The sequence below is a fragment of the Streptomyces eurythermus genome, assembly GCF_014649115.1.
GTDB lineage: Bacteria > Actinomycetota > Actinomycetes > Streptomycetales > Streptomycetaceae > Streptomyces > Streptomyces eurythermus.
The window spans coordinates 112945-343630 of the sequence record NZ_BMSK01000004.1 but is presented as its reverse complement, the minus strand read 5'-3'; the positions used below and the strand labels follow the sequence as shown (position 1 = coordinate 343630).

The following is a 230686-nucleotide window of genomic DNA, read 5'->3' as shown; positions in this document are numbered from 1 at the left end:
GACCTGATCGCCCGCAAGCAGGAGAGAAGGCTGCTGGCCCAGTGGAAGCACATGCTGGTACCGCTGGTCCCGGTCACCTTCCTGCTGCTCGGGCTGATCATGCTGGGCGGCGACATGGGCACCGCGATCATTCTCACGGCGATCCTCTTCGGCCTGCTGTGGCTCGCGGGAGCGCCGACCCGGCTGTTCGCCGGGGTACTGTCGGTGGCCGGACTGATCGGGGTGCTCCTGATCAAGACCAGCGACAACCGGATGGCCCGGCTCGCCTGCATCGGCGCCACCGAGCCCCGGAGCGGGGTCGCCGACTGCTGGCAGGCCGTGCACGGGATCTACGCGCTCGCCTCCGGGGGGTTCTTCGGCTCCGGACTCGGTGCGAGTGTGGAAAAATGGGGCCAACTCCCCGAAGCCCACACCGACTTCATCTTCGCCGTCACCGGTGAGGAACTGGGCCTGGCGGGGACGCTGTCGGTGCTCGCCCTGTTCGCGGCTCTAGGCTATGCGGGTATCCGCGTGGCCGGACGCACGGAGGACCCCTTCGTGAGGTACGCCGCGGGAGGCGTGACCACCTGGATCACCGCCCAGGCGGTGATCAACATCGGTGCGGTGCTCGGCCTGCTGCCGATCGCCGGCGTACCGCTCCCGCTGTTCTCCTACGGAGGGTCCGCCCTGCTGCCGACCATGTTCGCCATCGGGCTGCTGATCGCCTTCGCACGCGACGAGCCCGCTGCGCGGGCAGCGCTTGCGATGCGGCAACCCCGCTTTGGTAGAAAGCGGGCGGGAGGCTCCGGTGCCGAGCGGGGGCCTCGGAGATGGAACACGATGCGACGGCGTGCCTCGGCGGCGCGTTCGTCCGGAGAGCGGTGAATTTCGGTGCATGTCGTACTCGCCGGTGGGGGGACCGCCGGCCACATCGAGCCCGCGCTCGCCCTCGCGGACGCCCTGCGCAGGCAGGACCCGACCGTGGGAATCACGGCCCTGGGCACGGAGCGCGGCCTGGAGACCCGGCTCGTCCCGGAGCGCGGCTATGAACTGGCGCTGATCCCCGCGGTGCCGCTGCCCCGCAAGCCCACCCCCGAGCTGATCACCGTCCCGGGCCGGCTGCGCGGCACGATCAAGGCCGCGGAGCAGATCCTGGAGCGCACCAAGGCGGACGTCGTGGTCGGCTTCGGCGGCTACGTCGCGCTGCCCGGCTATCTGGCCGCCAAGCGCCTCGGGGTGCCCATCGTGATCCACGAGGCCAACGCCCGCCCCGGCCTGGCCAACAAGATCGGCTCGCGCTACGCGGCCCGGGTCGCCGTCTCCACACCGGACAGCAAGCTGCGTGACGCCCGTTACATCGGCATCCCGCTGCGCCGCTCCATCGCCACGCTGGACCGAGCGGCCGTCCGCCCCGAGGCCCGCCACCGCTTCGGCCTCGACCCGAACCTGCCCACGCTGCTCGTCTCCGGCGGCTCCCAGGGCGCCCGGCGGCTGAACGAGGTGACGCAGACCGTCGCCCCCTGGCTCCAGCAGGCCGGCATCCAGATCCTGCACGCGGTCGGTCCGAAGAACGAACTGCCGCAGGTGCAGCAGATGCCGGGAATGCCCCCCTACATCCCGGTAAGTTACCTGGACCGGATGGACCTCGCGTACGCCGCGGCCGACATGATGCTGTGCCGCGCGGGCGCGATGACCGTCGCCGAACTCTCCGCCGTGGGCCTGCCGGCCGCGTACGTCCCGCTGCCCATCGGCAACGGCGAACAGCGGCTGAACGCCCAGCCGGTGGTCAAGGCCGGCGGCGGACTCCTCGTCGACGACGCGGAACTGACGCCGGAGTGGGTGCAGCAGAACGTGCTGCCCGTGCTGGCCGACCCGCACCGGCTGTACGAGATGTCCCGCGCGGCAAGCGAGTTCGGCCGCCGGGACGCCGACGAGCTGCTCGTCGGCATGGTGTACGAGGCGATCGCCTCGCGCCGTTAGGACTGTATGACGAAAGGGCAGTGACGGTGGCCGGACCGACAACCGCCGAGCGCGGGGAACGCCAGCAGGGGTCGTCCGGTCCGCCGCCCGCCCGCGGCGCCGGACGGCGTCTTCGTACGATCGTCATCCTGGCCGTGGCCGTCCTCCTCCTCGGAGCCGGTGGCGCCTGGGTGTTGTACGGCTCGCAGTGGCTGCGGGTGCGCCACGTCCCGGTGTCGGGCACGCGCGTGCTGACCCCCGCGGAGGTCCGCGAGGCGGCGGACGTGCCCGTCGGGGAACCCATGGCGTCCGTCGACACGGAAGCCATCGCGGCCCGGCTGCGCCGGAGACTGCCCCGGATCGACACCGTGGACGTGGTGCGTTCCTGGCCCCGGGGAATCGCCCTGAACGTGACCGAACGCACTCCGGTCCTGCTGCTCCGAAAAGGCGGGAACTTCGTCGAAGTCGATGACGAAGGTGTCCGTTTCGCCACGGTTTCGCAGGCGCCGAAAGGCGTTCCGAGCCTGGAATTGTCCGCCTCCCGCAAGGGGCCCGGAGCCGCGAGCCTGCGGCGCTTCGGCACCGGCCGGCTCGTGCGCGCGGCCGTCCGGGTCGCCGGCGACCTGCCCGCCCCCGTGGCGCACGCCGCCCGGACCGTTCGGGTGCGCTCCTACGACGCCGTCTCGGTCGAGTTGGGCGACGGCCGCACGGTGGTGTGGGGCAGCGACGAGCAGGGGCGCGCCAAGGCGCGGGCCCTCACGGCTCTCATGAAAGCATCCCCGGGCGCACGGCACTTCGACGTCACCGTCCCCACCGCCCCTGCGTCATCGGGAAGTTGACGCACATCAGCCCAGGCCAGCCCCCTGGTTGGGCACGGCTACGGCTGATCACATAGGGTGAAAAGAAAAACGGGAGGTTCGGCGTGTTCGTTGAACGGGCGCCACTTGTCGACTTAGTGTCCTGTTCGGAAGACTCCAGGGAACAGACACACTGGTAACCCTAAACTTCAGGGTTAGGGTTCGGGTCGGCGCTACGGACCGTCCCATTCGGCATCCGTCGTCCCGGCGCGGGGCACCGCACGGCGGCGACAACGTAATTCGAGGCGAGAGGCCTTCGACGTGGCAGCACCGCAGAACTACCTCGCAGTCATCAAGGTCATCGGTGTCGGCGGCGGTGGTGTCAATGCCATCAACCGGATGATCGAGGTCGGTCTCAAGGGCGTCGAGTTCATCGCCATCAACACCGACGCACAGGCGCTGTTGATGAGCGACGCCGACGTCAAGCTCGACGTCGGCCGCGAACTCACCCGCGGACTCGGCGCCGGAGCCAACCCGGCCGTCGGCCGCAAGGCCGCCGAGGACCACCGCGAGGAGATCGAGGAGGTCCTCAAGGGGGCCGACATGGTCTTCGTGACGGCCGGTGAAGGCGGCGGCACCGGCACCGGCGGGGCGCCCGTCGTGGCCAACATCGCGCGCTCGCTCGGCGCCCTGACCATCGGCGTGGTCACGCGCCCGTTCACCTTCGAGGGACGGCGTCGCGCGAACCAGGCCGAGGACGGCATCGCCGAACTGCGCGAAGAGGTCGACACCCTCATCGTCATCCCGAACGACCGGCTGCTGTCCATCTCGGACCGCCAGGTCTCGGTCCTGGACGCCTTCAAGTCCGCGGACCAGGTCCTGCTCTCCGGTGTTCAGGGCATCACCGACCTCATCACCACCCCCGGCCTGATCAACCTGGACTTCGCCGACGTGAAGTCGGTCATGTCCGAGGCCGGTTCGGCCCTCATGGGCATCGGCTCGGCCCGCGGCGACGACCGCGCGGTGGCCGCGGCCGAGATGGCGATCTCCTCGCCGCTGCTGGAGGCGTCCATCGACGGCGCCCGGGGCGTCCTGCTCTCCATCTCCGGCGGCTCCGACCTCGGCCTGTTCGAGATCAACGAGGCCGCCCAGCTGGTCAGCGAGGCCGCCCACCCCGAGGCCAACATCATCTTCGGCGCGGTCATCGACGACGCCCTCGGCGACGAGGTGCGGGTCACCGTGATCGCGGCCGGCTTCGACGGCGGCCAGCCGCCGGCCCGCCGGGACAATGTCCTGGGCTCGGCCTCCGGTTCGGCCCCCGCCCGCCGCGAGGAGCCCGCCCCGCCCCGGCCGAACGAGCCCAGCCGCCCGTCCTTCGGCTCGCTGGGCAGCGTCAAGCCCAAGGAGGAGCCGGAGCCGGCGCCCGAGCCGGTGCCGGACATCCCGGTCGCCCCGCCGGTACCCCCGGCGCCCCGGACCTACTCGGACAGCGCGGCCGAGGAACTGGACGTCCCGGACTTCCTCAAGTGATAGGACGGCGCGAGAGCGTGAGCGGCGCGCACTTCGCCTTCACCGACCGGTGGGGCGGGGTGAGCGCCGCTCCGTATGAGGAGCTGAACCTCGGCGGCGCGGTCGGCGACGCACCCGAGGCGGTGCGCGGCAACCGCGAACTGGCGGCGAAGTCGCTCGGCCTGGACCCGGACCTGGTGGTGTGGATGAACCAGGTGCACGGCGCCGACGTCGCCGTGGTGGACGAGCCGTGGGGCGAGGGCCCGGTGCCGGATGCCGACGCGGTCGTCACCGCGCGGCGCGGACTGGCCCTGGCCGTCCTGACCGCCGACTGCGTGCCGGTGCTGCTGGCCGACCCCGTCGCCAAGGTCGTCGCCGCGGCCCACGCCGGCCGGCCCGGCATGGTCAAGGGCGTCGTCCCCGCCGCCGTACGGGCCATGGTCGGACTCGGCGCCGAGCCGGGCCGGATCGTCGCCCGTACCGGACCGGCCGTGTGCGGCCGGTGCTACGAGGTGCCGGAGGCGATGCGCGCCGAGGTGGCCGCCGTCGAACCGGCGGCGCACGCCGAGACGAGCTGGGGCACGCCGGCGGTGGATGTGTGCGCCGGGGTGCATGCGCAGCTCGACCGGCTCGGGGTGTGCGACCGGGCGCGAACGCCGGTGTGCACGCTGGAGTCGAAGGATCACTTCTCATACCGCCGCGACCGCACCACCGGGCGGCTCGCCGGCTATGTCTGGCTGGACTGATAGGGCATGACGGACCGTAAGACCGAACTCGCCGCGAACCTGGCGAAGGTGGAGGAGCGCATCACCGCCGCGTGTGCGGCGGCGGGGCGCGACCGGGAGGAGGTGACCCTGATCGTGGTCACCAAGACCCACCCGGCGAGCGATGTGCGCATCCTGTCGGAGCTCGGTGTGCGCCATGTCGCCGAGAACCGCGACCAGGAGGCGGCCCCGAAGGCCGCCGCCTGTGCGGATCTGCCGCTGAAGTGGCACTTTGTCGGTCAGTTGCAGACCAACAAGGTGCGTTCCGTGGTCGGTTACGCCGATGTCGTGCAGTCGGTCGACCGTTCCCGGCTCGTCACCGCGCTGTCGAAGGAGGCGGTGCGGACGGGGCGCGAGGTGGGCTGTCTGCTCCAGGTCGCGCTCGACGCCGGGGCGAGCGGCCGGGGCGACCGCGGCGGCGTGGCCCCCGGCGGAATCGAAGAGTTGGCCGGTCTTGTCGCCGACGCGCCCGGGCTGCGGCTCGACGGACTGATGACCGTCGCCCCGCTCACCGGGGAGTACGCGGGACGCGAACAGGCGGCGTTCGAGCGGCTCATGGATTTGTCGACCGACCTGCGCCGGGCTCATCCGGCTGCAACCATGGTGTCGGCAGGGATGAGCGCGGACCTCGAACAGGCCGTGGCCGCCGGGGCGACACATGTGCGCATTGGCACCGCGGTACTCGGAGTCCGACCCCGGCTCGGGTAACGTCGCCAAGAAGTCGGACCACAGCAGAAAATATGGTCAATGCCCGTGAAGTTGGGCACAACGACCACGTGGATCGCGGGCACTTGGCAGTCGTCAGCCGATCCACCACAGAGCGGAGGACTCAGAGCATGGCCGGCGCGATGCGCAAGATGGCGGTCTACCTCGGCCTCGTGGAGGACGATGGGTACGACGGCCGTGGATTCGACCCCGACGACGACTTCGAGCCGGAGCTGGACCCGGAGCCCGAGCGGGACCACCGGCGGCACGAACCGTCACATCAGCCGCATGGTGCGCATTCGCCCCAAAGGGACGAAGAGGTGCGGATCGTGCAGCCGCCCGCGCCCCGCGAACCGGTTGCCCGTTCGACTTCGCTCGCCGCGGAATCCGGACGTCCGGCGCGCATCGCGCCCGTGGCATCCATCACACAAGAACGTCAGTCCCTGGAGAAGAACGCGCCGGTGATCATGCCCAAGGTTGTGTCGGAACGAGAGCCTTACCGAATCACCACGCTTCACCCGCGGACCTACAACGAGGCCCGTACCATCGGGGAACACTTCCGTGAGGGCACCCCGGTGATCATGAATCTGACTGAGATGGATGACACAGACGCGAAGCGACTTGTCGACTTTGCGGCCGGTTTGGTGTTTGGTCTTCACGGCAGCATCGAACGGGTGACGCAGAAGGTGTTCCTGTTGTCTCCTGCTAACGTCGATGTCACGGCGGAGGACAAGGCCCGCATCGCAGAGGGCGGGTTCTTCAACCAGAGCTGAGACGCAACGCAGGACCGAAGCACGGAAAAGCATGGACAGGGGAGAGGGAACCGCAGGCCATGAGCGTGTTCGCGCAGGTGATCTACATCGCGCTGATGGTGTTCCTCGTCATCCTCATCTTCCGGCTGGTCATGGACTACGTCTTCCAGTTCGCCCGCTCGTGGCAACCCGGCAAGGCGATGGTGGTCGTTCTGGAGGCCACCTACACTGTCACCGATCCACCGCTGAAGCTTCTGCGGCGGTTCATCCCGCCGCTGCGTCTCGGGGGCGTGGCGCTCGACCTGTCCTTCTTCGTACTGATGATCATCGTCTACATTCTCATCTCCATCGTGCAGGGTTTCGTGAGATGAGGGTGGGCGATCCGGTCTTGCCGACTGCCGATGACTACGTTGAGGTGAAGAGATGCCGTTGACCCCCGAGGACGTGCGGAACAAGCAGTTCACGACCGTCCGCCTCCGAGAAGGCTATGACGAGGACGAGGTCGATGCCTTCCTCGACGAGGTCGAAGCCGAACTGACCCGTCTGCTCCGGGAGAACGAGGACCTGCGCGCCAAGCTGGCCGCCGCGACGCGTGCCGCCGCGCAGAACCAGCAGAACGCGCGCAAGCCTCCGGAGCAGGACCAGCAGCAGCAACACCCGCAGCAGCAACACCCCCAGCAGCAGCAGGGCATGCGAGGTCCCGGCCAGCCGGTGCCCGCCGGGATATCGGGCCCGCCGCAGCAGCAGATGGGTGGCCCCATGGGTGGTCCGCCCCAGCTGCCGAGCGGTGCCCCGCAGCTGCCCGCCGGCCCCGGCGGTCAGGGCGGCCCGCAGGGTCCCGGCCCGATGGGCCAGGGTCCGATGGGTCAGGGCCCGATGGGCGGTCAGCCGCCCATGCAGCAGCAGATGGGCGGCCCGATGGGCGGTCCCATGGGTGGCCCCATGGGCGGTCCGATGGGCGGCCCCGGTCAGGGCCCCGGTGGCGACAGCGCCGCCCGTGTCCTCTCGCTGGCCCAGCAGACCGCCGACCAGGCGATCGCCGAGGCCCGTTCCGAGGCCAACAAGATCGTCGGCGAGGCCCGCAGCCGTGCCGAGGGTCTGGAGCGTGACGCCCGTGCCAAGGCCGACGCCCTGGAGCGGGACGCGCAGGAGAAGCACCGCGTCGCCATGGGCTCCCTGGAGTCCGCGCGCGCCACGCTGGAGCGCAAGGTCGAGGACCTGCGCGGCTTCGAGCGCGAGTACCGCACGCGGCTGAAGTCGTACCTGGAGTCGCAGCTGCGTCAGCTGGAGACCCAGGCCGACGACTCGCTGGCCCCGCCGCGCACCCCGGCCACCGCCTCGCTGCCGCCGTCCCCGACGCCCTCCATGGCTCCGGCCGGCGCCGGTGCCCCGTCCTACGGCGGCAACCAGTCGATGGGCGGCTCGCAGGCCCCGTCCGGTCCGTCCTACGGCGGCCAGCAGCAGATGACCCCGGCCATGACGCAGCCCATGGCCCCGGTCCGTCCGCAGGGCCCGTCCCCGATGGGCCAGGCTCCCTCGCCGATGCGCGGGTTCCTGATCGACGAGGACGACAACTGAGCACCGGACACGGTGCGTAGGACGCCTTGAGCGTCGGCGGCATTCAGGGCGCGGCCCCGGGTTCACGATCCGGGGCCGCGCCCTTTTACGCGGGTTGCGATCCGGGTACGCGGCCGCGATCCCGTGCGCGGGGCGCGTGGGAGCCTTCCGGGGGCGCGGTGTCTCTGGGAGCACGCGGGCGGACGGCAGCCGGCAACCGGAGCACGGCGCACGCGCCGTACCGACCGGGCTTCCCCGAGCCGTGGGAGCCACGGTGATCGTTTTCGGGTAGCCTGGCCCATGCGCCGGGGTGCGTAGCGCAGATGGTCGTCGCGCCTCGATGGCATCTAGGAGGACGCCGGTTCGAATCCGGCCCGCCCCGGCGCACCCAGTCGCTCTCGTCGTATGACACCGAAGGCCCGGCCCCCACAGGGGGAACCGGGCCTTCCGGCTGTCCGGCGCCTACGCCTTGCGCAGGCGGAACGTCAGCGACAGACCCTCGTCGGTGAACGGCTCGCCGTAGCCGCCGTCGGCCTCGCCCTGGGCGAAGTCGGTCGCGAGGACCTCGTCGGCGATCAGACCGGCGTGCTCGGAGAGGGCCGCGACGACCGCCGGGTCCGTGGAGGTCCAGCGCAGGGCGATCCGGTCGGCGACGTCCAGGCCGCTGTTCTTGCGGGCCTCCTGGATCAGCCGGATCGCGTCCCGGGCCAGACCCGCCTGCCGCAGCTCCTCGGTGATCTCCAGGTCCAGCGCCACCGTGGCACCGGAGTCGGAGGCCACCGACCAGCCCTCGCGCGGGGTCTCCGTGATGATCACCTCGTCCGGGGCGAGGGTGACGGTCTCGCCGTCGACCTCCACGGACGCCGTGCCCTGGCGCAGCGCGAGGGACAGCGCGGCCGCGTCGGCACCCGCGATGGCCTTCGCCACGTCCTGCACCCGCTTGCCGAACCGCTTGCCCAGCGCCCGGAAGTTGGCCTTGGCGGTCGTGTCGACCAGGCTGCCGCCGACCTCGGCCAGCGACGCCAGGGAGGATACGTTCAGCTCCTCGGTGATCTGCGCGTGCAGTTCCGGGTGCAGCGACTCGAACCCGGTGGCCGCGATCAGCGCGCGGGACAGCGGCTGACGGGTCTTGACGCCCGACTCCGCGCGGGTGGCGCGGCCGAGCTCCACCAGCCGGCGGACCAGCGCCATCTGCCGGGACAGCTCGGGGTCGATCGCCGACAGGTCGGCTTCCGGCCAGGAGGCCAGGTGCACGGACTCCGGCGCGCCCGGGGTGACCGGGACGACCAGGTCCTGCCACACCCGCTCGGTGATGAACGGGGTGATCGGCGCCATCAGCTTGGTGACCGTCTCCAGCACCTCGTGCAGCGTGCGCAGCGCGGCCTTGTCGCCCTGCCAGAAGCGGCGGCGGGAGCGGCGGACGTACCAGTTGGACAGGTCGTCGACGAACGCGGACAGCAGCTTGCCGGCGCGCTGGGTGTCGTAGGCCTCCAGCGCCTGGGTCACCTGGTCGGTCAGCGCGTGCAGTTCGGACAGCAGCCAGCGGTCCAGCACCGGGCGGTCGGCCGGCGCCGGGTCCGCAGCGGTCGGCGCCCAGTCCGACGTACGCGCGTACAGCGCCTGGAAGGCGACGGTGTTCCAGTAGGTCAGCAGTGTCTTGCGGACGACCTCCTGGATGGTGCCGTGGCCGACCCGGCGCGCGGCCCACGGGGAGCCGCCGGCCGCCATGAACCAGCGCACCGCGTCCGCGCCGTGCTGTTCCATCAGCGGGATCGGCTGGAGGATGTTGCCCAGGTGCTTGGACATCTTGCGGCCGTCCTCGGCGAGGATGTGGCCGAGGCAGACCACGTTCTCGAACGACGACTTGTCGAAGACGAGCGTGCCGACGGCCATCATCGTGTAGAACCAGCCGCGGGTCTGGTCGATCGCCTCGGAGATGAACTGCGCCGGGTACCGGCTCTCGAACAGCTCCTTGTTCTTGTACGGGTAGCCCCACTGCGCGAACGGCATCGAACCGGAGTCGTACCAGGCGTCGATCACCTCGGGCACGCGCACCGCTTCGAGGGAGCAGCCCTCGTGCGGGCAGGTGAAGGTGATCTCGTCGATGTACGGGCGGTGCGGGTCGAGGCCGGACTGGTCGGTGCCGGTCAGCTCGCTCAGCTCGGTGAGGGAGCCGACGCAGGTGAGGTGGTCCTCCGCACAGCGCCAGATCGGCAGCGGGGTGCCCCAGTAGCGGTTGCGGGACAGCGCCCAGTCGATGTTGTTGTTCAGCCAGTCCCCGTACCGGCCGTGCTTGACCGTCTCGGGGAACCAGTTGGTCTTCTCGTTCTCCTGGATGAGCCGGTCCTTGATGGCCGTCGTGCGGATGTACCAGGAGGGCTGCGCGTAGTAGAGCAGCGCGGTGTGGCAGCGCCAGCAGTGCGGGTAGCTGTGTTCGTACGGCAGGTGCTTGAAGAGGAGGCCGCGCTGCGCCAGGTCCTCGGTGAGCTTTTCGTCCGCCTTCTTGAAGAAGACGCCGCCGACCAGGGGGACGTCCTCGGCGAAGGTGCCGTCCGGGCGGACCGGGTTCACGACGGGCAGACCGTAGGCGCGGCAGACCTTGAGGTCGTCCTCACCGAAGGCCGGGGACTGGTGGACCAGACCCGTGCCGTCCTCGGTGGTGACGTAGTCGGCGTTCACCACGAAGTGCGCGGGCTCGGGGAACTCCACCAGCTCGAAGGGACGCTGGTACGTCCAGCGTTCCATCTCGGCGCCGGTGAAGGTCTGGCCCGTGCTCTCCCAGCCCTCGCCGAGCGCCTTGGCGAGCAGCGGCTCGGCGACGACGAGCTTCTCCTCGCCGTCGGTGGCGACGACGTAGGTGACCTCCGGGTGCGCGGCGACCGCCGTGTTGGACACCAGCGTCCAGGGGGTCGTCGTCCACACCAGGAGCGCGGCCTGGCCGGCGAGCGGGCCGGAGGTGAGCGGGAAGCGGACGTACACGGACGGGTCGACGACCGTCTCGTAGCCCTGCGCCAGCTCGTGGTCGGACAGGCCGGTGCCGCAGCGCGGGCACCAGGGGGCGACGCGGTGGTCCTGGACCAGCAGGCCCTTGCCGTGGATCTGCTTCAGCGACCACCACACGGACTCCACGTACTCGGGGTCCATCGTGCGGTAGGCGTCGTCCAGGTCGACCCAGTAGCCCATGCGGGTGGTCAGCTCGGCGAACGCGTCGGTGTGCCGGGTCACGGACTCACGGCACTTGGCGTTGAACTCGGCGATGCCGTACGCCTCGATGTCCTGCTTGCCGGCGAAGCCCAGCTCCTTCTCGACGGCCAGCTCGACGGGCAGGCCGTGGCAGTCCCAGCCGGCCTTGCGCGCCACGTGGTAGCCGCGCATGGTGCGGAAGCGGGGGAAGACGTCCTTGAAGACGCGCGCCTCGATGTGGTGGGCACCGGGCATGCCGTTGGCGGTGGGCGGGCCCTCGAAGAACACCCACTCCGGGCGGCCCTCGGACTGCTCCAGGCTCTTGGCGAAGATCTTCTGCTCGCGCCAGAAGTCGAGCACAGCGTGCTCAAGAGCGGGCAGGTCGACCTGTGCGGGCACCTGGCGGTACGTCGGCGCTGTCATCTGCGAGCATCCTCCAACGGACTTGCTGCCTTCCGTCGGAGGGACGAGAGCCTTCGATCCTGTACGCCGTGTGCGGCGCGCTCCCGCGGTACCACCCTCCTTGGCCCCCGGCACGCCGTACGCGCCGGTGAGCCCCCTCATTGGGCTCGCGAAGCCGGTTCTACTCGCCGTGGCCCTGCGGCTGCGGCTTTCTTCCGGCGGCTCCGGGGTGATCTTCACGTCGCGCTCGCCCCCGGGCTCACACCGTCCCCGGGTCGCTCTGGGCTGCGTACGCCGCTACTCGTCCCCATCCACGCTTCTCGCTCCGCCCAGTGTACGGCGCCGCGCGGACAGCCGCGGACCGGTTTTCCCCGGGGCGGGGCGGGCGGCCGGTGGCCGGGCCGGGTGACCCGAATGGCGAGGGGGTGCCGGTGCCGGCCGGACCGGCCCGGGACGGGCGGATTACCCGGCGGGGAGCTGGGCACAACGGATGCAGGCCCGTGGCTCGGGGGGTGCGGGCGGGCGAATCGGGCGGTGTGCCCCGTTGCCGCGGGACTCAAGTCGATTTATCGTCCCAGCACGATTCGCGAGCAAGATCACAATATGTGAAGGGGCCGCGGCCATGGTGGCGAAGAAGACCGCCGTACAGCAGCCGGCGACCGGGAAGACCGGCGCGCGGCGTGCCGCCGGGAAGGCGGCCCCCGACCGGACCGCCCCGGACCGGACGGCCACCACGAAGACGGCCGCGAAGGACGTGAAGGCCGTGAAGGGCGCGGACGCGAAGGGCGCCAAGGAGCCGGCTGCCGGGACGAAGACGGCCGTCGGCGCGAAGGCGGCGGTCGGCGCGAAGGCGGCGGTCGCCGAGGAGGCGGCGGTCGGCAAGGAGAAGCCGGTCGGCAAGGAGAAGCCGGTTGCCAAGGAGACGCCGGTCGGCAAGGAGACGCCGGTCGGCACGGAGAAGCCGGTCGGCAGGAAGGCGGCGGTCGGCGAGAAGACGGCGGTCGCCGAGGAGGCGGCGGTCGGCAAGGAGAAGCCGGTCGGTGAGAAGACGGCGGTCGGTAAGAAGGCGGCGGCTGGGAAGAAGGCGGCGGGGAAGAAGACAGCGGGTGCGGACGCGGTCGCTAAGAAGTCCGCGGCGGCGAAGAAGGGGGCTGCGAAGAAGGCGGTCGTCCCGGCGGCGGCCGCCGGGAAGAGCGTCGACGGGAAGGCCGCCGGGAAGAACGCCGCTGAGGAGACCGCCGTCCACGGGGAAGCCGCTGCCGGGAGGGCCGCGGCGCGGGCGGCGGGGCACAAGAGCACGGCCAAGAAAGCGGGCGCGGCGCGGGCCGCCAAGCAGACGGGAGCCACGACGGTGGTTGCGAAGAAGACTCCTGGCACGGCCACGGCGGAACAGACCGCCGTTCCCAAGGCGCGGGCGGGTGCGGCGGAGCCCGGCGAACTGGCGGTGCGCCCCGGCGAGGACCCCTGGACCCCGGAGGAGGCCGGTGAGGCGCGCGCGGAGCTCCAGTCCGAGCTGGAACGGCTGCGGGCGGAGATCAGCTCCTCCGAGGCGTCCCTGGTCGGCCTCATGCGGGACTCCGGGGACGGCGCCGGCGACGACCAGGCCGACACCGGCACCAAGAACATCACGCGCGAGCACGAACTGGCGCTGGCCGCCAACGCGCGCGAGATGCTCACGCAGACCGAGCGCGCCCTGGAACGGCTGGACGCGGGCACCTACGGTCTGTGCGAGAACTGCGGCAATCCCATCGGCAAGGCCCGGATGCAGGCGTTCCCGAGGGCGACGCTGTGCGTGGAGTGCAAGCAGAAGCAGGAACGCCGCTCCTGAGGGCGCCCCGCCGTGCCGTAGTCTCGTGCCCAGTCAGGTACCTAGGCTGAGGGACTCACGTGGCAGAGGCGGAGCGCATCATCGGTACGCCGGACACCCCGGACGACGATCACCAGCAGACGGCGGCGGCCGGCGCGGCCGTCGGCGCCCGGGCCGCCGGTGCGTCCGGGGAGGCGGGCACGGACGACGCGACCGGGCGGCAGACGGCGCGCAAGCCCGGCCGCGGCCGCCGGATCGCCGTGCTGTTCTCGGTGGCCGCCTTCGCGTACGCCCTCGATCTGATCAGCAAGATGCTCGTCGTCGCCCGGCTGGAGGGCCGCGCGCCGATCCGGGTCGTCGGGGACCTGCTGGAACTGCACGTCATCCGCAACCCCGGCGCCGCCTTCAGCTTCGGCGCGGCCTTCACGGTGATCTTCTCGCTGATCGCCGCGATCGTGATCGTGGTGATCATCCGGCTGGCCCGCAAGCTGTACAGCTTCCCCTGGGCGATCGCGCTCGGCCTGCTGCTCGGCGGCGCGCTCGGCAACCTCACCGACCGGATCTTCCGGGCGCCGGGCGTCTTCGAGGGCGCGGTGGTGGACTTCATCGCGCCCAAGGGGTTCGCGGTGTTCAACCTCGCCGACTCGGCGATCGTGTGCGGCGGCATCCTGATCGTGGTGCTGTCCTTCTACGGCCTGGACCCGGACGGCACCGTCCACAAGGACTGAGGCCGGGGCCGGGGCCACGGGGTTTTCCACAGGCTCGTTCGGTGGCTCGCGGCCCGTCCGGCATACTCGACGGGTGAGCACGATTCCCGAGATCCGTACCCTGCCCGTGCCCGACGGCCTGGAGGGCGAGCGCGTCGACGCCGCCATCTCCCGCATGTTCGGCTTCTCCCGCACGAAGGCGGCGGAGCTGGCCGCGGCCGGCAAGGTCCAGGTCGACGGCGCGGTGGTCGGCAAGTCCGAGCGGGTGCGCGGCGGCGCCTGGCTGGAGGTCGAGATGCCGCAGGCGCCCGCGCCCGTCCAGGTGGTCGCGGAGCCGGTCGAGGGCATGGAGATCGTGCACGACGACGACGACGTGGTGGTGATCGTCAAGCCGGTCGGCGTGGCCGCACACCCGTCGCCGGGCTGGTCCGGCCCGACCGTCATCGGCGGTCTCGCCGCCGCCGGGTACCGCATCTCCACCTCCGGCGCCGCCGAGCGCCAGGGCATCGTGCACCGCCTGGACGTGGGCACCTCGGGCCTGATGGTGGTCGCCAAGTCCGAGTACGCGTACACGTCGCTCAAGCGCCAGTTCAAGGAGCGCACGGTCGACAAGCGCTACCACACGCTGGTCCAGGGCCACCCGGACCCGACCAGCGGCACCATCGACGCCCCCATCGGCCGCCACCCGAACCACGACTACAAGTGGGCGGTCACCGCCGACGGCAAGCCGTCGGTGACCCACTACGACCTCATCGAGGCCTTCCGCGCCGCCTCCCTGCTGGACGTGAAGCTGGAGACGGGCCGCACCCACCAGATCCGCGTCCACATGTCCGCCCACCGCCACCCGTGCGTCGGCGACCTCACCTACGGCGCCGACCCGACCCTCGCCAAGCGGCTGCGCCTGACCCGTCAGTGGCTGCACGCCGTCCGCCTGGGCTTCGAGCACCCCGGCGACGGCCGGTGGGTCGAGTTCGAGAGCGACTACCCCGAAGACCTCCAGCAGGCCCTCGACCAGGTCCGGGAGGAGACGTGGGCGTGAGCCCGCGCTGCACCGTCCGGGTCGCCGAGGACCCCGCCGACCGCGAGGCATGCTTCGCGGTCCGCAAGGAGGTCTTCGTGGTCGAACAGGGCGTCGCGGAGGACATCGAGTACGACGCGTACGACGCCGTGGCCGTGCATGTGCTGGCGGTCCACGAGGACGGCCGGCCGCTGGGCACCGGGCGGCTGCTGTACGGCGAGGCGGCGGCGGACCGCACCGGCGGGGACGCCACGGTCGGCGCGCTGGGCCGGCTCGCCGTCCTACGGGCGGCGCGCGGTCTCGGCGTCGGCGCGGCCCTGGTGCGCGCCATCGAGGAGGCGGCACGCGCGCGTGGCCTCACGGCGGTGGACCTGCACGCGCAGACCCAGGCCCTGGGCTTCTACGAACGCCTGGGCTACACGGCGTACGGCCCTCAGTTCCAGGACGCCGGCATACCGCACCGGGCGATGCGCCGGACCCTGTAGAACACGGCGGCCCGGCCCCGCCGGGCGCTGACGGCACCTCACCCGGTCGGGACGTCGTGCGGAATCCGCAGGTCGCGATGGCAGACTGGAACGCGGCCGTGTGATCGTCGACCCCCGGAGCGCCGTCCGTGGACCAGCTGGCTCTGTTGTTCGTACTGCTGCTCGGGGCCCTGGTGAGCGTCCCGGTAGGGGACCGGCTGGGGGTGCCGGCGCCGGTGCTGATGACCCTGTTCGGCGGGGTCCTGGCAGTGGCGGATTTCGTGCCCAATGTGGACATCCCGCCCGAGCTGATCCTGCCGGGGCTGCTGCCGCCCCTGCTCTACGCCGCCGTCCGCCGCACCTCCTGGCGGCAGTTCGCGGCCAATGTCCGGCCGATCTTCCTGCTGGCCGTCGCCCTGGTGTTCGTGACGATGGTCAGCGTGGCGTTCGTCGCCCACCAGATCGTGCCCGGTCTGCCGTTCGCCGCCGCCGTCGCGCTCGGCGCCCTGATCGCCCCGCCCGACCCGGTCGCCGCGACCAGCGTCGCCGGACAGCTGGGACTGCCGCGCCGGCTGGTGTCGATCCTGGAGGGCGAGGGGCTGTTCAACGACGTCACGGCCATCGTCCTGTACCACGTGGCGATCGCCGCCGCCGTGAGCGGCACCTTCTCGGCCTGGCAGGCCGGGCTGGACCTGGTGCTGTCCGCCGTCGTCGCGGTCGCCGTGGGACTGGCGCTGGGCTGGGGCGCGAACAAGCTGATGGACCTGCTGGGCGACCCGACGCTCCAGATCGGCATGACCCTGCTGGTGCCCTACGCCTCCTATGTGCTCGCCGAGCGGCTGCACGGCTCCGGGGTGCTCGCCGTGCTCACCACCGCCCTCTTCCTCGCCGAGTACGCCACCGACGCCGACGACGTGCTGACCAGGCTCGCCGGGCACACCTTCTGGGACATCATCGACACCCTCGTCACCGGAGTGGCCTTCGGGCTCATCGGACTGGAGCTGCACAACGCCATCCACACCGCCCAGGGCCGGTGGGGCGAGATGCTCGGCTGGGCGGCGGCCGTGGTGGGCGTGGTGGTCGTCGTACGGCTGCTGTGGCTGCTGCCGGCGACCTGGCTGACCAAACGGCTGCACGCCCGCCGGGACTACGACGAGGAGATCCCGGTGAGCTGGCGGGAGACAGTCGTGATGTGGTGGTCCGGGATGCGCGGGGTGGCCTCGGTGGCGCTGGCGCTGGCCGTGCCGCTGCGCACCGACGACGGCTCGCCCTTCCCCGACCGGGACGAGATCATCTTCATCGCGTTCGGAGTGATCGTCGTCACGCTGGTGGTGCAGGGGCTGACACTGCCCTGGCTGGTGCGCCGGCTCGGGGTGCGAGCCGACGCCGCGCGGGAGAAGGAGTTCGAGAAGGAGCTGGCGGTGCGGGCGGCCAAGGCGGCCAAGCGCCGGCTGCGGGAGATCGAGCAGGTCGAGGAGCTGCCCGAGGAGCTGTCCGAGCAGATGCTGCGGCGCGCCTTCGAGATCGGGATCCGGATCAGCCCGGACATGGGGGAGGAGGAGCGGCGCGAGGCCCAGGTCCAGCGGGTCAAGCGGATCAAACGGGTGCGGCGCATCCAGAACGAGATGCTCAGCGCCGCGCGGCACGAGGTGCTGGCCGCGCGGAGCGAGCCCGGCGCGGACCCGGAGATCGTGGACCGGGTGCTGCGCCATCTCGACGTCCGCAGCCTGCGGTGACGTCCGCTCAGCCGCGGCCGGTGCGCGGGAACTCGTAGGCCCTGCGGAAGGAGGTGCCGTCGGGGGAGGGGGCCTGGTGCGGCGGGAGGGCCGCGTCGGCGGTGTTGACCCGGGGCAGCGCGTAGGGGTGTTCCGCGGCCAGCCAGGTGATCATCTGCTCGCGGACCGTGACCCGGATCGTCCAGATGTCGTCCGCGTCCTTCGCCGTCACCAGGGCCCGCACCTGGATGGTGTTGGGTGTGCTGTCCGTCACCTGGAGGTTGTAGGCGCGGCCGTCCCAGGCCGGGCACGCGCGCAGGATGTCCCGCAGCTTCTCGCGCATCGCCTCCACCGGCGCGCTGTGGTCGAGATGCCAGTAGACGATCCCGGTCATCTGCGGGGTGCCCCGGGACCAGTTCTCGAACGGCTTGGAGGTGAAGTACGACACCGGCATGGTGATCCGGCGCTCGTCCCAGGTCCGGACCGTCAGAAAGGTCAGGGTGATCTCCTCGACCGTGCCCCACTCGCCGTCCACCACGACCGTGTCGCCGATGCGGACCATGTCGCCGAAGGCGATCTGCAGCCCGGCGAACATGTTGGACAGCGTGGACTGGGCGGCGACACCGGCCACGATGCCGAGGACACCGGCCGAGGCCAGCAGGGAGGCACCGGCCGCGCGCATCGCCGGGAACGTCAGCAGCATCGCCGCCACGGCGACCACCCCGACGATCGCCGACACCACCCGCATGATCAGCGTCACCTGGGTGCGCACCCGGCGGACCCGGGCCGGGTCGTGGTGGGCGCGCGCGTAACGGGTGTACGTCGTCTCGACTATGGCCGCCGCGATCCGGATCACCAGCCAGGCCGCCGCACCGATCAGCACCAGCGTCAGCGTCCGGCCGACGCCGGTGCGGTGCTCCGGGAACAGCCGGGCCTGGTCGTAGGAGCCTCTGAGCAGGGCGGCGCACAGCACGAGTTGATAGGGCACGCGGCCGCGCCGCAGCAGGTCCCACAGCGGGGTGTCGCCACGGCTTCCGTCGGCCTTGCGCAGCAGCAGGTCCGTGGCCCAGCCGACCAGCAGGGTCAGCGCCACGGCACCGCCGACGACGATCAGGGGGCGGAGTACGGTCTCCATGCCTCCGAACGTAACCGGCTTCGGCCGGTCATGAACATGTGTCTTCGGGACGCGCGTGGGTAGGGCCGTGATACGCCCCCGGTGCGCCCGGCTGGCACCATGGCCTCATGAACATCATGCTCTTTCACTCGACCTACGGGCTCAGGCCCGCGGTGCGCGAGGCCGCGGACCGGCTGCGCGCGGCGGGCCACGAGGTGTGGACGCCGGACCTCTTCGAGGGCCACACGTTCGACACCGTCGAGGCGGGCATGAAGTTCAACGAGGGGATCGGCAAGGAGGAGCTGCTGAAGCGGGCCGTGCTGGCGGCGGCGCCGTACTCCGAACGCGGGCTGGTGTACGCCGGGTTCTCGCTCGGCGCCTCCGTCGCCCAGACCCTCGCCCTCGGCGACGAGAAGGCGCGCGGGCTGCTGCTCCTGCACGGCACGTCCGACATCGCGCCGAACGCGCACGTGGACGGACTGCCGGTGCAGCTGCACGTGGCCGAACCCGACCCGTTCGAGCCGGACGACTGGCTGAGCGCCTGGTATCTGCAGATGGGCCGCACCGGCGCCGACGTGGAGGTCTACCGGTACGCCGGGGCCGGCCACCTGTACACCGACCCCGGGCTGCCGGACTACGACGCGGAGGCCGCCGAGGCCACCTGGCGGGTGGCGCTCGGCTTCCTCGAGACGCTCGGGTGAGGGATCACACCGGGTCGTAGGTCCGCTCGACCTTCTGGGTGCCGCTCAGGGTGCGGTACGAGCGCGCCCAGGTGGCGCGGGCGTCCGGGTCGGTGCGGTCGGACAGGACGTAGTAGTCCATCTGCGCCCGCTCGGCGGTGATGTCCAGCACGCCGTAGCCGTGCCGGTCCGTGTCGACCCAGTGGACGTGCCGGTTGGCGGCCTTGATGACCGGGGCGGCGACCGCGGAGACCGTGCCCTCGGGCACCTTGACGATGTCGTCCAGGTTGTCGGAGGTCACCGAGGTCACCACGAACTCGGTGGCCGCCGACGGCGACAGCGGGTAGGTGCCCGCGTCGACCGGCACGTCGTTGGCCCAGGCCATGTGGATGTCACCGGTCAGGAAGACGGTGTTCCTGATGGCGTTGGACCGCAGGTGGGCCAGGAGTTCGCGGCGGTCGTCGGTGTAGCCGTCCCACTGGTCGGTGTTGAGGGCGATGCCCTCCTGCGGCAGCCCCAGCAGCTTGGCGAGCGGCTTCAGCAGGTCGGCGGAGAGCGAGCCGATGGCGAACGGCGAGATCATCACCGAGTTGCCGACCAGCCGCCACTTCGTGTCGGAGGCCCGCAGGCCGGCCTTGAGCCAGTCCAGCTGGGCGCGGCCGGTGAGCGTGCGGTCCGGGTCGTCCACCGAGCCGCTCGCCGTGGACGCCTGCTGCGAGCGGAAGGAGCGCAGGTCCAGCAGGGAGAGATCGGCGAGCTTGCCGAAGCGCAGCCGCCGGTAGGTGGTGCCGGCGAGGGCCGGGCGGACCGGCATCCACTCGAAGTAGGCCTGTTTGGCGGCGGCCTGACGGGCCGCCCAGCTGCCCTCGGTGCCCTCGGTGTGGTTGACCGCGCCGCCCGGCCAGGCGTTGTCGGCGAACTCGTGGTCGTCCCAGATCGCGATGACCGGGGCCGTCAGATGCAGGGCCTGGAGGTCGGGGTCGGTCTTGTACTTCGCGTGCCGGGTCCGGTAGTCGGCGAGGGTGAGGATCTCGTTCGCCGGCGCGTGCGGGCGGACGACCTTGCCCCGGGCCGCGTACTCGCCGGACTTGTACTCGTAGATGTAGTCGCCGAGGTGCAGCCAGGCGTCCAGGTCGCCCCGGGCCGCGAGATGGCGGTAGGCGGCGAAGTACCCGGCCTCCCAGTTGGCGCACGAGACCACGCCGAAGCGCAGGGAGGAGACGTCCGCGTCCGCCGCCGGCGCGGTGCGGGTGCGCGCCACCGGGGAGTCGGCGCCGCCCGCGGAGAAGCGGAACCAGTAGTCCGTGGCCGGGGCGAGGCCCCGTACATCGGCCTTGACGGTGTGGTCGGAGGCGGCCGTGGCGGTGACGGAGCCCCGGGCGACGACGTCCGTCAGCGCCCGGTCGCGGGCGACGACCCAGGCGACCTCGGTGTCCGGGCCGAGCCCGGAGCCGGGTATGGCCTCCGGGACCGGGGTCACCCGGGTCCACAGCAGCACGCCGTCGGGCAGCGGGTCGCCGGAGGCGACGCCGTGCAGGAAGGCGGGGGCGCCGGTGGCGGCGCGGGCCGGCAGCGCGGCGGCCAGCGGGCCGGCCAGCACGGCGGACGCCGCCGCGGCCTTGACGACCGTACGGCGGCGGGGCGAGAGGGAGCCGGGGTCCTGTGCGGCCCCGGCTGATCTGTATCGACTGGTCACGACCGATCAGGTTACTGATCGGTATGCGCGAAGGCGGGCGAACTCCCGAAAGTTCGCCCGCAGTTCGGCGTGTCGTCGGCTCGGCCCTCGAGAGCCGCGTCGTCGGCTCAGCCCTTGAGGGCCGCCTCCAGCGCGGTGTCGAACTCCTCGACGGTCATCGGCGCGTTCTCGCCGTCGGCCCCCGTCAGGGCCTTGCCGTCCATCTTCAGGGTCGGGGTGCCCCGGATGCCGTCCTTGTCGAAGACCTTGGACTCCTCCAGCGCCCACCGGTCGAAGGTGCCGTCCTTGACGTCCTTCTGGAACTGCGCGTTGCCCTTCAGGGCGGGGACCGTGTCGGCGATCTCGATCAGGTAGGAGTCGTCCTTGAACTTGTCGTCCCGCTCCTCCGGGTGCCACTTCTTGGCGTACAGCGCGCTCTTGTACTCCAGGAACGCCTCCGGGCTGACGTTCAGCGCGGCGCCCAGCGCGCTTAGCGCGTTCTTGGAGCCCTCGCCGCCGAAGCCCTTGTCGAGGAAGGTGGCACCGACGAACTGGATCTTGTACTTGCCGGCGTCGAGGCCCTTCTTGACGGTCGGGCCGACCACCTGCTCGAAGGAGGCGCAGACCGGGCAGCGCGGGTCCTCGTACATCACCAGCGTCTTCTTGGCGCTGCTCTTGCCGACCAGGATGGTCGTGCCGTCCTTGCCCGTGGTGTTGGCCGGCGTGACCAGCTTGTCGTCCTTCACGGACTCCCAGTGGGCGGGCTTGTTGGCCTGGACGACGGCGTAGCCGATGCCGCCGGCCGCGGCCAGTACGGCGACGACCGAGCCGGCCACGATCAGCTGCCGCCTGACCTTGTCGCGCTTGGCCTGCCGCTCGCGCTCCTGACGCAGCCGCTCCCGGGCCGCCATCTTCGCGGCCTGGCTGTTCCGCTTGCTCATAGTGGTGATCTCCCTGGGGGACGCGCACATGTCGTGCGCGGTTCGTATGTGGGGGACAGATGTGCTCGGGTGCCGTCCGCCGCGCGGGAGCCGTGGCTCAGGCGAGGGCGGTCCGGCCGGGGCGGGAGCACGGCGGTCCACGCCGTCCCAGGGAGTGCGCGAGGAGCCGGTCCCGCGCGGTGGCCCGGCGCGGGGCCGGGCGGTGCGGCCCGCGGACCGGCAGCGGCCGTACGACGACCGCGGCCACCGCCAGCAGCAGCGGCCGGAAGGTGGTGGCGGCGACCGCGCGCACCAGCCGGGTCAGCGCCCGCTCGCCCCGGCGCAGCCAGGCCGCGGCGAGCAGGCCCACACCGACGTGCGCGGCCAGCAGCAGCCAGGCGGCGGCCGGGCCGGCGTGCGCGAACAGCTCGCCCGCCCGGTCGGAGCCGCCGGCCATGCGGGCCAGCGGAGAGCCCAGCCGGCCCTCGCACAGCACATCCAGGCCGACCGCGCGCAGCGGGCCCGCGACCGGGCCGCCCGCCCGCCCGTAACAGGCGTGCTGGCCGGTGGTGAACACCGTGTCGGCGGCCAGCTCCAGCGGGACCAGCAGGGCCGCGATCCGGCCGAAGCCGCGCTCGCGGCCCGCCAGCCCGTACGCGGTGACGAACACCCCGGCGGCGACCGCGGCCACGGTCGCCGCCGGCAGCGGGGCACGGGACAGCAGCACGTGCGACGCGGTGCCGAGCGTCACGACGAAGGCCGTGAACAGCGCCGCGCGCACGGCTCTGAGCTGGGTCCCGGATATGTCCATAGCGATTGGAGAGTGTGTCACGCCCGCGGGTAAGAGACCCCTAAAGGGTGCCTGTGAACAAAGGGTGCCGGGGAATCCGCGAAGATCACAGCCCCGGAATCCGGCCGTTGCGGAACAGGTCCACGAAGATCTGGTGATCGGCACGCGCGCGTGCGCCGTAGGCGTGCGCGAAGTCCACCAGCAGGGGCGCGAAGCCCTCCTCGTCGGCCGCGATCGCCGCGTCGATGGCCCGCTCGGTGGAGAACGGCACCAGGGACTCGCCGGAGGTGTCGTCCGCCGCCGCGTGCATGGTGGCGGTGGCCCGGCCCAGGTCGGCGACGACGGCCGCGATCTCCTCCGGGTCGTCGATGTCGCCCCAGTCCAGGTCCACCGCGTACGGCGAGACCTCCGCGACCAGCTGGCCCGCGCCGTCCAGCTCGGTCCAGCCCAGCCACGGGTCGGCGTGCGCCTGGAGGGCGCGCTGGGAGATCACCGTGCGGTGGCCCTCGTGCAGGAAGTACTCCGCGACGGCCGGATCCGTGATGTGCCGGGAGACGGCCGGGGTCTGCGCCTGCTTGATGTAGATCACCACATCGTTCTCCAGGGCGTCGCTGTGGCCCTCCAGGAGGATGTTGTACGACGGCAGGCCCGCCGAGCCGATGCCGATGCCCCGGCGGCCCACGACGTCCTTCACCCGGTAGGAGTCCGGGCGGGCCAGGGAGGAGTCCGGCAGGGTCTCCAGATAGCCGTCGAAGGCCGCCAGGACCTTGTAGCGGGTGGCCGCGTCCAGCTCGACGGAACCGCCGCCAGGGGCGAAGCGGCGCTCGAAGTCGCGGATCTCCGTCATCGACTCCAGCAGCCCGAACCGGGTCATCGCGCGGGCGTCACGCAGCGCGTCCAGCAGCGGACCCTGCGCGGTCTCCAGCGTGAACGGCGGCACCTCGTCCCGCTTGGCGCCCGTGGCCAGCGCGTGGATCCGCTCCCGGTACGCGTGCGCGTAGACCGTCACCAGCTCGGTGATCTGCGCGTCGCTGAGCGCCTTCGCGTACCCGATCAGCGCGACGGACGCCGCGAAGCGCTTCAGGTCCCAGGTGAAGGGGCCGACGTAGGCCTCGTCGAAGTCGTTGACGTTGAAGATCAGCCGGCCGTTCGAATCCATGTACGTGCCGAAGTTCTCCGCGTGCAGGTCGCCGTGGATCCACACGCGCGAGGTGCGCTCGTCCAGGTACGGACCGCCGCGCCTGTCGGTGTCCAGGTCGTGGTAGAAGAGGCACGCCGTGCCCCGGTAGAACGCGAAGGCCGAGGCCGCCATCTTCCGGAACTTCACCCGGAACGCGGCCGGGTCGGCGGCCAGGAGCCGGCCGAAGGCGGTGTCGAAGACGGCGAGGATCTCCTCGCCGCGCTGCTCCTCGTCGAGCTGGGGGACCGACATCGCGGGGTGCCTCCTGGTGCATGTGTACGACAGCGTTTCTGCCGTCTCCAACGCACGACGGTACGCGCAGGTGCCCGCCCGTCACCCGACCGCCACCCCCCCCATGGAGGCGCTTCGCGCCACCGGCTGTCAGTGGTGAGGCATAGACTTCGACGCTGACCCCAGAACCGTCCGCCAGACCGTCGCCGAGTGTTTCCCCGGAGGCTCAACCGTGTCGAAGCCGCCCTTCACGCACCTGCACGTCCACACCCAGTACTCGCTGCTGGACGGTGCCGCGCGGCTGAAGGACATGTTCAACGCCTGCAATGAGATGGGCATGACGCACATCGCCATGTCCGACCACGGCAACCTGCACGGCGCGTACGACTTCTTCCACTCCGCGAAAAAGGCCGGAATCACCCCGATCATCGGGATCGAGGCCTATGTCGCCCCCGAGTCCCGGCGCAACAAGCGCAAGATCCTCTGGGGCCAGCCGCACCAGAAGAGGGACGACATCTCCGGCTCCGGCGGCTACACGCACAAGACGATGTGGGCGGTGAACAAGACCGGCCTGCACAACCTCTTCCGGCTCTCCTCCGACGCCTACGCCGAGGGCTGGCTGCAGAAGTGGCCCCGGATGGACAAGGAGACCATCGCCAAGTGGTCCGAGGGCATCGTCGCCTCCACCGGCTGCCCCTCCGGCGAGGTGCAGACCCGGCTGCGCCTCGGCCACTTCGACGAGGCCCTGAAGGCCGCCGCCGAGTACCAGGACATCTTCGGCAAGGACAAGTACTTCCTGGAGCTGATGGACCACGGCATCGAGATCGAGCGCCGGGTCCGCGACGGCCTGCTGGAGATCGGCAAGAAGCTCGGCATCCCCCCGCTGGTCACCAACGACTCGCACTACACCTACGCGCACGAGGCCGGGGCCCACGACGCCCTGCTGTGCATCCAGACCGGCAAGAACCTCTCCGACCCCGACCGCTTCAAGTTCGACGGCACCGGCTACTACCTGAAGTCCACGGACGAGATGTACGCCATCGACTCCTCGGACGCCTGGCAGGAGGGCTGCGCCAACACGCTCCTCGTCGCCGAGATGGTGGACACCGCCGGCATGTTCGAGAAGCGCGACCTCATGCCCAAGTTCGACATCCCCGAGGGCTACACCGAGGTCACCTGGTTCAAGGAGGAGGTCCGCCGCGGCATGGAGCGCCGCTTCCCGGGCGGCATCCCCGAGGACCGCCAGAAGCAGGCCGAGTACGAGATGGACACGATCATCTCGATGGGCTTCCCGGGCTACTTCCTCGTGGTCGCCGACTTCATCATGTGGGCCAAGAAGCAGGGCATCGCGGTCGGCCCCGGCCGAGGCTCCGCGGCCGGCTCGATCGTCGCCTACGCCCTCGGCATCACCGACCTCGACCCGATCCCGCACGGCCTGATCTTCGAGCGGTTCCTCAACCCCGAGCGCATCTCGATGCCCGATGTCGACATCGACTTCGACGAGCGCCGGCGCGTCGAGGTGATCCGGTACGTGACCGAGAAGTACGGCGCCGACAAGGTCGCCATGATCGGCACCTACGGCACCATCAAGGCCAAGAACGCGATCAAGGACTCCGCGCGCGTGCTGGGCTACCCGTACGCGATGGGCGACCGCATCACCAAGGCCATGCCCGCCGACGTCCTCGGCAAGGGCATCCCGCTGTCCGGCATCACCGACCCCAGTCACCCGCGCTACAGCGAGGCCGGCGAGGTCCGCTCGATGTACGAGAACGAGCCGGACGTGAAGAAGGTCATCGACACCGCGCGGGGTGTGGAGGGCCTGGTGCGGCAGATGGGCGTGCACGCCGCCGGCGTGATCATGTCCAGCGAGACCATCACCGAGCACGTCCCGGTGTGGGTGAGGCACACCGACGGCGTGACCATCACGCAGTGGGACTACCCGAGCTGTGAGTCGCTCGGCCTGCTGAAGATGGACTTCCTGGGCCTGCGCAACCTCACGATCATGGACGACGCGGTCAAGATGGTGAAGGCCAACAAGGGCCTCGACATCGACCTGCTCTCCCTGCCGCTGGACGACCCCACGACCTTCGAGCTGCTCCAGCGCGGCGACACCCTCGGCGTCTTCCAGTTCGACGGCGGCCCCATGCGGTCCCTGCTGCGGCTGATGAAGCCGGACAACTTCGAGGACATCTCCGCCGTGTCGGCCCTGTACCGGCCGGGCCCGATGGGCATGAACTCGCACACGAACTACGCGCTGCGCAAGAACGGGCAGCAGGAGATCACGCCGATCCACCCCGAGCTGGAGGAGCCGCTCAAGGAGGTCCTGGACGTCACCTACGGCCTGATCGTCTACCAGGAGCAGGTGCAGAAGGCCGCCCAGATCATCGCCGGCTACTCGCTCGGCGAGGCCGACATCCTCCGCCGTGTGATGGGCAAGAAGAAGCCGGAGGAACTGGAGAAGAACTTCGTCATCTTCCAGGCCGGCGCCCGCAAGAACGGCTACAGCGACGAGGCCATCCAGGCGCTGTGGGACGTGCTGGTCCCGTTCGCCGGCTACGCCTTCAACAAGGCCCACTCGGCCGCGTACGGCCTGGTGTCGTACTGGACGGCGTACCTGAAGGCGAACCACCCCGCCGAGTACATGGCCGCCCTGCTCACGTCCGTCAAGGACGACAAGGACAAGTCGGCGGTCTATCTGAACGAGTGCCGCCGCATGGGCATCCGGGTGCTCCCGCCGAACGTCAACGAGTCGGAGGCGAACTTCGCGGCCCAGGGCGACGACGTGATCCTCTTCGGCCTGTCCGCCGTCCGCAACGTCGGCACCAACGTCGTCGAGTCGATCATCAAGTGCCGCAAGGCGAAGGGGAAGTACACCTCCTTCCCCGACTACCTCGACAAGGTCGAGGCGGTGGTCTGCAACAAGCGCACCACCGAATCGCTGATCAAGGCCGGCGCCTTCGACTCCATGGGCCACACCCGCAAGGGGCTCATGGCCCAGTACGAGCCGATGATCGACAACGTGGTCGCGGTCAAGCGCAAGGAGGCCGAGGGCCAGTTCGACCTCTTCGGCGGGATGGGCGAGGAGACCAGCAGCGAGCCCGGCTTCGGACTCGACGTGGAGTTCTCCACCGACGAGTGGGACAAGACCTATCTGCTCGCCCAGGAGCGGGAGATGCTCGGTCTGTACGTCTCCGACCACCCCCTCTTCGGTCTGGAGCACGTCCTCGCCGACAAGGCCGACGCGGGCATCTCCCAGCTCACCGGCGGCGAGCACGCCGACGGCGCGGTGGTCACCATCGGCGGCATCATCTCCGGCCTCCAGCGCAAGATGACCAAGCAGGGCAACGCCTGGGCCATCGCCACCGTGGAGGACCTCGCGGGCTCCATCGAGTGCATGTTCTTCCCGGCCACCTACCAGCTGGTGTCGACCCAACTCGTCGAGGACGCCGTGGTGTTCGTCAAGGGTCGGCTCGACAAGCGGGAGGACGTGCCGCGGCTGGTCGCGATGGAGCTCCAGGTCCCGGACCTGTCCAACGCGGGCACCAACGCGCCGGTGATCCTCACCATCCCGGCCACGCGGGTCACCCCGCCGATGGTCAGCCGCCTCGGCGAGATCCTCAGCCACCACAAGGGCGACAGCGAGGTGCGCATCAGGCTCCAGGGCCCGCGCAAGACCACCGTGCTGCGCCTGGACCGGCACCGGGTCAAGCCCGACCCGGCCCTGTTCGGCGATCTGAAGGTGCTGCTCGGCCCGTCCTGCCTGGCGGGCTGAGGCCGGCGCCGCGAGAGCGGTGGGGGAGGGGCAGGAAAAGGGGCGCACCCGGCACGGGTGCGCCCCTCATATGTGCCCGGGCTTCAACTGCCCTTTAGTTGTGGCCGAAGCTCTTCTGCTTCTTGCGCGCGCCCTCCGTCGGGCCGCCCTGGATGTGGGACACCGGCGAATCGTGCTCCTCCGCCGGGGGCCGCTGCGCGTGCTCGCTCTGCTGCGCGCGGTTCTTCGGACCGGCCGGCTTGCGGTTCTTGTTCTTGGCCATGGTGATGCCTCCTGTGGGGGATCTAGGGGCCAGGGCCGGGACCAGATTCACATAACCTGACATCAGGCGCATGTCGGATAATTACCGTGTGTGACAGGGCAGCTGGGCGGACGAGAACCGGAAACGCCACGCCGAAGATCGAGTTCGGGCCGTTAAGCTCCGCGCGGTCGGGCAGACTCGAAGCAAGTCCGAAGCAAAGCCTCCCGGGAAGAGGGTGAGTCGCGTGGACCGCTGCATCGTCCTGGTGGACGCCGGGTACCTGCTGGGTGCCGCCGCCAGCCTCCTCGCGGGCGAGCCCTCGCGGTCCCGGATCACCGTCGACCACGCCGCGCTGATCCAGGCCCTGCGCGAACGCGCGGAGTCCGACACCGAGCGCCCGCTGCTGCGCATCTACTGGTTCGACGGCGCCCCCGACCGGGTTCCCCAGCCCGAGCACCGCCGGCTGCGCGTGATGCCCCGGGTCACCGTCCGGCTGGGCGCCCTGACCCGCAGCGACGGACGCTGGGCCCAGAAGGGCGTGGACGCCGCCATGCACGCCGAACTGACCGAACTGGCCCGCAACCGCGCCTGTTCCGACGTCGTCCTGGTCACCGGCGACGGCGATCTGCTGCCCGGCATGATGGCGGCCAAGGAGCACGGCGTCGCCGTCCACCTGTGGGCCGTGCAGGCCGCCGACGGCGACTACAACCAGTCCGAGGACCTGGTCGCCGAGGCCGACGAGCGGCGGGTGCTGGACCGTGCCTGGATCACCCAGGCCGTCCGCGCCAAGGAGCTGACCGGCGTCTGCCCCCCGCCGCCCGCGCCCCGCCCCGAGATCGCCGCGATCCTCTCCGCCCCCCTGCCCGAGTCCGCGCTCACCACGGCCGAACGGCCCGCCGAACAGCCCGCGCACCCCCCGGCCGCCACGGCGGCGTCGAACGGCGCGCCCGAGCGGGTCCCCGCCGCCAAGGGCGTTCCCACCCCCAAGGACCTGGCCGCGCTGCGCGCACCCGGCACCCCGTCCGTGCAGCACCCGGCCACCGCGACCCTGCGCTGGTCCTCCGACAAGGGCTGGGTCGAGCGGCCGGGCGTGGCCGCCGAGCCCCCCGAGGCCGCCTCCCTGCCGACGCTGGCCCAGCTGACCACCGCCGAACAGCGCTGGGCCGACCGGGAGGAGGACATCACCACCGTCGGCGGCGACCCGTACGAGGTGGGGCAGGTCTTCGCCCGCCGCTGGATCTCCCGGCTCGGCGACCAGGGCCACTTGCAGCGGCTGTCGCAGATGTACCCGCGCATCCCGCACCGTATCGACGGCGAGCTGCTGCGCTACGCGGCCCGCTTCGGGCTGCTCGCGCACAAGGACGACCAGATCGACGAACACGACCGTTACGCCATCCGGGCGGGGTTCTGGCGCGAGTTCGACATCCCGGCGGCGGCGGAACAGCACACGCCCGCCGCCGACTGAATCCCCGTAGCCGCCCCCAAAGGCGAGTAAAGCGCCCGGACCCCGTAGTCTCGTCCCTTGTGATGACGCGCGCGGGACAGGCACTCGGGTACGACGAGGTCGTACGCGTGCGCGGGCTCAGCAAGACCTACCCGGCGATCCGGGGCCGGCGGGGCACGCCGGGCACCCCCGAGGTACGGGCCACCGACGGGGTGGAACTGGACGTGCGGCGCGGCGAGGTGTTCGGGCTGCTCGGCCCGAACGGCGCCGGCAAGTCCACCCTGGTGCGGCAGCTCACCGGGCTGCTGCGGCCGGACGCGGGCAGCGTCGAGATCCTCGGCCACGACATCGTCCGGCACCCCGAGCGGGCGGCCCGGATCCTCGCCTACCTCGGCCAGGAGTCCAGCGCCCTGGACGAGCTGACCGTCTCCCTCGCCGTCGAGACCACCGGACGCCTGCGCGGCCTGGACGTACGGCGGGCCCGGGCCGAACGGGACGCCGTGCTGGAGGAGCTGGGGCTGACCCCGATCGCCGGCCGGGCGCTGAAGAAGCTGTCCGGCGGGCAGCGGCGGCTCGCCTGCTTCGCCGCCGCGCTGGTGGGCCGGCGCCCGCTGCTCGTGCTGGACGAACCGACCACCGGCATGGACCCGGTGGCCCGGCGCGCGGTGTGGGCGGCCGTGGACCGGCGGCGGGCCGAGGACGGCACGACCGTGCTGCTGGTCACCCACAACGTGATCGAGGCCGAGACGGTGCTGGACCGGGTCGCCGTGCTCGACCAGGGCCGGGTCATCGCCTGCGACACCCCCGCCGGGCTCAAGGCGCGGGTGGCCGGCGAGGTGCGGGTGGAGCTGGTGTGGCGGGAGCGGGCGCCGCTGGAGGTGCCCGAGGTGGCCGTGCTGCGCGAGCGGGCGGCGCGGTCCGGCCGGCGCTGGACGCTGCGGCTCGCGCCCGAGGAGGCCCGCGCCGTCGTCGCCACGGTGACCGGCGGGGCCGCCTTCGCCGCCCTGGACGACTTCACGCTCGCCACGCCCAGCCTGGAGGACGTCTATCTGGCGCTGGGCGGCGAGGCCCGGCAGGGACTGGTGAGGGCGTGAACGAGCGGGCCCCGCAGCACGTAAGGGTCTGTGCCGCCGCCGGAGCGAAGAGGAGCAGCTCGTCGTGAGTGTCGTACCCGCCGAGGTTCTGCCCGGCGGCTCCCGGGCCGTGCCGGAGACGGCGTCCGGCCCGGCCGAGCTCGGGCCGCGTGCGCGGCTGTGGCCGTCGCTGGCGGCCGTCTACCGGGCACAGCTGTCCCGGGCCCGGGTGGCGCGGATCCCGCTGCTGTTCGTGGCGACCTTCCAGTCCATCGGCATCGCCGTGATGATGCGCGGTGTGGTCGAGGGCGGCGACGAGGCCCAGTCCGTGGTGGCCGGCTCGTCGGTGCTGGTCGTCGCCTACGTGGCGCTGAACCTGCTCTCGCAGTACTTCGGTCAGCTGCGGGCCAGCGGCGGGCTCGACCACTACGCCACCCTGCCGGTGCCGCCGGCCGCGGTGGTGCTGGGTGCGGCGGCGGCCTACGCCTCCTTCACCGTGCCGGGCACCCTGGTCACCGCCGTCTTCGGCTGTGTGCTCTTCGGGCTGCCGCTGACCAACCTGTGGGTCCTGCTGGCCGTCGTCCCGCTCGCCGGGGCCGCGCTCGCCGGGCTCGGCGCCGCGTGCGGGCTGCTCGCGCCGCGGCCGGAGCTGGCCACGCTGCTCGGCCAGCTGGGCATGTCGGCGGCGCTGCTGCTGGGCGTGCTGCCGGCCGGGCGGATGCCGGAGGTGATCCGGCTGGCCCGCGATCTGCTGCCCTCCACCTACGGCGTGGAGGCGTACGCCCGGACCTTCGGGCCGCACCCGGACTGGGCCCTCGTCCTCGCTGACCTGGGCGTGTGCGCGGGCGTCGGCGTCGTCTCGCTGGCCGTGGCGACCCGGGCCTACCGCAGGGCCGCCGTCCGGTGACGCGGCGCACGGCGCGACCTGGCACGATGGCAGGGTGACCGCACCGTTGACTCCGCCACCGCACGACGACTCCGCGCACCAGGTCCGGCAGGGGCCGCCGCCCGCCGAGGCGCTCGCCGGGCATGCGCCGGAACAGGACGGACCCGGGCTGCGGACGGAGCTGCGGGAGGCCGCAGTGATCACGGTGGTACTGGCGCTCGGCGGGGTGCTGCTGGGTCTGCTGTGGTGGTGGCTGGCGCCGCACGTGCCGCTGGTCGGCGACGTGCTGGACAAGAGCTGGGTCGTCTACCTGAAGGACAGCGAGGGGGAGCAGGCCGTCGGGGTCGACGGAACGTTCACTCTGCTGGGGCTCGGCTTCGGACTCGTCAGCGCGCTCGTCGTCTTCCTGCTGCGCCGGCACGGCGGGGCGCCCCTGGTGGTCGCGCTCGGGCTCGGGGGCCTGCTCGGGTCCCTGCTGGCCTGGCGCCTCGGTGTCTGGCTGGGCCCCGACCCGGACGTGCTCGCGCATGCCCAGGCCGTGGGCAAGGGCGTGACGTTCTCCGCGCCGCTGAAGCTGTCGGCCAAGGGCGCGCTGCTGGCCTGGCCGCTCGCCGCGCTCCTGGCCCACCTCGGCCTGACCGCCCTGTTCGGCCCCCGCGACCCCGAGACGCCGTAGCGACGGCGCACGGCACGCCGTAGTGACGTAGCCGGTCGGCCCGTTCCGGTCAGCTCTTGCCGATCGGGGCCAGTACCGCGTCCGTCAGTTCGGCCAGGTCCTTCGGGGACAGTTCGACCTCCAGGCCGCGGCGGCCCGCCGAGACGCAGATCGTGGGGTGGGCCCCGGCCGAGTCGTCGAGGACGGTGGGGAGCTTCTTGCGCTGGCCGAGCGGGGAGATGCCGCCGCGGACATAGCCCGTGGTGCGCTCGGCGAGCGCCGGGTCGGCCATCGTCGCCCGCTTGCCGCCCACCGCCGCCGCCAGGGCCTTCAGGTCCAGCGAGCCGGCCACCGGGACCACGCCGACCACCAGGGAGCCGTCCACGTCGGCCACCAGGGTCTTGAAGACCCGGTCGGGGGAGACGCCCATGGCCTCGGCCGCCTCCTCGCCGTAGGAGGGGTGGGACGGGTCGTGGTCGTAGGAGTGGACGGTGAAGTCCACGCCCGCCGCCGTCAGGGCCACCGTCGCGGGCGTGCCCCCGGACTGGGTCTTCTTCTGCTTCTTCGCCATCCTCGGTTTCCTCGTGGTCCCTCAGTTCAGGCTCGTCGGCGTCCGCGTCAGTTCGAACGCGGGCAGCGACGGCAGGCTGCGGATGATCGACGTCTCCGCGCGCAGCAGCCGCAGCTCGTCCCGCAGCCGCGAGGCGGTGTCCGGCGCCTGGAGCAGCCGCTGCTTGGTCGGCGTGTCGTGCACCATCGCCGCGGCCACCAGGTACGACACCACGCCCGGGTCGTCCGGCAGTTCCGCGCCGGACGACAGCGAGCGCTCCCGGGCGCCCGCCAGCCGCTTCTGGTAGCGGCGGAAGGAGCGCAGGACGTCCTCGGCCAGCGCGCCGGCGTCGTCCCCGGGCTCCTCCGCCAGCTCCTCCAGCTCCGCCGTCAGATACGCGCCGGACGTGTCCACGGACAGCAGCCGTACCCGGGTCGTGCCGGTCGCCAGCACCTCGAACGTGCCGTCGGAGTGTTCCCGGATGGTCGCCGCGTCGGCCACGCAGCCCACCCCGTGGAAGGCGCGGAGCGGGTCCGGGCCGAACCCGGCGGCCGGGCCCCGCTCGGGACGCGCGGTGGGATCGGGCATGCCGGGGGCGCTCGGCGCGACCTCGTGGCCGTCCCTGATGGCGACGACGGCGAACCGGCGCGGTTCGTCCTCGGGGGTCTTCAGCAGGTCGCGCAGCATGGCGCGATACCGCTCCTCGAAGACGTTCAGCGGCAGCACGAGACCCGGGAACAGCACCGAGTTCAGCGGAAAGAGCGGCAGACGGACGGTGGTCACGGCGCCCCAGCCTAGTGGCCTGCGGCGCGGGCGTGTCCGCCGTGTCCGTCACCGGGCTCCGGCGGCGCCGAGAGCAGCCCGGCCAGGGCGGCCCCGGGCAGCGCCGTCTGCAGCTGCTCGCGCAGCTTCAGGAAGTGGCCGAGCGGGTCCTCGGAGAACCGGTCCCAGGGGAACGACGTGGCGTACGGGCCGATCAGCCGCAGCTGGGCCCGGGCGTCCCGCCAGCGCTCCAGCCGCAGCAGCACGTACAGCAGTTTGTTGCGGACCTCGGCCGGGGCCGGGTCGGCCGCCGGCAGCCGCGCGGACAGGGCGATCGCCCGGTCCGCCGCCGCCTCCAGCCGGCCGCGGGGCACCGCCGCGCCGCAGCCGTCGGTCAGATAGCCGAAGGCCGCCCGGGCGGGCAGCGCCTGGACCAGCGAGTCGGCCGGGGCGTCCTGCGCGGCCCGGTCGGCGAAGTCGAAGCACTCGCGGTGGGAGCCGTGCCAGGAGGCGGCCAGATAGCGCAGGGCGGCCACATGGCAGCCGTAGTGGTGCGGAGCGCGCCGGACGGCGGCCTCCCACAGCTCCTCGAAGTAGCGGTGCCCGGCCCGGGTGCCGCGCGCGTGGTCCAGCGCGATGCGCCAGGGCACCGGGTCGCGGTCGTCGGCGCGGGCGGCGGCGGTGATCAGCGGGCTCACCTCGCGCAGCAGCTCGGCCCGGCCCGGCGAGGGCCAGGCGCGGTCCACCGCCAGCTGGGCCCCGACCAGCAGCACTCCGGGGTCGCGGGGGTCGGCGGCGCGCCACTCCTCGTACCACTCCGGGCGGGAGCGGGCGAAGGCGGCCAGGCGCCGGGCGTACCGGTCCCGGTGCTCCCAGTCGGCCGTGGCGCGGGTGTCGGCGAGCAGACCGGCCGCGGTGGCGTACTCGCCCCGGCCGGCCGCGACGAGCGCGGGCGAGAGGCGGTCGTCGGGCGCGTCGAGCACGGCCTCGTCCCCGGCCGGTGGCCGGTGGGCCGGGTGCGCGGGTCGTCGTCGGGTCATCCGGCGGTGGGGGCGGATGAACGAGGGCAGCAGAGCCATGGTGTCGACCATTGAAAGTCCGCAGGTCGGGGTGGCGCCAGAGGGACAAGGCAAGTCATGGAAGGTTGTACGGCAAAAGGTAAAGGTCCGGTAAAGGGCGAATGTGCCTCATGCGCGGGTGCGGGGGGCTTGTGCGCGTGCGGCGAGGTCAGCTCCGCCGCAGCAGCCGGGTCGCGCCCGCCGCCACCGTGGTCGCCAGGACCCAGCCGGCGAGGATCATCACCGTCGCCAGCCACTGCCAGCCGCCGCGCAGCTGCCACTGGCCCGTCTGGCCGAGGTCGATCACCGGCAGCAGCAGGTCCAGCGTGAACAGCGCCGGACTCCAGGCCGGATGGCCGCCGGAGCTCACCGGCGGATGGGCGGCGTGCGCGAACGCCAGCGTGCCCGCCGCCCACAGCACCGCCATCCACACCGCGGCCCGGCCCGGGCGGTAGCCGTAGGCCACGGTCCAGTCCTGCGCGAAGCCCCAGACCTTGGCGGCCGGCGGCAGCGTCTCGCGCCGCCGGCGCTGCTTGGCGAGCAGCACCTCCCGCGCGTCCTCGTCCTCCCCGGCGGAGCGCAGCACCGAGGCCAGCCGCTCGTACGGCTCCGGGGCGTACTCGGCGGTGGCCGCCGCGACCCAGTCCAGGCGCCGGGTCAGCGGGAACGGGCCCTGCGGCACCAGGTTCTCGTAGGTGAACCCGCCCATGTGCAGATTGCCCGCCTCCGGCCAGCTGCTCGCGCGGTCCACCAGGTTCACCACCCGCGCGCCCGACAGCACCACCTTGCCGCGCTGCGGCTTGTCCCCGAGGAAGCGCAGCTCCGGCGTCTGCACCCGGCGCAGCGACAGCTCCTGGTCGTCGGTGAAGGCGAACCGGGCCCGCTCCAGGTCGACGGCGTCCCCGAACCGGCCGTCGTCCAGCCGCACCCCGCCCCGGCACTCGAAGCGCTGGATGCGCGTCCCGTGCGCGGGCGTGGTGCCGCTGAGCGCCGGACTGCCCACGCCGGCCGGGGTCAGATACAGGGTGCGCTCGACCGTGAGCTGGGGGGCGTTCAGGGCCAACCGGGCATGGGGGTTGGTGAGCTTCGCGCCGCGCAGGCTGAGCGAGACGCCGACCTGGGCGCCGCGCAGGCTCAGCTCTCCGTGCGACTCCAGCATCTCCGCCTGGAGGTCCTGGCCGACGGTCATGCCGTCCGCCGCGATCGACCGGCCGCTGCGGTCCCGGTACACGATCGCCTGGTTGAGCAGCAGGTCGGTGCCGATCTGGGCGTCCGTCAGCCGGACCCCGCTCTGGAACCGGCAGCGCGGCAGATGCAGATCGCCCTCCGTGTGCACCCTGGCCGCCTCCAGCCGCGGCACCGCGCAGTCCACCAGGCGCACGGTCGTGAACCGGGCCTCCGGCAGCCGGACCTCCTGGTCGAAGCGGCACCTCGTCAGCTCCACGTACGGCGTGACCTGGCCGCCGGCGAGATCCAGCACGCCGTCGATCCGTACGCCGACGAGCTTCAGCGAGGACACCCGGCCGGCCAGCGCCGGCGGGCCGTCCAGCAGCAGCCAGCAGACGATGCGCGCCCGCACGGTCCGCTCCGGGCCCCAGGGAATCCCGCCGTGCGGGTCGTCGGCCGCGAGGTCCCCGCTGCTCAGGTCGTACACGCTGCCGTTGCGGAAGGCCTGCCACATGCCCGCCTCGGCCGCGGTCAGGTCGTCCGGCAGGTCCCCGGTGGCGATGCGGACGCCGGCTCCCTCGGTCACCGCTCTCCTCTCTCCGCGCCATGCGTTTCGTACAGCCGTTCATGCCCGCTGTGTGACCTGTCGAACACCCGTCGTGAAGGTGATCGTCCGGTTTCCGGCCACCGTCTGTACCAGGCGTTGACCCGCGAAAAACCGGTTGACGGGCGATGTCGTGCCCGTCCGCGGCACGTCAAGTACGGGTTTTCGCCCACGGCGGGCCGGCCATTGGCCCATGCTCTGTATCAGCCACTGATACGCGCGGCCGGCTCCCGACGGCGGTCTGCGAGAATTGACACTGTGATTTCCCGAATCGATCTGCGCGGCGACGCCCTTCCCGAGGGCCCCGCCCTGCGCGACCTGCTGCCCCGAGCCGACTTCGACGTTCAGGCCGCCCTGGAGAAGGTGCGCCCGATCTGCGAGGCCGTGCATCATCGCGGTGACGCGGCGCTGATCGACTTCGCCGAGAAATTCGACGGAGTACGGCTGGAAAACGTCCGTGTCCCGGCGCAGGCGCTCACCGACGCGCTCGCCGGTCTCGACCCGGCCGTACGCGCCGCCCTCGAGGAGTCCATCCGCCGCGCCCGGCTGGTCCACCGCGCCCAGCGCCGCACCACCCACACCACCCAGGTGGTGCCGGGCGGCTCGGTCACCGAGAAGTGGGTGCCGGTCGAGCGGGTCGGGCTGTACGCGCCCGGCGGGCGGTCCGTCTACCCGTCCTCCGTGGTGATGAACGTGGTGCCCGCGCAGGAGGCCGGCGTCGAGTCCATCGCGCTCGCCTCCCCGGCCCAGGCCGAGTTCGGCGGCCTGCCGCACCCGACGATCCTGGCCGCCTGCGCCCTGCTCGGCGTGGACGAGGTGTACGCCGCGGGCGGCGCCACCGCCGTCGCGATGTTCGCGTACGGCACCGAGTCCTGCCCGCCCGCCAACATGGTCACCGGCCCCGGCAACATCTGGGTCGCCGCCGCCAAGCGCTACTTCACCGGCAGGATCGGCATCGACGCCGAGGCCGGCCCGACCGAGATCGCGATCCTCGCCGACGACACCGCCGACCCGGTGCACGTGGCCGCCGACCTGATCAGCCAGGCCGAGCACGACCCGCTCGCGGCGGCCGTCCTGGTCACCGACTCCGCGGACCTCGCGGACGCGGTGGAGAAGGAGCTGGCACCGCAGGTCGCGGCCACCCGGCACGTGGACGACCGGATCGTGCCCGCCCTGGGGGGCAGGCAGTCCGCGATCGTCCTGGTGGACGGCATCGAGGAGGGCCTGAAGGTGGTCGACGCCTACGGCGCCGAGCACCTGGAGATCCAGACCGCCGGCGCCGCCGAGGTGGCCGGCCGGGTCCGCAACGCGGGCGCGATCTTCATCGGCCCCTGGGCCCCCGTCTCGCTCGGCGACTACGCGGCCGGGTCCAACCACGTCCTGCCCACCGGCGGCTGCGCCTGTCACTCCTCGGGCCTGTCCGTCCAGTCCTTCCTGCGCGGCATCCACATCGTGGACTACACCAGGGACGCGCTCGCCGAGGTCGCCCACCACGTGGTGACGCTGGCGGAGGCGGAGGACCTGCCCGCGCACGGCGCGGCGATCAAGGCGAGGTTCGGCTGGAAGGTACCCGAGAGCAAGTGACCGGCATCGACGATCTGCCCATCCGGGACGAGCTGCGCGGCAAGTCCCCCTACGGCGCGCCCCAGCTGGACGTGCCCGTACGGCTGAACACCAACGAGAACCCCTACCCGCTGCCCGAGCCGCTGGTCGAGCGGATCGCGGAGCGGGTGCGCGAGGCCGCCCGCGACCTGAACCGCTACCCGGACCGGGACGCGGTCCAGCTGCGCACCGGGCTGGCCGAGTACCTGACGAAGAGCGGCGGGTACCCCCTCGGCATCGAGAACGTCTGGGCCGCCAACGGCTCCAACGAGGTCATCCAGCAGCTGCTCCAGACCTTCGGCGGGCCGGGCCGCACGGCCATCGGCTTCGAGCCGTCGTACTCGATGCACGCGCTCATCGCGCGCGGCACCGGCACCGGCTGGATCTCCGGCCCCCGGAACGAGGACTTCACGATCGACCTGGCCGCCGCCGAGCGCGCCATCGCCGAGCACAAGCCGGACGTCGTCTTCGTCACCACCCCCAACAACCCCACCGGCAACGCGGTCCCGGCCGAGACCGTCCTCGCGCTGTACGAGGCGGCGCAGGCGGCCAAGCCGTCCATGGTGATCGTGGACGAGGCGTACATCGAGTTCAGCCACGGCGCCTCGCTGCTGCCGCTGCTGGAGGGCCGCCCGCACCTGGTGATCTCCCGCACGATGTCCAAGGCGTTCGGCGCCGCCGGCCTGCGCCTCGGCTACCTGGCCGCGCACCCGGCCGTCGTGGACGCCGTCCAGCTGGTCCGGCTGCCGTACCACCTGTCGGCCGTCACCCAGGCGACCGCGCTCGCCGCGCTGGAGCACACCGACACGCTGCTCGGGTACGTGGAGCAGCTCAAGGCCGAACGGGACCGGCTGGTCGCCGAGCTGCGCGCGATCGGCTACCAGGTCACCGAGTCCGACGCCAACTTCGTGCAGTTCGGCCGGTTCGCCGACGCCCACGCGGCCTGGCAAAAGATCCTCGACCGGGGCGTGCTGGTCCGGGACAACGGCGTACCGGGGTGGCTGCGTGTCTCCGCCGGCACCCCGCAGGAGAACGACGCGTTCCTCGACGCGGTACGGGAAGTCAAGAAGGAGCTGGGTTCATGAGCCGCGTTGGACGCGTGGAGCGCACCACCAAGGAGACCTCGGTGCTCGTCGAGATAGACCTCGACGGCACCGGCCGCACCGACATCGCCACCGGCGTCGGCTTCTACGACCACATGCTCGACCAGCTCGGCCGGCACGGTCTGTTCGACCTGACCGTGAAGACCGACGGCGACCTGCACATCGACTCCCACCACACCATCGAGGACACCGCCCTCGCGCTGGGCGCCGCCTTCAAGCAGGCCCTCGGCGACAAGGTGGGCATCTACCGCTTCGGCAACTGCACGGTCCCGCTGGACGAGTCCCTCGCCCAGGTCACCGTCGACCTGTCCGGCCGCCCCTACCTCGTGCACACCGAGCCCGAGAACATGGCGCCGATGATCGGCGAGTACGACACCACGATGACCCGGCACATCCTGGAGTCCTTCGTCGCCCAGGCGCAGATCGCGCTGCACGTGCACGTGCCCTACGGCCGCAACGCCCACCACATCGTGGAGTGCCAGTTCAAGGCGCTGGCCCGGGCCCTCAGGTACGCCTCCGAGCGCGACCCGCGCGCGGCCGGCATCCTCCCGTCGACGAAGGGCGCGCTGTAACCCATGACCGGTCTGTCGACCCTGCTGATCGTCGTCGGCCTCTTCCTGGTCGGCGGGATCATCTCCTTCGTCAAGCAGAAGATGCCCACCAGCCTGATCGTCCTGCTCTCGATCGGCGCGGCCCTGTGCCTGGTCGCGGGCGTCATGCGGCTGGAGGTGTGGAATTGAGCGCCCCGTCCGGCAAGAAGAAGGTCGTCGTCTTCGACTACGGCTTCGGCAACGTCCGCTCCGCCGAACGCGCCCTCGCGCGCGTGGGCGCCGATGTGGAGATCACCCGTGACTTCGACAAGGCGATGAACGCCGACGGGCTGCTCGTGCCCGGCGTCGGCGCGTTCGCCGCCTGCATGAAGGGCCTGCGCGACGCGCGCGGCGACTGGGTCGTGGACCGCCGGCTGTCCGGCGGGCGCCCGGTCATGGGCATCTGCGTCGGCATGCAGATCCTCTTCGCGCGCGGCATCGAGCACGGCGTCGAGGCCGAGGGCCTGGACGAGTGGCCCGGCACGGTCGAGCCGCTCCAGGCCGACGTGGTGCCCCACATGGGCTGGAACACCGTCGACGCCCCGGCCGGCTCGCGGCTGTTCGCGGGCCTGGACGCCGACGCCCGCTTCTACTTCGTGCACTCCTACGCCGTGCACGAGTGGTCCCTGGAAACCCACAACCCGGTGATCGAGGCCCCCAAGGTCACCTGGTCGACGCACGGCAAGCCGTTCGTGGCCGCCGTGGAGAACGGCGCCCTGTGGGCCACCCAGTTCCACCCCGAGAAGTCCGGCGACGCCGGCGCCCAGCTCCTCACCAACTGGATCGGAACCCTGTAGACCATGGCCAAGCTCGAACTGCTCCCCGCCGTCGACGTCCGCGACGGCCAGGCCGTCCGCCTCGTACACGGCGAGTCCGGCACCGAGACCTCCTACGGCTCCCCGCTGGAGGCCGCCCTCGCCTGGCAGCGCGCCGGCGCGGAGTGGCTGCACCTGGTCGACCTGGACGCCGCGTTCGGCACCGGCGACAACCGCGACCTGATCGCCGAGGTCGCCGGGGCCATGGACATCAAGGTGGAGCTGTCCGGCGGCATCCGCGACGACGACACCCTCGCCGCCGCCCTCGCCACCGGCTGCACCCGGGTGAACCTCGGCACCGCCGCCCTGGAGACCCCCGAGTGGGTCGCCCGGGTGATCGCCGAGCACGGCGACAAGATCGCCGTCGGCCTGGACGTCCGCGGCACCACCCTGCGCGGCCGCGGCTGGACCCGCGACGGCGGCGACCTGTACGAGACGCTGGAGCGGCTGAACAAGGAGGGCTGCGCCCGCTACGTCGTCACCGACATCGCCAAGGACGGCACCCTCCAGGGCCCCAACCTGGAGCTGCTGCGCAACGTGTGCGCGGCGACCGACCGCCCGGTGGTCGCCTCCGGCGGCGTCTCCTCCCTGGACGACCTGCGGGCCCTGGCCTCTCTGGTGCCGCTCGGTGTCGAAGGCGCCATCGTAGGGAAGGCGCTGTACGCGAAGGCGTTCACCCTGGAAGAGGCCCTGGAGGCTGTGTCGTCATGACGTCCGAAGCCGTACGGCGTGTGAGAAGCGGAAGTCCCTGGGAAGAGTCCTTCGGTTTCGCACGCGCCGTGGCGGCGGGCGACCGGGTGCTGGTGGGCGGCACGACGTCCTTCAAGGGCCCGGTGCTGTACGGCGAGGGCGACCCGTACGAACAGGCCAAGGTGGCGTTCACCAGCGCCGTCGAGGCGATCGCGGAGTTCGGCCTCGGTATCGAGTCCGTGATCCGCACCCGGATGTACCTGACCCATGCGCGGGACGTGGACGCCGTCGGCCGGGCCCACCAGGAGCTGTTCGACTCGGTGCGCCCGGTCTCGACCCTGCTGGTCGTCGAGGGCTTCGTCGACCCGCGCATCCTGGTCGAAGTGGAACTAGAAGCATTCAGAGGAGCCTGAGCAGTCATGACCCTGGCGGTCCGAGTCATCCCCTGCCTGGACGTGGACAACGGCCGGGTCGTCAAGGGCGTGAACTTCCAGAACCTGCGCGACGCGGGTGATCCCGTCGAGATGGCCAAGGTGTACGACGCCGAGGGCGCCGACGAACTGACGTTCCTGGACATCACCGCGTCCTCCGGCGACCGGGAGACGACCTACGACGTGGTGCGCCGCACCGCCGAGCAGGTGTTCATCCCGCTGACCGTCGGCGGGGGTGTGCGCACCGCCGAGGACGTGGACAAGCTGCTGCGGGCGGGCGCCGACAAGGTGGGCGTGAACACCGCCGCGATCGCCCGCCCCGACCTGATCCGGGAGATCGCCGAGCGGTTCGGCCGCCAGGTGCTGGTCCTGTCGGTGGACGCCCGCCGTACCCCCGAAGGCACGTTCGAGGTCACCACCCACGGCGGCCGGCGCGGCACCGGCATCGACGCGGTGGAGTGGGCGCACCGGGCGGCCGAGCTGGGCGCGGGCGAGATCCTGCTGAACTCCATGGACGCCGACGGCACCAAGGACGGCTACGACCTGGAGATGATCGCCGCCGTCCGCAAGCACGTCACGGTCCCCGTGATCGCCTCCGGCGGCGCCGGCCGGCTCGCCGACTTCCCGCCGGCCGTCGAGGCGGGCGCCGACGCGGTCCTGGCCGCCTCGGTCTTCCACTTCGGCGACCTGCGCATCGGCCAGGTGAAGGAGACCCTGCGGGAGGCCGGGCACCCCGTCAGGTAGCCGGACCGTAGCAGCGAGACCGTAAGGGAGGCCCCGGCCGGGCGGCCGGGGCCTCCGCATGGGCGGCTACGGCCTCGGACCGCCGTCACCGGCCTCGGACCGGCCGCCGTCACCGGCCTCCCACCGCCGTCACCGGCCTCGGCCCGCCGTCGCCGTCCCCGTGCCCGAGAGGACCTCCCGCGTGACCGCCACGCTCATACCCCCCGCCCCCGCGCGCGCCCACCGTGACCCCAATGTGCTGCGCTGGCTCGGGGCCTACACCTCCTCGATGCTCGGCGACAACGTCTTCTACCTCGCCCTGTCCTGGGCCGCCGTCCAGGCCGGGACGCCCGCGCAGGCCGGGCTCGTGATGGCCGCGAGCGCGTTGCCGAGGGCCGTGCTGATGCTCGGGGGAGGGGTGATCGCCGACCGGCTCGGTCCGAGAAGGGTCGTGATCGGCAGCGACGCCGTGCGCTGCGCCGCCGTCCTCGCCGTGGCCGCCCTGCTGTTCCTCACCCACCCGGGGCTGTGGCCCCTCGCCCTGCTCGCGTGCGTCTTCGGCACCGTCGACGCCGTGTTCATGCCGGCCGTGGGCGCCCTGCCCGCCCGGATCACCGGCAAGGACCAGCTCGCCCGCGTCCAGGGACTGCGCGGCCTCGCCATCCGGGCCGCGAGCGTCGTCGGAGCCCCGCTCGGCGGCCTCGGCGTGGCCTTCGGCGGCGCCCCGGCGGCCTTCGCCCTCGCCGGAGCGCTCATCGCGCTGTCGATACCCCTGCTGCTGTCCGTGCGCGTACGGGACCTCCCCGCCGGTACCGGGGGCGGTGTCACCGCCTGGGCCGATCTGAAGGCCGGACTGCGCCACGTCCGCCGGCACCGGGTCCTCGGGCCGCTCATGATCGCCATCGCGCTCGGCGACCTCGGTTTCGTCGCCCCGCTGAACGTCGGCCTGACCCTGCTCGCCGACCACCGCGGCTGGGGCGCGGCGGGCATGGGCTGGATACTGGCCGGGTTCGGCACCGGCGCGGGCGCCGCCTCCCTGCTGCTGGCCGCCCGTGGCAGGCTGCCCCGCGCCGGACTGCTCACCGGGTGCGCGTGCACGGCCGGCTCCGTGGCCGTCGGCGCCCTTGGCTTCGTCCCGGGCCTCGCCGCGGCCGTCGGCACCGCCCTGCTCGTCGGACTGCTCACCGGACTCAGCGGCGCCCTGTGCGGGGCCCTGCTCCAGACCCAGGCCGACCCCGCCTACCTGGGCCGCGTCACCGCCGTCGCCGGCCTGGTCAGCCTCGGCCTCACCCCGCTGAGCCTGCCCTTCGCCGCCGCCGCGACCGGCACCTTCGGACTCGGCCCGGTCTACGCCGTCAGCGCCGCCGTCTGCGGACTCGGCGGCCTCGTCCTGCTCGCCGTACCGGCCCTGCGCCGCGCGGAACTCCCCGGCTGACGAACCCCGTCAGATGCCCAGCTGCCTGGACTCGTGCAGCCTGTCGATCGCGTCCGCGTCCCCGACCAGCTCGACCCTGGCCACACTCTGCCGCCCGTACGCGAACATCAGCAGCTCCGAGGGCTCACCGGTCGCCGTGACCACCGGCGTGCCCCGGTGCGCCACCACCGTCTGCCCGTCCGGGCGGCGCAGCACCAGCCCCGTCGGCGCGCCCTTCCCCAGCAGCCGCGCGGCGCGCTCCAGCCGGGACCACAGCGCGTCCTGGAACACCGGGTCCAGCTCGCGCGGGGTCCACTCCGGCTGGGCGCGGCGGACGTCCTCCGTGTGGACGTAGAACTCGATGATGTTGGCCGCCTCGTCGACCTGCTTGAGCTGGAACGGCGACAGGCGCGGCGGGCCGGTGCGGATCAGCCGGATCAGCTCCCCGTACGGCTTCGCGGTGTACTCGGCCATCACCTTCTCCAGGCGCGGCGCGAGCTGCTTGAGCAGGGTGCCGCCCGCCGCGTCCGGGCGGCGTTCGCGCACGACGACATGCGCGGCCAGGTCCCGGGTCCGCCAGCCCGCGCAGAGGGTCTCGGCATCCGGACCGACGGTTTCCAACAGGTCGGCGAGCAGCAGCCGTTCACGCTTGGCGAAGGTCGACATGCAGCCAGCCTACGACCAGGTGATCGTTCCGCCCACCCGTGGCCTCCCGGCGGGGGCCCCACGGCCGCCGTGACCGTTCTCCGGACGCGCGGGGCCCGCTGTCGGTGCCGCGCGGCACAATGGCACCCATGACCAGTACGACCGGCAACCCCCGGCCCAGCAGCCTCGACCCCGAGATCGCCGCGCGGCTCAAGCGCAGCGCCGACGGGCTCGTCCCCGCCATCGCCCAGCAGTACGACACCGGCGAGGTCCTCATGCTCGGCTGGATGGACGACGAGGCACTGCACCGCACGCTGACCACCGGCCGCTGCACCTACTGGTCGCGCAGCCGCCGGGAGTACTGGGTCAAGGGCGACACCTCCGGCCACGTCCAGCGGGTGAAGTCGGTCGCGCTGGACTGCGACGGCGACACCCTGCTGGTCCGGGTCGACCAGGTGGGAGCCGCCTGCCACACCGGCGCGCGCACCTGCTTCGACGAGGACGTGCTCCTGAGGGACGCGGACGCCGCCGCTCCGGCGTCCGCTCAGTAAGGTCGGCCGCCATGGATCTAGAGACCTTCCGCAAGCTGGCCGGCGACCGGCGCGTCATCCCGGTCACCCGCAAGCTCCTGGCCGACGGTGACACACCGGTCGCGCTCTACCGCAAGCTCGCCGCCGAACGCCCCGGCACCTTCCTGCTGGAGTCGGCGGAGAACGGCCGCTCCTGGTCCCGGTACTCCTTCGTCGGGGTCCGCAGCGCCGCCACGCTCACCGCCCGGGACGGCCAGGCCCACTGGATCGGCACCCCGCCCGTCGGCGTCCCCACGGACGGTGACCCCCTCGCGGTCCTGCGCGCCAGCCTCCAGACCCTGCACACCCCGCACCAGGAGGGCCTGCCGCCCTTCACCGGCGGCATGGTCGGCTATCTGGGCTACGACATCGTCCGCCGCCTGGAGAAGATCGGCCCCGGCGAGCACGACGAGCTGGGGCTGCCCGAGCTGACCATGCTGCTGACCAGCGACCTCGCGGTGATGGACCACTGGGAGGGCTCGGTCCTGCTGATCGCCAACGCGATCAACCACAACGACCTGGACACCGGCGTCGACGAGGCGTACGCGGACGCCGTGGCCCGCCTGGACGCCATGGAGGCCGACCTCTCCCGCCCGGTCTCCCAGCCCCCGGCCCACCTGCCGCCCTCCGAACTGCCCGAGTACACCGCCCGCTGGGGCGGCGCCGACTACCAGCGGGCCGTGGAGGACATCAAGGAGCGCATCCGCGCGGGCGAGGCCTTCCAGGTCGTGCCCTCCCAGCGCTTCGAGACCCCCTGCACGGCGAGTGCCCTGGACGTCTACCGGGTGCTGCGGGCCACCAACCCCTCGCCGTACATGTACCTGTTCCGCTTCGACGGCTTCGACATCGTCGGCTCCTCCCCGGAGGCGCTGGTGAAGGTCGAGGACGGGCGCGCGATGGTCCACCCCATCGCCGGCACCCGGCACCGCGGGGCCACCCCGCAGGAGGACCAGGCGCTCGCCGAGGAACTGCTCGCCGACCCCAAGGAGCGCGCCGAGCACCTGATGCTGGTCGACCTCGGCCGCAACGACCTCGGCCGGGTCTGCGAGCCCGGCTCGGTCGAGGTGGTCGACTTCATGTCCATCGAGCGCTACTCGCACGTGATGCACATCGTCTCCACCGTCACCGGCAAGGTGGCCCCCGGCCGCACCGCCTTCGACGTGCTCACCGCGTGCTTCCCGGCCGGCACCCTCTCCGGCGCCCCCAAGCCCCGCGCGATGCAGATCATCGACGAGCTCGAGCCGTCCCGGCGCGGCCTGTACGGCGGCTGCGTCGGCTATCTGGACTTCGCCGGCGACTCCGACACAGCGATCGCCATCCGCACCGCCCTGCTCCGCGACGGCACCGCGTACGTCCAGGCCGGCGCGGGCGTCGTCGCCGACTCCGACCCGGTCGCCGAGGACCAGGAGTGCCGCAACAAGGCGGCGGCGGTGCTGCGGGCCGTGCACACGGCCAACCGCCTCGGGCAATAGGGCGCTTCTCATAGCAACCCCGGGTGCCGGTCCGCGGGGGGTTCAGGCGATAGTGGAGTACGTGACTGCCGTACCTCACCTTCGTTCCGAAGCCCCCGCACCCGCCCGGTCCGGCCGGCGGAGCCTCGCCGTGGCCCTGCTGTTCGGCGCGCTCGGCGCGGCCGTGGCGCTGCTCGCGACCCGGCAGCGCTGGGCGGAGGGCACCGCGGCGGTGGCCGGTGGCGCGTTCCCGCTGACGGCCAAGGGCAGCGACGTCACGGGCGTCCCCGCGGCGCTCGCCATAGTGGGCCTCGCCGCGCTCGTCGCGGTCTTCGCCGTCCGCCGGGCCGGCCGCCTCGTCGTCGCGGGGCTGCTCGCGCTGTCCGGCGCCGGCATCGCCGTCGCGGCCCTGGCGGCCGTCTCCGACGGCTCCGCGCTGGACGAGCGGGCCGCCAAGGTGAGCGGCGACAGCTCCGCCACCGTCCACGCGCTCACCCACACCGGCTGGCCGTACGTCGCGGCCGCCGGCGGGCTGCTGATCCTGCTCGCCGGGCTGCTCGCCCTGCGCTACGGCCGCCTGTGGCCCGCGATGTCCGGCCGCTACGAGCGCGGCACCGCCCGCCCCCGGCGCACCGCCCGCCCGGCCGACCCGGAACGGCCCGAGGAGATCTGGAAGGCCCTGGACCGGGGCGAGGACCCGACGGGCGCCTGAACCGGCACGGCCGTAAGCGGTGTGGCGAACCAGACGCCACCCCCGCGTCCGGCGCGCGCACGCCTACGGGACAATGGACGCGGCGAGCGTACGACGCCTCATACGACACGTAGATCAGCAACAACGAGGAGCAAGTCATGGCGGGCAGCAGCCACGGCCACGGTCACACCCCGGCCGCCTGGACCGGTGTCATCATCGCCTTCATCGGTTTCTGCGTCGCGGGCGCCTTCATGGTGATGGCCCAGCCCGTCGGCTTCTGGGCCGGCATGGCGCTCACGCTCCTCGGCGGCGTGGTCGGCGGCATCATGCGGGCCATGGGCCTCGGCCAGCCGAAGCAGACCGCCGCCGTGGCGCGCACGTCCGCGAGCCCGGAGCCGGCCGCCGCGGGCCGCTGAGCCCACGCTTCCCCCGAGAGGCGGCCCGGCATCCGGCAGGGGTGCGGACCGCCTCTCGTGTTCTCGCGGCCCCTCGCTGCCGCGCCCGCTCCACGGCCCGGACGTCGGTGCCGCCCGGCGGGCGGAGCCGTACCGGGCGGGGCAGAATGCCCGCGTGAACGCCGACAGCCGTACGGCCCCGCCAGAGGTTCCCGGCGGCGCCCCGCAGCCCGTACCCCAAGGCGCCCCGCGGCCCGGATTCGACGGTGCCCCGCACCCGGCGCCGCCCGCCGTGCACGTGCCCGTCCGGCGCCGGCTCGCCGTCCCCCTCGGGCTGCTGGCGGCCGTGGCCGGGGCCTTCGCCTACGTCGGCGCGGTCGACCCCAACGAGAGCGGCCACTACCCCGCCTGCCCCCTGTACCTGCTCACCGGCCTGTACTGCCCGGGCTGCGGCGGACTGCGCAGCGCGCACGCGTTCGTCCACGGCGACCTGCTCACCGCGTTGCACGCCAACGCGCCGGCCGTGGCCGCCTACCTGGGCCTCGCCGTACTGTGGACCGTCTGGACGGCCCGCGCGGCCCGCGGCAGGCCGCTGCGGATCGGTCTCGGCCCCCCGCACATGTGGGCCGTCGCCGCCCTGCTGCTGGCGTTCACCGTCCTGCGGAACCTGCCGTCCGGCGGCTGGCTCCGCCCCTGACCGCACCGGCGGACGGATGTCCACGGAGTGGGACCGCCGTCAACCGGATGCGAAGCCACCGCACCTGTGCGGATACCATCGCAATTGACCACGGGCTTTTCGGAGCCTGAAGGAACCCACCGTCTGGAAGGGGGCCGCTCGCGTGAGTGTGCTCGACGAGATCATCGACGGAGTCCGTGCCGACCTCGCCGAGCGGCAGGCCCGTGTCAGCCTCGACGAGCTCAAGGAGCGCGCGGCCAAGGCCCCCGCCGCCAAGGACGGGGTCGCCGCGCTCAAGGGCGACGGCGTCAAGGTGATCTGCGAGGTCAAGCGGTCCAGCCCCTCCAAGGGCGCGCTGGCCGCCATCGCCGACCCGGCCGGCCTCGCCGCGGACTACGAGGCGGGCGGCGCGGCCGTCATCTCCGTCCTGACCGAACAGCGCCGCTTCGGCGGCTCGCTCGCCGACCTGGAGGCCGTCCGCGCCCGCGTGGACATCCCGGTGCTGCGCAAGGACTTCATCGTCACGTCGTACCAGCTGTGGGAGGCCCGCGCGTACGGCGCCGACCTCGCGCTGCTGATCGTGGCCGCCCTGGACCAGCCGGCCCTGGAGTCGCTGATCGAGCGCGCGGTGTCCATCGGCCTGACCCCGCTGGTCGAGGTGCACGACGAGGACGAGGTCGAGCGGGCGGTGGACGCGGGCGCCAAGGTCATCGGCGTCAACGCGCGCAACCTCAAGACGCTCGAGGTCGACCGGGGCACCTTCGAGCGGGTCGCCCCGGAGATCCCCGACCACCTCGTGAAGGTCGCCGAGTCCGGTGTGCGCGGCCCGCACGACCTGATCGCCTACGCCAACGCCGGCGCCGACGCGGTCCTGGTCGGCGAGTCCCTGGTCACCGGCCGCGACCCCAAGGCGGCCGTCGCCGACCTGGTCGCCGCGGGCGAGCACCCGGCACTCCGGCACGGCCGGGGCTGACTCCCGCTAGGCTGGACCCGATGACTCCCACCATGACGACCGTGGACCGGCACGCGCGCCTGGCGCGCGGCTGCCGTCCGCGTGGCTGTCGCGCGCCCGCGCGGCGCGTGCACGGCCGGCGCGTCAGGTACGTCATCGGTGACGAACCCGGGCAGGTCAACGGGCGTCGATGGCAGCGCGCCCCCTAGGGGCGCGGGACTCCATCTGATATGCGGCTACCGCCGCGCGGGCGCGACAGGCCACATCCGGCCCGCAGCCGACAGACGACCCGAGCCCCACGGCGATCGGTTCTTTCCCAAGAAACTCACCGTGAGGTTTCCGCATGCCCAGCGAATTCTTCATTCCCGACCCGGAGGGTCAGGTCCCCACCGCCGAGGGCTACTTCGGCGCGTTCGGCGGCAAGTTCATCCCGGAGGCCCTCGTCGCCGCCGTGGACGAGGTCGCCGTCGAGTACGACAAGGCCAAGAACGACCCCGAGTTCGCCCGCGAACTCGACGACCTGCTGGTGAACTACACCGGCCGCCCGTCGGCGCTCACCGAGGTCCCCCGCTTCGCCGAACACGCCGGCGGCGCCCGCGTCTTCCTCAAGCGCGAGGACCTCAACCACACCGGCTCCCACAAGATCAACAACGTGCTCGGCCAGGCCCTGCTCACCAAGCGCATGGGCAAGACCCGGGTCATCGCCGAGACCGGAGCCGGCCAGCACGGCGTCGCCACGGCCACCGCCTGCGCGCTGTTCGGCCTGGACTGCACCATCTACATGGGTGAGGTCGACACTCGGCGCCAGGCCCTGAACGTGGCCCGCATGCGCATGCTCGGCGCCGAGGTCGTCGCCGTGAAGTCCGGCAGCCGCACCCTGAAGGACGCCATCAACGAGGCGTTCCGGGACTGGGTCGCCAACGTCGACCACACCCACTACCTGTTCGGCACGGTCGCCGGCCCCCACCCCTTCCCGGCCATGGTCCGCGACTTCCACCGGGTCATCGGCGTCGAGGCCCGCCGCCAGCTCCTGGAGCGCGCCGGCCGGCTGCCGGACGCGGCCGTCGCCTGCGTCGGCGGCGGCTCCAACGCCATCGGCCTCTTCCACGCCTTCATCCCCGACGAGGGCGTCCGCCTGATCGGCTGCGAGCCGGCCGGCCACGGCGTCGAGACCGGCGAGCACGCGGCCACCCTCACCGCCGGCGAGCCCGGCATCCTGCACGGCTCCCGTTCCTACGTCCTCCAGGACGACGAGGGCCAGATCACCGAGCCGTACTCCATCTCGGCCGGTCTGGACTACCCGGGCATCGGCCCCGAGCACTCCTACCTGAAGGACTCCGGCCGCGGCGAGTACCGCGCGGTCACCGACGACGCGGCCATGCGGGCACTGCGCCTGCTGTCGCGCACCGAGGGCATCATCCCGGCCATCGAGAGCGCCCACGCCCTGGCCGGCGCCCTGGAGGTCGGCCGCGAGCTGGGCCCGGACGGCCTGATCGTCGTCAACCTCTCCGGCCGCGGCGACAAGGACATGGACACCGCCGCGCGCTACTTCGGCCTGTACGACACCGACGCCGAGGTGGCGGCCGACGCCGCCGACACCGCCGAGATCGAGGGGGACGCCAAGTGAGCGGGAACATCCAGCTGCTGTCGGACACCCTCGCGGGCGCCAGGGCCGAGGGCCGGTCCGCGCTCATCGCCTACCTCCCGGCCGGGTTCCCGACCGTGGACGGCGGCATCGAGGCGGTCAAGGCCGTCCTGGAGAGCGGCGCGGACGTGGTCGAGGTCGGTCTGCCGCACAGCGACCCGGTCCTGGACGGTCCGGTCATCCAGACCGCCGACGACATCGCCCTGCGCGGCGGGGTGCGGATCGCCGACGTCATGCGCACGGTCCGCGAGGCCTACCGGGCCACCGGGAAGCCGATCCTGGTCATGACGTACTGGAACCCCATCGACCGCTACGGCGTCGAGCGCTTCACCGCCGAGCTGGCCGAGGCGGGCGGCGCCGGCTGCATCCTGCCCGACCTGCCGGTGCAGGAGTCGGCGCTGTGGCGCGAGCACGCCGAGAAGCACGGCCTCGCGACGATCTTCGTGGTGGCGCCCAGCAGCAAGGACGAGCGGCTCGCCGAGATCACCGCGGCGGGCAGTGGCTTCGTCTACGCCGCCTCGCTCATGGGCGTCACCGGCACCCGCGAGTCCGTCGGCGCGCAGGCCCAGGACCTGGTCCGGCGCACCCGCGCCGCCGGCACCGGCCTGCCCGTCTGCGTCGGGCTCGGCGTCTCCAACCGGGCCCAGGCCGCCGAGGTCGCCGGCTTCGCGGACGGCGTGATCGTCGGCTCGGCGTTCGTGAAGCGGATGCTGGACGCGCCGGACGAGGCCGCCGGCCTCGCGGCGGTCCGCGAGCTGGCCGGGGACCTGGCGAAGGGCGTGCGCGGACAGGCGTGAGCGCGGAGCCGGTACGGGCCGATGTCCCGTACCGGATGATTCGGTCACTCGAACGGGTGGACCTCGGACCGGGGAGGCGCGCTGCGCCTCCCCGGTTCGTTCTGGGGGTGTGAGCGAGAAGAACCGTGACGGAAAACGCACCGCCCGGGAGCGGCTGGCGGTCGAGCGCGAGAAGCAGAAGGCCGCGGACAAGCGACGGCGCCGGCTGATCGTGGGCGCGAGCGTCGTCTGCGTCCTGGGCCTGGCGGCGGTGATCGGCGTCGTCGCCGCGAACGCCGGCAAGGACAAGAGCACCAAGGCGGGCCCGGCCGTGGCCCCCTCGGGCGCGCAGGGCAAGGACAGCCTCGCGATCCCGGTCGGCAAGGACGGCGCCAAGTCGACGCTCACCGTCTGGGAGGACTTCCGCTGCCCGGCCTGCCAGGCCTTCGAGACGGCGTACCGGCCGACGCTCCACGAACTGACCGACGCCGGCAAGCTCCGGGTCGAGTACCACCTGGTCCGGCTGATCGACGGCAACCTCGGCGGCACCGGTTCGCTGCGCGCCGCCAACGCCGCGGCCTGCGCCCAGGACGCCGGAAAGTTCCGTGACTACCACGACGTGCTGTTCGCGAACCAGCCCAAGGAGACCGACGACGCCTTCGCGGGCAACGACAAGCTGATCGAGCTGGCCGGCAAGGTGAAGGGCCTGGACACCCCCGCCTTCCGCAAGTGCGTCCGGAACGGCACCCACGACGGCTGGGTGGACAAGTCCCACCAGGCGTTCAAGTCCGGCGACTTCGGCGGCACCCCGACCGTGCTGCTCGACGGCAAGAACATCTACGAGGACCGCACGATGACCCCGGCCAAGCTCAAGCAGATGGTGGAGGCGGCCGACCGCGGGTGAGCGTTCCCGACGCCCCGTTATGGACCCGTAGCCGGGCTGCTTGCCCTCCCCCTGGCCCGGCACGGTAGCGTCGGACCTGCCATGAACCTTGCCTACATCCCCAGCCCGTCGCACGGGGTGCTGTACCTCGGCCCCATCCCGCTGCGCGGCTACGCCATCTGCATCATCATCGGCGTCTTCGTTGCCGTCTGGTTCGGCAACAAGCGCTGGATCGCCCGCGGCGGGCAGTCCGGCACGGTCGCCGACATCGCCGTCTGGGCCGTGCCGTTCGGCCTGGTCGGCGGCCGGCTCTACCACGTGATCACGGACTACGAGCTGTACTTCAGCGAGGGCCGTGACTGGGTGGACGCCTTCAAGGTGTGGGAGGGCGGCCTGGGCATCTGGGGCGCGATCGCGCTCGGCGCGCTCGGCGCCTGGATCGGCGCGCGGCGCCGGGGCATCCCGATGCCCGCGTACGCCGACGCCGTCGCGCCCGGCATCGCGTTCGCGCAGGCCATCGGCCGCTGGGGCAACTGGTTCAACCAGGAGCTGTACGGCCACGAGACCCACGTCCCCTGGGCGCTGCACATCACCTCCGCCGAGGGCGGCCGGGTGCCGGGGTACTACCACCCGACGTTCCTCTACGAATCCCTGTGGTGCGTCGGTGTGGGCCTGCTGGTGATCTGGGCGGACCGCCGCTTCAAGCTGGGGCATGGCCGGGCGTTCGCCCTGTACGTCGCCGCGTACTGCGCGGGCCGTGGCTGGATCGAATACCTGCGCGTGGACGACGCCCACCACATCCTGGGCATCCGCCTCAACGTCTGGACCGCCCTGATCGTCTTCCTGCTGGCGGTGGCGTACATCGTGCTGTCGGGGAAGAAGCGGCCGGGACGGGAGGCCGTGGTCGAACCCGCGCTCGCCTCCGGCGGTCCGGCCGGGGACACGGAGGCTGTCGCCGGCGGCGAGGAGAAGAACCCCGGGTCCGACGAGGCCGTCACCGACGCCGACGCCGGGGAGAAGCGGGCCGGGGACGCCGGGGAGCCGGGCGAGGAATCGACGGAGGACGAGGCGAAGCCGGCGAAGAAGGTCTGACCGCCCGTTCCGCGACGACGGTCCGACCGTCGGTGCTACGACACCGAGGGCGCCCGGAGTGTTCCGGGCGCCCTCGGCGTGTGCGGGCGGTGGCGTGCGGTGGGTGCGGCACCGCCGGACACCGCCGTCGTGGCTGATCGCCGTGGCGGCGGAAGGAACAGCCGCGTCCGCGCACGCAGGCGGGTGCTCATGTGCCGTACTGGGCCTCGATCTCCGGGCGGTACGGCATCGACGCCGACGCCCCTTCCCGCTGGACGGAGATCGCCGCCGCGGCGGCCGCCCAGGTCAGGGCCTCGCGTACCGGTTTCTCCTCGGCGAGGGCCACGGCGAGCGCGCCGACGAAGGTGTCGCCCGCGCCGGTGGAGTCGACGGCGGTCACCCGGGGCGCGGGGACCACGAGCGGTCCGGCGCCCCGGGCCAGATACAGGCAGCCGGTCGCGCCCAGGGTGACGACCACCTCCGGCACCAGCTCCAGCAGGGCCGCCGCCGCCTCGCGCGGGTCGGTGCGGCCGGTGAGGGTGACCGCCTCGTACTCGTTCGGCACCAACAGGTCGACGGCCTGGAGCAACTCGGGCGGCAGCGGCTGGACCGGGGAGGGGGTGAGGACCGTACGGACCCCGTGCCGGCGGGCCGCCCGGGCGCCCGCGACGACCGCCGGGAGCGGGATCTCCAGTTGCAGCAGCAGGGCGTCGGCGGTGGCGATCACCCCCTCGTCGCCGGGGGAGAGGTGGTCCACGGTGCCGTTGGCGCCGGGGACGACGACGATCGCGTTGCCGCCCTCGGCGTCCACCACGATGTGCGCGGTGCCGGACGGCCCCTGCACCGTGCGCAGGAAGTCGGTGTCCACGCCGGAGTGTTCGAGGGTGTCGCGCAGCCGCGCGCCGTAGGCGTCGGTGCCGACCGCGCCGATCATCGAGACGGTGGCGCCGGCCCGGGCCGCGGCGATCGCCTGGTTGGCACCCTTGCCGCCGGGCACCGTACGGAACTCCCGCCCCGTCACGGTCTCCCCGCGCTCGGGCGCCTTGTCGACATAGGTGACCAGGTCCATGTTGGTGCTGCCGAGGACCGCGATATGGGTCATGGGCGGGTCGCCTCCAGGTGCGTGAGGTGGGCGAGGGTGTCGAAGCCGCAGCCGTCGAACTCGGCGAGGGCGCTGGCGAGCCGGTTCTTCAGCGGCGCCCGCCAGCGTTCGGGCAGCGCGCCGGGGGAGCCGGCGAGGAGCCCGGCGACGCTGCCGGCGGTCGCGCCGGTGGCGCCGGTGGCCCAGCCGCCGGACACGGCACGGCAGATGGAGCCGGCGAAGTCGCCGTCGGCGTGGGTGAGGGCGGCGGCGATCAGCGCGGTGTTGGGGACGGCGTGGGCCCGGTGGTGGGTGGCGGCGTAGCGGGCGTGGAGTTCGTCCACGACGTCCTCGAAGTCCTCGGTGGTCCGGGCCAGTCGGACGGCGTGGTCGACGGCCGCCGCCAGCCGGGAGCGGGGCGGGACCACCGCGCGGCCGGCCCGCAGGCAGGCGTGGACGTCGTGGGTGCCCGGGGCGGCGGTGGCGATGACGGCGGCGGTGAACATCGCCGCGTAGACGCCGTTGGCGGTGTGGGTGAGGACCGCGTCGCGGTACGCCTGTCCGGCGGCGGCGGCCGGGTCGCCGGGATTGGTCCAGCCGTGCACGTCGGCGCGGATCAGCGCACCCGTCCACTCCCGGAACGGGTTGCGGTGGCGGGCGGTGTGCGGGGGCTCGATGCCGCAGAGCAGATTGCGGTAGGCGACGCGCTCGGCGGTGGCGGTGCGGCCGGGCGGCAGCGCGTCGAGCCAGAGCCGGGCGACGTCGTCGGTGCCGAAGTGCCGCCCGTGGCGCCGGAGCAGCAGCAGATTGAGGAGCGCGTGGTCGAGGTCGTCGTCCGCGGGCATGCCGTCGATGTTCTCGGCCAGGCAGGTGGCGGCGCAGCGGCGGTCCCAGGGATGGGCGGCGAGGAGGTCCCCGGGCACCCCCCTGGCCGTGAAGTATCCGGTGAGGGGCCGGTTTCCGGACGCCGCGGCGAGGGCGCGGATGCCGTCGAGGGGGAGGTTTCCGACGGGTTTGCCGAGGAGGCGGCCGATGGCCCGGCCGAGCCAGGCGGCTTCGAGGGCGCGGGGGTCCGGCGCGGTGGCGGACCGCCCGGCGGGCCGGTCGGGGCACAGGGACGTGATGCGGGCCAGGTCGGTTGGCTCGTCCTCGGCGAAGCGGCCGGGCAGGTCGGCGAGTTCGTCCAGCAGGTCCTCCGCCAGCAGGCGCAGGTAGCGGGTGACGCCGTGCGCGGAGGCGCCGGTCCGCTCCGGCGCGTCGGGGCCTCCGGCCGCCCGCCAGCGCGCCTCGACCGCCTTCGGCTCGCGCCCGTCCAGACGGGCCTGGCGCAGCTCGTGACCCAGCAGGTCCTCCGGCTGGACCCAGGTCAGACGGAGCACGGGCGGCCTCCCGGCGCGGTGGACGCCCGCTCGCGGGCGGAGCCGTGGCCGGCGATCCGGTCGGAGAGCCCGCGGGCGGTCTCGGTGAGCGGCCGGGCGGGACGCGGCCCGGCGGGGCGGCGGGTGGCGGTCGGGGCCGGGGCGCCGGTGAGAGGGCCGGCGGGCATGCTCGGGGCCGGGGCGCTGCTTTGCTGTGCTGTGGGCGTCATGCCCCGAATCATCCTCCTGGGCGGCCTTGTTGTGCGGCTTCCGGGAGTCCGGCGCGTTCCGCCGTCCGGGTGCGGGTGCCAGGGTGTGCGGAGGTGTCCCACGGGTGGGCGGCCGGAAACGAAAGCCGCAGGTTAGCCGAGCCTTTCCTTGCTGGCGGAGGGGGAGCCGACGGCGTAGATTTGGGCTTGTCAAAAAGTAGAATCGATCCAAAGTTAGCTTTGGCTAAGCTTTCCTGGGGGGCCCGCATGGCCATCATCGAAACCGAGGCGGCGCTGCACGAGGCGCACCGCGACAACCACACCCACCGTGACGTCAACGGGGGATGGCTGCGGCCCGCGGTCTTCGGCGCCATGGACGGCCTGGTCTCCAACCTCGCCCTGATGACGGGCGTGGCCGGCGGCTCCGTGAGCCAGCACACCATAGTCATCACCGGTCTCGCCGGCCTCGCGGCCGGTGCCTTCTCCATGGCGGCCGGGGAGTACACCTCCGTCGCCTCCCAGCGTGAACTGGTCGAGGCGGAACTCGACATCGAGCGCCGTGAGCTGCGTAAACACCCGCAGGACGAGGAGGCGGAGCTGGCCGCGCTGTACATGGCCCGCGGGGTGGAGCCGGAGCTGGCCCGGCAGGTCGCCCGGCAGCTGTCCAGCGATCCCGAGCAGGCCCTGGAGATCCACGCCCGCGAGGAGCTGGGCATCGACCCCGGCGACCTGCCCTCCCCGCTGGTCGCCGCCGTGTCGTCGTTCGGGGCGTTCGCGCTCGGCGCCCTGCTGCCCGTCCTGCCGTACCTGCTCGGTGCGACCGCGCTGTGGCCCGCCGTGCTGCTCGCCCTTGCCGGGCTCTTCGCCTGCGGTGCCGTGGTGGCCAAGGTGACCGCGCGGACCTGGTGGTTCAGCGGACTGCGGCAGCTCGCGCTGGGCGGTGCGGCGGCCGGTGTGACGTACGCCCTGGGCAGTCTGTTCGGAACGGCCGTAGGATAGCCCGACCGGTACTTATGCGATGGGCCGCATAAGTACCCGTTACTCGCTGGTTTCGACTGCTTTGCGACGGGGCATGAGCCGTAAGCGCTGTGGGCAATGACGCCTGCCGCGCCCCCTCGGGGCGGGTGATGACGCCCGCTCCGGCCCCCTCGGGCCGCCGGACGCCGATCCGACCGATCCTGTCCGGCACGGCCCCCACACGACGTCGCCGTCACCGCACGGCACCCGCCGTCCCGTACGGCACCGAGCCGTCACCGCACGGCATCGCCGCGTACGCGCGGCACCTCCGCCGCGACCGCGGCGTCCGCATGCTGGAACGAAGTATCCGGTTCCCGGGAACCGCTCCATCATGTAACCTGCACGAAATTTTGATCTCACCGTAGATCTCACGCAGAGGGCCAACGTCGTCCCTCGGCACCTGCCACATGCCACATGACGACGACGGGAGAGCCGATGCGTACGCCGCGCCAGCCGTCCCAGCACTCCAAGAACGGCCGGAACTGGTCGTTCATGGATGCTCGCCCTGCTGCGCAGGGTATGTACGACCCCCGCAACGAACACGACGCGTGCGGCGTCGGTTTCGTCGCCACCCTTACCGGCGAGGCGTCCCACACCCTGGTCGAGCAGGCACTCACCGTCCTGCGCAACCTGGAGCACCGTGGCGCCACCGGTTCCGAGCCCGACTCCGGCGACGGCGCGGGCATCCTCTCGCAGGTGCCCGACGCCTTCCTCCGCGACGTGGCCGGATTCGACCTTCCGGCGGCCGGTTCCTATGCGGTAGGCATCGCCTTCCTGCCGGAGGAGGGAACCGAGGACGCCGTCTCACAGATCGAGACGATCGCCGCGGAGGAGGGCCTGACGGTCCTCGGCTGGCGCGCCGTCCCGGTCGCCCCGGAGCTGCTGGGCGCCACCGCCCGCTCCACGATGCCGGTGTTCCGGCAGGTCTTCGTCACCGACGGCGCGAGCGAGGGCATCGCCCTGGACCGCAAGGCGTTCGTGCTGCGCAAGCGCGCCGAGCGCGAGGCCGGGGTCTACTTCCCCTCCCTGTCCGCCCGGACCATCGTCTACAAGGGCATGCTGACCACCGGCCAGCTCGAACCCTTCTTCCCGGACCTGTCCGACCGCCGGTTCGCCTCCGCGATCGCGCTGGTGCACTCCCGGTTCTCCACCAACACCTTCCCGTCGTGGCCGCTCGCGCACCCGTACCGGTTCGTCGCGCACAACGGTGAGATCAACACCGTCAAGGGCAACCGCAACTGGATGGTCGCCCGCGAGTCCCAGCTGGCCTCCGACCTGTTCGGCCCGCAGGAGAAGCTGGACCGCCTGTTCCCGGTCTGCACCCCGGACGCCTCCGACTCGGCCTCCTTCGACGAGGTCCTGGAGCTGCTGCATCTGGGCGGCCGTTCGCTGCCGCACTCCGTGCTGATGATGATCCCGGAGGCGTGGGAGAACCACGACTCCATGGACCCGGCCCGGCGCGCCTTCTACCAGTTCCACTCCACGATGATGGAGCCCTGGGACGGCCCCGCCTGCGTCACCTTCACCGACGGCACCCAGGTCGGCGCCGTGCTCGACCGCAACGGTCTGCGCCCCGGCCGCTACTGGGTCACCGACGACGGCCTCGTCGTCCTCGGCTCGGAGGTCGGCGTCCTCGACATCGACCCGGCCAAGGTCGTCCGCAAGGGCCGCCTCCAGCCCGGCCGGATGTTCCTCGTCGACACCGCCGAGCACCGCATCATCGAGGACGACGAGATCAAGGCGTCCCTCGCCGCCGAGAAGCCCTACGCCGAGTGGCTGGAGGCCGGCGAGATCGAGCTGGGCGACCTGCCCGAGCGCGAGCACATCGTGCACACCCACGCCTCGGTCACCCGGCGCCAGCAGACCTTCGGCTACACCGAGGAAGAGCTGCGCGTCATCCTCGCCCCGATGGCCCGCACCGCCGCCGAGCCGATCGGCTCCATGGGCACGGACTCCCCGATCGCGGCCCTGTCCGAGCGCCCGCGGCTGCTGTTCGACTACTTCACCCAGCTGTTCGCGCAGGTCACCAACCCGCCGCTGGACGCGATCCGCGAGGAGCTGGTCACCTCCCTGCGCAGCTCGCTGGGCCCGCAGGGCAACCTGCTGGAGCCGACCGCCGCCTCCTGCCGGTCCGTCGTGCTGCCCTTCCCGGTGATCGACAACGACGAGCTGGCCAAGCTCATCCATATCAACGCCGACGGCGACATGCCCGGCTTCAAGGCCGCCACGCTCTCCGGTCTGTACCGGGTCTCCGGCGGCGGTGACGCCCTCGCCGCGCGCATCGAGGAGATCTGCGCCGAGGCCGACGCCGCCATCGACAACGGCGCCCGGCTGATCGTCCTGTCCGACCGCCACTCCGACGCCGAGCACGCGCCGATCCCGTCGCTGCTGCTCACCGCGGCCGTCCACCACCACCTCATCCGCACCAAGCAGCGCACCCACGTGGGCCTGCTGGTCGAGGCCGGCGACGTCCGCGAGGTCCACCACGTCGCCCTGCTCATCGGCTACGGCGCCGCCGCGGTCAACCCCTACCTGGCGATGGAGTCGGTGGAGGACCTGCTGCGCGCGGGCACCTTCCTCAACGGCATCGAGCCCGAGCAGGCCATCAAGAACCTGATCTACGCCCTCGGCAAGGGCGTGCTGAAGGTCATGTCCAAGATGGGCATCTCCACTGTCGCCTCCTACCGCGGCGCCCAGGTCTTCGAGGCCGTCGGCCTGGACGAGGGCTTCGTGGAGAAGTACTTCAACGGCACCGCCACCAAGATCGGCGGCGTCGGCATCGACGTCATCGCCGAGGAGGTCGCCGCCCGCCACGCCAAGGCCTACCCGGCCTCCGGCATCGCCCCGGCGCACCGCGCGCTGGAGATCGGCGGCGAGTACCAGTGGCGCCGCGAGGGCGAACCGCACCTGTTCGACCCGGAGACGGTCTTCCGCCTCCAGCACTCCACGCGGGCCGGCCGCTACGACATCTTCAAGAAGTACACCTCCCGGGTGAACGAGCAGTCCGAGCGCCTGATGACGCTGCGCGGCCTGTTCGGCTTCAAGTCCGACCGCAAGCCGATCCCGCTCGACGAGGTCGAGCCGGTGAGCGAGATCGTCAAGCGCTTCTCCACCGGCGCCATGTCGTACGGCTCCATCTCCAAGGAGGCGCACGAGACCCTCGCCATCGCCATGAACCAGCTGGGCGGCAAGTCCAACACCGGTGAGGGCGGCGAGGACCCGGAGCGCCTGTACGACCCCGCGCGGCGCAGCGCCATCAAGCAGGTCGCCTCCGGCCGCTTCGGCGTGACCAGCGAGTACCTGGTCAACGCGGACGACATCCAGATCAAGATGGCCCAGGGCGCCAAGCCCGGCGAGGGCGGCCAGCTGCCCGGCCACAAGGTCTACCCGTGGGTCGCCAGGACCCGGCACTCGACGCCGGGCGTCGGCCTGATCTCCCCGCCGCCGCACCACGACATCTACTCCATCGAGGACCTGGCCCAGCTGATCCACGACCTGAAGAACGCGAACCCGCGGGCGCGGATCCACGTCAAGCTGGTCTCCGAGGTCGGCGTCGGCACGGTCGCGGCCGGTGTGTCCAAGGCGCACGCCGACGTCGTGCTGATCTCCGGCCACGACGGCGGCACCGGCGCCTCCCCGCTCACCTCGCTGAAGCACGCGGGCGGCCCCTGGGAGCTCGGCCTCGCCGAGACCCAGCAGACCCTGCTGCTCAACGGGCTGCGCGACCGGATCGTCGTCCAGACCGACGGCCAGCTGAAGACCGGCCGGGACGTGATCATCGCCGCGCTGCTCGGCGCCGAGGAGTTCGGTTTCGCCACCGCCCCGCTGGTCGTCTCCGGCTGCGTGATGATGCGCGTGTGCCACCTGGACACCTGTCCGGTCGGCATCGCCACCCAGAATCCGGTGCTGCGCGACCGCTTCGCCGGCAAGGCCGAGCACGTGGTGAACTTCTTCCGGTTCATCGCCGAGGAGGTCCGCGAGCTGCTGGCCGAGCTGGGCTTCCGCTCCATCGAGGAGGCCGTCGGCCACGCCGAGGTGCTGGACGTCGAGCGCGCGGTGGACCACTGGAAGGCGCAGGGCCTGGACCTGGAACCGCTGTTCCACGTGCCCGAGCTGCCCGAGGGTGCCGTCCGCCACCAGGTGGCCGCCCAGGACCACGGCCTGGAGAAGGCCCTGGACAACGAGCTGATCAAGCTCGCCGCCGACGCCCTGGCCGCGAACGACGCGACCGAGGCCCAGCCGGTGCGCGCCCAGGTCGCCATCCGCAACATCAACCGCACGGTCGGCACCATGCTCGGCCACGAGGTGACGAAGAAGTTCGGCGGCGCGGGCCTGCCCGACGACACCATCGACATCACCTTCACCGGCTCCGCCGGCCAGTCCTTCGGCGCGTTCCTGCCGCGCGGCATCACGCTGCGCCTGGAGGGCGACGCCAACGACTACGTCGGCAAGGGCCTGTCCGGCGGCCGGATCGTCGTCCGCCCGGACCGGGCCGCCGACCACCTCGCCGAGTACTCGACCATCGCGGGCAACACCATCGCCTACGGCGCCACCGGCGGCGAGCTGTTCCTGCGCGGCCGTACCGGTGAGCGGTTCTGCGTCCGCAACTCCGGCGCGCTGGTCGTCTCCGAGGGCGTGGGCGACCACGGCTGCGAGTACATGACCGGCGGTCACGCGGTCGTCCTCGGCCCGACCGGCCGCAACTTCGCGGCGGGCATGTCCGGCGGCGTCGCCTACGTCGTCGACCTCGACCGCGACAACGTCAACGCCGGCAACGCCGGTGCGATCGAGGCGCTGGACGAGACGGACAAGCAGTGGCTGCACGACGTGGTGCGCCGCCACGCCGAGGAGACCGGCTCGACCGTCGCCGCCAAGCTGCTGGCCGACTGGGACACGGCCGTGGAGCGCTTCAGCAAGATCATCCCCAGCACGTACAAGGCAGTGCTCGCCGCCAAGGACGCCGCCGAGCGAGCCGGTCTCTCCGAGACCGAGGTCACCGAGAAGATGATGGAGGCGGCGAGCAATGGCTGACCCGAAGGGCTTCCTGAACCACGGCCGTGAGGTCGCCAAGACCCGCCCCGTCGCCGAGCGGGTGAAGGACTGGAACGAGGTGTACGTCCCCGGCTCCCTGCTGCCGATCATCAGCAAGCAGGCCAGCCGCTGCATGGACTGCGGCATCCCGTTCTGCCACAACGGCTGTCCGCTGGGGAACCTGATCCCCGAGTGGAACGACTACGCCTACCGCGAGGACTGGGCCGCCGCCTCCGAGCGGCTGCACGCCACCAACAACTTCCCGGAGTTCACCGGCCGGCTCTGCCCGGCCCCGTGCGAGTCGGCGTGTGTGCTCGGCATCAACCAGGCGCCGGTCACCATCAAGAACGTCGAGGTCTCGATCATCGACAAGGCGTGGGAGACCGGGGACGTCGCCCCGCAGATCCCCGAGCGCCTGTCCGGCAAGACGGTCGCGGTCATCGGCTCGGGCCCGGCGGGGCTCGCCGCCGCCCAGCAGCTGACCCGGGCCGGTCACACGGTCGCCGTCTACGAGCGCGCCGACCGGGTCGGCGGGCTGCTGCGGTACGGCATCCCCGAGTTCAAGATGGAGAAGCGGCACATCAACCGCCGTATCGAGCAGATGCGCGCGGAGGGCACCCGGTTCCGCACCGGTGTGGAGATCGGCCGTGACATCAAGGCGACCGACCTGAAGAAGCGCTACGACGCGATCGTGATCGCCGCCGGTGCCACGACCGCCCGCGACCTGCCCGTTCCCGGCCGGGAGCTGAAGGGCGTCTACCAGGCCATGGAGTACCTGCCCCTGGCCAACAAGGTGCAGGAGGGCGACTACGTGGTGCCGCCCATCTCCGCCGAGGGCAAGCACGTCGTCGTCATCGGCGGCGGCGACACCGGCGCGGACTGCGTCGGCACCGCCCACCGGCAGGGCGCGGCCTCCGTCACCCAGCTGGAGATCATGCCCCGCCCGAACGACGAGCGGCACCCGGTCGCCCAGCCCTGGCCGACCTTCCCGATGCTCTACAAGGTCACGTCGGCCCACGAGGAGGGCGGCGAGCGGGTCTACTCCGTCTCCACCACCCACTTCGAGGGCGACGAGGACGGCAACGTCCAGTGGCTGCACCTCACCGAGGTGGAGTTCATCGACGGCAGGCTGACCCCGAAGCCCGGCACCGAGCGGAAGATCCCGGCCCAGCTGGTCACCCTCGCCATGGGCTTCACCGGCACCGACCGGGAGAACGGCCTGGTCGAGCAGTTTGGTCTAGACCTCGACGAACGGGGTAACATCGCCCGCGACGCCGACTTCCAGACCAACGTGCCGGGTGTGTTCGTCGCCGGTGACGCCGGCCGCGGCCAGTCCCTCATCGTCTGGGCGATCGCGGAGGGCCGCTCGGCCGCCCGCGGAGTCGACCGCTACCTGACCGGGGCCAGCGACCTGCCGGCCCCGATCCGCCCGACGGACCGCGCCCTGGCGGTCTGACGCGCGACACACCGGACCCCCCGGGTCCGCACAGACGTTACGTACAAAGGCGTACGGAACACTGACGGCGCCTGCCCGCCTGTCCCCGACCGGACACTGGGCAGGCGTCGTTGCATGTCCCCGCCCGGGCGTCACGCGCCCGCGTCGATCCGCTCGAACTGCTCCTCGGTGAGGGTGAGTCCGAGCGCGGCGACGTTCTCCGCCAGATGGGCGGGGGAGGAGGTGCCGGGGATCGGGACGATGTTCGGCGCGCGGTGCAGCAGCCAGGCCAGGGCGGTCTGCGCGCGGGTGGCGCCGAGTTCGGCGGCGACGGCGGCGAGCGGCCCGCCGTCGGCCGCGTGCGCGCCCATGGCGACCGGGAAGTACGGCAGGAAGGCGATGCCGGCCTTCGCGGTGTGGTCGATCACCGGGTCATGGCCGCGAGTGGCCAGGTTGTACACGTTCTGCACACTGGTGACCGGCGCGATGGCCGAGGCGGCGGTCAGCTCCGCCACCGTCACCTCCGACAGCCCGATGTGCCGTACCTTCCCTTCCTCCTGGAGCTGCTTGAGGGCGCCGATCTGGTCCTCGAGCGGATACTCGGGGTCGATGCGGTGCAGCTGGAACAGGTCGATGCGGTCGGTGCGCAGCCGGCGCAGGCTCAGCTCGGCCTGCTGCCGCAGGTATGCCGGGTGCCCATGGGTGATCCACTCGGTCGGGCTCGGCCGCAGCACACCCGCCTTGGTGGCGATCACGACACCGTCGCGGTACGGGTGCAGCGCCTCGGCCAGCAGCTCCTCGTTGGTGCCCAGCGCGTAGGCGTCGGCGGTGTCGAAGAGTGTCACGCCCAGCTCGGCGGCGCGGCGCAGCAGCCGTACGGCGTCGGCGCGGTCGGTGGGGGCGGTCCAGATGGGCGCGGTCCTGCCGGACCGCTCGTGCGGGGCGTTCGCCAGGCGCATCGCGCCGTAGCCGATCCGCCGGACCTCCAGGTCGCCGCCGATGCGGAATACAGTCGGGTTCGTCATGGCTGTGACGCTAGGAGCTGACATGGATGTGAGCTTCAAGAGGTTGTGAGGGGGTTCACAGTGAGGATCGGGGAGCTGGCCCGCACGACCGGCGTGAGCGTCCGGCTGCTGCGGTACTACGAGGAGCAGGGCCTGCTCGTCGCCGGCCGCACACCCGGCGGGCAGCGCGTGTACGACGACAGCGCCCCCCGGACCGTACGCCGGATCCGCGCCCTCCTGGACGCCGGACTGCCCACCCGGGTCATCCGCGAGGTCCTGGACTGCGTGTGCGGCGGTGAGACCGAGGTCGAGCCGTGCCTGACCCCGGTGCTGGTCGAGCAGTTGCAGGGCATCGAGGAGCGCATCGCCCGGCTGGAGGGCTCCCGCGCCTCGCTGACCCGGCTGCTGACCACCACCTCCTGACCCCGGGCCCGACCCTGGGCGGGCACCACCTCCTAAAGCCCTTGGGCGAGCACCAGGTCCCGGCACTCCTCGGGCGTGCCCCACGCCGAGCGCAGCGCCCGGGCCTTGGTCAGCCACAGGGACAGGTCGTACTCCGCCGTGTACCCGATCGCGCCGTGCAGGTGCAGCGCCGTCCGCGCCGTCGTGTACGCCGCCTCGCCCGCGGCCAGCTTGGCGGCGGCCACCTGCGCCGGGCACTGGGACACCGCCGCGCCGAACACCAGGGGGCGGGCGAACTCCAGGGCGGTCTTCGCGTCGGCCAGGCGGTGTTTGACGGCCTGGAAAGAGCCGACGGGCACACCGAACTGGGTGCGTCGCCGTACGTGGTCCACCGTCCGGTCGAGCAGCGCCAGCCCCACGCCGAGGGCCTGGGCGGCGGTGGCCAGCCGGGTCCACACGAGCGCCCGGTCGTACGGCGCGTCGGCGCACAGGAGTTCACCGGCGGGGGCGAGCCGGGTCAGCCGGCGGGCCGGGTCCAGGGACCGGCGCACCGGGCCGGGCGGCGCCGTGGACAGATACAGGCCCTCGGGCCCCGGGCGCAGCCGCACCGAGGCCGCGTCGCCGTCGACGGCCCAGCCCCCGGGCGCCGCCACCGTCGCCAGCTCCGTCCCCGCCGCCAGCCCGGGCAGGAAACGCCCGGCCGACGCGGAACCGGCGAGGAGCACGGCCGCACCGGCCGTCTCCGCCAGCGGACCGGGCACCGCGTGCCGGCCCAGCTCCACGAAGGCCGCCGCCAGTTCCACCGGATGCGGCCCCGCCCCGCCGTACTCCTCCGCCACCGCGAGCCCGAACACTCCCGCCCCGGCGATCCGCGACCACAGCGCGCGCCCGCGCGCGTGGTCGCCGCGGGCCCAGTCCCGGGCCACCGCCGGGGTGTCGGCGGCGGTCAGCAGGGCGTGCAGCGAACCGGCGAAGGCCCGCTGCCCGGCGTCGAGGAGGAAGCGCATCAGCGGCGTCCCTTCGGCAGGCCGAGCAGCCGCTCGGCGACGATGTCCCGCTGGATCTCGTTCGTGCCCGCGTAGACGGGCCCGGCCAGGGCGAAGACATACCCCTCCGCCCAGGCGCCGTCGGCGAGTTCGCCCTCCGGGCCCAGCAGGTCCAGCGCCGTCTCGTGCAGCGCCAGGTCCAGCTCGGACCAGAACAGCTTGTTCATGCTGGACTCCGGCCCGAGCCGGGCGCCCTCCAGCAGGCGGGAGACGGCGGCGTAGGCGAACAGCTGGTAGGCGCGCGCCGCGGTCAGGGCGTCGGCCACCCGGGCCCGGGCGTGCCCGGGCGAGCCCTGGGCCCGCCACAGCTCGCGCAGCCGCGCGGCGGCGGCCAGGAACCGGCCCGGGGAGCGCAGGGTGAGCCCGCGTTCGTCGCCCGCCGTGGACATCGCGATCCGCCAGCCCTGCCCCGGCTCGCCGATCACGTCCTCGTCCGGGACGAACACCTCGTCCAGGAACACCTCCGCGAACGCCGGTCTGCCGTCCAGCCGGCCGATCGGACGGACCGTCACCCCGGGGGCCGTGAGGCCGAACATCAGATACGTGAGCCCCTGGTGCGGCCTGGGTGCCGCCGGGTCGCTGCGGAACAGGCCGAAGGCCCGGTCGGCGAACGCGGCCCGGGAGGACCAGGTCTTCTGCCCGGTGAGCAGCCAGCCGCCGTCCGTCCGCGCCGCCCGGGAGGCCAGCGCGGCCAGGTCCGAGCCCGCCTCCGGCTCCGACCAGGCCTGCGCCCACACCGTCTCGCCGGTGGCCATCGGAGGCAGCACCCGCGCGCGCTGCTCCTCGGTGCCGTACGCGAACAGCGTCGGCGCGAGCAGGCTGATCCCGTTCTGCCCGACCCGGCCCGGCGCGCCCGCCGCCCAGTACTCCTCCTCGAACACCAGCCACCGCAGCAGCCCGGAGTCCCGGCCGCCGTACCGCTCGGGCCACGACACCACCGACCAGCGGTCCGCGGCCAGTTCGGCCTCCCAGGCGCGGTGGGCCGCGAAGCCCTCCGCCGTCTCCAGGGACGGCAACGGGGTGCGCGGCACATGCGCCGCCAGCCACGCCCGGGCCTCGGCGCGGAACTCCTCGTCCGCCGTGGAAAGCGACAGGTCCACCGCCGTCACCACCCTTCCCTAACAAGTGTTTGGTAGGTTAGCGTGGCCCTATGACAGGCGTCGAGAGCCCGGCCTACGTCCCCGGGCACGGACTGCTCCGCGGCCGCACCGCCGTCGTCACCGCCGCGGCTGGCACCGGCATCGGCGCGGCCACCGCCCGCCGCTTCCTGGAGGAGGGCGCACGGGTGCTGATCAGCGACGCCCACCCGCGCCGGCTCGAGGAGCACGAGCGGGAACTGGGCCGGGAGTTCCCCGGCGCGGTCACCGCGACGCCCTGCGACGTCACCGACGACGCCCAGGTGCGGGCGCTGTTCGAGACGGCCGCGGCCGCGCACGGCGGGCTGGACGTCGTCGTCAACAACGCCGGCCTCGGCGGCACCGCGGACCTCGCCGACATGACCGACGAGGAGTGGTCCCGCGTCCTGGACGTCACCCTCGGCGGCACCTTCCGCTGCACCCGCGCCGCCCTGCGCGCGATGCGCCGGGCCGGCGGCGGAGTCATCGTCAACAACGCCTCCGTCCTCGGCTGGCGCGCCCAGGCCGGACAGGCCCACTACGCCGCCGCGAAGGCCGGGGTGATGGCGCTGACCCGGTGCGCGGCCGTCGAGGCCGCCGCGTTCGGCGTCCGGGTCAACGCGGTCGCGCCCAGCCTCGCCCTCCACCCCCACCTGCAGAAGGTGACCACCCCCGGCCTGCTCGCCGAGCTGACCGGACGGGAGGCCTTCGGCCGGCCCGCCCGGCCCTGGGAGGTGGCCAACGTGATCGTCTTCCTCGCCTCCGGCTACTCCTCCTACATGACCGGCGAGGTCGTCGCCGTCAGCAGCCAGCACGCCTGACGGCCGGGGCAGATCACAATGGGTGCGTGCCGACCAAGAAAAAACCCCAGGTGACCGCGGCAGCGGCCCGGCGCGGCGAGCTCCTCAGCACCGCTGCCGAGGTCTTCGCCGAGCACGGCTACAACGCCACCACCGTCCGCCGGATCGCCGACCACGCCGGAATCCTCGCGGGCAGCCTCTACTACCACTTCGACTCCAAGGAGTCGATGCTCGAGGAGATCCTGCGGACCTTCCTCGACGAGCTGTGGGACGGCTACGACACCGTCCTCGCCTCCGGACTGGGGCCCCGCGAGACCCTCGAGGCCCTGGTCACCGAATCCTTCCGGGAGATCGACCGGCACCGCGCCGCCGTCGCGATCTACCAGAAGGAGAGCCGGCAGCTCGTCAGCCAGGACCGGTTCGCCTTCCTCGCCGAGTCCCAGCGCCGGTTCGAGAAGGCGTGGCTCAGCACGCTCGAACGCGGGGTCGCCGAGCGGGTCTTCCGCGCGGACCTGGACATCCGGCTCACCTACCGGTTCGTCCGGGACACCGTGTGGGTCGCCGCCTCCTGGTACCGGCCCGGCGGCAAGCACAGCCCCGAGGAGATCGCCCGCCAGTACCTGTCGATGGTGCTGGACGGGATCGCCGTACGCGAATAGCCCCTTTCCTGTAGGGAGTTTCCATGGCCGAGGCCTACATCGTCGAAGCGGTCCGCACACCCGTCGGACGGCGCGGGGGAGGACTCGGCGCGGTCCACCCGGCCGACCTGGGCGCCGGGGTGCTGACGGCGCTGATGGAACGCACCGGGATCGACCCGGCCGCCGTGGACGACGTGGTCTTCGGCTGTCTGGACACGGTGGGCCCGCAGGCCGGGGACATAGCCCGCACCTGCTGGCTGGCCGCCGGCCTGCCCGAGGAGGTGCCCGGTGTGACCGTCGACCGGCAGTGCGGCTCCTCCCAGCAGGCGGTGCACTTCGCCGCGCAGGCCGTGCTCTCCGGCACCCAGGACCTCGTGGTCGCGGGCGGGGTGCAGAACATGTCCCAGGTCCCCATCGCCTACGCCTCCCGGCAGGCGGCCGTCCCCCTCGGCCTGACCGACGGTCCCTTCCACGGCAGCACCGGCTGGCGCGCCCGCTACGGCGACCGGCCCGTCAACCAGTTCGCCGGCGCCGAGATGATCGCCGCCCAATGGGCCATCTCCCGCGCGGAGCAGGAGGAATGGGCCCTGCGCTCGCACCGGCGGGCGCTGCGCGCCATCGACATCGGCCGCTTCGTCCGCGAGACCGTCCCCTACGGACGGGTCACCGTGGACGAGGGTCCGCGCCGGGACACCTCCCTGGAGGCGATGGCCGCGCTCGAGCCCGTCCTCGAGGGCGGCACCGTCACCGCGGCCTGCTCCTCCCAGGTCTCCGACGGGGCCGCGGCCCTGCTGATCGCCTCCGAGCGCGCCGTACGCGATCACGGGCTGCGCCCGCGCGCCCGCGTCCACCACCTCTCCGCGCGCGGCGAGGACCCCATCCGCATGCTCACCGCGCCCATCCCGGCCACCGCGCACGCCCTGAAGAAGACCGGCCTGACCATCGACGCCATCGACCTAGTGGAGATCAACGAGGCCTTCGCCCCGGTCGTCCTCGCCTGGCTGAAGGAGACCGGCGCCGACCCCGGCAAGGTCAACGTCAACGGCGGCGCGATCGCCCTCGGCCACCCGCTCGGCGCGACCGGCGCCCGCCTGATGACGACCCTGCTGCACGAACTGGAGCGCACCGGCGGCCGGTACGGCCTCCAGACCATGTGCGAGGGCGGCGGCCAGGCCAACGTGACGATCATCGAACGGCTGTGACCGAGCGCCGAGGCCCGCCCGCGCCCGGGCTCATCGAGCGCCCCTCAGTTTCTCCAGTCCGGTCAGCACCTCCTCCGTCTCCCTCATGATCCGTTCCACCAGCTCCGCGCACGACGGCAGGTCGCCGATCACCCCGGCGACCTGCCCGGCCGCCATCACCCCCAGATCCGTACGGCCGTCCACCATCGCCGACCTCAGCAGCATCGGCGTGTTGGCCGCCAGCAGCGTCTGACTCCAGGTCAGGTCCTTGCCGTGCCGCAGGGCGAGGCCGTCTTGGAGCAGCTGCCGCCAGGTGAGCCCGGACAGCCGCCGGAAGCCGGCCGCCCGCCGCACCGCGTGCGCGAGGGCGCGGATCCGGCCCGACCGCTCCAGCGCCGCCACCAGGTCCGAGCGCAGCATCCGGTGCGGCAGGCCGTCCACCGCGCGGGTCACCGTGACATCCCGGACCGTCGCCGCGAGATACCGGGCCTTGACCGCGTCCGGCACCGTGGAGTCGGAGGTGAGCAGGAACCGCGTGCCCATCGCCACCCCGGCCGCCCCGTACGCCAGCGCCGCCACCAGCCCCCGCCCGTCGAAGAAGCCGCCCGCCGCCACGACCGGGATCCGCACCGCGTCCACCACCTGCGGCAGCAGCACGCTCGTCGCCACCTCGCCGGTGTGCCCGCCGCCCTCGCCGCCCTGCACCAGCACCGCGTCCGCGCCCCAGGCCGCCACCTTCTCGGCGTGCCGCCGGGCCCCGACGGACGGGATCACCACCACCCCCGCCGCCTTCAGCTCCGCGATCAGCCCGGGCGAGGGGGCCAGGGCGAAGGAGGCCACCCGGACCCCCTCCTCCAGCAGGATCCGGACCCGGTCGGCCGCGTCACCCGCGTCGGCCCGCAGGTTCACCCCGAACGGCGCCCCGGTGCGGGACCGGACCTCCCGTATCGCCTCCCGGAGCCGGTCGAGCGGCATCGTCGCGGAGGCCAGGATGCCGAGGGCACCGGCGTTCGCCGCCGCCGACACCAGGCGTGGTCCGGCCACCCATCCCATCCCGGTCTGCACGATCGGACACCGCACCCCGACCAGCCGGGTCAACGCCGTCTCCATCAGCCCCGCCCCCCGAGCCCGGTCCAGGTTCCCATTCAGGCCCTCCCCTCGGCCCGGTGCCGGTCTCCGTCGGCCGCCGCGCCCTCCGGTACCTCGCGCGTCCGGGAACCCGCCGGGTCCAGTACCTCGCGGATCAGACGCAGTTCCGCCGCCCCGGGATCGCGGGTGGGCGGCACGTCGGCCGGGACCGTCAGGGGAAAGCCCGTCGCCTCCCTGACCTGCCGGACGGTCACCCCCGGATGCACCGAGACCAGCCGCATGGAGTGGTCGGGAGTGGCGAAGTCCAGGACGGCGAGGTCGGTGACCACCCGGGCGATGCGGTGGTACCGGGCCGCGCCGCCCAGGCCGGCCGCCCGGTCGTACCCGACCCCGCACACCATGTCCACCCGCTCCACGAACACCCGCCGGGAATGCCTCGGCACCCAGTAACTCGTCGGGTTGTTCAGTGTGTTGACCGGCGCCCCGCGCACGCCGAGCAACTGTCTGCGCGGGCGGGCCCAGTCGCCGACGCAGGAGATGTTCTGGTTGCCGTACCGGTCGAGCTGGCTCGCGCCCATCATCACGTGCCGCCGCCCGCCCGCCACCAGTTCCAGGTGCTGCCGGTAGGGCAGCCAGCCCTCCGGGGTGCCGTCCGGCCGGACCAGCAGCGCCTCGCCGTCGGTCAGCAGCAGGTCCGGCGCGAAGGTGAGCCGGGCCAGCCGCGCGCCCAGCGACGGGATCAGACCCATCGGGGAGGCCAGGACCTCACCGGCGCCGCGCCAGACCTCGGCGCAGGCGACCACGCAGTACTCGGCGCGGGTGGCCCTCATCGCCCCGGCTCCGTCCGCCACTTCCCGACCGCCGCCCGGTACGCCGCCTCGTCGGCGCCGAGGAAGCGGCCGGCGAAGTCCGGCCAGGGCGTGGCCGCGTACCACCGCTGGAACTCCTCGTCCCTGCCGTACTCCGGGGCGCAGGACGTGAAGTGCGCGCCGTCCGGTGCCTCCACCACACCGGTCACCGCGAGCCGTTTGAGCAGCAGCGACCGTGGTCCGGCCGTCTTCGTCAGCTCCGCCGTGTCCACGATCCGTTCGCAGGAGACGTAGGCCGCGTCCGCCGCCTCGCAGAACAGGTCGTCGAAGTACGGGTCCGGGCCCAGGTACTGCCCGTTGCCCAGCCGGTCGGCGCGGTTGACGTGCACCAGCGCCGCGTCCAGTCGCAGCGGCGGCATCGCCACCAGCGTCTCCCCGTCCGCGTACGGCGACGTCACCGTTCTCAGCCCCGGGTTGACCCGCATGACGTCCGAGCCGACGCCCGCCCGGACCGGCAGGAACGGCAGCCGCTGCGCCGCCGCCCGCAGCCCGGACAGGAACATCCCCTCGTCGATCTCCATCAGCTCCAGGTCCCCGTGTTCGCGCGCCGCCCGGTAGTGCGGTTCCAGCGCAATGGAGTCCAGGGTGACGAAGGCCGTGACCAGTCTGCGGATGCGGCCGGCGGCGGCCAGCATGCCGACGTCCGGGCCGCCGCAGGAGACGACCGTGAGATCGCCGATGCCGGACCGCAGCAGCGCCCGGACCAGCGCCATCGGCTTGCGCCGGGAGCCCCAGCCGCCGATGCCGAGGGTCATGCCGCTCGCCAGCCGGGACACCACCTCCTCGGCGGTCATCGTCTTGTCGCCCATCTACGCCCCCTCCTTCCCCTGCCGCCCTTGCCTTCCGAACGTGTCGCGGACCCGGCCGGCCAGTCCGCTGAGGCCCGCCTCGAAGGTGAAGCCCTGCTCGAAGCGGTAGCTGCGGCGCACGTCCACCGGGTCGATGCCGTTGATCGCGGCCTTGGCCATGCGCAGCAGCCCGCCGTCCTTCGCGGCGATCTCCCGGGCCAGCCCCAGCGCCGCCTCCGGCAGCTCCGCGCGCGGCACCACCCGCCACACCGAGCCGTGCGCGTGCAGCTCGGCGGCGCTGACCGTGCGCCCGGTGAAATACAGCGTGCGCATCAGGTGCTGCGGGACCAGCCGGGCCAGATGGGTCGCCGCGCCCAGCGCGCCCCGGTCCAGCTCGGGCAGTCCGAAGACGGCGTCCTCGCTCGCCACCACCGCGTCCGCGTTGCCGATCAGGCCGATCCCGCCGCCCAGGCAGAAGCCCTGCACGGCCGCGACGACCGGTGTCCCGCACTCGTAGACCGCCGCGAACGCCTCCGCGCAGCCCTGGTTGGCGCCGATCAGGGCCTCCTGCCCGGCCGCCTGTATCTCCTTGATGTCCACGCCCGCGTTGAATCCCCGGCCCTCGGCGGCCAGCACCACACAGCGGGTCCCCGGGTCCCGGCCGGCCCCTCGCACGGCCTCGGCCAGGGCGAACCAGCCGCGCACCGGCAGGGCGTTGACCGGCGGGAAGTCGACGGTGACTACGGAAATCCCCTTTTCCGGGGACGAACAGGAGACACCCATGGGCGCATCAGCTACCTTTCCACCAAACATTTGTTAGGTGCGATGGCTTCGAAGCTAGCAGCCGACGCGGACCAGCGGGAGGCCCTGTGGACAACCCCCCTGTGGACAACCCCCCTGTGGACAACCGGCCTGCGGGCACCCCACCTGCGGGCGACCGTCCGGCGGACTCCTCACTGCGCGGCAGCACGGTCGTGGTCACCGGCGGCACCCGGGGCGTGGGCGCCGGGATCGCGCGGGCCTTCGCCGAGGCGGGCGCCCACGTCCTGGCCTGCGCCCGCCGGCCCCCCGACCGGCCCGCGCCCGGCATCGGCTTCGTCCCGCTGGACCTGCGCGACCCGCCCGCCGTCCGCGCCTTCTTCGCCGGACTGCCCCGCCTCGACGTACTGGTCAACAACGCCGGCGGCACACCCCACCGGCACCTCGCCGACGCCGGCGCCGAACGGCACGCCAAGGTCGTCGAGCTGAACCTGATCACCCCGCTGACCGCGTCCCTCGCCGCCTACGACCACCTCCGGCGCAGCCACGGCTCGATCGTGATGATCGGCAGCGTCAGCGGGAGCCGTCCCTCGCCCGGCTCGGCCGCCTACGGCGCGGCCAAGGCGGGGCTCGCCAGCCTGGCCGCGTCCATGGCCGTGGAGTGGGCGCCGGAGGTCCGGGTCAACACGCTCGTGGTCGGCATGGTCCACACCGAGCCGGCCCCCCTCCACTACGGCGGCCCCGAGGGGGTCGCCGCCGTCTCCCGCACCGTCCCGCTGGGCCGGCTCGCGCTCCCCGCCGACGTCGGCGCCGCCGCCGTGTTCCTCGCCTCCGACGCCGCCGCGTACATCAGCGGGGCCAGCCTGCAAGTGCACGGGGGCGGGGAACGGCCCGCGTTCCTGGACGCCGCCGCGCCCCACGTACCCGTACCGACTCCCCGGAAGGACAGCTGAGATGAGCGGTATCTGCGCGGGCCGGGTCGTCGCCGTCACCGGAGCCGGCCGGGGGCTCGGCCGGGCCCACGCCCTCGCCTTCGCCGCCGAGGGTGCCCGGGTCGTCGTCAACGACCTCGGCGTGGCGCTGGACGGCGCCCCGGACACCGGGAACCCGGCGGACGCCGTCGTGGCGGAGATCCGGGCGGCGGGCGGTGAAGCGGTGGCGCACGGCGCCGACATCGCCACCGGCGCGGGCGCGGCCGGCCTGGTCCGCACCGCCGTCGAGACCTACGGCCGGCTCGACACCCTCGTCAGCAACGCCGGGTTCCTGCGCGACCGCATGCTGGTCAACCTCGCCGAGGACGACTGGGACGCCGTGATCCGCGTCCACCTCAAGGGTCACTTCCTGCCGCTCAAGTACGCCGCCGGCTACTGGCGGGCCGAGGCCGGGGCCGGGCGCCTCCCCGTGGCCCGGGTCGTCCACACCAGCAGCGGGGCCGGTCTGCTGGGCTCGGTCGGGCAGGGCAACTACAGCGCCGCCAAGGCCGGGATCGTCGGCCTCACGCTCGTCGCGGCGGCCGAACTGGCCCGCTACGGCGTCCAGGTCAACGCCGTCGCCCCGGCCGCCCGGACCCGCATGACGGAACGTGCCTTCGCCACGGCCATGGCGGCTCCGGCCACCGGTTTCGACGCCATGGCACCCGAGAACGTCTCGCCGCTCGTGGTCTGGCTCGGCTCGGCCGGGAGCGCCGGGGTGACCGGCCGGGTGTTCGAGGCGGAGGGCGGCCGGATCACCGTCATGGAGGGCTGGCGCCCCGGCCCCACCGCCGACAAGGGCGCCCGCTGGACACCGGCCGGGGCGGGGGAGGCGGCCCGGAGACTGCTGGCGGAGGCGGAGCCGCCGGGACGGGTGTACGGGACGTAGGCCGACCCCGCCCGGCCCCCGGGCAGGGCAGGAGGGCTACGTGTCGCACTCCAGCACCGTCCGGCACAACCCGCACCGCGCCCGCACCCGCCCCTGTACCGGCACCCTGATCCGCTGGTGGCAGGTGGGACAGGGGAAGGAGACCCGGAGCCGGCCGCCGGGGCCGGCGGCGAAGGCGTACGGCGTGGCCGGCGGGCCGTCGCAGGCGTGCCGGCGGTCGTGGGCGTAGCGGCGGCGGCCCGCCCAGCCGGCGGCGGCCAGCGGCGGCTGCTGCCCGTCCCGGCGGGCCCGGTCCCTGCCCTTGACGTAGGCGGTGTAGGCCTGCGGACTGGTGAACCACAGGGACGGGTCCTCGCCGAACAGCAGCGCCCGCTTGGCCAGGACGTAACCGAACTCCTCCGGGGTGAGATAGCCCAGCTTCTGGGAGGAGACCGCGTCCTGGCGGTAGGCGTCCAGCAGCAGCCAGCCCGCGCCCAGGTAGGCCGCCGCCGTGTCCGTCAGGATCTCGTTCTCCGCCGTGCCGGGGAAGGCCAGGTCCAGCCGGTGCAGATAGACGTGCGCCACCTCGTGGGCGAGGGCCGCGCCGATGTCGGCGCGATGGGTGCGGAACCGGTCGTTCAGCTCGACGAAGTACTCGGGGCCCGCCGCCAGTTCCACGTTCGCCGCGTGGGTCATCTCCCGGAAGCCGACGATCAGCCGCGCGTCCGGCAACCGGAAGTGCCGCACGATCTCCCGGGCCACCCGCTGCGCGCCCAGATGCAGGTCGTCCGTATCGCAGAAGGCCACGTCGGCGGGGGCCACGCTGGCCGAGAACGTCTCGATGGTGTCCCGGGACAGCCGCCGGTACAGCGCGGTGACGGCGGCCCGCACCGTCTCCAGGTGCGGGTAGCCGTGCTCGACCGGTCCGCCGTTGGCCACGTCGGCACCCCCTGAAGCCGCCGGAACTCCTCTCCACTGTAGGCGGGAGGGACCCCGGCGGAACCGTATGCGGAAGGGGGCCCGGCGAAACCGTACGAGGGAGGGTCCCGGCGAACGGCGCCTTGCCGGGGGAGCCGCGGGCACCCGGCCCGGCAGACCGCGCCCGCGGCCCTCACACCGGCAGCAAGCGCGGAGCCGGCGCGTCCGGCCGCCCTTCGTCCAGGTCCAGCACCCACACCTCGTTCTCGCCCTCCCGCAGCACCGGCCCGGGCACATACAGCGACCGCTGGGGCCCCGCCGACCAGTAACGTCCCAGGTTGAAGCCGTTGACCCAGACGAACCCCCGGGTCCGGCCGGGCAGCTCCAGCCGGGCGTCCCCGGCCCCCCGGACCGTCACCGAGCCCCGGTACAGCCCCGGCGCGTGCCTGCCGGGCGGCGCACCGAAGGGCACCGCGGCCACACCGTCGTCGAACGCGTCCAGATCGAGCCCACGCGCGCGTACCCCGTGCAGATACTGCCGCTCGTGCAGGATGCCGCCGGTGATCCCCTTCGGCTCCCCGAGCCGGGGCCCGTAGTTCACCCGCCCCAGGGACTCCACCCACAGCTCCACGCGCGCGTGCCCCGCCACCGGCTCCGCCAGCCGCGGCTCCGCCTCCGTGAGCACCCCGGCCCGCTCCCCGTCGACGTACACCACGGCGAGGTCGCGCAGCCCGCGCACGGTCAGCGGGTACGCCCGGCGCGGGCCGGGCACCTCGACCGCGTAGCGGACCAGGCCCCGGGTGATCCCCAGCTCCTCGAACACCGGCGGCACCGGCGTGACCGTCTCCGGCCCGCCCAGCGCCCCCAGCACCTCCGCCAGGGACGCCCAGCCGGTGAGCGCCGCCTCGGCCGGGGCGCCCAGCACGGCGGGCGGCGGCGGCAGCCCGGGCAGCGGACCCGGCACGTACCCGGCCAGCACCTCGCTGAAGCGCCGGAACTTCTCCGTGGGGCGGCCGTACTCGTCCACCGGCGCGTCGTAGTCGTAGGAGGTCACGTCCGGCTCCAGCAGTCCCTCGTGCAGCGCACCGCCCCGGTTGGCGCCCGCCCAGCCCCCGAAACTCGTGCCGCCGTGCGCCAGGTAGAGGTTCACCGACGCCCCGCACTCCAGGATCTCCCGCAGCGCCCCAGCGGCCTCGGCCGGATCCCGTACGGCGTGCTCGCCGCCCCAGTGGTCGAACCAGCCGCACCAGAACTCCATGCACATCAGCGGCCCCTCCCCGCGGTGCCGGCGCAGCGTGTCGAACGCCACGCGCGCGTGGGAGCCGAAATTCACCGTGGCGAGCACCCCCGGCAGCGAACCCCCGGTCAGCATGTGGTCCTCCGGACCGTCCGAGGTGCACAGCGCCGCGGTGACCCCCTCGGCCCGCAGCAGACCGGCCAGCTCCTCCAGATAACCGGTGTCGCTGCCGTAGCTGCCGTACTCGTTCTCCACCTGGACCAGGACCACCGGGCCGCCCCGGTCGCTCTGACGGGGCACGATCTCGCGCAGCAGCCGGGCGAACCAGATACGCACGCGGGCCAGCCAGCGCGCCTCACGCGTACGCGCGCGCGTGCCCACCTCGCCCGTGAGCCACGCCGGAAGCCCGCCGTTCTCCCACTCGGCACAGATGTACGGACCCGGCCGCACGATCGCCCACATCCCCGCCGCGCCGACCGCGTCCAGGAACCGGCCGACCGCCCCCACGTCCCGGAAGGTCCCCGGGCGCGGCTCGTGCAGATTCCACGGGACGTACGTCTCCACGCAGTTCAGGCCCATCGCCCGCAGCATGGCCAGCCGGTGCCCCCACTGGGCCTCGTGCACCCGGAAGTAGTGCAGCGACCCGGACAGCAGCCGCACCGGGCGCCCGTCCACGCGGAACCCCGATTCCCCCACCGTGAACTCGCTCAAGCGCCCTCCCCGCCGCGGCCTCCTGCGTCCGCCCCAGCCTCGCCCCCTTCCGGCACCCGGCGCCATGGACGAAGATCGGCGCTGCTTGGACAAAACCGCGCCGCGCGGCCCGCCGGGAGGAGCGCCGATGTACCGGACCTGGATGCGGTTCTTCAGCCCCGGCCCCGCCCACCACCGCCTCGGCCTGGTCTGCCTCGGCGTCGGCCTCCAGCACGGCGCGCTGCCCACGGTCGGCCCGCGCACCCTCGACCACCACGTGGCCGTCGTGATCAGCTCCGGCGGCGGCTGGTACCGGGGCGCCGACGGCCGCCGCACGACCGTCACCGCGCCCGCGCTGCTGTGGCTCACCCCCGGCGTGCCCCACCACTACGCGCCCGACGCGGACACCGGCTGGGACGAGGGCTTCGTCGACTTCACCGGGCCCGCCACGGCCGCCTACCGCGAACTCGGCTACATCGACCCCGACCGGCCCGTGACCCCGCTCGCCGACGCCTCCGGCCCGCGCACCGTCATCGCCCGCATCGCCCGCGCCGCCCGCCCCGGCAACCCCCTGCTCCAGGCCGAGACCGCGGCCGCCGTGCACGAACTCCTCGTCGCCCTGCGCCGCGCCCGCGCCGACCTCGCCCGGGGCGGCGACCAGGTGCTCGCCGCCCTGGCCCGGGACGCCTGCACCCCGATGAGCGTCGCCGACCACGCCGCCCGGCACGGCATGACCACCGCCGAACTGCGCGGCGCGGTCCGCCGGGCGGCCGGCTGCACCCCCAAGGACTACCTGCTCGGCATCCGCCTCGGCCGGGCCAAGGAACTCCTCGCCACCACCGAGCTGCCCGTCGCCGCCGTCGCCCGCCGCGTCGGCTACGACGACCCCGCCTACTTCTCCCGGCTGTTCACCCGGCGCGTCGGTCTCGCCCCCGTACGCTTCCGCGCCCAGCAGGGCCGCACCGTGCCCGGCGGCTGGAGCGACCGCGTCCCCGACCCCGGCGATCCGCCGCTGATCCAGTCCTCGGACACCCCGGCGGCACGGCCCCCGCAGCGCATAGGGTTGGCCCTCATGACGACCAGCAACACCGGCCCCGATGCCATCGACCCCGAGGTCCGCCAGGAACTGGAGCGGCTGCGCGAGAGCATCGACAACATCGACGCGGCCGTCGTCCACATGCTCGCCGAGCGTTTCAAGGCCACCCAGCAGGTCGGCCGGCTCAAGGCGCAGCACCAGCTGCCGCCCGCCGACCCGTCCCGCGAGGCCCGGCAGATCGCCCGGCTGCGCGTGCTCGCCGAGAACGCCAAGCTCGACCCGGCCTTCGCGGAGAAGTTCCTGAATTTCATCATCGGCGAGGTGATCCGGCACCACGAGCGGATCGCCGAGAGCACCCAGAGCGGGCAACCGGCGCACGAGGCCCCGGCGGGCCACTGACCGGGCACCGCCGGGGGCGCCGGGGGGAAGCGTCCGGACCGGGCGCGCACGGGCGGGGGCCGATGTACCGGTCCGCCCCTGTGCGCTGTCGGCGGCATCAGGCAGCATGGCCTTCATGTCCGTACTCACGCGCGATGAAGCGCAGCTCCGAGCAGAGATCCTCGACGTCCACCGGTACACGGTCGAACTCGACCTGACCACCGGTGACGAGACCTTCGACTCCCGTACCGCGATCCGGTTCACCACCCGGTTCGACGGGGACACGTTCGTCGAGTTGAAGCCTGCCGAGCTGCACGGCGTCACGCTCGACGGACAGCCCCTCGACACCGGCTCGCTCACCGGGAACCGGCTGCCGCTGAAGAACCTCGCCGCCGGCGAGCACGAGCTGCGTGTCCACGCCGCCATGCGCTACTCCCGCACCGGCGAGGGCATGCACCGCTTCACCGACCCCAGCGACGGCGAGACGTACGTCTACACCCAGCTGTTCATGGACGACGTCCAGCGCGTCTTCGCCGCCTTCGACCAGCCCGACCTGAAGGCCGTCTTCGAGGTCGGCATCAAGGCACCCGAGGGCTGGACCGTCCTCGCCAACAGCGTCACCACCCGCCGCGGCGACGGCGTCTGGCAGGCCGCGCCCACCCCGCCGATCTCCACCTACCTGGTCGCCGTCGCCGCCGGCCCCTGGCACTCGGTGCGCACCGAACACCGCGGGCTGCCCTTCGGCGTCCACTGCCGCCGCTCCCTCGCCCCCCACCTCGACGCCGACGAGATCCTCGACGTCACGCGCGCGTGCTTCGACCGCTACCACGAGAAGTTCGAGGAGCCCTACCCCTTCGACTCCTACGACCAGGCGTTCGTCCCCGAGTTCAACGCCGGCGCCATGGAGAACCCGGGCCTGGTCACCTTCCGCGACGAGTTCGTCTACCGCTCCGCCGTCACCGACACCGAACGCCAGTCCCGCGCCATGGTCATCGCGCACGAGATGGCCCACATGTGGTTCGGCGACCTCGTCACCCTCAAGTGGTGGGACGACATCTGGCTGAACGAGTCCTTCGCCGAGTACATGGGCTACCAGACCACCGCCGAGGCCACCCGGTTCACCGGCCCCTGGACCGAGTTCGGCGTCACCCGCAAGGCCTGGGGCTACGACGCCGACCAGCGTCCCACCACCCACCCGGTCGCCCCCGACCGCGTCGACGACACGGCCTCCGCCCTGCTCAACTTCGACGGCATCTCCTACGCCAAGGGCGCCTCCGCGCTGCGCCAGCTCGCCGCCTGGCTCGGCGAGAAGGACTTCCTCACCGGCATCAACACCCACTTCGCCCGGCACAAGTTCGGCAACGCCACCCTCGCCGACTTCATCGACTCCCTCGCCTCGGCCACCGACCGCGACGTGGCCGCCTGGGCCGACAGCTGGCTGCGCACCACCGGCGTCGACACCCTCGTCCCCACGGTCACCGCCGCCGGCGGCACCTGCGCGCTGACCGTCGACCGCGCGGGCGGCCGCCCGCACCGCCTCGGCGTCGGACTGTACGACCACGACCTCGCCGACGAGGGCCGGCTGGTGCTGCGCGAGCGCATCGACCTCGACCTGCCCCGGACCGACCCGCAGCCCATCGGCAAGCGCCCCGCGCTGATCGTCCTCAACGACGGCGACATCACCTACGCCAAGATCCGCTTCGACGCCGCCTCCTTCGAGACCCTGCGCACCGGACTGTCCGGGCTGCCCGACCCGCTCACCCGCGCGGTCGTCTGGAACGCCCTCAGGGACTCCGTACGCGACGGCGACCTGGCGCCCGCCGCCTACCTGGAGACCGCCCGCGCCCACCTGCCCCGCGAGACCGACCTGGCCATCACCCAGGGTGTCCTCGCCTTCGCCGCCGGCCAGCTCACCGGGCAGTACCTCGACCCGGCCGACCGGCCGGCCGCCCTGACCACCCTCACCTCCCTCTGCCGCGACCTGCTGCGCCGCACCGAGGACGGCGACCACCCCGGCCTGCGGCTGATCGCCGTGCGGCACCTGATCGACGTGGCCGCCCACCCCGAGACCATCGCCGCCTGGCTCGCCGACGGCACCGTGCCCGGCGGCCCGGAACTCGACCCCGAACTGCGCTGGCGCATCCTCGCCCGGCTCGCCGTGCTCGGCGCCATCGACGAGGCCGCCATCGCCGCCGAGCTGGCGGGCGACCCGAGCGCCGCCGGCCAGGAGGGCGCCGCCCGCTGCCGCGCCGCGCTGCCCGACCCGGAGGCCAAGCGCGCCGCCTGGGAGGCGATGTTCGCGGGCGACGACCTGTCCAACTACCTCTTCACCGCCACCGCCCAGGGCTTCTGGCAGCCCGAACAGGCCGAACTGGTCCGCCCGTACGTGCCGCGCTTCTACGCCGACGTGGCCGCCGTCGCCGCCCGCCGCGGCCCCGCCATCGCCACCGCCGCCGGCCGCTGGTGCTTCCCCGCCCACGCCGTCGACACCGGGAACCTCCGGCTCGGCGAGGAGTGCCTGCGCGCCGACGACCTCACCCCGGCGCTGCGCCGTGCCCTCGCCGACCGCCTGGACGACCTCGCCCGCGCCCTGCGCGTCCGCGAAGCACAGCGGTCCGGACAGGAGGGCGTACGACCGACGGCGTAGGGCGCGGCTGGTCCCTGCCGACGATGCGGCCCACGGGCCGCGCTGCCTAGGCTCGGGCGGTCAGTGATCATCCGAGCCCTGGAGGCAGCACCGTGATCGCAGTGACCGGCGCGACCGGCAACGTCGGCCGTGCCCTCGTCGACCGACTCCTCGCCGCGGGAGCGCCCGTCCGGGCGCTGACCCGCGACCCCGCCCGGGCCGGCCTGCCCGGGCGGGCCGAGACGGTGGCGTTCCGCCCGGACGACCCCGCCGCCCTGTTCACCGGGGTGACGAAACTCTTCCTGTACGCGCAGGCCGTCACCGCCCCGCTGCTGGCGGCGGCCCGCGAACACGGCGTACGGCACGCCGTCCTGCTCTCCAGCGGCATCGTCCAGGAGGGCGCCGACGAGACCCACCCCATCCACGTCATGCACGCCACCGCCGAGCGGCACATCCGCGACAGCGGGCTCGCCTGGACCTTCCTGCGGCCCAACGCCTTCGCCACCAACGCGCTCCAGTACGCCCCGCAGGTCCGCACGGGCGGCGACACCGTCCGCGGCGTCTACGCCGGCGCGCTTTCCGCGCCCATCCACGAGGACGACATCGCCGCCGTCGCCGAGCGCGTCCTGCTCGGCGACGGGCACGAGGGCGCCGTGCACCGGCTGACCGGACCCGCGGCCGTCAGCAACGCCGGACAGGTCGCCGCCATCGGCGACGCGCTCGGCAGGAAGCTGGCGTTCGAGGAGGCGGACCCGGCCGAGGCCGGCCCGGAACTGTTCCCGTACGTGCAGCCGCGGATGCTCGGCCGGCTGCTGGAGACCGTCGCACAGAGCGTCGGCGTGCCCCCGGAGATCACCGGCACCGTGGAAGAACTCACCGGCACCCCGGCCCGCGCCTTCGACCAGTGGGCCCGCGACCACGTCGCGGACTTCCGGCCCTAGCGGACCGGCCACCCCGGGGGCAAGAGCAGTACACACTTTCGGGTTCCGTTCGCCTGGCTTCGGCGACACAGGGCTCTCCACCGGTACAAGCTGGCACTCCACCCACACGCCACCCACCCGGGCCCGGCAGGCCCGCCCGGCGTTTCCCGTGCCCCGGAGGAGAGCCCATGACCGCAGAAGCGGCCCTGAGCACGCCACCGCTCGCCTCGGGCCCCGGCGGCCCCGAGGCCCTGCGGCCCCTCCTCGCCACCGTGCTCGACGCGCTCGCTGCCGGTGCCGCCGAGCGCGGCGGCCCGCTGCCCGCCGGCGGCCCCGACGCCGTCACCGCACGCGTCGCCGCCGCCCTCGGCGAACCCCTGCCGGACACCGGCGACCCCGGCGCCCTGCACGACATCGTGCGGGCCCTCGCCGCGGGCGCCGCCGACCCCGCCGACCCGCTGTGCGCCGCCCATCTGCACTGTCCGCCGCTCGCCGTGGCCACCGCCGCCGACCTCGCCGCGAGCGCCCTCAACCCCTCCCTGGACTCCTGGGACCAGGCCCCGGCCGCCTCCGCCCTGGAAGCCGCCGTCACCCGCGCCCTCGCCCGCACGGCCGGCCTCGCCGACGCCCTCGTCACCACCGGCGGTACCGAGTCCAACCACCTCGCCCTGCTGCTCGCCCGCGAGGCGCACGGCAGCGACCTGCGCCTCGTCTGCTGCGCCGGCGCCCACCACTCGCTGCCGCGCGCCGCCTGGCTGCTCGGCCTGCCCGCCCCCGTCATCCTCCCGGCACCCCGCGGCACCCTGGACCCGGCCGCCCTCGCCGAAGCCCTCACCGCGCTCCCCGGCCCCCTGCTGGTCGCCGCCACCGCAGGCACCACCGACGCCGGCCTCATCGACCCGCTGCCCGAGATCGCCGCCCTGTGCGCCGCCCACGGCGCCCGGCTGCACATCGACGCGGCCTACGGCGGCGGCCTGCTGTTCAGCGACCGGCACCGCGACCGGCTCGCCGGGCTCGACGCCGCCCACACCGTCACCCTCGACCTGCACAAACTCGGCTGGCAGCCGGCCGCCGCCGGCCTGCTCGCCGTGGCCCGCCCGGAGGAACTGGCCACCCTCCACCAGCGCGCGGACTACCTGAACGCCGCCGACGACACCGCCGCCGGACTCCCCGACCTGCTCGGCCGCTCCCCGCGCACCACCCGCCGCCCCGACATCCTGAAGATCGCCGTCACCCTCAGAACGCTGGGCCGCGACGGCCTCGGCGCCCTGGTCGACCAGGTCTGCGCCCGAGCCCGCGAATTCGCCGCCCTGATCGCCGAGCACCCCGGCTTCGAGCTCTACGACCGGCCCGTCATCAGCACCGTCCTGTTCCGCCCCGCCGCAGCCGCCGACGACACCGTGGCCGCCGTCCGCCGCGGACTCCTGCACGAAGGCCGGGCCGTGCTCGGCCGGGCCCGGCTCGACGGCCGGCTCTGGCTCAAGGCCACCTTCCTCAACCCCCGAAGCCGGCCGGACGACCTGGCCCGCCTGCTCGAACTCGTCGAAGGAAGCACCCCCGGATGACCCACCCCCCGCGCCACGAGCCGACCTCCCCACGCGACCTGGTCGGCATCGGCATCGGCCCCTGCAACCTCTCCCTCGCCGCCCTCGCCCACCCGCTCGCCGAACTCGACGCCGTCTTCTACGAACAGCGCCCCGGCTTCGACTGGCACCCCGGGCTGCTCATCGAGGGCGCCACCATCCAAGTGCCGTTCCTCGCCGACCTCGTCACCCTCGCCGACCCCACCAGCCCCTGGAGCTTCCTCAGCTACCTCAGAAACCGCGAACGCCTCTTCCCCTTCTACTTCGCCGAGCGCTTCCACATCCAGCGCGCCGAGTACGACGCCTACTGCCGCTGGGTCGCCCGGCAACTGCCCGGGCTGCGCTTTCGCCACCAGGTCGACGCCGTCCGCTGGAACCCCGAACGGGACGTCTTCGAGGTCGACTTCACCCAGCTCGGCACCGAGGGCGAGGCCGAGGCCCTGGGCCGCACGTACACCCGCAACATCGTCCTCGGCATCGGCACCGCCCCCTACGTGCCGGACGCCCTCCAGCCCCTGGTCGACACCCCTGGCGTGCCCGTGCTGCACGCCGCCGAGTACCTCGACCACCGCGACACCGTCCTCGCCGCCGGACACGTCACCGTCGTCGGCTCCGGACAGTCCGGCGCCGAGGTCTTCCTCGACCTGCTGCGGCACCGCCCGGCCGGCCGGGAACGGCTGCACTGGATCGGCCGCACCGAAGCGTTCGCGCCCATGGAGTACTCCAAGCTGGGCCTGGAACACTTCACCCCCGACTACACCCGCTACTTCCACGCGCTCGCCGAACCCGTCCGCGACCGGCTGCTCGCCGCCCAGTGGCAGCTGTACAAGGGCATCGACGCCGGCACCCTCGCCGCCATCCACGACGAGCTGTACCGGCGCACCCTCGGCGGCGGCTGGCCCGACGCCGTCCTCACCCCCGGCGTCCGCGTCCGCACCGCCGGCCGGATCGCCACCAGCACCATCGAACTGCACCTGGAACACCTCCAGCAGGGCACCCGCTCCCGGCTCACCACCGACGCCGTCGTCCTCGCCACGGGCTACCGCGAACGCCCCCTCGGCCGGCTCCTCGCCGGACTCGACCCCTACATCCGCCGCGACAGCAGCGAACGCCCCCGCGTGGACGAGGAGTTCCGCCTCGTCCTCGACCCCTCGGTCACCGGCTCGGTCTACGTCCAGAACGCCGAGCTGCACACCCACGGCGTCGGCGCACCCGACCTCGGCCTCGCCGCCTGGCGCAGCGCCACCATCCTCAACTCCCTCACCGGAAAGGAGACCTACCCGCTGCCCGCCCGAACCGCCTTCACCTCCTTCGGTCTCGACCCGGCGGACCGGGTGCCACACGCCCGGCAGCCCCAGCGGCTCACCCCGCTGATCGAAGGACCCTGACCGGCCGGCACCCGAAAAGACCCGCCGCACCGGGACCGGCGGACCGGAACAAGCCCCCAGGGGCCCGGCGTTGGTGCCGTGTATGACCACGACCTGGATCGCCGCCCACCGCAGCCCCGTCATCCGCCCCGACGAGTCCTTCCACATCCTCGAACCACGCGGCTTCGCCGACCAGACCCTCAGACAGTCCCTGCGCCTGGCCGGCGGCGGCGAGGCGGTACGGATCACCGTCAGCAACCGCTACGGCAAGGAGCCCGTCGAGATCGGCGGAGCCCACCTCGCCACCCGCACTACCGGCCACGGCATCGCCCCCGCCACCGGCACCGCCCTCACCTTCGACGGCGCCCCGACCGTCAAGATCCCGGCCGGCGGGGAACTCGTCAGCGACCCCGTCGAACGGCCCGTCACCGCCGGGCAGGAACTCACCGTCACCCTCTACCTGCCCGGTGACACCGGCCTGACCTCCTACTCGCTGATGCCCTACGACATCGGCCACGCCGCCCCCGGCGACCAGCTCACCGCCGAACGCCTGCGGGACGCCGAGGAGGTGCCCACCGGCCACTTCGGCATCGGCGCCGACGTCCGCGCCCCCGAGGGCACCCGGATCGCCGTCGCCTTCGGTGACTCCTGGATCGAGGGCGCGGCCACCACACCCGGCCTCGACAACAGCTTCCCGGCCCAGCTCAGCCGCCGCCTCACCCGGGGCTGGATCGTCCGCCAGGGCATCTCCGGCAACCGGCTGCTCACCGACGAGGTCGGCGAACACCTGCTTGCCCGCGTCGACCGCGACGTCCTCGCCGTGCCCGGCGTCAGCCACGTCCTGATCCACATCGGCCTCAACGACATCGGCGCCCCCGGCCAGCTCGCCTACCCCGAACCGGCCGCCATCCCCACCGCCGCCGACCTCATCGCCGGGCTCACCGCGCTCGCCGAACGCCTGCGCGCCGCCGGCCTCACCGCCCTCGCCTCCACCATCGGCCCGTACCGGGGCACGGTCTACGAGGGCTACGACACCGAAGCCGGCCAGGCCGTACGGCGCGAGGTCAACGCCTGGCTGCGCGGCGACACCCACCCCTTCGACGCGGTGGTGGACGTCGCCGCCGCCGTCGCCGACCCGGCCGAACCCGAGCGGATCCGCACCGAGTTCGACAGCGGCGACGGCCTGCACGTGGGCGACGCCGGCGCCAAGGCGATCGCCGACGCCGTCGACCTGTCCCTGCTGGACCTGTAGAACGCGGGACTCCAGAAGAACGCAGGAGTCCTAGAACACCGGCGTGCCGCCCCGCACCAGCTTCCAGTCCGCCGACGCGAAGTCCTGCGGGTCCAGCACCCCCTTCGCGGTCACCCACTCCGCGATCCGGGTGCGGATCTCCGTCGACTCCGACCACAGCTCCTTGGCGGAGGCGACGTGCGGGAAGGCACCGCCGCCGTTGGCACGGTAGTTGTTCACCGCGAGCACGAACCGCTGGGCGTCGTCCAGCGGGGCCCCGCCGAAGGTCAGGTTCCTGATCCGCGACCCGGCCGGCTGGGCGATGTCGATGTCGTACGACAGACCCGACACATAGTCGTAGTTGTAGTCCGGACGCCCGCCGGCGTTGGTCAGCTTCTCCACGTCGACCACGGCGCCGGGGGCCGTCTGGACGTAGTACTCCGCCGAGTACTCCAGGTAGGCGCGCAGCTGGGCACCCGTCAGCAGCTTGGCGACCAGCGTGTTGTCGTAGACGTACAGGCTCGACAGGTCCCGGATCGTCACATCGCCGGCCGGGATCTGAGACGTCCGGGAGAACGGCGAGGCCTGGGCGAGCACCGGCAGCGAGGCGTACTCGGTGCCCGCGAGCGCCGCCTTCACCACGTCCTCCTGGACCTTGGTGATCAGGTCGATGATCGGGGCGTCCTTGTAGCGGGCCTCGACCGTGGTCAGGGTCTCGGTCGCGCGGCCGACGACCTGGTTGACGTACGCGACGACCTTCTTGTGCTGGTCGGCGAGCAGCCTGGTGATCTCCGGGTCGTCGGCGACGGTCCTGGAGTCGCGCAGGGACGCGGAGACCGACTCGACCTCCCAGCACCCCTTGCGGAACTCCAGCTCGATGTCGAAGAGGGTGAGCCGCTCGGCGTAGCACAGCGGCTCCGAGAGCACGACGGTCTTGCCGGTCTCCTCGTTGACGACCTTCAGCTCCGGGATCTCCACGTGCGCGTGACCGACCAGGATCGCGTCGATACCCGGCACCTTCCGGGCCACCTCGGCCGCCGCGTTCTCCACGTACGGCACCTGGTCGCCGTAGGACGAGGTGCCCGAGGTGCCCGAGTGGGCCGACACCACGACCACGTCCGCGCCCATCGACCTCAGCTTCGGCACCCACTTCGCGGCCTGCTCCTCCAGCCCCGGGAACGCCAGCTTCCCCTGGACGTAGGCCTTGTCCCAGATCGCGATGCCCGGGTTGGTCAGACCCAGGACGGCGACCTTGACCGGCTTGGCACCGGGCACGTGGAAGGTCTTCATGAAGTACGGCGGGAAGGCCGGCCGCAGCGACTTGGCGTCCACCGCGTTGGCGCCGAGCAGCGGGAAGTCCAGCTGGTCCTCGAACTTCCGCAGCGTCTCGATGCCGTAGTTGAACTCGTGGTTGCCGAGGGCCGCGGCGTCGTACCCGATCGCGTTCATCGCCCGCGCCATCGGATGGACCGGCCCGCCCTTGGCGGTGATCGGGTCGACCTTGGCGTAGTAGTAGGTCAGCGGGGTGCCCTGGATGGTGTCACCGGCGTCCAGCAGCAGGGTGTTGCGCCGGCCCTTCTCCTGACGCACCTGGTTCACCAGGGTGGCGATCCGGGCGAGCCCCATCGCGTTGCCCGCCTTGTCGGAGTACTCCGCGTCCTTGAAGTAGTCCCAGTTGAAGACGTGACCGTGCAGGTCGGTGGTGCCCATGACGGTCAGCGAGTACCGCTTCACGGGGTGCCCGGGCTTCCCGGGCCGGTGGTCCTGCGCCGCCTCGGCCGCCGGGGCCGCCGCCGCGCCGGCGATCGCCACACCCGCTCCTGTGACGGCGGACTTCTTCAGGAACTTCCGGCGGTTCAACGGCATCTCTCGGTCTCCTCGACGATGTGGACAACGCGCGTAGATTCTGACCTGGGCATGACCTACGGCAACAGGTCCGCAAGGTTGCGATCTGGTGACCCGTTCCCCGCGGGCCCCGCTCACCACCCTCCCGGGCCGCACCGCGTCCGCTCATCGGAGCAACCGTCCGCACACTTCAACACTTGTCAAAAACCCTTCGCCAAAAGGCCGTTGAGTAGTCATGCGGCGCCAATTCTCTACCCGCCGGTAAGCCATAGGCTCGACCCATGCGCCGAGCAAAAATCGTCTGCACACTGGGACCCGCCACCGACTCGTACGACCGGATCAAGGCACTGGTCGAGGCCGGAATGGACATCGCCCGGTTCAACCTCAGCCACGGCACGCACGCCGAGCATGAGGAGCGCTACCGGCGGGTTCGCAAGGCGGCCGACGAGACCGGCCGCAGCGTCGGGATCCTCGCCGACCTTCAAGGCCCGAAGATCCGGCTCGGCCGCTTCGCCGAAGGACCGGTACTCCTTGAACGCGGCGACACCTTCACCATCACCGTCGAGGACGGCGTCGAGGGCGACCGCCACCGGTGCGGCACCACCTACGCCGGCCTCGCCGCCGACGTCACCCCCGGCGAACGCGTCCTCGTGGACGACGGCAAGGTCTGCCTGGAGGTCACCGAGGTCGACGGCCCCCGCGTGCACACCCGGGTGATCGAAGGCGGTGTCGTCTCCGACCACAAGGGACTGAACCTCCCCGGCGTGGCCGTCTCCGTCCCCGCCCTGTCCAAGAAGGACGAGGACGATCTGCGCTGGGCGCTGCGCACCGGCTTCGACCTGGTCGCCCTCTCCTTCGTCCGCAGCGGCGACGACGCCGTGGACGTGCACCGGATCATGGCCGCGGAAGGCCGCCGCCTCCCGGTCATCGCCAAGATCGAGAAGCCGCAGGCGGTACGGAACCTCGACGGCATCGTGGCCGCCTTCGACGGGCTCATGGTCGCGCGCGGCGACCTCGGCGTGGAGATGCCGCTGGAGCAGGTGCCGATCGTCCAGAAGCGCGCCATCGCGCTCGCCCGGCGCAACGCCAAGCCGGTGATCGTCGCCACCCAGATGCTGGACTCCATGATCGAGAACTCCCGGCCCACCCGCGCCGAGGCATCCGACGTCGCCAACGCGGTCCTGGACGGCACGGACGCGGTGATGCTCTCCGGCGAGACCAGCGTCGGCAAGTATCCGGTCGAGACCGTACGCACCATGGCGAAGATCGTCGCGGCGGCCGAGGAGGACATGCTGGCCAAGGGGCTGCCGCCGCTGACCGAGCGGAACAAGCCGCGCACCCAGGGCGGCGCGGTCGCCCGGGCCGCCGCCGACATGGGCGACTTCCTCGGCGCGAAGTTCCTGGTCGCGTTCACCCAGTCCGGGGACACCGCCCGCCGGCTCTCCCGCTACCGCTCCCCGATCCCGCTGCTCGCCTTCACGCCCGAGCCGGCCACCCGCTCCCAGCTCAGCCTCACCTGGGGCACCGAGACGTACCTCGGCCCGCACGTGGACTCCACGGACGCCATGGTCGACCAGGTCGACGAACTGCTCCTGAAGTACGGCCGCTGCCAGAAGGGCGACATGGTCGTGATCACGGCAGGCTCCCCGCCCGGCGTCTCCGGCTCCACCAACATGGTCCGGGTCCACCACATCGGCGAGGACGACAGCCCGAGGTGACGGGCGGGGGCCTGTCAGTACTTGGGGCCTACGTGGGTGTCCATGAGGGCTACGGAGGCTTTGCGGGCGACGGAGACGCTGAACGGGTCGCCGCCGCGGGCCAGGGTGGTCCATTCGACGCCGACCAGGTCGAGCGTGTCCGTGAAGAGCCTCCGGATGTCGTCCGACTTGTTGGCGAAGAAGTAGCGGGGATACTCGTACCGCTTGCGCTCACCGGCGACCACACGGGTCGTCCAGTTGGTGATACGGCATCCGTCGGAGTGGATGGGGCCCCGGACGAAGTCCCAGGGGTGGGCGTCGACGACGGTCCGCTGCCAGGGTTCGAGGACGATCGGGCGCTCGTGCTTCTTGCCCGGGCCGTGCTGGGGGAAAACACAGGGCAGGTGCATCGAGTAGACCTTCACGTTGTGGCTGCCCTTCTTCCGGACGCGGCAGACCGAGTTTCCGGGGAACACGGCCCGTATGGCCCGCTCACACGCGTCCATGAGGCCGGTCCAGGTGTCCGAGCAGGTGATCATGAGGTTGGGTGTCCGATGCCCTGAGTAACGGCTGATGTGGCCGTCACCGAGATACAGCCCCAGGAGGTAGCTGTATGCCGCGCCGTCGAGGGGGCGACCGTCGCACCGCGGGCATGGCGGATCGTGTCGTCCTGGGCACTCCCCGCGCCGGGCCCGGTCGACATGCTTCCAGTAGCTGATCGTCCCCTGGGGCACGCCCAGCTTCCGAGCCACGTCCGCGTTCCTCGCGCCGCCTCGAAGGAGCGTCAGAGCCTTCTGTCGTACGTCAGTGCCATGGAAGTTCATGCGGACACTCTGCGTGAGTGATCGTGACGGCACACGGCGAAAAGCGGAGTCTCACGAGAACGTGAGACTCCGCTTCGAGCAGTGCCGGGTGCGGGATTCGAACCCGCAAGCCCTTTCAGGCAGAGGTGTTTGAGACCTCCGTGTATGCCGTTCCACCAACCCGGCAGGCGCTGCGGAGAGTGTACCGGGTCATCGTACGCCGCCGCCGCTAGGTAGGCTCTTGAGAAGCAGTACCAGCCTGCCCTGGACCAAGGAGCCTCAGTGACCGCCCCCGAGTCGCCCCAGCCCGTAGACGTGACCGACGACGACAAGTCGCACGTGCCTCCGCTGACGACCCGTGTCGTCATCGCCGAGGACGAGGCCCTGATCCGGCTCGACCTGAAGGAGATGCTCCAGGAGGAGGGGTACACCGTCGTGGGCGAGGCCGGAGACGGTGAGCAGGCCGTCGAGCTGGCCCGCGAGCACAAGCCGGACCTGGTCATCCTGGACGTGAAGATGCCCAAGCTCGACGGCATCTCCGCGGCCGAGAAGATCGCCGAGGAGTCCATCGCGCCCGTCCTGATGCTCACCGCCTTCTCCCAGCGCGACCTGGTGGAGCGCGCCCGGGACGCCGGTGCCATGGCCTACCTGGTCAAGCCGTTCAGCAAGAGCGACGTCGTCCCGGCGATCGAGATGGCCGTCTCCCGGTTCGCCGAGCTGAGGCAGCTGGAGAAGGAGGTCGCCGACCTCACCCAGCGGCTGGAGACCCGCAAGCTGGTCGACCGGGCGAAGTCCATCCTGCAGACCGAGTACGGGCTGACCGAGCCCGCCGCCTTCCGCTGGATCCAGAAGACCTCCATGGACCGCCGCATGTCGATGCAGCAGGTCGCCGAGGCGGTCATCGCGGACAACGAGGAGAAGAAGGCGGCCAAGAAGGGCTGAGCACCGGCGTGTGTGCGACGAGGCCCGCGCCCCGGGGAAGGGGCGCGGGCCTCGCGTCGTACCCGTGGTGGTCAGTCCTCGCCCAGGTACGCCTTCCGTACCGACTCGTCGTGCAGCAGGTCCGGGCCGGTCCCGGACAGCACGATGGTGCCGATCTCCATGACATGACCCCGGTCGGCGAGGGAGAGCGCCGCCTGGGCGTTCTGCTCGACCAGCAGGATCGTGGTGCCCTGCGCCTTCAGCTCGGCGATCGTCGCCATGATCTTCTGCATCATGATCGGCGACAGGCCCATGGACGGCTCGTCCAGCATCAGCAGCTTCGGCCGGGACATCAGCGCCCTGCCCATCGCGAGCATCTGCTGCTCGCCGCCCGAGAGGGTGCCGGCGGCCTGTTTGCGGCGCTCCCCGAGGATGGGGAAGAGGTCGTAGGCGCGCCGGATGTCCTGCTCGATGCCCGGCTTGTCGCTCCGCAGGAACGCGCCGAGGCGCAGATTGTCCTCGATGGTCATGCGCGGGAAGATGTGCCGGCCCTCGGGGGAGTGGGCGAGGCCGAGGGAGACGATCTGGTGGGCGGGGATCTTCTTCAGGGATCTGCCGTTGAACCGGATCTGTCCGCCGGCCGGCCTGAGCAGTCCGGACAGGGTGCGCAGGGTGGTGGTCTTGCCGGCGCCGTTGGTGCCGATGAGGGTGACCACCTGTCCGGCCTCGACGGTGAAGGAGATGCCCTTGACGGCCTCGATCTTGCCGTAGGCGACGCGGAGGTCCTCGACCTCGAGCAGTGCGGTCATCGGTCGTTCTCCTTGCCGGGCGCGTTCTCGATGGGCTCGCCGAGGTAGGCCGCGATCACCCGTTCGTCGCCCTGGACGGTCGCGCTGTCGCCCTCGATCAGCTTCTCGCCCTGCACGAGGACGGCCACCCGGTCGCACAGGTTGAAGATGAAGCGCATGTCGTGCTCGATGACGAGGACGGCGATGCCCATGTCCCGGATGGCGAAGACGAGTTCCTCGGTGGTCCGGGTCTCCTGCGGGTTCATGCCGGCGGTCGGTTCGTCGAGCAGCAGCAGCCCGGGTTCGCTGGCCAGGGCGCGCGCGATCTCCAGTTTGCGCTGCTCGCCGTAGGGCAGGTTGCGGGCGAGGTGGTCGGCCTTGGCGGCGAGGCCGACGAAGTCCAGCAGTTCCATGGCCCGCTCGCGGGAGGCCCGTTCGGCGCGGTGGAAGCCGGGGCCGCGCAGTACGGCGGACCAGAAGCCCTCTTTGGTGCGGGTGTGCCGGCCGACGAGCACGTTCTCCAGGACGGTCATGTTGGCGAACAGCCGGATGTTCTGGAAGGTGCGCGCGATGCCGGCCGCGGTGACCTTGAAGGACTTGGGCGGCAGGACGGTGCCCCGGTAGCGGACCTCGCCCTCGGTGGGGACGTACAGGCCGGTCAGGCAGTTGAAGAAGGTGGTCTTGCCGGCGCCGTTGGGTCCGATGAGGCCGACGATCTCGCCGGCGCCCACGGTGAGGTCGACGCCGCGCACGGCGGTCAGGCCGCCGAAGCGCATGGTGACGCCGCGGGCGTCGAGGACGGTCGCGCCGGGGACGGCGGCGTCGGGGGCGGTGCCCTGGGTGGTGTCGGTGGTCATGGTGGTCAGGCCCCCGCCTTCGTCAGGAGGGTGGGTGCTTCGGCGTCCTCGTGGAATTCGAGCTGGCGGCGCCGGTTGGGGATGAGGCCCTCGGGGCGGAACCGCATCAGCAGGATGAGCGCGACGCCGAAGGCGAAGAGCTGGTAGTTGCCGAGGAACTGGAGTTTGTTCGGGATGAGGAAGAGCAGGGCGGCGCCGATCAGCGGGCCGCTGATGGTGCCCATGCCGCCGAGGACGACCGCGGCGAGCAGGAAGGCCGAGTTGGGCGGGATGGGGCCGGCGAAGAGGTACTGCTCGGGGGTGACCGTGTAGGTGACGTGGGCCTGGACGGTGCCGGCGAGTCCGGCGAGGCAGGCGCCGACGGCGAAGGCGATGAGCTTGACCCGGAAGCCGTTGATGCCCATGGCGAGCGCGGCGGTCTCGTCCTCGCGGATGGCCACCCAGGCGCGTCCGATGCGGGAGTTGCCGCTGCGGCGGAAGACCAGCACCACGACCGCGGTGATGACCAGCATCAGGAAGAAGTAGTTGGCGAACCGGCCGATGGTGTAGCCGCCCAGGTCGTGCTGGGCGCCGAAGTCGAAGCCGAGGACGTCGAGGTTGGGGATGGAGGAGACGCCGTTGGAGCCGTTGGTGATGTCGGGTCCGGAGGTGCCGTCGAGGTTGTTGGCGGTGATGCGGAAGATCTCGCCGAAGCCGAGGGTGACGATGGCGAGGTAGTCGCCGCGCAGTCGCAGGGTCGGGGCGCCGATCAGCACGCCGAAGACGAGGGAGGCGGCGGCGCCGACGAGCACGGCGGCCCAGAACGGGAAGTGGACGTCGAACGGTGAGCTGGGGGAGCCGGAGACCAGGGCGGCCGCGTAGGCGCCGACGCCGAGGAAGGCGACGTATCCGAGGTCGAGGAGGCCGGCGAGGCCGACGACGATGTTCAGGCCGAGGGCGACGGTGGCGAAGATCAGGATGTAGACGCCGAGGGTGGCGTACTGGTCGTCGGTCTGGGTGAAGGGGAACAGCGCGGCCGCGACGAAGGCGCCGCAGGTGGTGATGTTCTGGTGCCGGGCGGTGATCTGGGAGGCGTGGCTGATCAGGCCGGCCTTGTTGAGGGCGGCGAAGCCGAGGCCCGCGGTGATCAGGAAGCCGATGAACTGTTCGTCGTACTCGGTGCCGATGCCGTAGGTGAAGACGGTCAGGCCGAGCGCGAGGACGCCGACGATGATCAGGATCTCGGCGTACGGGGGCAGCGCGCGCACGGGCCGGGGGGAGTCGGCGGCGAAGACGGCCTTGGTGGTCGCCCACGCGTGCGCGAGGCCGTGCCTGGTCTTCGCCCAGCCGGTGTCGTCGGGGTCGGCGGGGTCGGGCTCGGGCCGCCGGAAGGGCAGGGACAGGGCGCCGGCGAGGGCGGCGAGGCTGGCCAGGGCGACGAGGAAGCCGCCGGGTTCGAGGTTGACGAGCCCGCCGAGGTCGGCGCTGATCGCGAGGACGGTGTACCAGCTGGTGGTGAAGACGGCCAGGGTGGCGAGCCGCAGGGCCGGGTCCGCTCCGGCGGGCACCAGCCAGCGCAGGCCCTTGAGGCCGTAGGAGGCGAGGGCGACGAGGGTGGCGAGGAGCGCGCCGACGAGGACGAGGACCTGGAGGCCGCCGGGGTAGCCGTAGACGGTGAGGTCGCCGGGGAAGTCGGCGGTCCAGGTCCAGGCGAGGAAGGTGGACAGGGCCGTGAGCACGCTGCCGCCGAGGGCGAGGGCGCGGGCGGCCTTCTCCGGCAGGGGCAGCAGGCCGCCGGTGGCGTCGGCCTTGCGGGCGCCGGGGGTGTCGGGTGCGGTGGTCTGTGTGGTCATCGGTCTCACGCCCTGTCCGCGACGCGCTCGCCGAGCAGGCCCTGCGGCCTGAACAGCAGTACGAGGATGAGGAGTACGAAGGCCCAGACGTCGGCCCAGGACTGGCTGCCGAACTTGTCCATGCCGGGGATGTCGGCGATGTAGGCGGTGGCCAGGGTTTCGGCGACGCCGAGGACCACGCCGCCGATCATGGCTCCGTAGATGTTGCCGATGCCGCCGAGGACGGCCGCGGTGAACGCCTTGAGGCCGAGGATGAAGCCCATCCGGAAGTTGATCTCGCCGTACTTCAGGCCGTAGGCGACGGCGCCGACCGCGGCGAACGCGGCGCCGAGCGCGAACGCGATCACGATGATGCGGTCGGTGTTGACGCCCATCAGTTTGGCGGTGTCCGGGTCCTGGGCGGTGGCCTGCATGCCGCGGCCGGTGCGGGTCTTCAGCACGAAGTAGCCGAGGACCGCCATGGAGAGGGGGGCCGCCGCGACGAGGAAGATGTCGCCGGTCTGGATGGTGACGTTGCCGATCTCGAAGGGGCCGCCGGAGATCTGCGGGAAGGTGCGCGCGGACTTCGCCTCGGGGTACCAGGCCCATACCGCCTGCTGGAGGGCGAGGGAGAGGCCGATGGCGGTGATGAGGGGTGCGAGGCGGGGGGCGTTGCGCAGGGGCCGGTAGGCGAATCGTTCCGCCCCGACGGCGATGGCGACCGCGACGATGACGGCACCGATGATCATCAGCGGCAGGGCGAGCCACATGGTGGTGCCGCCGGGGAGCCAGAGCCAGACGGTGAGCGCGCCGAAGGCTCCCGTCATGAATATCTCGCCGTGGGCGAAGTTGATGAGCTGGACGATGCCGTAGACCATGGTGTAGCCAATGGCGACCAGCCCGTACATGGCTCCCAGTAGCAGGCCGTTGACCAGCTGCTGCGGCAGTTCGTTCACCGCATGTCCTCCGAGCGTTCGGAAAGTGCGAGGGATGTGGCCGGATGCGGATCCGCGCGGGGCGCCAGTGGAAACAGCGCCCCGCGCGGCTCGCGAGTGGTTCAGGCGCGGGGATCAGCCGGTGTACGTACCGGACTTGACGGGAACCCAGGCACCGTTCTTCACGGCGTACACGGTCAGCTGCTTGTTGGTGGCGTCGCCGTACTGGTCGAAGGAGACCTTGCCGGTCACACCGTCGAAGGACACGTTCTGCATGGCCTCGGTGACCTTCTGGCGGGCGTCGGAGGGGAGCTTGCCGCCATTGGCCTCGACGACCTTCTTCACGGCTTCGATGACCGCCCAGGCGGAGTCGTAGGCGTAGCCGCCGTAGGCGGAGTAGCCCTCCTTGTAGCCGGCGGCCTTGTAGTCGGCGACGAACTGCTTGGCGGAGGGCAGGTCCTCGACCGGGGCGCCGACGGAGGTGGTGAGGTCGCCGGTGCTTTCGGCGCCCGCCAGCTTCATGTAGGTGTCGTCCTTGACGCCGTCGCCGCCGACGAGCGGGATCTTGGCGCCGGTGGCCTTGATCTGCTTGCTGAGCGGTCCGGCCTGCGGGTATTCACCGCCGTAGTAGACGACTTCGGCGCCCGAGTTCTTCACCTTGGTGGCGACCGCGGAGAAGTCCTTGGTGTCGGGGTTGATGTGCTCGGTGCCGACCACCTGGCCGCCGAGCTTCTTGAACTCCGCGGTGAAGGTGGCGGCGAGGCCGGAGCCGTAGGTCTTCTTGTCGTCGATGACGAAGACCTTCTTCTTCTTGGCCGTGTTGACGACGTACTGGGCGGCGAACGGGCCCTGGATCGCGTCCGTGGTCGCGGTACGGAAGTAGGCCTTGTACTGGCGTTCCTTCTTGGTCTGCCAGTTCGGCCCCTGGGACAGGGACGGGCCGGTGTTCGCCGGCGAGACCTGGACCAGCCGGGCGTCGTCCAGGACTTTCTGCATCGACTCGGCGACCGAGCTGTTCAGCGGGCCGACGACGCCGAGGACCTCCTTCTCGGAGACGAACCGGGAGGCGTTCTGCTGGCCGGCGGACGGCTGTGCCTGGTCGTCCAGGGCCTCTATCTTGAAGGTGACGCCCTTGACGAGGTTCTGCTTGTTGGCGTTCCTGGCGGCGAGGTCCGCCGAGTTCTTTATGCCGAGGCCCATGGCGGACAGGTCGCCGGTCAGCGGGACGTCGACGCCGATGACGACGGTCTCGCCGCCGTCCGTGCCGGAGCCGGAGCCCTTGTCGCCGCTGTCGCGCGAGCCGCAAGCGGTGAGGGTGAGTGCTCCCGCGGCCAGCGCGGCGGTGACGGCGATAAGCGAACGTTGACGCACGATCAGTCCTTTCCCCAGGCACAACCGCTTCCCCATGGACGCGGCGGAGTCGCGCGCCGCGCTGAATTGACAAACCGAAGGCGCGGTGACTGGCGGTGACTCTAAGCGTGTGTGGGGAACGTGGAGGAGTGTCTGACCGAGGCTGTGACTCTCTTGTTATGACACGGCGTAATGCACAGCGGTACTCGGTGGGCGGGAAGGAGGAATTCGGGCCGTTTCGTGCCGTCCGCATTCTGAGAACCCGCTGGACCGGCCATGATCAATTCAGGTGTCTCGGCTGTTTTGCTGATGACTGTGATCTGTTGCCGCAAGCGACTTCCTGCACCTCGGAGAGATACTCCGCGCGGCGCGGGCCCGGGACGAAGCGCTGCGTCTGTATTGCGCGCGCATTACGCAGGGTTACGGCAAGGAAAGGGAGTCCGACATTCCTGGGGGCTTTTCCGTATTTCGTCACGTGCCTCATCACCGTGACCTTGCGGGCGGAACCCGCCCCGGTGGGGAACGGAATTGAGGGTTCCGTCGCCGGCGACGGTCCTTCGTACGGCTGGGCCGCGCGCGTCACGGTGACGGGCCGGCCGTCGCGGCCGGGTGGCGCGGCGGGGGCCGCCGCCTTCCAGGGGGGCGGCGGCCGCGACGAGGGCGGCGAGGGCGTGCCGCCGGCGGCGGACGTACCAGGCGGCGGGCGCCGCGCGCGTCCGCCCGCCGGGCCGCGTTGTGTACGGTCCACGTCCGCCGCCCCACGCGCGCGTGCCCTCCCCGGGCCCCGGCCGGGGCGGTTCGCGGGGTCCCGGCGCTCCGGAGGGGGCCGGGGTCAGCTCGCGGTGGGCCGGGCCGGGGGCTCGTCGCCCGGGCGGGCGTCGCGGAGCAGGCAGGTCAGGCGGGCCGAGCAGACCCGGCGGCCCTCCTCGTCGCTGATCACGATCTCGTACGTCGCCGTCGACCGGCCCCGGTGCACCGGCGTGGCCACGCCCGTCACCAGGCCCGAGCGGACCCCGCGGTGGTGGGTGCAGTTGAGGTCCACACCGACCGCGATCTTCGAGACGCCCCCGTGCAGCATGGAACCGACCGAGCCCAGCGTCTCCGCCAGCACCGCGGAGGCGCCCCCGTGCAGCAGGCCGTACGGCTGGGTGTTGCCCTCCACCGGCATGGTTCCGACCACCCGGTCCGCCGAGGCCTCCAGGATCTGCACGCCCATGCGTGTGCCCAGGTGCCCGGCCGAGAACAGGGCGGGAAGATCCACGCCGAGCGTGGCGTACTCGTCGATGACCTGCTGCGGGAACTTCACTTGCTGCTGCTCACCCATGGGGCCCGGCTCCGTCCGTCGTACGTCCACTCTGCTCGCTGAGCAAACGCTCACTCGGCCGCCGATTGTTCCAGACGGCCGCCCGCGTCCCCGGTGTGGGCCTCGAGACGTACGACGACGGACTTGCTGGCCGGGGTGTTGCTGGTGTCGGCGGTCGCGTCCAGCGGCACCAGCACGTTCGTCTCGGGGTAGTACGCCGCCGCGCATCCCCGGGCCGTCGGATACGGCACGACCCGGAAGCCGGGCGCCCGCCGCTCCACCCCGTCCCGCCACTCGCTCACCAGGTCGACGTACGACCCCTCGGCGAACCCGAGCGCGCGTGCGTCCTCGGGATGCACCAGCACCACCCGGCGCCCGCCCTTGATGCCCCGGTAACGGTCGTCCAGACCGTAGATCGTGGTGTTGTACTGGTCGTGCGAGCGCAGGGTCTGCAACAGCAGCCGGCCCTCGGGCAGCGCCGGGTACTCCACCGGCGCCGCGGTGAAGTTGGCCTTGCCCGTGGCGGTCGGGAAACGCCGTTCGTCACGCGGCGCGTGCGGCAGCGCGAAGCCGCCGGGCCGGGCCACGCGCGCGTTGAAGTCCTCGAAACCGGGAATCACGCGCGCGATGCGGTCACGGATCGCCCCGTAGTCCTCGGCGAACTCCTCCCACGGCACGACACTGCGCTCGCCCAGCACCCGGCGCGCCAGGCCGCAGACGATGGCCGGCTCGGAGCGCAGGTGCGGGCTCGCGGGGGCCAGGCGCCCGCGCGAGGCGTGCACCATGCCCATGGAGTCCTCCACCGTCACGAACTGCTCGCCGCCGGCCCGCACATCGCGCTCGGTCCGGCCCAGGGTGGGCAGGATCAGCGCCCGCGCGCCCGTGACCACGTGCGAGCGGTTCAGCTTGGTCGACACGTGCACGGTCAGCCGCGCCCGGCGCATCGCCGCCTCGGTGACCTCGGTGTCGGGCGAGGCGGACACGAAGTTGCCGCCCATGGCGAAGAAGACCTTCGCCCGGCCGTCGCGCAGCGCGCGGATGGCCCGTACGACGTCGAGGCCGTGCTCGCGCGGGGGCGCGAACCCGAACTCCCTCTCCAGGGCGTCCAGGAAGGCCGGGGCGGGCCGCTCGAAGATGCCCATGGTGCGGTCGCCCTGGACGTTGCTGTGCCCGCGCACCGGGCACACGCCCGCGCCCGGGCGGCCGATGTTGCCGCGCAGCAGCAGGAAGTTGACCACTTCCCGGATGGTCGGCACCGAGTGCTTGTGCTGGGTGAGGCCCATGGCCCAGCACACGATCGTCCGCTCGGAGGCCAGGACCATGCCGAGGGCCCGCTCGATCTCCGCGCGCGTGAGGCCGGTCGCGGCCAGCGTCTCCTCCCAGTCGGCGGCCCGCGCGGCCGCCGCGAACTCCTCGAAGCCGTGGGTGTGCTCGCGGACGAACTCCTCGTCGACCGCGCCCTCCGTCTGAAGGATCAGCTTGTTCAGGAGGCGGAAGAGGGCCTGGTCGCCGCCGATGCGGATCTGCAGGAACAGGTCGGTCAGGGCGGCGCCCCGGAGCATGCCCTGGGGCGTCTGCGGGTTCTTGAAGCGCTCCAGGCCCGCCTCGGGCAGCGGGTTGACGCTGATCACCTTCGCGCCGTTCGCCTTGGCCTTCTCCAGCGCGGAGAGCATGCGCGGATGGTTCGTGCCCGGGTTCTGGCCCGCGACGATGATCAGATCGGCCTGGTAGAGGTCCTCCAGCAGGACGCTGCCCTTGCCGACGCCGATGGTCTCGCCGAGCGCCGACCCGGACGACTCGTGGCACATGTTCGAGCAGTCCGGCAGGTTGTTCGTGCCCAGCTCGCGCGCGAAGAGCTGGTACAGGAACGCGGCCTCGTTGCTGGTGCGGCCCGAGGTGTAGAAGACGGCCTCGTCGGGGGAGCCGAGGGCGGCGATCTCCTCGGCGATGATGTCGAAGGCCCGCTCCCAGGAGACCGGTTCGTAGTGCGTGCCGTCCTCGGGCAGGTACACGGGGTGGGTGAGCCGGCCCTGCTGGCCGAGCCAGTAGCCGCTGCGGCCGGACAGGTCGGCGACGGAGTGCGCGGCGAAGAACTCCGGTGTGACCCGGCGCAGCGTGGCCTCCTCGGCGACGGCCTTGGCGCCGTTCTCGCAGAACTCGGCCGCGTGCCGGTGGTCCGGCTCCGGCCAGGCGCAGCCCGGGCAGTCGAAGCCGTCCTTCTGGTTCACGCGCAGCAGCGTGAGCGCGGTCCGCTTCACCCCCATCTGCCGCTGGGCGACGCGCAGCGTGTGCCGGATGGCCGGCAGCCCCGCCGCCGCGTGCTTCGGCTCCGCGACCTGCGGCGCGTCCTGGACCGGATCACCCTTGGGCGGCTTCGTCGCCATCGCGCGCTCCCCTTCGACTGCGTGTGAGAAGTACCGCTGCCGATCCTCCCACGGGGCACTGACACCGACACCGGCCGGGAGTGCGGGGGCCGGGACCATTGCCCGCGGCGGAGTGTGTCTTTCGCCGCTCTTTACCAAGGGACGGCGTACCTCCGCACCGAGGACGGCGCACGGCTTCCCGAGGGACGGGCGCACGGCTTTCCCGGGGGACGGCGCATGGCTTTCCCGGGGGGCGGGGTACGGCGCCGCTCGCCGTGTCCGGGGCCGCACCGGTCGCGGGCGGGCGGTCCGGGTTGTCAGTGGCTCGTGGCAGGATCGGTGACGTGGCAGAGACAGCACCGAAGCAGACCGACAAGACCCCCGGCGGCACCCGTCCCCGGCTGATGCTCATGGACGGGCACTCGCTGGCCTACCGCGCGTTCTTCGCGCTGCCCGCGGAGAACTTCACGACCGCGACCGGCCAGCCGACGAACGCGATCTTCGGCTTCGCGTCGATGCTGGCCAACACCCTGCGTGACGAGGAGCCCACGCACCTCGCGGTGGCCTTCGACGTCTCCCGCAAGACCTGGCGCTCGGAGCGGTTCACCGAGTACAAGGCGAACCGCTCCAAGACCCCCGACGAGTTCAAGGGCCAGGTCGAGCTGATCGGCGAACTGCTCGACGCCATGAACGCCCCGCGCTTCGCCGTCGAGGGGTACGAGGCGGACGACGTCATCGCCACCCTCGCCACCCAGGCCGAGGCCGAGGGCTTCGAGGTGCTGATCGTCACCGGCGACCGCGACTCCTTCCAGCTGATCACCGAGAACATCACCGTGCTGTACCCCACGAAGGGCGTCTCGGAGCTGACCCGGTTCACCCCGGAGAAGGTTTTCGAGAAGTACGGCTTGACGCCCGCGCAGTACCCGGACTTCGCGGCCCTGCGCGGCGACCCGTCCGACAACCTCCCCGGCATCCCCGGCGTCGGCCCGAAGACCGCCACGAAGTGGATCAACCAGTTCGGCTCCTTCGCCGAGCTGGTCGAGCGGGCCGACGAGATCAAGGGCAAGGCCGGCGAGAGCCTGCGCGACCACCTGGAGTCCGTCAAGCTCAACCGCGTCCTCACCGAGCTGGAACGGCAGGTCGAGCTGCCCCGGACGGTCACCGACCTGGAGCGGGCCCCGTACGACCGCAAGGCCGTGGCGATGGTCCTGGACACCCTGGAGATCCGCAACGCGTCCCTGCGCGAGCGCCTCTTCGCCGTCGACCCCGGCACGGAGGAGACCGAGACCGCCCCGGTCACCACCGACGGCGTCGAGATCGACGGCAGCATCCTGCGCACCGGTGAGCTGGCCCCCTGGCTCGCCGAGCACGGCGCCGGGCCGCTGGGCGTGGCCACCGTCGACACCTGGGCCCTGGGCACCGGCTCGGTCGCCGAGGTCGCGCTCGCCGCGGCCGGGGGACCGGCGGCCTGGTTCGACCCGTCCGAACTGGACGAGGCCGACGAGAACGCGTTCGCCGCCTGGCTGGCCGACGCCGGCCGGCCCAAGGTGTTCCACAACGCCAAGGGCGCCATGCGGGTCTTCGCCGAGCACGGCTGGAGCGTCGAGGGCGTCGGCATGGACACCGCCCTCGCCGCGTACCTGGTCAAGCCCGGCCGCCGCTCCTTCGACCTGGACGCGCTGGCCCTGGAGTACCTGCACCGCGAGCTGACGCCCGCCGCCGCGGCCGACGGCCAGCTGGCCTTCGGCGCGGACGAGGGCGCCGAGGCCCAGGCGCTGATGGTCCAGGCCCGCGCCGTCCTGGACCTGGGCGAGACGTTCGAGGACCGCCTGCGGGAGGTCGGCGCCGCGGACCTGCTCCGGGACATGGAGCTGCCCACCTCCGCGCTGCTCGCCCGCATGGAGCGGCACGGCATCGCGGCCGACCGGGCGCACCTGGAAGCGATGGAGCAGATGTTCGCGGCTGCGGTGCAGCAGGCCGTGAAGGAGGCGCACGCGGCGGCCGGCCGCGAGTTCAACCTGGGCTCGCCCAAGCAGCTCCAGGAGGTCCTCTTCGGCGAGCTGGCGCTGCCGACGACGAAGAAGACCAAGACCGGTTACACCACCGACGCCGACGCCCTGAAGTGGCTCGTCACCCAGACCGACAACGAACTGCCGGTGATCATGCTCCGCCACCGTGAGCAGGCGAAGCTCCGGGTGACCGTCGAGGGCCTGATCAAGACCATCGCGGGCGACGGCCGTATCCACACCACGTTCAACCAGACGGTGGCCGCGACCGGGCGCCTGTCCTCCACGGACCCGAACCTGCAGAACATCCCCGTGCGCACCGACGAGGGCCGGGCGATCCGCCGGGGCTTCGTGGTGGGCGAGGGCTTCGAGTCCCTGATGACCGCGGACTACAGCCAGATCGAACTGCGGGTGATGGCCCACCTCTCGGAGGACGAGGGCCTGATCCAGGCGTTCACCTCCGGCGAGGACCTGCACACCACGGCCGCGTCCCAGGTGTTTGGGGTCGAGCCCCAGGCGGTGGACGCGGAGATGCGCCGCAAGATCAAGGCGATGTCGTACGGCCTCGCCTACGGTCTGTCCGCGTTCGGCCTCTCCCAGCAGCTGAACATCGACGCGGGCGAGGCCCGCGCCCTGATGGACGCCTACTTCGAGCGCTTCGGCGGGGTGCGGGACTACCTGCGCCGGGCGGTCGACGAGGCGCGCGCCACGGGCTACACGGCGACGCTCTTCGGCCGCCGCCGCTACCTGCCCGACCTCAACAGCGACAACCGGCAGCGCCGGGAGGCGGCCGAGCGCATGGCCCTGAACGCGCCCATCCAGGGCACGGCGGCGGACATCGTGAAGATCGCCATGCTGAAGGTGGACAGCGCGCTGCGGGCAGCGGACCTGAAGTCCCGCATGCTGCTCCAGGTCCACGACGAGATCGTCCTGGAGATCGCCCCCGGCGAGCGGGCGGTCACGGAGGAGATCGTCCGCCGGGAGATGGCGAACGCCGTCCAGCTGAGGGCCCCCCTGGACGTCTCGGTCGGCGTCGGCCCGGACTGGGAATCAGCGGCCCACTGACCCCGCCAGGCGGCGGAGAGCCCACCCCGCACCGACCAGAGCCTTCCCGCTCCGCTCCGTGCCCCTCTCCGCCGCCACCCCGGCCACCCACGGCGACACCGTCCGGCCGACCGCGCCGCCGGACGGGAATGATCTGCGCCGCAGGGACGGTGCCCGCCGCATCGGCCGACCGTCGTCACGTGGGACGACCGCCGCCGCACGCGGGCCGACCGCTGCCAGTCGCCACACGGACGGCAGCCGCCCCACTTGGCTGACCGCTGCCGCGTCGGCAGCCCGCAGCCCTACCAGAGGGCCCCCGCCACACCGGCCACCGGCGGCCGACTCGCCGCGGTTCCGCCCGCCACGCCTCCGGCCGCCCGCCACGCCTCCGGCCGACTGCCGTGCCTCCGGCCGACTCGCGGAGCCACCGCCTGCCGCGTCTCCGGCCGACTGGCCGCGCCACTGCCTGCCGTGCCTCCGGCCGAGTCGCCGCGCCACTGCCTGCCGCGTCTCCGTCCGCCCGCCACGCCTCCGGCCGAGTCGCCGCGCCACCGCCTGCCGCGTCTCCGTCCGCCCGCCACACCGTCCACCGGCCGACTCGCGGAGCCACCGGCAGCCGCGTCCCGCCACCAGCCGCCCACAGCCACACCGGCAGCCCGCCACGCCTCCGGCAGCCCGCCGCCACACCGGCAGCCCGCCACGCCTCCGGCAGCCCGCCGCCACACGGGGACGACCTCCGCCGCACGGACGACGTCGGCCCCAGGGTCTGACCGCCGCCACCGCCCCCTTCCCCCTCCGCCCCCTCCCGTCCTCCGCCGCAACGGCGATCGACCACCACGGCGCAGACCGGCGGTGCCGAACCCGCCGTCCCCCCGAAGCAACCCAGCCCCGCACCGCATCCCCAGGCAGCCCCGCACCCCGCCCCCCGAAACAGCCCCACCCCGCACCCCCGAAGACCCCCACACCGCATCCCGGAACAGCCCCCAAGCCGCACCCCGGAAAACTGCCCCCACCCCGACAACCCGGCCGAACCCCCGGAGGGCCCGTCACTCTCGTGGCCCCCGTCAAAACGCCCCCCACCGCCCGCAGCCGCAACACTGCGGGCATGGGTATACGCATGCTTCACCGCCGGACGCCCGAGGCAGCCGCCGGGGCCTGGGCGGGTGTCGCCTCGGCGCAGGCCGTGCCCGCCGCGCCGGTTCCGGCCCTCGCGGCCGACGCAAGCACCGCCCGCATCCCGGCCGACCTGGCCACGACCGTCCGCACCGTCACCAAGGGCCTCGGCCGCGGGCTCGCCGCCCGCCCCGCCCGCGTCCCCGACTGGCGCCAGTGGACCGACCTGGCCCGCGGCTATCTCGCCCTCGCGTTCGCTTTGCTCCCCAGAGCACGCCCCCGGAACAAGCTCACGGTGTTCGTCGCCCCCCTCACCGAGCGACCGGCCGCCCCCGGCCCGCACCGGCCACCCCACCCTGCCCCCCATGATCCCCGTGACCTCCGGGACCGGCGGCCGGACGCCAGACCCTGACCCCCACGGCGTACACCAGCAGCCCCGGCACCAGCCCGGCGCCCACCCCGAAGCACAGGGTGGGTACCAGCTCCCACGGCCGGGCGCCCGTACCGCCCCGCTCCCACCAGGGGGCCGTCCGCCGCACCGCCCCCGCCAGCGCGCAGCCCCCGATCACCGCGAGCGCCCACCACCGGTCCCGTACGGACAGCACCGGCACCCCCACGGGCACCCCGCCGGGCAGCCGTCGTAGCGCCCGGACCACGAACACCGCGATCAGCGCCGCGCCCGCCGCCGACGACCCGTACTGCAGCCAGGTGTACAGCGGCACGCCCGCCGGACGGTCCCGTCCGATGGCCGGAACCAGCCGCGTACCCCACCGGTCGTGATGGGTGAACGCGTCCCACACCACATGGGTCAGCGCGCCGAGCACCGCGGAGGCGTACCACCGGACCACCGAGCCGCCCCGCACGCGCGCGCGGGGCGTTCCACAGCGCAGCAGGGCGGCCGGCCGCCCCTGCCACGCCCGCGGCAGCAGCGCCAGCAACGGCTCCCGGGCCGCCAGCCACAGTCCCGCGAGCGCCCAGGCGAGGAGCACGTCGACCGTGACGACTCCGGTGAACGCGTGCGTGACCGAGCCGAACCCCATGCCACCCGGCAGGACATCGGCCGCGTAGTAGGGCAGATCGGGCGCGCAGGAGCCCGTCACGAGCACCGCGGGCACCAGCCGGCCCCGCCCGCCGCCGTCCCGGCGGACCGCGGGCAGCACGGCCGCCGCATGGCTGAGCGTGAACGGCAACGGAGCCTCCTGAGCGTACGGCGGCTCGTACGGGACCGCCGGTGACCGGATCCGGCCAGTATCCGTGACGCCGCTCCAGGGCAGCGCGCGGCGACCGAGGTTGGCCGGACGGTGAACTTCGGGTATCAACGTGTGCCCGTTGACAGCAAGTTGTCGTAGGGTCACCAGGGTCCCCCTGCCGGGCGCACGGTGACACACACGGCGCTCGGGCGCAATGACGGAACAGGGGCAACCAGAGCACCGGGTCAACCGTCACACCAGAGCGAGGCAGGCAGCGACGGAGACGGACGCGCGGGCGTCCACGGGAGGGGTTCACTCTATGGCGGCGCATTTCGGCAGGCGACTGCGCAAGGGGGCGGCGAGCACCGCCGTGGCCGCGGCGGCGGTCGCGGCTCTCTCCGCGTCCCAGGCTCCGGGAGTGGCCGGCGAGGACAACAGACCCGCGACGGCCGGAGCCACCAATTCCGTTCCGGACGGCACCGGCGGTGCCACCGGCAACTCGCCGTACTACACGGACCTCCCGCCGCTGAAGAGCCCCGAGCCCGGCCCCTCGGCCCCCGTCGGTACGCCCGTTTCCCGGGGCGACGCTGAGGCGGGCATTCCGGCGACGGTCCTCGACGCCTACAAGAAGGCCGCGGCCGAACTGCGCACCTCCAAGCCCGGCTGCAACATGCCCTGGCAGCTGCTGGCCGCCATCGGCAACGTCGAGTCCGGGCAGGCCCGCGGCGGCCAGGTCGACGCCGACGGCACCACGCTGCACCGGATCCTGGGCCCGCAGCTCGACGGCAACGGCTTCGCGCTCATACCCGACACCGACGGCGGCGCGTACGACGGCAACAGCAGCTACGACCAGGCCGTCGGGCCCATGCAGTTCATCCCGTCCACCTGGGCCTGGGCCGGCCGTGACGGCAACGGCGACGGCAAGAAGGACCCGAACAACATCTACGACGCCGCGCTCGCCGCGGGCCACTACCTGTGCCGCAACGACTGGGACCTGTCCCGCGAGGCCGACCTGCACAGCGCGATCCTCAGCTACAACAACTCGCAGGACTACCTTGCTTTGGTCCTGAACTGGATGGAGTACTACCGCAAGGGCGCCCACACCGTCCCCGACGGCACCGGTGGCGTCCCGGAGCACCGCAGCGACGAGGGCACCCAGCGCGTCCCGTCCCCGCGCCCGACCCAGCCGCCGACGACCAAGCCGGCTCCGAAGCCCCATGAACCCGGCGACGGCAACGGCGGCAACGAGACGCCCGGCCCCAAGCCCCCCACGCCGAAGCCGCCCGTCCCGCCGACGCCCACGCCCCCGGGGACGCCCACCGACCTCGTGGACCACCTGACGGGCACGGGCACCGGGAAGCTCACCGCGATGGCCGGCGACGCCTTCACCGAGCGGATCGGCGTGCGTGCCGAGACCAAGGTCGGCAAGTCCGTCGCCAAGGTCAGGATCAGGTTCACGCTCACCGGCGACACCGACGCCACCTTCGCCGGCGGCGAGACCGTCGCGACGGTCGCCACCGACGCCAAGGGCGTCGCGCTCGCCCCGCCGCTCCAGGCCGGGGAGAAGACGGGCGACTTCAAGGTGACCGCGGCCGTGGTGGGCCGTCAGGTCAAGGGCGTCGACTACACGGCGACCGTCACCGAGCGCGTCGCCGACGCCCTGGCCCGCACCGGCACCGACCCGCTGATCTGCGCGGCGGGCGGCGAGTTCGCCGGGCAGGTGCAGGTGAAGGCGACCTACCGGGGCGCCGCCGCGGGCAAGGTCGCGGCCACCGCCACCGTGGTCAAGTCCCTCCTCGACGCCACGCCGAACGACAAGGGCCCCTACTTCAAGGACGCCACCGGAAAGCCCGTACGCTCCCTCACCGGCCTCCGGACGGACGCGAAGGGCCTGCTCACGCTGCCCAAGCTGTACGCCGACGACACCACCGGCACCTTCCTGCTCCGCGTCACCACCGCGGGCGGCGCGACGCTCACCGTGCCCCTGACGGTGGAAGCCGCTTCCCCGGCCGTTCCCACGCCGGACCCGTCCGCCTCCTCGGGCAGCCCCGCCCCGGATCCGTCCGCCTCCTCCTGAGGCCGCGCGGCACACCACCAGGGCGCCCTCCCCGCTCACCGGGGAGGGCGCCCTCGTCCGTGCGTGCGGCCCTGTTCTCATCTCGCCCGCGCGTTGCTACGGTGCCGGACCTGACGGGCCGTCAGCGTATGGGCGGCCAGTCGGTCCAGTCAGGACACGACCGCCCGCAGGGAGGCTTCGCATGCGCGCCCTGATCGCCGCCGCGACCGGTCTCGCCCTCGCGTTCGCCCTGGTCCTCGCGATCAGCGCGCTGGGCCGGCCGTCGGGCCGGACATCCCCCGAACCGCTGCTGACGACGGTGCCGGCACACCCCTAGCCGCGCCCGTCCGGGAGGGAGCCGCCATGCGCCGCACGGCAAGCCTGGTCCTGCTCGCCTGCGCCGTGTGCTGCGCCGCGCTGGCCCCGCTGCTGCGCTGGTACGCCTTCCCGCGCCTGGCCCGCGTCCCCGCCCACCAGTACCAGGCGATGGTCCTGGAGGCCCGCGACGCCACCCTCCTCGACTACGGCACCATGCGCGCGAAGAAGGTCCCCAAGGTCACCATCGTGCAGACCCTCAAGGGGAACGTGGAGGCCGCGCGGCGGATCGAGAGGACGGCGGGACGGCCCGTCGTCGTCTGGGACAGCCTGTCCTACGTCCAGGGCCCCGACGGCAAGATGGTCTCCAAGGTGCCCGAACGGTACATCTTCGACGCCCACGGCCAGGACCCCGTGCACGCCACCGGCGAGATGGTCGACGGCGACCCGGTCCGGCGCGAGGGCATCGAGTTCAAATGGCCCTTCCTGACCCGGAAACGGGACTACGCGTACTTCGACGCCCAGACCCGCACCACCAGCCCCATCCACTACCGCGGCACCCGGACCTTCCGCGGCCTGACGGTCTACCGCTTCGAGCAGACCGTCCCCTGGACCAAGGTCCGCATGCCGAAGACCATGCCCGTGCGGGGCATCACCCCGGAGACCGTCGCCGGGACCGGCACCACCCGCTGGTACTCCACGGTCCGCAGGTTCTGGGTCGAACCGGTCACCGGAGCGCCGGTCTACGGCGAGGAGATCCACCGCGAGGAACTGCGCGGCGGCACCCTGCTCGGCGGCCGCGCCAAGGTCACCGCGTTCGCCGGGCACGTCAAGATGCGCGAGGACTACATCGCCCACACGGTCGCCCTGGTCAAGCACAACCGCACCCTCGTCCTGGCCCTCACCTCGTACGCCCCCCGGGGCTCCCTCGGCCTCGGCCTGCCGCTCCTCGCCCTCTCCCTCTGGCTGGAGGCCCGCGCCCGGCGCCCCCGGGGCCCGGCACCCGCCCGGCCCGAGGAGCCCGCACCGGTCAGCGCCTGAGCCGCGCGTTGGTGTACCGGGTGGGCTCGGCGGACGCCGGGTCCTCGGGCCACGGATGCTTGGGGTACCGGCCGCGCAGCTCCGCCCGCACGGCCCGGTAACCGTCCGCCCAGAAGGAGGCGAGATCGGCCGTGACGGCGGCGGGCCGCCCGGCGGGGGAGAGCAGATGCACCAGCAGCGGCACGCCCGCCACGGCCGGCGTCTCCCGCAGCCCGAACAGCTCCTGGAGCTTCACGGCGAGCACCGGCCGCTCCGGATCCCGGTAGTCGATCCGGATCCGGGACCCGCTCGGCACGGTGATCCGCTCGGGCGCGAGTTCCTCGAGCCGGGCCGCCTCCCCGCTCGCCCACGGCAGCAGCCGGGCCAGCGCCTGCCCCGCGTCGATCCGGGCGAGGTCGGCCCGCCGCCGGGCCCGGCCCAGCTCCGGCTCCAGCCACTCGTCCACGCGCGCGTGCAGCGCGTCGTCCGACACGTCCGGCCAGGGCTCCCCGAGGTGCGCCCGCAGGAACGCCAGCCGCTGCCGCAGCCCCAGCGCCTCCGGCGACCAGCGCAGCAGCCCGAGCCCCTCCTCCCGGAGCCCGTCCAGCAGGGCGGCGCGTACGAGCGCGGGGTCGGCGTCCTTCAGAGGGCGTACGGCCAGCTCGATCGCCCCCAGCCGCTCGACGTGCCGGGCCACGACGTCCCCGCCGGCCCAGCGCACCTCGTCCCGCTCACCGAGCAGGGCCCCGGCGGCGGCCCGCGCCACGTCCTCGTCGACGGCCGCGCCGAGCCGCACGCGCGCGTGCCCCTTCCCCGCGGGCCGGTCGGCGACGGCGACCACGATCCACGGCGCCCCCCGCAGCCCCGACCCCTCGGCCGGCTCGACCCGGGTCCCGGACGCCATCAGATACGAGCCCCCGTCGAGCCTGGCCACCCGCTCGGGGAACGCGAGAGCGGCGACCAGCCCCGCGAGCCGGTCGTCGCCGGTGCCCGGACCGACCCGGACGGCCCCGTCCCGCGCGGGCGGCTCGGCGGACCCGGCCGAGACGGCACGCAGCCGCCGTACCTCCGCGGCCCACCGCGCGCCGTAGGCGTCACCACCGGCCCGGGCCCGCCGCAGCGCGCCCGCCAGGTCGTCGCCGTACTCCCGCGGCACCTCCTCGGAGAGCAGCGCGACCACCGGCGCCCCCTCCCCGCCCGTGTCCAGCAGCGCCCGCCCCAGCCGGGGGTGCACGCCCAGCCGGGCCAGCCGCGCACCGGTCTCCGTGGCCCGCCCGGCGCGGTCCACCGCTCCGACCGCCGCCAGCACGGAACGGGCCGCCGCCATCGCCCCGCCCGGCGGCGGATCGAGCAGCGCCAGCCCGGAGGCGTCCGGATCGCCCCAGCAGGCCGCCTGAAGGGCGAACGAGGTCAGATCGGCCACCTTGATCTCCGGCGCCGGAAAAGCCGGCAGCCGGCCGTCCTCGGCCTGAGCCCAGCACCGGTACACCACCCCCGGCGCCTCCCGCCCGGCCCGGCCCGCCCGCTGCCGCCCGGCCGCCCGCGAGGCCCGCACGGTGGTCAGTCCGCTCAGCCCGCGCGCGTGATCCACCCGCGGCTCCCGGGCCAGCCCGGAGTCGACCACCACCCGCACCCCGGGCACGGTCAGCGACGACTCGGCCACGGACGTCGCCAGCACCACCCGGCGCCGCTCCCCGGCCGACAGCACCGCGTCCTGCACCACCGCCGGAGCCCGCCCGTGCACCTGGAGCACCTCCACCCCGCCGAGATCCCCGAGCAGCCCCGCCACCCGCGCGATCTCGCCCACGCCGGGCAGGAAGCACAGCACGTCCCCCTCCCGCTCGGCCAGCGCCCGCCGCACCACCGACGCCACATGCGCCGGCAGCGCCGGATCCACCCGCATCCCGTGCGGCGGCCGCAGCGGACGCGCCGGCGGCGCCCACACCACCTCCACCGGATGCGCCACCCCCGCCGCCTCCACCACCGGCGCCCCGCCGAGCAGCCGCGCCCACCCCTCGGCGTCCGTGGTCGCCGACGCGGCCACCAGCCGCAGCTCCGGCCGCAGCGCCTGCCGCACGTCCCACAGGAACGCGGCCACCGTGTCGGCGTCCAGGTGCCGCTCGTGGCACTCGTCCAGGACCACCACGTCCACCCCGGCCAGCTCCTGGTCGCGCTGGAGCCGCTGGAGCAGGACGCCGGTCGTCACGACCTCCACGCGCGTGTGCCGCCCCACCGCCCGCTCGCCGCGCACCGTGAAGCCGACGCTCTCGCCCGGACGCTCGCCCAGCAGCCACGCCATGCGCCGGGCCGCCGCCCGCGCCGCGATCCGCCGCGGCTCGGCCACCACGACCCGCCGCGCGGGACCGTCGCCCACCAGCCCCGCGAGCACGAGCGGCACCAGCGTCGTCTTGCCGGTGCCGGGCGGCGCCACCAGCACGGCGGTCCCCTCACCCTCCAGGGCGTCGGTCAGGGCGGGCAGGGCGGAGCGCACGGGCAGCGCGTCCAGAGCGTCGTAACGGATCACGCCCCCAGTGTCGTACGACGGGAAAACGGCCCCCACGCGCGCGTGGGCCCTACGAAAACACGCGATGATCACACGCGGTGATCAGATGACTCCCGCGGGCTGTTTTCGGACGGCTTCAGTCCCGCCGGACGGCTTCAGTCCCGCTCGCACACGAAGATCGCCGTGCCCGGGATCAGGTTCCCGCGCAGGGGTGACCAGCCGCCCCACTCCGAGGTGTTCCACGCAGGCCACTCCGGCTCCACCAGGTCCACCAGCCGGAAGCCGGACGCCACGATGTCCCGCACCCGGTCGCCGAGCGTCCTGTGATGCTCCACGTACACCGCCCGGCCGTGCTCGTCCTGTTCCACATAGGGCGTGCGGTCGAAGTAGGACGCGGACACCGACAGGCCCTCGGGGCCCGGCTCGTCCGGGAACGCCCAGCGGATCGGATGCGTCACCGAGAACACGAACCGTCCGCCCGGCCGCAGCGCCCGGCGCACCTCGCGCAGCACCAGCCGCGGGTCGGCCACGAACGGCAGCGCCCCGTACGCGGAGCACGCCAGGTCGAAGGAGCCGTCCGCGAAGGGCAGCGCGCCGGCGTCGGCGCAGACCAGCGGGAAGGCCCCGCCGATCCGCAGCGCGTGCTGGAGCTGGCGGTGCGACAGGTCCAGGGCCACCGGCCGGGCGCCCTGGGCGGCCAGCCAGCGCGCGCACTGCGCCGCACCCGCGCCGATCTCCAGGACGTCCTTGCCCTTCAGCTCCTCCGGCCGGCCGAGCAGCCCGGCCTCCACCTCGTCCAGGCCCTCCGGGCCCCACACGAAGCGGTCGTCGCCGAGGAAGGTGCCGTGCTCGGTCTGGTACTCGTCCGCGTTCCGGTCCCACCAGCCCCGGTTGGCCCGGGAACTCTCCGTGACGTCCGCGTCACGCCGGGTGGCCTCCGGCTCGAACCCTTCGGACCGCTGAGGGTCGTGCGCTTCCGGCTCTTGGATGATCGGCTCCCTCGTCGTACTCTTCCGTCCAGCCCGCCGGAAGGGCCGAATGGGAGGGTTCCCATGGCCCCGTGCGGCCTGCTGACGCGATTTCTCCGCCGGAAATGCGGCGATCCGCCCCGGGTGTCCGCCGTCGCGCATTGACCCTGTCCGGCTGCCCCCGTATGCTACAAGTTGCGCTGCGGGCCTGCGCACCTCAGACGTAGCAGGCTGCGCTCGCATCTGTTGTATGTCCCCTCGGTTGTCGAGGCGCCATCACCAGCAATGGTGAGGCGCTTCCTTGGCTGTCCGGCTTCTGCAGAGCGAAACGGGCTCCCGGCGTAAGCAGTACCTACGACTTCAATGTCCGTACCGGAGCCCTTTCCCACATGACGAGCAGCACCGAGACCACCGCCACCACCCCGCAGGTAGCGGTCAACGACATCGGTAACGAGGAAGCATTCCTCGCAGCGATCGACGAGACGATCAAGTACTTCAACGACGGCGACATCGTCGACGGCGTCATCGTGAAGGTCGACCGGGACGAGGTCCTGCTCGACATCGGTTACAAGACCGAAGGTGTCATCCCGAGCCGCGAGCTCTCGATCAAGCACGACGTCGACCCGAACGAGGTCGTCGCCGTGGGCGACGAGATCGAGGCCCTGGTCCTCCAGAAGGAGGACAAGGAAGGCCGCCTGATCCTCTCGAAGAAGCGCGCCCAGTACGAGCGTGCCTGGGGCACCATCGAGAAGATCAAGGAAGAGGACGGCATCGTCACCGGCACCGTCATCGAGGTCGTCAAGGGTGGTCTCATCCTCGACATCGGCCTCCGTGGCTTCCTGCCGGCCTCCCTCGTCGAGATGCGCCGTGTCCGCGACCTCCAGCCGTACGTCGGCAAGGAGCTCGAGGCCAAGATCATCGAGCTGGACAAGAACCGCAACAACGTGGTCCTGTCCCGCCGTGCCTGGCTGGAGCAGACCCAGTCCGAGGTCCGCCAGACGTTCCTCACGACCCTCCAGAAGGGTCAGGTCCGCTCCGGTGTGGTCTCCTCGATCGTCAACTTCGGTGCCTTCGTGGACCTGGGTGGCGTCGACGGTCTGGTCCACGTCTCCGAGCTGTCCTGGAAGCACATCGACCACCCGTCCGAGGTTGTCGAGGTCGGCCAGGAAGTCACCGTCGAGGTCCTCGACGTCGACATGGACCGCGAGCGCGTCTCCCTGTCGCTGAAGGCGACCCAGGAAGACCCGTGGCAGCAGTTCGCCCGCACCCACCAGATCGGCCAGGTCGTGCCCGGCAAGGTCACGAAGCTGGTGCCGTTCGGTGCGTTCGTCCGCGTGGACGAGGGCATCGAGGGTCTGGTCCACATCTCCGAGCTGGCCGAGCGCCACGTGGAGATCCCGGAGCAGGTCGTCCAGGTCAACGACGAGATCTTCGTCAAGGTCATCGACATCGACCTCGAGCGTCGCCGCATCAGCCTCTCGCTGAAGCAGGCCAACGAGTCCTTCGGTGCCGACCCGACGGCGGTCGAGTTCGACCCGACCCTGTACGGCATGGCCGCGTCCTACGACGACCAGGGCAACTACATCTACCCCGAGGGCTTCGACCCGGAGACCAACGACTGGCTGCCGGGCTACGAGAAGCAGCGCGAGGAGTGGGAGCGCCAGTACGCCGAGGCGCAGTCCCGCTTCGAGCAGCACCAGCAGCAGGTCATCAAGTCCCGCGAGGCGGACGCCCAGGCCGCTGCCGAGGGTGGCGACGCCGCCGGTGCGGCTCCGGCCGCGGGTGGCGGTTCGTACTCCTCCGAGGGTGCGGACACCTCCGGTGCCCTGGCCTCGGACGAGGCGCTGGCCGCGCTGCGCGAGAAGCTGGCCGGCGGCCAGAGCTGATCGCTGCCGCTGAGGCTTAGCCGATAGCCGCTGAGGGGCCGTACCTTTCGAGGTACGGCCCTTCAGGGTTTTCCGTGTGGGTGCGGTCCGGAGTCGGCCGCGGGTCCGTCGTGGCTTGTCGCGCGGTTCCCCGCGCCCCTAGGGAGTCACCTGGACGTTGGTCAGTCCGTTACCGCCGGTCACCGTGTTGGTGTCGTACACCGTGGCCGGGCAGGTGGCGCTGTAGTTGGTGACGTTGATCGCCAGGCGGGTCGCGCCCGTCAGGGCCGACTTGTTGCCCTGGAAGACCGTGCCGCAGCCCCAGCCGGGCTGCTGGGTGTGGGTCTGGTAGCCGTCATTGGTGGTGGCGGTGCCGGTGTTGTCCTGGACGAGGACGTCGTTGCCCTTCACGTCGACCCAGGAGTCGTCGTAGTTGGCGCCGGTCAGGCCGCTGCCGTCGAAGGTGTTGCCGACGATCCGCGCGCCGGTCGTGCCCTCCTTGATGTCGACGTTCTCGCCGCCCACGTCCGGGCCGATCGTGTTGTTCAGGATCCGCACCCGGTCGCTCCGGTCGGACAGCGTGTTGGCGGTGCCCACGTACACGCCCTCGCCCATGCCCCGGCCGTCGTTCCCGGTGTCGTAGATCCTCGAGTTCTGGATCACGCCGTCCGCGCTGGAGGCGCGGAAGTGCACGCCCTCCATGTCCAGGCCGTGCACCGTGACACCGTCCAGGACGACGCCCCTGGCCGCGTCGACCATGATGCCCTTCTGGCCGCCGGTGACGGTCAGACCGCTGACCGTCCAGTAGGAGGCGCCGTTCAGGTGCAGCCCGTAGCCGCCGCCGGCGGTGAGCACGGCGTCCGGGGAGCCGGTCAGGGTGATGCGGGCGGCGGCCGTGGCCGGGACGGTCGCCTTGAAGTTGCCGGCGTAGCTGCCGTCCGCCAGGTGGATCGTGTCGCCGGGCCGGGCGGCGGCGAGCGCGGTCTTCAGCTGGGCGGCGGTCGCGAGCTCGACGGTGCCGGCGGCCGAGGCCGGGGCGGTGGCGGACAGGGTCAGGCCGCCGGCGGCGAGGGCGGTGGCGAGCAGGGAGGTGAGCGGCGTGCGTATGCGCATCGGAGGTGCCTTCCCGTCTTTCCCCTGCGTGAACGGCGATCGTCACCGTGAACTCGACGCCCGTGAAGGTACGGACCATGTGACAGGCCGTCAAGGCGTCGCCCCGCGGGAGATCCCCGACGAGCGGCGAGTGGCGGGAATTCCGCTGTTCCGGGGCGCGTTGTCCATGACGAACACGAGGAGGAGCGGTCACAGTGCTTGATCCGCAGGGTTTGTACGCATGGGAGCCGAAGGGCCTCGCCGTGGTGGACATGGCGCTCGCCCAGGAGTCGGCCGGCCTTGTCATGCTCTACCACTTCGACGGATACATCGACGCGGGTGAGACCGGCGACCAGATCGTCGACCGGCTGCTCGACTCACTGCCCCACCAGGTCGTCGCCCGGTTCGACCACGACCGGCTCGTGGACTACCGGGCCCGCCGGCCCCTGCTGACCTTCAAGCGGGACCGCTGGACCGGCTACGAGACCCCGGCCATAGAGGTCCACCTCGTCCAGGACACCACCGGTGCCCCCTTCCTGCTGCTGTCCGGCCCCGAACCGGACGTGGAGTGGGAGCGGTTCGCGGCGGCGGTGCGGCAGATCGTGGAACGGCTCGGCGTGCGCCTGTCCGTCAACTTCCACGGCATCCCCATGGGCGTCCCGCACACCCGCCCGGTGGGTCTGACCCCGCACGGCAACCGCACCGACCTCGTCCCCGGCCACCGCAGCCCGTTCGACGAGGCACAGGTGCCCGGCAGCGCCGAGTCCCTGGTCGAGTACCGCCTCATGGAGGCCGGCCACGACGTCCTGGGCGTCGCCGCGCACGTCCCGCACTACATCGCCCGCTCCCCGTACCCGGACGCCGCGCTGACCGTCCTGGAGGCCGTCACGGCCGCCACCGGCCTGGTACTGCCCGGCGTGGCCCACGCGCTGCGCACGGACGCCCACCGCACCCAGACCGAGATCGACCGGCAGATCCGGGAAGGCGACGAGGAACTGACCGCGCTCGTCCAGGGGCTCGAGCACCAGTACGACGCGGCGGCGGGCGCCGAGACCCGGGGCAACATGCTGGCCGAGCCCGTGGAGATCCCGTCGGCCGACGAGATCGGGCGGGAGTTCGAGAAGTTCCTGGCGGAGCGGGAGGGCGACAACTGAGGCGGGGGAGCGGGCGCCGGCCGGCACCTGCCGCGACGGCCCCCTGGCCGAGCGTCTAGGCTTCCGCTCATGCTGACAGTGGGCCTGACCGGCGGGATCGGCGCCGGCAAGAGCGAGGTGTCGCGGCTGCTCGTGGAGCACGGGGCCGTCCTGATCGACGCGGACCGCATCGCCCGCGAGGTCGTGGCGCCCGGCACCCCCGGTCTCGCCGCCGTGGTCGACGCCTTCGGCCCGGACGTCCTCGCCGCCGACGGCGGCCTGGACCGGCCCCGGCTCGGCTCGATCGTGTTCGCCGACCCGGAGAAGCTCGCCGTCCTCAACTCGATCGTGCACCCTCTGGTCCGGGACCGCTCCCGTGAGCTGGAGAGCGCCGCGCCCGAGGACGCCGTGGTGGTCCAGGACGTCCCCCTGCTCACCGAGAACGGCCTCGCGCCGCTCTACGACGTCGTGATCGTCGTGGACGCGAGCCCCGAGACCCAGCTCGACCGGTTGGTACGGCTGCGCGGGATGACCGAGGAGGACGCACGCGCGCGTATGGCCGCGCAGGCGACGCGCGAGCAGCGCCGGGAGATCGCGGACATCGTCATCGACAACGACGTCCCCCTGGACGCCTTGCGCAAGCGGGTCGCCGAGGTGTGGGACGGCCTCGCCCGCCGGGCGCGGCAGGGGAGCGCCGGCGCGGAATAGCCGACCGCTCGGGGGCGTTGAACCGCTGGAGCAAGGGAAGGACTCAGCCGTGCCCGAGACCAGCGGTTCCACCGGACGTACTCCGGAAACGCATGTCATCGACTTCCGTGCCGCCGAGCAACTGCTCAACGCGCGGGACCCGCGGGGCGCGGTGAAGCTGCTCGACGGAGTCATCGCCGCGCACCCCGAGAACACGGCGGCCCGGCTGCTGCGCGCGCGTGCCTTCTTCGCCGCGGCGCAACTGCGTCCCGCCGAGCTGGAGTTCACCATCGTGCTGGAACGCGAGCCGGACAACGCGTTCGCGCACTTCGCCCTGGCCCGCACCTACGAACGCCAGGGCCGCCCCGACCAGGCCAAACGGCACTTCCGGCTGGCCGCCGCGCTGGACCCCAACCCGCGGTACCTGAAGGCGGCGCGCTTCGACGCGTGACGCCCGGGCGGCGCCGACGGCGCGCCCGCTCGGCCGGGGCAGGGGAGTGCCCGCCCCGTCCGCTCACGGATGCCGGGGGCCGGGCCCTCCTCGGTACGGCCGTCCGCCCGGAGGATGGTTCCCCGGCGGGCCCGGGTACGGCGGTCCGTCCTCCGGCGGCCGGTACGGCGGTATGTCACGGCCCGGCTGGTAGTGCGGGCCCTGCCGGATGTGCCGCAGGACCACGGCCAGGTCGACGGTGGTCACCAGCCACAGCGCCGCGCACGCCGCGGCCCAGCCCGGCCGCCCGGCCAGTGCGAAGGCCACCGCGCCGAGGGTCGTCCAGCCCACCCCCCACACGCTCAGCCAGAACCGCGCCCGCAGGGCACTGCGCGCGGTCGCCGGTTCACTGCCCGTACGCATCGGACCACCACTCCTCCTTGCAACGTACTCTTCGACGCCGACCCGCACCACCACGCGGAACGGCGGCTCGGACGGTTCCCGTTCCGGCCTGAATGACTCGAAGGAGTGAATCGGGGGAGAGGGGAAACGGGCGTACGGGCGTGAGCCGTTGTCCGGGCATGAGGATCGAGACGCGTGAGGGATACGAGGGCACGGGCCCGGGGGCGATCACCCCGGACGGCTGCGCGGTCGAACTGTACGCACGGCTGCCGGTGGGGGACGAGCCGGACATCATCGCCGCGGCGGTGCCGGCCGGGGCGCACATCCTGGAGCTGGGCAGCGGGGTCGGCCGGGTGACCCATGCGCTGCTGGAGCGCGGCTTCACGGTCACGGCGGTGGACGAGTCCGCCGACATGCTGGCCCGGGTCCGCGGGGCGCGCACGATATGCGGTCCCATCGAGAGCCTGGACCTGGGCGAGACGTTCGACGTGGTGATGCTCGCGTCGTTCCTGGTGCACGCCGGTGACGAGGAGGTGCGCAGGGGCTTGCTGCGTACCTGCGCCCGGCATGTGGCGGAGGGCGGCTGCGTGCTCATCCAGCGGGAGGGCTCGGACTACCACACCGACGTGCCCAGGGAGCGGGTCGACCCGAGCGGCTTCACCGTCCGGATCACCTCGATCGAACCGGCCGGGGAGGGCGTCCACTCGGTCCACGCGGAGTATGTGTTCCCGGACGCGGTCTGGACCCAGACCTTCCTGTCCAGGCCCCTGACGAAGGAGCAGTTCGAGTCGGCGCTGGCGGAGGCGGGACTGAGGGTGGACAGGTATCTGACCCCGGACGGGATATGGGTGAGGGCGGTGCCGGTGGGGTGACCGGGGCGGTCGCCCTGGCCGGGCCGATGACAGGGGAGGTATCAGGTGGCGGGGCCCGCCGGTTCGCCGGCCGTGGGGTTCACCGCCGGGTCCGTCGGCGCCCTGACCGTGCGGGTGACGGCCGGGCCTGTTGGCTTACCGTCCGTGGGGTTTGCCGCCGGGCTCGTCGGTTCGTCGGCCCTGGGGGACGCCGCTTGGCCGTCGGCGTTCCGGCCGTGGGGTGATGCGCCGGGCCTGTTGGCTCACCGTCCGTGGGGTTTGCCGCCGGGCTCGTCGGTTCGTCGGCCCTGGGGGACGCCGCTTGGCCGTCGGCGTTCCGGCCGTGGGGTAATGCGCCGGGCCTGTTGGCTCACCGCCCGTGGGGTTTGCCGCCGGGCTCGTCGGTTCACCGGCCCTGGGGGACGCCGCCTGGCCGTGGGCGTTTCGGCGGTGAGGTGATGCGCCGGGCCTGTTGGCTTACCGCCCATGGGGTGATCCGCCGAGGCCTGGTGGCTCACCGCCCGTGGGACTGCCGTCGGTACTGCCGCTGACCGGCCCTGCGGAACACCGGTCGGGGCGTCAGCTCGCCGGCCGTGCGGGGGACGGCTGATGCCGTTGGGTCCGCCGCCGGTGCCGGGCCTGTCCCCGACTAGCCACGGCCCTCCGGTCCGTCACGGCCGACCGATCTCCGGCGGCCGCCCGGTTCGCCCGTACCCTTGCGGCTGCCCGTGCCCGTGCCCGTGCCCGAACCCGCGCCACCCGAACCCGCGCCGCCCTGTCCGCCTCGGCCGGTGGGTGGGACGGGGCCGGCGAAGCCGGCGGGGGTGCCGAGGGCCAGGCCGCGGAGGCGTTCGAGTTCGCGTCGGTCGCGCTTGGTGGGGCGGCCGGCGCCCCGGTCGCGGAGGGCGATGGGGGCGACGGCCTCGCGGGGCGGCGGCGGAGGGGAGTTGTCGATGTAGCACTGCGCGGCCACGGGCGCCCCGACCCGCTTGCGGATCAGGCGCTTGACGATCACGACCCGTTCCCGGCCCTCTTGCCGCAGCCGTACCTCGTCACCGACGCGCACGGCGTAGGCGGGTTTCACCCGCTCGCCGTTCACCCGCACATGCCCGCCCCGGCAGGCGGTGGCGCCGAGGGAACGGGTCTTGATCAGACGGACGGCCCAGATCCAGCTGTCGATGCGGACGGTCTCGCCGCCCGCCGGCCCGGCGGCCTCGGCCGCGGCCACCGCGGCGGCGATCTTGGGATCGAGCGGCTGTGCGGCGGGGGCGGACCCCGCCTCGTCCGGCGCGCCCGCCTCCTCGCCGGTCCCACGGTCCACGTTCTCGTCCGCATCCTCGGAAGCCATGCCCCGACCTTAACGCGCACGGGCCACCGACCCGGAAGCGTTTTCCCGGTGCTCACCCGGGCACCCGCGCACCCCGGCCCGCCCCACCGCCCCGCCTCCGCCCCACCCCGTCGACCCACACCCCCAGGCTTACGGTGACCGTATGGACAACACCAGCGCCCTCGCCCGGCTCGACCGACGCGTCGCCGGGTGCCGGGCCTGTCCCCGGCTGGTCGAGTGGCGGGAGGAGGTGGCCCGCACGAAACGGGCCGCGTTCGCCGACTGGACGTACTGGGGGCGGCCGGTGCCCGGCTTCGGTCCCGCCGACGCCCGGCTGGCGATCATCGGGCTCGCCCCGGCCGCGCACGGCGGCAACCGCACCGGCCGGATGTTCACCGGCGACCGTTCCGGAGACGTGCTCTATCAGGCGCTGTACGACGTGGGGCTGGCCTCCCAGCCCACGTCCGTCAGCGCGGACGACGGTCTTGAGCTGTACGGCGTGCGGGTCACGGCGCCGGTGCACTGCGCGCCGCCCGCCAACAAGCCGACCCCGGGCGAACGCGACACCTGCCGTCCCTGGCTGGTCCAGGAGCTGACGCTGCTCCGGCCGACACTGAGGGCCGCCGTGGTCCTCGGTGCCTTCGGCTGGCAGGCCGCGCTGCCCGCGTTCGCGGCGGCCGGCTGGACGGTGCCCCGCCCCCGCCCGGCGTTCGGCCACGGCGCCCGGGTCGCGCTGGACGGCCTGGACCTCTTCGGCTGTTTCCACGTCAGCCAGCGCAACACCTTCACCGGCCGGCTCACCGCCGAGATGCTGCGGGAGGTCCTGCGCGCGGCGGCGGACGCGGCCGGGCTGTAGTGACGGGCCGGTACGGCCGCGCTCAGCCCTCCTCGCCGAACAGGTGCCGTACCGTCGAGCGGTAGTTGGCGCGGACGTGGCCGAGGGCGTGGGCGCGGGCCCGGTCGGGGTCGCCGGAGGCGATGGCCTCGTACAGTTCGCGGTGTTCGGCGAGGAGTTGGGGCCATTCCTCGTTGCGCCGGGTGAGCCAGCGCAGGCGGCCGTCGACCGGTTCCATCACCGAGATCAGCAGGCCGTTGCCGGCCATGGCGAGGACCCGGTCGTGGAAGCGCGTGTTGACGTCCGTGATCGCCTCGGCGTCCCCCGCCTCGGTCGCCAGGGCCGCCCGGCCGAGCAGGTCCCGTAGCTCCGCCAGGTCCCGCGGGGTCGCCCGGGCCGCCGCCAGACCCGCCGCGTACACCTCCAACGCCTCGCGCAGCTCGAAGAGTTCGCGGACGTCGGCCGGGGTGAGCCGGCGTACGACGGTGCGGCGGGCCGACTCGAAGAGGACGAAGCCCTCGGCGACCAGGGCCCGGATGGCCTCGCGCACCGGCACCCGCGAGACCCCGAACCGCTCGGCCAGTTCCCGCTCCACGAGCCGGTCGCCGGGCCCCAGGCGCCCGGCGATGATGTCCTCCCGCAGGCTCGCCAGGACGCGCTCGCGCACCGCGCCCAGGGGTTCGGTCTTGGCCCGCCCGGGGCCCGTCGTGGGGCTCATGGGCCCATCCTCGCCGACGGCAGGGGTCTTTTACCGGGCCGTAACGGCGACGACATCGGTCCGGACGCATGACGGCGGGACCATGACAGCAGTTTGGTATACCAAACACGCCCGTCCGGCACTCGAGGAAATCCGCCCGGCACGCAAGGAACCTCGTCCGGCACGCAACGAAACACGCCGGGAAAACCGCCGGGAAACCGCCGTCCTCCGTCCCCGCGACCCTGGAGGCCCCGTGTCCCTCGCCGACCGCGCCACCGCCACCGGCGCCGCCGCGTCCGTCCCCGACCCCCGCCTCGTCAACGAGGACCTCGCCCCCGCGAAACAGCGGAACTGGAAGGTCTTCGACCTGTTCGCCCTGTGGATGTCCGACGTCCACAACCTCGGCAACTACACCTTCGCCGCCGGCCTGCTCGTCCTCGGCCTGAACGTCTGGCAGGTCCTCACCTCCCTCCTCGTCGGCTTCGTGCTCATCTACGCGGGCATGAACGGGATGGGCAGGATCGGCCAGCGGCACGGGGTGCCCTTCCCCGTCGTCAGCCGCATCAGCTTCGGCGTCTGGGGCGCCAACGTCCCGGCGCTGATCCGGGCCGTGATCGCCATCATGTGGTACGGCATCCAGACCTATCTGGCCTCCGTCGCCGTCAACGTCATGCTGCTGGCCGCCTGGCCGGGCCTGGAGTCGCTCACGCGCCCCTCCTTCCTAGGCCTGGCCGCGCTCGGCTGGATCTCCTTCCTCTCGCTCTGGCTCCTCCAGGCGCTGATCATCAGCCGGGGCATGGAAGCGGTGCGCCGGTTCCAGGACTTCTGCGGTCCGGCGATCTGGCTGGTGATGATCGCGCTGGCCGTCTGGGTGCTCGCCGAGGCCCACTGGCACATCCCGCTCACGGCCACCCCGCACCCGGTCACGGCCGGCGAGCAGTGGCGGCAGTGGTTCGGCGCGATCGGCCTGACCCTGGCCACCTACGGCACCCTGATGCTCAACTTCTGTGACTTCTCCCGCTTCGCGCCCGACCAACGGACCGTCCGGCGCGGCAACTTCTGGGGCCTGCCCGTCAACTCCACGGCGTTCGTGGTCGTCTCGGTGATCGTCACGGCGGGCTCCCTGGAGGCGTTCGGCAAGGCCGTCACCGACCCGGCGGAACTGGTCGCCAGGGTGGGCAACACCTGGGTGCTCGTCGTCGCCGCGCTGACCTTCGCCATCGCCACCATGGGCGTCAACATCGTCGCCAACTTCGTCTCCCCGGCGTACGACCTGGCCAACGTCTGGCCGCGCAGGATCACCTTCAAGGCCGGCGGGATGATCAGCACGGTGGCGGCCCTGGTGGTCACCCCCTGGAACCTCTTCTCCAACCCTGCCGTCGTCAACTACTTCCTCGGCGGCCTCGGCGCCTTCCTCGGCCCGCTGTTCGGCGTGATCATGGTCGACTACTACTGGGTCAAGCGCGGCAGGATCGACGTGGACGCGCTGTTCGACGCCCGGCCCGGCACCCCGTACCACTACCGCAAGGGCGTCAACCCCAAGGCGCTGTGGGCGTTCCTGCCGTCCGCCGCGGTCGCCGCCGTCCTGGCCCTGGTGCGGAGCTTCGGCGCGGTGTCGCCGTACTCCTGGTTCATCGGCACGGCGCTCGCCGCCGGTCTGTACGCGGCGCTGTGCCGCCGGGAGCGCGCGGCGGCGGGACAGGAGGGCTGACGTGCGGATCGTCGTCACCAACTGCAACACCACCCGCGAGATGACCGAGGACATCGTCCGCGGCGCCCGCGGTGCCGCGGGCCCGGACACCACCGTGACCGGACTGACCCCCGCCTGGGGACCCGAGTCCGGCGAGGGCTGGCTGGACAGCTACCTGTCTGCCGCCGCCGTCCTCGACGCGCTCCGCACCTACGACGGCCCGCCCTGCGACGCGGTGGTGCTGGCCGGGTTCGGGGAGCACGGGCGGGAGGGCGTACGGGAACTGGTGGACGTACCCGTGGTGGACATCACCGAGGCCGCGGCCCACCTCGCCTGCCTCCTCGGGCGCCGCTACGGCGTCGTCACCACCCTCGACCGGTCCCGCGGCCAGATCGAGGACAGCCTGGAGACCGCGGGCGTGGCCCGCAACTGCGCCGCCGTCGTCGGCACCGGCCTCGGCGTGCTCGACCTCGCCGCGGACCCGGCCCGGACCGAGACCGCGTTCCTCACCGCCGCCGCACGCGCCCGGGACGCCGGCGCCGAGGTGCTGATCCTGGGCTGCGCCGGGATGACCGGGCTGGAGCGCACGGTGGCACGGAAGCTCGGGCTGCCCGTGGTCGACGGCGTCGGGGCGGCGGTCAAACTCGCCGAGTCCCTCGTGGCACTCGGCCTGACCACGAGCCGCGCGGGCGGCTACGCCAAGCCGCTGCCCAAACACCGGGCATGGGGGCGTCCCACGGCACCCGGCCGGTCAGGGACGGCTCAGGGCCGCCAGTCGTAGCGGACGTCCGGTTCGCGCTCCTCGTTGCGGCTGCCGTCGGTGAACTCCACGGCGGTGAAGCCGTGCCGCTCGTAGAAGCGGTGGGCGGGCTTGTTCACCTGGAACGTCCACAGGGTCAGCCCGCCCGGGCTGCGCTCCTTGGCCAGCGCGACGAACCGGTCCCCGATGCCCCGGCCCCGCCACTCGGGGTCCAGGTACAGCTGGCTCAGCTTCTCCCCGTCCAGCACCATCAGACCGACCACACCGGCGCCGGCCGCCTCCGCCACCCAGGTCTCCCGCGCCGGCACCACGACCTCACGGATGTAGTCCCGGACCTCGTCGTCGGTGCGCGGGCGGACGACGGTCGGCAGCGCGGCGTCGAAGGACCGCAGGTAGACGTCGGCGACGGCACGGGCGTCGGCCGGCACGGCACGGCGCAGCACGACCGGGTCCGCCGCCGGCTCCGGTACCACGGCGGTGGCCGTGATCTCCACGAGCTGGCCGGGGTAGCCGAGGCAGCTCACGCCGAGCAGCGTGGAGGAGTGCGGGCCCGCGCTCAGCCCCGAGGACTCCACCACCCGCCACACCTCGGAGAGCGCCGCGCTGTCGTCGCCGACCACGTACACGTCCGTCGTCAGCACATGCTCCAGATCACTGCCGACGGCCCGCAGCTGCTCGCGCAGATTGGCGATCACCTGCTCGGCCTGGCGCACGGGGTCCCCCGGCCCCACCAGCTCCCCGTCGGCGGTCAGCGGCACCGACCCGGCGAGGAACGCGAGCTTCGTGCCCGCCTCGACGACCGAGGCGTGGGAGTAGACGGGCGGAGGGAACAGGGCGGGGGCGGTCACGCGCCGGATCACGGAAGCGGCTCCTACGGGGGATCGGTGGACAGATGCCCGATCATCCGGCCCGCCCGGCCTCGCTCGCATCCGAATTAACCACGCCCAGGAGCCGTCGGGGCGTCGGACCCACGAAGGGGCGTGCTTCTGAAGGCGAGGAGGCCGTCGGGCATTGCGTTCATAAAGAAAACGGCCGTCCCGGCAGGTTTCACACGGCCGAAACGTGATCGTTCCGTTCGCGCGGGGAACGCGATCTACCGTGGAGCCACCTCCACCGGCCACCGTCGTCCGAAGGCCCACCCCCGCCCTCGAATGAACAGGAGCCCCGTGTCCCGGCCCGCCGTACCCCCCTGGCTCGCCCACGCCTTCCGCGCCCAGCGCGAACCCGTCCCCTGGAACGCGGTGTGCCGGGGCGCCCTCGCCGCCGGGCCGTCGCTGCTCGCCGGGATGCTCCTCGGCCGGACGGCCCTCGGGGTGCTCGCCGCCATCGGCGCCATGCTCGCCGGCATCAACGACCGGCCGGGCGGCCGGCGGGCCTCCGTGCGCCGGCTCGGCGTACCCGCGTCGGCCGGAGCGGCCGGGCTGCTCGTCGGAACGTACGCCGGACAGGGGCTGACCGCCGTACCGCTAACCCTGGTGCTCACCGCGCTCGGCCTGGCCGCCGGCGGTATCAGCGCCGTCGGGCCCGTCGCCTCCGCCGCCGGCACCCAGCTGCTCGTCGCCGCGGCGGTCGGCGCCGGGATGCCCGCGGCCGACCCCGGCTGGCAGCGCGCCCTCGCCTTCCTCGCCGGGGCCGGCTGGCTGCTCGTGCTGCGGCTCGTCCTGCCCACCCCCGGCTCGCTCGCCGGGGACTTCCGGTTCGACGGGGAGCGGGCCGCGGTCGCCGCCGTGTACGACGCGATCGCCGCGCTCGTCGAAGCCGCGGGCGGCGCGCACGCCACCGCCCGGCGGGCCGCGCTGACCGCCGCGCTCGACCACGCCCAGGACGCCCTCGCCGGACCCCGGCTGCGCGGCCGCCCCGCCTGCGCCGCCGAACGCCGGCTGCACGCGCGGTTCGCCGCGGCGCTGCCCCTCGCCGAGGCCGCCACCGCCCTGTGCTGGGCGGGGGAGCCGGTGCCGGCGCGGGCGGCGCAGGGACCCCGGCGGCTCGCCGCGGCCGTCCGCGCCGACACCGGCCCCGGCCCGCTGCCCGCCCCGCACCTGCCCTCCGGCCGGCTCCGCGCCCCCGGGACACCGCCCGTGCTCCCCGCCCTGCGCGCCCTGGACGACGCCCTGCTGCGCGCCGCCGAGGCCTTCGACCGGGGCGAGGGCAGCCACGGCGGGCTGCCCGTCCGGCGCCGGGGCCCGCGCCGGGCGCTGCGGGCCGCGCTCGGCGCCGGCGGGCGCGAGTACGGTCTGCGCGTCGCCCTCTGCTTCGGCGCCAGCGCGGCCATCGCCCAGGCCCTGCACCACGCCCGCTGGTACGGGCCGCACACGCACTGGTACTGGCTGCCCGCCACCGCCGTCTTCCTCGTCAAGCCCGACCTCGGCCCGCTCGCCTCCCGGGTGCTGTGCCGGGCCGCCGGCACCGTCCTCGGCGCCCTGGTCTTCGCCGGACTCGCCGCGCTGCTGCCCCGCCCGGCCGGACTGATCGCGCTGGTGGCGGTGTGCGGCGCGCTCATACCGGTCGCCACCCGGCACTTCGCGGCGCTCACCGCCGTCGTGACCGTCCTCGTCCTCGCCCTGATCATGGCCGGTGGCGAACCGCAGGCGTCGGCCGGCCGGATCGGCGAGACCCTGCTGGCCTGCGCGCTCGTGCTGGTCGTGGGACACCTGCCGATGCCGGGGGAGCGGGGCGGCGGGGTACGCGACCGGCTCACGGCGGCCGGGGGCGCGGCACACGCCTACCTGCTGCACGTCCTGGGCCCGCCCGGGCACGAGCACGCGGCCGGGCCCGGGGGCCGGGCCGAGGGGCGGGTGCTGTCCGGGGAGTCCGGTGGGCGTGCCGAGCGGTGGGCGTCGGGCGAAGGGCCTGGTGACCGTGCCGAGCGGTGGGCGTTGCGCCGGGAGGCGTACCGGACCCTCGCCGAGGCCCGGACCGCCATCTCGCACGCCGCCGCCGAACTGCCCGCCCTGGCCCGGCACACGGAGGGCACGGACGCCGTCGCCGAGGCGCTGGAACGGCTCGTGGACACCACCACGGCCTGCGCCGTGCACCTCGACGACACCGGGCGGCTCACCCCCCGGCACCTCCGGCGGCTGCGCGAGGCACTGGCGGAGCTGGAGCGGCTGGAACGAGGGGGCGTACGGGTACCGCTGCCCGTCGCCGCGTAGCCCTACCGAGCCGACGTGACGGAGCCGTCGTAGCCGTACCGAGCCGTCGTGACCGAGCCGTCGCGGCCGTACCGAGCGTACGTTGGCCGCATGAGTGCCGTTGGGACCCCGGGCGACTCCTCCGCCGACCTCGTCGTCACCGGCTGTGCCGTCCTGGTGCACGACGGAGCGGAACGGATCGGATTCCGCGAGGACGCCGCGATCGTCGTCCGTGACGGGGTGATCGACGCGGTCACCCCGGCCGCCGCCGCCCGGGACGTACCGGCCGTGACACGGATCGAGGCGCGCGGGCAGGTCGCGCTGCCCGGTCTGATCAACTGCCATACGCACGCGCCGATGGTGGCCCTGCGAGGGCTCGCCGAGGACCTCCCGACGGATGAGTGGTTCAACGACGTCGTCTGGCCCGTCGAGACCAACCTCACCGAGCGGGACGTGGCACTGGGGGCGCGGCTGGCCTGCGCCGAGATGATCCGGGGCGGGGTGACCTGCTTCGCCGACCACTACTTCCACATGGACACGGTCGCCGACGTCGTCGCCGAGTGCGGCCTGCGCGCCCACCTCGGGCAGGTCTACTTCTCCGGCCAGGGGCCCCGGGGCCGGGAGGCGTCGCTGGAGTTCGCGCTCCGCCGGCGCGGCGCCGCCGGCGGCCGCGTCACCACCGCCCTCGCCCCGCACGCCCCCTACACCGTCACCGACGCCGACCTCACCGCCACCGCCGAACTCGCCCGCGCGCACGGCCTGCCCGTCCACATCCACGCCGCCGAGAACCGCGACCAGACCGAGACCAGCCTGGCCCGGCACGGCCGTACCCCCGTCGAGATCCTGGACCGCACCGGCCTGCTGGGCACCGACCTGCTCATCGCCCACGGCACCGGCATCCTGGAGCGGGACCTGCCGCTGCTGGAACGCACCGGCGGCCGTACGGCGGTGGCCACCGCGCCCCGCGGCTATCTGAAGTTCGCCTGGCCGACGACCACGCCGGTACGGGCCCTGCGCGCGGCCGGCGTCCCCGTCGGCCTCGCCACGGACGGCGCCGCCTCCAACAACTCCCTCGACGTGTGGGAGGCGATGGCGCTGACGTCCCTGATCCAGAAGTCCGCCGAGGGCGACCCGCGCTGGCTGACCGCCCGGCAGGCCCTGCACCACGCCACCTCGCAGAGCGCCCGCGCGGTCGGCCTCGGGGACCGGATCGGCTGCCTCGCGCCCGGCCGGCGCGCCGACATCGCCCTCGTCGACCTCACCGGCCCGCACACCCAGCCGGTCCACGACCTCGCCGCCACCCTGGTGCACAGCGCCCGCGCGGCCGACGTCCGGACGACGATCGTGGACGGCCGCGTCCTGATGCGGGACCGCGTACTGCTCACCCTCGACGTGGAAGACGTCGTACGGGAGTTGACGCGGCGGCTGCCCGGGCTGACCGCGCGCGGCCATGGACGGCGCGTCCAGGAGTACGACACCTGAGCCCCGCCTGAGCCCGCTGCCCGGCGGAACGCGGGTGGCATGGGAGCCCGGTGAGACTGGCCGAAAAACTCCCCCTTCGCGGCGATGAGTTCCGCGCGCGCCGACGGTCACCACCCTCGGACCGACCGTCGGACAGGAGGGCTCATGTCGTTTCCGGAGATCGTCTCGCGTGAGCGGTGGCGCGCGGCGCGCGAGGAGTTGCGGCGCAAGGAGGAGGCGGTCAGGCGGGCACGCGAGGCCCTGGACGCCGAGCGCCGGGGGCTGCCCATGGTCGAGGTCGACCCGGAGTACGTCTTCGAGGGCGGCGACGGCAAGGCCACCCTCCTGGACCTCTTCGAGGGCCGGGCCCAGCTCGTCGTCCACCACTTCATGTTCGCGCCGGAGTGGGAGACCGGCTGCCCGTGCTGCGCGGCCTTCCTGGACCAGGTCGGCCACCTCGCCCATCTGCGTGCCCGCAACACCTCCTTCGCGGCCGTGTCCCGGGCACCGTTCACCCGGATCCTGCCGTTCAAGGCGCGGATGGGCTGGGCGGTGCCCTGGTACTCCTCGGCGCACAGCGACTTCAACCGCGACTTCGAGGCCACCGTCGAGGCGGACGGCGAACTGGTCGAACGCGCGGGCGTCAGCTGCTTCCTGCGCGACCACGACCGGGTCTTCCACACCTACTCGCTGTACGACGACGGGCTGGACGTGCTGGGCACCACCGCGGCCCTGCTCGACCTGACCGCGCTCGGCCGCAACCCCGCCGGCAGCGACCGGCTGCGGCTGCACGACGAGTACGACTACTGATACGGAACGGATCCTCACCGTCCGCGCCGAACCGGTGTCGGCTAGGTCTCAGTACCGTCACCGGGCGAGGCGTTTTCCTCACCAGGGCGTTCTCCAGAGCGTTGACTCCTTGCACGTACGACGCTTCTGGAGGTCGAGATGGTGAACGGGCGAAGGGTGCTCGAACGCTTTCCCGCCGGTGGTCCGCGCGGCTCCTGGCCCGCGGAGGAGTTCGCGCACGCGCGACGGATGGAAGGCATGCCCGCCGAGGTCGTCATGGACCTCGCGACGGACGCGTTCCTGGTGATCGTCCGCGGCGCCGAACCGTCCGAGTGAGCCGGTCGGACAGGCTCTGACGAGGCGTACGGGGGTGTGAGGAGAGGTACGGGGTGGGGGGACGCGCGGGGGAGTGCGGGGGAGTGCGCGGGTTACGCCGACGAGGCCCGTGACCAGTCCGGGGCCGTACCCGTCACCCGGCACAGGGCCAGGTAGAGCGGGATCGGCGGGGTGTACGGGACCGTGCCCGCCGGGCGGTGGATCAGCCGGGCGGTGCCGGTGACCATGGCGCCCGTGGTGTAGCGGGCCGGTGACGGCCAGGGCAGGGCGTAGTCGGAGTCCGACGGCACGATCCACCACCACTGGGAGCCGTCGGCGTACACGCAGCCGACCCGCGGCAGCCGGGGTACGACGAGCGGGCCCAGTCGGTCGGGCACGGCCACGGCGTCCCAGCCGAGCGGCGCGGTCATGCCGTCCGGCAGCGACAGCGGCTGACCCGCGTCCTGGTCCGGGGCCGACCGCCGGCGTTGCATCCGGACGAGCGTGTCCAAGCCGAAGGCGCCCTCCGGACCGGCAGCGGTACGGGAACGGGAACCGGCACCGGCATGAGACCCGGCACCGGCAGGGGACCCGGTACAGGCATGGGAGTCGGCCCCGGCACCGGTTCCGGCGTCCCCGGTTCCGGCGTCGCCGGTCCGTCCGGCGCCGACGGCGCCCGTCACGGCCGCTCCCGGTGACGACGCTGCCCGGGCGTGCGGCACGGGTGTTCCGCCGGCAGCTCCGCCGACGCCGTGTGCGGGTGCCGCTCGGCGTGGAGGGCGTCGCCGTCGTAGCGCCCCGACTCCCGCAGGTACCGCTCCGCCGCGGACTGCTGGTCCTCCCCGGAGTCCTCGGTGCGGCCCGGCTTGGGGCGGGCGCCCCAGCCCAGGTCGGCGCGCGGCTCGGGCGCGTCCTGGGCGGTGTCCGCCTCCTGGGCGGTGTCGGTGCCGCGCGGCAGTTCGGCCCAGACCAGCAGGCCGGGGCCGTGCTCCTGGGCGCCCCAGGCCCGGCACAGCGCGTCGACGAGAAGCAACCCCCTCCCGTGCTCCTCGTCGGGTCGCTGCGGGGACGGGTGGGGTTCGCCAGGAGCACAGCCCTCGTCTCGGACGGCTATGCGCACCATGTCGTCGTGGTCGTGCAGCTCGCACACGACCCGGCTGCTCGCGGTGTGCACGATGGCGTTGGTGACCAGCTCGGATATGACCAGGGCCGCGCTGTCACAGGTGTCCGCGCAGACCGCCCAGCCGGACAGCCGGGCCTGGGTCAGACGTCTCGCCTGGGCGACGGAACCCGGATGTGCGGCCAGCTCGAAGCGGAACCTGCGTCCGGCGGCGCCTCCCTGGAGGGGTGCCCCCTCCACCAGGCCCGAACCGGCTCGCGCGGGGATGCCCCCCTCGGCGCCGAGACCGGTACGGCCGGCGGCGGCGTCTGTTCCTAAAGGCGCGGACGGAATCACGCCTGCCACTATCGCCCCGTCGCGGACACTTGGCAAGAGTCACTCTGAAAAATGCAGAGTGTTGTGGACTCTGTCAGGGAGCGTGGCACACTGCTCGCAACAGTTCCTCGCGCGGCGCCAATTGGAGTCGTCGGAGATCGGGCCCGGTCTTCGAATGAGTCTTCGAATGGCGCCGCAGGGCTGTCGGGAAACTTTCGGAGGCTTTCGGTGGAGGTGGGAGCGTGAGCGAACCGCGGTCCGCGCCGACGGTGGGCCAGGTGGTCCTCGGCCGGCGCCTGCAGGACCTGCGGGAGCGCGCCGGGCTGAAGCGCGAGGAGGCCGCCCGGGTCCTCCATGTCGCCCCCGCCACCGTCCGCCGCATGGAGACGGCCGAGGTCGCCCTCAAAATCCCGTACCTGCAACTGCTGCTGAAGGCCTACGGCGTCCCCGACGACGAGGCCGACGTCTTCGTCCAGCTGGCCGAGGAGGCGAACCGGCCCGGCTGGTGGCAGCGGTTCCACGACATCCTGCCGGGCTGGTTCTCCATGTACGTCAGCCTGGAGGGCGCGGCCAGCCTCATCCGCTCCTACGAGCCGCACTTCGTCCCCGGGCTGCTGCAGACCGAGGACTACGCGCGTGGCGTGCTGAGGTCCGGCGCCATCGGCCAGACCAGCCCGGACGACATCGAGCGCCATGTCGACCTGCGCATGCGGCGCCAGGCCCTGCTCACCCGCCCCGACGCCCCCCGCTTCTGGGCGGTGATGGACGAGACCGCGCTGCGCCGTCCGGTCGGCGGCCCGGAGGTCATGCGCGCACAGATCGACAAGTTGCTTGAGGCCACGGAGTTGGCCCATGTGACGCTCCAGGTCGCCCCGTTCGCCAACGGGCCGCACCCGGGGACGTACGGGCCCTTCGTGCTGTTCCGATTCGCCATGTCCGAACTGCCGGACATGGTCTACAGCGAGTACCTGACCGGCGCCGTCTATCTGGACGCGCGCGCCGAGGTGGCGACCCACCTGGAGGTCATGGACCGCATGGCGGCACAGGCCGCTACGGCACAACGCACGAAGGAGATCCTCCGGGATCTCCGCAAGGAGCTGTGAATGGATCGCATCAGGCCGCGCGGACGCGTCTACAACGGCATGCCCGCGCGGGAGTTGGGCAGCGAGGGGTGGCACAAACCCTGGAGCGGCGGCAACGGCGGCAACTGCCTGGAGGCCATGAAGCTCGCCGACGGCCGGATCGCCGTACGCCAGTCGACCGACCCGGACGGACCGGCGCTGATCTACACCATGGCCGAGATGACCGCGTTCATAGAGGGCGCCAAGGCGGGGGTGGCCGACTTCCTGCTGTCCTGAACTCGCCGGCGGCCCGGCCCGGCGCCCCGTCGAGGCTTTTGATCATTGCGTTCGACTTCCCTCCCGTGACCCCGATCTGATGGGTCCCCGCGTCCGACGCTCACGGAACGCGGCAGGACAGGGCCGGACCCGACGGCCATCGAGACCGACACCGGCAGGCCGCGTCCCGCGCGGATGGACGACCGGTATCCCGGCGGCAAGGACAACCACCCCCTCGACGAGGCGATGGGCCGGCGACCGCCGGCCCGGACCGCCGGGAGCCGGTGACGGCGAGGGTCGACCGCGCCTCCCCGCACGCGAGGAATTCCCCCGCTTCTTCAGCGACCTGGACCTGGTGGGCCCCGGCGTGGAGTTCGTGCACCGCCAGGACCCCGGACCGGGCGAGCCGATACCAGGCCAGGACGACGGCGTGATCCCGCGGTACGGCGCGGCGGCCCGCAGGCCGTAGGGGAGTCGCCCCAGTCGTCATGGGCCTCCTCCGCCGCAGGAGTGCCGCCCGCGGCGGTACGGGATCACGCCGCCGCAAGCACCTCGCACAGCGCCTCCAGCGCCGCCCCGTAGGCGTGGTCGGCCGGGGCCGCGTACCCCACCACCAGGCCGTCGCCGGCCGACGCCGGGCCGTCCGGGTGCCGGAACGCGGCGAGACCGTCGAGGGCGACGCCCCGCCGCGCGGCGGCCTCCACCACCGTCCGTTCCGTGCCGGGCGGCAGCCGCAGCACCGCGTGCAGCCCCGCCGCGATGCCCGTCACCTCGATGTGCGGCGCCCGCTCGGCCAGCGCGGCGACCAGCCGGTCACGCCGGCCCCGGTACCGCTGCCGCATCCGCCGCACATGCCGGTCGTACGACCCACAGGCCACGAAGTCGGCGAGCGCCAACTGGTCCGGCACGCTCGCCCACCCCTCCCGCTCGCCCTTCGCCGCCAGCACCGGCTCCACATACCGCTCCGGCAGGACCATCCAGCCCAGCCGCAGCGCCGGCGACAGACTCTTGCTGACCGACCCGATGTGGATCACCCGCTCCGGGTCGAGTCCCTGAAGCGCGCCGACGGGCCTGCGGTCGTATCGGAACTCGCCGTCGTAATCGTCCTCCAGCACCACCGACCCCCGCGCGCGTGCCCAGTCGATCACCGCCACCCGGCGCTCCGGACCCAGCGGTCCGCCGGTCGGGAACTGGTGCGCGGGCGTCAGCAGCACGGCCCGCTCGGGCCCGAGCGCCACCACCCGCGCGCCGTGCTCGTCCAGCGGCAACGGCACCGTGCGCACACCGGCCGCCGAGAGCAGGTCCCGGTGGAATCCGAGACCGTACGCCTCCACCGCCAGCGGACCGCGCAGCACCCCGCCGCCGGCCGGCCCGCCTGCCCCGCCCGCCCCGCCTGTCGAGCCCGGCGCGTCCCGGCCGAAGAGCAGTCGCAGCGCGTGCGCGAAGCCCGAGCAGATCACGATCCGGTCCGGCTCGGTACGCACCCCACGCGCGCGTGCCAGGTATTCCGCCAGCGTCTCCCGCAGCTCCCGGCGCCCGGCAGGATCACCCGGCCCGAACGCCTCGCTGGGCGCCGCCTGGAGCGCCCGGCGGTACGAGGCCGCCCACGCCGCGCGCGGAAAGGCCGAGGCGTCCGGCCTGCCCTGCCGCAGATCGTGCCGCGGGCCACCCGCGCGTGCCGGCGCCTGGGCCGGCGCACCCACGGCCCGGCGCAACGGGCGCGCCCGCTCGGCGACCCGGGTCCCCGATCCCTGCCGGGCGGTCAGCCAGCCCTCCGCGACCAGTTCCGCGTAGGCGTCGGCCACCGTGTTGCGGGCCACGCCCAGGTCCGCGGCGAGCGACCGGTACGGCGGCAGCCGGGTGCCCGGGGCCAGCCGGCCACCGCGCACGGCCTCCCGCAGCGCCCGGGTCAGCGCGGCCCGCCGGCCACCCGGTCCGGACAGCTCCAGATGCAGGTCGACGCCGATCCGCTCCGCGTAATTGACCCACGATTCCGCCATGGAAATGCACCCTACTATCGGTCTTTCCGGCTCCTACGGTGGAGCACATGACGACGGACACGCACACCATCAGCCCCTCCGGCAGCGCTGCTGACAGCACCTTCGGCAGCACCTTCGATCCCGCCGCCGGGATCGCCGCCGCCGAGGCGGCCCGCACCCGCCTGGACTTCGCGAAGGCCGCGCCGGAGGTCTACCGCGCGATCATCCGCTTCGACACCGTCGCCCGCGCGGGCCTGGACCCGGCCCTGGTCGAACTGATCCAGATCCGCGCCTCCCATCTCAACCACTGCGCCTACTGCCTGCACATGCACACCAACGACGCCCGCAAGGCCGGGGAGAGCGAGGACCGGCTCCATCTGGTCGCCGTCTGGCGGGAGGCCCGGCACTTCTTCACCCCCAAGGAGCAGGCCGCGCTGGCCCTGACCGAGGCGGTCACCCTGATCGCCGACGGCGGTGTCCCCGACTCCGTCTACGCCGAGGCCGCCGCCCACTTCGAGGAACGGGAACTGGCCCAGGTCCTGTCCCTGATCCTCACCATCAACACCTGGAACCGGGTGGCCCTCGCCACGGCGAAGGTGGCGGGCACGGACGAACGCACCGGCTGAGGGCGGGCCGACGGTGGGATGCCGGTCCGTGGGCCGGTCGAGGCGGTCCGGTCCGTGGGGCGGCGAAACCGGTGGCGGCCGGTCGTCCGGCCGGCGGTGGAAGGGACCAGGTGGTGCGGGTTGCCCAGGCGCTGCGGGACGGAGCCGGGTGGTGCGGGTTGCCCAGGCGCCGCGGGACGGAGCCGGGTGGTGCGGGTCGGCCAGGCGGTGCCGGGAAGGGGCAGTCGGGTGGTACGCGTCGCCCGGGCGGCGCCCTTGGGGGCGGTCGGCGGTGCCGTCGCTCAGACGGTCATCGGCCGGTCCGCGGGGGTGATCGGGGCCGGGAGCCGGGAACTCCCCGTCAGATAGCGGTCGACGGCCGCCGCGACCGCGCGGCCCTCCGCTATCGCCCACACTATGAGCGACTGCCCGCGCGCCGCGTCGCCCGCGGCGAACACCCCGGGGACGTTGGTCGCGAACCCGTCGTCCCGGGCGATCGTGCCGCGCGGCCCCAGCGCCAGCCCCAGCTGCTCGATCAGACCGTCCTCCCGGTCCGGCCCGGAGAACCCCAGGGCGAGCAGCACCAGATCGGCCGGGAGCGCCCGCCCCGTACCCGGCAGCGGAAGCCGCCGTTCGTCGACCTCCACCAGATGCAGTGACCGCACATTCCCCCTCTCGTCTCCCGTGAAGCGGAGCGTGGACGCCGCGAACAGCCGGGCGTCCGCGTCCGCCGCCGGCGCCGTCCGCAGCTCCCGCGCCTCCTCGTGCGCGGCCGACAGCCGGTAGATCCTCGGGTACGTCGGCCAGGGGTCGCTGTCCTCGTCGCGCTCCGCACCCGGCTGCGCGTAGATGTCCAGCTGGGTGACGGACGCGGCCCCCTCGCGCACCGCCGTGCCCAGACAGTCCGCCCCGGTGTCCCCGCCGCCGACGATCACCACGTGCTTGCCGGCGGCCGACAGCGGCGAGACCTCCAGATCCCCTTCGCGCACCCGGTTCGACAGCGGCAGATACTCCATCGCCTGGTATATCCCGTTCAACTCCCGGCCCGGTACCGGAAGTTCCCGCCACGCCGTGGCGCCGGTCGCGATCACCACCGCGTCGTACCGGCCCCGCAGCTCGGCCGCCGGAACATCCCGGCCGACCGCCGTCGAGGTGCGGAACCTCGTCCCCTCGGCCAGCATCTGCCCGATCCGCCGCTCCAGATGCCGCTTCTCCATCTTGAACTCGGGGATGCCGTACCGCATCAGCCCGCCGATCCGGTCGTCCTTCTCGTACACCGCGACCGTGTGCCCGGCCCGGGTGAGCTGCTGCGCCGCGGCCAGCCCGGTGGGCCCGGAGCCGATGACGGCGACCGTCTTCCCGGACAGCCGCTCGGGCGGCCGGGCCGGCGTGAAGCCCTCCTCCCACGCCCGGTCGGCGATCGCGCACTCGACGTTCTTGATGGTGACGGCCGGCTGGTTGATCGCCAGCACACACCCCGCCTCGCACGGGGCCGGACACAACCGCCCGGTGAACTCCGGGAAGTTGTTGGTCGCGTGCAGCCGGTCGGAGGCGGCCCGCCAGTCCTCCCGCGAGACCAGGTCGTTCCACTCCGGGATGAGATTGCCCAGCGGACAGGCCTGGTGGCAGAACGGTACGCCGCAGTCCATACAGCGGTCGGCCTGCTCGCTGATGATGGGCAGCAGCGCTCCCGGGACGTACACCTCGTCCCAGTCCCGCACCCGCTCCTCGACGGGCCGCCGCGGCCACTCCTGGCGCGGCGTGGTCATGAACCCCTTGGGATCGGCCATGGCGTCTTCCTCGCGTACGGGGCACCACAGGCGCCGGGTGTACGAAGGTCCGTCCGACATCGGGCAGCACTCTTCCCGCCACGATACGTCCCCACAGGCCCCCGCGCAGAGCGATGGACAGCGCTTTCTGCCCGGTTTTACGCGAGACCTTGTGTCACCGCGTCTTCGTGTCTTTGGGCGTCGCACCCCGCGCCCGTACCACCAACCCCGCGTCACGAGGGGCCACCCAGCCGCCCCGCCCGCCATGCCCATGGCCCATGGCATGGTCGGCGTCGGTGCCCGACCGTCCTCGTCGCTCCACCGGGCCACCCGGCATCATGGCTTCGTGCGACTCGAAGCGATCACCTGGGACCGGCTGGCCGAGCGGCTCGCCGACCGGCTGGCCGACGCGGTGCCGGCCGACGGAGGGGCCTGGCCGCGCGTCGGCTTCGACGGCGCCCCGGCCGCCCAGCCGGGAGACCTGGCCACGCGTGTCGGCGAGGCACTGCGCGTCCGCGGGCGCCCTTCCCTGGTCATCGGCGCGGAGGGCTTCCTGCGCCCCGCCTCGCTGCGCCTGGAGCACGGGCGGCGCGACGCGGAGTCGTACTACAGCGGATGGTTCGACACGGGCGCCCTGTGGCGGGAGGTGTTCGGCCCGCTCGATCCCGGAGGCAGCGGGCGGATCCTGCCCGACCTATGGGACCCGGTCACGGACCGGGCCACCCGCAGCCCCTATGTCCAACTCCCGCCCGGCGGGATTCTCCTCCTCCACGGTCCGCTCCTGCTGCGTCACTGGTTCCCCTTCGATCTGACCGTGCATCTCCTCCTTTCCCCGGGCGCTCTGCGCCGCCGCACCCCCGAGGCCGACCACTGGACCCTCCCCGCCTTCGAGCGCTACGAGGCCGAAGCCGACCCGGCCGGCACGGCGGACGTGCTGGTCCGCGCCGACGACCCGCGCCACCCCGCCTGGAGCGGCTGACCCGGCGGGCGGGCAGGCCGGGCAACCGGACAGCCGTGGGAGCCGGCGTCCTGGAGCCTCACGGCCGTACCGCTGCCGCGCGACCCCGGTGTGCCCGCGCTCTCAGAGCCAGCCGTTGCGCCGGAAGCCCCGGTACAGCGCCAGACACGCCGTCGCCATCACGACCATGACCAGCGGGTAGCCGAACCGCCAGTGCAGCTCCGGCATGTGGTCGAAGTTCATGCCGTACACCCCGCACACCATCGTCGGCACGGCGATCACCGCGGCCCACGCCGTGATCCTCCGCATGTCCTCGTTCTGCGCGACGGTCACCTGTGCCAGGTGCGCCTGCAGAATGGAGTTGAGCAGCTCGTCGAACGCGGCGATCTGCTCCTTGGCCCGGATCAGATGGTCGAGCACATCCCGGAAGTACGCCTGTATTTCGGGGTCGACGACCCGGATGGGCCGGGTCGCCAGGTCCTCCACCGGGCGGCCAAGCGGCACCACCGCCCGTTTCAGCTCCAGCAGTTCACGCTTCATCTGGTAGATGCGGCCGGGATCGAGGCGCGCCCCGTTCTCCGAGAACACCTCCGTCTCGACCTGGTCGATGTCGCCCTGCACCGCGTCCGTGACGTTCAGATAGTCGTCGACCACCAGGTCGGCGATCGCGTGCAGCACCGCCGCCGGCCCCTTGGCGAGCTGCTGCGGGTCCGTCTCCAGCTCCTCGCGCAGCGGGCCGAGCGAGCCATGGCGTCCGTGCCGCACCGTGATCACGAAGTCCTCGCCGACGAACACCATGATCTCGCCGGTGTCCACCACCTCGCTGGTCGCCGTCAGCCGTTCGTGCTCCACGTAGCAGACCGTCTTGAACACCGCGAAGAGCGTGTCCCCGTAGTGCTCCAGCTTCGGCCGTTGATGGGCCTCGACCGCGTCCTCCACCGCCAGGGGGTGCAGGTCGAACAGCTCGGCGACCCCGGCGAACTCACGCTCCGTCGGCTCGTGCAGCCCGAGCCAGACGAAGCCCTCGCCGGTCTTGCGTACCAGCCGCACGGCATCCACCAGGTCGGAGCACCCCGGGACGCGCACGCCGTCCTGATATGTGACGCAGTTGACCACCGAGGAGCCCAGGGGCGATCTGGCGGGATGGCTCAGGTCCACGCGCGGCCGACGCCGGGCCAGCCGTGCCACCTTGCGCAGGCCGCCGACGCTGCCCAGCCCCGTGACCTTCCGCAGATTCCCTGCCATGGACATGTGGATCTCCTCGTGTGGATCTCCGAGCGGGACGCTTCCGCGCCTTGCCCCGCAAGTCTGCCAGTCCTGGGAAAAGTGCGTGGAGGCCTGTGGGAACAGGGAGTTCCGCTTTGTTCCCGTCTGTGGACAACCGACGGCGGAACCGGGGATCCCGGGCGACCGGGAGGCAAGATCGAGGGCGCGACGCCGGCCGACGGGTACCTCCTGGACAACCGGCGGAACGAGGCGGGCCGACGCTGCGACGCCTTCGCCACGCTCTTCGATCCCACAACGCCCCGGTCGTGCCGGGAGCGCGACGGCCTGCGGGGCTCAGCTCCAGCCGTCCCGATGCGGCGGTCTGCCGCCGACCCGGCGGACCGCCTCCGCACCCGCCCGGCAGCCCCGCGCCGCCGCCTCCTCCGGGCCCGCGCCCGCCAGCAGGGCGGCGAGGAACGCGCCGGTGAAAGCGTCACCCGCACCCGTGGTGTCGCGGGGCGCCACCGGCAGGGCCGGAACCCGGGTGGGCACGGCACCGCGCCGGGCCACCAGCGCCCCGTCCGCACCGGCCTTGACCACCACCAACGGCACCAGACGGCTCAGCTTGGCCGCCGCGTCCGCCGGATCCGGCAGCCCGGTCAGCAGGCACGCCTCGTCCCGGCTGGGCAGCAGAACGTCCAGTCCCCGCGCGAACGCCAGAAAACGGTCCACCCCCAGCTCCACCAGGAAGCCGGCCGACGCCGGATCCAGACTGACCGGCACCCCTCGCGCGCGTGCCGCCGCGAGCGCCGTCCCGGCGAGCGCCCGGCTCGACTCCGTGAACAGCAGATAGCCCGACAAATGCAGCCGGTCGACCCCGTCGAGCAGCGCGTCCGACCAGTCGGCGGGGCCCAGCCGCAAGGACGCCCCGCTGTCCGTCAGGAACGTCCGCTCGGCTGCCGCACCCGTGTCGACGAGGCAGATCACCGTCCCGGTCGCCGCCTGCGGATCCACCACCAGCCGGGGCCGCACCCCGGCCGCGACCAGCTCCCGCTCGTGCCAGGCCACGGCGTCCGCGCCCACCCGCCCCAGCAGCCGTACGTCCGCCGCGCCCGTGTACGCCGCCCAGCAGGCCACGTTGGCGCCCGCGCCGCCCGGCAGCGTCCGGATCGCGGCGGCCGTGTCGGTGCCGGCCGCGAGCGGCCCCCGGTGCCGGGCGACCACATCGGTGACCACGTCCCCGACGACCAGCAGACTTCCGTGCCGGTCCGCGCTCACCCCCTGGCCCACTCCGTGGCGATCCGCGCCGCCAGCCGTACGTTGCCCCGCACCGCGGCCAGGTTGGCGTGCAGCGAGGCACCATCGGTGTGCCGTACCAGATGGTCCAGCAGGAACGGTGTCACCGCCTGCCCGGTGACGCCCTGCTCCGCACAGGCGCGCAGCGCGTCGGCGAGCACGCGCGCGTGCAGAGCGGGATCGAGCTGCTCCGCCTCCGGAACCGGGTTGGCGACGATCAGCGCCGACTCCGGCGCGTCCAGCGCGTCCTGCGCGCGCATGACGGCGGCCACCTGCTCCGGAGTGTCCAGCCTCCAGTCGACCGGATGCCCCGAGTCCGCCAGATAGAAGCCCGGGAACCGGTTCGTGCCGTATCCGGCGACGGCCACGCCCAGCGTCTCCAGCCGTTGCAGCGTGGCCGGCACGTCCAGGATCGATTTCACGCCCGCGCACACCACCGTGATCCGGGTCCGCGCCAGCAGTCCCAGGTCCGCCGACTCGTCCTGGGTGACCGTCCACTCCCGGTGCACACCGCCCAGCCCGCCGGTGGCGAACACCCGGATGCCCGCCAGCGCGGCCAGCCGCGCCGTCGCCGAGACGGTGGTCGCTCCGCTCACCCCCGCCGCCACGGCGAGCGGCAGATCACGGTGGCCCAGCTTGCGTATCTCCTCGTTCGCGACCCGTTCCAGCTCTTCCTTGCCCAGACCGACCCGGGGCCGCCCGTCGAGCACGGCGACGGTCGCCGGCACGGCACCCTCCCGCCGTACCGCTTCCTCCAGTTCGAGTGCCACCTCCAGATTGCGAGGGCGGGGCAGACCGTGCGCGATGATCGTGGACTCCAGGGCCACCACCGGCCGCCGCGCGCCCATCGCCTCCCGGACTTCTTCCGACACCACCAGCGCCATGTGCCCGCCTCCTGTCCGTCGGCTCTCTCTCATCTCTGGCGGCACCGGGACCCGGCCAAACGCTTGTGGGCCGCCCGGGAGGCCACCAGCCTGGTGCGTATGACGAAGAACAGCACGCGCCTCGACCACGTCGTCCTGTGGGTGGCCGACCCGGTCGCCGCGGCCGCCTTCTACGAAACGGCCGTCGGCCTGGAACCGATCGGGGTCGCCGAGTACACGGAGGGGACGGTGTCCTTCCCGTCCGTACGTGTCAACGAGGAGACCATTCTCGACCTCGCCCCGCACGGCTTGGCCGCACGGATGGAGATGCTGCCCGGCTCGGCCGACAGCGCGGGCCACCCGGTCAACCACGTCTGCCTGGCCCTGCCGGCCGACGCCTTCGAAGCCCTGCGCGGCCGCCTCGAGGAGCACGGCGTCCCGGTGTCCGGCATCGACTCCGGTTTGTCGGGCGCCCGCGGCGCCGCCGCGCGCAGCTTCTACTTCAGCGACCCCGACGGCAACGTCTTCGAGGCCCGGCACTACGCCTAGCCGTATCGCCGACCGGCTCTTCGAGCCCGGCACCACGACCAGCCGTGCGGCAAGATCTTCGAGATGCGGTACCACGACCGGCCGCGCCCGGAGCCGGTCAGAACAGGGGCTCCGGCAGCACACCCTCCAGGGCGAGCAGCTTCCGTTTGGTCTCCAGGCCGCCCCCGAAACCGCCGATGCCGCCGTCGCTCTCCACCACCCGGTGGCACGGCACCACCACCGGCAGCGGATTGGATCCCATCGCCACCCCCACCGCCTGCGCCCCGCCGGGCTGCCCGACCCGCCCCGCCAGATCGCCGTACCCGACCACGCTGCCGTACGGCACACCGGACGCCAGCTTGCGCAGCACCTGCCGGTTGAACCCGGAGCTCAGCGACCAGTCCAGCGGCAGGTCGAAACGGTGCCGCTCGCCCGCGAAGTACGCCCGGAGCTGGCGTATCGCCTCCGCCAGCAGCGGGGAGTCCGGATCCTCCACGAGCCGGCCGCCCAGTCGGGCGGCCAGCCGCTCCAGAGCCCGGTCGCGCACCGCGTCCGAAGCGTGGAAAACCACGTTGACCAGGCCGTTCCGGGTCGCCGCCAGCATCAGCGGGCCGATGTCCGTGCCGACCACGGCCCATACGGCCCGCTGCTCGTCCTGCCCAAGGCTGTCCATGCGCCCACGGTACGACCCGGCACTGACAACGCTCGCCGGGTCAGTGCGAATCCAGGGCGTCCCGCACCACGTCCGGCTTGTTGGTGATGATCCCGTCGACTCCGTAGCCGGCGACCCGGCGGGCGCCGGCCGCGGTGTCCACCGTCCAGGTGAACACTCTCAGCGGCCGGCCGTGCGGCCCGCGCAGGCCGTGCACCGCCGACACGTACTCCTGGGTGAGTGACCCGTTCTGGGGGTTGACCATATCCGTGAAGCGTGCAAAGTCCTTCAGCTCCGTCACGGCGGGCGTACCCAGGTACGCGGTGGTGAGCGCCGGCCTCAGTCTGTGGACGGTCCGTACGCTGTCGGCGCTGAAGCTCTGGACGATCAGCCGGTTCCGGTGCCGGCCGTCCAGCCAGCCCTCGTTGCGGAGGAGCTTGAGCGTCTGCTTCTCGATGCCCGGGTACAGCTCCGGGCTCTTGATCTCCAGGAGCAGCTTCTCGTGGTTGCGTTCGACCCGGCGCATGTACTGCTTCAGCGTCGGCACGCGCGCGCCCGCGTACGTGGGGGAGAACCAGCTGCCCGCGTCCAGCCGGGCGATCTCCGCGGCGGTGAAGTCCCCCACCTTCCACGGAGCCCGGCCGGGGAAGACCTCCTCGACGTTCGTGGTGCGCGCCAGGGTGTCGTCGTGGAGGACGACCAGCTGACCGTCCTTGGTGCGCTGGACGTCGTTCTCCACCCAGGAGAAGCCCAGCTGGGCGGCCTTGTCGATGGCGGCCAGGGTGTTCTCGGGGGCGTAGGCGGAGGCGCCCCGGTGGGCGATCACGGTGGGCACGACCCCGTCGCCCGCCCGGGCGCCGGGACCGGTGCTCAGCAGGACCGCCGCCGCTCCCAGGGCCGCGATGACCGTCCCGGCGACTGCGCGCGCGTACATGCGTACTCCTCCCGTCGAGGGATACCGACAGCACCAGACTGACAGCAAAGCGTCAACGGCACCCGGCGCAGGATGGCCACATACCGAAGGAGGCGTCCCGAGCCCGCTCACCGGGGACGCACATCTGCGACAAGGACGTGTTTCTTTGCCGGAAAGTCGTTCGACCATTCCGGTGGGAGTCATACTCTCTGCGACAACCCTGACCGCCCGCGCCGTCCTGGGACGGGGGCACATTCAGGTATTCCGGGACGCAAGAAGGCGGAAGGGCAGCCGCGGATGCAAGGCACGGTCGACGGATTCAGCTACGGGGCCGTCACCCCGTTGGTGGCCTATCTGATGGCCTGCCTCGGTGGCGCCCTCGGCCTGCGCTGCACCACGCGGTCGCTGTTGGTCACGCACTCCCGGCGCCCCGCCTGGCTGGCCCTCGGCTCGGCGGCGATCGGCTCCGGCATATGGACCATGCACTTCGTCGCCATGATGGGCTTCACCATCAAGGAGACGCCGATCCACTACGACAAGACGCTCACCTACGCGAGCCTCGGGCTCGCCATCGTCATGGTCGGCATCGGCGTCTTCATCGTCGGCTACCGGGGCGCCACCGGCACTCCGCTGTTCACCGGCGGCACGATCACCGGCCTTGGCGTCGCCTCGATGCACTACCTCGGCATGGCGGGCGTCCGCTTCCACGGGCAGTTCACCTACAACACCTACACCGTCGCGGCCTCCGTCGTCATAGCGGTCGTGGCCGCCACCGCCGCCCTGTGGGCCGCCGGACAGGTACGGGGCTTCGCGTGGAGCGTGGGCGCCAGCCTCGTCATGGGACTCGCGGTCAGCGGCATGCACTACACCGGGATGGCGGCCCTGGGCGTCCACCTCGACGGCGCGACCCACCCCGCCGGGAGCGGGCCGGCGGCGTCCTCGCTCGCACCGATGCTGATCGGCCCGCTCGCCTTCCTGCTCATCGCGGGTGTGGTCGTGGTCTTCGATCCGCTGATGGTCGTGGGCGGGCCCGACTGGACGCCCGTCGAGCACAAGCCGGGCGTCCCGGCCGCCGCCGTCGCCTCCCACGCGGCCCACGGCCCCGCCGTCCACCAGGAGCACGGGCCGGTCCGCCGGGCCGGGCACCACCGCCCCCGCACCCCGCAGAACCGCTGATCAGAACCGGTTGTCAGTGCGGGGTCGTACGGTGGATGACATGCGGCCCGTTTCCCACATCGAACGCACGGTGGCGCCCTTCGAGGTCGTCAGCCCCTACCAGCCCAGCGGCGACCAGCCGGCGGCCATCGCCGACCTGGCCCGGCGCATCCAGGCCGGTGAGAAGGATGTCGTCCTCCTGGGCGCGACCGGCACCGGCAAGTCCGCCACCACGGCGTGGATGATCGAGAAGCTCCAGCGCCCCACACTCGTGATGGCGCCGAACAAGACACTGGCCGCCCAGCTGGCCAACGAGTTCCGCGAGCTGCTGCCGAACAACGCGGTCGAGTACTTCGTGTCGTACTACGACTACTACCAGCCCGAGGCGTACGTCCCCCAGTCGGACACCTACATCGAGAAGGACTCCTCGATCAACGAGGAGGTCGAGCGCCTGCGCCACTCCGCCACCAACTCGCTGCTCACCCGCCGCGACGTCGTCGTGGTCGCCTCGGTGTCCTGCATCTACGGCCTCGGTACACCGCAGGAGTACGTGGACCGCATGGTCCCCCTCAGGGTCGGCGACGAGATCGACCGGGACGAGCTGCTGCGCCGCTTCGTGGACATCCAGTACACGCGCAACGACCTGGCCTTCACCCGCGGCACCTTCCGTGTCCGCGGCGACACCATCGAGATCTTCCCGGTCTACGAGGAGCTGGCCGTCCGCATCGAGATGTTCGGCGACGAGATCGAGGCGCTGTCCACGCTCCACCCGCTCACCGGCGAGATCATCAGCGACGACCAGCAGCTCTACGTCTTCCCCGCGTCCCACTACGTCGCCGGTCCCGAGCGCATGGAGCGGGCCGTGAACGACATCGAGAAGGAGCTGGGGGAGCGCCTGGCCGAGCTGGAGAAGCAGGGCAAGCTCCTGGAGGCCCAGCGGCTGCGGATGCGCACCACGTACGACATCGAGATGCTCCGCCAGATCGGCACCTGCTCCGGTGTGGAGAACTACTCGATGCACTTCGACGGCCGTTCCCCCGGCTCCCCGCCCAACACCCTGCTGGACTACTTCCCGGACGACTTCCTGCTCGTCATCGACGAGTCGCACGTCACCGTCCCGCAGATCGGCGCGATGTACGAGGGCGACGCCTCCCGCAAGCGGACCCTGGTCGACCACGGCTTCCGCCTGCCCTCCGCCCTGGACAACCGCCCCCTGAAGTGGGAGGAGTTCCAGGAGCGCATCGGGCAGACCGTCTACCTGTCGGCCACCCCGGGCGCCTACGAGCTGTCCCGCTCGGACGGTGTCGTGGAGCAGATCATCCGCCCCACCGGCCTGGTCGACCCGCAGGTCGTCGTCAAGCCCACCGAGGGACAGATCGACGACCTGGTGCACGAGATCCGCAAGCGCACCGAGAAGGACGAGCGGGTCCTCGTCACCACGCTGACCAAGAAGATGGCCGAGGACCTCACGGACTACTTCCTGGAGCTCGGCATCCAGGTGCGCTATCTGCACAGCGACGTCGACACCCTGCGCCGCGTCGAGCTGCTGCGTGAGCTGCGCGCCGGTGAGTACGACGTCCTGGTCGGCATCAACCTCCTGCGTGAGGGCCTGGACCTGCCCGAGGTGTCGCTGGTGGCGATCCTGGACGCCGACAAGGAGGGCTTCCTGCGCTCCGGCACCTCGCTGATCCAGACCATCGGCCGCGCGGCGCGCAACGTGTCCGGCGAGGTCCACATGTACGCCGACAAGATCACCCCGGCGATGGAGAGGGCCATCGAGGAGACCAACCGCCGCCGGGAGAAGCAGATCGCCTACAACAAGGCCAACGGCATCGATCCGCAGCCGCTGCGCAAGAAGATCAACGACATCGTGGCGCAGATCGCCCGCGAGGAGGTCGACACCGAACAGCTCCTCGGCTCCGGTTACCGCAGGACGAAGGACGGCAAGGGGGCGAAGGCGCCCGTTCCGTCGCTCGGCGACAAGGCGGCCAAGGGCGCGAAGGCCGGCAAGGCCGCCAAGGGCAAGGCCGTGCCCACGGACCGTCCGGCGGCCGAGCTGGCCGAGCAGATCGAGGAGATGACCGAGCGGATGCGGGCCGCCGCCGCGGAGCTGCAGTTCGAGATCGCGGCCCGGCTGCGCGACGAGGTCTCCGAGATGAAGAAGGAGCTGCGTCAGATGCGGGAGGCCGGCCTCGCCTGACCTCGCCCCTCCGCCGACCTCGGCATTTGTGTGTCAAGTGTTGCAACACCGACACAAAGCGCGGGCTGGGGTCGGTACCGGCGGCCGCCCTGCGTAGGGTCTGAACCACCGCGCCGTGCGACGGCCCGGCGCGGCAGCAGGGGACTGTCGAGAGGGGATTCAGCCGTGTCCGTCAACTTGTCCAAGGGCCAGGCCATCAGCCTGGAGAAGAACGACGGGGCCACCCTGACCGCGGTCCGCATGGGGCTCGGCTGGCAGGCGGCCAAGCGGCGCGGGCTGTTCGGCTCCCGCACCCGCGAGGTGGACCTGGACGCCTCGGCAGTCCTCTTCGCCGGCCAGGAACCGCAGGACGTCGTCTTCTTCCGCCACCTGGTGAGCGACGACGGCTCGGTGCGCCACACCGGTGACAACCTCGTGGGCGGTGCCGGCCAGGGCGGCGACGACGAGGCGATCCTGGTGGACCTGCAGCGCGTCCCGGCCCGTATCGACCAGATCGTCTTCACGGTGAACTCCTTCACCGGCCAGACGTTCCAGGAGGTGCAGAACGCGTTCTGCCGGCTCGTGGACGAGACCAACGGCCAGGAACTCGCCCGCTACACCCTGGCCGGAGGGGGCGACTACACCGCCCAGATCATGGCCAAGGTGCACCGTGCGGGCTCCGGCTGGACGATGACCGCCCTCGGCGCCCCGGCCAACGGCCGCACCTTCCAGGACCTCATGCCGGAGATCCGTCGGCACCTCTGAGCACGGACCCCGCACCAAGCATTGGTAAAGCGTCTCTGACCTGCTGATTTGGTTTTTACTTTACCAAGCTCTTTACCTTTCCTTGGTGCTTGGGGTACTGTCTTCCGTACGGAGGGGAGTACTCCTTGCTGCGGCGCACCCGTCAATACGGACCGGTTCCGGTCCCGGGGCGTCGGCCCGTCACGGGCGGAAGAGACCTCCGGCAGCGACAACGCTGATGTGTTTGCCGTCACGCAATGCCGGAGGTGCAGTGGAAGTCTCCATGGGCCTGTGGGTCCTCACCATCGCGGGTCTCGCCGCGCTGATCGCGGTCGATTTCTTCATCGGCCGCAAGCCGCATGAGGTGTCGCTCAAGGAAGCGGGTGTCTGGACGGTCGTCTGGATCACCCTGGCCGGCCTCTTCGGCCTCGGCCTCCTCGTCTTCGGCGGCGGACAGCCGGCCGGCGAGTTCTTCGCGGGCTTCATCACCGAGAAGTCCCTGAGCGTCGACAACCTCTTCGTCTTCGTCCTCATCATGGCGAAGTTCGCGGTGCCCACCCAGTACCAGCAGCGGGTCCTGCTCGTCGGCGTCCTCATAGCGCTGGTCCTGCGGGCCGTCTTCATCGCCGCCGGAGCCGCGATCCTCGCCAGCTTCGCCTGGGTGTTCTACCTCTTCGGCGCCTTCCTCATCTGGACCGCCTGGAAGCTCATCCAGGAGGCCCGCGCGGATGAGGAGGACGACGAGTACGAGGAGAACAAGCTCCTGAAGGCCGTCGAGCGCAAGTTCGGCGTGGCCGACCGCTACCACGGCACCAAGCTGTGGATCCAGCAGAACGGCAAGCGCGTCATGACCCCGATGCTGGTCGTGATGCTCGCCATCGGCACCACCGACGTGCTGTTCGCCCTGGACTCCATACCCGCGATCTTCGGCCTGACCCAGGACCCGTACATCGTCTTCACCGCCAACGCCTTCGCCCTGATGGGGCTGCGCCAGTTGTACTTCCTCATCGGCGGACTGCTCAAGAAGCTGGTCCACCTGTCGTACGGGCTGTCGGTCATCCTCGGCTTCATCGGCGTCAAGCTCGTACTGCACGCCCTGCACGAGTCCGGTGTCCACGTCCCCGAGATCAGCATCCCCGTCTCGCTCGGAGTGATCTGCGCGGTCCTCGCCGTCACCACCGTCACCAGCCTGCTCGCCACCAGGAAGCAGGCGGCGCTCGCCGGGGGCGAGGACGCCCCGAAGGAGCGCGTCGACGTGTGACGGTGCCGCCGTCCGCCGGCACCGTCACTGAAGTCCGAGACCTCGCCCGGCCTCCTGGGCGAGGTCTCGCCATAAGGCGCCTCCGGTCCCACCGGCACCGGACCCCACACCGGAAAGGATGAGAGGTATCCGAAAAGAACGGAATGCGAATCCTGTACGCCTCTGCGACCATCGCCGCATGATCACTCGGCTCCGGTCGCACACCCGCCAATGGACGACGCTCGTGCCGGTGCTCGCCGTCGTCATGCTGGCCCTCACCTGGGGCCGGGCCCTGCCCGGCGCCCTGGTCGCCCTGGTGACCCTCGTCCTGGCCGGTTCGGTCCTGGCGGCGGTGCACCACGCCGAGGTGGTCGCGCACCGGGTCGGCGAGCCCTTCGGTTCCCTGGTGCTCGCCGTCGCCGTCACGATCATCGAGGTCGCCCTGATCGTCACCCTCATGGCCGACGGCGGCGACAAGAGTTCCACGCTGGCCAGGGACACCGTCTTCGCCGCCGTGATGATCGCCTGCAACGGCATCGTCGGTCTCAGCCTCCTCGTCGCCTCCCTGCGGCACGGCACGGCGCTCTTCAACCCCGAGGGCACAGGCGCCGCCCTGGCGACCGTGGCGACGCTGGCCACGCTCAGCCTGGTGCTGCCGACCTTCACCACCAGCAAGCCCGGACCCGAGTTCTCCACCGTCCAGCTGACCTTCGCCGCGCTGTCCTCGCTCATCCTCTACGGACTGTTCGTGACCACCCAGACCGTGCGGCACCGTGACTACTTCCTGCCCGTCACTCGGCAGGGCAAGGTGATCAGCGGCGAGGACCACGCGTCACCCCCCTCGGCGCGCGAGGCCTGGCTCAGCCTGGGGCTGCTCGGGCTGGCCCTGGTCGGTGTGGTCGGCCTGGCCAAGGGGGTGTCGCCCACGATCGAGTCGGGCGTGGCGGCGGCCGGGCTGCCGCACGCGGTGGTCGGTGTGATCATCGCCCTGCTCGTCCTGCTGCCCGAGACGATCGCCGCGCTGCGCGCCGCCCGCCGGGACCGGGTGCAGACCAGCCTCAACCTCGCGCTCGGCTCAGCGATGGCCAGCATCGGCCTGACCATCCCCGCCGTGGCCCTCGCCTCCGTCTGGCTGTCCGGGCCGCTCGTCCTCGGCCTGGGCCCTACCCACATGCTGATGCTCGCGCTGACCGTGGTGGTCAGTTCCCTGACCGTGGTCCCCGGCCGGGCCACGCCGCTCCAGGGCGGCGTCCACCTGGTGCTGTTCGCGGCCTACCTGGAACTGGCGGTCAATCCCTAGCCGATGGCCCGCGCGCAGGGACGTCCGGTCAGCCCGTGACCGGCTTCGGCTCCACCGCCGCCACGGGCACCGGACGCGTCTCCGGCAGCAGCGTGAAGCACACCAGGCTGATCAGCGCGATTCCTGTCAGATACGCGCCCACGCCCCACGGCACCCGCCCGCCCCGTTCCGCGAGCGCCGTGGCCACGATCGGGGTGAGGGCGCCGCCGAGGACCCCGCCCAGGTTGTAGCCCACGGCGGCGCCCGTGCAGCGCACCCGCGGCTCGTACAGCTCCGGCAGATAGGCGGCGATCACCGCGAACGCGGTGACGAAGGCGAGCAGGGCACCCAGGATGCTCAGGAACATCAGCAGCGGCTCTCCGGTCGCCAGCAGCGCGACCATCGGGAACATCCACAGGGCGCACGCCACGCACCCCACCACACACATCGGCCGGCGCCCGAACCGGTCGGCGAACAGCGCCACGAGCGGCACGAGCGCGCCCTGCACGAGCACGGCCCCCATGACACACGTCAGCATGACCGTACGGCTCACGCCGAGCCGCTCCGTCGCGTACGCCAGCGACCAGGTCGTCACCGCGTAGAACACCGCATAACCCACCGCGAGCGCCCCGGCCGTGAGCAGCACCAGCCGCCCGTGATGCCGTACGACCTCGAAGAACGGCACGCGCGCGTGGTCGTCGATCTCCAGGAAGCTGGGACTCTCCGCGAGGGACGAGCGCAGCCACAGACCGGCCAGTGCCAGCGCTCCGGCCGCCCAGAACGGCACGCGCCAGCCCCAGCGCGCGAACTCCGCGTCGGACAGCGCCGCCGACAGCGCGAGCACCACCCCGTTGGCCAGCCCGAAGCCGACCGCCGGGCCCATCTGCGGAAAGCTCGACCACAGGGCGCGCCGTCCGGCGGGGGCGTGCTCGGCGGTGAGCAGCACCGCCCCGCCCCACTCCCCGCCCAGCCCGAGGCCCTGAAGGAAGCGCAGGACGAGCAGCAGGAGGGGCGCGGCGACGCCGATGGTGTCATAGGACGGCACACAGCCGACCGCGACCGTGGCGGCGCCGGTGAGCAGCAGCGAGACGACGAGCACCGGCCGCCGGCCGCGCCGGTCCCCGAGATGCCCGAACAGCACCGAGCCCAGCGGTCTGGCGATGAACCCCACCCCGAACGTCGCGAACGCCGCCAGCGTGCCCGCCACCGGCGAGAACGTCGGGAAGAACAGCGGCCCGAGCACCAGGGCCGCCGCGGTGCCGTAGACGAAGAAGTCGTAGAACTCGATCGCCGTCCCGGCGAGCGAGGCGGCGGCGAGCCGCGGCATGGACGGCCTGTTCACAGCCTGTACGTCGTGCATGATGGGTCAACTACCCACCGTGATCAGGAGTTACGGGGGCGTGCGGAGGTGATCACGGGACCGGTGGTGCGCGCCGTGGCGAGGGGCGTGCACCACCGGCTGTCCGCCCGGGGAGGGCGTGATAGACCGGTCCGTGACGAGCGGCGGTCGCGGACGCGCCGCCCACCGACGGACCGGAGGAACCGTGCCCCGCACCCTGGCCAACGCACCGATCATGATCCTCAACGGGCCCAACCTGAACCTGCTCGGCCAGCGCCAGCCCGAGATCTACGGCAAGGACACACTGGCCGACGTGGAGGCGCTGTGCGCCAAGGCGGCGGCCGCCTACGGCGGCACGGTGGACCTGCGGCAGTCCAACCACGAGGGTCAGCTCGTCGACTGGATCCACGAGGCGCGGCTCGGGCACTGCGGGATCGTCATCAACCCCGGCGCGTACTCGCACACGTCGGTCGCCATCCTGGACGCGCTCAACACCTGCGACGGCATGCCCGTGCTGGAGGTGCACATCTCCAACATCCACCAGCGCGAGCCGTTCCGGCACCACTCGTACGTCTCCCAGCGCGCCGACGGCGTGATCGCCGGCTGTGGGGTGCAGGGCTATGTGTTCGGCGTGGAGCGGGTCGCGGCGCTGCTCGGGGCGGCGCGGGCGGACGCGTAACCCCGAGCGCGGGACTACAGCCTGCCCGCCTCGACGATCCGGCGCAGGAAGCGCCGGGTGCGCTCGTGCCGCGGCTCGCCGAAGACCTGCTCGGCGCTGCCACGCTCCAGCACGACCCCGCCGTCCAGGAAGCACACCTGGTCGGCGACGTCCCGCGCGAACCCCATCTCGTGCGTCGCCAGCACCATGGTCATCCCCTCCTCCTTCAGGCCGCGGACCACCTCCAGCACCTCGCCCACCAGTTCCGGGTCGAGCGCGGCCGTGATCTCGTCCAGCAGCAACAGCCGGGGCCGCACCGCGAGGGCCCGTACGATCGCCACACGCTGCTGCTGGCCGCCGCTGAGCCGGTCGGGGTAGGCATCCGCCTTCCCGGCCAGGCCGAGCCGTTCCAGCAGCTCCCTGGCCCGTTCCTCGGCCTCCGCGCGGGCCACCCCGTGCACCCGGCGCGGCGCGAGCGTGATGTTGTCGAGCACGGTCATGTGCGGAAACAGGTTGTACGCCTGGAAGACGACGCCGATCCGGCGCCGTACCGCGTCCTGGTCCGCCCGAGGGTCGGTGATCTCCTCGCCGTCCAGCCAGATCGCGCCGTCGTCGATCTCCTCCAGGAGGTTGGCGCAGCGCAGCAGCGTGGACTTGCCCGAACCGGAGGCGCCGATCAGCGCGGTCACCGTGTGCGGGGCGACCTCCAGGTGCACGTCCCGCAGGACGACCGAGTCGCCGAAGGTCTTGCGGACCGACTCCATGCGCAGGACGGGCCCGTGGCCCTCGGGCGCGTTCTCCAGCGTGCTCACAGCGATCCTCCCCGGGTGCTCACAGGGACCCTCCCTGCGCCCGCCGACGGTCCATCCGGGCCGTCACCCAGTCGGTGAACCGGGTCATCGGGATGGTCAGCGCCACGAAGACCAGCCCCGCGACGATGTACGGCGTGTAGTTCAGACTGCGGCCCACGATGATGTCGGCCGCGCGCACGGCGTCCACCGCCCCGCCGATGGAGACCAGACCGGTGTCCTTCTGCAGCGACACCAGGTCGTTGAGGAGCGGCGGCACCTGTCGGCGCACCGCCTGCGGCAGCACGACGTGGCGCAGGGTCTGCCGGCTGGTCAGGCCCAGCGAGCGGGCCGCCGCGCGCTGCGAGGGATGGACGGACTCGATGCCGGCCCGGAACACCTCCGCCACGTAGGCCGAGTAGGTCAGCGTCAGCGCCGTGCCGCCGAGCAGCACCGGATCGACCGTCACCCCCTGCAGCCGCAGCGCCGGCACGCCCAGGACGACGATCATCAGGTTGATGATCAGCGGCAGCCCGCGGAAGAAGTCGGTGTACGCCGCCGCCAGCACCCGCAGCGGGAAGAAGACCGGGCCGCGCAGGGTCCGCGCGATCGCTATCAGCATGCCGAGGACCAGGACGGCGGCCCCGCAGACCAGCAGCAGCCGCAGGTTCAGCCACAGCCCTTCGAGGACCTTCGGGAACGCCTCGCGCGCGTAGTGCGCGCTGAAGAAGGTCTCCTTGGTGCGCGGCCAGCCGGGGGCGTTGACGACGACCAGGTAGAGCAGTGCCGCGGTGACGAGGGTCGACAGGGCCGCGATCGCCGTGGCGCGACGGGCACGCGCGCGACGGTGGCGTTCGCGGGCCAGCCGCCGTTCGGAGGGCACGTAGCCGTCGCCGCCGGGGCCGCCACGGGTCATGTCACCGGTGTCGTCCGCCCCTTCCGGGGCCGGCTCGCCCTTGACGACCGTCACTTGAGCACCGGGGCGTCGACGGCGTCCGAGAGCCACTGCTTCTCGATGCCGGCCAGCGTGCCGTCCTTACGCAGGGCGTCGACGGCGGCGGTCACGCACGAGGTCAGCGCGCTGCCCTTGTCCAGCACGAGTCCGAACTGCTCGGGCGCGCCGCCCTGGTTCTCGAACTGGCCGACGATCTTCGCGTCCGTGACCTCGGCCGCGGTGATGTAGAACGCGGTCGGCAGATCGGTGACGACGGCGTCGACCTGACCGTTCTTCAGCGCGGACTTGGCCTGGTCGTTCTTGCCGAAGACGGCCGCCTGCCGGGACGGCTTCACCAGGCCGGTGATGTATTCGAGGCTCGTGGTGCCCACCTGGGCGCCCAGTTTGAGCCCGCGCAGGTCGGCGATGCTCGTCGCCTTGGCCGCCTTGCCGCCCTTGAGCGCGATGACGGCCTGACGCACGTCGTAGTAGCCGGAGGAGAAGTCGACGGCCTTTTTGCGCTCGTCGCTGATCGAAACCTGGTTGATGTCGAAGTCGAAGCTCTTCACCCCCGGCGCGAACGCCTTGTTGAACGGCACGCTCTGCCAGACGACCGCGCTCTTGTCATAGCCGAGCCGCTTCGCCACGGCATAGGCGACCGCCGACTCGAACCCCTGGCCGTTGGCCGGCTTGCCGTCCTTGAACCAGGGCTCGTACGCCGGTTCGTCCGTCGCGATCGTCAGCTTCCCGGACGTCTTCGTGGCGAGCTTGCCCTTGGCGCAGCTCTTCGCGGCCGGCCCGGACGAGGTGGCGGACGCCTTCTCCTCGGGCTGCGGCGCACAGCCGACAGCGGTGGCGAGCAGGGCTACGGTGACGGCGGCGACCGCGCGGCGCAGGGTGCGAGGGGCAGGATGCATGGCGGGAGAGTGGCAGCGAACGCGGCATCTGTCCAGGTCACGGCGGTAGTTGTCCGCATAGTGGGAACGGGTGTTGCGGCTGTGTGAACGTGGCCGTGTGTGACACACACGCAGGCGATGTACTGGGCCGCCGGCCGAGGGCGGTGGGTTGGAGACCGGCGGCCCTACCGCTTCAGGAACCGGTGTCCTGCGCGGGCTGCTACCAGTTGACTGCGGAGCGCCGTTCTCCGCGAGTGCGCACGGGGGCTCCGTCCGGGCGAAGGAATCACACGGGGCGCGTGCCGAGGCGGTGTGCGCCCGGAGCATGTGTGGTGTGCGATGCGCGCCCGGCGCGCGTGCGACGTGCCCGCGCGGAGCGCGCGGACGACCGAACGCGCGCCGGGCGCCGCTGGTTTCGGCACCGGGAACTTGGTAAGAGGCGCGGGCGGCACCCGGGGGACGGAGCCGTGCGGACCGGCCGTGAAGGCCCGTTCCCCGCTCACCACCCGCGCGCGTGCCACTCCGGCAGATGCGGCCGCTCCGCGCCCAGCGTCGTGTCGTTGCCGTGTCCCGGGTAGACCCAGGTCTCGTCCGGCAGCACGTCGAAGATCTTCGTCTCCACGTCGTGGATCAGGCTCGCGAACGCCTTCGGGTCCTTGTGCGTGTTGCCGACACCGCCGGGGAAGAGGCAGTCGCCGGTGAAGATGTGCGGGTGGCCGTGCGGGTCGTCGTAGACCAGCGCGATCGAGCCGGGCGTGTGGCCGACCAGATGGCGCGCGGTCAGCTCCACCCGGCCCACCCTGATCACGTCGCCGTCGTCGACGAGGACGTCCGTGGGCACGGGGATGCCGGCGGCGTCCTCGCGGCCGGCGTACGTACGCGCGCCCGTGGCCGCGACGACCTCGGCGAGTGCCTGCCAGTGATCACCGTGCCGGTGCGTGGTGACGACGGACGCGATGCCGTCGTCACCGATCGTGCCGAGGAGCGTCCGCGCCTCGTTGGCGGCGTCGATCAGGAGCTGCTCGTCGGTGGCCCGGCAGCGCAGCAGGTAGGCGTTGTTGTCCATCGGGCCGACCGCGATCTTGGTGATCATCAGGTCTTTCAGCTCGTGCACATCCGCCGGTCCGCCGACCTTGACCTCTCCGGAGTACGTCATGTCGGCAGCCTATAGCGGTACGGGCCCGGCGCACGGCCGCTCGGACGGGTCCGGGGACGGCCGTGGTCCCCGCGGGTGGTCTCTAGAGCGGGGGCAGCTTCGGCAGGTCCCCGCCGGCCACCTCCAGAGCCGCGCCGTCGCGGCGCCCGGCGAGCCAGCCCAGCAGGTCCGCCGGCCGGCCGGTGACCGTGATCCCGGGCACGTCGGCCCCGCGCCCGGTGATCCACGCGCGCGTGCCGTCCGTGAGACGGACCGCCGGGACGTCGGAGAGTCCGGAGAACCGCTCCGCGAGGAAACCGGTCTCCCGCTCCACGAACTCGGCCGACAGGTCCTCCAGCTCGTACCCGATCCCGAGGTCCACGTGGTGCAGCTCCACCTCCACCCACCGGCGGAACGGGACCCGCGACGCGGAGTCGGTGACCCCGTTGCGCAGCTCCACCGTGCGCGTCCAGTCCGCGGGCACGTCCCCGGCCGCCTGGAAGCGGGCCGCGCTGTCCCGGACGTCGGCGACCTGGATCTCCACAGGACGCGCCGCGCCCTCCTCGATGTCGGCGTTCCGCGCCTCGGCGCTCGCGTACATCGGACGGCCCTCGAGGACGTTCACGAGCGCGTCCGCGTTCCGGGCGAGGTGGGCGAGGACGTGCCCGCGGCTCCAGCCCGGAAGCCGTGACGGCCCGGCGAGCGCGGCGTTGTCCAGTGCGGCGACCGCGGTGAGCAGCCGGTCGGTCGCCTCACGTACACAGGCCAGGTCATGAGCGTGATCCATCATGGCGCCGACCCTAGCCCGGCCACTCGTTCGGGTGAAGGTGACGGACCCCGCCCGCAAATCGAATGCACGTGCTATATCGTCGGTGACGGCATCGGGCATGCTGGAAGGCCGGGGATTGTTATGCAACCGGGCAATCCGCCCGACGTTGTCAGTGGCTCCCCCTAGTCTGAAGAAGCACGGGGGCCCCGCCCCTGTCACTTCTCCCAAGAAAGGTGCGGACCGGCGTGGCCGACCGTCTCATCGTCCGTGGCGCGCGCGAGCACAATCTGAAGAATGTCTCGCTCGACCTGCCTCGTGACTCGCTCATCGTCTTCACGGGCCTGTCCGGGTCGGGCAAGTCCTCCCTGGCCTTCGACACGATCTTCGCCGAGGGCCAGCGCCGTTACGTGGAGTCGCTCTCCTCGTACGCACGGCAGTTCCTCGGCCAGATGGACAAGCCCGACGTCGACTTCATCGAGGGTCTTTCCCCCGCGGTCTCCATCGACCAGAAGTCGACCTCGCGCAACCCCCGCTCGACGGTCGGCACGATCACCGAGGTCTACGACTACCTGCGTCTGCTCTTCGCGCGCATCGGCAAGCCGCACTGCCCCGAGTGCGGCCGCCCGATCTCGCGCCAGTCGCCGCAGGCCATCGTGGACAAGGTCCTGGAGCTGCCCGAGGGGAGCCGCTTCCAGGTGCTCTCCCCGCTGGTGCGCGAGCGCAAGGGCGAGTTCGTCGACCTCTTCGCCGACCTCCAGACCAAGGGCTACTCCCGCGCGCGCGTGGACGGCCAGACCGTCCAGCTGTCCGAACCGCCGGCCCTGAAGAAGCAGGAGAAGCACACCATCGAGGTGGTCGTGGACCGCCTCACGGTGAAGGACTCCGCCAAGCGGCGCCTGACCGACTCCGTGGAGACGGCCCTCGGCCTGTCCGGCGGCATGGTCGTGCTCGACTTCGTCGACCTCCCCGAGGACGACCCCGAGCGCGAGCGCATGTACTCGGAGCACCTCTACTGCCCGTACGACGACCTGTCCTTCGAGGAGCTGGAGCCCCGTTCCTTCTCCTTCAACTCGCCCTTCGGCGCCTGCCCCGAGTGCACCGGCATCGGCACGCGCATGGAGGTCGACCCGGAGCTGATCGTCCCGGACGAGGACAAGTCCCTGGACGAGGGCGCCATCCACCCCTGGTCGCACGGACACACCAAGGACTACTTCGGCCGCCTGATCGGCGCCCTCGCGGACGCCCTCGGCTTCCGCACGGACATCCCCTTCGCGGGCCTGCCGCAGCGCGCCAAGAAGGCCCTGCTCCACGGCCACAAGACCCAGATCGAGGTGCGCTACCGCAACCGGTACGGCCGCGAGCGGGTCTACACCACCCCCTTCGAGGGCGCGGTGCCCTTCGTCAAGCGCCGGCACAGCGAGGCCGAGAGCGACGCCAGCCGCGAGCGCTTCGAGGGCTACATGCGCGAGGTGCCCTGCCCCTCCTGCGAGGGCACGCGCCTGAAGCCCATCGTCCTCGCGGTCACGATCATGGGGAAGTCCATCGCCGAGGTCTCCTCGATGTCGATCAGCGACTGCGCGGACTTCCTGGGCGAGCTGAAGCTGAGCGCCCGTGACAAGAAGATCGCAGAGCGGGTCCTGAAGGAGGTCAACGAACGGCTGCGCTTCCTGGTCGACGTCGGCCTGGACTACCTCTCGCTCAACCGCGCGGCCGGTACCCTCTCCGGCGGCGAGGCCCAGCGCATCCGCCTGGCCACCCAGATCGGCTCCGGTCTCGTCGGCGTCCTGTACGTCCTGGACGAGCCGTCCATCGGCCTGCACCAGCGGGACAACCACCGGCTGATCGAGACCCTGGTCCGGCTGCGCGACATGGGCAACACGCTCATCGTCGTGGAGCACGACGAGGACACGATCAAGGTCGCCGACTGGATCGTGGACATCGGCCCCGGCGCCGGCGAGCACGGCGGCAAGGTGGTGCACAGCGGCTCCGTGAAGGAACTGCTGGCCAACACCGAGTCGCAGACCGGCGCGTACCTCTCGGGCCGCAAGTCGATCCCGCTCCCGGACGTACGCCGCCCGCGCGACCCGTCCCGGCAGCTCACCGTGCACGGCGCCCGCGAGAACAACCTCCAGGACATCGACGTGTCCTTCCCGCTGGGCGTGTTCACGGCCGTCACCGGTGTCTCCGGCTCCGGCAAGTCGACCCTGGTCAACGACATCCTGTACACCCACCTGGCCCGCGAGCTGAACGGCGCCCGGACCGTCCCCGGACGGCACACCCGCGTCGACGGCGACGACCTGGTGGACAAGGTGGTGCACGTCGACCAGTCGCCGATCGGCCGGACCCCGCGGTCCAACCCGGCGACGTACACCGGTGTCTTCGACCACATCCGCAAGCTGTTCGCCGAGACCACCGAGGCGAAGGTCCGGGGATACCTGCCCGGCCGCTTCTCCTTCAACGTCAAGGGCGGCCGCTGCGAGAACTGCGCGGGCGACGGCACGATCAAGATCGAGATGAACTTCCTCCCGGACGTCTACGTCCCGTGCGAGGTCTGCCACGGTGCCCGGTACAACCGGGAGACCCTGGAGGTCCACTACAAGGGCAAGTCCATCGCCGAGGTCCTGAACATGCCGATCGAGGAGGCCATGCACTTCTTCGAGGCGGTCCCGGCGATCTCCCGCCACCTGAGGACGCTGAACGACGTCGGTCTCGGCTACGTCCGCCTCGGCCAGTCCGCCACCACCCTCTCCGGTGGTGAGGCGCAGCGCGTCAAGCTCGCCAGCGAACTGCAGAAGCGATCCACCGGACGCACGGTCTACGTCCTGGACGAGCCGACCACCGGTCTGCACTTCGAGGACATCAGCAAGCTGCTCACGGTCCTCGGCGGACTGGTCGACAAGGGCAACACGGTCATCGTCATCGAGCACAACCTCGACGTGATCAAGACCGCTGACTGGATCGTGGACATGGGCCCCGAGGGCGGCGCCGGAGGCGGCCTGGTCGTCGCCGAGGGCACGCCGGAGGAGGTCGCCGGGGTCCCGGCCAGCCACACGGGCAAGTTCCTGCGGGAGATCCTCGGCGCCGACCGCGTCAGCGACGCCCAGCAGGTCAAGTCGGAGCGCGGCGGCACGGCCCGGAAGACGGCCGCGGCCAAGACGCCGGCGAGGAAGACGGTTACGGCCAAGACCAACAGCGCCGCCAAGTCCAAGGCCAACAGCACCACCACGGCCAAGGCCAACAGCACGGCGACCAAGAAGGCCGCCACGGCCACGAAGAAGGCGACGCCCGCGAAGAAGACCACGCGGACCCGCAGTTCCTGAGACGACGGTCCCCGAGGACGGCCCGGTACGACCGGTCTGACCTCTCATCAGGAAATCGGCGCCCCGCGGGAACTCCCCGCGGGGCGCCGCTCGTTCCACCACCAGCAGGCCCGGTCCGGCGGCCCGTCAGGACCCCGCACCACCACCGGCCCGGTCGTACCTTGTCAACAGCACAGGGAACAACAACCGCTCACAGCGCGGCCGGATCACCCAGCTCCGCCGCGTACGGCGGCTCGGCCCCCGCCCGCGAGCAGGTGACCGCCGCCGCCCGCGCCGCGAAGCGCAACAGCCGAGTCCAGCCCTCCGCCCCGAGGGCGGCGAGCGCTTCGGCGGACAGCGCGTCACGGGCGGCCAGCCCGTGCAGCAGGGCCGCGTTCACCGTGTCGCCGGCCCCGATAGTGTCCACGACATCCACCTTCTCGCCCGGCACGGAATGCTCCCCGCCGTCCCGGGTGAACACGGTCAGACCGTCGCCGCCCCGCGTGATCACCACGGCCGCCGGTCCCGCGGCCAGCCATGCGCGCGGCGTGCCGCCGAGCCACGCCGCGTCCTCCGCGGACAGCTTCAGCAGCGTCACCGAGGGCAGCCAGCTCAGAAAACGCTCCCGGTAGGCGTCCGCGTCCGGGATCAGTCCCGCCCGGATATTGGGGTCGAGCGCGGTGAACAGGCCCTGCCCGGCAGCGGTCCGCAGCAGCTCCTCGTAGGCGCTCGCCCCCGGTTCCAGGACGAGCGAGCAGGTACCGAAGGAGACCGCGCGCGTCCCGGCCGGGAGCGCGGCGGGAGCGGTGAACAGGCGGTCGGCGGTGCCGTCGACATAGAAGGAGTAGGCGGCCGAGCCGCCGGCGTCGAGCGTGGCCACGGCGAGGGTCGTCGGCTCCGGCCCCCGCCGCACGAGGGACACATCGACCCCGGCCCGCCGCAGCCCGTCGAGCAGGGCCTCGCCGAAGGCGTCGGAGGACAACCGCGAGCAGAAGGCGGTGGGGGAGCCGAGCCTGCCGAGGGCCACGGCGGTGTTGTACGGGCCCCCGCCCGGCGCCGGCTTCAGGTCCGCGAGGGCGCCCGTGCCCTGCGGTACCAGGTCGATCAGTGCCTCACCGGCGACGACGATCACGAGGCGGTTCCCTTCTCCCACAGCGCGGATGGTGCGGTGCGTCCGGCGGCTTCGGCCCGGCACCGGGGCGGCCGCAGGACACGAGGTGGACGAACCTTCACCGCGCGGGCCAACCGTTCCTCACCGATCCGACCACCCGGCCCTCGGTCGTCTTCCGGCCGGGACGCTATCCCATGACCCGGCCCGGCGTAAACGCTCACGTGAAGCGACCACGCCCGCCGCCCCCCGCCCGAGGAGCGGCCCCTCTGTCCCGGTATCGTGCGCTCCGCACACCCCTTGACCAGTGGAGTCCAGATGTCCGCCCGCTCCCGCGCGAGCCGTCGTACCGTCCTTCGAGGGGCCGCCGCCGCCCCGGTCGCCGGGCTCGCCCTGGCCTCGTGTTCCTCCCCGGACGAGAGCGGCTCGTCCTCGTCCGCCGCCCTCGAGTCCGTCGACCTCGGCAAGGAGAGCGAGGTCGCGAAGGGCGGGGCGAAGCTCTACCGGGATCACAACGTGGTGGTCAGCCGTGACCAGGACGGCGGCCTCAAGGCGTACAGCACGATCTGCACGCACGCGGGGTGCCCCATCAACAAGCTGGAGGGGACGACGCTGATCTGTCCCTGCCACGGCAGCCGGTTCGACGCCGTCACCGGCAAGGTGGTCGCGGCGCCGGCCACCGAGCCACTGACCGAGCTGGCGGTGAAGGCCACCGACGGCCGGATCGTCGCCGGTCCGGCGGACTGACCGCGGAGCCGCCGGGACCGGGCAGCCCCCACGGCCGGGCGGCGCGCGGGCGGGGGCCGGTCACTCCCAGTGCCAGGCGATCCCCAGGATGCCCGGCCGGAGCCGTGGCTCGACCAGATGCGCGCTGTGGTGGGGACCGGTCACGGACAGCTCCTGCCGGCCGGTGCGCGGGGCCGCCACCGAGTGCTGGGCGAAGCGATGGCAGCGCACCGGCAGCGCCGCCCCGTCGAAGCGCACCTGGAGCGCGTACTGGCCGCCGGGGAAGCCGCACCGGTGCGCGTACTCACGGGACGCCCCGGCCGTGCCGTCCTCGACGGCGTACCGGAAGAGAAAGGTGTCGCCCGAGCGCAGCCGCGTGCCGAAGAGCAGCTCGGCCACCAGGACGCCGGTGTCCCGGTCCCAGCGCAGGCGGCCGGTGCGGCAGTTCTCCAGGGCGTGCACGGTGACGCGGCGGGGGTCGCAGCCGGGGTCCCCGTGATGGACGGCGACGAAGCGGTCGACGCCGTCGCGATGGGCGCGCACGATGTGGTGGGCCTCCCGGCTCGCCAGCTCCCGCCGGGCGCCGATCCGGACGCATTCGTGGTGGCTCAGCGTGCGCAATCCGCCGTCCAGTGACCAGCCGAGGCCGGCCGTGAGCCGGTCGAGCACATCCGACGCCTCGACCAGGGAGCGGTAGGAGCGACCCGCCGGGTGGTCGGCGGGCGCCTGCCCGTCGGACGCGGCGAGCAGCCGGATCAGCGACTCGTCGGGCAGCCGGAGGATCTCCTCCAGTGCCCGTACGGCGCGCAGCGACTCCGGTCGCTGCGGGCGGCGCGCGCCCTGTTGCCAGTAACTCAGGCTGGTGACGCCCACCTTGACCCCGTGGCGTGACAGATGGTGCTGCACCCGCTGGAGCGGCAGTCCGCGTGCGGCGATCGCGGCGCGCAGCGCCACGTGGAAGGGGCCGCCCCGCAGGGCCGTGGCCAGTTCCACGGCGGGGACGTCCGCGTGCTCTGTGGCATGCCGCATGCCGAGGGGCCTTTCTGTGAGTGTCACTACGGCCGGTCACACCGCCTGCGCGGGTGTGCGGGACCGCCTCCGCGTGCGCGGCGCACACCCGGGGCCGGGCAGGCCGAGCCCGCACACCTGGTGCGCGGCGCCGATTCCCCCGCATTGAAGCGTGTTGACCAGGACCCGACAACACCTCGGCTCGGTCGTTCCGGACGACTGGCCGGACCTCGCCGTCGCGCGGACGGCGGAACGGACCGGGACGGGTCGTGGTGGCCCTCGTCCCGGCCCCACCGGGGAGCGGCGGGCGGGCAGCGGCCGACGCGTCCCCGGCACCCGGCATGGCCGGATCCCGGCCGTCGGACGGGCCAGGCTCCCCGCGGCCGTCCCGGAGCAGGGCGCTCCACCGGGCACCCCCGCCCCTCCGCGCACCCCCGCCCCTCCGCGCACCCCCGCCCCTCCGCGCACCCCGGCCCCACCGTGCGCGCCCGGCCCACCGCGTCCCCCGGCCCATGCCCACTCCCAACCCACGGCCCACCCCGGCCGCCCGCGGCGCACCGTCGCTCCGGGCGGGCCGCCGTACGGGTGCGAGGGTTATCCACAGGCACCGGCACAGGCCCGACGCGGTGTCGGTGCTCGCCAGTAGGGTGTGAGACATGGCCGATCCCTCCAGCTACCGCCCCAGGCCGGGTGACGTCCCGGACTCTCCGGGGGTGTACAGGTTCCGCGACGAGCACCGCCGGGTGATCTACGTCGGAAAGGCGAAGAGCCTGCGCCAGCGCCTGGCGAACTACTTCCAGGACCTGGCGAACCTGCACCCGCGCACCCGGACGATGGTGACCACCGCCGCGTCCGTGGAGTGGACCGTGGTGTCCACGGAGGTCGAGGCGCTGCAGCTGGAGTACTCCTGGATCAAGGAGTACGACCCCCGGTTCAACGTCAAGTACCGCGACGACAAGAGCTACCCGTACCTCGCGGTCACGATGAACGAGCAGTTCCCCCGCGTCCAGGTGATGCGCGGTCACAAGAAGAAGGGCGTTCGGTATTTCGGGCCGTACGCGCACGCGTGGGCCATCCGGGACACCGTCGACCTGCTGCTGCGGGTGTTCCCGGTGCGCACCTGCTCGGCCGGCGTCTTCAAGAACGCCGCCCGCACCGGCCGCCCCTGTCTGCTCGGCTACATCGACAAGTGCTCCGCGCCCTGCGTCGGCCGGATCACCCCCGAGGACCACCGGGAGCTGGCCGAGGAGTTCTGCGACTTCATGGCCGGCCGGACCGGCACCTACCTCCGCCGTCTGGAGAAGCAGATGATGGAGGCGGCCGAGGAGATGGAGTACGAGCGGGCGGCCCGGCTGCGCGACGACATCGGGGCGCTGAAGAAGGCCATGGAGAAGAACGCGGTCGTCCTCGCCGACGCGACCGACGCCGACCTCATCGCCGTCGCCGAGGACGAGCTGGAGGCGGCCGTGCAGATCTTCCACGTACGCGGCGGCCGGGTCCGCGGTCAGCGCGGCTGGGTCACCGACAAGGTCGAGGACGTCACCACCGGCGCCCTGGTCGAGCATGCCCTGCAGCAGCTGTACGGCGAGGAGAGCGGGGACGCCGTCCCCAAGGAGGTGCTGGTCCCGGCCCTGCCCGAGCCGGTCGAGCCGGTCCAGGAGTGGCTGACCGGCCGCCGCGGGGCGAACGTGTCGCTGCGCATCCCGCAGCGCGGCGACAAGAAGGCGCTCATGGAGACCGTGCAGCGCAACGCCCAGCAGTCCCTCGCGCTGCACAAGACCAAGCGCGCCTCCGACCTGACCACCCGCTCGCGCGCGCTGGAGGAGATCGCCGAGGCCCTCGGCCTGGACAGCGCCCCGCTGCGCATCGAGTGCTACGACATCTCCCATCTCCAGGGCGACGACGTGGTGGCCTCCATGGTCGTCTTCGAGGACGGGCTCCAGCGCAAGAGCGAGTACCGCCGCTTCCAGATCAAGGGCTTCGCCGGCCAGGACGACGTCCGCTCCATGCACGAGGTGATCAGCCGCCGCTTCCGGCGTTACCTCGCCGAGAAGGAGCGGACGGGGGAGTGGGCCGAGGACACCGGCACCGGCCCCATCGGCGACGGCGGCACCGGCATTGACGGCGCGGACACCGACGGCCCGGACACCGACGGCACGCTCGCCGGCCCGGAGGTGATCACGGACTCCCTCAAGGACGACGACGGCCGGCCCAGGAAGTTCGCCTACCCGCCCCAGCTGGTGGTCGTGGACGGCGGCCAGCCGCAGGTCGCCGCGGCCCAGCGCGCCCTGGACGAACTGGGCATCGACGACATCGCCGTCTGCGGTCTCGCCAAGCGCCTGGAGGAGGTCTGGGTGCCCGGCGAGGACGACCCGGTGGTCCTGCCCCGCACCAGCGAGGGGCTCTACCTGCTCCAGCGGGTGCGTGACGAGGCCCACCGCTTCGCCATCACCTACCAGCGCACCAAGCGCGCCAAGCGCTTCCGCGCCGGCCCGCTGGACGACGTACCCGGCCTCGGGGAGACCCGCAAACAGGCCCTCATCAAGCATTTCGGCTCGGTCAAGAAGCTGCGGTCCGCCACAATCGAGCAGATCCAGGAAGTGCCCGGGATAGGCCGGAAGACGGCGGAGACCATCGCCGTGGCCCTCGCCCAGGCGGCCCCGGCCGCACCCGCCGTGAACACGGCGACCGGAGAGATCATTGAGGACGAGGAACCCGGCACGACGGGGGGTTCCTCGGGGGAGCCCGTGACCGCGGGCGTCCCGGACGAACGACGGGGGCAGGAGACATGACGGAGCACGAGGCACAGCCCACGGCACAGCGAGATCGGACGCACGGCGCCACGGGCGGCGAGGCCGTCCGGCACGACACCGGCCAGGGCCCGGCCCGGCCCGACGCCGGCCGGGAGACGGGCCAGGACAACGGAGCACAGGTGAGTACGGGCAGCGAGACAGCCGGGGTCCCCGAGGCGGCCATCCCCGAGCTGGTGATCATTTCCGGTATGTCCGGAGCCGGCCGGTCCACGGCCGCCAAGTGTCTGGAGGACCTCGGCTGGTTCGTCGTGGACAACCTGCCGCCCGCCCTCATCCCCACCATGGTGGAGCTGGGCGCCCGCTCGCAGGGCAACGTGGCGCGGATCGCGGTCGTCGTGGACGTGCGCGGCCGGCGCTTCTTCGACAACCTGCGCGAGTCCCTCGCCGACCTGGACACCCGGGGCGTCACCCGGCGGATCGTCTTCCTGGAGTCCTCCGACGAGGCCCTGGTCCGCCGCTTCGAATCGGTGCGCCGGCCGCACCCGCTCCAGGGCGACGGACGCATCGTGGACGGCATCGTCGCCGAGCGCGAGCTGCTGCGCGAGCTGCGCGGCGACGCCGACCTGGTGATCGACACCTCCAGCCTCAACGTGCACGAGCTGCGCGCCAAGATGGACGCCCAGTTCGCCGGCGAGGAAGAGCCCGAGCTGCGGGCCACGGTGATGTCCTTCGGCTTCAAGTACGGCCTCCCGGTCGACGCCGACCTGGTCGCGGACATGCGGTTCCTGCCCAACCCGCACTGGGTCCCGGAGCTGCGCCCCTACACCGGCCTCAACGAGGAGGTCGCGGCCTACGTCTTCAACCAGCCCGGTGCCAAGGAGTTCCTGGACCGGTACGCCGAACTCCTGAGGCTCATCGCCGCCGGCTACCGGCGCGAGGGCAAGCGGTATGTGACCATCGCCATCGGCTGTACCGGCGGCAAGCACCGCTCGGTCGCGATGTCGGAGAAGCTCGCCGCGCGCCTGGCGGCCGAGGGCGTGGAGACGGTGGTCGTACACCGGGACATGGGACGGGAATGACGCAACGTACACCGCGGCTGGGCAGGCTGCGCCGGATGGTGCCCGAGGCGCGCGCCGGCCGCCCGGCCGAGGCCCGCGGCGCCCGGCCCCGCCGGCGCGGCGCCCAGCCCAAAGTGGTCGCGCTCGGCGGCGGCATGGGCCTGTCCGCGTCGCTCGCCGCGCTGCGCCGGATCACCGGCGATCTCACCGCCGTCGTCACCGTGGCCGACGACGGCGGTTCCAGCGGCCGGCTCAGGGACGAGCTGGGTGTGCTGCCGCCCGGCGATCTGCGCAAGGCGCTGGCCGCGCTGTGCGGGGACGACGAGTGGGGTCAGACCTGGGCCCGGGTCATCCAGCACCGCTTCCAGTCCCAGGGCGATCTGCACGAGCACGCGGTCGGCAACCTGCTGATCGTCGCCCTGTGGGAGCAGCTCGGCGACCATGTGCAGGCCCTGGACCTGGTCGGCAAGCTGCTCGGCGCGCACGGCCGGGTGCTGCCCATGTCCGCCGTGCCGCTGGAGTTGCAGGCCCTGGTCAAGGGGCACGACCCCGAGCGCCCGGACGACGTGGACACGGTGCGCGGGCAGGCGACGGTCGCCCTGACCCCCGGCGAGGTGCAGTCGGTGCACCTGGTGCCCCACGACCCGCCCGCGGTCCCCGAGGCCGTGGCGGCGGTGCTGGACGCGGACTGGGTGGTGCTGGGCCCCGGCTCCTGGTTCTCCTCGGTCATCCCGCACCTGCTGGTGCCCGAGTTGCTGGACGCGCTCACCGAGACCAAGGCGCGCCGTGTGCTCTCCCTGAACCTGGCGCCGCAGCCGGGAGAAACCGAGGGCTTCTCCCCGCAGCGTCATTTGGAGGTTTTGGGGCGACACGCCCCTAAACTCGCCCTGGACGTGGTGCTGGCCGACGAGGCCGCCGTGCCCGACCGCGAATCGCTCACCGAGGCCGCCAAGCGGCTGGGAGCCGCGGTCGAGCTGGCGCCGGTGGCCCGGACCGACGGATCTCCCCGGCACGACCCGGAGCTGTTGGCCGCCGCGTACGACCGTATTTTTCGGATGCATGGAAGGATCGGCCCATGGCGATGACGGCAGCGGTGAAGGACGAGATCTCCCGGCTCCCCGTCACCCGGACCTGCTGCAGGAAGGCGGAGGTCTCCGCCATCCTGCGGTTCGCCGGCGGCCTCCACCTGGTGAGCGGGCGCATCGTGATCGAGGCCGAGCTGGACACCGCGATGGCGGCGCGCCGGCTCAAGCGGGACATCCTGGAGATCTTCGGCCACAGCTCCGAGCTGATCGTGATGGCCCCCGGCGGGCTGCGCCGCGGCTCGCGCTACGTCGTCCGGGTCGTCGCGGGCGGTGACCAGCTGGCCCGGCAGACCGGCCTGGTCGACGGGCGGGGCCGGCCGATCCGCGGGCTGCCCCCGCAGGTGGTCTCCGGGGCCACCTGCGACGCCGAGGCGGCCTGGCGCGGGGCCTTCCTGGCGCACGGCTCGCTGACCGAACCCGGCCGCTCCTCCTCCCTGGAGGTGACCTGCCCGGGCCCGGAGGCGGCCCTCGCCCTGGTCGGCGCGGCCCGCAGACTGTCCATCGCCGCGAAGGCCCGCGAGGTGCGCGGGGTGGACCGGGTGGTCGTCCGCGACGGCGACGCGATCGGCGCCCTGCTCACCCGGCTGGGCGCGCACGAGTCGGTGCTGGCCTGGGAGGAGCGCCGGATGCGCCGCGAGGTGCGGGCCACGGCCAACCGGCTCGCCAACTTCGACGACGCCAACCTCCGCCGCTCGGCCCGGGCCGCCGTGGCCGCGGGCGCCCGTGTCCAGCGGGCCCTGGAGATCCTCGGCGACGAGGTCCCCGAACACCTCGCCGCCGCCGGCCGGCTGCGCATGGAGCACAAGCAGGCCTCCCTGGAGGAGCTGGGAGCGCTCGCCGATCCGCCGCTGACCAAGGACGCGGTCGCGGGCCGTATCCGCCGGCTGCTGGCGATGGCCGACAAGCGCGCGGCCGACCTGGGCATCCCGGGCACGGAGGCCAACCTCTCCGAGGAACTGGCCGAGAACCTGGCCGGCTGAAACCGGACGGAGCGTCAACTCGCCGGTGTCGCTGTCCCCTTTCGGGTGACCGGCACCGGCGTTCGCGTGTCCATGAGGCGCTCTTGACTCGATCATCGAGTGCCATGAGCCTGGCAGCCTTGTTCGCCACTGGTGCGGACCATCTGTAGGGGGGTTCATGAGACACGGAGCGAGATCGATCCTCGCTGTCGGCGCGCTGATGATCGGCGCAGCGAGCCTCGCACCCACGGCCCAGGCACGGAGCGGAGACCCGGCACCAGCGCCCGAAGAGGTCAGGGTCTTCCACGCGGAGGTCACGGAGCAACAGGTACCCCTGCTGCTCAAGGCCGGCCAGGACGGTCACGAACTCGGTGAGCGGACGGCCGCGGGAGGCAGGACCCGGGTCGAGGTCTACCTCACCGGCAAGCAGGCCGCGCGACTGCGCGAGCAGGGCGTCGCCCTCACCGAGCACACCCTCTCGGCCAAGGCCGAGGCCCGGGTCGAGGGCGCGGCCCAGGGCGTGTTCCGTCCGTACAGCGGAAGCGGCGGGCTGAAGGAGGAGATCCTCCGCACCGCCGCGGCCAACCCCGGCCTCACCAAGGTCGAGTCCATCGGGAAGACCATCAGGGGCCAGGACATCCTCGCGCTCAAGCTGACCGGGAACGCCGGGAAGTCCGAGGACGGAGCCAAGCCGGCCGTGCTCTACATGTCCAACCAGCACGCGCGCGAGTGGATCACGCCGGAGATGACCCGCCGGCTGATGCACTACTACCTGGACCACTACAAGACCGACCGGCGCATCAAGAAGATCGTCGACTCCACCGAGCTGTGGTTCGTCCTGTCGGCCAACCCGGACGGCTACGACTACACCTTCAAGGGCCCCGAGACCCGTCTGTGGCGCAAGAACCTGCGGGACGTCGACGGTGACGGAGTCATCGGCAGCGGCGACGGCGTCGACCTCAACCGCAACTTCCCCTACAAGTGGGGCTACGACAACGAGGGTTCGTCCCCCAACCCCACCAGCCAGACCTACCGTGGCGCGAGCCCCGCCTCCGAGCCGGAGACCAGGGCCCTGGACGCCCTGGAGAAGCGGATCGGCTTCCGGTACGGCATCAACTACCACTCCGCGGCCGAGCTCCTGCTCTACGGCGTGGGCTGGCAGGTGGCCACGCCGACCCCCGACGACGTCCTCTACCGGGCACTGGCCGGCACACCGGACAACTCGGCCGTCCCCGGCTACCGCCCGCAGGTCTCCTCCGAGCTGTACACCACCAACGGCGAGGCGGACGGCCACGCGTCGAACGTCAACGGGATGGCCATGTTCACCCCGGAGATGTCGACCTGCCGGACCGCCTCGGACAGCGACCCGGATGACGCCTGGGACAGCCGGGACTGCCGGTCGGGCTTCACCTTCCCCGACGACGAGAAGCTGATCCAGCGGGAGTTCGCCAAGAACGTCCCGTTCGCGCTCTCCGTCGCGGAGACCGCGGCGCACCCCGACCGGCCGGCCTCCGCCATCGGCCTGGACGCCGCCGACTTCACCCCGGCCGCGTTCACCACGTCGTACTCCCGGGGCGCGGACCAGGAGGTCGCGGTCGTCGCCCGCAAGGCGGTCCGGGACAAGGAGCTCAAGTACCGCGTCAACGGCGGCCGTACCCTCGACCAGGCGCTCAGGCCCTGGAAGGGCGGCGAGACCTTCGGCGGCGAGGACAACCTCTACTTCGACGAGTACCGCGCCAAGGTGCGGGACGGCGAGCCGGGCGACCGCGTGGAGGTCTGGTTCACCGGCGAGACCAGGAGCGGCAAGAAGGTCTCCAGCCCCCACTTCACCTACACCGTCGCGCGGCGGCCGGCCGCCGACACCCTCGTGGTCGCCGAGGAGGGCACCACCGCCACCCAGGCCCGGGCCTACACGGACGCGCTCCGGGCCGCCGGGCACCGGGCCCTCGTATGGGACGTCGCCACCCAGGGCGCCCCGGACGCGCTCGGCGTGCTGAAGCACTTCCGGACGGTCGTGCACTACTCCGGCGCGGGCGGCCCCGGCAACGCCACCCAGCTGCGACTGCGCGCCTACCTCAACGAGGGCGGCAGGCTGATCGAGGCCGGGGAGCGGGCCGGCGGCAGCGTCGACCTCGGCGACGGCACCCTGTCGGACGACTTCAGCCAGTACTACCTGGGCGCCTACAGCCACATGCCGGCCAAGGGAGCCACCGGCTTCACCGGCTCCGGCGCGCTCGCCGGCTTCTCCGGCGCCCTCGGCGACGCGCCCGGCAACCCACTGGACGCGGCGGGCACCTACGGCGTCACCTCCGAGGAGCTGCCGGTCGCCGAGTTCCCGCAGTTCAAGAGCGCGGGCGCGGGGGCGTTCAGCGGGACCGTCAACCCGTACGGGCCGTATGCGGGTGCCTTCATGGCCGCCGCCGCGCACACCGACGACGCCTACAAGCGCCTCACCCGCACCATCGACCTCACCGGTGTCACCGCCGCCGACCAGCCGGCCCTGAACGCCCGGCTGCTGTGGGACACCGAACCCGGCTACGACCACGTGGTGGTCGAGGCGCGCACCGTGGGCGCCGACGACTGGACCACGCTGCCGGAGGCCTCGGGCGCGACGCGGACGGCCGTGCCGGCGGAGTGCGCCTCCCTGGTCGGCGAGCACCCCTGGCTCAGGCACTATCTGACGCCGGCCGACAACGCCTGCGCCGCGACCGGGACCAGCGGTTCCTGGAACAGCCTCGACGGCACCTCCGCAGGCTGGCAGCGGGTGAGCTTCGACCTGAGCGCGTACGCCGGGAAGTCCGTCGAGGTCTCGATCGGGTACATCACCGACACCGGCACCGGCGGGTACGGCGTCCTGGCCGACGAGACGTCGCTGGTCGTCGGCGGCGCGGCGCGCCAGACGGAGGGCTTCGAGTCGTCCCTGGGCGCCTGGCGGGCGGCCGGACCTCCCGCGGGCAGCGCCCCGGTCCAGAAGGACTGGACCCGCACCGGGGCCCTGTTCCGGACCTACGCGGCGGTCACCACGGACGACACCGTGCTGCTCGGGTTCGGCCTGGAACAGGTGGTCTCGGCGGCCGACCGGACGGCCCTGCTGAGGAAGGCGTTCGCCGCGCTCGACAGGTGAGCGGAGACCCCTCTCAACGGTGCGCGGACGAGCAGTTCATCAAGTGAGCCGACCCGCTCACGAACGAGTGAAAATGGCGCCGTGGGCGCCCGGAATTCCGTAACAAATACGGGCGAATCCACTGTCGATCCGGGGCGGTCCGTACCTCTACTGGCGGGTACGGACCGCCTGCCCGTGTATGGGTCATCTCGATGTCACCCAGGGGGCCTCAGAGAGGTAGGGTCGGGGGTGGTCGGGGACATCCCAAACAGAGCTCGCCGGCACCGCATAGCCGGCGTACCAACGAGGAGATCGGTTCGTGACGATCCGCGTAGGCATCAACGGCTTCGGCCGCATCGGTCGTAACTACTTCCGCGCCCTGCTGGAGCAGGGGGCGGACATCGAGGTTGTGGCTGTCAACGACCTGGGTGACACCGCGACCACCGCCCACCTGCTCAAGTACGACACGATCCTGGGTCGCCTCAAGCAGGAGGTCTCCCACACCGCCGACACGATCACCGTCGACGGCCACACCATCAAGGTGCTCTCCGAGCGCAACCCGGCGGACATCCCGTGGGGCGAGCTGGGCGTCGACATCGTCATCGAGTCCACCGGCATCTTCACCAAGCGCGAGGACGCCGCCAAGCACCTCGCCGGCGGCGCCAAGAAGGTCCTCATCTCGGCTCCGGCCAAGGACGAGGACATCACCATCGTCATGGGCGTCAACCAGGACAAGTACGACCCGGCGAACCACAACGTCATCTCCAACGCCTCCTGCACCACCAACTGTGTGGCGCCGATGGCCAAGGTCCTCGACGAGAACTTCGGCATCGTCAAGGGCCTGATGACGACGGTGCACGCGTACACGAACGACCAGCGCATCCTGGACTTCCCGCACAAGGACCTGCGCCGCGCCCGTGCCGCCGCCGAGAACATCATCCCGACCACCACCGGTGCCGCCAAGGCCACCGCCCTGGTCCTGCCGCACCTCAAGGGCAAGCTGGACGGCATGGCCATGCGCGTCCCGGTCCCGACCGGTTCGGTCACCGACCTGGTCGTGGAGCTGAGCCGCGAGGTCACCAAGGAAGAGGTCAACGCGGCCTTCCAGAAGGCCGCCGAGGGCGAGCTGAAGGGCCTCCTCGACTACACCGAGGACCCGATCGTCTCCTCCGACATCGTCAACGCCCCGGCGTCCTGCACCTTCGACTCCTCCCTGACCATGGTCCAGGAGGGCAAGAACGTGAAGGTCATCGGTTGGTACGACAACGAGTGGGGCTACTCCAACCGCCTCGTGGACCTCACGGTCTTCGTCGGCAACCAGCTCTGATCGCAAACAGCAGGACCACGAAGTGAGAGCAGGGCTCGGGCAGCGCACCGTCGCGCTGACCGGGCCCTGTCCCACGTAGCGACCACGCCCTTTTACGATCAGGTGCACACGAGCCCTCCTCAGGAGTCCACCCCATGAAGACGATCGACGAACTTCTCGCCGACGGCGTGAGCGGCAAGCGGGTCTTCGTCCGCGCCGACCTCAACGTGCCGCTCGCCGACGGCACGATCACCGACGACGGCCGCATCCGCGCCGTCCTGCCCACCGTCAAGGCCCTCGCGGACGCGGGCGCCAAGGTGGTCGTCGCCTCGCACCTGGGCCGCCCCAAGGGTGCCCCGGACCCCGCCTTCTCGCTGCTGCCCGCGGCCGAGCGCCTCGGCGAACTGCTCGGCGCCCCGGTCGCCTTCGCCGAGGACACCGTCGGCCCCGCCGCCCACGACGCCGTCGACGGCCTCCAGCCGGGCCAGGTCGCGGTCATCGAGAACCTGCGCTTCAACCCCGGCGAGACGTCCAAGGACGACACCGAGCGAGGGGAGTTCGCCGACCGGCTCGCCGCCCTCGCGGACGTCTACGTGGGCGACGGCTTCGGCGCCGTCCACCGCAAGCACGCCTCCGTCTTCGACCTCCCGGCCCGGCTGCCGCACTACGCCGGCCACCTCATCGCCACCGAGGTCGGTGTGCTGAAGCAGCTCACCGACGACGTCAAGCGGCCGTACGCGGTCGTCCTCGGCGGCGCCAAGGTGTCCGACAAGCTGGGCGTCATCGACCACCTGCTGGAGAAGGCCGACCGCATCCTCATCGGCGGCGGCATGGCCTACACCTTCCTCAAGGCCCAGGGCCACGAGGTCGGCATCTCCCTGCTCCAGGAGGACCAGATCCCGGCGGTCAAGGAGTACATGAAGCGTGCCGAGGAGCGCGGGGTGGAGTTCGTCCTCCCCGTCGACGTCCTCGTCTCGCCCGACTTCCCGGACCTGAAGACCAAGGCCCCGGCCAACCCCACCACGGTCGCCGCGACCGCCATCCCGGCCGACCAGGAGGGCCTGGACATCGGCCCTGAGACCCGTACGCTGTACGCTTCGAAGCTCGCCGACGCCGCGACCGTCTTCTGGAACGGTCCCATGGGCGTCTTCGAGCACCCCGACTACGCCGAGGGCACCAAGGCGGTCGCCCAGGCCCTCGTCGACTCCGACGGCTTCTCCGTCGTCGGCGGCGGTGACTCCGCCGCGGCCGTGCGCACGCTCGGCTTCGACGAGAAGGCATTCGGCCACATCTCGACCGGTGGCGGCGCCTCCCTCGAATACCTCGAGGGCAAGACGCTCCCCGGCCTCGCCGCACTGGAGGACTGACCTCGATGAGCACGCGCACGCCGCTGATGGCGGGCAACTGGAAGATGAACCTCAACCACCTCGAGGCCATCGCGCACGTCCAGAAGCTCGCCTTCGCCCTGGCCGACAAGGACTACGAGGCCGTAGAGGTCGCCGTCCTGCCGCCCTTCACCGACCTGCGCTCGGTGCAGACCCTGGTCGACGGCGACAAGCTCAAGATCAAGTACGGCGCCCAGGACATCTCCCGGCACGACTCCGGCGCCTACACCGGCGAGATCTCCGGGCCGATGCTGGCCAAGCTGAAGTGCACCTACGTGGCGATCGGCCACTCCGAGCGCCGCCAGTACCACAACGAGACCGACGAAGTGGTCAACGCCAAGGTCAAGGCCGCCTACAAGCACGGCCTCACCCCGATCCTGTGCGTCGGCGAGGAGCTGGACGTCCGCGAGGCGGGCAACCACGTCGCCCACACCCTCGCCCAGGTCGAGGGCGGGCTGAAGGACCTCCCGGCCGAGCAGGCCGAGACCATCGTGATCGCCTACGAGCCCGTGTGGGCCATCGGCACCGGCAAGGTCTGCGGCGCCGAGGACGCCCAGGAGGTCTGCGCCGCTATCCGCGCCAAGGTCGCCGAGCTGTACTCCCAGGACGTGGCCGACAAGGTCCGCATCCAGTACGGCGGCTCCGTGAAGTCGGGCAACTGCGCCGAGATCATGGCCCAGCCCGACATCGACGGCGCCCTGATCGGCGGTGCCTCGCTGGACGCCGACGAGTTCGTCAAGATCGTGCGCTTCCGCGATCAGTGACGCCCGACCGTGAGTAGGCGGTAGCGGCGATACGTCGTACTCTTGCGGGGGCACAGCCGAGCGCTGTGCCCCCGTCGTCCATCCGAATCCGAGGAAGTTGGTCCAGCCGTGGTTTTGGGGTTCTCGATCGCCCTGATCGTCTTCAGCCTGCTGCTGATGCTGCTGGTGCTGATGCACAAGGGGAAGGGCGGCGGCCTGTCCGACATGTTCGGCGGCGGCATGCAGTCCTCCGTCGGCGGCTCCTCGGTCGCCGAGCGCAACCTCGACCGGATCACCATCGTGATCGGCCTGCTGTGGTTCGCGTGCATCATCGTCCTCGGCCTCGTGATGAAGTCGAACAGCTGACGCCCGACCAGCGCGAACCGGCCGTACTTCCGGAGCGCGCCACGGATTTCCCCCGCAAAGCCCCATGTTGGGTACGCGCCTGTGAGCGCGGCCTATCATGGGGCTTGCGTCTTGGTGTGGGGGCCGGTAACTCCAATCACTGGACGCGCGTTGGGCCTTACGTAGACTGAGGCGCTCGCGGCGAAGCGAAACGCCGACTCGCTTCGCGGCACCATCACGCAGGGAGTTACGACCGTGGCAAGTGGCAACGCGATCCGAGGAAGCCGGGTCGGGGCGGGGCCGATGGGCGAGGCCGAGCGCGGCGAGTCCGCGCCGCGTCTGCGCATCTCCTTCTGGTGCTCCAACGGGCACGAGACGCAGCCCAGCTTCGCCAGCGACGCGCAGGTTCCCGAGACCTGGGACTGCCCCCGCTGCGGCTTTCCGGCCGGCCAGGACCGGGACAACCCGCCGGCCCCGCCGCGCACCGAGCCCTACAAGACGCACCTCGCGTACGTACGCGAGCGGCGCAGCGACGCGGACGGCGAGGCGATCCTCGCCGAGGCGCTCGCCAAACTGCGCGGCGAGATCTAGCACTTCACACCGGCCGGGTGCCCAAGGGCGCCCGGCCGGAGCCGTCTGACGCCCTCTCGGCGCCGACCGATTGTCAGTGGTGCCCTCTACGGTGTGTGCATCGGACATCGTGAGGGGGAGAGCGTGGCCGGAGCCGGCATGGAGCGCGGGGGCAGCCCCGCCTGGCGCGGGGGATTCGGGCGGTTGTGGACGGCCGCCGTGGTGTCCCGGTTCGGTGACGCGCTGCGCAACGCCGCGTTGCCGTTGCTCGCCGTCCGCCTCACCGACTCGCCCCTCGTCGTCGCCTCCGTCACCGCCTGCGGCTATCTGCCCTGGCTGCTGTTCGGGCTGTTCGGCGGCGCCGTGGCGGACCGGGTCGACCAGCGGCGGGCGATGTGGCTCGTGGACACCGCGCGGGGCGTGCTCGTCGCCGGTTTCGCCCTCGCCGTGGCCCTGGGGCACGCCTCCGTCCCGCTGCTGATCGCCCTCGCCTTCTCGCTCACCGCGCTCCAGACGCTCTTCGACAACGCCGCCACGGCCCTGCTGCCCTCCCTGGTCGAGCGCGGGGCACTGGGCAGTGCCAACGCCCGGCTGATGACCGGTCAGCAGCTCGCCGGCGGGCTGCTGGCGTCCCCGTTCGTGCCCCTGCTGCTGTCGGCCGGCGCCTTCACGCCGTTCGCGGCCGACGCCGGCACCTATCTGGTGGCCGCCGCGCTCGTGGCGTCCCTGCGGATACGGCCGCCGGAGCGGGAGCCGCGCGCGGCCGACAGCACCCTGCGCTCGGAGATCGGCGCGGGCCTGCGCGCCCTGGGCCGGGACCGGGTGCTGCGCGCGGTGTGCCTGGCGACCCTGCTGTGCAACATCGGCATGGGCGCCCTGATCGCCACGCTGGCGCTGCACGTCACCCGCTGGCTGGACGCGGGCGACACCGGCTATGTCGCCGCCATGACGGCGTACTCGGCCGGCAGCCTGGCCGGCGGATTCGTCGCCCAGCGGATCGCCCGCCGTACGGGGCGGGTGCGGGCCCTGCTGTCCGGCTGCGCGATCCAGACGGGCTCGCTGCTGCTCATCGGCTCCGTACGGCACGTGGCCGCGCTGGTCGCCGGGATGGTCCTGCTCGGCGCGATGAACATGGTGTGGAACGTCAACCAGGTCACGCTGATGCAGCAACGCAGCCCCGAGGCGATGGTGGGCCGCATCGCCGCCGCCTTCCGCACCGCCTCCGTCTCCGGTGCCCCGCTCGGCGCCCTCCTCGGCGGCGCCGTGGCCGGGCTCTGCGGCCTCAACGGACCCGCCCTGTTCGCGGCCGTCCTGTTCGCGGCGGCCGTGGTCGCGCTGATACCGCTGCGCAAGCAGGACATACGTGTGGTGACGCCGGACGACGACTCGCGCCGGGCGCTGATCAATTAGGTTGGAGCCGGCAGCGGGACAGGCAGCAGGAAAGAAGGCTGAAGACGGACATGAACGCAGACGGCCGTACCAGGCTCCACCAGACGCCCGAGTGGACCGCCCTCGCCAAGCACCGGGAGGAGCTGGCGGACACCCGGCTGAGGGAACTGTTCGCCGCCGACCCCGGGCGCGGCACCGGGTACACGCTCAAGGTCGGCGACCTGTACATCGACTACTCCAAGCACCTGGTCACCGACGACACCCTGCGGCTGCTGCGCGAGCTGGCCGCGGCGACGGACGTCTTCGGACTGCGGGACGCCATGTTCCGCGGCGAGAAGATCAACGTCACGGAGGACCGGGCGGTGCTGCACACCGCGCTGCGCGCCCCGCGGGACGCCGTGATCGAGGTCGACGGCGAGAACGTCGTGCCCCAGGTGCACGCGGTGCTGGACAAGATGGCCGGCTTCGCCGACCGGGTCCGCTCCGGCGAGTGGACCGGGTACACCGGCAAGCGCATCCGCAATGTGGTGAACGTCGGCATCGGCGGCTCCGACCTCGGCCCCGCGATGGCCTACGAGGTGCTGCGCAGCTTCACCGACCGCGACCTCACGGTCCGCTTCGTCTCCAATGTGGACGGCGCCGACCTGCACGAGGCCACCCGGGACCTGGACCCGGCGGAGACGCTGTTCATCATCGCCTCCAAGACCTTCACCACCATCGAGACCATCACCAACGCCACCTCCGCGCGCCAGTGGCTGCTGGCCGCGCTGGGCGACGAGGCGGCGGTGGCGAAGCACTTCGTGGCGCTGTCGACGAACGCCGGGAAGGTCGCCGACTTCGGCATCGACACGGACAACATGTTCGAGTTCTGGGACTGGGTCGGGGGCCGGTACTCCTACGACTCCGCGATCGGCCTGTCCCTGATGATCGCGATCGGCCCGGACCGGTTCCGGGAGATGCTCGACGGCTTCCACCTGATGGACGAGCACTTCCGCACCGCGCCCGCCGAGGCCAACGCGCCGCTGCTGCTGGGCCTGCTGGGCATCTGGTACGGCAACTTCCACGACGCCCAGTCGCACGCGGTGCTGCCGTACTCGCACTACCTGTCCAAGTTCACCGCCTACCTCCAGCAGCTGGACATGGAGTCCAACGGCAAGTACGTCTCCCGCGACGGCAAGCGGGTCGACTGGCAGACCGGGCCGGTGGTCTGGGGCACGCCCGGCACCAACGGGCAGCACGCCTACTACCAGTTGATCCACCAGGGCACCAAGCTGATCCCGGCGGACTTCATCGGCTTCGCCGAGCCGGTCGCCGAGCTGAGCGGGGAACTCAAGGCCCAGCACGACCTGTTGATGGCCAACTTCTTCGCCCAGACCCAGGCGCTGGCGTTCGGCAAGACCGCCGAGGAGGTCCGTGCGGAGGGCGTGCCCGAGGAACTGGTCCCGCACAAGACCTTCCAGGGCGACCGGCCCACCACGACGATCCTCGCCCGCGCGCTGACCCCGTCCGTGCTCGGCCAGCTCATCGCGCTCTACGAGCACAAGGTGTTCGTCCAGGGCGCGGTGTGGAACATCGACTCCTTCGACCAGTGGGGCGTGGAGCTCGGCAAGGTCCTCGCCAAGCGCGTCGAACCCGCCCTCACCGAGGGCGCCGACGTCCCCGGCCTGGACGCGTCCACGAAGGCGCTGGTCGCCAAGTACCGAGAGCTGCGCGGCCGGAGCTGAACCGGGGCGCGGAAACGAAGGACGGCGGGGGCAGAAGCCCCCGCCGTCCCGGCGTTCACACCCGTGCCCGAGGGCGCTGCCCGCGGCTCACGGCGACGCCGGCGGATACAGCGACCGCGGCAGCTGCGAGGCCGCGGCGGAGTCCAGCAGCCACAGGGTGCGCCGGGTGCCGTACGCGCCCGCCGCCGGGGCCTGGATCTCACCCGCGCCCGACAGGGCGATGGCCGCGGCCTCCGCCTTGTCCTCGCCGGCCGCGAGGAGCCAGACCTCGCGGGCCGCGCGGATCGCCGGGAGGGTGAGGGTGATCCGGGTGGGCGGGGGCTTGGGCGCGCCGTGCACGCCGACCACCGTGCGCTCGGTCTCCCGTACGGCCGGCAGCTCCGGGAAGAGCGAGGCCACATGGGTGTCCGGGCCGACGCCCAGCATGAGCACGTCGAAGGCGGGCACCGAACCGTGGTTCTCCGGTCCGGCCGCCTTGGCCAGCTCCGCCGCGTAGGCCTCGGCCGCCGCCTCGACGTCCGAGCCGTACGGGCCGTCGGAGGCGGGCATGGCGTGCACGCGCTCCGGGTCCAGCGGGACGGAGTCCAGGAGCGCCTCGCGGGCCTGCGTCACATTGCGCTCGGGGTCGCCCTCGGGGAGGTAGCGCTCGTCCCCCCACCACAGGTCCAGCCGGCCCCAGTCGATGGCGTCCCGGGCGGGCGCCGCCGCCAGCGCGGCCAGCAGCCCGTTGCCGTTGCGGCCGCCGGTGAGGACCACGGACGCGGTGCCCCGGGAGGCCTGCGCGTCCACGATCTTCGTGATCAGGCGGGCCGCGGCGGCCTGTGCCATCAGTTCCTTGTCGTGGTGGACGACCAGCTGCGGTGTGCTCATTTCGCCGCCGCCTTCCTCGCCGGTGCCTTCTTGGCGCTCTTGGCCGCCGCCTTCTTCGCGGGGGCCTTGGCCGCCTCCTCCACCGGCTCCGGCTCGGCGACCGGCTCGGCGGGCTCCGTGGCGGCGGCCGGCTCGGTGACCGGTTCGGCGGCCTCCGCGGCGGCGGGCTCGGTGACCGGTTCGGCCGGGGCCTCGCCGGACTGCTTCGGCACCGTGCTCAGCCGCTCCACGCCGTAGCGCAGCGCCGACGCGTAGGTGTCGTCCGGGTCCAGCCGGCGCAGCTCCTCCGCGATCAGCTCGGCGGTGTCCCGCCGCTTCAGCGCCACCGCGCGGGCCGGCTGGCCCTCGATGGCGAGCGTGGCCAGCGAGCCGTCCGCGCGGTCCAGCGTGATCGGACCCCGGCTGGTGTCCAGCCGGACGGCGGTGAGCCCCGGGCCGGCGGACGGGGAGCGCCGGACGGGAACGTCCAGCCGGTCCGCGAGCCACATCGCCAGCAGCTCACAGCTCGGGTTGAACTCCTCGCCCTCCACCTCCACGGCCCGCACCTCGCACGCGACCTGGTCCAGGGCCGCCGCCAGCATCGAACGCCACGGCGTGATCCGGGTCCAGGACAGGTCGGTGTCGCCGGGGGTGTAGGCCGCGGCGCGGGCGGCCAGCTCGCGCACCGGCTGCTCGGCGGTGTAGCTGTCGGTGACCCGGCGCTGGGCGAGCGCGCCCAGCGGGTCCTTGGCCGGGTCGAGCGGCGCGTTCACCGGCCACCACACGACGACCGGGGCGTCCGGCAGCAGCAGCGGCAGGACCACCGAATCGGCGTGCTCGACGACCTCGCCGTACAGCCGCAGGACCACCGTCTCGCCGGTGCCCGCGTCCGCGCCCACCCGCACCTCGGCGTCCAGCCGTGAGGACGTGCGGTCGCGCGGGCCGCGGGAGACCCGCTTGATGACGACGAGGGTGCGCGAGGGGTGCTCGCGCGAGGCGTCGTTGGCGGCCTTCAGGGCGTCGTAGGCGTTCTCCTCGTCGGTGACGATGACGAGGGTCAGGACCATGCCGACGGCGGGGGTGCCGATGGCGCGGCGGCCCCGCACGAGCGCCTTGTTGATCTCTCCGGCGGTGGTGTCGGTCAGATCTATCTTCATGGCCGGCGCCAGCTCCGTCCGTCTCGTGCGAGCATCTCGTCCGCTTCCACCGGACCCCAGGTGCCCGACTTGTACTGCGCGGGCCTGCCGTGCGTGTCCCAGTACTCCTCGATCGGGTCGAGGATCTTCCAGGACAGCTCGACCTCCTCCGTGCGCGGGAAGAGGTTGGCGTCGCCGAGCAGCACGTCCAGGATCAGCCGCTCGTACGCCTCCGGGCTGGACTCCGTGAACGACTCGCCGTAGGCGAAGTCCATGGACACGTCCCGGATCTCCATGGAGGTGCCGGGCACCTTGGAGCCGAAGCGGACCGTGACGCCCTCGTCGGGCTGGACGCGGATGACGATCGCGTTCTGGCCCAGCTCCTCCGTCGCCGTGGTGTCGAACGGGGAGTGCGGGGCCCGCTGGAAGACCACCGCGATCTCGGTGACCCGGCGGCCCAGCCGCTTGCCGGTGCGCAGGTAGAAGGGGACGCCCGCCCAGCGGCGGTTGTCTATCTCCAGCTTGATCGCGGCGTAGGTGTCGGTCTTCGACTTCGGGTCGATGCCCTCCTCTTCGAGGTAGCCGATGACCTTCTCGCCGCCCTGCCAGCCCGCCGCGTACTGACCGCGCACGGTGTCGGCGCCCAGGTCCTTCGGGAGCCGGACCGCGCCGAGCACCTTCTCCTTCTCCGCGGCCAGCGCGTCCGCGCCGAAGGAGGCCGGCTCCTCCATGGCGGTGAGCGCCATCAGCTGGAGCAGGTGGTTCTGGATGACGTCGCGGGCGGCGCCGATGCCGTCGTAGTAGCCGGCCCGGCCGCCGATGCCGATGTCCTCGGCCATGGTGATCTGCACGTGGTCCACGAAGGACCGGTTCCAGATCGGTTCGAACATCTGGTTGGCGAAGCGCAGCGCCAGGATGTTCTGGACGGTCTCCTTGCCGAGGTAGTGGTCGATCCGGAACACCTGGTCCGGCTCGAACACCTCGTGCACGACCTTGTTGAGCTCCTCGGCCGACGCCAGGTCGTGACCGAACGGCTTCTCGATGACCGCGCGCCGCCAGGAACCGCCGCTCTGATCGGCCAGGCCGTGCTTCTTCAGCTGCTGGATGACCACCGGGAAGGAGCGCGGCGGCACCGACAGGTAGAAGGCGAAGTTGCCGCCCGTGCCCTGGGCCTTGTCCAGCTCGTCGATGGTGGCGCGCAGCCGCTCGAAGGCATCGTCGTCGTCGAAGGTGCCCTGGACGAAGCGCATCCCCTGGAGGAGCTGCTGCCAGACCTCCTCGCGGAACGGGGTGCGCGAGTGCTCCTTGACGGCGTCGTGGACGACCTGGGCGAAGTCCTCGTGCTCCCAGTCGCGGCGGGCGAAGCCCACCAGGGAGAAGCCCGGCGGCAGCAGACCCCGGTTGGCGAGGTCGTACACCGCGGGCATCAGCTTCTTGCGCGACAGGTCGCCGGTGACGCCGAAGATGACCAGGCCCGACGGCCCCGCGATGCGCGGGAGCCGTCGGTCGGCCGGGTCACGAAGCGGGTTCGCTCCGGAACCGGAAACGGGTGACAACTCAGCCCTCCGAGGGGGCAAGGCGCTCGAGCTCCGCCTGGGTCGACTTCAGCAGGTCGTTCCAGGACGCCTCGAACTTGTCGACGCCCTCGTCCTCCAGCACCTGCACGACGTCGTCGTACGCGATGCCGAGCCGCTCCAGCGCGTCCAGGTCGGCGCGCGCCTGCTCGTAGGTGCCGGAGATGGTGTCACCGGTGATCTCGCCGTGGTCGTCGGTGGCCTCCAGGGTGGCCTCCGGCATGGTGTTGACCGTGTTCGGCGCGACCAGCTCGGTGACGTACAGGGTGTCCGGGTACGCCGGGTCCTTCACGCCGGTCGACGCCCACAGCGGACGCTGCTTGTTGGCGCCCGCGCGCTCCAGCGCCGTCCAGCGGTCGGAGGAGAAGACCTCCTCGTACGCCTGGTAGGCCAGCCGGGCGTTGGCGAGGGCGGCCTTGCCGCGCAGCGCCTTGGCCTCGTCGGTGCCGATGCCGTCCAGGCGCTTGTCGATCTCCGTGTCCACACGGGAGACGAAGAAGGACGCCACGGAGTGGATCTTGGACAGGTCCAGACCCCGCTCCTTGGCCTTCTCCAGACCGGTCAGGTACGCGTCCATGACGGCCCGGTAGCGCTCCAGCGAGAAGATCAGCGTGACGTTGACGCTGATGCCGAGGCCGATGACCTCGCTGATCGCCGGGATGCCCGCCATGGTGGCCGGGATCTTGATCAGGGTGTTCGGGCGGTCCACCAGCCAGGCCAGCTGCTTGGCCTCGGCGACGGTGGCGTGCTCGTTGTGCGCCAGACGGGGGTCGACCTCGATGGAGACCCGGCCGTCCTGGCCGTTCGTGGCGTCGAAGACCGGGCGCAGGATGTCGGCGGCGTCGCGGACGTCCGCCGTGGTGATCATGCGGATGGCCTCTTCGACGGTGACCTTGCGGGCGGCGAGGTCCGACAGCTGCTGGTCGTAGCCGTCGCCCTGGGAGATCGCCTTCTGGAAGATCGTCGGGTTGGTGGTGACGCCCACGACGTGCTGCTGGTCGATCAGCTCGGCGAGATTGCCGGACGTGATCCGCTTGCGCGACAGGTCGTCCAGCCAGATCGCGACGCCTTCTTCGGAGAGGCGCTTGAGTGCGTCTGTCATGGAATTACATCTCCTACGTGTCGTATATGGGCGTCAGCGCTGGGCGTCGGCGAGAGATTCCCGCGCCTTGGCAGCCACGTTCTCCGCAGTGAAGCCGAATTCGCGGAAGAGCAGCTTGCCGTCGGCGGAAGCGCCGAAGTGCTCCAGGGAAACGATGCGGCCGGCGTCCCCCACGTACTTGTGCCAGGTCAGGCCGATGCCCGCCTCCACGGCGACGCGGGCCTTCACGGACGGCGGCAGCACGGAGTCCCGGTACCCCTGGTCCTGCTGCTCGAACCACTCCACGGACGGCATCGACACCACACGGGTGGGCACGCCCTCGGCCTGGAGCCGCTCACGCGCCTCGACGGCCACGTGCACCTCGGAACCGGTGGCGATCAGGATGACCTGCGGCTCGCCGCCTTCGGCCTCGAACAGGACGTAGCCGCCCTTGGCCGCGTCGTCGTTCGGCTCGTACGTCGGCACGCCCTGCCGGGTGAGCGCGAGGCCGTGCGGCTGGCCCTTGCCGAACTCCTTGGTCCAGCGCTTGAGGATCTCCCGCCAGGCGATCGCGGTCTCGTTGGCGTCGGCCGGGCGGACGATGTTCAGGCCCGGGATGGCGCGCAGCGAGGCCAGGTGCTCGACCGGCTGGTGGGTGGGGCCGTCCTCGCCGAGACCGATGGAGTCGTGCGTCCACACGTACGTCACCGGCAGGTGCATCAGGGCCGACAGGCGCACCGCGTTGCGCATGTAGTCGGAGAAGACGAGGAACGTGCCGCCGTAGATGCGGGTGTTGCCGTGCAGGGCGATGCCGTTGATCTCGGCGCCCATGGAGTGCTCGCGGATACCGAAGTGGATCGTGCGGCCGTACGGGTTGGCCTCCGGCAGCGGGTTGCCCGCGGGCAGGAACGAGCTGTCCTTGTCGATCGTGGTGTTGTTCGAGCCGGCCAGGTCGGCGGAGCCGCCCCACAGCTCGGGGATCACCGCGCCGAGCGCCTGGAGCACCTTGCCGGACGCGGCACGGGTGGCCACGGCCTTGCCGGGCTCGAAGACCGGGAGCTTCTCCTCCCAGCCGGTGGGCAGCTCGCCCTTGGCGATCCGGTCGAACTCGGCGGCCCGCTCCGGGTTGGCCTCGCGCCACTCCTGGAGGGACTTCTCCCACTCGGCCTTCGCCTGGGCGCCGCGCTCCAGCGCCTTGCGGGTGTGGGTGATGACCTCGTCGGCGACCTCGAACGACTTCTCCGGGTCGAAGCCGAGGACGCGCTTGGTGGCCGCGACCTCCTCGTCACCCAGCGCCGAGCCGTGTGCGGCCTCGGTGTTCTGCGCGTTCGGGGCCGGCCAGGCGATGATCGAGCGCATCGCGATGAAGGACGGGCGGTCGGTGACCCGCTTGGCCTCCTGGATCGCGGCGTGGATCGCCACCGGGTCCAGGTCGCCGTTCTCCTGGGCCTCCACCCGCTGCACGTGCCAGCCGTAGGCCTCGTACCGCTTGACGGTGTCCTCGGAGACGGCCGTCTCCGTGTCGCCCTCGATCGAGATGTGGTTGTCGTCCCACAGCAGGACCAGGTTGCCCAGCTTCTGGTGGCCGGCCAGCGAGGACGCCTCGGCGGCGATGCCCTCCTGGAGGCAGCCGTCACCGGCGATGCAGTAGACGAAGTGGTCGAAGGGGGACTCGCCGGCCGGCGCGTCCGGGTCGAACAGACCGCGCTCGTAGCGGGCGGCCATCGCCATGCCCACCGCGTTGGCCACACCCTGGCCCAGCGGGCCGGTGGTGGTCTCCACACCCTTGGTGTGCCCGTACTCCGGGTGACCCGGGGTCTTGGAACCCCACGTCCGGAAGGCCTTCAGGTCGTCCAGCTCCAGGCCGAAGCCGGCCAGGTAGAGCTGGGTGTAGAGGGTCAGGGACGAGTGGCCGGCGGACAGCACGAAGCGGTCGCGCCCGACCCACTCCGGGTCGGCCGGGTCGTGCCGCATCACCTTCTGGAAGAGGGTGTAGGCGGCCGGGGCCAGGCTCATCGCCGTACCGGGATGGCCGTTGCCGACCTTCTGTACGGCGTCTGCGGCCAGGACACGGGCGGTGTCCACGGCCCGCTGGTCCAGCTCGGTCCACTCAAGGTCTGTGGTGGTCGGCTTGGTGCTCACCCTGGGTCAGGGCTCCTCTCCACATGTCGGTCGCCGGTCGTCGGGCATACGCCAGAACCGGCCGCCGAGGGGCTTGTCGCCCGCCGGTCGTTGTCGAGCCTACCCCCGTGAGGACGTGCGTTTTTTCGAGTGTTTCAAGACTGCCGGGAGTCGCCGGGATCCGCCTGTCGACTGGGCGGAACGGCATTCGGCACATGAATAAGGACCCGCTCATCTGACCGCTCAGGAGAGCTTTCCCGCGCACGGAGGATCACCCTTTGGATCACCCCTTTTCCGGCGCATCCGAGCGAGCCCGCGCACGTGTGTACGGAGGGCCCCGCCAACACGACCCCACCCCCGCGAAGGCCGGGGTATGGGCAACGTCTAAAGTGGCGTGGTACGCGCGAGCCGTAACCCGGAGTGTCCGGCGCGGAGGCTCGCTGGGATGTCTCTGTCAGGGGTGTGCGTGACGGCCGTCGAATCCCGTCCTGGGGGTCCCTCCCAGGCCCTCAAGGCCCTGGGGGAGGGTGTGCTCGGTGGTGCGAGCCAGGGCCCGGTTCACCGGCCGTTGGGGGCCCGTGTCAAGGCGTTCGTGGCGCTGACCAAGCCACGGATCATCGAGCTGCTGCTCATCACCACCGTTCCGGTGATGTTCCTGGCGCAGCAGGGTGTGCCGGACCTGAAGCTGGTCCTGCTCACCTGCCTCGGCGGCTATCTGTCGGCGGGCGGCGCCAACGCGCTCAACATGTACATCGACCGGGACATCGACGCCCTGATGGACCGCACCTCCCAGCGTCCGCTGGTGACCGGGATGGTCAGCCCGCGCGAGTGCATGGCGTTCGGCATCAGCCTGGCGGTCGTCTCGACGCTGCTGTTCGGGCTGACCGTCAACTGGCTGAGCGCCTGGCTGTCACTCGGGGCGCTCCTCTTCTACGTCGTCGTCTACACGATGATCCTCAAGCGGCGCACGTCGCAGAACATCGTGTGGGGCGGCATCGCGGGCTGCATGCCGGTGCTCATCGGCTGGTCGTCCGTGACGAACTCGCTGTCGTGGGCGCCGGTCATCCTCTTCCTCGTCATGTTCTTCTGGACGCCGCCGCACTACTGGCCGCTGTCCATGAAGGTCAAGGAGGACTACGCGCGCGTGGGCGTGCCGATGCTGCCGGTCATCGCCTCCAACAAGGTGGTCGCCAAGCAGATCGTCATCTACAGCTGGGTGATGGTCGTCGTCTCCCTGCTGCTGACCCCCCTCGGCTACACCGGCTGGTTCTACACGGCCGTCGCCCTCGCGGCGGGCGGCTGGTGGCTGTGGGAGGCGCACGCGCTGCAGAACCGGGCCAAGTCCGAGGCCACGGGCACGAAGTTGAAGGAGATGCGGCTCTTCCACTGGTCGATCACCTATGTGTCGCTGCTGTTCGTGGCGGTCGCGGTGGACCCGTTCCTGCGCTGAGCCGCACCGGGCGTACGTCACAGCGCCCTGCTCTCGCCAGTCGATCTACCGGTGAGTAGCATCCTGGGCATGGCAGACACGCAGCAGGTTGACGCGAGGGCCGAGCGCACGGTGTCCCGGCTCGCCCACCGGATCAGCGCCTTCGCCAAGGCGCACGGCGGCGCGGAGGGCCAGGTCGCCCACATCGGCGAACGCGGCGCCCGCATCGTCCTCGTCGGCGAGGACGGCGGCTGGGGCGACCTGGTGGCCCCCACGTACGCCATCGCCGAGCAGGCGGTGACCCGGTCCGGTATCACGGTCCACGAGTCCTTCGACGGCGAGTTCGCGGCCAAGGTGACCACGGGGCCGTACGAGTGGAAGCGGATGGCCGGTATCCAGATCGGCGGCTGACCGGCCCGCTGTGGCGCCCTGCGGCCTCGCCGCGGGGCGCGCTTCGGCAAGAGGCTCTTCTCGGGCGCCCGGCGGACGGCCCGGCCGGCCGGGCGCGGAGGGCGATGCGCGCGCCGGGTGTACACGCTCCGGTGGACCGTCGAGACTGGCCGGATGACGACCGCATCCCTGCTCGACGGATTCCTGGAGGCCCTGCTGCCGCTGCGGCCCCGCGCCGTCTGGGCGCACGGCTCCCTGGCCGGCGGCGACTACCAGGAGGGGCGCAGCGACCTCGACCTCATCGCCGTACTGCCCGGCCCGCTCGGCCCGGCACACGCCTTCCGGGTCGCCGCCCTGCACACCGGACTGCGCCGGCGGCCCCTCGCGGCGAAGCTCCACTGCTCCTATCTCACCCCGGCCGCCCTGGACGACCCGGACCGCCCGCACCTCACCTGGGCGCACGGACGCCTGTTGCGCCGCCCGGTCACCCCTGTCACCCGGCGCGAGCTGCACGACTTCGGCCGGGTGCTGTACGGGGAACCGCCGGGCGGGCTGCTGCCGCCGGTGCCGGAGGGGCAGCTGCGCGACTTCGTCGTACGTGATCAGCGCGACTTCTGGCGGCCGGCGGTGGACAAGGCCCGGCTGTGGCGGCAGGACGTCTGGGTGGACCTGGGGCTGCTGACCTTCGCCCGGGCCACCGTGACCCTGCGCGACGGCCGGCTGATCTCCAAACGGGAGGCCCTGGCCGAGCTGCCGGGCCTCGGCGCGCCCGCCGAGGTCGTCGCGGACATCGCCCGCCGCCGGTACGAGGACTCCGCCCCCGCCCCGGCCGACGACTCCGCCCCGGCCGGCGCCGACTGGATCACCCGGCGGGCCGGGGCGACCCGGGCGTTTCTGGGGCCGGCGATCGACGCCCTGGTCGAGGGCGCCGGCGCCGGATGACTCAGGCCCGCGAGCCGACCGTCACCCCGGCCGGGGCCACCGGCACGTCCTGCGGGGCCTCGGGGCGCTCGCGCAGCGCCAGCAGCACCCGCAGCACCCAGATCCACATCACCGTGGAGCCGAGCATGTGGGCGGCCACCAGGGCCTCCGGGAGGTGGGTGAAGTACTGGACGTAGCCGATGGCCCCCTGGCACAGCAGGACGACGAACAGCTCCCGGGTGCGCGCCAGCGGGGCCTTCGGCGCGTCGACGGCCTTCAGCACGAACCACAGCGCGAACGTCAGCGTGACCACGATCCAGGCGAGCACCGCGTGCAGCTTGGAGACGGTCTCCCAGTCGATGGGGATGCGCTCGACCTCGCTGGAGTCGCCGGCGTGCGGCCCGGCCCCGGTCACCACCGTGCCGACCGCGATGAGCAGCGCGGACGCGGCCACCAGGAACCACACCAGCTGCGCCACCGCCTTGCCGACCAGCGGACGCGGGGCCCCGTCGCCCTCCCGGGTGCGCTGCCACATGACCGTCGCGATGGCGATCAGCGCCGTGGAGAGCAGGAAGTGCGCGGCGACCGTGTACGGGTTCAGGCCGACCAGGACGACGATGCCGCCGAGCACGGCGTTGCCCATGACGACCCAGAACTGGGCCCAGCCCAGCCGGGTCAGGCCGCGCCGCCACGGCTTCTCGGAGCGCGCGGCGATGATCGCCCAGCCGACGGCGGCGCACAGCACGTACGTCAGCATGCGGTTGCCGAACTCGATGATCCCGTGGAAGCCCATGGCCCGGGTGGTGGTCAGCGAGTCGTCGGTGCAGGTGGGCCAGGTCGGGCAGCCGAGGCCCGAGCCGGTCAGGCGGACGGCGCCGCCGGTGACCACGATGACCACCGACATGACGAGCGCGGCGAGGGCCGCCCGCCGGACGGTCCGGGGGTCCGGGGTCCAGCGGTCGGCGATGAAGGCGAGCGGATTGCGCAGGGCGGCTTCGGCGTCGGCGCGGTTCAGCTTAGGCACGCGCACCATCGTAGGCCGCCGCTTGTGCACGCGTTCACGAGGGTCACTCCGATGGGGGTGTTCCTGCTCACGGGCGGGTCACTCGCGGACGGGGCTCCCGCTCACGGGAGGGTCCGGAGGGTCACTCCCAGCGGAAGAACCGTCCGGCGGCGGCCAGGCCGACGACCGCCCAGGCGGCGAGGACGCCCAGGTCGCCCCAGGGCATGCCGGCGCCGTGCTGGAGCACGTCCCGCAGGCCGTCGGAGAGGGCGGAGATGGGCAGCAGGCCCAGGATCCGCTCGCCCGCGGAGCCGAACTTCTCCAGCGGCACGATCACCCCGCCGCCCACCAGCAGCAGCAGGAAGACCAGGTTGGCGGCGGCCAGTGTCGCCTCGGCCTTCAGGGTGCCCGCCATCAGCAGGCCGAGCCCGGAGAAGGCGGCGGTGCCGACGACGAGCAGCAGTACGACCGCGGCCGGGTTGCCGTGCGGGGACCAGCCCAGCGCGAAGGCGATCACGGTCAGCAGGACCACCTGGAGGACCTCCGTGACCAGCACGGACGCCGTCTTCGCGGCCATCAGGCCCCAGCGCGGCAGCGGCGAGGAGGCGAGCCGCTTGAGCACGCCGTAGCGGCGCTCGAAGCCCGTGGCGATGGCCTGACCGGTGAACGCCGTCGACATCACGGCCAGCGCCAGCACGCCGGGGGCGAGGAAGTCGACCGCCTCGCCCTTGCCGGTGTCCACGATGTCGACCGAGCTGAAGAGGACCAGCAGCAGGGTCGGGATCACGACCGTCAGCAGCAGCTGCTCGCCGTTGCGCAGCAGCATCTTCGTCTCCAGCGCCGCCTGCGCCGCGATCATGTGGGGGAGCGGGGCGGCTCCGGGTTTCGGCGTGTACGTACCCACGGTCACGAGCGCAGCTCCTTGCCGGTCAGCTCCAGGAAGACGTCCTCCAGCGTGTGCCGCTCGACCGAGATCCGGTCGGGCATCACCCCGTGCTGGGCGCACCAGGAGGTCACGGTGGCCAGCAGCTGGGGGTCGACCTTGCCGACCACCCGGTAGCCGCCCGGGGTCAGCTCGGCGGCCGTGCAGTCGGCCGGGAGCGCCTTGAGCAGCGAGGCGATGTCGAGGCCGGGGCGGCCGGTGAAGCGCAGGGTGTTCTCGGCGCCGCCCTTGCACAGCTCCTCCGGGGAGCCCTGGGCGATGACCCGGCCGCCGTCGATGATCGCCACGTCGTCGGCGAGCTGTTCGGCCTCGTCCATGTGGTGCGTGGTGAGGATCACCGAGACGCCGTCGGCGCGCAGGTCGCGCACCAGGTCCCAGGTGGCGCGGCGGGCCTGGGGGTCGAGGCCGGCGGTGGGCTCGTCCAGGAACACCAGTTCCGGGCGGCCCACGACGGCCATGGCGAGCGCGAGCCGCTGCTGCTGGCCGCCGGAGAGCCGGCGGTAGCTCGTCCGGCCGCAGGAGCCGAGGCCGAGGCGTTCGATCAGGGCGTCGACGTCGAGCGGGTGCGCGTGCAGCTTCGCCACGTGCCGGAGCATCTCCTCGGCGCGGGCGCCGGAGTACACACCGCCCGACTGGAGCATCACGCCGATGCGGGGCCGCAGCTCGGCGGCCTGCCGGACCGGGTCGAGGCCCAGGACGCGCACCGTGCCGGAATCCGGCTTCCGGTACCCCTCGCAGGTCTCGACCGTGGTCGTCTTCCCGGCGCCGTTCGGGCCGAGTACGGCGGTCACGCCCGGCCGGGCCACCAGGTCGAGGCCGTCCACCGCGGTCTTCGGGCCGTACCGCTTCACCAGGGCCGCTACCTCGATGAGCGGGTGCGACGCGAAGCGTCTCCCTGAGGGGTGGTGGTCGGGAGACGGGCGGGCGGGCTCACTTCGCATGGGGCCGAGTGTAGGGAGAGCGCGCGCGGTTCAGACGGGCGGGTTGGGGAAGTCCCCCTCGCGTGGCCGGTGCAGTGCCAGCCATCGTTCGGCGTAGGCCACGGCGTCCGCCACCGGGAACAGCCGGGCGTCCGCGCCGCCGACCCGGCCGCGGACGACGGGCCGGTCCCGTTCGAAGTCGTGCCCCAGCTCGTCGAACCGGTCAGAGGTGATCGACACCTCGACCACCGTCTCCCAGCCGCCGCCGGGAGCGGGCCGGCCGACCTCCACGCGCGGCGCGGGTATCCGGTACTCGGCCAGGTGGAAGGCGGTGCAGGAGTCGTAGCCCGCGCCGAGCAGCAGCACCCGGGCGCCGAGTTTCTCCAGTTTCGCCAGCGGGCTCGCCTCCCCGAGCCGGCAGTCCGGGGCGTGGCCCTCGGTGATCTCCCGCGCGCGGGGACCGAGCGCGGCGAAGGAGGTCTGCGGGTGGGCGCTGCGCAGGGCGCCGGGCCAGGTCCGCACGGTCTCGGGGATCACGCCGACCCCGAGCGAGGGGGTGATCACCGGATCGTACGGGGGCATGGTGGCGCGGATCCGGTCCCACCATTCCCGGGGCACCGGAGGGTTCTCCCACAGGGCCGGGTCGGACTGGTCGCCGGTCTGGGTGGGGACGACGAGCGTGCCGTCGGGACCGAGCGTGTCGAGGAATCCCTGGACGACCGTGACCGCGCCTCCGTTCACCCAGCCGAGCGAGCTGAGCGAGGAGTGCACGAGCAGGGTCTCGCCGGTCTCGACGCCCAGCAGGCGCAGCTCTGTGGCGAGGGTGTCCCGAGTGACAAGTGGGCCGGTCGGAGGGGGTGCGGGCATGGTCGGCAGTCTTCCGGACCGGGTCCCGGGTGGCCAGTGAATTCGACCGGGGCAACGATTTGGAATGATCAGCAGAAGATCGTTTCCGCAGGTCGGATTAGGTATGCCTAAGTGATGCAGGGCACCGCCTGATGATCCGGAGGCCGCTTGTCAGGCTCCGCGGAATTACGCAACAATGGCGTTGTGAAAAACGTCGGCGAGGCTCGGGAGACCCCCACGGGGGCCCCTCAGGAGGAGCTAGCGACCGGTGAGCGCTCCACGCGCAACCGGGTCGCGCGCTCCATCCTGGACCACGGGCCGTCGACCGTCGCCGAACTCGCCGGCCGGCTGGGACTGACCCAGGCGGCCGTCCGGCGCCATCTGGACGCGCTCGTCGCCGACGACGTCGTGGAAGCCCGGGAGCAGCGGGTGTACGGCACGCGCACGCGTGGCCGCCCCGCCAAGGTCTTCGCGCTCACCGACTGCGGCCGGGACGCCTTCGACCAGTCCTACGACAAGCTCGCCGCGGACGCGCTCCGCTGGATCGCCGAACGGGAGGGCGGCCCCGAGGCGGTCGCCGCCTTCGCCCGCGCCCGGGTCGCCGCCCAGGCGCGCGCGTACCGCCGGGCGATCGAGGCCACGACCCCGGACAAGCGCGCCGAAGCACTGGCCAAGGCCTTGAGCGCGGACGGGTACGCTGCTACGGCGCGCAGCGCACCGGTCGGCGAGCAGCTCTGCCAGCACCACTGCCCGGTCGCCCATGTCGCGGAACAGTTCCCGCAGCTGTGCGAGGCGGAGACGGAGATCTTCGCGGAGCTGCTGGGCACCCACGTCCAGCGACTGGCGACCATCGCGCACGGCGACGGCGTCTGCACGACGTTCATCCCCAAGATTTCCACTGACGCACCTGCAAGCACGGCCGGGAGGAACCCCGCATGACTCTCCCCACGGAGACTGCCCACCCTGAGCTGGAGGGCCTGGGCAAGTACGAATACGGCTGGGCCGACTCGGACGTGGCCGGTGCCTCCGCCAGGCGCGGCCTGAGCGAGGACGTCGTCCGCGACATCTCCGGCAAGAAGTCGGAGCCGGAGTGGATGACCAAGCTGCGCCTGAAGGGCCTGAAGCTCTTCGAGAAGAAGCCGATGCCGAACTGGGGCTCCGACCTCTCGGGCATCGACTTCGACAACATCAAGTACTTCGTGCGCTCCACGGAGAAGCAGGCGGAGTCCTGGGAGGACCTGCCCGAGGACATCAAGAACACCTACGACAAGCTGGGCATCCCGGAGGCCGAGAAGCAGCGCCTCGTCGCCGGTGTCGCCGCCCAGTACGAGTCCGAGGTCGTCTACCACCAGATCCGCGAGGACCTGGAGGAGCAGGGTGTCATCTTCCTGGACACCGACACCGCGCTGAAGGAGCACCCGGAGCTCTTCAAGGAGTACTTCGGCACGGTCATCCCGGCCGGTGACAACAAGTTCGCCGCGCTGAACACCGCCGTGTGGTCCGGCGGCTCCTTCATCTACGTGCCGAAGGGCGTGCACGTCGAGATCCCGCTCCAGGCCTACTTCCGTATCAACACGGAGAACATGGGCCAGTTCGAGCGGACCCTGATCATCGTCGACGAGGGTGCCTACGTGCACTACGTCGAGGGCTGCACGGCGCCGATCTACAAGTCCGACTCGCTGCACTCCGCGGTCGTCGAGATCATCGTCAAGAAGAACGCCCGCTGCCGTTACACGACCATCCAGAACTGGTCGAACAACGTCTACAACCTGGTCACCAAGCGCGCCGTCGCCTACGAGGGCGCGACCATGGAGTGGATCGACGGCAACATCGGCTCCAAGGTGACGATGAAGTACCCGGCCGTCTACCTGATGGGCGAGCACGCCAAGGGCGAGACCCTGTCCATCGCCTTCGCGGGCGAGGGCCAGCACCAGGACGCGGGCGCCAAGATGGTCCACATGGCGCCGAACACGTCGTCCAACATCGTCTCCAAGTCCGTGGCGCGCGGCGGTGGCCGTACCTCCTACCGCGGTCTGATCGAGATCGGCGAGGGCGCCGCCGGCTCCAAGTCCAACGTGCTGTGCGACGCGCTGCTGGTCGACACCATCTCCCGGTCGGACACGTACCCGTACGTCGACGTCCGCGAGGACGACGTGTCCATGGGCCACGAGGCCACCGTCTCCAAGGTCTCCGAGGACCAGCTCTTCTACCTGATGAGCCGCGGTCTGTCCGAGGACGAGGCGATGGCGATGATCGTGCGCGGCTTCGTCGAGCCGATCGCCAAGGAACTGCCCATGGAGTACGCGCTGGAGCTCAACCGGCTGATCGAGCTGCAGATGGAGGGCGCGGTCGGCTGACGGCCGAATCCGCACTCCCCGTCAAGCCCACACGTAAGAAAGCGAGCATTACGACAGCCATGGCTGAGGCCCAGAACATCCCGGTGGGTTCCACCACCGCCGGCTCGATCGCGGTCGCCGCGGAGTCGACCGTCGTGTCGCGCATGAGCGCGCCCCCGTCCTTCGACGTGGCGGACTTCCCGGTCCCGCACGGCCGCGAGGAGGAGTGGCGGTTCACCCCGCTGGAGCGGCTGCGCGGACTGCACGACGGCACCGCGGTCGCCGGAGGCTCGATCAAGGCCGACTTCTCCGCCCCCGACGGCGTCACCGTGGAGACCGTCGGCCGCGACGACGCCCGGCTCGGCCGGGCCGGCAAGCCGGTGGACCGGATCGCGGCCCAGGCGTACTCCTCCTTCGAGGAGGCCACGATCGTCACCGTGCCGAAGGAGACCGCGCTGACCGAGCCGGTGCGCCTCACGCTGCACGGCGAGGGCGGCGTGACCTACGGGCACACCGTGTTCGAGCTCGGCGCCTTCGCCGAGGCGACGGTCGTCATCGACCACACCGGTGACACCGTCCGCGCCGCGAACGTGGAGTACGTCCTCGGTGACGGCGCGAAGCTGACCGTGGTCACCATCGTGGACTGGGCCGACACCGCCGTGCACGTCGCCCAGCAGAGCGCCCTGGTCGGCCGGGACGCGAGCTTCAAGCACGTCGTCGTCACCTTCGGCGGCGACCTGGTGCGCATCCACCCGCGCGTGGAGTACGCCGGCCCCGGCGGCGAGGCGGAGCTGCTCGGCCTGTACTTCACCGACGCCGGCCAGCACCACGAGCACCGCCTGCTGGTCACGCACAACACCCCGCACTGCAAGTCGAACGTCGTCTACAAGGGCGCGCTCCAGGGCGACAGCGCGCACGCGGTCTGGATCGGTGACGTGCTCATCGAGGCCAAGGCCGAGGGCACGGACACCTACGAGATGAACCGCAACCTGGTCCTCACGGACGGCGCGCGCGTCGACTCGGTGCCGAACCTGGAGATCGAGACCGGCGAGATCGTCGGCGCCGGCCACGCCTCCGCCACCGGCCGCTTCGACGACGAGCAGCTCTTCTACCTGATGGCCCGCGGCATCCCGGAGCACGAGGCCCGCCGTCTGGTGGTCCGCGGCTTCTTCGCCGAGCTGGTCCAGCAGATCGGCGTCGCCGACATCGAGGAGCGGCTGCTCGCCAAGATCGAGACGGAGCTGGAGGCCTCGGTCGCATGACGGCCTTCGTACGCGTCTGTGGGCTGAGCGAGCTGACGGAGGACACCCCGAAGCGGGTGGAGATCGACGGCACGCCGGTCTCGGTCGTGCGGACCGAGGGCGAGGTGTTCGCGATCCACGACATCTGCTCGCACGCGAACGTCTCGCTGTCGGAGGGCGAGGTCGACGACTGCCACATCGAGTGCTGGCTGCACGGCTCGCGCTTCGACCTGCGGTCCGGCAAGCCCGACAGTCTTCCGGCGACGCGCCCCGTCCCCGTATACCCCGTAAAGATCGAAGGGGACGACGTTCTCGTCTCCCTCACCCAGGAGTCCTGAGGCACCCATGGCAACGCTTGAAATCCGAGACCTGCACGTCACCGTCGAGGCCGACAACGCCACGAAGGAGATCCTCAAGGGCGTCGACCTCACCGTGAAGCAGGGCGAGACGCACGCCATCATGGGCCCCAACGGCTCCGGCAAGTCGACCCTCGCCTACTCCCTCGCGGGTCACCCGAAGTACACCATCACCGGCGGCACCGTCACCCTGGACGGCGAGGACGTCCTGGAGATGTCCGTCGACGAGCGGGCCCGCGCCGGCCTGTTCCTGGCGATGCAGTACCCGGTGGAGGTCCCCGGCGTCTCCGTCTCCAACTTCCTGCGCACCTCCGCCACCGCCATCCGCGGCGAGGCCCCGAAGCTGCGCACCTGGGTGAAGGAGGTCAAGGAGGCCATGGAGCGCCTCAACATGGACCCGTCCTTCGCCGAGCGCAACGTCAACGAGGGCTTCTCCGGCGGTGAGAAGAAGCGCCACGAGATCCTCCAGCTGGAGCTGCTCCGGCCGAAGGTCGCCATCCTCGACGAGACGGACTCCGGTCTGGACGTCGACGCGCTCCGCATCGTCTCCGAGGGCGTCAACCGCGTCCGCGAGACCGGCGAGGTCGGCACCCTGCTGATCACGCACTACACGCGCATCCTGCGCTACATCAAGCCCGACCACGTCCACGTGTTCGCCGGCGGCCGCATCGTCGAGTCCGGCGGCCCCGAGCTCGCGGACAAGCTGGAGAACGAGGGCTACGAGTCGTACGTGAAGGGTGGCGCATCCGCGTGACACAGCTGCCGGGCCTCCTCGACACCGAGGCGATCCGCAAGGACTTCCCCGTTCTGGACCGAGTCGTCCACGACGGCAGGAAGCTCGTGTACCTGGACAACGCGGCGACCAGCCAGAAGCCGCGCCAGGTACTGGACGCCCTGAGCGAGTACTACGAGCGCTACAACGCCAACGTCCACCGCGGTGTGCATGTGCTCGCCGAGGAGGCCACGGCGCTGTACGAGGGCGCGCGCGACAAGGTCGCCGAGTTCATCAACGCGCCCAGCCGCGACGAGGTGATCTTCACCAAGAACGCCTCCGAGTCGCTGAACCTCGTGGCGAACATGCTCGGCTGGGCCGACGAGCCCTACCGGGTGGACCAGGACACCGAGATCGTCATCACGGAGATGGAGCACCACTCCAACATCGTGCCGTGGCAGCTGCTGGCGCAGCGCACGGGCGCGAAGCTGAAGTGGTTCGGCCTCACGGACGACGGCCGGCTGGACCTGTCGAACATCGACGAGATCATCACGGAGAAGACGAAGATCGTCTCCTTCGTGCTGGTGTCGAACATCCTGGGCACGGTCAACCCGGTCGAGACGATCATCCGGCGCGCCCAGGAGGTCGGCGCGCTGGTGTGCATCGACGCCTCCCAGGCCGCGCCGCACATGCCGCTGGACGTGCAGGCGCTCCAGGCCGACTTCGTGGCCTTCACCGGCCACAAGATGTGCGGCCCGACCGGCATCGGCGTGCTGTGGGGACGCCAGGAGCTGCTGGAGGACCTGCCCCCCTTCCTGGGCGGCGGCGAGATGATCGAGACCGTCTCGATGCACTCCTCCACCTACGCCCCGGCACCGCACAAGTTCGAGGCGGGCACGCCCCCGATCGCCCAGGCGGTCGGGCTCGGCGCGGCGATCGACTACCTGAACTCGATCGGCATGGACAAGATCCTCGCCCATGAGCACGCGCTGACGGAGTACGCGGTGCGGCGCCTGGCCGAGGTGCCGGACCTGCGGATCATCGGTCCGACGACGGCCGAGGACCGGGGCGCGGCGATCTCCTTCACGCTCGGCGACATCCACCCGCACGACGTGGGCCAGGTGCTGGACGAGCAGGGCATCGCGGTCCGGGTCGGCCACCACTGCGCGCGGCCGGTGTGCCTGCGCTACGGAATTCCCGCGACCACGCGAGCGTCGTTCTATCTGTACTCCTCGCCGGCCGAGATCGACGCCCTGGTCGACGGCCTGGAGCACGTACGGAACTTCTTCGGCTGAGAGGCGTGCTGACAAGGTGAAGCTGGACTCGATGTACCAGGACGTCATCCTGGACCACTACAAGAACCCGCACGGGCGTGGTCTGAGGGATGGCGACGCCGAGGTGCACCACGTGAACCCGACGTGCGGCGACGAGATCACCCTGCGCGTGAAGTACGACGGCACGACGATCGAGGACGTGTCGTACGAGGGCCAGGGCTGCTCGATCAGCCAGGCCAGCGCGTCGGTCCTCAACGAGCTGCTGGTCGGCAAGGACCTGGCCGAGGCGCAGCGGATCCAGGAGACCTTCCTGGAGCTGATGCAGTCCAAGGGCAGGATCGAGCCCGACGACGCGATGGAGGAGGTCCTGGAGGACGCGGTCGCGTTCGCCGGGGTCTCCAAGTACCCCGCGCGGGTCAAGTGCGCCCTCCTGAGCTGGATGGCGTGGAAGGACGCGACGGCCCAGGCGCTGGGTGGCGCCGACGCCGAAAGGAAGACGGCATGACCGACACCGCTGAGATGAAGCCGGCCTCGGAGGAGGAGCTCCGCGAGGCCCTGATGGACGTGGTCGACCCCGAGCTGGGCATCGACGTCGTCAACCTGGGCCTGATCTACGGCATCCACATCGACGACTCCAACATCGCGACCGTCGACATGACCCTCACCTCGGCGGCCTGCCCGCTGACGGACGTGATCGAGGACCAGGCCAAGTCCGCCACCGACGGCCTGGTCAACGAGCTGCGCATCAACTGGGTCTGGATGCCGCCGTGGGGTCCCGACAAGATCACCGACGACGGCCGCGAACAGCTCCGCGCGCTGGGCTTCAACGTCTGACCGAGGCTCCCCCCTTTCGCGAAGGCTCCCTGGAGACGCTCCAGGGAGCCTTCGCGCTGTCATCGCCGCAGCGCGCGGACGAAGATCCGGAAGACGGCGATGCGCTGGTCCCCCCGCAGCCCCCGCAGTGCGGCGAGGAAGGCCACCAGCAGGACCACGGTGAAGACCAACGGGACGAGCACGACAACGAGCAATTCGGGCAGGGACACAACCGGCCTTTCGACGGGGTGGCTTGCGGTGGAAGGACGGGACGATCGAACTCCCACGCGGCGGTGTCCGGCCAGCGTCCGACCTCGTCGGTAGCTCGTCTGCGCAGGTCGAGCAGGGTGGGCGGGAATTCCCGTGCGGTCCGGATCAGTACCTGGACGGACGGGCCGGGTCGCGTTCGTCCTCCGGCCGGAAGGGCTTGAACCAGTCCTCCGGCCGCAGGTGCACCATGCCCAAGTGCTGGTTCACCGCGCTGTCCGGACTCTCGATCCCCTCCATCCAGGGCTCGTAGAGCATCAGGACGTCGTGGTCCTCGAACAGCAGGTCCTTGCAGGCGAACCAGTCGTAGTCGTCCGGCCGTCCGGGCACCCCTTCCGTGAACTCCTCGGCGAGATCGGGGCTGTCGTCCGTGATGGCGGCCGCTTGTTCCAGGGCCAGATGCAGTGCCATCTCCTCCCCGGTACAGCGGGGCCTCGGCACCCGCCCCTCCCTGATGTCGGCGGCGAGGTCGTCGAAGGCCTGGATCATCCGGCGGCGCCACTCCAGACCCTGGTCCCACGTCTGCGACGGCAGCCGGTCGAAGCAGCCGAGTCCCCAGTCCCGGGCCGTGACCGGCCGGTCCTGAAGCTCCCTCAGGCCGTCCGCCGCCATGTCGGCCTCTATGTCGAGGGCGGCTTCGAGGACGCCGAGGGTGCGGGGGCTGGGCCCCCACGGGGTGTCGTCGGCCTCGTCCGGTGAACCGGGGATCTCCCGCCACACGGCACCGGCGAGCACGGGCCGCTGGAAGTAGGCGAAGGACGCCGGATCCCCCAGCTTGGCGGCGCGCCGGTAACACTTGTGGGCCTTCCGGTACTTCCCGCGCCGTTGGTAGAGGTTGCCCAGCAGACGCAGGGACATCAAGTCACCGTGCCGGAAGGCCCGTTCGTACCATTCCTCGGCGGACTCGGCCGTGGCGTCCCACTTGCCTTCCCTCTCGGCGTCTTCGAACAGACGCTCAAGTGTCTCGGCGACCCGGCGCGCGCGGTCTTCCCGGGATTCGGCCACCGGAGTGAAGCGCCCGCGCCATTCGTCGAGGGTGCCCAGGGCACGCATGGCCACGCTGTCCCCGGCGCCGGCCGCGATGAGGTAGAGCTTCTCCGCCTCCTCCAGGCGTCCCAGTCCGAAGAAGACCTGCGCGAGATTGGTCGTGCACTCGCGGTGTCCGCGCACGGCTCCCCTCGCGTACAGCCCGCGGGCTTCTTCCAGGTCCCCCCGTTCGTAGGCGAGCAGCCCGAAGCGGAAGAACGCGTCCGGGACCTCGGCCTCCAGCGCCAGGTTCCAGAGCCGCTCGGCTTCCTCGTGTTCACCGCGGTCGGCGTGCACGTCGGCGAGTCTGGCCGCCGCGTCCGGCAGGCCGCCCTCGAAGGCCCGCCGCCACCACTTCTCCGCCTTCGCGCGCCGTCCCTTCCTGGAGTGGCGCACGCCGAGGTTGAGCATCCCGCGGGTGTTGCCGGCCTTCGCCAGACGGCGCCACCAGGTCTCCGCCGCCGCTTCCTTGTTCTGGTCCAGCAGGATGGAGCCGACGTACAGCATGGAGTCGACGTGCCCCGATTCCGCGGACGGGAGGAAGGCGCGGAACGCCATGTCCTTCCGCCCGGCCTCGTAGCAGGAGACCCCCACGCTGTAGCGCTCGTGGACGGAGCTCGCGTGACGCACGGCGGCCTCGCGGACGGACTCCGGTACCGGGGGCGGATCGGGGAGCTGCGCCAGCATGTCGACCAGGTACTCGAACGGGCGCCACAGATCCTCTCCGGCGGGCACCAGGAGCCGGCTCACCCCGAGCGGATCCCGGGTGGCCCATGCCACGGCCTCGTCCAGTGGCTCCGGCATGAGCATCGCGCTCTCCTCGTCCGCGAGGTAATCGGTGTGCAGCGAGGCGATGAGGTCGATGGGCACGGGGCCGAGGCCCGCACGGGCCAGGTCGACCGCGGCGCTCACCAGCGCGTGTCCGCGCGGGTTGCCGCCCGCGTAACGGGCATTGCGCCAGCGGTCCCACAAGTGCGGCCCGGCGGACAGATATTCGGCGATGCCGTAGCGCTGGTGATGGGCGAGCGCTTCCCGCAGCCGGGGATCCGTCTGTTCTCCGGCGCGGGCCAGCTCCCCGTCGCTCCACTTCCGGTGCAGATCGATGACGTCGGCCGCCTTCAGGACGGGGTCGCTGAGGTCGATCCTGGCGTAGGCGTCGCCGCCCTTGGCCGTTCCCGTCGCCCGAGGCGCACGCCGATGGTGTTCCGAGAGCCGCATGGTGGCGATGAGCACGGCCCCGGAGAGCGCCAGCTGACGCAACGCGACCTCGTCGAGCTGGGCGGGGCCCAGATAGTGCTCCAGATCGTCCAGCCAGACCACGCAGCGCTCGCCGCGCCGCGCCGAGGTACGGGCGGCTTCCACGCACGGGCCGAAGGAGCTGTGACGCCGGGGCTGGAGGAGCCGGCGGTCCGGCAGGACGCGGATCATGGCCTCGAAGGCGGCGCGGGTCTTCCCGCTGGTCGAGTCGCCACGGACCAGTACCAGGCCGCCGGTCTCCGCCGCTGCCGCCAATGCCCTGTCGATCGCGGTGTCGGCGTCCCGTGTCACATAGGGAGGCAGGGGATCGTGTCCGGGCGACTCGCGGGTGCGCCGGACGCCCAGGAGGACCGGGTCGGCCTCTCCGGCCAAGGAGCGCGCCGGCTCGGCGGCCGAAGCCGCCGACGGCGTGCCGTGGACGGTCGCCTTTCGGTACAGGGCGCGCCAGACACCCTCCCTGAAGCGGTCGGGAGGCAGCGAGGAGTGCTCCCTGACCAGGCTCAGGAAGGCGGCCAGGGCCGCCCAGTCCCGCGGCCGGCTCCGGCCCGTCTGCCAGCTGCTGAGAGTGGTGCGGGTGAGTCGCGTACGGCGGGACCTGAGGGACTCCGCGGCGATGCGGTCGAGCGTGAGGCCCGAATCGGCTATGAGGCTCTTCACCGCGGCACCGAACTCCGGATACCTGGCCTCTTCCCCCATGTTCCCCACCTGCCCGTGTGCGACCGAGCCCCCATGATGCCCAATGTCTTGCCGTGCGGGCCGCGCACCGCCGTTGTGTACGCTCGTACACATGGGATATCTGCTGCTCGCGGGTGCCATCGCGGCCGAGGTGACCGCTACGACGGCGATGAAGTACAGCGAGGGATTCACCCGGCTCTGGCCCTCGCTGGTGACCGCGGTGGGGTACGTCGTGTCGTTCGCGCTGCTCGCCCGGACGCTGAAGACCGTGCAGATCGGCACCGCCTACGCCATCTGGTCCGGGGTCGGCACCGCGGCCATCGCCGTCCTCGGGCTGCTGCTGTTCGGGGAGGGGCTGACGGCGGCCAAGGTCGGCGGGATCCTGCTGATCATCGGGGGCGTGGTGGTGCTGAACCTGGGCGGGGCGGCGCACTGATGGCGCGCCGCCACGACCCCGGGCGCCGGCAGCGGATCATCGACGCGGCGATCCGCGTGGCCGGGCGGGACGGCATCGCCGGGCTGAGCCACCGCAGCGTCGCCGCCGAGGCGGACGTGCCGCTCGGCTCCACCACGTATCACTTCGCCACCCTGGAGGAGCTGCTGGTGGCCGCGTTGCGGCAGGCCGGCGAGGGGTTCTCCGGGGTGCTGGCCGAGCTGGTCCCGGACCACGGCGGCCCGGACGGCCTCGCCGCGCAGCTGGCCCGGGCCCTGAAGGTGTGGCTGGGCGGCGAGCGCACCGGTGTGGAGCTGGAGTACGAGCTGTACCTGGCCGCGCTGCGCCGGCCCGCGCTGCGCCCCGTCGCCGCCGAGTGGAACGAGCGGGCGGCGGCGCCGCTGGCCCGGCGCACCGATCCGGTCACGGCCCGGGCCCTGCTCGCGCTGATGGACGGCCTGTGCCTCCAGGTGCTGCTGACGGGCGGTTCGTACGACGAGGACCACGCGCGCACCCTGCTGGCTCGGCTGATCCCCTGAACCCGCGCCCGGCACGTGAGACGCGGTTCGCCCTCACCACCCCGCCCACGTTAGGTTTTCCCCCATGACCGAGTCTGCAACCCGTACCACCGGCGCCGTCGCCGCCGGCCTCGCCACCATCGCCTCCGACGGCACCGTTCTCGACACCTGGTTCCCGGCCCCCGAGCTGGTCGAGGAGCCGGGTCCGGCCGGCACCGAGCGGCTGACCGCCGAGCAGGCGGCCCAGCTGCTGGGCGGCGGCGCCACCGCGGCGACCGGCCCGGACGCCCGCCGGGGCGTCGAGGTGGTCGCGGTCCGCACGGTCATCGCGTCGCTGGACGACAAGCCGGTGGACGCGCACGACGTCTACCTGCGGCTGCACCTGCTCAGCCACCGGCTCGTGAAGCCGCACGGCCTGAGCCTGGAGGGCCAGTTCGGCTTCCTCGCCAACGTCGCCTGGACCTCGCTCGGCCCGGTCGCGGTGGACGACATCGAGAAGGTGCGGCTGAACGCCCGCGCCGAGGGTCTGCACCTCCAGGTGACCTCGGTCGACAAGTTCCCGCGCATGACGGACTACGTCGTCCCCAAGGGCGTGCGCATCGCCGACGCCGACCGGGTCCGACTCGGCGCCCACCTCGCCGCCGGCACCACGGTCATGCACGAGGGCTTCGTCAACTTCAACGCCGGCACGCTCGGCACCTCCATGGTCGAGGGCCGGATCTCCGCGGGTGTCGTGGTCGGCGACGGCTCGGACATCGGCGGCGGCGCCTCCACCATGGGCACCCTGTCCGGCGGCGGCAATGTGGTCATCTCCATCGGCGAGCGCTGCCTGATCGGCGCCGAGGCGGGCATCGGCATCGCCCTCGGCGACGAGTGCGTGGTCGAGGCCGGCCTCTACATCACCGCGGGCACCCGCGTCACCATGCCCGACGGCCAGATCGTCAAGGCCCGCGAGCTCAACGGCGCCTCCAACATCCTCTTCCGCCGCAACTCGGTCACCGGCGCGGTCGAGGCCCGCCCGAACAACGCGGTCTGGGGCGGCCTGAACGACATTCTGCACAGCCACAACTGACACCCCAGCCACACTCGGCACAGCGCCCCCCACCCGCGGTGGAGGGCGCTGTGTCATGCGGGGGGAAGGGGATCACACCGTGCGCAGTGCCTCGTACCGGGCCAGCAGGCCGTCGGCCGTGTGGCGGTCCGCCGGCAGCAAGGGGGCGCGGACCGGGCCCGCGGGGAGGCCGAGGCGGGTCAGCAGGGCCTTCGCGGTGACCGTGCCGGGCAGGCCCGCGCTCATCATCGCCTCGATCAACGGCGTGGCCGCCAGTTGGAGTTGCCGCGCCCGCTCGGTGTCGCCGGCGTCGAACGCGGCCGGGATCGCGGCGATGTGCGCCGGTACGGCGTTCGCGACCGTGCTGACGCAGCCCGCCGCGCCGACCGCGTACAGCGCCAGCACATGCTCGTCGCAGCCCGCGTAGTACGCCAACCCGGTCTGTGCCAGCACCTTCTGGGCGCCGAGGAAATCGTAGGAGCAGTCCTTGACGGCCACGATCCGCGGGTGCTCCGCGAGCCGGATCAGCGTCTCGGGCTCGATCCGGGTGCCGGTGCGGCCCGGGATGTCGTACAGCATCACCGGCAGCCCGCTCGCGTCGGCGACCTGGCGGAAGTGGGCGGCGACGGCCTCCTGCGGGGGCCGGCTGTAGTACGGCGTCACCACCAGGACGCCGTCCGCGCCCGCCTTCCGGGCGGCGAGGGCCAGCTCGACCGTGTGCCGGGTGTCCGCCGAGCCCACGCCCGCGACCAGCGCCGCCCGGTCGCCGACCGCCTCCCGCACGGCCCGCACCAGCCGGGTCTTCTCCTCGTCGGTGGTGGTGGGCGACTCGCCCGTGGTGCCGTTCAGGACCAGGCCGTCGCAGCCCTCGGCCACCAGGTGCGCGGCCAGCCGCCGGGCGCCGTCCAGGTCGAGCGCGCCCGCCTCGGTGAACGGCGTGATCATCGCGCAGAGGGTGCGGCCGAAGGGCGGGGGCGTGCGGGTGCTCGTCATGCGAGCAGTCTCGGCGGCACATCGGTGAAGCTCTACTTAATTCTCCTACGATGTATCAGTAAGTGTTGCTGAGAGGTTGCGGGCTGCGGCGGAGGCCCTGTGTTCAACTCGCCCCTTATGCGTCACCATGGCCGGAGGATCCCCACCGTCCGGTCATGGGAGGCACCATGAAGCTCGGCAAGGCACTGGCCACCGGGGTCGCCGAGGAGCGGCCGCTCGACCACGCGGAGGAACCGCCGCCGCCCGAGGAGACCGTCGGCGCCGCACCGGCCGAGCCGACCCGCGAAGAGGTGCCGGCCGCCCGATGAGACCGCGGCTCCCGGCGGAACGCCCGACGGAGCCGCCGACCGGTTACAAGATCGCCCACCCGGTGCTGTCCCGGGACGGCACCCGGGCCGGGTTCACCGGAGTCTCGCTCGGCGGCGCGCTGCCGTACGCCGTCCTCGACGACGCCTCCTGTGTCTACGGCCGTCGGCACCGTCCGCCCGCGCGCCGCTGCGACTGCGGCTTCCACTGCGTGCACGACCGGGCCGTCGCCGAGGACCTGCGGTGCACCGCCGAGCACCGCGCGGCCGTGCTGCTGGAGGTCTCCGTCCTCGGCGCCTACATCCGCTTCGAACGCGGTTTCCGCTACGCCCGGCAACGGGTGCGTACGGCCACCGTCGGGCCCTGCGGCTGCGGCGCCGGTGCCGTCGCGCTGGCCGACGCCGGCTGGGGCCGCCCGGGCTGGCGGGCGCTGGCCCCCGCCTGCGCGCTGTGCGTGCGCGGGCGTACGTCCGTCTCCCTCGCGGAGTTCGCCCGGCTGGCCGGACAGGGGCTCCGGGTGGTCGCCGAGGGCGGCGCCGGACACCCCGGCTCGGACGAGTCGGCGTCGGGTGCCGGGCCGAGCGTGCCCGAACTCGTCGCGGAGGCCGCCCTGTTGCAGGCGCGCCTGGACTGGTTCCAGTCCCAACTCGCCCGGCTCGGCGAGCGCGGGGCGGGTGACGGCGCACAGGGGTGAGCGCCCCCGCTTCCGGGTACCCGGACGGTCCGCACGGAACCGGTCGCGGCGGATCCGGACGGACGCCGCCGCGACCGGGGACGCGACCAGGGAAAGGGCACACCGATGAGGCACAGGAACCCGCGCGGCTCGGGCGCCAAGGGCCCCGACGAGCTGCGCCGGCAGATCGAACAGACCCGGAGCCGGCTCGGTGGCACCGTCGGTCGGCTGACGGGCCGCGCCGATGTCACGGGCCGGGCCCGGACACGGGCCGCGGATCTCAGGGACAAGGCCGGCGCCATGACCGTACAACTGCGCTCCGGCGCCGCCCACGCGGGACACGGCGCCCAGGGCCGGGCGGCCAGGGCGGGGCACCTCGTGCAGGGCAAGGCCGCCGGGGCGGGCGGCCGGATGCAGGAGGGGGCGGCCAGGGCCGGACATCTGCTGCAGGACCGGGCCGTTCAGGCCGGCCACGGCGCGCAGGAACGGATGACCAGGGCCGGCCACCTGATGCAGGAGCGGGCCGGACACGGCCGGCACGCGCTGCGGGACCGGGCGGTGCACGCCGGGCACACCGCACAGCACGACCTGCGGCTGCCCCGACCGGTGCGCAAGGCCGTGCGCACCGCGCTGCGCCACCCTCGGCCGGCGATGCTCGCGGGCGCGGCGGGCGCCGCCCTGGTCGGCGTGGCCGTGGTCTGGCGCCGCGTCGACCGCGGCGGACAGTGAGCCGCTGACACGGGACGGCGGGACCGGCCGGGCACCGCGCCCGGCCGGTCCCGCCGTCGTGTCCCGGGTTACGGGCGCAGCCGCAGCACCTGCGGGTCGTGGTCGCTGATCTGGTCGTGGAACTCCGCGTTGATGTGCACGCTGTCGTACTCGAAGTCGCCGCGGCGGATCGCCGGGCTGATCAGGATCTGGTCCAGGACCTGCTGGTTGCCCTGATAGTCATAGGTGTAACGCTCGCTCCTCGGCAGGGACTTGATCGCCGACCACAGGGCGCCGTCGTCCTCCAGGAGCTCCGTGGTGCCGGAGAACTCGAAGTCGTTCATGTCGCCGAGCGCGATCACGTCCGCGTTCTTCTGCACCGCCAGGATGTCCTTGACGAACGCGTTCACCGCGGTCGCCTGGGCGTGCCGCTGGATCTCCGAACCGCGCGCCGGGGGCTGGTACTGCGCGGTCAGCGCCTGGTCGCCGCCCTTGGAGTTGAGGTGGTTGGCGATCACGAAGACGGTCTTGCCGCGGAAGACGAACTCGCCCGCGAGCGGCTTGCGGCTGTTGCTCCAGGCCGCGTTCGCCGGGTCGATGCGGCCCGGCGAGACGGTCAGCCGGGCCTTGCCGCGCTCCTTGGTGACACCGGTCGCGGTCGTCGAGTCGCCGCCCGGGCGGTCCGTGAAGGAGACCCGCTCCGGGTTGAACAGGAACACCTGGCGGATGTTGCCGCCGGGCTCGCCGCCGTCCTGGCCGTCGACCGGGTTGACCGACCGCCAGTCGTACACCGGGCCGCCCGCCGCGGCGATGGCGTCGATCAGCTTGGTGACGGTCTTGTCCGCGTCGACCGTGCCGTCGTTCGTGGCGCCGTTGTTGTCCTGGATCTCCTCCAGGGACACGATGTCCGGCGACTTCAGATGGTCCACGATCGCGGCGGCGTGCTGCTCGAAGGTGGTGTCCGACGGGTCGAGGTTCTCGACGTTGTACGTCGCCACCGCCAGCTCGCGCCCCGACTGCGCGCGTGTGGTCTCGCGCTGAAGGCCGCCGCTCTCCAGCGTGCCGAGGCCGCTCGCGACCAGCGTGTAACCGCCGTACTGGTTGAAGTCCAGCGGGCCGGTCGTCGTACCGGAGAGACGGTCGCCGACGTCCGCCTTGGGGAAGTCGGCGGCGGAACCCAGCGACTGGATCTGGAGCCGGCCGGTGTTCTGGGAGTCGTAGGAGCCGTAGACCGTGCCGCCGCGGCGGCTGCGGTGCTCCCACGGCTTGACCGTGACCCACAGCTCGCTGTGCGAGTCGGTCGCGGTGACCACGCGGGCGTCGGCGACCTGGACGTTCATGCCCTCCAGGGACTCGTAGTAGTCCAGGGCGTACGCCGACGGGTCCAGGGCGAGCCCGTTGATCGAGCCCGCCGCGGCGGGGTCGCCCTCGGGCGCGTAGGCGTCCGGCACCGCGTCCTCGTCGATCACAACCGGCGCCGGGACCGGGTTGCCGGTGGAGACGGTGGTGACCTGCGGCTTGGTGATCTCCGTCAGCGACTGGTTGCCGGACGAGGCCCCGCCCGGGACGTACTCGGTGACCGTGCCGGTCACCGTCACCGCGTCGCCGACCGCGACCTTCGGCGTGGAGCTGCTGAAGACGAAGACGCCCTCGCTGGTGGCCGGGTCGTCGTCCGGGGCCGCGTCCTGGAGCCAGAAGCCCCGGGAGGAGCCGTAGGTGCGCGTGGCCGTGACGATGCCGGGCACGTCCGTCACCTTCTGCCCGGCGTACGGCGATATCCGGGTCGTGCCCTGGATGTCGTGGACCCGCACCGAGTCGGCGTGCGCGGGGGAGGTGAGGACGACGGCGGACGCCGCGCCGCAGACGGCGGCGACGGTGAGCGCGGCGAGGCGCGCGGAAGACCTGCTCGGCAAGGGATTCCCTCCGGGACGTGCGTGAGCGCCGGGACGAGGACGGAACGGAGACCGTGGGGGGCGCGTGTGCCCCCTGTGACACGCGTAGCGCCGAGTGAACAGTTGTCCCCCGAACTTCTACGCGCGTCAATCTCCTGCCTGGCCCGGGGAGTTGTCAAGGTTTCGGCCATGGCCGGCTGCTTGCGGAGAGATGAACCGGGCGGCATGGGTGGAAATCCGTCTAGGCTGAGCGGCTGAGCCCGTTTTCTCGGTCCGAGGAGAACCAGCCGATGTCAGACAGCTCCCCCCTGCCGCCCGCGCGGCTGCACCCCGAAGCGGAGCTGGCGCGCGCCGCGCTGTCCACGCCGTTGCTCTCCCGGGCCGCCCGCCTCGCCCGCTGGGCCGGGCCGGACACCCGGGTCGACGCGGGCGGCACCCTGGTCGAGGAGCAGCTGCCGGCCGCCGCCGCCCTGCTCGGCCTGACCGGGGACGACGCCGCCGCCTACGCCAGCGAGGCCTGGCGGGTCGCCGTGGACGCGGGCCTGGTCGAGATCGTGGACGAGGAGGCCGGCACCGTCCGGGCGGGGGAGAACCTGGCCCTGCTCACCGGCTCCCCGCGCGAGGTGCTCGCGGTGTGGCTCACCGCGCTGGAGACCGTCCTCGCCGACGCGGCCGTGCCCGACCTGGAGGACCTGGCCGACGCCATGGACGAGGGCGGCAGGGTCGATTTCTCGTCGCTCGACTGGGATCCGCAGGCGGACGCGGACTTCCTCGACGGCGTCCTCGGCAACCTCTATCTGCTCACCGTCGGTGAGGACGGCGCCGGCGAGAGTCCCGTCCCGCTGCCCGCCCTCGCCGCGTCCATGCTGGTGCCCGACGACATGGGCGAGCCCACCAACGACGTCCTGGAGCAGGTCTCCGACGCGATGATGCGGCTGGACGACCAGTTCCGCGCGCTGGAGCCGGCCGGACTCGTGGCCTACCAGCCGGTGGACGAGGCGCTGATGGCCGACGCCGACGAGGAGCCCGCGGCGCCCGTGGACGACACCGACGTCTCCCGCTACGGCATGGTCCGGCTCACCCCGCTCGGCGTGTACGGGCTGCGGGCACGGCTGCTGGAGGCCGGGTTCGAGGCGCCCGTCGTCGGCGAGCTGGCCGACAAGGGCGCGGACGCGCTGCTCGACGGCACCGCCCGGTTCGGGCAGTCGGCCGCCCGCGCCGAGACGGAACTGTGGCTCGCCCGCCGTGAACCGCTCGCCGCGGCCCGGGAGTTGCTGGCGGCGGCGCGCGGCGCGGACGCCGGGGGCCCCTTGCGCCGGCTGCGCTGCCAGCAGGCGCTGTCGCTGGTGGGCGCCGAGGCGGAACCCGCGCTGCGGGAGGTGCTGGACGACCCCGAGCTGGGCGGACTGGCCCGGGTGTGGCTGAGTGAGCGGGGGGCCGCGGGGGTGCCGGCGCCCTCCCAGGAGCTGGTGTTCTGGCTGACCGTCGACACGCTGGCCGCGCAGCTGGCGGCCGAGGGCAACTCCGAGGAGCTGCGGGCCCTGGTGGAGGGGCTGGCCGCCCAGCACAGCGGGTTCTTCGCGGCGGCCTGGCGGGTGGACCATCCCGCCACCGCCGAGGTGCTGGACGCGATGGGCCGGCTGCACCCGGACAAGAAGGTGGCCAAGGAGGCCCGCAAGGCGGCGTTCAAGGCGCGCTCCCAGCACGGGGGTTGAGCGCCGGGCGGGCGTGGGCGGCCGGCGCCCTGTGCCGCGGACCGTTGGGGCGTGGTCGTAGGCCGTCGGTGCGGGGGCCTTGTCGGCTCATGCCCCCGGTGTCAGTGGGCCGTGCCTTGGCTGGGTCCTCGGCAGGGTGGCGGTACGGGGGGCTTGGGTCGGTGTTCGGGTGCGGGCTGTGGTGGGCTGGTCGCGCAGTTCCCCGCGCCCCTTTGGGGCGCTGTCCGTCGCGCCGGTCCGGTCCGGGCCGTTGGTGTGGGGGCTTGGACCGGTGGTCGGCCGCGGGTCGTGGTAGGGGCGGGCGCGCGGTTCCCGGCGCTCCTTCGGGGTGCTGTCCGTCGCGCCGGGGCCGACCTGGGCCGTCGTGCTGTATGTCGTCTTGGTCTGTGGCATACGGATTCATGGAACGGGCGCCGCGTTGGTGGTCCGGCGTTCAACTTCCGTTCACGGGTGGACGGGAGCGTGTGCGCGAACCGAGGCCCCCCACCCTCCACGACACCGCAACCGTCGTCACAGGAGACACCATGTCGCTCACCCGCAGGGACTTCGCCAGGACATCAGCGATCACCGGTGCCGGGGTCGCCCTGGCGGGCAGCGTCGGCGCCCTCGCCACCGCGCCGAACGCCCTTGCCGCCACGGAGACCGAGAGCGCCGGGGCCGCCCCGGCGCACGGGGGCCACCACCACGGCGTCGGCTACGGCCCGCTGATCCCCGACCCGGACGGCATCCTCGCCCTGCCCGCCGGCTTCCGCTACGAGATCATCACCTACAGCGGCCGTACCCGGCTGGAGTCCGGCGAGTTCACCCCGTCCAACCACGACGGCACCGCCACCTTCCAGGGCCCGCGCGGCACCACCCTGCTCGTCAACAACCACGAGCTGGCCGGTGCCCGCGCCCAGTGGCCGCACCCGGTGCCGCTCACCGAGGGCCTGGTCTACGACCCGGCGGCGGCCGGCGGCTGCACGGTGGTCGAGGTCCGCCGGGGCGGCGAGGTCGCCGAGTGGGTGGGCATCGCCGGCACCGCCACCAACTGCGCGGGCGGCAGCACCCCCTGGGGCACCTGGCTGACCTGCGAGGAGACCGAGGACAAGGCCGGGAAGAACGGTTTCACCAAGGACCACGGCTATGTCTTCGAGGTCGACCCGGAGGACCGCCGGGCCAACCGCGACCCCAAGCCGGTCAAGGCGTTCGGCCGCTACGCCCACGAGGCGGTCGTCATCGACCCCAAGCGCGGCCACGCCTACCTCACCGAGGACGCCTCCGGCCCCAACGGCCTGTTCTACCGCTGGGTCCCGCCGACCGGCTTCCGGCACGGCCGCGGCAGGCTGCGCACCCTCGCCGACGACGCGGGCGTGCTCCAGGCCTTCAAGTGCTTCGACTCCGGCGGCCGGTACGTGGACGACCTGTCCCGTGCCACGAAGACCGGCACCGTGTACGGCGTGGACTGGGTGGACGTCCCCGACCGGGACGCCCGGACCGTCTCGGTGCGCAAGCAGTTCACCGACGGCCAGGTCACCCGCGCCCGCAAGCTGGAGGGCATGTGGTGGGCCGACGGCGGGGTGTACGTCGTCTCCTCCTTCGCCCGCCAGGAGAGCCCGGTCCAGCACGACGGCCAGGTCTGGTTCTACGACCCGGGGCGCCGCACCCTGACCCTGAAGGTGCTGCTCGGGGTGAACCCGGACCCGGCCGCGGACGGCGCCTTCGACGGCCCCGACAACATCACCGTCTCCCCTTACGGGGGCCTGGTCATCGCCGAGGACGGCGAGGGCGTCCAGCACCTGTTCGGCGCCACCGAGAGCGGCCGGACCTACCCGATCGCCCGTAACGAGCTGAACATCGGCACCCCGGAGGAGCCGGAGTACAGCGAGTTCACCGGTGTGACCTTCTCGCCCGACGGCCGGACCCTGTTCGCCAACATCCAGACGCCCGGCATCATGCTCGCCATCACCGGGCCCTGGAAGCGGCAGCGGCGCTGACCTCACCCGGCCGCTTCGCCCGGCGCCCGCCCGTCAGCACCGTCGCCGCCACCAGCAGGCCGGTCAGGGTCAGCGCGGCGCCGGTGGCGAAGGCGTGGGCGGCGCCGCGGGTGAGGACGGCGTCCGGCGAGCCGGTGGCGTGCCGGGTCGCCGTGCCGTACACCGTGACCAGGACCGACAGTCCGACGGTGCCGCCCAGCCACTGGAGGGTCTGCAGCAGGCCGGAGGCGGCGCCGGCCTGCCGCGGGGTGACGGCGGACAGGATCGTCGCGTTCAGCGGCATGAAGCTCAGCCCCAGGCCCAGGCCGACCAGGACCAGCGGTCCGAGCAGCCCGTCCGCGTAGCCGTCCCCGGGCTCCAGCAGGGCCAGCCATCCGGTGCCGAGCGTGGCCAGGGACAGGCCGGTCAGCAGCACCGGCTTGGCGCCGAACCCGGCCAGCAGCCGGGGCACCAGCCGTACGGTCGTGAACATCACCAGGGTCATCGGCAGGAACGCGAAGCCCGCGCGGAGCGGGCTGTAGCGCAGCACCTGCTGGCCGAACAGGGTGAGGAAGTAGAACGCGCCGAACATGCCCGCGGGCAGCAGCAGGATGGTCGCGTACCCGCCGGCCCGGTCCCGGTCGGCGAACAGGGACAGCGGCAGCACGGGCTGCTCCGCCCGGGACTCCACCAGCAGGAAGCCGGCCAGCGAGGCGGCCGCCGCGGCGAAGGCGACGAGCGCCCGCGGGTCGCTCCAGCCGCCCTCCGAGACCCGGATGAAGGCGTACACCAGCGAGGTCGTGCCGGCCGTTCCGGTGAGCGCCCCCGGCAGGTCGAACCGGCCCGGGTGGCGCGGGGTCTCGGGGACGGAGCGGGGCAGGGCGAGGGCCAGCACCAGCCCGATGGGCACGTTGACCAGCAGCGCCCAGCGCCAGGACGCCCAGGAGGTGAGCATGCCGCCGAGGACCAGGCCGACGGAGGCGCCGATGCCGGCCGTGGAGGAGTAGACGCTCAGCGCGCGGTGCCGGCGCGGGCCGTCGGGGAAGCCCGTGGTGATCAGTGCCAGGGTGCTCGGGGCGATCAGGGCACCGCCCACGCCCTGGAGCGCGCGGGCGGCCAGCAGCCAGCCGCTGTCGGTGGCCAGGCCGCCGAGCAGGGACGACAGCGCGAACAGCAGGACGCCGGCGGTCAGCGTGCGGCGGCGGCCGAGGATGTCGCCGACCCGTCCGCCGAGCAGCAGCAGACCGCCGAAGGCGAGGGTGTAGGCGTTGAGCACCCAGGACAGGCCGGTGGGGCTGAAGCCGAGGCCCCGCTGGATGTCCGGCAGCGCTACGTTGACGACGGTGGAGTCGACGCCGACCATCAGGTAGGCGGTGACGATGACGAGGAGGGTGGTGCCGAGCCGCGCGGGTGCCGCGGGTGGCGGTGCGGAAGCGGATGTCGATGCGGTGGGTGCTGACGGTGCGGACGGGGTGGACATGGCGGTCTCCCGGTCTGGGGTCCCCGGGCACGCGGCTTCGCGCGGGCAGGTGTGAGCTGCCCGTGGAGCGCTACGACGGTAAGCGGGGACTGTCTCCGTTTGGTGCTCGATAAGATACGGAGAGGGTCCCCGGTTGGCAAGGAGTGGGTGGATGACGCAGGGCAGGCCCATGCGCGCGGACGCTCGGCGCAACTACGAGCGGTTGCTGAAGGTGGCGGCGGAGGCCTTCGCCGAGCATGGAGAGAACGCGTCACTCGACGACATCGCCAAACGGGCGGGGGTCGGTTCGGGCACGCTGTACCGGCATTTCCCGACGCGGCAGGCGCTGTTGGAGGCGGCGTACGTGGACCGCATCGAGGCGTTGGGGGCGCGGGCCGACGAGCTGGCGAAGGAGCTGGCGCCGGGGGAGGCGCTGGCGGAGTGGCTGTACGAGCTGGCGGTCGGCACGATTCAGGTGCGCGGGATGAAGGCGCTGCTGGGTTCGGCGGTGACCGATGGCGGGGCGGCGGCGCTGACCGTGTGCGGGGCCGTGGTGAAGGGGGCCGTGGCGCGGTTGGTGGTGGCGGCGCAGGAGGCCGGGGCGCTGCGGGGGGATGTCGAGCCGATCGAGGTGCTGCGGCTGGCCCACGGGGTGGCTTCGGCGGCGGAGCTGGCGGGGGCGGGGGAGAAGGAGATCCGCCGCTATCTGAGTTTGCTGGGGGAGGGGTTGGGGGCGGTCGGGCGCTGACCGGGTGAGGTTGCTTTTCGGTGCGGTGGGCTGAGGGCTCGCTGACGGTGCTTTTCCGTGCGGGTCGGCTGGGGCTGGGGGGCGGCAGTGGAGCCGCCCCCTCCTGCGGCGGGGCGGAGTTACAGTGCCTTTGCTGCCGGGTCCACCATGTTGCGTACCGTGCGGGCCTTGACGAAGTCGCCCATCGCCGTCATGTCCCATTCGCCGGAGAACTGGCGGATGAGCTTGGCCATCATGACGCCCGTACGGGGCTCCGCGGCGGTGAGGTCGAAGCGGACCAGTTCCTCGTCCGTCGCCGCGTCGACCAGGCGGCAGTAGGCCTTGGCGACCTCCGTGAACTTCTGGCCGGAGAAGGAGTTCACCGTGAAGACCAGGCCGGTGACCTCCTGGGGCAGCCGGCCGAGGTCGACCGTGATGACCTCGTCGTCGCCCCCGCCCTCGCCGGTCAGATTGTCACCGGAGTGCCGGATCGCGCCGTTGAGGATCACCAGGTTGCCGAAGTAGCAGCTGTCGATGTGGTTGCGCTGCGGGCCGTAGGCGATGACCGAGGCGTCCAGATCGATGTCCCGGCCCCGGAACGCCGGTTCCCAGCCGAGGCCCATCCGTACCTGGGACAGCACCGGCCGGCCGCCCTTGACCAGGGACACCGTCTGGTTCTTCTGGAGGCTGACCCGGCCCTTGTCCAGGTTGATCTTCCCGGCGCCCGGCACCGGGGCGGGCGGCGGGGCCGCCGGCTGCGGCGGGGCGGCCGGTACGGGCGGGGCGGCCACCGGCTGCGGCGGGGCCACGGGGGCCGCCGCAGCCGGTGCGGCCGCCGCCGGTTCCTCCACCGTCACACCGAAGTCGGTCGCGATGCCGGCGAGCCCGTTGGCGTACCCCTGGCCGACGGCCCGCGCCTTCCACTGGCCGCCCCGGCGGTAGATCTCCACGACCACCAGCGCGGTCTCCGTGCCGAGCCGCGGCGGGGTGAACGTCGCCAGGACCGCACCGCCGTCCGCGTCCCGGATCGTGGCCGTCGGCTCGATGCCCTGGAAGGTCTGGCCGGCCGCGTCGGGGCTGGCCGTGACGACGATCTTCTCGATCTCCGGCGGGACGGCGGCGGTGTCCACCGTGACCGCGTCCGGAGCCGTGCCGCCGCCCGAGCGGTAGGTCACGCCGGGGCCGCTCGGCTGGTTGTAGAAGATGAAGTCGTCGTCGGAACGCACCTTGCCGTCGTCGGTGAGCAGCAGGCCCGACACGTCGAGCCGCACCGGGGCGGAGACGTCCACCGTCACGCGCGCGGTCGGCAGAGGGATGTTCGAGCCTGGGGTCATAGCTGTCATGCCGGGTGAACGAACGGCACCGCTTTACCGTTCCCTTACCGGCCGGAACCCGCCGAACGGCCCACGGAACCCGCCGGACGGCCTACGGCACCACCACGATCTTCCGCCCCACGCCCGCCGCGAACTGCTCCAGCGCCTGCGGGTAGCGCTCCAGCGGGATCCGGTCGCTGATGAAGACCTCCGGGTCCAGCACCCCGTTCGCGAACAGTTCCGCCGCCCGCTCGAAGCTGTGCAGCACGGCCATGGAACCGGTGATCGTGATCTCCTGGTTGTAGATCCGGTACGGGTCGATGGTCACGCGGGTCGCGTAGTCCGCCACGCCGAACTGGAGGAAGGTGCCCGCCTTCGCCACCCGGTCCAGGCCGTCCTGGATCGCCGCCGCGTTGCCGGTCGCGTCCACGACCACGTCCCAGCCCTGCGGCCGGTCCAGTTCGTCCGCGCCCCCCGCCGCGCCCGTGACGCCGAGCCGGCGGGCGGTCTCCAGGCGGGCCGGGTTCACGTCGACCACGTCCACGCTCGCCGCGCCGGTCCGCTTGGCCAGCTCCAGCATCATCAGGCCCATCGTCCCGGAGCCGTAGATCAGCACGTGCGCGCCGAGGCGGGAGCGCAGCACGTCGTAGCCGCGTACCGCGCAGGACAGGGGTTCCACCAGGGCGGCGTCCTCGGTGCGCACGTGCTCGGGCAGCCGTACGCAGTTCGCCACGGGGGCGACGGCGTACCGGGCCGCGCCGCCGGCCGTCGTCACGCCGATCGCCGCCCAGCGTTCGCAGAGGTTGTTGTGGCCGGTGCGGCAGTAGCGGCACTCGTGGCAGTACAGGGAGGGGTCGACCGCGACCCGGTCGCCGGGCGACAGCTCCGTGACCTGGGTGCCGACCCCGACCACCTCGCCGGCGAACTCGTGCCCCGGCACGATCGGCAGCTTGGGCGCGAACTCGCCCTGGAGGATGTGCAGGTCGGTGCCGCACAGACCGCAGGCGGCGACCTCGACGACGACCTCGCGGGGTCCTGGCACCGGGTCGGGGACCTCGGTGACGACGGCGCGGCCCACGGACTCGATGACGGCGGCCTTCATTTCACGGCTCCCAACGACAGGCCCTGGACCAGCTTGTCCTGGGCGGCGAACCCCGCGGCGAGTACCGGCAGGGAGATGACGAGCGACGCGGCGCACACCTTCGCCAGGAACAGGCCCTGGCTGGTGATGAAGCCGGTCAGGAAGACGGGGGCGGTCTCGGCGACCACGCCCGTCAGGACCCGGGCGAAGAGCAGTTCGTTCCAGCTGAAGATGAAGCAGATCAGGGCGGTGGCGGCGATGCCGGGCAGGGCGATGGGGGCCACCACGCGGGTGAGGACGACCGGGAGCCGGGCCCCGTCCACCCGGGCCGCCTCGATGACCGCGACCGGCACCTCGGCGAGGAAGGACTGCATCATCCACACCGCGATCGGCAGGTTCATGGAGGTGTACAGGACGACCAGCAGCCAGATGTTGTCGAGCAGCCCGGCGTCCTTGGCGAACAGGTAGACGGGCAGCAGGCCCGCCACGGCCGGCAGCATCTTCGTCGACAGGAAGAAGAACAGCACGTCCGTCCACTTCCGCACCGGCCGGATCGACAGCGCGTACGCGGCCGGAAGGGCCAGCAGCAGCACCAGCAGCGTCGAGGCGAGGGAGGCCACCGCCGAGTTGGCCAGCGCGGGCCAGGGGCTCGCGCCGCCGTCGCTGCCGAAGAACGCGCGGTAGCCGTCGAGGGTCAGGGCGGCGGTGAAGGACGGCGGGTTGGTCGCCGCGTCCGCCTCGGAGTGGAAGGACGTCAGCGCCATCCAGGCGATGGGCAGGAAGAACACGATCCCGGCGAACCAGGCCAGCAGGCCGGCCCCGTGGCGGCGTACGGTCCTCATGCGCGGGACACCTCCTCGCGGAACAGCGACGACACCACGCGCAGCGCGAACGTCGCGAGGACGAGCGAGCCGATGACCACCAGGACCCCGGCGGCGGAGGCCAGGCCGTTCTCGTGGGCCTGGTAGAAGCTCTGGTACACGGTGTAGGGCAGGTTGGCGGTGCCCAGGCCGCCGGAGGTGATCGTGAACACCGCGTCGAAGTTCTGCACGATGTAGATCGAGCCCAGCAGGGCGCCGAGTTCGAGGTAGCGGCGCAGGTGCGGCAGCGTGAGGTGGACGAAGATCTGCCAGTCGCCCGCGCCGTCCACCCGGGCCGCCTCGATCTGCTGCTGGTCCCGGCTCTGCAGCCCGGCCAGCAGGATGAGCATCATGAACGGCGTCCACTGCCACACCAGGGAGACCTCGACGGCGAGCAGCGGGGTGCGGGAGATCCAGTCGGGCTGTGGGCCGCCCACATAGTGCGACAAGCCATTCAACAAGCCGTATTCAGGGTTGTAGAGCACATGCTTCCACAGCAGGGCCGCGGCCACCGGCACCACCAGGAACGGCGCGATGAGCAGGGTGCGCACGATGCCCCGGCCGCGGAACCGGCGGTCGAGCAGCAGCGCCAGCACGAGTCCCAGGACCAGGCTGGCCAGCACCACCGCCGCGGTGAGCAGCACGGTCGTCCACACCGAGTGGCGCAGGTCCGCGTCGGTCAGGACCTGGCGGTAGTTGTCCAGGCCGGTGAAGCGGCGGGCCTTGGGGTACAGGGCGTTCCAGTCGAAGAAGGAGATCACCAGCGTGGCCACGAACGGCAGCTGGGTGACGGCGATCAGGAAGACCAGGGCGGGCAGCAGCGGGGCCCGGGTGGCCCAGGCGCGCAGCCGGGCGGGGGGCCGGCGGGCGGCGCGTACCGGGGTGCGGGTCAGGGGTGCGGTCGTCGCGGTCATCGTCCCTCGTACTCCTCGGAGATCCGTTCGGCGAGCCGCTGGGACTCGCGCAGCGCCGAGGCGACGGACTGGCGTCCGGCGATGGCCGCGCTGATCTCCTGGGAGACCTTGGTGCCCAGATCGGTGAACTCGGGGATGCCGACGAACTGGATGCCGGGCGCGGGGCGCGGCTGGACGCCGGGGTCGTCCGGGCGGCTGCTCTCGATGGCCTTCCTGGTCATGTCCTGGAAGGCGGCGGCGGACGCCCGGTAGTCGGCGTTCGCGTACGTCGAGGCCCGTTTGCCCGCCGGGACGTTCGCCCAGCCGCTGGTCTCGCCGACCAGCCGTTCGTAGCCCTTGCCGGACGCCCAGGAGACGAACTTCCAGGCCTTGTCCGGGTTGCGGGAGGACTGCTGGATGCCCCAGGCCCAGGTGTAGAGCCAGCCGGAGGAGGCGGTGCGTTCCACGGGCGCGGGGGCGTAGCCGAGCTTGCCGCGCACCGGGGAGCCCTTCGCCTCCAGCAGTCCGGCGGCGGAGGTGGCGTCGTACCACATGGCGGTCTTGCCCTGGGTCATGTTGTTCAGGCACTCGGCGAAGCCGGACTGGGCGGCGCCGGACTCGCCGTGCCGGCGGACCAGGCCGACGTAGAACTCGGTCGCCTGCCGGAAGGCGGGCGAGTCGAGCCGGGCCTTGAAGTCCTTGTCGAACCAGGTGCCCCCGAAGGTGTTCACGACGGTGGTCAGCGGTGCCGTCAGCTCGCCCCAGCCGGGCAGTCCGCGCAGGCAGATGCCCCGCATGCCGGGCCGGGCGCCGTCCGTCTTCGCGGCCAGCTCGGCGACCTGGCGCCAGGTGGGGCGGGCGGGCATCGTCAGGCCCTTCGCCGCGAACACGTCCTTGCGGTACATCAGGAAGGACGACTCGCCGTAGAAGGGCTGCCCGTAGAGCTTGCCGTCGGCGCCGGTGAGGGCCTCGCGCAGGGGGCGCAGGACGTCCGGTTCGTCGTACGAGGGGTCCTTGGCCACGTACGAGTCCATCTCGCGCAGCCAGCCGTTGCGGGCGTAGATCGGTATCTCGTAGTTGGACAGGGTGGCGACGTCGTACTGGCCGGCCTGGTTGGCGAAGTCCTGGCTGATCTTGTCGCGGACGTCGTTCTCCGGCAGGACCGTGAAGTTGACCTTGATGCCGGTGTCCCGGGTGAAGTGGGTGGCGGTCAGCTTCCGCAACTCGGTCATCTGCGGGTTGTTGACCATCAGGACGTTGATGGCGTCGCCGCCGGAACCGGACCCGCCCGCACCGGCCCAGCAGCCGGACAGCAGCGGGGCGAGCAGCGTCCCGGCGGCCACGGCGAGCGCCGCTCGCGGCCTCCGTCGGCTCGGGGTGCGCATGGATCACTCCTGGAGAGAAGGGGAGGTAAAGGGTGATAAAGGGCGTATGAAGGGGTGCCGCGGCCAGGGAAGGGGCGGCTGGGTGGGGCGGGTGGGTCAGACCCGGATGACCTGGGGGCCCAGCAGGGAGTAGCGGTGGGCCTCGGCGGACGGCAGGAGGGTGCTGGTCACGATCGCCTCCAGCCCGCCGACCTCCGCGAACCGGCAGAAGCTCACCGCGCCGAACTTGCTGTGCACGCCCGCGAAGACGGTGCGGCGGGCGGCCCGGACGGCCTGCGCCTTCACCTCGCTGACCGCCGGGTCGGGGGTGGTCAGGCCGTACTCGCGGGATATGCCGTTGGCCCCGATGTAGGCGAGGTCGATCACGAAGCCGGCCAGCATCTTCGTCGTCCAGTGGTCGACGGTGGCCAGTGTGCCCGGGCGGACCCGGCCGCCGAGCAGCAGCACGGACACCTGGTCGGCCTCCGCGAGGGCGCCCGCGACCGGCAGGGAGGCGGTCACGACGGTCAGCGGCCGGTCCCGGGGCAGCGCCTCGGCGATGAGCCGCGGGGTGAAGCCCTCGTCGACGAAGACCGTCTCGGCCTCCCCGAGCAGCCCGGCCGCCGCGGCGGCGATCCGGCGTTTCTCGGGCACCCGGCTGGTGGCGCGGAAGGCGAGCGTCGTCTCGAAGCCGGCGCTCTCCACCGGGTAGGCGCCGCCGTGGGTGCGGCGGACGAGGCCGTGGTCCTCCAGCGCGCGCAGATCGCGCCGGATGGTCTCCTTGGCCACGCCGAGTTCGGAGGCGAGGGCGGAGACGTCCACCGAGCCGGTGGCGCGGGCGGCCCGCACGATCTCGCGCCGGCGTTCCTCCGCGGTCCGCGTGCCCATGTCGTCACCCACCTCCCTGTGGAGTTGCCCGTTCGGGCCCATGGGGGAAGTTCTACCGCCGGTGCGCGGCGCTGACCAGGTCTGTCGCGGGCCCGATGCTGCCCGTTTGTGCCCGCTTCACCCGAGGCGTGTCCGGGGCGGACCTGCGCGGCCGTCCGGCACCGGGTGGGTTCGGGCACCGCGGGTGCCCGGACACGGCGGCGGGCGGGCCCGTTCGGTGCCCGCCCGCGCGCGTGGACGTCGGTTTCCGGCCGCCGGGGAGTCACCCGGCGGCCGGCGGGGGTTTCAGTACGGCCAGATGGGCGGGTCGTTGACGAAGTGCCCGCCGAGGTGGCCGTGGGCCGGGTTCTCCGGGTCCAGCTCGCCCTGCTCGGCGACGAGCTTCGCCGCGTACGGCTCGGAGTCGTCCCGGGGCTCGTAGCCGAGCGCCCGGGCGCTGCTCAGGTCCCACCACAGGCGGGTGTTGGCGGAGGAGCCGTAGACCACCGTGTGGCCGACCCCCTCGGCGGTCAGCGCCGCGTGGAAGAGGCGGGCGCCGTCGGCGGGGCTCATCCACACCGAGAGCATGCGCACGCTGGTGGGTTCCGGGAAGCAGGAGCCGATGCGCACCGAGACGGTCTCCAGGCCGTGCTTGTCCCAGTAGAGCTGGGCCAGGTCCTCGCCGAAGGACTTCGAGAGGCCGTAGAAGGTGTCCGGGCGGCGCGGGGTGTCGACCGGGATGAGCGGCTCGCCCGGGCGCGGGGCCGGGGTGAAGCCGACGGCGTGGTTGGAGGAGGCGAAGACGATCCGCGCCACGCCTTCCCGGCGCGCGGCCTCGTACAGGTTGTAGGTGCCCTCGATGTTCGACCGGAGGATCTTCTCGAAGGGCGCCTCCAGGGAGATGCCCGCGAGGTGCAGTACGGCGTCCACGCCCCGGACCGCCTCGCGCAGCGCGTCCTTGTCGGTGAGGTCGGCGGTGACGGCGTCCGGCTCGCCCTCGACGGGGCGCACGTCGAACAGGCGCAGCGTGTAGCCGTACGCCGGCAGCAGGGAGCGCATCAGGGTGCCGAGCCCGCCGGCGGCGCCGGTGAGCAGGACGGTGCGGGGAGCGGGCATCCTTCGATCTCCTTGGGTCCGGGAACCGGTGTCCTCAACGGACGCATGTATGGACAGGGTTCACATGCGTGGACACGCTAGGGAGGGGTGCCGTGCCGCGTCAAGTGTGCCCCGCCTCGGACGAATCCGCTGCTCTGTTGCCCGTACTCCGGCTTGACCCGCCGCAATTGCGGCCCTTAGCGTGAGGCTGTTCAGAAATATAGACAGTGATCAGAAACATGCACTGACAGGGAGCGCCTGTGACGCCAGCCCCTCTCGCCGCCCGGCTCCGCGACCCGCGCGGGCCGCTCTTCTTCCCCGTCACGGCCTACGGCCCGGGCGGCGCACTCGACCTGGACGCCTACCGCACCCATGTGCGCCGGGGCGTCGAAGCCGGTGCCGCCGCCGTCTTCGCCGCCTGCGGCACCGGGGAGTTCCACGCGCTGCTGCCGGAGGAGTTCGAGGCCTGCGTCCGCGTGGCCGTCGAGGCCGCCGACGGACGCGTCCCGGTCGTCGCGGGTGCCGGATACGGCACCGCCCTCGCCGTCCGCTACGCCCGGCTCGCCGAGGCCGCGGGCGCCGACGGCCTTCTCGCCATGCCGCCGTACCTGGTGCTCGCAGGCCAGGAGGGCCTGCTGCGGCACTACCGCGAGGTCGCCGCGGCCACCGCCCTGCCGGTGATCGTCTACCAGCGCGACAACGCCGTCTTCACCCCGGAGACCGTCGTCGAACTCGCCCGCACCGAGGGCGTCATCGGCCTCAAGGACGGCCTCGGCGACCTCGACCTGATGCAGCGCGTGGTCAGCGCCGTCCGCACCGAGGCCGGCGGCGACTTCCTGTACTTCAACGGCCTGCCCACCGCCGAGCAGACCCAGCTCGCCTACCGGGCGCTCGGCATCACCCTGTACTCCTCCGCGGTGTTCTGCTTCGCCCCCGAGATCGCCCTCGCCTTCCACCGCTCCCTGCACACCGGTGACCTGACCGTCGCGCACCGCCTCCTGGACGGCTTCTACGGCCCGTTCGCCGACCTGCGCGCCCAAGGCCGCGGCTACGCCGTCTCCCTGGTCAAGGCGGGCGTACGGCTGCGCGGCCTGGAGGTCGGCGAGGTCCGGCCCCCGCTGCACGAACCGGCCGACGACCACGTCAAACAGCTCGCCCGGCTCATCGAGCGCGGCCAGGCGCTGCTGGAGGGGGAGGCGTGAGGGCCTCGGCGTTCGTCTACCCCTGGGACGTGGTCGGCGACCCGGAGGCGCCCGCGCGCATCGCCGGGCTCGGCGTCGAGCAGGTCACCCTCGCCGCCGCGTACCACTCCACCCGCGCGCTGACCCCCCGCCATCCCCGGCACCGGATCGTCACCGCCGAGTACGCGGCCGTCCTCTACCCGCCCGGTGACCGCTGGGCGGGCCGCGGCCTGCGGCCCTACCCGGCCGGCCGCTGGGCCCCCGGCAACGCCTACGCCGAGGCCGCCGAGGCCCTCGCCGGGGCCGGGCTGGAGGTGCACACCTGGGTCGTCCTCGCCCACAACTCCCGCATGGGCGCCGAACACCCCGACACCTCCGTCGTCAACGCCTACGGCGACCGCTACCCGTGGGCGCCCTGCGTCGCCCAGCCCGGCACGCGCGCGTACCTGACCGACCTGGCCGCCGAGGCCGCCGCACGCCCCGGCGCGCGGGGCACCGAACTGGAGTCCCTGGGCTGGTACGGGCTCCAGCACCTGCACGCCCACGACAAGACCGCCGGCGTGCCCCTCGGGGAGGCCGGGCAGTACCTGATGTCCCTGTGCTTCTGCCCGTCCTGCCGGGACGGCTACGGCGAGCAGGGCCTGGACGCCGACGCGCTGGCCGCGGCCGTGCGCCGGGCGCTGGAACCGCTGTGGCGGGGCACGGCCGACGACACCGGCTGGCCGACGGTGGAGAAGCTGCTCGGCGAGGAGACGGCGACGGCCACGCGCGCGTGGCGGGACACCACCGCCCGCACCCTCCAGGAGGAGGCCGTCGCCGCCGTACGCGCCGCCGCGCCGCACGGCTTCCGGGTGCTGCTGCACGCCGACCCGGTCTCCTACCACTGCGGCGCCAACGCGGGCGTCGACCCGGCCCACGTCCTGTCCGTGGCCGACGGCGTCGTGGTGCCCTGCACCGGTGGTACGGCCCTGCTGGCGCCGTTCGCCGCCGAGGCGCGCCAGGACACGGTGCTGGCCGCCAACCTGACCGTCGTCACCGGCATGGGCGGCAGCCCCGGCACGCTCGCGGCGGACGCGGCCCGCGCGCGTGCCGACGGCGCCACCGAACTGCGGCTGTACCATGCCGGGTTGGCCTCGGACGAGGACCTGGCCGCGGTGCGTGCGGGGCTGGCGGCCCGCTGAGGGGCCTACGAGGCCGGCGCCGGACGGGACTTCGCGGAGGGGGGCATACGAGGCGGACGCCGGCCGAGGGGTTCACGTGAGGTCCGGTTCGGCCGGGGCTTCGCGGAGGGGGTTCCTGTGAAGCCCCGGTCGGCCGCAGACCAGCCCCTGGACGCCGTGCTCGCCGCACTCGGCGACCACGGCGGGCACGTGCTCGGCCGGGGGCCGGTCGGGGACTGCGCCGTGGGGCCGAGAAGGTTCATGCCAGGTCCGCTTCGGCCGGCGACTTCGCCGGGGCGGGCGGCCGTTTCCGCAGCGGGACGGCCGTCGCCAGCAGGGCCAGGCCGCACAGCGGCAGCAGCAGCCCGGGGCCGGCCGGTTCCACCAGGCCGGCCCCGGCGGCCAGCCCGACCGCCGTGGGCGTGAACATCAGCGTGTTGGCGGTCGCCGTGACCCGGCCCAGCAGCGGCCCCGGCGTGCGCCGCTGCACGGCGGTGAGCGCGGCGATCAGCACACAGGGCAGGCCCAGCCCGCCGGCCACGCTCGACGCCAGGGCCACCGGGTCCCACGCCACCGCCCGCGCCGCCGCCGCGACCGCGGTCAGCGCGATCCCGGCCGCCGCGAGCCGCCGCGCGCCCAGCCGGCGCAGCGCCGGCCCGGCGAGCAGCCCGGCCACCACCGAGCCGGCGCCCTGGGCGGCGTACAGCACGCCCAGGTAGGCGGGGGAGTGGCCGAGGCGGTCGACCACGGCGTACACCGCCGTACTGGCCAGCGAGGTGAACAGCATCGTCAGGCCGCCCGCCAGGACCAGCGGGCGCAGCGCCGGGTGGTCCCACAGGTGGCGGGTGCCCTCGGCGGTCTCCCGCCACCAGCCCTCGCCCGACCGCACGGGCCGCTCCTCGCGGACTCGCAGCAGGGCGCACATCCCGGCCGCGAGCACGAAGCTGGCCGCGTCCAGACAGGCCACGGCGGGGCCGCCCCAGGCCGCGTACAGGCCCGCGCCGGTCAACGGGGCGACGAGTTTCATGCCCTCGGTGACCGTCATCCGCAGTCCGTTGAAGTCACCGAGCAGGCCGGTGCCGACCACGGTGGTCACCAGCGCCGACTCGGCCGCGTCATGGACGGTGCCGGCGGCGCCGTACACCAGCAGCACGGCGTACAGGATCCACAGCCGGTCCGGGGAGCCGACGGCGAAGAGCACCGGGAGCAGCGCGGCGAGGCCCAGGTTCAGACAGATCAGCAGGGGCCTGCGGCGCACCCGGTCGGCGAGCGTACCGAGGGCCGGTCCGGCGAGCGAGGGCGCCCACATCGCGAGCATGCACAGCGCGGCGAGGGCGTCGGAGCCGGTCATGTCCTTCACCCACACCCCCGAGGCCAGCCACAGGGAGGAGGTGCCGAACCCGGACACCACCACGGCACCCAGATACAGCGCGGCATCACGGTCCCGCAGCACGCGGAACACGGTCGGAGAAGTCGTCATGCCCGCCCATCGTGGGCCTAAGGCAGGGGGACGGGGATCGGGAGGATGCCCAGGATCGGGGGGCGCGGACGGGGGTGCCGGTAAGGAGGGGCCGGGGTCGGGCCAAGGCGGCGCGGGACCCCATGGAGTGCCACCGGGCCGCTCGTGCCCTCGCGAACCGGAACCCGAGTCGCCGCAACTTCCTTTGTCAGAGGCATTGACGAAACATTCGGCCCCTCCTACCTTCAACGCGTCGTACTTCGTACGTCATATATGAGACGCGATATGTGAGATCCGAGAGGGCCGCATGACCTCTGTGCCCACCCCGATCCCGTCCCGCACGCAATACGTGCTGGACGCGATCAAACACCGCATCCTCACCGGGCAGCTGACGCCCGGTCAGGCCCTGGTCGAGACGGAACTGGCCGCGCAGTTCGGGGTGTCCAAGACCCCGGTGCGCGAGGCGCTGAAGACCCTCGCCGGAACCGGCCTGGTCGTGATGAGCCAGTACAAGGGCGTCACGGTGCGCATGGTGGACGCGGACATGGCGCGCGAGGTCTACGACGTACGGCTGCTGCTGGAGCCGGAGGCCCTGCGCCGGGCCGTGACCAAGGGCGCCTCCCTGGACGCCGCCCGCGATGCGCTGACCCGCGCCGACGGCGCCACCGACACCGCCGAACGCTCCCTGGCCAACCGGGAGTTCCACCGCGCCCTGTACCTGCCGTGCGGCAACCCGCTGCTCGCCCGGATGCTGGACCAGGTCCGCGACCAGGCCGCCCTCGTCTCCGCCGTGGCCTGGGCCACCGACCCCTCCTGGGAGCGGGAGGCCGCCGAGCACCGCGAGATCCTGCGGCTCGCCCTGGACGGCGACGCGGACGGGGCCGCGGGCGCCCTGCACGCCCACATCGCGTCCTTCGTCCGCCGCGCGTTCCCCGAGCCCCTCCCCACGGAAGGCGAGCAATGAGCAGCGTGACCTTCGAGACCCAACGGGCGGCCCTGGCCGACGTGGTGGCCATCCCGGTGACCCCGTTCGCCGCGGACGGCACCGTCGACACCGCCACCCACCGGGCGCTGCTGCGCCGTCTGCTCGACGGCGGCATCACCACCCTCACCCCGAACGGCAACACCGGCGAGTTCTACGCCCTCACCCCCGAGGAGCGCCGGCTGGTCGCCGAGCTCACCGCGGACGAGGCCGGCGACCGCGCCGTGATCCTGGCCGGCGTGGGCCACGACCTGCCCACCGCGATCGACTCCGCCCGGCACGCCGAGGGCCTCGGCGCCCGGATGATCATGGTTCACCAGCCGGTGCACCCCTACGTGTCGGCGGCCGGCTGGGTCGACTACCACCGCGCCATCGCCGAGGCCGTCCCCGAGCTGGGCGTCGTGCCCTACATCCGCAACGAGCGGCTGCCCGGCGCACGGCTCGCCGAACTCGCCGACCACTGCCCGAACGTCATCGGCGTGAAGTACGCCGTCCCGGACGCCGCCCGCTTCGCGGCCTTCGCCCGGGACGCCGGCCTGGACCGCTTCGTCTGGGTGGCCGGACTCGCCGAACCGTACGCCCCGTCCTACTTCTCCGCGGGCGCCACCGGCTTCACCTCCGGGCTCGTCAACGTCGCCCCGGCCGTCTCCCGGAACATGCTGGACGCGCTGCGCGCCGGCGACTACCCGGCCGCCATGAAGGTCTGGGAGCAGATCCGCCGCTTCGAGGAGCTGCGCGCCGCGCAGGGCAGCGCCAACAACGTCACCGTCGTCAAGGAGGCCCTGGCCGCGCTCGGGCTGTGCCGCCGGGACGTCCGCCCGCCCAGCAGACCGCTGCCCGAGGACGAGCGCGCCGAGGTCGCCGCCATCGCCGCCGGATGGTCCATATGAACGCCCCCCGCAAGCGTCCCGAGGAACTGCGCAGCCACCAGTGGTACGGCACCGACGGGCTGCGCTCCTTCAGCCACCGCGCCCGCACCCGCCAGCTCGGCTATCTGCCCGAGGAGCACCTGGGCAAGCCGGTCATCGCCATCCTCAACACCTGGTCCGACATCAACCCCTGCCACGTCCACCTGCGCGACCGCGCCCAGGCCGTCAAGCGCGGGGTGTGGCAGGCGGGCGGCTTCCCGCTGGAGTTCCCGGTCTCCACGCTCAGCGAGACCTTCCAGAAGCCGACCCCCATGCTCTACCGCAACCTGCTCGCCATGGAGACCGAGGAGCTGCTGCGCTCCTACCCGGTCGACGGGGCGGTCCTCATGGGCGGCTGCGACAAGTCCACGCCCGCGCTGCTGATGGGCGCGGCCTCCGCCGACCTGCCCACCGTGTTCGTACCGGCCGGACCGATGCTCCCGGGCCACTGGCGCGGCGAGGTCCTCGGCTCCGGCACGGACATGTGGAAGTACTGGGACGACAAACGGGCCGGCCTCATCGGCGACTGCGAGATGGCCGAGCTGGAGAGCGGCCTGGCCCGCTCGCCCGGCCACTGCATGACGATGGGCACGGCGTCCACGCTCACCGCGGCGGCCGAGGCGCTGGGGGTGACCGTGCCGGGCGCGTCCAGCATCCCGGCGGTGGACTCCGGGCACGACCGGATGGCGGCGAAGGCGGGCATGACCGCCGTGGAACTCGTCCACCGGGACCGCCGGCTGTCCGCCGTCCTCACCCGGGAGGCGTTCGAGGACGCCGTCACCACCGTGCTCGGCCTCGGCGGCTCCACCAACGCGGTGATCCACCTCATCGCCATGGCCGGCCGGGCCGGGGTCCGGCTCACCCTGGACGACTTCGACCGCATCGCCCGCACGGTCCCGGTCCTCGCCGACGTCCGCCCCGGCGGGCGGAAGTACCTGATGGAGGACTTCCACTTCGCCGGCGGCCTGCCCGGCTTCCTGTCCCGGATCACCGACCTGCTCCACCTGGAGAGGCCGACGGTGTCCCACGACACCCTGCGCGAGCAGCTCGCCGGCGCCCGGGTCCACGACGACGACGTCATCCGCACCCGGGACAACCCGGTCGCGAGCGAGGGCGGGGTCGCCGTGCTGCGCGGCAACCTCTGCCCGGACGGGGCGGTCATCAAGCACATCGCCGCCGAGCCGCACCTGCTCAGGCACACCGGCCCGGCCGTCGTCTTCGACGACTACAAGACCATGCAGCGCACCATCAACGACCCCGCGCTCGGCATCACCGCCGACAGCGTCCTGGTGCTGCGCAACGCCGGCCCCAAGGGCGGCCCGGGCATGCCCGAGTACGGCATGCTGCCGATCCCGGACCACCTGCTGAAGCAGGGCGTGCGGGACATGGTCCGCATCTCCGACGCCCGGATGAGCGGCACGAGTTACGGCGCGTGCGTGCTGCACGTGGCCCCCGAGTCCTAC

At 72.4% G+C, this 230686-nt stretch carries 203 protein-coding genes, 1 tRNA gene and 4 pseudogenes (2 of these 208 running past the window's edge); 126 read left to right on the top strand and 82 right to left on the bottom strand.

What is annotated here, in order from left to right; genetic code table 11:
• From ftsW to IE251_RS09390, 9 genes are all read left to right on the top strand, one after another.
• Positions 1 to 864 carry the 3' portion of a putative lipid II flippase FtsW gene (gene ftsW / locus IE251_RS09430; RefSeq protein WP_189752443.1) on the top strand. The gene continues 498 nt to the left of window position 1, outside the view, so the window shows 864 of its 1362 coding nt (coding positions 499–1362); its start codon lies off the left edge, out of view; the stop codon is at positions 862 to 864.
• A 6-nt stretch (positions 865 to 870) separates the two neighbouring features.
• Complete coding sequence (gene murG / locus IE251_RS09425; RefSeq protein ID WP_030783441.1) at positions 871 to 1959, top strand: undecaprenyldiphospho-muramoylpentapeptide beta-N-acetylglucosaminyltransferase; 1089 nt, start codon at positions 871 to 873, stop codon at positions 1957 to 1959.
• A gap of 26 nt (positions 1960 to 1985) precedes the next feature.
• Entirely contained in the window at positions 1986 to 2777 is a 792-nt protein-coding gene (locus IE251_RS09420; RefSeq protein ID WP_189752442.1) for a cell division protein FtsQ/DivIB, read from the top strand.
• A gap of 279 nt (positions 2778 to 3056) precedes the next feature.
• Positions 3057 to 4265 (top strand): cell division protein FtsZ, encoded by a 1209-nt coding sequence (ftsZ, locus tag IE251_RS09415; protein WP_189752441.1) that lies wholly within the window; start codon positions 3057 to 3059, stop codon positions 4263 to 4265.
• Positions 4262 to 4990, top strand: a complete 729-nt coding sequence (pgeF, locus tag IE251_RS09410; RefSeq protein ID WP_189752440.1) for a peptidoglycan editing factor PgeF — start codon at positions 4262 to 4264, stop codon at positions 4988 to 4990. Before ftsZ ends, pgeF begins: the two co-directional genes overlap by 4 nt.
• 6 nt (positions 4991 to 4996) lie before the next feature.
• Complete coding sequence (locus IE251_RS09405) at positions 4997 to 5716, top strand: YggS family pyridoxal phosphate-dependent enzyme (protein WP_189752439.1); 720 nt, start codon at positions 4997 to 4999, stop codon at positions 5714 to 5716.
• 128 nt (positions 5717 to 5844) lie between these two features.
• Positions 5845 to 6486, top strand: a complete 642-nt coding sequence (locus IE251_RS09400; protein ID WP_030605477.1) for a cell division protein SepF — start codon at positions 5845 to 5847, stop codon at positions 6484 to 6486.
• Positions 6487 to 6545: 59 nt separating this feature from the next.
• Complete coding sequence (locus tag IE251_RS09395; RefSeq protein WP_030605475.1) at positions 6546 to 6836, top strand: YggT family protein; 291 nt, start codon at positions 6546 to 6548, stop codon at positions 6834 to 6836.
• A 52-nt stretch (positions 6837 to 6888) separates the two neighbouring features.
• Positions 6889 to 8043, top strand: a complete 1155-nt coding sequence (locus IE251_RS09390) for a DivIVA domain-containing protein (protein ID WP_189752438.1) — start codon at positions 6889 to 6891, stop codon at positions 8041 to 8043.
• Positions 8044 to 8484: 441 nt separating this feature from the next.
• Here IE251_RS09390 and ileS read toward each other — a convergent pair whose 3' ends face one another.
• Complete coding sequence (gene ileS / locus IE251_RS09385; protein WP_189752437.1) at positions 8485 to 11628, bottom strand: isoleucine--tRNA ligase; 3144 nt, start codon at positions 11626 to 11628, stop codon at positions 8485 to 8487.
• Between the two features lie 601 nt (positions 11629 to 12229).
• Here ileS and IE251_RS09380 point away from each other — a divergent pair.
• From IE251_RS09380 to IE251_RS09360, 5 genes are all read left to right on the top strand, one after another.
• Entirely contained in the window at positions 12230 to 13435 is a 1206-nt protein-coding gene (locus IE251_RS09380) for a TraR/DksA family transcriptional regulator (RefSeq protein WP_189752436.1), read from the top strand.
• Positions 13436 to 13494: 59 nt separating this feature from the next.
• The gene (lspA, locus tag IE251_RS09375; protein WP_189752435.1) at positions 13495 to 14142 is read left to right on the top strand and encodes a signal peptidase II; all 648 of its coding nucleotides are present in this window, start codon (positions 13495 to 13497) and stop codon (positions 14140 to 14142) included.
• 73 nt (positions 14143 to 14215) lie between these two features.
• Positions 14216 to 15160 (top strand): RluA family pseudouridine synthase, encoded by a 945-nt coding sequence (locus IE251_RS09370; RefSeq protein WP_189752434.1) that lies wholly within the window; start codon positions 14216 to 14218, stop codon positions 15158 to 15160.
• Positions 15157 to 15624 carry a GNAT family N-acetyltransferase gene (locus IE251_RS09365; RefSeq protein ID WP_189752433.1) on the top strand — a complete coding sequence of 156 codons (468 nt, stop codon included), beginning with the start codon at positions 15157 to 15159 and terminating at the stop codon, positions 15622 to 15624. Before IE251_RS09370 ends, IE251_RS09365 begins: the two co-directional genes overlap by 4 nt.
• A 128-nt stretch (positions 15625 to 15752) precedes the next feature.
• A complete protein-coding gene (locus IE251_RS09360; protein WP_189752432.1) occupies positions 15753 to 17339 on the top strand; it encodes a Na+/H+ antiporter in 1587 nt (528 codons plus the stop codon).
• A gap of 7 nt (positions 17340 to 17346) precedes the next feature.
• Here IE251_RS09360 and IE251_RS09355 read toward each other — a convergent pair whose 3' ends face one another.
• Complete coding sequence (locus IE251_RS09355) at positions 17347 to 18453, bottom strand: mechanosensitive ion channel family protein (RefSeq protein ID WP_189752431.1); 1107 nt, start codon at positions 18451 to 18453, stop codon at positions 17347 to 17349.
• Positions 18454 to 18560: 107 nt separating this feature from the next.
• Between IE251_RS09355 and IE251_RS09350 the strand changes: the two genes are divergently transcribed.
• Positions 18561 to 19133 carry a dienelactone hydrolase family protein gene (locus IE251_RS09350; protein ID WP_189752430.1) on the top strand — a complete coding sequence of 191 codons (573 nt, stop codon included), beginning with the start codon at positions 18561 to 18563 and terminating at the stop codon, positions 19131 to 19133.
• Between the two features lie 4 nt (positions 19134 to 19137).
• Here the strand turns inward: IE251_RS09350 and IE251_RS09345 are convergent, their stop codons facing one another.
• The 4 genes from IE251_RS09345 to IE251_RS09330 all read right to left on the bottom strand — a co-directional run bounded on the left by IE251_RS09345 (position 19138) and on the right by IE251_RS09330 (position 23929).
• Positions 19138 to 20808, bottom strand: a complete 1671-nt coding sequence (locus IE251_RS09345) for an alkaline phosphatase D family protein (RefSeq protein WP_189752429.1) — start codon at positions 20806 to 20808, stop codon at positions 19138 to 19140.
• Between the two features lie 107 nt (positions 20809 to 20915).
• A complete protein-coding gene (locus IE251_RS09340) occupies positions 20916 to 21728 on the bottom strand; it encodes a thioredoxin domain-containing protein (protein ID WP_189752428.1) in 813 nt (270 codons plus the stop codon).
• A 97-nt stretch (positions 21729 to 21825) separates the two neighbouring features.
• Positions 21826 to 22518, bottom strand: coding sequence for a hypothetical protein (locus IE251_RS09335; RefSeq protein WP_189752427.1), 693 nt, complete (start codon positions 22516 to 22518; stop codon positions 21826 to 21828).
• An 85-nt stretch (positions 22519 to 22603) separates the two neighbouring features.
• The gene (locus IE251_RS09330) at positions 22604 to 23929 is read right to left on the bottom strand and encodes a DUF2252 domain-containing protein (protein WP_189752426.1); all 1326 of its coding nucleotides are present in this window, start codon (positions 23927 to 23929) and stop codon (positions 22604 to 22606) included.
• A 211-nt stretch (positions 23930 to 24140) separates the two neighbouring features.
• Between IE251_RS09330 and dnaE the strand changes: the two genes are divergently transcribed.
• Complete coding sequence (gene dnaE / locus IE251_RS09325) at positions 24141 to 27680, top strand: DNA polymerase III subunit alpha (RefSeq protein ID WP_189752425.1); 3540 nt, start codon at positions 24141 to 24143, stop codon at positions 27678 to 27680.
• A gap of 94 nt (positions 27681 to 27774) precedes the next feature.
• On the opposite strand, the gene IE251_RS09320 is transcribed toward dnaE, so the two are convergent.
• Positions 27775 to 27942 (bottom strand): hypothetical protein, encoded by a 168-nt coding sequence (locus IE251_RS09320; RefSeq protein WP_189752424.1) that lies wholly within the window; start codon positions 27940 to 27942, stop codon positions 27775 to 27777.
• A gap of 223 nt (positions 27943 to 28165) precedes the next feature.
• Between IE251_RS09320 and IE251_RS09315 the strand changes: the two genes are divergently transcribed.
• The 4 genes from IE251_RS09315 to IE251_RS09300 all read left to right on the top strand — a co-directional run bounded on the left by IE251_RS09315 (position 28166) and on the right by IE251_RS09300 (position 32000).
• Positions 28166 to 29386, top strand: coding sequence for an NYN domain-containing protein (locus IE251_RS09315; RefSeq protein WP_189752423.1), 1221 nt, complete (start codon positions 28166 to 28168; stop codon positions 29384 to 29386).
• A 62-nt stretch (positions 29387 to 29448) separates the two neighbouring features.
• Positions 29449 to 30459 carry an ABC transporter ATP-binding protein gene (locus IE251_RS09310; protein WP_189752422.1) on the top strand — a complete coding sequence of 337 codons (1011 nt, stop codon included), beginning with the start codon at positions 29449 to 29451 and terminating at the stop codon, positions 30457 to 30459.
• Between the two features lie 64 nt (positions 30460 to 30523).
• Positions 30524 to 31345: an ABC transporter permease gene (locus IE251_RS09305; RefSeq protein WP_189752421.1), complete on the top strand. Its 822-nt coding sequence runs from the start codon at positions 30524 to 30526 to the stop codon at positions 31343 to 31345.
• Between the two features lie 34 nt (positions 31346 to 31379).
• The gene (locus tag IE251_RS09300) at positions 31380 to 32000 is read left to right on the top strand and encodes an AAA family ATPase (protein WP_189752420.1); all 621 of its coding nucleotides are present in this window, start codon (positions 31380 to 31382) and stop codon (positions 31998 to 32000) included.
• A gap of 49 nt (positions 32001 to 32049) precedes the next feature.
• Here IE251_RS09300 and ybaK read toward each other — a convergent pair whose 3' ends face one another.
• The 4 genes from ybaK to IE251_RS09280 all read right to left on the bottom strand — a co-directional run bounded on the left by ybaK (position 32050) and on the right by IE251_RS09280 (position 36102).
• Entirely contained in the window at positions 32050 to 32550 is a 501-nt protein-coding gene (gene ybaK, locus IE251_RS09295; protein WP_189752419.1) for a Cys-tRNA(Pro) deacylase, read from the bottom strand.
• Positions 32551 to 32571: 21 nt separating this feature from the next.
• Positions 32572 to 33312, bottom strand: a complete 741-nt coding sequence (locus tag IE251_RS09290) for an LON peptidase substrate-binding domain-containing protein (RefSeq protein ID WP_189752418.1) — start codon at positions 33310 to 33312, stop codon at positions 32572 to 32574.
• Positions 33313 to 33323: 11 nt separating this feature from the next.
• Entirely contained in the window at positions 33324 to 34382 is a 1059-nt protein-coding gene (locus tag IE251_RS09285) for a hypothetical protein (RefSeq protein WP_189752417.1), read from the bottom strand.
• A 136-nt stretch (positions 34383 to 34518) separates the two neighbouring features.
• Complete coding sequence (locus IE251_RS09280) at positions 34519 to 36102, bottom strand: oxidoreductase (RefSeq protein WP_189752416.1); 1584 nt, start codon at positions 36100 to 36102, stop codon at positions 34519 to 34521.
• A 276-nt stretch (positions 36103 to 36378) separates the two neighbouring features.
• Here IE251_RS09280 and hisD point away from each other — a divergent pair, with 276 nt between their 5' ends.
• The 9 genes from hisD to IE251_RS09235 all read left to right on the top strand — a co-directional run bounded on the left by hisD (position 36379) and on the right by IE251_RS09235 (position 43509).
• Entirely contained in the window at positions 36379 to 37704 is a 1326-nt protein-coding gene (hisD, locus tag IE251_RS09275) for a histidinol dehydrogenase (RefSeq protein WP_189752415.1), read from the top strand.
• Entirely contained in the window at positions 37701 to 38807 is a 1107-nt protein-coding gene (locus IE251_RS09270) for a histidinol-phosphate transaminase (RefSeq protein ID WP_189752414.1), read from the top strand. Before hisD ends, IE251_RS09270 begins: the two co-directional genes overlap by 4 nt.
• On the top strand, positions 38804 to 39397 hold the full coding sequence (gene hisB, locus IE251_RS09265) for an imidazoleglycerol-phosphate dehydratase HisB (protein ID WP_030783530.1): 594 nt from the start codon (positions 38804 to 38806) through the stop codon (positions 39395 to 39397). Before IE251_RS09270 ends, hisB begins: the two co-directional genes overlap by 4 nt.
• Positions 39398 to 39400: 3 nt before the next feature.
• The gene (locus IE251_RS09260; protein ID WP_030605407.1) at positions 39401 to 39565 is read left to right on the top strand and encodes a CG2302 family histidine operon protein; all 165 of its coding nucleotides are present in this window, start codon (positions 39401 to 39403) and stop codon (positions 39563 to 39565) included.
• Positions 39562 to 40212 carry an imidazole glycerol phosphate synthase subunit HisH gene (hisH, locus tag IE251_RS09255; RefSeq protein WP_189752413.1) on the top strand — a complete coding sequence of 217 codons (651 nt, stop codon included), beginning with the start codon at positions 39562 to 39564 and terminating at the stop codon, positions 40210 to 40212. Before IE251_RS09260 ends, hisH begins: the two co-directional genes overlap by 4 nt.
• Positions 40213 to 40215: 3 nt before the next feature.
• A complete protein-coding gene (priA, locus tag IE251_RS09250) occupies positions 40216 to 40941 on the top strand; it encodes a bifunctional 1-(5-phosphoribosyl)-5-((5-phosphoribosylamino)methylideneamino)imidazole-4-carboxamide isomerase/phosphoribosylanthranilate isomerase PriA (protein ID WP_189752412.1) in 726 nt (241 codons plus the stop codon).
• Positions 40938 to 41333, top strand: coding sequence for a RidA family protein (locus tag IE251_RS09245; RefSeq protein ID WP_189752411.1), 396 nt, complete (start codon positions 40938 to 40940; stop codon positions 41331 to 41333). Before priA ends, IE251_RS09245 begins: the two co-directional genes overlap by 4 nt.
• Positions 41334 to 41339: 6 nt before the next feature.
• A complete protein-coding gene (gene hisF, locus IE251_RS09240) occupies positions 41340 to 42095 on the top strand; it encodes an imidazole glycerol phosphate synthase subunit HisF (RefSeq protein WP_189752410.1) in 756 nt (251 codons plus the stop codon).
• A 181-nt stretch (positions 42096 to 42276) separates the two neighbouring features.
• On the top strand, positions 42277 to 43509 hold the full coding sequence (locus IE251_RS09235) for an MFS transporter (protein ID WP_229896669.1): 1233 nt from the start codon (positions 42277 to 42279) through the stop codon (positions 43507 to 43509).
• A gap of 9 nt (positions 43510 to 43518) precedes the next feature.
• Here the strand turns inward: IE251_RS09235 and IE251_RS09230 are convergent, their stop codons facing one another.
• On the bottom strand, positions 43519 to 44154 hold the full coding sequence (locus IE251_RS09230; RefSeq protein ID WP_189752408.1) for a TIGR03085 family metal-binding protein: 636 nt from the start codon (positions 44152 to 44154) through the stop codon (positions 43519 to 43521).
• A 128-nt stretch (positions 44155 to 44282) separates the two neighbouring features.
• On the opposite strand from IE251_RS09230, the gene hisI reads away from it, so the two are divergent.
• The 11 genes from hisI (at position 44283) to lgt (ending at position 53263) form a co-directional block, all read left to right on the top strand.
• A complete protein-coding gene (gene hisI / locus IE251_RS09225; protein WP_189752407.1) occupies positions 44283 to 44684 on the top strand; it encodes a phosphoribosyl-AMP cyclohydrolase in 402 nt (133 codons plus the stop codon).
• Positions 44685 to 44695: 11 nt separating this feature from the next.
• A complete protein-coding gene (locus tag IE251_RS09220; RefSeq protein WP_189752406.1) occupies positions 44696 to 46174 on the top strand; it encodes an anthranilate synthase component I in 1479 nt (492 codons plus the stop codon).
• Between the two features lie 52 nt (positions 46175 to 46226).
• Positions 46227 to 46865 (top strand): TIGR02234 family membrane protein, encoded by a 639-nt coding sequence (locus IE251_RS09215; RefSeq protein WP_189752405.1) that lies wholly within the window; start codon positions 46227 to 46229, stop codon positions 46863 to 46865.
• 137 nt (positions 46866 to 47002) lie between these two features.
• The gene (locus tag IE251_RS09210; protein WP_030783559.1) at positions 47003 to 47260 is read left to right on the top strand and encodes an HGxxPAAW family protein; all 258 of its coding nucleotides are present in this window, start codon (positions 47003 to 47005) and stop codon (positions 47258 to 47260) included.
• 271 nt (positions 47261 to 47531) lie between these two features.
• Entirely contained in the window at positions 47532 to 47936 is a 405-nt protein-coding gene (locus IE251_RS09205) for a DUF2752 domain-containing protein (protein ID WP_229896682.1), read from the top strand.
• A gap of 142 nt (positions 47937 to 48078) precedes the next feature.
• Positions 48079 to 48888, top strand: a complete 810-nt coding sequence (gene trpC / locus IE251_RS09200) for an indole-3-glycerol phosphate synthase TrpC (protein ID WP_189752403.1) — start codon at positions 48079 to 48081, stop codon at positions 48886 to 48888.
• Between the two features lie 20 nt (positions 48889 to 48908).
• Positions 48909 to 49076, top strand: a complete 168-nt coding sequence (gene trpM, locus IE251_RS42060) for a tryptophan biosynthesis modulator TrpM (RefSeq protein WP_359412264.1) — start codon at positions 48909 to 48911, stop codon at positions 49074 to 49076.
• Positions 49077 to 49210: 134 nt separating this feature from the next.
• A complete protein-coding gene (gene trpB / locus IE251_RS09195) occupies positions 49211 to 50494 on the top strand; it encodes a tryptophan synthase subunit beta (RefSeq protein ID WP_030783568.1) in 1284 nt (427 codons plus the stop codon).
• Complete coding sequence (gene trpA, locus IE251_RS09190; RefSeq protein WP_189752402.1) at positions 50491 to 51309, top strand: tryptophan synthase subunit alpha; 819 nt, start codon at positions 50491 to 50493, stop codon at positions 51307 to 51309. Before trpB ends, trpA begins: the two co-directional genes overlap by 4 nt.
• Before the next feature lie 109 nt (positions 51310 to 51418).
• Positions 51419 to 52192, top strand: coding sequence for a DsbA family protein (locus tag IE251_RS09185; RefSeq protein WP_189752401.1), 774 nt, complete (start codon positions 51419 to 51421; stop codon positions 52190 to 52192).
• Positions 52193 to 52273: 81 nt separating this feature from the next.
• Positions 52274 to 53263, top strand: coding sequence for a prolipoprotein diacylglyceryl transferase (gene lgt, locus IE251_RS09180; protein WP_189752400.1), 990 nt, complete (start codon positions 52274 to 52276; stop codon positions 53261 to 53263).
• A 187-nt stretch (positions 53264 to 53450) separates the two neighbouring features.
• On the opposite strand, the gene rbsK is transcribed toward lgt, so the two are convergent.
• The 3 genes from rbsK to IE251_RS09165 are packed head-to-tail and all read right to left on the bottom strand — an operon-like array spanning position 53451 to position 55911.
• Positions 53451 to 54344: a ribokinase gene (rbsK, locus tag IE251_RS09175; protein WP_189752399.1), complete on the bottom strand. Its 894-nt coding sequence runs from the start codon at positions 54342 to 54344 to the stop codon at positions 53451 to 53453.
• Positions 54341 to 55702, bottom strand: a complete 1362-nt coding sequence (locus tag IE251_RS09170) for an ADP-ribosylglycohydrolase family protein (protein WP_189752398.1) — start codon at positions 55700 to 55702, stop codon at positions 54341 to 54343. Before IE251_RS09170 ends, rbsK begins: the two co-directional genes overlap by 4 nt.
• Positions 55690 to 55911 carry a hypothetical protein gene (locus tag IE251_RS09165; RefSeq protein ID WP_189752397.1) on the bottom strand — a complete coding sequence of 74 codons (222 nt, stop codon included), beginning with the start codon at positions 55909 to 55911 and terminating at the stop codon, positions 55690 to 55692. The genes IE251_RS09170 and IE251_RS09165 overlap by 13 nt, the downstream gene beginning before the upstream one ends.
• Positions 55912 to 56157: 246 nt before the next feature.
• Here IE251_RS09165 and IE251_RS09160 point away from each other — a divergent pair, with 246 nt between their 5' ends.
• From IE251_RS09160 to IE251_RS09150, 3 genes are all read left to right on the top strand, one after another.
• The gene (locus IE251_RS09160; RefSeq protein WP_189752396.1) at positions 56158 to 56889 is read left to right on the top strand and encodes a VIT1/CCC1 transporter family protein; all 732 of its coding nucleotides are present in this window, start codon (positions 56158 to 56160) and stop codon (positions 56887 to 56889) included.
• Between the two features lie 537 nt (positions 56890 to 57426).
• Positions 57427 to 61938, top strand: coding sequence for a glutamate synthase large subunit (gene gltB / locus IE251_RS09155; protein WP_189752592.1), 4512 nt, complete (start codon positions 57427 to 57429; stop codon positions 61936 to 61938).
• The gene (locus IE251_RS09150; RefSeq protein WP_189752395.1) at positions 61931 to 63394 is read left to right on the top strand and encodes a glutamate synthase subunit beta; all 1464 of its coding nucleotides are present in this window, start codon (positions 61931 to 61933) and stop codon (positions 63392 to 63394) included. The genes gltB and IE251_RS09150 overlap by 8 nt, the downstream gene beginning before the upstream one ends.
• Before the next feature lie 131 nt (positions 63395 to 63525).
• Here IE251_RS09150 and IE251_RS09145 read toward each other — a convergent pair whose 3' ends face one another.
• The gene (locus IE251_RS09145) at positions 63526 to 64398 is read right to left on the bottom strand and encodes an aldo/keto reductase (RefSeq protein WP_189752394.1); all 873 of its coding nucleotides are present in this window, start codon (positions 64396 to 64398) and stop codon (positions 63526 to 63528) included.
• Positions 64399 to 64458: 60 nt separating this feature from the next.
• Between IE251_RS09145 and IE251_RS09140 the strand changes: the two genes are divergently transcribed.
• Positions 64459 to 64800 carry a MerR family transcriptional regulator gene (locus IE251_RS09140; RefSeq protein ID WP_189752393.1) on the top strand — a complete coding sequence of 114 codons (342 nt, stop codon included), beginning with the start codon at positions 64459 to 64461 and terminating at the stop codon, positions 64798 to 64800.
• Positions 64801 to 64832: 32 nt separating this feature from the next.
• Here the strand turns inward: IE251_RS09140 and IE251_RS09135 are convergent, their stop codons facing one another.
• Both IE251_RS09135 and IE251_RS09130 read right to left on the bottom strand, forming a co-directional pair.
• A complete protein-coding gene (locus tag IE251_RS09135; RefSeq protein WP_189752392.1) occupies positions 64833 to 65786 on the bottom strand; it encodes an acyl-CoA dehydrogenase family protein in 954 nt (317 codons plus the stop codon).
• Positions 65786 to 66925 (bottom strand): acyl-CoA dehydrogenase family protein, encoded by a 1140-nt coding sequence (locus IE251_RS09130; RefSeq protein ID WP_189752391.1) that lies wholly within the window; start codon positions 66923 to 66925, stop codon positions 65786 to 65788. The genes IE251_RS09135 and IE251_RS09130 overlap by 1 nt, the downstream gene beginning before the upstream one ends.
• Positions 66926 to 66975: 50 nt before the next feature.
• Between IE251_RS09130 and IE251_RS09125 the strand changes: the two genes are divergently transcribed.
• The 3 genes from IE251_RS09125 to IE251_RS09115 are packed head-to-tail and all read left to right on the top strand — an operon-like array spanning position 66976 to position 69580.
• Positions 66976 to 67761 (top strand): SDR family oxidoreductase, encoded by a 786-nt coding sequence (locus IE251_RS09125; protein ID WP_189752390.1) that lies wholly within the window; start codon positions 66976 to 66978, stop codon positions 67759 to 67761.
• Between the two features lie 26 nt (positions 67762 to 67787).
• Positions 67788 to 68399: a TetR/AcrR family transcriptional regulator gene (locus tag IE251_RS09120; RefSeq protein WP_189752389.1), complete on the top strand. Its 612-nt coding sequence runs from the start codon at positions 67788 to 67790 to the stop codon at positions 68397 to 68399.
• A 23-nt stretch (positions 68400 to 68422) separates the two neighbouring features.
• Complete coding sequence (locus tag IE251_RS09115) at positions 68423 to 69580, top strand: acetyl-CoA C-acetyltransferase (protein ID WP_189752388.1); 1158 nt, start codon at positions 68423 to 68425, stop codon at positions 69578 to 69580.
• Between the two features lie 30 nt (positions 69581 to 69610).
• Here the strand turns inward: IE251_RS09115 and IE251_RS09110 are convergent, their stop codons facing one another.
• From IE251_RS09110 to IE251_RS09095, 4 genes are read right to left on the bottom strand one after another with little or no spacing between them, the layout of a single operon-like run.
• Positions 69611 to 70669: an NAD(P)H-dependent flavin oxidoreductase gene (locus tag IE251_RS09110; protein WP_189752387.1), complete on the bottom strand. Its 1059-nt coding sequence runs from the start codon at positions 70667 to 70669 to the stop codon at positions 69611 to 69613.
• A 35-nt stretch (positions 70670 to 70704) separates the two neighbouring features.
• Complete coding sequence (locus IE251_RS09105) at positions 70705 to 71478, bottom strand: CoA-transferase subunit beta (protein ID WP_189752386.1); 774 nt, start codon at positions 71476 to 71478, stop codon at positions 70705 to 70707.
• Entirely contained in the window at positions 71475 to 72326 is an 852-nt protein-coding gene (locus IE251_RS09100; protein ID WP_189752385.1) for a CoA transferase subunit A, read from the bottom strand. Before IE251_RS09100 ends, IE251_RS09105 begins: the two co-directional genes overlap by 4 nt.
• Complete coding sequence (locus IE251_RS09095) at positions 72327 to 73088, bottom strand: enoyl-CoA hydratase family protein (RefSeq protein ID WP_189752384.1); 762 nt, start codon at positions 73086 to 73088, stop codon at positions 72327 to 72329.
• Between the two features lie 173 nt (positions 73089 to 73261).
• Between IE251_RS09095 and IE251_RS09090 the strand changes: the two genes are divergently transcribed.
• Positions 73262 to 74017, top strand: a complete 756-nt coding sequence (locus IE251_RS09090; protein WP_189752591.1) for an SDR family oxidoreductase — start codon at positions 73262 to 73264, stop codon at positions 74015 to 74017.
• A 1-nt stretch (position 74018) separates the two neighbouring features.
• Positions 74019 to 74924 (top strand): SDR family oxidoreductase, encoded by a 906-nt coding sequence (locus IE251_RS09085; RefSeq protein ID WP_189752383.1) that lies wholly within the window; start codon positions 74019 to 74021, stop codon positions 74922 to 74924.
• Positions 74925 to 74960: 36 nt separating this feature from the next.
• On the opposite strand, the gene IE251_RS09080 is transcribed toward IE251_RS09085, so the two are convergent.
• Entirely contained in the window at positions 74961 to 75842 is an 882-nt protein-coding gene (locus tag IE251_RS09080; RefSeq protein WP_189752382.1) for a hypothetical protein, read from the bottom strand.
• 172 nt (positions 75843 to 76014) lie between these two features.
• Positions 76015 to 77769, bottom strand: a complete 1755-nt coding sequence (locus IE251_RS09075; protein WP_189752381.1) for a glycoside hydrolase family 35 protein — start codon at positions 77767 to 77769, stop codon at positions 76015 to 76017.
• Positions 77770 to 77896: 127 nt separating this feature from the next.
• Between IE251_RS09075 and IE251_RS09070 the strand changes: the two are divergent.
• The 7 genes and pseudogenes from IE251_RS09070 to IE251_RS09040 all read left to right on the top strand — a co-directional run.
• A pseudogene (locus IE251_RS09070) lies at positions 77897 to 78769 on the top strand (helix-turn-helix domain-containing protein); the annotation flags it as partial.
• Between the two features lie 51 nt (positions 78770 to 78820).
• A complete protein-coding gene (locus tag IE251_RS09065) occupies positions 78821 to 79183 on the top strand; it encodes a chorismate mutase (protein ID WP_189752590.1) in 363 nt (120 codons plus the stop codon).
• Positions 79184 to 79298: 115 nt separating this feature from the next.
• Positions 79299 to 81809: an aminopeptidase N gene (gene pepN, locus IE251_RS09060; RefSeq protein ID WP_189752380.1), complete on the top strand. Its 2511-nt coding sequence runs from the start codon at positions 79299 to 79301 to the stop codon at positions 81807 to 81809.
• Positions 81810 to 81901: 92 nt separating this feature from the next.
• On the top strand, positions 81902 to 82729 hold the full coding sequence (locus IE251_RS09055; RefSeq protein ID WP_189752379.1) for an NAD(P)H-binding protein: 828 nt from the start codon (positions 81902 to 81904) through the stop codon (positions 82727 to 82729).
• Between the two features lie 167 nt (positions 82730 to 82896).
• Complete coding sequence (locus tag IE251_RS09050; protein WP_229896668.1) at positions 82897 to 84273, top strand: pyridoxal phosphate-dependent decarboxylase family protein; 1377 nt, start codon at positions 82897 to 82899, stop codon at positions 84271 to 84273.
• Positions 84270 to 85679 carry a lysine N(6)-hydroxylase/L-ornithine N(5)-oxygenase family protein gene (locus IE251_RS09045; RefSeq protein WP_189752378.1) on the top strand — a complete coding sequence of 470 codons (1410 nt, stop codon included), beginning with the start codon at positions 84270 to 84272 and terminating at the stop codon, positions 85677 to 85679. Before IE251_RS09050 ends, IE251_RS09045 begins: the two co-directional genes overlap by 4 nt.
• A gap of 82 nt (positions 85680 to 85761) precedes the next feature.
• Positions 85762 to 86910, top strand: a complete 1149-nt coding sequence (locus IE251_RS09040) for a GDSL-type esterase/lipase family protein (RefSeq protein ID WP_189752377.1) — start codon at positions 85762 to 85764, stop codon at positions 86908 to 86910.
• Between the two features lie 30 nt (positions 86911 to 86940).
• Here IE251_RS09040 and IE251_RS09035 read toward each other — a convergent pair whose 3' ends face one another.
• The gene (locus tag IE251_RS09035; RefSeq protein ID WP_189752376.1) at positions 86941 to 88755 is read right to left on the bottom strand and encodes a bifunctional metallophosphatase/5'-nucleotidase; all 1815 of its coding nucleotides are present in this window, start codon (positions 88753 to 88755) and stop codon (positions 86941 to 86943) included.
• A gap of 260 nt (positions 88756 to 89015) precedes the next feature.
• Here IE251_RS09035 and pyk point away from each other — a divergent pair, with 260 nt between their 5' ends.
• On the top strand, positions 89016 to 90452 hold the full coding sequence (gene pyk / locus IE251_RS09030) for a pyruvate kinase (protein WP_189752375.1): 1437 nt from the start codon (positions 89016 to 89018) through the stop codon (positions 90450 to 90452).
• Between the two features lie 14 nt (positions 90453 to 90466).
• On the opposite strand, the gene IE251_RS09025 is transcribed toward pyk, so the two are convergent.
• Positions 90467 to 91255 carry a helix-turn-helix domain-containing protein gene (locus IE251_RS09025; protein ID WP_189752374.1) on the bottom strand — a complete coding sequence of 263 codons (789 nt, stop codon included), beginning with the start codon at positions 91253 to 91255 and terminating at the stop codon, positions 90467 to 90469.
• 82 nt (positions 91256 to 91337) lie between these two features.
• A tRNA-Leu gene (locus tag IE251_RS09020) sits at positions 91338 to 91420 on the bottom strand.
• Between the two features lie 96 nt (positions 91421 to 91516).
• Between IE251_RS09020 and IE251_RS09015 the strand changes: the two genes are divergently transcribed.
• Positions 91517 to 92176 carry an ANTAR domain-containing response regulator gene (locus IE251_RS09015; protein WP_030783645.1) on the top strand — a complete coding sequence of 220 codons (660 nt, stop codon included), beginning with the start codon at positions 91517 to 91519 and terminating at the stop codon, positions 92174 to 92176.
• Between the two features lie 71 nt (positions 92177 to 92247).
• Here the strand turns inward: IE251_RS09015 and IE251_RS09010 are convergent, their stop codons facing one another.
• From IE251_RS09010 to IE251_RS08980, 7 genes and pseudogenes are all read right to left on the bottom strand, one after another.
• Entirely contained in the window at positions 92248 to 92964 is a 717-nt protein-coding gene (locus IE251_RS09010) for an ABC transporter ATP-binding protein (RefSeq protein ID WP_189752373.1), read from the bottom strand.
• An 8-nt stretch (positions 92965 to 92972) separates the two neighbouring features.
• Positions 92973 to 93800: pseudogene (locus IE251_RS09005) on the bottom strand (ABC transporter ATP-binding protein); the annotation flags it as partial.
• A gap of 5 nt (positions 93801 to 93805) precedes the next feature.
• Complete coding sequence (locus tag IE251_RS09000; RefSeq protein ID WP_189752372.1) at positions 93806 to 95632, bottom strand: branched-chain amino acid ABC transporter permease; 1827 nt, start codon at positions 95630 to 95632, stop codon at positions 93806 to 93808.
• Between the two features lie 5 nt (positions 95633 to 95637).
• Positions 95638 to 96567 (bottom strand): branched-chain amino acid ABC transporter permease, encoded by a 930-nt coding sequence (locus tag IE251_RS08995; protein ID WP_030783655.1) that lies wholly within the window; start codon positions 96565 to 96567, stop codon positions 95638 to 95640.
• 114 nt (positions 96568 to 96681) lie between these two features.
• Entirely contained in the window at positions 96682 to 97917 is a 1236-nt protein-coding gene (locus IE251_RS08990; protein ID WP_189752371.1) for a branched-chain amino acid ABC transporter substrate-binding protein, read from the bottom strand.
• 811 nt (positions 97918 to 98728) lie between these two features.
• Entirely contained in the window at positions 98729 to 99220 is a 492-nt protein-coding gene (locus IE251_RS08985) for a PaaI family thioesterase (RefSeq protein ID WP_189752370.1), read from the bottom strand.
• A gap of 50 nt (positions 99221 to 99270) precedes the next feature.
• On the bottom strand, positions 99271 to 101583 hold the full coding sequence (locus IE251_RS08980) for an FdhF/YdeP family oxidoreductase (protein WP_189752369.1): 2313 nt from the start codon (positions 101581 to 101583) through the stop codon (positions 99271 to 99273).
• 323 nt (positions 101584 to 101906) lie between these two features.
• Here IE251_RS08980 and polA point away from each other — a divergent pair, with 323 nt between their 5' ends.
• The gene (polA, locus tag IE251_RS08975; protein ID WP_189752368.1) at positions 101907 to 104633 is read left to right on the top strand and encodes a DNA polymerase I; all 2727 of its coding nucleotides are present in this window, start codon (positions 101907 to 101909) and stop codon (positions 104631 to 104633) included.
• 1084 nt (positions 104634 to 105717) lie between these two features.
• On the top strand, positions 105718 to 106137 hold the full coding sequence (locus IE251_RS08970; RefSeq protein WP_189752367.1) for a hypothetical protein: 420 nt from the start codon (positions 105718 to 105720) through the stop codon (positions 106135 to 106137).
• Here the strand turns inward: IE251_RS08970 and IE251_RS08965 are convergent.
• Positions 106037 to 106915 (bottom strand): DUF4184 family protein, encoded by an 879-nt coding sequence (locus tag IE251_RS08965; RefSeq protein ID WP_189752366.1) that lies wholly within the window; start codon positions 106913 to 106915, stop codon positions 106037 to 106039. The genes IE251_RS08970 and IE251_RS08965 overlap by 101 nt on opposite strands.
• A gap of 319 nt (positions 106916 to 107234) precedes the next feature.
• Here IE251_RS08965 and IE251_RS08960 point away from each other — a divergent pair, with 319 nt between their 5' ends.
• From IE251_RS08960 to pgfA, 3 genes are all read left to right on the top strand, one after another.
• Positions 107235 to 108992 (top strand): lytic transglycosylase domain-containing protein, encoded by a 1758-nt coding sequence (locus IE251_RS08960; RefSeq protein WP_189752365.1) that lies wholly within the window; start codon positions 107235 to 107237, stop codon positions 108990 to 108992.
• Between the two features lie 181 nt (positions 108993 to 109173).
• Positions 109174 to 109308 (top strand): SPW_0924 family protein, encoded by a 135-nt coding sequence (locus tag IE251_RS08955; RefSeq protein ID WP_189752364.1) that lies wholly within the window; start codon positions 109174 to 109176, stop codon positions 109306 to 109308.
• A gap of 26 nt (positions 109309 to 109334) precedes the next feature.
• Positions 109335 to 110327, top strand: coding sequence for a cell envelope lipid trafficking protein PgfA (pgfA, locus tag IE251_RS08950; RefSeq protein WP_189752363.1), 993 nt, complete (start codon positions 109335 to 109337; stop codon positions 110325 to 110327).
• Here the strand turns inward: pgfA and hrpB are convergent.
• Complete coding sequence (hrpB, locus tag IE251_RS08945) at positions 110317 to 112830, bottom strand: ATP-dependent helicase HrpB (protein ID WP_189752362.1); 2514 nt, start codon at positions 112828 to 112830, stop codon at positions 110317 to 110319. The two genes, pgfA and hrpB, sit on opposite strands and share 11 nt — an antisense overlap.
• 134 nt (positions 112831 to 112964) lie before the next feature.
• A complete protein-coding gene (locus IE251_RS08940; protein ID WP_189752588.1) occupies positions 112965 to 113801 on the bottom strand; it encodes a class I SAM-dependent methyltransferase in 837 nt (278 codons plus the stop codon).
• 365 nt (positions 113802 to 114166) lie between these two features.
• On the opposite strand from IE251_RS08940, the gene rpsA reads away from it, so the two are divergent.
• Positions 114167 to 115663, top strand: a complete 1497-nt coding sequence (gene rpsA / locus IE251_RS08935; protein WP_030792463.1) for a 30S ribosomal protein S1 — start codon at positions 114167 to 114169, stop codon at positions 115661 to 115663.
• A 138-nt stretch (positions 115664 to 115801) separates the two neighbouring features.
• On the opposite strand, the gene IE251_RS08930 is transcribed toward rpsA, so the two are convergent.
• Entirely contained in the window at positions 115802 to 116755 is a 954-nt protein-coding gene (locus tag IE251_RS08930; protein WP_189752361.1) for a right-handed parallel beta-helix repeat-containing protein, read from the bottom strand.
• A gap of 194 nt (positions 116756 to 116949) precedes the next feature.
• Here IE251_RS08930 and IE251_RS08925 point away from each other — a divergent pair, with 194 nt between their 5' ends.
• The 3 genes from IE251_RS08925 (at position 116950) to IE251_RS08915 (ending at position 119005) form a co-directional block, all read left to right on the top strand.
• Entirely contained in the window at positions 116950 to 117888 is a 939-nt protein-coding gene (locus IE251_RS08925; RefSeq protein WP_030792460.1) for a PAC2 family protein, read from the top strand.
• 69 nt (positions 117889 to 117957) lie between these two features.
• Entirely contained in the window at positions 117958 to 118575 is a 618-nt protein-coding gene (gene coaE, locus IE251_RS08920) for a dephospho-CoA kinase (protein WP_189752360.1), read from the top strand.
• A 49-nt stretch (positions 118576 to 118624) separates the two neighbouring features.
• A complete protein-coding gene (locus tag IE251_RS08915) occupies positions 118625 to 119005 on the top strand; it encodes a tetratricopeptide repeat protein (protein WP_030792454.1) in 381 nt (126 codons plus the stop codon).
• A gap of 63 nt (positions 119006 to 119068) precedes the next feature.
• Here the strand turns inward: IE251_RS08915 and IE251_RS08910 are convergent, their stop codons facing one another.
• Positions 119069 to 119407 carry a DUF6343 family protein gene (locus IE251_RS08910; RefSeq protein ID WP_189752359.1) on the bottom strand — a complete coding sequence of 113 codons (339 nt, stop codon included), beginning with the start codon at positions 119405 to 119407 and terminating at the stop codon, positions 119069 to 119071.
• Positions 119408 to 119565: 158 nt separating this feature from the next.
• Between IE251_RS08910 and IE251_RS08905 the strand changes: the two genes are divergently transcribed.
• Positions 119566 to 120258, top strand: coding sequence for a class I SAM-dependent methyltransferase (locus IE251_RS08905; RefSeq protein WP_189752358.1), 693 nt, complete (start codon positions 119566 to 119568; stop codon positions 120256 to 120258).
• Positions 120259 to 120886: 628 nt separating this feature from the next.
• On the opposite strand, the gene IE251_RS08900 is transcribed toward IE251_RS08905, so the two are convergent.
• On the bottom strand, positions 120887 to 121585 hold the full coding sequence (locus IE251_RS08900; protein ID WP_189752357.1) for an RNA-binding S4 domain-containing protein: 699 nt from the start codon (positions 121583 to 121585) through the stop codon (positions 120887 to 120889).
• Positions 121586 to 121727: 142 nt separating this feature from the next.
• Between IE251_RS08900 and IE251_RS08895 the strand changes: the two genes are divergently transcribed.
• Complete coding sequence (locus IE251_RS08895; protein ID WP_189752356.1) at positions 121728 to 122420, top strand: uracil-DNA glycosylase; 693 nt, start codon at positions 121728 to 121730, stop codon at positions 122418 to 122420.
• A 22-nt stretch (positions 122421 to 122442) separates the two neighbouring features.
• On the opposite strand, the gene IE251_RS08890 is transcribed toward IE251_RS08895, so the two are convergent.
• Positions 122443 to 123117 carry a GntR family transcriptional regulator gene (locus IE251_RS08890; RefSeq protein ID WP_189752355.1) on the bottom strand — a complete coding sequence of 225 codons (675 nt, stop codon included), beginning with the start codon at positions 123115 to 123117 and terminating at the stop codon, positions 122443 to 122445.
• A gap of 232 nt (positions 123118 to 123349) precedes the next feature.
• Between IE251_RS08890 and IE251_RS08885 the strand changes: the two genes are divergently transcribed.
• Positions 123350 to 124807 (top strand): NCS1 family nucleobase:cation symporter-1, encoded by a 1458-nt coding sequence (locus IE251_RS08885; protein ID WP_189752354.1) that lies wholly within the window; start codon positions 123350 to 123352, stop codon positions 124805 to 124807.
• 1 nt (position 124808) lies between these two features.
• Positions 124809 to 125567 carry an aspartate/glutamate racemase family protein gene (locus tag IE251_RS08880; protein WP_189752353.1) on the top strand — a complete coding sequence of 253 codons (759 nt, stop codon included), beginning with the start codon at positions 124809 to 124811 and terminating at the stop codon, positions 125565 to 125567.
• Here the strand turns inward: IE251_RS08880 and IE251_RS40880 are convergent.
• The gene (locus tag IE251_RS40880; RefSeq protein ID WP_229896680.1) at positions 125549 to 126019 is read right to left on the bottom strand and encodes a GNAT family N-acetyltransferase; all 471 of its coding nucleotides are present in this window, start codon (positions 126017 to 126019) and stop codon (positions 125549 to 125551) included. The two genes, IE251_RS08880 and IE251_RS40880, sit on opposite strands and share 19 nt — an antisense overlap.
• Positions 126005 to 126406 (bottom strand): annotated as a pseudogene (locus tag IE251_RS40875) (RidA family protein); the annotation flags it as partial. The pseudogene IE251_RS40875 and the gene IE251_RS40880, both read right to left, overlap by 15 nt.
• 291 nt (positions 126407 to 126697) lie before the next feature.
• Between IE251_RS40875 and IE251_RS08870 the strand changes: the two are divergent.
• The 4 genes from IE251_RS08870 to IE251_RS08855 all read left to right on the top strand — a co-directional run bounded on the left by IE251_RS08870 (position 126698) and on the right by IE251_RS08855 (position 131263).
• Positions 126698 to 128698 carry an FUSC family protein gene (locus IE251_RS08870; protein ID WP_189752351.1) on the top strand — a complete coding sequence of 667 codons (2001 nt, stop codon included), beginning with the start codon at positions 126698 to 126700 and terminating at the stop codon, positions 128696 to 128698.
• 90 nt (positions 128699 to 128788) lie between these two features.
• Positions 128789 to 130159, top strand: a complete 1371-nt coding sequence (locus IE251_RS08865; RefSeq protein ID WP_189752350.1) for an amidohydrolase — start codon at positions 128789 to 128791, stop codon at positions 130157 to 130159.
• Positions 130160 to 130303: 144 nt separating this feature from the next.
• Complete coding sequence (locus tag IE251_RS08860; protein WP_189752349.1) at positions 130304 to 130948, top strand: DUF899 domain-containing protein; 645 nt, start codon at positions 130304 to 130306, stop codon at positions 130946 to 130948.
• A gap of 138 nt (positions 130949 to 131086) precedes the next feature.
• The gene (locus tag IE251_RS08855) at positions 131087 to 131263 is read left to right on the top strand and encodes a DUF8839 family protein (protein WP_189752348.1); all 177 of its coding nucleotides are present in this window, start codon (positions 131087 to 131089) and stop codon (positions 131261 to 131263) included.
• A gap of 92 nt (positions 131264 to 131355) precedes the next feature.
• Here IE251_RS08855 and IE251_RS08850 read toward each other — a convergent pair whose 3' ends face one another.
• Both IE251_RS08850 and IE251_RS08845 read right to left on the bottom strand, forming a co-directional pair.
• Positions 131356 to 131736 (bottom strand): hypothetical protein, encoded by a 381-nt coding sequence (locus tag IE251_RS08850; RefSeq protein ID WP_189752347.1) that lies wholly within the window; start codon positions 131734 to 131736, stop codon positions 131356 to 131358.
• 185 nt (positions 131737 to 131921) lie between these two features.
• Positions 131922 to 132707, bottom strand: a complete 786-nt coding sequence (locus tag IE251_RS08845) for an ATP-binding protein (RefSeq protein ID WP_189752346.1) — start codon at positions 132705 to 132707, stop codon at positions 131922 to 131924.
• Positions 132708 to 132919: 212 nt separating this feature from the next.
• On the opposite strand from IE251_RS08845, the gene IE251_RS08840 reads away from it, so the two are divergent.
• From IE251_RS08840 to IE251_RS42305, 3 genes and pseudogenes are all read left to right on the top strand, one after another.
• Positions 132920 to 133780, top strand: a complete 861-nt coding sequence (locus IE251_RS08840; RefSeq protein ID WP_189752345.1) for a Sco1979 family transcriptional regulator — start codon at positions 132920 to 132922, stop codon at positions 133778 to 133780.
• On the top strand, positions 133781 to 134035 hold the full coding sequence (locus IE251_RS08835; protein WP_189752344.1) for a DUF397 domain-containing protein: 255 nt from the start codon (positions 133781 to 133783) through the stop codon (positions 134033 to 134035). It begins immediately after the preceding gene.
• A 286-nt stretch (positions 134036 to 134321) separates the two neighbouring features.
• Positions 134322 to 134483: pseudogene (locus IE251_RS42305) on the top strand (SAM-dependent methyltransferase); the annotation flags it as partial.
• 64 nt (positions 134484 to 134547) lie between these two features.
• Here IE251_RS42305 and pdxR read toward each other — a convergent pair.
• On the bottom strand, positions 134548 to 136014 hold the full coding sequence (pdxR, locus tag IE251_RS08825) for a MocR-like pyridoxine biosynthesis transcription factor PdxR (protein ID WP_189752343.1): 1467 nt from the start codon (positions 136012 to 136014) through the stop codon (positions 134548 to 134550).
• Positions 136015 to 136061: 47 nt separating this feature from the next.
• Between pdxR and IE251_RS08820 the strand changes: the two genes are divergently transcribed.
• Complete coding sequence (locus tag IE251_RS08820) at positions 136062 to 136619, top strand: carboxymuconolactone decarboxylase family protein (RefSeq protein WP_189752342.1); 558 nt, start codon at positions 136062 to 136064, stop codon at positions 136617 to 136619.
• Between the two features lie 281 nt (positions 136620 to 136900).
• Here the strand turns inward: IE251_RS08820 and IE251_RS08815 are convergent, their stop codons facing one another.
• The gene (locus tag IE251_RS08815) at positions 136901 to 138388 is read right to left on the bottom strand and encodes a glutamate synthase subunit beta (RefSeq protein WP_189752341.1); all 1488 of its coding nucleotides are present in this window, start codon (positions 138386 to 138388) and stop codon (positions 136901 to 136903) included.
• A gap of 325 nt (positions 138389 to 138713) precedes the next feature.
• On the opposite strand from IE251_RS08815, the gene IE251_RS08810 reads away from it, so the two are divergent.
• Positions 138714 to 139346, top strand: coding sequence for a nucleoside/nucleotide kinase family protein (locus tag IE251_RS08810; RefSeq protein ID WP_189752340.1), 633 nt, complete (start codon positions 138714 to 138716; stop codon positions 139344 to 139346).
• A gap of 102 nt (positions 139347 to 139448) precedes the next feature.
• Here IE251_RS08810 and corA read toward each other — a convergent pair whose 3' ends face one another.
• The 3 genes from corA to IE251_RS08795 form a co-directional block, all read right to left on the bottom strand.
• Complete coding sequence (gene corA / locus IE251_RS08805) at positions 139449 to 140576, bottom strand: magnesium/cobalt transporter CorA (RefSeq protein WP_189752339.1); 1128 nt, start codon at positions 140574 to 140576, stop codon at positions 139449 to 139451.
• 309 nt (positions 140577 to 140885) lie between these two features.
• Positions 140886 to 141821 (bottom strand): carbohydrate kinase family protein, encoded by a 936-nt coding sequence (locus IE251_RS08800; protein ID WP_189752338.1) that lies wholly within the window; start codon positions 141819 to 141821, stop codon positions 140886 to 140888.
• Entirely contained in the window at positions 141806 to 142711 is a 906-nt protein-coding gene (locus tag IE251_RS08795; RefSeq protein ID WP_189752337.1) for a pseudouridine-5'-phosphate glycosidase, read from the bottom strand. Before IE251_RS08795 ends, IE251_RS08800 begins: the two co-directional genes overlap by 16 nt.
• Before the next feature lie 99 nt (positions 142712 to 142810).
• Here IE251_RS08795 and IE251_RS08790 point away from each other — a divergent pair, with 99 nt between their 5' ends.
• On the top strand, positions 142811 to 143239 hold the full coding sequence (locus IE251_RS08790; protein ID WP_189752336.1) for a VOC family protein: 429 nt from the start codon (positions 142811 to 142813) through the stop codon (positions 143237 to 143239).
• A 97-nt stretch (positions 143240 to 143336) separates the two neighbouring features.
• On the opposite strand, the gene IE251_RS08785 is transcribed toward IE251_RS08790, so the two are convergent.
• Together IE251_RS08785 and IE251_RS08780 are read right to left on the bottom strand one after the other, a co-directional pair.
• Positions 143337 to 143891 (bottom strand): methylated-DNA--[protein]-cysteine S-methyltransferase, encoded by a 555-nt coding sequence (locus tag IE251_RS08785; protein ID WP_189752335.1) that lies wholly within the window; start codon positions 143889 to 143891, stop codon positions 143337 to 143339.
• Positions 143892 to 143931: 40 nt separating this feature from the next.
• Positions 143932 to 144804, bottom strand: coding sequence for a glycerophosphodiester phosphodiesterase (locus tag IE251_RS08780; protein WP_189752334.1), 873 nt, complete (start codon positions 144802 to 144804; stop codon positions 143932 to 143934).
• 276 nt (positions 144805 to 145080) lie between these two features.
• Between IE251_RS08780 and IE251_RS08775 the strand changes: the two genes are divergently transcribed.
• From IE251_RS08775 to IE251_RS08755, 5 genes are all read left to right on the top strand, one after another.
• The gene (locus IE251_RS08775; RefSeq protein WP_189752333.1) at positions 145081 to 145959 is read left to right on the top strand and encodes an MHYT domain-containing protein; all 879 of its coding nucleotides are present in this window, start codon (positions 145081 to 145083) and stop codon (positions 145957 to 145959) included.
• Positions 145960 to 145999: 40 nt separating this feature from the next.
• Positions 146000 to 148138, top strand: coding sequence for an excinuclease ABC subunit UvrB (gene uvrB / locus IE251_RS08770; RefSeq protein WP_189752332.1), 2139 nt, complete (start codon positions 146000 to 146002; stop codon positions 148136 to 148138).
• 165 nt (positions 148139 to 148303) lie between these two features.
• Positions 148304 to 148882 (top strand): TerD family protein, encoded by a 579-nt coding sequence (locus IE251_RS08765; RefSeq protein ID WP_189752331.1) that lies wholly within the window; start codon positions 148304 to 148306, stop codon positions 148880 to 148882.
• Positions 148883 to 149132: 250 nt separating this feature from the next.
• A complete protein-coding gene (locus IE251_RS08760; RefSeq protein ID WP_189752330.1) occupies positions 149133 to 150122 on the top strand; it encodes a TerC family protein in 990 nt (329 codons plus the stop codon).
• A gap of 178 nt (positions 150123 to 150300) precedes the next feature.
• Positions 150301 to 151401: a calcium:cation antiporter gene (locus IE251_RS08755; RefSeq protein ID WP_189752329.1), complete on the top strand. Its 1101-nt coding sequence runs from the start codon at positions 150301 to 150303 to the stop codon at positions 151399 to 151401.
• Positions 151402 to 151429: 28 nt separating this feature from the next.
• On the opposite strand, the gene IE251_RS08750 is transcribed toward IE251_RS08755, so the two are convergent.
• The gene (locus tag IE251_RS08750) at positions 151430 to 152707 is read right to left on the bottom strand and encodes an MFS transporter (RefSeq protein ID WP_189752586.1); all 1278 of its coding nucleotides are present in this window, start codon (positions 152705 to 152707) and stop codon (positions 151430 to 151432) included.
• A gap of 217 nt (positions 152708 to 152924) precedes the next feature.
• Between IE251_RS08750 and aroQ the strand changes: the two genes are divergently transcribed.
• On the top strand, positions 152925 to 153398 hold the full coding sequence (gene aroQ / locus IE251_RS08745; protein ID WP_030605150.1) for a type II 3-dehydroquinate dehydratase: 474 nt from the start codon (positions 152925 to 152927) through the stop codon (positions 153396 to 153398).
• A 14-nt stretch (positions 153399 to 153412) separates the two neighbouring features.
• Here the strand turns inward: aroQ and IE251_RS08740 are convergent, their stop codons facing one another.
• The 5 genes from IE251_RS08740 to IE251_RS08720 all read right to left on the bottom strand — a co-directional run bounded on the left by IE251_RS08740 (position 153413) and on the right by IE251_RS08720 (position 157920).
• Positions 153413 to 154141: an amino acid ABC transporter ATP-binding protein gene (locus tag IE251_RS08740; RefSeq protein ID WP_189752585.1), complete on the bottom strand. Its 729-nt coding sequence runs from the start codon at positions 154139 to 154141 to the stop codon at positions 153413 to 153415.
• A gap of 67 nt (positions 154142 to 154208) precedes the next feature.
• The gene (locus tag IE251_RS08735) at positions 154209 to 155135 is read right to left on the bottom strand and encodes an amino acid ABC transporter permease (protein WP_189752328.1); all 927 of its coding nucleotides are present in this window, start codon (positions 155133 to 155135) and stop codon (positions 154209 to 154211) included.
• Positions 155132 to 156016: an ABC transporter substrate-binding protein gene (locus tag IE251_RS08730; RefSeq protein ID WP_189752327.1), complete on the bottom strand. Its 885-nt coding sequence runs from the start codon at positions 156014 to 156016 to the stop codon at positions 155132 to 155134. The genes IE251_RS08735 and IE251_RS08730 overlap by 4 nt, the downstream gene beginning before the upstream one ends.
• Before the next feature lie 478 nt (positions 156017 to 156494).
• A complete protein-coding gene (locus IE251_RS08725; protein ID WP_189752326.1) occupies positions 156495 to 157151 on the bottom strand; it encodes an MBL fold metallo-hydrolase in 657 nt (218 codons plus the stop codon).
• Positions 157152 to 157233: 82 nt separating this feature from the next.
• A complete protein-coding gene (locus tag IE251_RS08720; protein WP_189752325.1) occupies positions 157234 to 157920 on the bottom strand; it encodes a maleylpyruvate isomerase family mycothiol-dependent enzyme in 687 nt (228 codons plus the stop codon).
• A 224-nt stretch (positions 157921 to 158144) separates the two neighbouring features.
• Here IE251_RS08720 and uvrA point away from each other — a divergent pair, with 224 nt between their 5' ends.
• Entirely contained in the window at positions 158145 to 161219 is a 3075-nt protein-coding gene (gene uvrA / locus IE251_RS08715) for an excinuclease ABC subunit UvrA (protein WP_189752324.1), read from the top strand.
• 190 nt (positions 161220 to 161409) lie between these two features.
• Here uvrA and IE251_RS08710 read toward each other — a convergent pair whose 3' ends face one another.
• Entirely contained in the window at positions 161410 to 162330 is a 921-nt protein-coding gene (locus IE251_RS08710; protein WP_189752584.1) for a carbohydrate kinase family protein, read from the bottom strand.
• Between the two features lie 294 nt (positions 162331 to 162624).
• On the opposite strand from IE251_RS08710, the gene IE251_RS08705 reads away from it, so the two are divergent.
• Positions 162625 to 163053, top strand: a complete 429-nt coding sequence (locus IE251_RS08705) for a Rieske (2Fe-2S) protein (RefSeq protein ID WP_189752323.1) — start codon at positions 162625 to 162627, stop codon at positions 163051 to 163053.
• A gap of 60 nt (positions 163054 to 163113) precedes the next feature.
• Here the strand turns inward: IE251_RS08705 and IE251_RS08700 are convergent, their stop codons facing one another.
• On the bottom strand, positions 163114 to 164061 hold the full coding sequence (locus IE251_RS08700) for a hypothetical protein (protein ID WP_189752322.1): 948 nt from the start codon (positions 164059 to 164061) through the stop codon (positions 163114 to 163116).
• A gap of 635 nt (positions 164062 to 164696) precedes the next feature.
• Here IE251_RS08700 and uvrC point away from each other — a divergent pair.
• The 12 genes from uvrC (at position 164697) to pgi (ending at position 180460) form a co-directional block, all read left to right on the top strand.
• Complete coding sequence (gene uvrC / locus IE251_RS08695) at positions 164697 to 166832, top strand: excinuclease ABC subunit UvrC (RefSeq protein WP_189752321.1); 2136 nt, start codon at positions 164697 to 164699, stop codon at positions 166830 to 166832.
• Positions 166829 to 167872: an RNase adapter RapZ gene (gene rapZ, locus IE251_RS08690; protein WP_030792339.1), complete on the top strand. Its 1044-nt coding sequence runs from the start codon at positions 166829 to 166831 to the stop codon at positions 167870 to 167872. The genes uvrC and rapZ overlap by 4 nt, the downstream gene beginning before the upstream one ends.
• Positions 167869 to 168936, top strand: a complete 1068-nt coding sequence (locus IE251_RS08685; protein WP_189752320.1) for a gluconeogenesis factor YvcK family protein — start codon at positions 167869 to 167871, stop codon at positions 168934 to 168936. The genes rapZ and IE251_RS08685 overlap by 4 nt, the downstream gene beginning before the upstream one ends.
• A complete protein-coding gene (gene whiA / locus IE251_RS08680) occupies positions 168927 to 169916 on the top strand; it encodes a DNA-binding protein WhiA (RefSeq protein WP_184972520.1) in 990 nt (329 codons plus the stop codon). Before IE251_RS08685 ends, whiA begins: the two co-directional genes overlap by 10 nt.
• Before the next feature lie 157 nt (positions 169917 to 170073).
• Positions 170074 to 173019, top strand: coding sequence for a M14 family metallopeptidase (locus IE251_RS08675; protein WP_189752319.1), 2946 nt, complete (start codon positions 170074 to 170076; stop codon positions 173017 to 173019).
• A 298-nt stretch (positions 173020 to 173317) separates the two neighbouring features.
• Entirely contained in the window at positions 173318 to 174325 is a 1008-nt protein-coding gene (gap, locus tag IE251_RS08670) for a type I glyceraldehyde-3-phosphate dehydrogenase (RefSeq protein WP_030792332.1), read from the top strand.
• A gap of 134 nt (positions 174326 to 174459) precedes the next feature.
• The gene (locus IE251_RS08665) at positions 174460 to 175671 is read left to right on the top strand and encodes a phosphoglycerate kinase (RefSeq protein ID WP_189752318.1); all 1212 of its coding nucleotides are present in this window, start codon (positions 174460 to 174462) and stop codon (positions 175669 to 175671) included.
• Positions 175672 to 175676: 5 nt separating this feature from the next.
• Entirely contained in the window at positions 175677 to 176453 is a 777-nt protein-coding gene (gene tpiA / locus IE251_RS08660; protein WP_189752317.1) for a triose-phosphate isomerase, read from the top strand.
• A 108-nt stretch (positions 176454 to 176561) separates the two neighbouring features.
• The gene (gene secG, locus IE251_RS08655; RefSeq protein WP_078637776.1) at positions 176562 to 176798 is read left to right on the top strand and encodes a preprotein translocase subunit SecG; all 237 of its coding nucleotides are present in this window, start codon (positions 176562 to 176564) and stop codon (positions 176796 to 176798) included.
• A gap of 234 nt (positions 176799 to 177032) precedes the next feature.
• Complete coding sequence (locus IE251_RS08650) at positions 177033 to 177368, top strand: RNA polymerase-binding protein RbpA (protein WP_078637775.1); 336 nt, start codon at positions 177033 to 177035, stop codon at positions 177366 to 177368.
• Positions 177369 to 177506: 138 nt separating this feature from the next.
• Positions 177507 to 178757, top strand: coding sequence for an MFS transporter (locus tag IE251_RS08645; RefSeq protein WP_189752583.1), 1251 nt, complete (start codon positions 177507 to 177509; stop codon positions 178755 to 178757).
• 50 nt (positions 178758 to 178807) lie between these two features.
• A complete protein-coding gene (gene pgi, locus IE251_RS08640) occupies positions 178808 to 180460 on the top strand; it encodes a glucose-6-phosphate isomerase (protein ID WP_189752316.1) in 1653 nt (550 codons plus the stop codon).
• 87 nt (positions 180461 to 180547) lie between these two features.
• Here pgi and pgl read toward each other — a convergent pair whose 3' ends face one another.
• The 5 genes from pgl to tkt are packed head-to-tail and all read right to left on the bottom strand — an operon-like array spanning position 180548 to position 187242.
• Positions 180548 to 181330, bottom strand: a complete 783-nt coding sequence (gene pgl, locus IE251_RS08635) for a 6-phosphogluconolactonase (protein WP_189752315.1) — start codon at positions 181328 to 181330, stop codon at positions 180548 to 180550.
• A complete protein-coding gene (opcA, locus tag IE251_RS08630; RefSeq protein WP_189752314.1) occupies positions 181327 to 182466 on the bottom strand; it encodes a glucose-6-phosphate dehydrogenase assembly protein OpcA in 1140 nt (379 codons plus the stop codon). The genes pgl and opcA overlap by 4 nt, the downstream gene beginning before the upstream one ends.
• Positions 182463 to 184001 carry a glucose-6-phosphate dehydrogenase gene (gene zwf, locus IE251_RS08625; RefSeq protein WP_189752313.1) on the bottom strand — a complete coding sequence of 513 codons (1539 nt, stop codon included), beginning with the start codon at positions 183999 to 184001 and terminating at the stop codon, positions 182463 to 182465. Before zwf ends, opcA begins: the two co-directional genes overlap by 4 nt.
• Before the next feature lies 1 nt (position 184002).
• The gene (gene tal / locus IE251_RS08620) at positions 184003 to 185121 is read right to left on the bottom strand and encodes a transaldolase (protein ID WP_189752312.1); all 1119 of its coding nucleotides are present in this window, start codon (positions 185119 to 185121) and stop codon (positions 184003 to 184005) included.
• Positions 185122 to 185154: 33 nt separating this feature from the next.
• On the bottom strand, positions 185155 to 187242 hold the full coding sequence (gene tkt / locus IE251_RS08615) for a transketolase (RefSeq protein ID WP_189752311.1): 2088 nt from the start codon (positions 187240 to 187242) through the stop codon (positions 185155 to 185157).
• Positions 187243 to 187681: 439 nt separating this feature from the next.
• Here tkt and IE251_RS08610 point away from each other — a divergent pair, with 439 nt between their 5' ends.
• The 3 genes from IE251_RS08610 to IE251_RS08600 all read left to right on the top strand — a co-directional run bounded on the left by IE251_RS08610 (position 187682) and on the right by IE251_RS08600 (position 189982).
• Positions 187682 to 188671: a heme o synthase gene (locus IE251_RS08610; RefSeq protein ID WP_373301979.1), complete on the top strand. Its 990-nt coding sequence runs from the start codon at positions 187682 to 187684 to the stop codon at positions 188669 to 188671.
• A 69-nt stretch (positions 188672 to 188740) separates the two neighbouring features.
• Positions 188741 to 189061 (top strand): hypothetical protein, encoded by a 321-nt coding sequence (locus IE251_RS08605; protein WP_189752310.1) that lies wholly within the window; start codon positions 188741 to 188743, stop codon positions 189059 to 189061.
• 153 nt (positions 189062 to 189214) lie between these two features.
• Complete coding sequence (locus IE251_RS08600; RefSeq protein ID WP_189752309.1) at positions 189215 to 189982, top strand: nucleotidyltransferase; 768 nt, start codon at positions 189215 to 189217, stop codon at positions 189980 to 189982.
• Position 189983: 1 nt separating this feature from the next.
• On the opposite strand, the gene IE251_RS08595 is transcribed toward IE251_RS08600, so the two are convergent.
• From IE251_RS08595 to IE251_RS08580, 4 genes are all read right to left on the bottom strand, one after another.
• The gene (locus IE251_RS08595) at positions 189984 to 190994 is read right to left on the bottom strand and encodes a COX15/CtaA family protein (protein WP_189752308.1); all 1011 of its coding nucleotides are present in this window, start codon (positions 190992 to 190994) and stop codon (positions 189984 to 189986) included.
• 112 nt (positions 190995 to 191106) lie between these two features.
• Positions 191107 to 191823, bottom strand: coding sequence for an ABC transporter permease (locus tag IE251_RS08590; protein WP_189752580.1), 717 nt, complete (start codon positions 191821 to 191823; stop codon positions 191107 to 191109).
• Between the two features lie 47 nt (positions 191824 to 191870).
• A complete protein-coding gene (locus IE251_RS08585; protein WP_229896663.1) occupies positions 191871 to 192848 on the bottom strand; it encodes an ABC transporter ATP-binding protein in 978 nt (325 codons plus the stop codon).
• Positions 192849 to 192878: 30 nt separating this feature from the next.
• Positions 192879 to 193694: an AAC(3) family N-acetyltransferase gene (locus IE251_RS08580; protein WP_189752307.1), complete on the bottom strand. Its 816-nt coding sequence runs from the start codon at positions 193692 to 193694 to the stop codon at positions 192879 to 192881.
• A gap of 183 nt (positions 193695 to 193877) precedes the next feature.
• Between IE251_RS08580 and IE251_RS08575 the strand changes: the two genes are divergently transcribed.
• The 8 genes from IE251_RS08575 to IE251_RS08540 are packed head-to-tail and all read left to right on the top strand — an operon-like array spanning position 193878 to position 200426.
• Entirely contained in the window at positions 193878 to 194612 is a 735-nt protein-coding gene (locus IE251_RS08575) for a helix-turn-helix transcriptional regulator (protein ID WP_189752306.1), read from the top strand.
• Positions 194609 to 196030: a Fe-S cluster assembly protein SufB gene (gene sufB / locus IE251_RS08570; RefSeq protein ID WP_030792234.1), complete on the top strand. Its 1422-nt coding sequence runs from the start codon at positions 194609 to 194611 to the stop codon at positions 196028 to 196030. The genes IE251_RS08575 and sufB overlap by 4 nt, the downstream gene beginning before the upstream one ends.
• A 59-nt stretch (positions 196031 to 196089) precedes the next feature.
• Positions 196090 to 197271 (top strand): Fe-S cluster assembly protein SufD, encoded by a 1182-nt coding sequence (gene sufD, locus IE251_RS08565; protein WP_189752305.1) that lies wholly within the window; start codon positions 196090 to 196092, stop codon positions 197269 to 197271.
• The gene (locus tag IE251_RS08560; protein ID WP_189752304.1) at positions 197268 to 197588 is read left to right on the top strand and encodes a non-heme iron oxygenase ferredoxin subunit; all 321 of its coding nucleotides are present in this window, start codon (positions 197268 to 197270) and stop codon (positions 197586 to 197588) included. The genes sufD and IE251_RS08560 overlap by 4 nt, the downstream gene beginning before the upstream one ends.
• A gap of 7 nt (positions 197589 to 197595) precedes the next feature.
• On the top strand, positions 197596 to 198360 hold the full coding sequence (gene sufC, locus IE251_RS08555; RefSeq protein WP_030792227.1) for a Fe-S cluster assembly ATPase SufC: 765 nt from the start codon (positions 197596 to 197598) through the stop codon (positions 198358 to 198360).
• Positions 198357 to 199613, top strand: a complete 1257-nt coding sequence (locus tag IE251_RS08550) for a cysteine desulfurase (protein WP_030792225.1) — start codon at positions 198357 to 198359, stop codon at positions 199611 to 199613. Before sufC ends, IE251_RS08550 begins: the two co-directional genes overlap by 4 nt.
• Positions 199614 to 199629: 16 nt before the next feature.
• Complete coding sequence (gene sufU, locus IE251_RS08545; protein ID WP_181794308.1) at positions 199630 to 200097, top strand: Fe-S cluster assembly sulfur transfer protein SufU; 468 nt, start codon at positions 199630 to 199632, stop codon at positions 200095 to 200097.
• The gene (locus tag IE251_RS08540) at positions 200094 to 200426 is read left to right on the top strand and encodes a metal-sulfur cluster assembly factor (RefSeq protein ID WP_030792219.1); all 333 of its coding nucleotides are present in this window, start codon (positions 200094 to 200096) and stop codon (positions 200424 to 200426) included. Before sufU ends, IE251_RS08540 begins: the two co-directional genes overlap by 4 nt.
• A gap of 59 nt (positions 200427 to 200485) precedes the next feature.
• On the opposite strand, the gene IE251_RS41675 is transcribed toward IE251_RS08540, so the two are convergent.
• Complete coding sequence (locus IE251_RS41675; RefSeq protein WP_267925603.1) at positions 200486 to 200608, bottom strand: hypothetical protein; 123 nt, start codon at positions 200606 to 200608, stop codon at positions 200486 to 200488.
• A gap of 172 nt (positions 200609 to 200780) precedes the next feature.
• Positions 200781 to 203651, bottom strand: a complete 2871-nt coding sequence (locus IE251_RS08535; protein ID WP_189752303.1) for a tetratricopeptide repeat protein — start codon at positions 203649 to 203651, stop codon at positions 200781 to 200783.
• Positions 203652 to 203742: 91 nt separating this feature from the next.
• Between IE251_RS08535 and IE251_RS08530 the strand changes: the two genes are divergently transcribed.
• The 3 genes from IE251_RS08530 (at position 203743) to dapD (ending at position 205653) form a co-directional block, all read left to right on the top strand.
• The gene (locus IE251_RS08530) at positions 203743 to 204066 is read left to right on the top strand and encodes a DMT family transporter (protein ID WP_030792216.1); all 324 of its coding nucleotides are present in this window, start codon (positions 203743 to 203745) and stop codon (positions 204064 to 204066) included.
• A complete protein-coding gene (locus IE251_RS08525; protein ID WP_189752302.1) occupies positions 204066 to 204602 on the top strand; it encodes a TetR/AcrR family transcriptional regulator in 537 nt (178 codons plus the stop codon). Before IE251_RS08530 ends, IE251_RS08525 begins: the two co-directional genes overlap by 1 nt.
• A 64-nt stretch (positions 204603 to 204666) precedes the next feature.
• On the top strand, positions 204667 to 205653 hold the full coding sequence (gene dapD / locus IE251_RS08520; RefSeq protein ID WP_189752301.1) for a 2,3,4,5-tetrahydropyridine-2,6-dicarboxylate N-succinyltransferase: 987 nt from the start codon (positions 204667 to 204669) through the stop codon (positions 205651 to 205653).
• Positions 205654 to 205725: 72 nt separating this feature from the next.
• Here the strand turns inward: dapD and dapA are convergent, their stop codons facing one another.
• Positions 205726 to 206625, bottom strand: a complete 900-nt coding sequence (gene dapA, locus IE251_RS08515) for a 4-hydroxy-tetrahydrodipicolinate synthase (protein ID WP_189752300.1) — start codon at positions 206623 to 206625, stop codon at positions 205726 to 205728.
• A gap of 155 nt (positions 206626 to 206780) precedes the next feature.
• Here dapA and IE251_RS08510 point away from each other — a divergent pair, with 155 nt between their 5' ends.
• From IE251_RS08510 to IE251_RS08500, 3 genes are all read left to right on the top strand, one after another.
• Complete coding sequence (locus tag IE251_RS08510) at positions 206781 to 206933, top strand: hypothetical protein (protein WP_189752600.1); 153 nt, start codon at positions 206781 to 206783, stop codon at positions 206931 to 206933.
• A complete protein-coding gene (locus IE251_RS08505; protein ID WP_189752299.1) occupies positions 206930 to 207625 on the top strand; it encodes a hypothetical protein in 696 nt (231 codons plus the stop codon). The genes IE251_RS08510 and IE251_RS08505 overlap by 4 nt, the downstream gene beginning before the upstream one ends.
• Before the next feature lie 105 nt (positions 207626 to 207730).
• Positions 207731 to 208333, top strand: a complete 603-nt coding sequence (locus tag IE251_RS08500; protein WP_189752298.1) for a DUF3618 domain-containing protein — start codon at positions 207731 to 207733, stop codon at positions 208331 to 208333.
• Between the two features lie 68 nt (positions 208334 to 208401).
• On the opposite strand, the gene IE251_RS08495 is transcribed toward IE251_RS08500, so the two are convergent.
• Entirely contained in the window at positions 208402 to 210225 is a 1824-nt protein-coding gene (locus tag IE251_RS08495) for a DUF8508 domain-containing protein (RefSeq protein WP_189752297.1), read from the bottom strand.
• A 269-nt stretch (positions 210226 to 210494) separates the two neighbouring features.
• On the opposite strand from IE251_RS08495, the gene IE251_RS08490 reads away from it, so the two are divergent.
• Entirely contained in the window at positions 210495 to 211919 is a 1425-nt protein-coding gene (locus IE251_RS08490; protein WP_030792200.1) for a hypothetical protein, read from the top strand.
• A 524-nt stretch (positions 211920 to 212443) separates the two neighbouring features.
• Complete coding sequence (locus IE251_RS08485; protein WP_189752296.1) at positions 212444 to 213895, top strand: alkaline phosphatase PhoX; 1452 nt, start codon at positions 212444 to 212446, stop codon at positions 213893 to 213895.
• Here IE251_RS08485 and IE251_RS08480 read toward each other — a convergent pair.
• Complete coding sequence (locus IE251_RS08480; protein WP_189752295.1) at positions 213864 to 215354, bottom strand: MFS transporter; 1491 nt, start codon at positions 215352 to 215354, stop codon at positions 213864 to 213866. The genes IE251_RS08485 and IE251_RS08480 overlap by 32 nt on opposite strands.
• Positions 215355 to 215505: 151 nt before the next feature.
• Here IE251_RS08480 and IE251_RS08475 point away from each other — a divergent pair, with 151 nt between their 5' ends.
• The gene (locus tag IE251_RS08475) at positions 215506 to 216081 is read left to right on the top strand and encodes a TetR/AcrR family transcriptional regulator (protein ID WP_189752294.1); all 576 of its coding nucleotides are present in this window, start codon (positions 215506 to 215508) and stop codon (positions 216079 to 216081) included.
• Between the two features lie 119 nt (positions 216082 to 216200).
• On the opposite strand, the gene IE251_RS08470 is transcribed toward IE251_RS08475, so the two are convergent.
• The 7 genes from IE251_RS08470 to IE251_RS08440 all read right to left on the bottom strand — a co-directional run bounded on the left by IE251_RS08470 (position 216201) and on the right by IE251_RS08440 (position 223554).
• Positions 216201 to 217394, bottom strand: a complete 1194-nt coding sequence (locus IE251_RS08470; RefSeq protein ID WP_189752293.1) for a TerD family protein — start codon at positions 217392 to 217394, stop codon at positions 216201 to 216203.
• 91 nt (positions 217395 to 217485) lie between these two features.
• The gene (locus tag IE251_RS08465; protein ID WP_189752292.1) at positions 217486 to 218475 is read right to left on the bottom strand and encodes a zinc-dependent alcohol dehydrogenase family protein; all 990 of its coding nucleotides are present in this window, start codon (positions 218473 to 218475) and stop codon (positions 217486 to 217488) included.
• The gene (locus IE251_RS08460) at positions 218472 to 219296 is read right to left on the bottom strand and encodes a carbohydrate ABC transporter permease (protein ID WP_189752291.1); all 825 of its coding nucleotides are present in this window, start codon (positions 219294 to 219296) and stop codon (positions 218472 to 218474) included. The genes IE251_RS08465 and IE251_RS08460 overlap by 4 nt, the downstream gene beginning before the upstream one ends.
• Positions 219293 to 220228 (bottom strand): carbohydrate ABC transporter permease, encoded by a 936-nt coding sequence (locus tag IE251_RS08455; protein WP_189752290.1) that lies wholly within the window; start codon positions 220226 to 220228, stop codon positions 219293 to 219295. Before IE251_RS08455 ends, IE251_RS08460 begins: the two co-directional genes overlap by 4 nt.
• Entirely contained in the window at positions 220225 to 221592 is a 1368-nt protein-coding gene (locus IE251_RS08450; RefSeq protein WP_189752289.1) for an ABC transporter substrate-binding protein, read from the bottom strand. The genes IE251_RS08455 and IE251_RS08450 overlap by 4 nt, the downstream gene beginning before the upstream one ends.
• A gap of 96 nt (positions 221593 to 221688) precedes the next feature.
• The gene (locus IE251_RS08445) at positions 221689 to 222459 is read right to left on the bottom strand and encodes a DeoR/GlpR family DNA-binding transcription regulator (protein ID WP_189752288.1); all 771 of its coding nucleotides are present in this window, start codon (positions 222457 to 222459) and stop codon (positions 221689 to 221691) included.
• Between the two features lie 285 nt (positions 222460 to 222744).
• The gene (locus tag IE251_RS08440) at positions 222745 to 223554 is read right to left on the bottom strand and encodes an NAD-dependent epimerase/dehydratase family protein (protein ID WP_189752287.1); all 810 of its coding nucleotides are present in this window, start codon (positions 223552 to 223554) and stop codon (positions 222745 to 222747) included.
• A gap of 239 nt (positions 223555 to 223793) precedes the next feature.
• On the opposite strand from IE251_RS08440, the gene IE251_RS08435 reads away from it, so the two are divergent.
• Positions 223794 to 224735 (top strand): 5-dehydro-4-deoxyglucarate dehydratase, encoded by a 942-nt coding sequence (locus IE251_RS08435; protein ID WP_189752286.1) that lies wholly within the window; start codon positions 223794 to 223796, stop codon positions 224733 to 224735.
• Positions 224732 to 225895, top strand: coding sequence for a hypothetical protein (locus IE251_RS08430; protein WP_189752285.1), 1164 nt, complete (start codon positions 224732 to 224734; stop codon positions 225893 to 225895). Before IE251_RS08435 ends, IE251_RS08430 begins: the two co-directional genes overlap by 4 nt.
• 238 nt (positions 225896 to 226133) lie before the next feature.
• Here the strand turns inward: IE251_RS08430 and IE251_RS08425 are convergent, their stop codons facing one another.
• Entirely contained in the window at positions 226134 to 227354 is a 1221-nt protein-coding gene (locus IE251_RS08425; protein WP_189752284.1) for an MFS transporter, read from the bottom strand.
• 286 nt (positions 227355 to 227640) lie between these two features.
• Here IE251_RS08425 and IE251_RS08420 point away from each other — a divergent pair, with 286 nt between their 5' ends.
• The 3 genes in view from IE251_RS08420 to araD are tightly spaced (each overlapping or abutting the next) and all read left to right on the top strand, a layout consistent with a single transcriptional unit that may run on beyond the window.
• Positions 227641 to 228297: a GntR family transcriptional regulator gene (locus IE251_RS08420; protein ID WP_189752283.1), complete on the top strand. Its 657-nt coding sequence runs from the start codon at positions 227641 to 227643 to the stop codon at positions 228295 to 228297.
• Positions 228294 to 229205 (top strand): dihydrodipicolinate synthase family protein, encoded by a 912-nt coding sequence (locus IE251_RS08415; RefSeq protein WP_189752282.1) that lies wholly within the window; start codon positions 228294 to 228296, stop codon positions 229203 to 229205. The genes IE251_RS08420 and IE251_RS08415 overlap by 4 nt, the downstream gene beginning before the upstream one ends.
• Positions 229202 to 230686, top strand: partial view of an L-arabinonate dehydratase gene (gene araD / locus IE251_RS08410; RefSeq protein ID WP_189752281.1) — the 5' portion only. The gene runs 249 nt beyond the window's last position; only the first 1485 of its 1734 coding nucleotides appear in the window; its start codon is at positions 229202 to 229204; its stop codon lies off the right edge, out of view. The genes IE251_RS08415 and araD overlap by 4 nt, the downstream gene beginning before the upstream one ends.

Excerpts from the sequence above, each read along its gene's own strand:
- IE251_RS09260 (WP_030605407.1), top strand. The coding sequence starts at position 39,401 with ATGACCGGTCTGTCGACCCTGCTGATCGTCGTCGGCCTCTTCCTGGTC.
- IE251_RS08955 (WP_189752364.1), top strand. The coding sequence starts at position 109,174 with ATGCGCGCCCTGATCGCCGCCGCGACCGGTCTCGCCCTCGCGTTCGCC.
- IE251_RS09135 (WP_189752392.1), bottom strand. The coding sequence starts at position 65,786 with ATGCGCTTCCTCCTCGACGCCGGGCAGCGGGCCTTCGCCGGTTCGCTG.
- IE251_RS08455 (WP_189752290.1), bottom strand. The coding sequence starts at position 220,228 with ATGACCGCGACGACCGCACCCCTGACCCGCACCCCGGTACGCGCCGCC.
- IE251_RS08780 (WP_189752334.1), bottom strand. The coding sequence starts at position 144,804 with ATGTACGCGCGCGCAGTCGCCGGGACGGTCATCGCGGCCCTGGGAGCG.
- IE251_RS09145 (WP_189752394.1), bottom strand. The coding sequence starts at position 64,398 with ATGACGAACCCGACTGTATTCCGCATCGGCGGCGACCTGGAGGTCCGG.
- IE251_RS08785 (WP_189752335.1), bottom strand. The coding sequence starts at position 143,891 with ATGGACAGCCTTGGGCAGGACGAGCAGCGGGCCGTATGGGCCGTGGTC.
- whiA (WP_184972520.1), top strand. The coding sequence starts at position 168,927 with ATGGCGATGACGGCAGCGGTGAAGGACGAGATCTCCCGGCTCCCCGTC.
- IE251_RS09050 (WP_229896668.1), top strand. The coding sequence starts at position 82,897 with ATGACCGCAGAAGCGGCCCTGAGCACGCCACCGCTCGCCTCGGGCCCC.
- IE251_RS09065 (WP_189752590.1), top strand. The coding sequence starts at position 78,821 with ATGACGACCAGCAACACCGGCCCCGATGCCATCGACCCCGAGGTCCGC.
- IE251_RS09125 (WP_189752390.1), top strand. The coding sequence starts at position 66,976 with ATGACAGGCGTCGAGAGCCCGGCCTACGTCCCCGGGCACGGACTGCTC.
- IE251_RS08910 (WP_189752359.1), bottom strand. The coding sequence starts at position 119,407 with ATGCGTACGGGCAGTGAACCGGCGACCGCGCGCAGTGCCCTGCGGGCG.
- IE251_RS08790 (WP_189752336.1), top strand. The coding sequence starts at position 142,811 with ATGACGAAGAACAGCACGCGCCTCGACCACGTCGTCCTGTGGGTGGCC.
- dapD (WP_189752301.1), top strand. The coding sequence starts at position 204,667 with ATGACCGAGTCTGCAACCCGTACCACCGGCGCCGTCGCCGCCGGCCTC.
- IE251_RS08930 (WP_189752361.1), bottom strand. The coding sequence starts at position 116,755 with ATGCGCATACGCACGCCGCTCACCTCCCTGCTCGCCACCGCCCTCGCC.
- sufC (WP_030792227.1), top strand. The coding sequence starts at position 197,596 with ATGGCAACGCTTGAAATCCGAGACCTGCACGTCACCGTCGAGGCCGAC.
- IE251_RS08425 (WP_189752284.1), bottom strand. The coding sequence starts at position 227,354 with ATGACGACTTCTCCGACCGTGTTCCGCGTGCTGCGGGACCGTGATGCC.
- trpM (WP_359412264.1), top strand. The coding sequence starts at position 48,909 with ATGACTCCCACCATGACGACCGTGGACCGGCACGCGCGCCTGGCGCGC.
- IE251_RS09035 (WP_189752376.1), bottom strand. The coding sequence starts at position 88,755 with ATGCCGTTGAACCGCCGGAAGTTCCTGAAGAAGTCCGCCGTCACAGGA.
- pdxR (WP_189752343.1), bottom strand. The coding sequence starts at position 136,014 with ATGGCGGAATCGTGGGTCAATTACGCGGAGCGGATCGGCGTCGACCTG.
- IE251_RS09390 (WP_189752438.1), top strand. The coding sequence starts at position 6,889 with ATGCCGTTGACCCCCGAGGACGTGCGGAACAAGCAGTTCACGACCGTC.
- IE251_RS08775 (WP_189752333.1), top strand. The coding sequence starts at position 145,081 with ATGCAAGGCACGGTCGACGGATTCAGCTACGGGGCCGTCACCCCGTTG.
- IE251_RS09320 (WP_189752424.1), bottom strand. The coding sequence starts at position 27,942 with ATGGCCAAGAACAAGAACCGCAAGCCGGCCGGTCCGAAGAACCGCGCG.
- IE251_RS08445 (WP_189752288.1), bottom strand. The coding sequence starts at position 222,459 with ATGGGCACGCGGACCGCGGAGGAACGCCGGCGCGAGATCGTGCGGGCC.
- tpiA (WP_189752317.1), top strand. The coding sequence starts at position 175,677 with ATGAGCACGCGCACGCCGCTGATGGCGGGCAACTGGAAGATGAACCTC.
- IE251_RS08590 (WP_189752580.1), bottom strand. The coding sequence starts at position 191,823 with ATGATCGCGGCGCAGGCGGCGCTGGAGACGAAGATGCTGCTGCGCAAC.
- IE251_RS09010 (WP_189752373.1), bottom strand. The coding sequence starts at position 92,964 with ATGACCGCACTGCTCGAGGTCGAGGACCTCCGCGTCGCCTACGGCAAG.
- IE251_RS09310 (WP_189752422.1), top strand. The coding sequence starts at position 29,449 with ATGACGCGCGCGGGACAGGCACTCGGGTACGACGAGGTCGTACGCGTG.
- IE251_RS08500 (WP_189752298.1), top strand. The coding sequence starts at position 207,731 with ATGAGGCACAGGAACCCGCGCGGCTCGGGCGCCAAGGGCCCCGACGAG.
- IE251_RS08750 (WP_189752586.1), bottom strand. The coding sequence starts at position 152,707 with ATGCCGCGGCTCGCCGCCGCCTCGCTCGCCGGGACGGCGATCGAGTTC.
- IE251_RS08980 (WP_189752369.1), bottom strand. The coding sequence starts at position 101,583 with ATGGCGACGAAGCCGCCCAAGGGTGATCCGGTCCAGGACGCGCCGCAG.
- IE251_RS08740 (WP_189752585.1), bottom strand. The coding sequence starts at position 154,141 with ATGGAGTCGGTCCGCAAGACCTTCGGCGACTCGGTCGTCCTGCGGGAC.
- IE251_RS09405 (WP_189752439.1), top strand. The coding sequence starts at position 4,997 with ATGACGGACCGTAAGACCGAACTCGCCGCGAACCTGGCGAAGGTGGAG.
- IE251_RS08470 (WP_189752293.1), bottom strand. The coding sequence starts at position 217,394 with ATGACCCCAGGCTCGAACATCCCTCTGCCGACCGCGCGCGTGACGGTG.
- IE251_RS08855 (WP_189752348.1), top strand. The coding sequence starts at position 131,087 with ATGGTGAACGGGCGAAGGGTGCTCGAACGCTTTCCCGCCGGTGGTCCG.
- IE251_RS08960 (WP_189752365.1), top strand. The coding sequence starts at position 107,235 with ATGGCGGCGCATTTCGGCAGGCGACTGCGCAAGGGGGCGGCGAGCACC.
- IE251_RS08465 (WP_189752292.1), bottom strand. The coding sequence starts at position 218,475 with ATGAAGGCCGCCGTCATCGAGTCCGTGGGCCGCGCCGTCGTCACCGAG.
- IE251_RS08795 (WP_189752337.1), bottom strand. The coding sequence starts at position 142,711 with ATGGCGCTGGTGGTGTCGGAAGAAGTCCGGGAGGCGATGGGCGCGCGG.
- IE251_RS08815 (WP_189752341.1), bottom strand. The coding sequence starts at position 138,388 with ATGGCCGATCCCAAGGGGTTCATGACCACGCCGCGCCAGGAGTGGCCG.
- IE251_RS08585 (WP_229896663.1), bottom strand. The coding sequence starts at position 192,848 with ATGCGAAGTGAGCCCGCCCGCCCGTCTCCCGACCACCACCCCTCAGGG.
- IE251_RS08480 (WP_189752295.1), bottom strand. The coding sequence starts at position 215,354 with ATGTCCACCCCGTCCGCACCGTCAGCACCCACCGCATCGACATCCGCT.
- IE251_RS09400 (WP_030605477.1), top strand. The coding sequence starts at position 5,845 with ATGGCCGGCGCGATGCGCAAGATGGCGGTCTACCTCGGCCTCGTGGAG.
- IE251_RS08820 (WP_189752342.1), top strand. The coding sequence starts at position 136,062 with ATGACGACGGACACGCACACCATCAGCCCCTCCGGCAGCGCTGCTGAC.
- IE251_RS08720 (WP_189752325.1), bottom strand. The coding sequence starts at position 157,920 with ATGATGGATCACGCTCATGACCTGGCCTGTGTACGTGAGGCGACCGAC.
- IE251_RS08535 (WP_189752303.1), bottom strand. The coding sequence starts at position 203,651 with ATGGGGGAAGAGGCCAGGTATCCGGAGTTCGGTGCCGCGGTGAAGAGC.
- IE251_RS09285 (WP_189752417.1), bottom strand. The coding sequence starts at position 34,382 with ATGGTCGACACCATGGCTCTGCTGCCCTCGTTCATCCGCCCCCACCGC.
- IE251_RS08415 (WP_189752282.1), top strand. The coding sequence starts at position 228,294 with ATGAGCAGCGTGACCTTCGAGACCCAACGGGCGGCCCTGGCCGACGTG.
- IE251_RS08900 (WP_189752357.1), bottom strand. The coding sequence starts at position 121,585 with ATGGCTTCCGAGGATGCGGACGAGAACGTGGACCGTGGGACCGGCGAG.
- IE251_RS09230 (WP_189752408.1), bottom strand. The coding sequence starts at position 44,154 with ATGTCGACCTTCGCCAAGCGTGAACGGCTGCTGCTCGCCGACCTGTTG.
- IE251_RS08835 (WP_189752344.1), top strand. The coding sequence starts at position 133,781 with ATGGATCGCATCAGGCCGCGCGGACGCGTCTACAACGGCATGCCCGCG.
- IE251_RS09245 (WP_189752411.1), top strand. The coding sequence starts at position 40,938 with ATGACGTCCGAAGCCGTACGGCGTGTGAGAAGCGGAAGTCCCTGGGAA.
- IE251_RS09340 (WP_189752428.1), bottom strand. The coding sequence starts at position 21,728 with ATGAGCAAGCGGAACAGCCAGGCCGCGAAGATGGCGGCCCGGGAGCGG.
- IE251_RS09150 (WP_189752395.1), top strand. The coding sequence starts at position 61,931 with ATGGCTGACCCGAAGGGCTTCCTGAACCACGGCCGTGAGGTCGCCAAG.
- IE251_RS09105 (WP_189752386.1), bottom strand. The coding sequence starts at position 71,478 with ATGAGGGCCACCCGCGCCGAGTACTGCGTGGTCGCCTGCGCCGAGGTC.
- IE251_RS08530 (WP_030792216.1), top strand. The coding sequence starts at position 203,743 with ATGGGATATCTGCTGCTCGCGGGTGCCATCGCGGCCGAGGTGACCGCT.
- gltB (WP_189752592.1), top strand. The coding sequence starts at position 57,427 with ATGTACGACCCCCGCAACGAACACGACGCGTGCGGCGTCGGTTTCGTC.
- IE251_RS08850 (WP_189752347.1), bottom strand. The coding sequence starts at position 131,736 with ATGCAACGCCGGCGGTCGGCCCCGGACCAGGACGCGGGTCAGCCGCTG.
- lgt (WP_189752400.1), top strand. The coding sequence starts at position 52,274 with ATGAACCTTGCCTACATCCCCAGCCCGTCGCACGGGGTGCTGTACCTC.
- IE251_RS08725 (WP_189752326.1), bottom strand. The coding sequence starts at position 157,151 with ATGACGTACTCCGGAGAGGTCAAGGTCGGCGGACCGGCGGATGTGCAC.
- IE251_RS08510 (WP_189752600.1), top strand. The coding sequence starts at position 206,781 with ATGGGAGGCACCATGAAGCTCGGCAAGGCACTGGCCACCGGGGTCGCC.
- IE251_RS08485 (WP_189752296.1), top strand. The coding sequence starts at position 212,444 with ATGTCGCTCACCCGCAGGGACTTCGCCAGGACATCAGCGATCACCGGT.
- IE251_RS08605 (WP_189752310.1), top strand. The coding sequence starts at position 188,741 with ATGGCAGACACGCAGCAGGTTGACGCGAGGGCCGAGCGCACGGTGTCC.
- IE251_RS08450 (WP_189752289.1), bottom strand. The coding sequence starts at position 221,592 with ATGCGCACCCCGAGCCGACGGAGGCCGCGAGCGGCGCTCGCCGTGGCC.
- uvrC (WP_189752321.1), top strand. The coding sequence starts at position 164,697 with ATGGCCGATCCCTCCAGCTACCGCCCCAGGCCGGGTGACGTCCCGGAC.
- dapA (WP_189752300.1), bottom strand. The coding sequence starts at position 206,625 with ATGACGAGCACCCGCACGCCCCCGCCCTTCGGCCGCACCCTCTGCGCG.
- ybaK (WP_189752419.1), bottom strand. The coding sequence starts at position 32,550 with ATGGCGAAGAAGCAGAAGAAGACCCAGTCCGGGGGCACGCCCGCGACG.
- pepN (WP_189752380.1), top strand. The coding sequence starts at position 79,299 with ATGTCCGTACTCACGCGCGATGAAGCGCAGCTCCGAGCAGAGATCCTC.
- IE251_RS08665 (WP_189752318.1), top strand. The coding sequence starts at position 174,460 with ATGAAGACGATCGACGAACTTCTCGCCGACGGCGTGAGCGGCAAGCGG.
- rapZ (WP_030792339.1), top strand. The coding sequence starts at position 166,829 with ATGACGGAGCACGAGGCACAGCCCACGGCACAGCGAGATCGGACGCAC.
- IE251_RS08420 (WP_189752283.1), top strand. The coding sequence starts at position 227,641 with ATGACCTCTGTGCCCACCCCGATCCCGTCCCGCACGCAATACGTGCTG.
- IE251_RS09350 (WP_189752430.1), top strand. The coding sequence starts at position 18,561 with ATGAACATCATGCTCTTTCACTCGACCTACGGGCTCAGGCCCGCGGTG.
- IE251_RS08685 (WP_189752320.1), top strand. The coding sequence starts at position 167,869 with ATGACGCAACGTACACCGCGGCTGGGCAGGCTGCGCCGGATGGTGCCC.
- IE251_RS09330 (WP_189752426.1), bottom strand. The coding sequence starts at position 23,929 with ATGTCGGTCCCCCAGCTCGACGAGGAGCAGCGCGGCGAGGAGATCCTC.
- IE251_RS09095 (WP_189752384.1), bottom strand. The coding sequence starts at position 73,088 with ATGGGTGTCTCCTGTTCGTCCCCGGAAAAGGGGATTTCCGTAGTCACC.
- IE251_RS08705 (WP_189752323.1), top strand. The coding sequence starts at position 162,625 with ATGTCCGCCCGCTCCCGCGCGAGCCGTCGTACCGTCCTTCGAGGGGCC.
- hisI (WP_189752407.1), top strand. The coding sequence starts at position 44,283 with ATGACCAGTACGACCGGCAACCCCCGGCCCAGCAGCCTCGACCCCGAG.
- IE251_RS08985 (WP_189752370.1), bottom strand. The coding sequence starts at position 99,220 with ATGGGTGAGCAGCAGCAAGTGAAGTTCCCGCAGCAGGTCATCGACGAG.
- sufB (WP_030792234.1), top strand. The coding sequence starts at position 194,609 with ATGACTCTCCCCACGGAGACTGCCCACCCTGAGCTGGAGGGCCTGGGC.
- IE251_RS09165 (WP_189752397.1), bottom strand. The coding sequence starts at position 55,911 with ATGACGCCCACAGCACAGCAAAGCAGCGCCCCGGCCCCGAGCATGCCC.
- IE251_RS09395 (WP_030605475.1), top strand. The coding sequence starts at position 6,546 with ATGAGCGTGTTCGCGCAGGTGATCTACATCGCGCTGATGGTGTTCCTC.
- IE251_RS09160 (WP_189752396.1), top strand. The coding sequence starts at position 56,158 with ATGGCCATCATCGAAACCGAGGCGGCGCTGCACGAGGCGCACCGCGAC.
- IE251_RS08595 (WP_189752308.1), bottom strand. The coding sequence starts at position 190,994 with ATGGTGCGCGTGCCTAAGCTGAACCGCGCCGACGCCGAAGCCGCCCTG.
- IE251_RS08865 (WP_189752350.1), top strand. The coding sequence starts at position 128,789 with ATGAGTGCCGTTGGGACCCCGGGCGACTCCTCCGCCGACCTCGTCGTC.
- IE251_RS08890 (WP_189752355.1), bottom strand. The coding sequence starts at position 123,117 with ATGAGCCCCACGACGGGCCCCGGGCGGGCCAAGACCGAACCCCTGGGC.
- IE251_RS08460 (WP_189752291.1), bottom strand. The coding sequence starts at position 219,296 with ATGAGGACCGTACGCCGCCACGGGGCCGGCCTGCTGGCCTGGTTCGCC.
- IE251_RS08440 (WP_189752287.1), bottom strand. The coding sequence starts at position 223,554 with ATGCCCGCTCCCCGCACCGTCCTGCTCACCGGCGCCGCCGGCGGGCTC.
- IE251_RS08490 (WP_030792200.1), top strand. The coding sequence starts at position 210,495 with ATGTCAGACAGCTCCCCCCTGCCGCCCGCGCGGCTGCACCCCGAAGCG.
- corA (WP_189752339.1), bottom strand. The coding sequence starts at position 140,576 with ATGTCCATGGCAGGGAATCTGCGGAAGGTCACGGGGCTGGGCAGCGTC.
- IE251_RS08475 (WP_189752294.1), top strand. The coding sequence starts at position 215,506 with ATGACGCAGGGCAGGCCCATGCGCGCGGACGCTCGGCGCAACTACGAG.
- rpsA (WP_030792463.1), top strand. The coding sequence starts at position 114,167 with ATGACGAGCAGCACCGAGACCACCGCCACCACCCCGCAGGTAGCGGTC.
- IE251_RS09115 (WP_189752388.1), top strand. The coding sequence starts at position 68,423 with ATGGCCGAGGCCTACATCGTCGAAGCGGTCCGCACACCCGTCGGACGG.
- trpB (WP_030783568.1), top strand. The coding sequence starts at position 49,211 with ATGCCCAGCGAATTCTTCATTCCCGACCCGGAGGGTCAGGTCCCCACC.
- priA (WP_189752412.1), top strand. The coding sequence starts at position 40,216 with ATGGCCAAGCTCGAACTGCTCCCCGCCGTCGACGTCCGCGACGGCCAG.
- uvrB (WP_189752332.1), top strand. The coding sequence starts at position 146,000 with ATGCGGCCCGTTTCCCACATCGAACGCACGGTGGCGCCCTTCGAGGTC.
- rbsK (WP_189752399.1), bottom strand. The coding sequence starts at position 54,344 with ATGACCCATATCGCGGTCCTCGGCAGCACCAACATGGACCTGGTCACC.
- pyk (WP_189752375.1), top strand. The coding sequence starts at position 89,016 with ATGCGCCGAGCAAAAATCGTCTGCACACTGGGACCCGCCACCGACTCG.
- IE251_RS09380 (WP_189752436.1), top strand. The coding sequence starts at position 12,230 with ATGGTGGCGAAGAAGACCGCCGTACAGCAGCCGGCGACCGGGAAGACC.
- IE251_RS08970 (WP_189752367.1), top strand. The coding sequence starts at position 105,718 with ATGGGTATACGCATGCTTCACCGCCGGACGCCCGAGGCAGCCGCCGGG.
- coaE (WP_189752360.1), top strand. The coding sequence starts at position 117,958 with ATGCTGACAGTGGGCCTGACCGGCGGGATCGGCGCCGGCAAGAGCGAG.
- IE251_RS08905 (WP_189752358.1), top strand. The coding sequence starts at position 119,566 with ATGAGGATCGAGACGCGTGAGGGATACGAGGGCACGGGCCCGGGGGCG.
- IE251_RS08645 (WP_189752583.1), top strand. The coding sequence starts at position 177,507 with ATGGAGCGCGGGGGCAGCCCCGCCTGGCGCGGGGGATTCGGGCGGTTG.
- sufD (WP_189752305.1), top strand. The coding sequence starts at position 196,090 with ATGGCTGAGGCCCAGAACATCCCGGTGGGTTCCACCACCGCCGGCTCG.
- ileS (WP_189752437.1), bottom strand. The coding sequence starts at position 11,628 with ATGACAGCGCCGACGTACCGCCAGGTGCCCGCACAGGTCGACCTGCCC.
- hisF (WP_189752410.1), top strand. The coding sequence starts at position 41,340 with ATGACCCTGGCGGTCCGAGTCATCCCCTGCCTGGACGTGGACAACGGC.
- IE251_RS08505 (WP_189752299.1), top strand. The coding sequence starts at position 206,930 with ATGAGACCGCGGCTCCCGGCGGAACGCCCGACGGAGCCGCCGACCGGT.
- pgi (WP_189752316.1), top strand. The coding sequence starts at position 178,808 with ATGAACGCAGACGGCCGTACCAGGCTCCACCAGACGCCCGAGTGGACC.
- pgfA (WP_189752363.1), top strand. The coding sequence starts at position 109,335 with ATGCGCCGCACGGCAAGCCTGGTCCTGCTCGCCTGCGCCGTGTGCTGC.
- IE251_RS08870 (WP_189752351.1), top strand. The coding sequence starts at position 126,698 with ATGAACAGGAGCCCCGTGTCCCGGCCCGCCGTACCCCCCTGGCTCGCC.
- IE251_RS09045 (WP_189752378.1), top strand. The coding sequence starts at position 84,270 with ATGACCCACCCCCCGCGCCACGAGCCGACCTCCCCACGCGACCTGGTC.
- opcA (WP_189752314.1), bottom strand. The coding sequence starts at position 182,466 with ATGAAGATAGATCTGACCGACACCACCGCCGGAGAGATCAACAAGGCG.
- IE251_RS09335 (WP_189752427.1), bottom strand. The coding sequence starts at position 22,518 with ATGGACATATCCGGGACCCAGCTCAGAGCCGTGCGCGCGGCGCTGTTC.
- IE251_RS08730 (WP_189752327.1), bottom strand. The coding sequence starts at position 156,016 with ATGCATCCTGCCCCTCGCACCCTGCGCCGCGCGGTCGCCGCCGTCACC.
- IE251_RS08700 (WP_189752322.1), bottom strand. The coding sequence starts at position 164,061 with ATGCGGCATGCCACAGAGCACGCGGACGTCCCCGCCGTGGAACTGGCC.
- IE251_RS08600 (WP_189752309.1), top strand. The coding sequence starts at position 189,215 with ATGACGACCGCATCCCTGCTCGACGGATTCCTGGAGGCCCTGCTGCCG.
- IE251_RS08675 (WP_189752319.1), top strand. The coding sequence starts at position 170,074 with ATGAGACACGGAGCGAGATCGATCCTCGCTGTCGGCGCGCTGATGATC.
- hisB (WP_030783530.1), top strand. The coding sequence starts at position 38,804 with ATGAGCCGCGTTGGACGCGTGGAGCGCACCACCAAGGAGACCTCGGTG.
- IE251_RS08580 (WP_189752307.1), bottom strand. The coding sequence starts at position 193,694 with ATGCCCGCACCCCCTCCGACCGGCCCACTTGTCACTCGGGACACCCTC.
- IE251_RS08755 (WP_189752329.1), top strand. The coding sequence starts at position 150,301 with ATGATCACTCGGCTCCGGTCGCACACCCGCCAATGGACGACGCTCGTG.
- IE251_RS09110 (WP_189752387.1), bottom strand. The coding sequence starts at position 70,669 with ATGGAGACGGCGTTGACCCGGCTGGTCGGGGTGCGGTGTCCGATCGTG.
- IE251_RS09210 (WP_030783559.1), top strand. The coding sequence starts at position 47,003 with ATGGCGGGCAGCAGCCACGGCCACGGTCACACCCCGGCCGCCTGGACC.
- IE251_RS09040 (WP_189752377.1), top strand. The coding sequence starts at position 85,762 with ATGACCACGACCTGGATCGCCGCCCACCGCAGCCCCGTCATCCGCCCC.
- IE251_RS09000 (WP_189752372.1), bottom strand. The coding sequence starts at position 95,632 with ATGACCACACAGACCACCGCACCCGACACCCCCGGCGCCCGCAAGGCC.
- IE251_RS08540 (WP_030792219.1), top strand. The coding sequence starts at position 200,094 with ATGACCGACACCGCTGAGATGAAGCCGGCCTCGGAGGAGGAGCTCCGC.
- IE251_RS09085 (WP_189752383.1), top strand. The coding sequence starts at position 74,019 with ATGAGCGGTATCTGCGCGGGCCGGGTCGTCGCCGTCACCGGAGCCGGC.
- pgl (WP_189752315.1), bottom strand. The coding sequence starts at position 181,330 with ATGAGCACACCGCAGCTGGTCGTCCACCACGACAAGGAACTGATGGCA.
- IE251_RS09100 (WP_189752385.1), bottom strand. The coding sequence starts at position 72,326 with ATGGGCGACAAGACGATGACCGCCGAGGAGGTGGTGTCCCGGCTGGCG.
- IE251_RS08895 (WP_189752356.1), top strand. The coding sequence starts at position 121,728 with ATGGACAACACCAGCGCCCTCGCCCGGCTCGACCGACGCGTCGCCGGG.
- tal (WP_189752312.1), bottom strand. The coding sequence starts at position 185,121 with ATGACAGACGCACTCAAGCGCCTCTCCGAAGAAGGCGTCGCGATCTGG.
- IE251_RS08525 (WP_189752302.1), top strand. The coding sequence starts at position 204,066 with ATGGCGCGCCGCCACGACCCCGGGCGCCGGCAGCGGATCATCGACGCG.
- IE251_RS09355 (WP_189752431.1), bottom strand. The coding sequence starts at position 18,453 with ATGGAGACCGTACTCCGCCCCCTGATCGTCGTCGGCGGTGCCGTGGCG.
- IE251_RS09025 (WP_189752374.1), bottom strand. The coding sequence starts at position 91,255 with ATGAACTTCCATGGCACTGACGTACGACAGAAGGCTCTGACGCTCCTT.
- IE251_RS09220 (WP_189752406.1), top strand. The coding sequence starts at position 44,696 with ATGGATCTAGAGACCTTCCGCAAGCTGGCCGGCGACCGGCGCGTCATC.
- IE251_RS08860 (WP_189752349.1), top strand. The coding sequence starts at position 130,304 with ATGTCGTTTCCGGAGATCGTCTCGCGTGAGCGGTGGCGCGCGGCGCGC.
- IE251_RS08560 (WP_189752304.1), top strand. The coding sequence starts at position 197,268 with ATGACGGCCTTCGTACGCGTCTGTGGGCTGAGCGAGCTGACGGAGGAC.